At 53.7% G+C, this 230,686-nt stretch carries 195 protein-coding genes and 3 pseudogenes (2 of these 198 only partly in view); 89 read left to right on the plus strand and 109 right to left on the minus strand.

The features are described from left to right. The 9 genes from sad to M1D91_RS11665 form a co-directional block, all read left to right on the plus strand. On the plus strand, nucleotides 1-833 hold the 3' portion of the coding sequence (gene sad / locus M1D91_RS11625; RefSeq protein WP_437433845.1) for a succinate-semialdehyde dehydrogenase. The gene continues 556 nt to the left of window position 1, outside the view; the window shows 833 of its 1,389 coding nt (coding positions 557-1,389); its start codon lies beyond the left edge, outside the window; its stop codon occupies nucleotides 831-833. A 101-nt stretch (nucleotides 834-934) separates the two neighbouring features. Then, nucleotides 935-2,524, plus strand: coding sequence for a methyl-accepting chemotaxis protein (locus M1D91_RS11630; RefSeq protein WP_437433846.1), 1,590 nt, complete (start codon nucleotides 935-937; stop codon nucleotides 2,522-2,524). Nucleotides 2,525-2,572: 48 nt separating this feature from the next. After that, on the plus strand, nucleotides 2,573-3,499 hold the full coding sequence (gene glsB, locus M1D91_RS11635) for a glutaminase B (protein ID WP_437433847.1): 927 nt from the start codon (nucleotides 2,573-2,575) through the stop codon (nucleotides 3,497-3,499). Then, on the plus strand, nucleotides 3,499-3,855 hold the full coding sequence (locus M1D91_RS11640) for a DUF4186 domain-containing protein (protein WP_437433848.1): 357 nt from the start codon (nucleotides 3,499-3,501) through the stop codon (nucleotides 3,853-3,855). The genes glsB and M1D91_RS11640 overlap by 1 nt, the downstream gene beginning before the upstream one ends. Before the next feature lie 123 nt (nucleotides 3,856-3,978). Next, nucleotides 3,979-5,433 (plus strand): GGDEF domain-containing protein, encoded by a 1,455-nt coding sequence (locus M1D91_RS11645; RefSeq protein ID WP_437433881.1) that lies wholly within the window; start codon nucleotides 3,979-3,981, stop codon nucleotides 5,431-5,433. A 182-nt stretch (nucleotides 5,434-5,615) separates the two neighbouring features. Beyond that, complete coding sequence (locus tag M1D91_RS11650) at nucleotides 5,616-6,608, plus strand: sensor domain-containing diguanylate cyclase (protein WP_437433882.1); 993 nt, start codon at nucleotides 5,616-5,618, stop codon at nucleotides 6,606-6,608. Between the two features lie 104 nt (nucleotides 6,609-6,712). Beyond that, nucleotides 6,713-7,687, plus strand: a complete 975-nt coding sequence (locus M1D91_RS11655; RefSeq protein WP_437433849.1) for a sensor domain-containing diguanylate cyclase — start codon at nucleotides 6,713-6,715, stop codon at nucleotides 7,685-7,687. Between the two features lie 72 nt (nucleotides 7,688-7,759). Next, nucleotides 7,760-8,284 carry a GNAT family N-acetyltransferase gene (locus M1D91_RS11660; protein ID WP_437433850.1) on the plus strand — a complete coding sequence of 175 codons (525 nt, stop codon included), beginning with the start codon at nucleotides 7,760-7,762 and terminating at the stop codon, nucleotides 8,282-8,284. Nucleotides 8,285-8,401: 117 nt separating this feature from the next. Beyond that, on the plus strand, nucleotides 8,402-9,853 hold the full coding sequence (locus tag M1D91_RS11665; protein WP_437433851.1) for a tagaturonate reductase: 1,452 nt from the start codon (nucleotides 8,402-8,404) through the stop codon (nucleotides 9,851-9,853). Between the two features lie 390 nt (nucleotides 9,854-10,243). Here M1D91_RS11665 and pdxR read toward each other — a convergent pair whose 3' ends face one another. Further along, nucleotides 10,244-11,641 carry a MocR-like pyridoxine biosynthesis transcription factor PdxR gene (gene pdxR / locus M1D91_RS11670; protein WP_437433852.1) on the minus strand — a complete coding sequence of 466 codons (1,398 nt, stop codon included), beginning with the start codon at nucleotides 11,639-11,641 and terminating at the stop codon, nucleotides 10,244-10,246. Nucleotides 11,642-11,732: 91 nt separating this feature from the next. On the opposite strand from pdxR, the gene M1D91_RS11675 reads away from it, so the two are divergent. Continuing rightward, complete coding sequence (locus M1D91_RS11675) at nucleotides 11,733-12,212, plus strand: carboxymuconolactone decarboxylase family protein (protein WP_437433853.1); 480 nt, start codon at nucleotides 11,733-11,735, stop codon at nucleotides 12,210-12,212. 140 nt (nucleotides 12,213-12,352) lie between these two features. Here M1D91_RS11675 and M1D91_RS11680 read toward each other — a convergent pair whose 3' ends face one another. The 5 genes from M1D91_RS11680 to M1D91_RS11700 form a co-directional block, all read right to left on the minus strand. Continuing rightward, on the minus strand, nucleotides 12,353-13,009 hold the full coding sequence (locus M1D91_RS11680) for a DUF2931 family protein (protein WP_437433854.1): 657 nt from the start codon (nucleotides 13,007-13,009) through the stop codon (nucleotides 12,353-12,355). Then, entirely contained in the window at nucleotides 13,006-14,877 is a 1,872-nt protein-coding gene (locus M1D91_RS11685; protein ID WP_437433855.1) for a PAAR domain-containing protein, read from the minus strand. The genes M1D91_RS11680 and M1D91_RS11685 overlap by 4 nt, the downstream gene beginning before the upstream one ends. Before the next feature lie 244 nt (nucleotides 14,878-15,121). Beyond that, complete coding sequence (locus M1D91_RS11690) at nucleotides 15,122-16,696, minus strand: methyl-accepting chemotaxis protein (RefSeq protein ID WP_437433856.1); 1,575 nt, start codon at nucleotides 16,694-16,696, stop codon at nucleotides 15,122-15,124. 259 nt (nucleotides 16,697-16,955) lie between these two features. Next, nucleotides 16,956-18,194, minus strand: coding sequence for an EAL and HDOD domain-containing protein (locus M1D91_RS11695; protein ID WP_437433857.1), 1,239 nt, complete (start codon nucleotides 18,192-18,194; stop codon nucleotides 16,956-16,958). Nucleotides 18,195-18,467: 273 nt separating this feature from the next. Further along, the gene (locus tag M1D91_RS11700) at nucleotides 18,468-18,713 is read right to left on the minus strand and encodes a DUF2543 family protein (protein ID WP_437433858.1); all 246 of its coding nucleotides are present in this window, start codon (nucleotides 18,711-18,713) and stop codon (nucleotides 18,468-18,470) included. Between the two features lie 292 nt (nucleotides 18,714-19,005). On the opposite strand from M1D91_RS11700, the gene M1D91_RS11705 reads away from it, so the two are divergent. The 5 genes from M1D91_RS11705 to arsC all read left to right on the plus strand — a co-directional run bounded on the left by M1D91_RS11705 (nucleotide 19,006) and on the right by arsC (nucleotide 25,720). Continuing rightward, on the plus strand, nucleotides 19,006-21,573 hold the full coding sequence (locus M1D91_RS11705; RefSeq protein ID WP_437433859.1) for an EAL domain-containing protein: 2,568 nt from the start codon (nucleotides 19,006-19,008) through the stop codon (nucleotides 21,571-21,573). A gap of 208 nt (nucleotides 21,574-21,781) precedes the next feature. Then, nucleotides 21,782-23,434 (plus strand): methyl-accepting chemotaxis protein, encoded by a 1,653-nt coding sequence (locus M1D91_RS11710; protein WP_437433860.1) that lies wholly within the window; start codon nucleotides 21,782-21,784, stop codon nucleotides 23,432-23,434. Nucleotides 23,435-23,628: 194 nt separating this feature from the next. Then, nucleotides 23,629-23,949, plus strand: a complete 321-nt coding sequence (locus tag M1D91_RS11715) for a metalloregulator ArsR/SmtB family transcription factor (protein ID WP_437433861.1) — start codon at nucleotides 23,629-23,631, stop codon at nucleotides 23,947-23,949. Nucleotides 23,950-23,993: 44 nt separating this feature from the next. After that, on the plus strand, nucleotides 23,994-25,283 hold the full coding sequence (locus M1D91_RS11720) for an arsenic transporter (protein WP_437433862.1): 1,290 nt from the start codon (nucleotides 23,994-23,996) through the stop codon (nucleotides 25,281-25,283). An 11-nt stretch (nucleotides 25,284-25,294) separates the two neighbouring features. Further along, nucleotides 25,295-25,720 carry a glutaredoxin-dependent arsenate reductase gene (gene arsC, locus M1D91_RS11725; RefSeq protein WP_437433863.1) on the plus strand — a complete coding sequence of 142 codons (426 nt, stop codon included), beginning with the start codon at nucleotides 25,295-25,297 and terminating at the stop codon, nucleotides 25,718-25,720. A gap of 115 nt (nucleotides 25,721-25,835) precedes the next feature. Here the strand turns inward: arsC and M1D91_RS11730 are convergent, their stop codons facing one another. Then, nucleotides 25,836-26,864 carry a methionine synthase gene (locus M1D91_RS11730; protein ID WP_437433864.1) on the minus strand — a complete coding sequence of 343 codons (1,029 nt, stop codon included), beginning with the start codon at nucleotides 26,862-26,864 and terminating at the stop codon, nucleotides 25,836-25,838. Nucleotides 26,865-26,891: 27 nt separating this feature from the next. After that, on the minus strand, nucleotides 26,892-27,875 hold the full coding sequence (locus M1D91_RS11735; protein ID WP_437433865.1) for a DUF1852 domain-containing protein: 984 nt from the start codon (nucleotides 27,873-27,875) through the stop codon (nucleotides 26,892-26,894). Between the two features lie 389 nt (nucleotides 27,876-28,264). Between M1D91_RS11735 and M1D91_RS11740 the strand changes: the two genes are divergently transcribed. Both M1D91_RS11740 and M1D91_RS11745 read left to right on the plus strand, forming a co-directional pair. Continuing rightward, a complete protein-coding gene (locus tag M1D91_RS11740) occupies nucleotides 28,265-28,747 on the plus strand; it encodes a cold-shock protein (RefSeq protein ID WP_437433866.1) in 483 nt (160 codons plus the stop codon). A gap of 111 nt (nucleotides 28,748-28,858) precedes the next feature. Beyond that, nucleotides 28,859-29,254 (plus strand): VOC family protein, encoded by a 396-nt coding sequence (locus M1D91_RS11745; RefSeq protein ID WP_437433867.1) that lies wholly within the window; start codon nucleotides 28,859-28,861, stop codon nucleotides 29,252-29,254. Nucleotides 29,255-29,313: 59 nt separating this feature from the next. On the opposite strand, the gene M1D91_RS11750 is transcribed toward M1D91_RS11745, so the two are convergent. Further along, nucleotides 29,314-30,192 carry a DMT family transporter gene (locus M1D91_RS11750; RefSeq protein ID WP_437433868.1) on the minus strand — a complete coding sequence of 293 codons (879 nt, stop codon included), beginning with the start codon at nucleotides 30,190-30,192 and terminating at the stop codon, nucleotides 29,314-29,316. A 102-nt stretch (nucleotides 30,193-30,294) separates the two neighbouring features. On the opposite strand from M1D91_RS11750, the gene M1D91_RS11755 reads away from it, so the two are divergent. Beyond that, nucleotides 30,295-31,629: an aminotransferase-like domain-containing protein gene (locus tag M1D91_RS11755; protein ID WP_437433869.1), complete on the plus strand. Its 1,335-nt coding sequence runs from the start codon at nucleotides 30,295-30,297 to the stop codon at nucleotides 31,627-31,629. Here M1D91_RS11755 and M1D91_RS11760 read toward each other — a convergent pair. The 7 genes from M1D91_RS11760 to M1D91_RS11790 form a co-directional block, all read right to left on the minus strand. Further along, on the minus strand, nucleotides 31,616-32,566 hold the full coding sequence (locus tag M1D91_RS11760) for a zinc-dependent alcohol dehydrogenase family protein (RefSeq protein WP_437433870.1): 951 nt from the start codon (nucleotides 32,564-32,566) through the stop codon (nucleotides 31,616-31,618). The genes M1D91_RS11755 and M1D91_RS11760 overlap by 14 nt on opposite strands. Nucleotides 32,567-32,636: 70 nt before the next feature. Beyond that, complete coding sequence (locus M1D91_RS11765) at nucleotides 32,637-33,773, minus strand: MFS transporter (protein ID WP_437433871.1); 1,137 nt, start codon at nucleotides 33,771-33,773, stop codon at nucleotides 32,637-32,639. Nucleotides 33,774-33,932: 159 nt separating this feature from the next. Next, nucleotides 33,933-34,895 (minus strand): dicarboxylate transporter/tellurite-resistance protein TehA, encoded by a 963-nt coding sequence (gene tehA / locus M1D91_RS11770; RefSeq protein WP_437433872.1) that lies wholly within the window; start codon nucleotides 34,893-34,895, stop codon nucleotides 33,933-33,935. 115 nt (nucleotides 34,896-35,010) lie between these two features. Then, entirely contained in the window at nucleotides 35,011-37,086 is a 2,076-nt protein-coding gene (gene glgX, locus M1D91_RS11775) for a glycogen debranching protein GlgX (RefSeq protein ID WP_437433873.1), read from the minus strand. 83 nt (nucleotides 37,087-37,169) lie between these two features. Next, a complete protein-coding gene (gene treY, locus M1D91_RS11780; RefSeq protein WP_437433874.1) occupies nucleotides 37,170-39,650 on the minus strand; it encodes a malto-oligosyltrehalose synthase in 2,481 nt (826 codons plus the stop codon). Continuing rightward, on the minus strand, nucleotides 39,647-41,434 hold the full coding sequence (treZ, locus tag M1D91_RS11785) for a malto-oligosyltrehalose trehalohydrolase (RefSeq protein WP_437433875.1): 1,788 nt from the start codon (nucleotides 41,432-41,434) through the stop codon (nucleotides 39,647-39,649). The genes treY and treZ overlap by 4 nt, the downstream gene beginning before the upstream one ends. Before the next feature lie 195 nt (nucleotides 41,435-41,629). Next, nucleotides 41,630-42,331, minus strand: coding sequence for a GntR family transcriptional regulator (locus M1D91_RS11790; protein ID WP_437433876.1), 702 nt, complete (start codon nucleotides 42,329-42,331; stop codon nucleotides 41,630-41,632). 243 nt (nucleotides 42,332-42,574) lie between these two features. Between M1D91_RS11790 and M1D91_RS11795 the strand changes: the two genes are divergently transcribed. Continuing rightward, nucleotides 42,575-43,504 carry a DUF7916 family protein gene (locus tag M1D91_RS11795; RefSeq protein ID WP_437433877.1) on the plus strand — a complete coding sequence of 310 codons (930 nt, stop codon included), beginning with the start codon at nucleotides 42,575-42,577 and terminating at the stop codon, nucleotides 43,502-43,504. A gap of 50 nt (nucleotides 43,505-43,554) precedes the next feature. On the opposite strand, the gene M1D91_RS11800 is transcribed toward M1D91_RS11795, so the two are convergent. Further along, complete coding sequence (locus M1D91_RS11800; protein ID WP_437433878.1) at nucleotides 43,555-44,139, minus strand: NUDIX domain-containing protein; 585 nt, start codon at nucleotides 44,137-44,139, stop codon at nucleotides 43,555-43,557. Between the two features lie 88 nt (nucleotides 44,140-44,227). On the opposite strand from M1D91_RS11800, the gene M1D91_RS11805 reads away from it, so the two are divergent. Next, entirely contained in the window at nucleotides 44,228-44,986 is a 759-nt protein-coding gene (locus tag M1D91_RS11805) for a DeoR/GlpR family DNA-binding transcription regulator (protein WP_437433879.1), read from the plus strand. A gap of 13 nt (nucleotides 44,987-44,999) precedes the next feature. On the opposite strand, the gene M1D91_RS11810 is transcribed toward M1D91_RS11805, so the two are convergent. Further along, the gene (locus tag M1D91_RS11810) at nucleotides 45,000-45,623 is read right to left on the minus strand and encodes a GNAT family N-acetyltransferase (RefSeq protein ID WP_437433880.1); all 624 of its coding nucleotides are present in this window, start codon (nucleotides 45,621-45,623) and stop codon (nucleotides 45,000-45,002) included. An 81-nt stretch (nucleotides 45,624-45,704) separates the two neighbouring features. Here M1D91_RS11810 and M1D91_RS11815 point away from each other — a divergent pair. After that, a pseudogene (locus tag M1D91_RS11815) lies at nucleotides 45,705-46,403 on the plus strand (BglG family transcription antiterminator); the annotation flags it as partial. Between the two features lie 998 nt (nucleotides 46,404-47,401). Here M1D91_RS11815 and M1D91_RS11820 read toward each other — a convergent pair. Continuing rightward, nucleotides 47,402-48,676, minus strand: coding sequence for a glycoside hydrolase family 10 protein (locus M1D91_RS11820; protein ID WP_437433928.1), 1,275 nt, complete (start codon nucleotides 48,674-48,676; stop codon nucleotides 47,402-47,404). 292 nt (nucleotides 48,677-48,968) lie between these two features. Between M1D91_RS11820 and M1D91_RS11825 the strand changes: the two genes are divergently transcribed. Next, entirely contained in the window at nucleotides 48,969-49,292 is a 324-nt protein-coding gene (locus M1D91_RS11825) for a hypothetical protein (protein WP_437433927.1), read from the plus strand. Between the two features lie 95 nt (nucleotides 49,293-49,387). On the opposite strand, the gene lysC is transcribed toward M1D91_RS11825, so the two are convergent. Next, nucleotides 49,388-50,749 (minus strand): lysine-sensitive aspartokinase 3, encoded by a 1,362-nt coding sequence (gene lysC, locus M1D91_RS11830; protein WP_437433926.1) that lies wholly within the window; start codon nucleotides 50,747-50,749, stop codon nucleotides 49,388-49,390. 616 nt (nucleotides 50,750-51,365) lie between these two features. Here lysC and M1D91_RS11835 point away from each other — a divergent pair. The 6 genes from M1D91_RS11835 to M1D91_RS11860 all read left to right on the plus strand — a co-directional run bounded on the left by M1D91_RS11835 (nucleotide 51,366) and on the right by M1D91_RS11860 (nucleotide 58,910). After that, a complete protein-coding gene (locus M1D91_RS11835; protein ID WP_437433925.1) occupies nucleotides 51,366-52,751 on the plus strand; it encodes a diaminobutyrate--2-oxoglutarate transaminase in 1,386 nt (461 codons plus the stop codon). 11 nt (nucleotides 52,752-52,762) lie between these two features. Continuing rightward, nucleotides 52,763-54,226, plus strand: coding sequence for a pyridoxal phosphate-dependent decarboxylase family protein (locus tag M1D91_RS11840; RefSeq protein ID WP_437433924.1), 1,464 nt, complete (start codon nucleotides 52,763-52,765; stop codon nucleotides 54,224-54,226). 635 nt (nucleotides 54,227-54,861) lie between these two features. Next, nucleotides 54,862-55,860, plus strand: coding sequence for a siderophore ABC transporter substrate-binding protein EitA (gene eitA / locus M1D91_RS11845; RefSeq protein WP_437433923.1), 999 nt, complete (start codon nucleotides 54,862-54,864; stop codon nucleotides 55,858-55,860). Next, entirely contained in the window at nucleotides 55,860-56,900 is a 1,041-nt protein-coding gene (locus tag M1D91_RS11850) for a FecCD family ABC transporter permease (protein WP_437433922.1), read from the plus strand. Before eitA ends, M1D91_RS11850 begins: the two co-directional genes overlap by 1 nt. Next, complete coding sequence (eitC, locus tag M1D91_RS11855) at nucleotides 56,897-57,658, plus strand: siderophore ABC transporter ATP-binding protein EitC (RefSeq protein ID WP_437433921.1); 762 nt, start codon at nucleotides 56,897-56,899, stop codon at nucleotides 57,656-57,658. Before M1D91_RS11850 ends, eitC begins: the two co-directional genes overlap by 4 nt. 13 nt (nucleotides 57,659-57,671) lie before the next feature. After that, the gene (locus M1D91_RS11860; protein ID WP_437433920.1) at nucleotides 57,672-58,910 is read left to right on the plus strand and encodes an MDR family MFS transporter; all 1,239 of its coding nucleotides are present in this window, start codon (nucleotides 57,672-57,674) and stop codon (nucleotides 58,908-58,910) included. A 4-nt stretch (nucleotides 58,911-58,914) separates the two neighbouring features. On the opposite strand, the gene M1D91_RS11865 is transcribed toward M1D91_RS11860, so the two are convergent. Continuing rightward, a complete protein-coding gene (locus tag M1D91_RS11865) occupies nucleotides 58,915-59,196 on the minus strand; it encodes a VF530 family protein (protein WP_437433919.1) in 282 nt (93 codons plus the stop codon). 104 nt (nucleotides 59,197-59,300) lie between these two features. Next, nucleotides 59,301-60,212, minus strand: a complete 912-nt coding sequence (locus tag M1D91_RS11870; RefSeq protein WP_437433918.1) for a LysR family transcriptional regulator — start codon at nucleotides 60,210-60,212, stop codon at nucleotides 59,301-59,303. 131 nt (nucleotides 60,213-60,343) lie between these two features. On the opposite strand from M1D91_RS11870, the gene M1D91_RS11875 reads away from it, so the two are divergent. Beyond that, nucleotides 60,344-61,765, plus strand: a complete 1,422-nt coding sequence (locus M1D91_RS11875) for an MFS transporter (RefSeq protein ID WP_437433917.1) — start codon at nucleotides 60,344-60,346, stop codon at nucleotides 61,763-61,765. Nucleotides 61,766-61,787: 22 nt separating this feature from the next. Then, nucleotides 61,788-62,210 (plus strand): GNAT family N-acetyltransferase, encoded by a 423-nt coding sequence (locus M1D91_RS11880; RefSeq protein WP_437433916.1) that lies wholly within the window; start codon nucleotides 61,788-61,790, stop codon nucleotides 62,208-62,210. 35 nt (nucleotides 62,211-62,245) lie between these two features. On the opposite strand, the gene M1D91_RS11885 is transcribed toward M1D91_RS11880, so the two are convergent. Beyond that, nucleotides 62,246-63,799, minus strand: coding sequence for a diguanylate cyclase (locus M1D91_RS11885; protein ID WP_437433915.1), 1,554 nt, complete (start codon nucleotides 63,797-63,799; stop codon nucleotides 62,246-62,248). Nucleotides 63,800-64,109: 310 nt separating this feature from the next. Then, nucleotides 64,110-65,327 (minus strand): diguanylate phosphodiesterase, encoded by a 1,218-nt coding sequence (locus tag M1D91_RS11890; protein WP_437433914.1) that lies wholly within the window; start codon nucleotides 65,325-65,327, stop codon nucleotides 64,110-64,112. A gap of 600 nt (nucleotides 65,328-65,927) precedes the next feature. Between M1D91_RS11890 and M1D91_RS11895 the strand changes: the two genes are divergently transcribed. From M1D91_RS11895 to M1D91_RS11910, 4 genes are all read left to right on the plus strand, one after another. Then, on the plus strand, nucleotides 65,928-67,466 hold the full coding sequence (locus M1D91_RS11895) for a methyl-accepting chemotaxis protein (protein WP_437433913.1): 1,539 nt from the start codon (nucleotides 65,928-65,930) through the stop codon (nucleotides 67,464-67,466). Between the two features lie 208 nt (nucleotides 67,467-67,674). Beyond that, complete coding sequence (gene sra / locus M1D91_RS11900; RefSeq protein WP_437433912.1) at nucleotides 67,675-67,809, plus strand: stationary-phase-induced ribosome-associated protein; 135 nt, start codon at nucleotides 67,675-67,677, stop codon at nucleotides 67,807-67,809. A gap of 174 nt (nucleotides 67,810-67,983) precedes the next feature. Then, a complete protein-coding gene (locus M1D91_RS11905) occupies nucleotides 67,984-69,681 on the plus strand; it encodes an NAD-dependent malic enzyme (protein ID WP_437433911.1) in 1,698 nt (565 codons plus the stop codon). Between the two features lie 323 nt (nucleotides 69,682-70,004). Then, nucleotides 70,005-71,720: an ABC-F family ATP-binding cassette domain-containing protein gene (locus tag M1D91_RS11910; protein ID WP_437433910.1), complete on the plus strand. Its 1,716-nt coding sequence runs from the start codon at nucleotides 70,005-70,007 to the stop codon at nucleotides 71,718-71,720. A 43-nt stretch (nucleotides 71,721-71,763) separates the two neighbouring features. Here M1D91_RS11910 and M1D91_RS11915 read toward each other — a convergent pair whose 3' ends face one another. Beyond that, nucleotides 71,764-72,366: an inorganic diphosphatase gene (locus tag M1D91_RS11915; protein ID WP_437433909.1), complete on the minus strand. Its 603-nt coding sequence runs from the start codon at nucleotides 72,364-72,366 to the stop codon at nucleotides 71,764-71,766. A 123-nt stretch (nucleotides 72,367-72,489) separates the two neighbouring features. Between M1D91_RS11915 and M1D91_RS11920 the strand changes: the two genes are divergently transcribed. Then, nucleotides 72,490-72,927 carry a VOC family protein gene (locus tag M1D91_RS11920; RefSeq protein ID WP_437433908.1) on the plus strand — a complete coding sequence of 146 codons (438 nt, stop codon included), beginning with the start codon at nucleotides 72,490-72,492 and terminating at the stop codon, nucleotides 72,925-72,927. Nucleotides 72,928-72,968: 41 nt separating this feature from the next. Here M1D91_RS11920 and araJ read toward each other — a convergent pair whose 3' ends face one another. Then, entirely contained in the window at nucleotides 72,969-74,144 is a 1,176-nt protein-coding gene (araJ, locus tag M1D91_RS11925; protein WP_437433907.1) for an MFS transporter AraJ, read from the minus strand. A gap of 202 nt (nucleotides 74,145-74,346) precedes the next feature. Between araJ and ppk2 the strand changes: the two genes are divergently transcribed. Then, nucleotides 74,347-75,165 carry a polyphosphate kinase 2 gene (gene ppk2 / locus M1D91_RS11930; RefSeq protein ID WP_437433906.1) on the plus strand — a complete coding sequence of 273 codons (819 nt, stop codon included), beginning with the start codon at nucleotides 74,347-74,349 and terminating at the stop codon, nucleotides 75,163-75,165. A gap of 65 nt (nucleotides 75,166-75,230) precedes the next feature. On the opposite strand, the gene fdnI is transcribed toward ppk2, so the two are convergent. Genes fdnI through fdnG form a run of 3 tightly spaced genes read right to left on the minus strand, consistent with a single transcriptional unit; the run spans nucleotide 75,231 to nucleotide 79,820 of the window. Continuing rightward, entirely contained in the window at nucleotides 75,231-75,884 is a 654-nt protein-coding gene (fdnI, locus tag M1D91_RS11935; RefSeq protein WP_437433905.1) for a formate dehydrogenase-N subunit gamma, read from the minus strand. Then, a complete protein-coding gene (gene fdxH, locus M1D91_RS11940; protein WP_437433904.1) occupies nucleotides 75,877-76,761 on the minus strand; it encodes a formate dehydrogenase subunit beta in 885 nt (294 codons plus the stop codon). The genes fdnI and fdxH overlap by 8 nt, the downstream gene beginning before the upstream one ends. A gap of 11 nt (nucleotides 76,762-76,772) precedes the next feature. After that, nucleotides 76,773-79,820 carry a formate dehydrogenase-N subunit alpha gene (gene fdnG, locus M1D91_RS11945; RefSeq protein WP_437433903.1) on the minus strand — a complete coding sequence of 1,016 codons (3,048 nt, stop codon included), beginning with the start codon at nucleotides 79,818-79,820 and terminating at the stop codon, nucleotides 76,773-76,775. Nucleotides 79,821-80,046: 226 nt separating this feature from the next. Here fdnG and parS point away from each other — a divergent pair, with 226 nt between their 5' ends. After that, nucleotides 80,047-80,493 carry a type II RES/Xre toxin-antitoxin system antitoxin gene (gene parS / locus M1D91_RS11950; protein WP_437433902.1) on the plus strand — a complete coding sequence of 149 codons (447 nt, stop codon included), beginning with the start codon at nucleotides 80,047-80,049 and terminating at the stop codon, nucleotides 80,491-80,493. After that, a complete protein-coding gene (locus tag M1D91_RS11955; protein ID WP_437433901.1) occupies nucleotides 80,493-80,969 on the plus strand; it encodes an RES family NAD+ phosphorylase in 477 nt (158 codons plus the stop codon). Before parS ends, M1D91_RS11955 begins: the two co-directional genes overlap by 1 nt. Here M1D91_RS11955 and M1D91_RS11960 read toward each other — a convergent pair. Next, entirely contained in the window at nucleotides 80,953-82,455 is a 1,503-nt protein-coding gene (locus tag M1D91_RS11960; RefSeq protein WP_437433900.1) for a SmvA family efflux MFS transporter, read from the minus strand. The two genes, M1D91_RS11955 and M1D91_RS11960, sit on opposite strands and share 17 nt — an antisense overlap. 118 nt (nucleotides 82,456-82,573) lie before the next feature. Here M1D91_RS11960 and M1D91_RS11965 point away from each other — a divergent pair, with 118 nt between their 5' ends. Then, nucleotides 82,574-83,164: a TetR family transcriptional regulator gene (locus M1D91_RS11965; RefSeq protein ID WP_437433899.1), complete on the plus strand. Its 591-nt coding sequence runs from the start codon at nucleotides 82,574-82,576 to the stop codon at nucleotides 83,162-83,164. Here M1D91_RS11965 and M1D91_RS11970 read toward each other — a convergent pair. From M1D91_RS11970 to M1D91_RS11985, 4 genes are all read right to left on the minus strand, one after another. Then, on the minus strand, nucleotides 83,146-83,988 hold the full coding sequence (locus M1D91_RS11970) for an arylamine N-acetyltransferase (protein WP_437433898.1): 843 nt from the start codon (nucleotides 83,986-83,988) through the stop codon (nucleotides 83,146-83,148). The genes M1D91_RS11965 and M1D91_RS11970 overlap by 19 nt on opposite strands. Nucleotides 83,989-84,063: 75 nt before the next feature. Further along, nucleotides 84,064-85,719: an ABC transporter permease gene (locus tag M1D91_RS11975; RefSeq protein WP_437433897.1), complete on the minus strand. Its 1,656-nt coding sequence runs from the start codon at nucleotides 85,717-85,719 to the stop codon at nucleotides 84,064-84,066. A 42-nt stretch (nucleotides 85,720-85,761) separates the two neighbouring features. Then, nucleotides 85,762-86,730, minus strand: coding sequence for an ABC transporter substrate-binding protein (locus M1D91_RS11980; RefSeq protein ID WP_437433896.1), 969 nt, complete (start codon nucleotides 86,728-86,730; stop codon nucleotides 85,762-85,764). Next, complete coding sequence (locus tag M1D91_RS11985) at nucleotides 86,727-87,428, minus strand: ABC transporter ATP-binding protein (RefSeq protein WP_437433895.1); 702 nt, start codon at nucleotides 87,426-87,428, stop codon at nucleotides 86,727-86,729. Before M1D91_RS11985 ends, M1D91_RS11980 begins: the two co-directional genes overlap by 4 nt. 244 nt (nucleotides 87,429-87,672) lie before the next feature. Here M1D91_RS11985 and M1D91_RS11990 point away from each other — a divergent pair, with 244 nt between their 5' ends. Next, a complete protein-coding gene (locus tag M1D91_RS11990) occupies nucleotides 87,673-89,466 on the plus strand; it encodes a GGDEF domain-containing protein (protein ID WP_437433894.1) in 1,794 nt (597 codons plus the stop codon). Nucleotides 89,467-89,509: 43 nt separating this feature from the next. Continuing rightward, complete coding sequence (locus tag M1D91_RS11995) at nucleotides 89,510-90,082, plus strand: flavin reductase family protein (RefSeq protein ID WP_437433893.1); 573 nt, start codon at nucleotides 89,510-89,512, stop codon at nucleotides 90,080-90,082. Nucleotides 90,083-90,185: 103 nt separating this feature from the next. Here M1D91_RS11995 and pptA read toward each other — a convergent pair whose 3' ends face one another. Genes pptA through M1D91_RS12015 form a run of 4 tightly spaced genes read right to left on the minus strand, consistent with a single transcriptional unit; the run spans nucleotide 90,186 to nucleotide 92,665 of the window. After that, nucleotides 90,186-90,416, minus strand: a complete 231-nt coding sequence (gene pptA, locus M1D91_RS12000; RefSeq protein WP_437433892.1) for a tautomerase PptA — start codon at nucleotides 90,414-90,416, stop codon at nucleotides 90,186-90,188. Between the two features lie 55 nt (nucleotides 90,417-90,471). Next, nucleotides 90,472-91,089 carry a glutathione S-transferase family protein gene (locus M1D91_RS12005; protein WP_437433891.1) on the minus strand — a complete coding sequence of 206 codons (618 nt, stop codon included), beginning with the start codon at nucleotides 91,087-91,089 and terminating at the stop codon, nucleotides 90,472-90,474. Between the two features lie 25 nt (nucleotides 91,090-91,114). After that, complete coding sequence (locus M1D91_RS12010) at nucleotides 91,115-91,648, minus strand: P-loop NTPase family protein (protein ID WP_437433890.1); 534 nt, start codon at nucleotides 91,646-91,648, stop codon at nucleotides 91,115-91,117. Between the two features lie 3 nt (nucleotides 91,649-91,651). Further along, nucleotides 91,652-92,665 (minus strand): LacI family DNA-binding transcriptional regulator, encoded by a 1,014-nt coding sequence (locus M1D91_RS12015; protein ID WP_437433889.1) that lies wholly within the window; start codon nucleotides 92,663-92,665, stop codon nucleotides 91,652-91,654. Nucleotides 92,666-92,987: 322 nt separating this feature from the next. Here M1D91_RS12015 and M1D91_RS12020 point away from each other — a divergent pair, with 322 nt between their 5' ends. From M1D91_RS12020 to M1D91_RS12040, 5 genes are all read left to right on the plus strand, one after another. Beyond that, nucleotides 92,988-94,184 carry an L-talarate/galactarate dehydratase gene (locus M1D91_RS12020; protein ID WP_437433888.1) on the plus strand — a complete coding sequence of 399 codons (1,197 nt, stop codon included), beginning with the start codon at nucleotides 92,988-92,990 and terminating at the stop codon, nucleotides 94,182-94,184. A gap of 433 nt (nucleotides 94,185-94,617) precedes the next feature. Then, complete coding sequence (locus M1D91_RS12025; protein ID WP_437433930.1) at nucleotides 94,618-95,928, plus strand: MFS transporter; 1,311 nt, start codon at nucleotides 94,618-94,620, stop codon at nucleotides 95,926-95,928. 375 nt (nucleotides 95,929-96,303) lie between these two features. Continuing rightward, complete coding sequence (gene ansP, locus M1D91_RS12030; RefSeq protein ID WP_437433887.1) at nucleotides 96,304-97,800, plus strand: L-asparagine permease; 1,497 nt, start codon at nucleotides 96,304-96,306, stop codon at nucleotides 97,798-97,800. 169 nt (nucleotides 97,801-97,969) lie between these two features. Then, nucleotides 97,970-98,308 (plus strand): type II toxin-antitoxin system RelE/ParE family toxin, encoded by a 339-nt coding sequence (locus M1D91_RS12035; RefSeq protein ID WP_437433886.1) that lies wholly within the window; start codon nucleotides 97,970-97,972, stop codon nucleotides 98,306-98,308. Further along, on the plus strand, nucleotides 98,301-98,648 hold the full coding sequence (locus M1D91_RS12040) for a helix-turn-helix domain-containing transcriptional regulator (protein ID WP_437433929.1): 348 nt from the start codon (nucleotides 98,301-98,303) through the stop codon (nucleotides 98,646-98,648). The genes M1D91_RS12035 and M1D91_RS12040 overlap by 8 nt, the downstream gene beginning before the upstream one ends. Before the next feature lie 60 nt (nucleotides 98,649-98,708). On the opposite strand, the gene yncE is transcribed toward M1D91_RS12040, so the two are convergent. Continuing rightward, nucleotides 98,709-99,770 (minus strand): 7-bladed beta-propeller protein YncE, encoded by a 1,062-nt coding sequence (yncE, locus tag M1D91_RS12045; protein ID WP_437433885.1) that lies wholly within the window; start codon nucleotides 99,768-99,770, stop codon nucleotides 98,709-98,711. Between the two features lie 257 nt (nucleotides 99,771-100,027). Between yncE and pqqU the strand changes: the two genes are divergently transcribed. Continuing rightward, the gene (gene pqqU / locus M1D91_RS12050; protein ID WP_437433884.1) at nucleotides 100,028-102,136 is read left to right on the plus strand and encodes a TonB-dependent receptor PqqU; all 2,109 of its coding nucleotides are present in this window, start codon (nucleotides 100,028-100,030) and stop codon (nucleotides 102,134-102,136) included. A gap of 1,585 nt (nucleotides 102,137-103,721) precedes the next feature. On the opposite strand, the gene M1D91_RS12055 is transcribed toward pqqU, so the two are convergent. From M1D91_RS12055 to M1D91_RS12070, 4 genes are all read right to left on the minus strand, one after another. Beyond that, a complete protein-coding gene (locus tag M1D91_RS12055) occupies nucleotides 103,722-105,653 on the minus strand; it encodes a methyl-accepting chemotaxis protein (RefSeq protein ID WP_437433476.1) in 1,932 nt (643 codons plus the stop codon). Between the two features lie 197 nt (nucleotides 105,654-105,850). Continuing rightward, nucleotides 105,851-106,507, minus strand: coding sequence for a GntR family transcriptional regulator (locus tag M1D91_RS12060; protein ID WP_437433477.1), 657 nt, complete (start codon nucleotides 106,505-106,507; stop codon nucleotides 105,851-105,853). Nucleotides 106,508-106,766: 259 nt separating this feature from the next. Beyond that, nucleotides 106,767-107,804: an NADP-dependent oxidoreductase gene (locus M1D91_RS12065; protein ID WP_437433478.1), complete on the minus strand. Its 1,038-nt coding sequence runs from the start codon at nucleotides 107,802-107,804 to the stop codon at nucleotides 106,767-106,769. A 113-nt stretch (nucleotides 107,805-107,917) separates the two neighbouring features. After that, nucleotides 107,918-108,493, minus strand: a complete 576-nt coding sequence (locus M1D91_RS12070) for a helix-turn-helix domain-containing protein (protein WP_437433479.1) — start codon at nucleotides 108,491-108,493, stop codon at nucleotides 107,918-107,920. 38 nt (nucleotides 108,494-108,531) lie between these two features. Between M1D91_RS12070 and M1D91_RS12075 the strand changes: the two genes are divergently transcribed. Both M1D91_RS12075 and M1D91_RS12080 read left to right on the plus strand, forming a co-directional pair. Further along, nucleotides 108,532-109,050, plus strand: a complete 519-nt coding sequence (locus M1D91_RS12075) for a GNAT family N-acetyltransferase (protein ID WP_437433480.1) — start codon at nucleotides 108,532-108,534, stop codon at nucleotides 109,048-109,050. Further along, complete coding sequence (locus M1D91_RS12080) at nucleotides 109,047-109,496, plus strand: DMT family transporter (protein ID WP_437433481.1); 450 nt, start codon at nucleotides 109,047-109,049, stop codon at nucleotides 109,494-109,496. Before M1D91_RS12075 ends, M1D91_RS12080 begins: the two co-directional genes overlap by 4 nt. A 2-nt stretch (nucleotides 109,497-109,498) precedes the next feature. On the opposite strand, the gene M1D91_RS12085 is transcribed toward M1D91_RS12080, so the two are convergent. Continuing rightward, on the minus strand, nucleotides 109,499-109,732 hold the full coding sequence (locus tag M1D91_RS12085; protein WP_437433482.1) for a YdcY family protein: 234 nt from the start codon (nucleotides 109,730-109,732) through the stop codon (nucleotides 109,499-109,501). An 11-nt stretch (nucleotides 109,733-109,743) separates the two neighbouring features. Beyond that, a pseudogene (locus M1D91_RS12090) lies at nucleotides 109,744-111,341 on the minus strand (ABC transporter substrate-binding protein). Between the two features lie 278 nt (nucleotides 111,342-111,619). Here M1D91_RS12090 and M1D91_RS12095 point away from each other — a divergent pair. Genes M1D91_RS12095 through M1D91_RS12105 form a run of 3 tightly spaced genes read left to right on the plus strand, consistent with a single transcriptional unit; the run spans nucleotide 111,620 to nucleotide 118,147 of the window. Next, nucleotides 111,620-112,993 (plus strand): SrfA family protein, encoded by a 1,374-nt coding sequence (locus M1D91_RS12095; RefSeq protein ID WP_437433483.1) that lies wholly within the window; start codon nucleotides 111,620-111,622, stop codon nucleotides 112,991-112,993. A gap of 4 nt (nucleotides 112,994-112,997) precedes the next feature. After that, nucleotides 112,998-115,979: a virulence factor SrfB gene (locus M1D91_RS12100; RefSeq protein ID WP_437433484.1), complete on the plus strand. Its 2,982-nt coding sequence runs from the start codon at nucleotides 112,998-113,000 to the stop codon at nucleotides 115,977-115,979. Next, nucleotides 115,976-118,147 (plus strand): virulence factor SrfC family protein, encoded by a 2,172-nt coding sequence (locus M1D91_RS12105; RefSeq protein WP_437433485.1) that lies wholly within the window; start codon nucleotides 115,976-115,978, stop codon nucleotides 118,145-118,147. Before M1D91_RS12100 ends, M1D91_RS12105 begins: the two co-directional genes overlap by 4 nt. Before the next feature lie 53 nt (nucleotides 118,148-118,200). Here M1D91_RS12105 and M1D91_RS12110 read toward each other — a convergent pair whose 3' ends face one another. From M1D91_RS12110 to M1D91_RS12120, 3 genes are all read right to left on the minus strand, one after another. Then, complete coding sequence (locus M1D91_RS12110) at nucleotides 118,201-118,374, minus strand: GhoT/OrtT family toxin (RefSeq protein ID WP_437433486.1); 174 nt, start codon at nucleotides 118,372-118,374, stop codon at nucleotides 118,201-118,203. A 104-nt stretch (nucleotides 118,375-118,478) separates the two neighbouring features. Continuing rightward, nucleotides 118,479-118,652, minus strand: coding sequence for a GhoT/OrtT family toxin (locus M1D91_RS12115; RefSeq protein ID WP_437433487.1), 174 nt, complete (start codon nucleotides 118,650-118,652; stop codon nucleotides 118,479-118,481). Between the two features lie 130 nt (nucleotides 118,653-118,782). Further along, nucleotides 118,783-119,106 (minus strand): hypothetical protein, encoded by a 324-nt coding sequence (locus M1D91_RS12120; RefSeq protein ID WP_437433488.1) that lies wholly within the window; start codon nucleotides 119,104-119,106, stop codon nucleotides 118,783-118,785. 277 nt (nucleotides 119,107-119,383) lie between these two features. On the opposite strand from M1D91_RS12120, the gene M1D91_RS12125 reads away from it, so the two are divergent. Further along, nucleotides 119,384-119,824: an ECs1072 family phage-associated protein gene (locus M1D91_RS12125; RefSeq protein WP_437433489.1), complete on the plus strand. Its 441-nt coding sequence runs from the start codon at nucleotides 119,384-119,386 to the stop codon at nucleotides 119,822-119,824. A 27-nt stretch (nucleotides 119,825-119,851) separates the two neighbouring features. On the opposite strand, the gene M1D91_RS12130 is transcribed toward M1D91_RS12125, so the two are convergent. Further along, nucleotides 119,852-120,187, minus strand: a complete 336-nt coding sequence (locus M1D91_RS12130; RefSeq protein ID WP_437433490.1) for a hypothetical protein — start codon at nucleotides 120,185-120,187, stop codon at nucleotides 119,852-119,854. 579 nt (nucleotides 120,188-120,766) lie between these two features. Here M1D91_RS12130 and M1D91_RS12135 point away from each other — a divergent pair. After that, nucleotides 120,767-121,387, plus strand: coding sequence for a hypothetical protein (locus M1D91_RS12135; RefSeq protein WP_437433491.1), 621 nt, complete (start codon nucleotides 120,767-120,769; stop codon nucleotides 121,385-121,387). A gap of 47 nt (nucleotides 121,388-121,434) precedes the next feature. Here M1D91_RS12135 and patD read toward each other — a convergent pair whose 3' ends face one another. From patD to M1D91_RS12165, 6 genes are all read right to left on the minus strand, one after another. Continuing rightward, nucleotides 121,435-122,859: an aminobutyraldehyde dehydrogenase gene (patD, locus tag M1D91_RS12140; RefSeq protein WP_437433492.1), complete on the minus strand. Its 1,425-nt coding sequence runs from the start codon at nucleotides 122,857-122,859 to the stop codon at nucleotides 121,435-121,437. 25 nt (nucleotides 122,860-122,884) lie between these two features. Continuing rightward, a complete protein-coding gene (locus tag M1D91_RS12145; protein WP_437433493.1) occupies nucleotides 122,885-123,691 on the minus strand; it encodes an ABC transporter permease in 807 nt (268 codons plus the stop codon). Further along, the gene (locus M1D91_RS12150; RefSeq protein ID WP_437433494.1) at nucleotides 123,681-124,613 is read right to left on the minus strand and encodes an ABC transporter permease; all 933 of its coding nucleotides are present in this window, start codon (nucleotides 124,611-124,613) and stop codon (nucleotides 123,681-123,683) included. Before M1D91_RS12150 ends, M1D91_RS12145 begins: the two co-directional genes overlap by 11 nt. A 1-nt stretch (nucleotide 124,614) precedes the next feature. Next, nucleotides 124,615-125,628 (minus strand): ABC transporter ATP-binding protein, encoded by a 1,014-nt coding sequence (locus tag M1D91_RS12155; RefSeq protein ID WP_437433495.1) that lies wholly within the window; start codon nucleotides 125,626-125,628, stop codon nucleotides 124,615-124,617. A gap of 17 nt (nucleotides 125,629-125,645) precedes the next feature. Next, nucleotides 125,646-126,788 (minus strand): putative ABC transporter substrate-binding protein YdcS, encoded by a 1,143-nt coding sequence (gene ydcS / locus M1D91_RS12160; protein WP_437433496.1) that lies wholly within the window; start codon nucleotides 126,786-126,788, stop codon nucleotides 125,646-125,648. Nucleotides 126,789-127,134: 346 nt separating this feature from the next. Continuing rightward, nucleotides 127,135-128,544, minus strand: a complete 1,410-nt coding sequence (locus M1D91_RS12165; protein WP_437433497.1) for an aminotransferase-like domain-containing protein — start codon at nucleotides 128,542-128,544, stop codon at nucleotides 127,135-127,137. A gap of 153 nt (nucleotides 128,545-128,697) precedes the next feature. Between M1D91_RS12165 and M1D91_RS12170 the strand changes: the two genes are divergently transcribed. The 3 genes from M1D91_RS12170 to M1D91_RS12180 are packed head-to-tail and all read left to right on the plus strand — an operon-like array spanning nucleotide 128,698 to nucleotide 131,242. Continuing rightward, nucleotides 128,698-130,104: a cytochrome ubiquinol oxidase subunit I gene (locus tag M1D91_RS12170; protein WP_437433498.1), complete on the plus strand. Its 1,407-nt coding sequence runs from the start codon at nucleotides 128,698-128,700 to the stop codon at nucleotides 130,102-130,104. Further along, nucleotides 130,104-131,114 carry a cytochrome d ubiquinol oxidase subunit II gene (gene cydB / locus M1D91_RS12175; protein WP_437433499.1) on the plus strand — a complete coding sequence of 337 codons (1,011 nt, stop codon included), beginning with the start codon at nucleotides 130,104-130,106 and terminating at the stop codon, nucleotides 131,112-131,114. The genes M1D91_RS12170 and cydB overlap by 1 nt, the downstream gene beginning before the upstream one ends. After that, nucleotides 131,114-131,242 carry a DUF2474 domain-containing protein gene (locus tag M1D91_RS12180; protein ID WP_437433500.1) on the plus strand — a complete coding sequence of 43 codons (129 nt, stop codon included), beginning with the start codon at nucleotides 131,114-131,116 and terminating at the stop codon, nucleotides 131,240-131,242. The genes cydB and M1D91_RS12180 overlap by 1 nt, the downstream gene beginning before the upstream one ends. Nucleotides 131,243-131,298: 56 nt before the next feature. On the opposite strand, the gene M1D91_RS12185 is transcribed toward M1D91_RS12180, so the two are convergent. Together M1D91_RS12185 and M1D91_RS12190 are read right to left on the minus strand one after the other, a co-directional pair. Next, nucleotides 131,299-133,263, minus strand: a complete 1,965-nt coding sequence (locus M1D91_RS12185; RefSeq protein WP_437433501.1) for a peptidase U32 family protein — start codon at nucleotides 133,261-133,263, stop codon at nucleotides 131,299-131,301. Between the two features lie 250 nt (nucleotides 133,264-133,513). Continuing rightward, nucleotides 133,514-134,086 (minus strand): helix-turn-helix domain-containing protein, encoded by a 573-nt coding sequence (locus tag M1D91_RS12190; RefSeq protein ID WP_437433502.1) that lies wholly within the window; start codon nucleotides 134,084-134,086, stop codon nucleotides 133,514-133,516. Between the two features lie 92 nt (nucleotides 134,087-134,178). Here M1D91_RS12190 and M1D91_RS12195 point away from each other — a divergent pair, with 92 nt between their 5' ends. Continuing rightward, nucleotides 134,179-135,345 carry a benzoate/H(+) symporter BenE family transporter gene (locus M1D91_RS12195; RefSeq protein ID WP_437433503.1) on the plus strand — a complete coding sequence of 389 codons (1,167 nt, stop codon included), beginning with the start codon at nucleotides 134,179-134,181 and terminating at the stop codon, nucleotides 135,343-135,345. Here the strand turns inward: M1D91_RS12195 and M1D91_RS12200 are convergent. Then, a complete protein-coding gene (locus M1D91_RS12200) occupies nucleotides 135,325-136,197 on the minus strand; it encodes a helix-turn-helix domain-containing protein (protein ID WP_437433504.1) in 873 nt (290 codons plus the stop codon). The genes M1D91_RS12195 and M1D91_RS12200 overlap by 21 nt on opposite strands. Nucleotides 136,198-136,369: 172 nt before the next feature. On the opposite strand from M1D91_RS12200, the gene M1D91_RS12205 reads away from it, so the two are divergent. Then, a complete protein-coding gene (locus M1D91_RS12205) occupies nucleotides 136,370-137,266 on the plus strand; it encodes a DMT family transporter (RefSeq protein ID WP_437433505.1) in 897 nt (298 codons plus the stop codon). A gap of 36 nt (nucleotides 137,267-137,302) precedes the next feature. On the opposite strand, the gene M1D91_RS12210 is transcribed toward M1D91_RS12205, so the two are convergent. After that, nucleotides 137,303-137,965 (minus strand): DUF3313 domain-containing protein, encoded by a 663-nt coding sequence (locus M1D91_RS12210; RefSeq protein ID WP_437433506.1) that lies wholly within the window; start codon nucleotides 137,963-137,965, stop codon nucleotides 137,303-137,305. Between the two features lie 172 nt (nucleotides 137,966-138,137). Further along, on the minus strand, nucleotides 138,138-139,733 hold the full coding sequence (locus M1D91_RS12215; RefSeq protein WP_437433507.1) for an ABC transporter substrate-binding protein: 1,596 nt from the start codon (nucleotides 139,731-139,733) through the stop codon (nucleotides 138,138-138,140). 117 nt (nucleotides 139,734-139,850) lie between these two features. Between M1D91_RS12215 and pepT the strand changes: the two genes are divergently transcribed. Next, on the plus strand, nucleotides 139,851-141,080 hold the full coding sequence (gene pepT / locus M1D91_RS12220) for a peptidase T (RefSeq protein WP_437433508.1): 1,230 nt from the start codon (nucleotides 139,851-139,853) through the stop codon (nucleotides 141,078-141,080). On the opposite strand, the gene tehB is transcribed toward pepT, so the two are convergent. Next, complete coding sequence (gene tehB, locus M1D91_RS12225) at nucleotides 141,077-141,670, minus strand: tellurite resistance methyltransferase TehB (RefSeq protein WP_437433509.1); 594 nt, start codon at nucleotides 141,668-141,670, stop codon at nucleotides 141,077-141,079. The genes pepT and tehB overlap by 4 nt on opposite strands. Nucleotides 141,671-141,805: 135 nt before the next feature. Between tehB and ydcK the strand changes: the two genes are divergently transcribed. Continuing rightward, complete coding sequence (gene ydcK, locus M1D91_RS12230; RefSeq protein WP_437433510.1) at nucleotides 141,806-142,786, plus strand: YdcK family protein; 981 nt, start codon at nucleotides 141,806-141,808, stop codon at nucleotides 142,784-142,786. On the opposite strand, the gene rimL is transcribed toward ydcK, so the two are convergent. From rimL to M1D91_RS12250, 4 genes are all read right to left on the minus strand, one after another. Then, entirely contained in the window at nucleotides 142,778-143,332 is a 555-nt protein-coding gene (gene rimL / locus M1D91_RS12235; protein ID WP_437433536.1) for a 50S ribosomal protein L7/L12-serine acetyltransferase, read from the minus strand. The two genes, ydcK and rimL, sit on opposite strands and share 9 nt — an antisense overlap. Nucleotides 143,333-143,380: 48 nt before the next feature. Next, complete coding sequence (locus M1D91_RS12240) at nucleotides 143,381-145,036, minus strand: glucan biosynthesis protein D (RefSeq protein WP_437433511.1); 1,656 nt, start codon at nucleotides 145,034-145,036, stop codon at nucleotides 143,381-143,383. A gap of 249 nt (nucleotides 145,037-145,285) precedes the next feature. Then, nucleotides 145,286-146,062, minus strand: coding sequence for a transporter substrate-binding domain-containing protein (locus M1D91_RS12245; protein ID WP_437433512.1), 777 nt, complete (start codon nucleotides 146,060-146,062; stop codon nucleotides 145,286-145,288). A gap of 11 nt (nucleotides 146,063-146,073) precedes the next feature. Then, nucleotides 146,074-147,243: a methionine aminotransferase gene (locus M1D91_RS12250; RefSeq protein ID WP_437433513.1), complete on the minus strand. Its 1,170-nt coding sequence runs from the start codon at nucleotides 147,241-147,243 to the stop codon at nucleotides 146,074-146,076. A 111-nt stretch (nucleotides 147,244-147,354) separates the two neighbouring features. Between M1D91_RS12250 and M1D91_RS12255 the strand changes: the two genes are divergently transcribed. Further along, nucleotides 147,355-148,197: a LysR family transcriptional regulator gene (locus M1D91_RS12255; protein ID WP_437433514.1), complete on the plus strand. Its 843-nt coding sequence runs from the start codon at nucleotides 147,355-147,357 to the stop codon at nucleotides 148,195-148,197. Here the strand turns inward: M1D91_RS12255 and M1D91_RS12260 are convergent. Beyond that, a complete protein-coding gene (locus M1D91_RS12260; RefSeq protein WP_437433515.1) occupies nucleotides 148,194-149,702 on the minus strand; it encodes a carboxylesterase/lipase family protein in 1,509 nt (502 codons plus the stop codon). The genes M1D91_RS12255 and M1D91_RS12260 overlap by 4 nt on opposite strands. 41 nt (nucleotides 149,703-149,743) lie before the next feature. Further along, entirely contained in the window at nucleotides 149,744-151,087 is a 1,344-nt protein-coding gene (gene hglS, locus M1D91_RS12265; protein WP_437433516.1) for a 2-oxoadipate dioxygenase/decarboxylase HglS, read from the minus strand. Between the two features lie 291 nt (nucleotides 151,088-151,378). Between hglS and M1D91_RS12270 the strand changes: the two genes are divergently transcribed. Then, nucleotides 151,379-152,302: a LysR substrate-binding domain-containing protein gene (locus tag M1D91_RS12270; RefSeq protein ID WP_437433517.1), complete on the plus strand. Its 924-nt coding sequence runs from the start codon at nucleotides 151,379-151,381 to the stop codon at nucleotides 152,300-152,302. A 129-nt stretch (nucleotides 152,303-152,431) separates the two neighbouring features. After that, a complete protein-coding gene (locus tag M1D91_RS12275) occupies nucleotides 152,432-154,729 on the plus strand; it encodes an FdhF/YdeP family oxidoreductase (protein ID WP_437433518.1) in 2,298 nt (765 codons plus the stop codon). A gap of 205 nt (nucleotides 154,730-154,934) precedes the next feature. Here the strand turns inward: M1D91_RS12275 and M1D91_RS12280 are convergent, their stop codons facing one another. The 5 genes from M1D91_RS12280 to M1D91_RS12300 all read right to left on the minus strand — a co-directional run bounded on the left by M1D91_RS12280 (nucleotide 154,935) and on the right by M1D91_RS12300 (nucleotide 159,986). Continuing rightward, nucleotides 154,935-156,632, minus strand: coding sequence for a methyl-accepting chemotaxis protein (locus tag M1D91_RS12280; protein WP_437433519.1), 1,698 nt, complete (start codon nucleotides 156,630-156,632; stop codon nucleotides 154,935-154,937). 149 nt (nucleotides 156,633-156,781) lie between these two features. Then, nucleotides 156,782-157,900, minus strand: a complete 1,119-nt coding sequence (locus M1D91_RS12285) for an S-(hydroxymethyl)glutathione dehydrogenase/class III alcohol dehydrogenase (RefSeq protein WP_437433520.1) — start codon at nucleotides 157,898-157,900, stop codon at nucleotides 156,782-156,784. A 31-nt stretch (nucleotides 157,901-157,931) separates the two neighbouring features. Then, on the minus strand, nucleotides 157,932-158,207 hold the full coding sequence (locus M1D91_RS12290; protein ID WP_437433521.1) for a metal/formaldehyde-sensitive transcriptional repressor: 276 nt from the start codon (nucleotides 158,205-158,207) through the stop codon (nucleotides 157,932-157,934). Nucleotides 158,208-158,299: 92 nt separating this feature from the next. Next, entirely contained in the window at nucleotides 158,300-159,565 is a 1,266-nt protein-coding gene (locus tag M1D91_RS12295; RefSeq protein ID WP_437433522.1) for a Y-family DNA polymerase, read from the minus strand. A 1-nt stretch (nucleotide 159,566) separates the two neighbouring features. Further along, on the minus strand, nucleotides 159,567-159,986 hold the full coding sequence (locus M1D91_RS12300) for a translesion error-prone DNA polymerase V autoproteolytic subunit (RefSeq protein WP_437433523.1): 420 nt from the start codon (nucleotides 159,984-159,986) through the stop codon (nucleotides 159,567-159,569). 265 nt (nucleotides 159,987-160,251) lie between these two features. Here M1D91_RS12300 and M1D91_RS12305 point away from each other — a divergent pair, with 265 nt between their 5' ends. Further along, on the plus strand, nucleotides 160,252-160,497 hold the full coding sequence (locus tag M1D91_RS12305) for a DinI-like family protein (protein ID WP_437433524.1): 246 nt from the start codon (nucleotides 160,252-160,254) through the stop codon (nucleotides 160,495-160,497). A gap of 64 nt (nucleotides 160,498-160,561) precedes the next feature. Here M1D91_RS12305 and tolA read toward each other — a convergent pair whose 3' ends face one another. After that, nucleotides 160,562-160,978: a cell envelope integrity protein TolA gene (tolA, locus tag M1D91_RS12310; RefSeq protein WP_437433525.1), complete on the minus strand. Its 417-nt coding sequence runs from the start codon at nucleotides 160,976-160,978 to the stop codon at nucleotides 160,562-160,564. After that, on the minus strand, nucleotides 160,978-161,298 hold the full coding sequence (locus M1D91_RS12315) for an energy transducer TonB (RefSeq protein ID WP_437433526.1): 321 nt from the start codon (nucleotides 161,296-161,298) through the stop codon (nucleotides 160,978-160,980). The genes tolA and M1D91_RS12315 overlap by 1 nt, the downstream gene beginning before the upstream one ends. A gap of 121 nt (nucleotides 161,299-161,419) precedes the next feature. Here M1D91_RS12315 and M1D91_RS12320 point away from each other — a divergent pair, with 121 nt between their 5' ends. Continuing rightward, nucleotides 161,420-161,890: a GNAT family N-acetyltransferase gene (locus M1D91_RS12320; protein WP_437433527.1), complete on the plus strand. Its 471-nt coding sequence runs from the start codon at nucleotides 161,420-161,422 to the stop codon at nucleotides 161,888-161,890. A 256-nt stretch (nucleotides 161,891-162,146) separates the two neighbouring features. Here M1D91_RS12320 and M1D91_RS12325 read toward each other — a convergent pair whose 3' ends face one another. The 6 genes from M1D91_RS12325 to M1D91_RS12350 all read right to left on the minus strand — a co-directional run bounded on the left by M1D91_RS12325 (nucleotide 162,147) and on the right by M1D91_RS12350 (nucleotide 172,179). Then, nucleotides 162,147-163,472: an MFS transporter gene (locus M1D91_RS12325; RefSeq protein ID WP_437433528.1), complete on the minus strand. Its 1,326-nt coding sequence runs from the start codon at nucleotides 163,470-163,472 to the stop codon at nucleotides 162,147-162,149. Between the two features lie 269 nt (nucleotides 163,473-163,741). Beyond that, the gene (gene narI, locus M1D91_RS12330) at nucleotides 163,742-164,419 is read right to left on the minus strand and encodes a respiratory nitrate reductase subunit gamma (RefSeq protein ID WP_437433529.1); all 678 of its coding nucleotides are present in this window, start codon (nucleotides 164,417-164,419) and stop codon (nucleotides 163,742-163,744) included. After that, on the minus strand, nucleotides 164,419-165,129 hold the full coding sequence (gene narJ, locus M1D91_RS12335) for a nitrate reductase molybdenum cofactor assembly chaperone (RefSeq protein ID WP_437433530.1): 711 nt from the start codon (nucleotides 165,127-165,129) through the stop codon (nucleotides 164,419-164,421). Before narJ ends, narI begins: the two co-directional genes overlap by 1 nt. Continuing rightward, a complete protein-coding gene (gene narH, locus M1D91_RS12340) occupies nucleotides 165,126-166,664 on the minus strand; it encodes a nitrate reductase subunit beta (RefSeq protein WP_437433531.1) in 1,539 nt (512 codons plus the stop codon). The genes narJ and narH overlap by 4 nt, the downstream gene beginning before the upstream one ends. Continuing rightward, the gene (locus tag M1D91_RS12345) at nucleotides 166,661-170,404 is read right to left on the minus strand and encodes a nitrate reductase subunit alpha (protein ID WP_437433532.1); all 3,744 of its coding nucleotides are present in this window, start codon (nucleotides 170,402-170,404) and stop codon (nucleotides 166,661-166,663) included. Before M1D91_RS12345 ends, narH begins: the two co-directional genes overlap by 4 nt. 380 nt (nucleotides 170,405-170,784) lie before the next feature. Continuing rightward, nucleotides 170,785-172,179: a NarK family nitrate/nitrite MFS transporter gene (locus tag M1D91_RS12350; RefSeq protein WP_437433533.1), complete on the minus strand. Its 1,395-nt coding sequence runs from the start codon at nucleotides 172,177-172,179 to the stop codon at nucleotides 170,785-170,787. A 305-nt stretch (nucleotides 172,180-172,484) separates the two neighbouring features. Here M1D91_RS12350 and narX point away from each other — a divergent pair, with 305 nt between their 5' ends. Further along, nucleotides 172,485-174,284, plus strand: a complete 1,800-nt coding sequence (gene narX / locus M1D91_RS12355) for a nitrate/nitrite two-component system sensor histidine kinase NarX (RefSeq protein ID WP_437433534.1) — start codon at nucleotides 172,485-172,487, stop codon at nucleotides 174,282-174,284. Then, the gene (gene narL, locus M1D91_RS12360; RefSeq protein ID WP_437433535.1) at nucleotides 174,277-174,927 is read left to right on the plus strand and encodes a two-component system response regulator NarL; all 651 of its coding nucleotides are present in this window, start codon (nucleotides 174,277-174,279) and stop codon (nucleotides 174,925-174,927) included. Before narX ends, narL begins: the two co-directional genes overlap by 8 nt. Nucleotides 174,928-177,141: 2,214 nt before the next feature. On the opposite strand, the gene M1D91_RS12365 is transcribed toward narL, so the two are convergent. After that, nucleotides 177,142-178,551: a YchO/YchP family invasin gene (locus M1D91_RS12365; RefSeq protein ID WP_437432940.1), complete on the minus strand. Its 1,410-nt coding sequence runs from the start codon at nucleotides 178,549-178,551 to the stop codon at nucleotides 177,142-177,144. A gap of 154 nt (nucleotides 178,552-178,705) precedes the next feature. Between M1D91_RS12365 and M1D91_RS12370 the strand changes: the two genes are divergently transcribed. Further along, nucleotides 178,706-179,257, plus strand: coding sequence for a YbhB/YbcL family Raf kinase inhibitor-like protein (locus M1D91_RS12370; protein WP_437432852.1), 552 nt, complete (start codon nucleotides 178,706-178,708; stop codon nucleotides 179,255-179,257). Here the strand turns inward: M1D91_RS12370 and M1D91_RS12375 are convergent. The 6 genes from M1D91_RS12375 to nasR all read right to left on the minus strand — a co-directional run bounded on the left by M1D91_RS12375 (nucleotide 179,234) and on the right by nasR (nucleotide 190,232). Next, entirely contained in the window at nucleotides 179,234-181,813 is a 2,580-nt protein-coding gene (locus M1D91_RS12375) for a nitrate reductase (RefSeq protein ID WP_437432853.1), read from the minus strand. The two genes, M1D91_RS12370 and M1D91_RS12375, sit on opposite strands and share 24 nt — an antisense overlap. After that, nucleotides 181,810-185,877 (minus strand): nitrite reductase large subunit NirB, encoded by a 4,068-nt coding sequence (gene nirB / locus M1D91_RS12380; RefSeq protein WP_437432854.1) that lies wholly within the window; start codon nucleotides 185,875-185,877, stop codon nucleotides 181,810-181,812. The genes M1D91_RS12375 and nirB overlap by 4 nt, the downstream gene beginning before the upstream one ends. Before the next feature lie 9 nt (nucleotides 185,878-185,886). Further along, the gene (locus tag M1D91_RS12385; RefSeq protein WP_437432941.1) at nucleotides 185,887-186,675 is read right to left on the minus strand and encodes an ABC transporter ATP-binding protein; all 789 of its coding nucleotides are present in this window, start codon (nucleotides 186,673-186,675) and stop codon (nucleotides 185,887-185,889) included. 8 nt (nucleotides 186,676-186,683) lie between these two features. Beyond that, a complete protein-coding gene (ntrB, locus tag M1D91_RS12390) occupies nucleotides 186,684-187,565 on the minus strand; it encodes a nitrate ABC transporter permease (protein ID WP_437432855.1) in 882 nt (293 codons plus the stop codon). A gap of 1 nt (nucleotide 187,566) precedes the next feature. Beyond that, on the minus strand, nucleotides 187,567-188,826 hold the full coding sequence (locus tag M1D91_RS12395; protein ID WP_437432856.1) for a CmpA/NrtA family ABC transporter substrate-binding protein: 1,260 nt from the start codon (nucleotides 188,824-188,826) through the stop codon (nucleotides 187,567-187,569). 227 nt (nucleotides 188,827-189,053) lie between these two features. Continuing rightward, nucleotides 189,054-190,232 carry a nitrate regulatory protein NasR gene (gene nasR, locus M1D91_RS12400; protein WP_437432857.1) on the minus strand — a complete coding sequence of 393 codons (1,179 nt, stop codon included), beginning with the start codon at nucleotides 190,230-190,232 and terminating at the stop codon, nucleotides 189,054-189,056. 65 nt (nucleotides 190,233-190,297) lie between these two features. Between nasR and M1D91_RS12405 the strand changes: the two genes are divergently transcribed. From M1D91_RS12405 to M1D91_RS12415, 3 genes are all read left to right on the plus strand, one after another. Further along, nucleotides 190,298-190,651, plus strand: coding sequence for a DsrE/DsrF/TusD sulfur relay family protein (locus M1D91_RS12405; protein WP_437432858.1), 354 nt, complete (start codon nucleotides 190,298-190,300; stop codon nucleotides 190,649-190,651). Nucleotides 190,652-190,758: 107 nt separating this feature from the next. Continuing rightward, nucleotides 190,759-192,543, plus strand: coding sequence for a methyl-accepting chemotaxis protein (locus M1D91_RS12410; RefSeq protein ID WP_437432859.1), 1,785 nt, complete (start codon nucleotides 190,759-190,761; stop codon nucleotides 192,541-192,543). A 213-nt stretch (nucleotides 192,544-192,756) separates the two neighbouring features. Further along, nucleotides 192,757-193,002 carry a DUF1883 domain-containing protein gene (locus M1D91_RS12415; RefSeq protein WP_437432860.1) on the plus strand — a complete coding sequence of 82 codons (246 nt, stop codon included), beginning with the start codon at nucleotides 192,757-192,759 and terminating at the stop codon, nucleotides 193,000-193,002. A gap of 8 nt (nucleotides 193,003-193,010) precedes the next feature. On the opposite strand, the gene M1D91_RS12420 is transcribed toward M1D91_RS12415, so the two are convergent. Continuing rightward, nucleotides 193,011-193,706, minus strand: a complete 696-nt coding sequence (locus tag M1D91_RS12420; protein WP_437432861.1) for a gamma-glutamylcyclotransferase — start codon at nucleotides 193,704-193,706, stop codon at nucleotides 193,011-193,013. Nucleotides 193,707-193,881: 175 nt separating this feature from the next. Beyond that, nucleotides 193,882-194,112 carry a putative cation transport regulator ChaB gene (gene chaB, locus M1D91_RS12425; protein WP_437432862.1) on the minus strand — a complete coding sequence of 77 codons (231 nt, stop codon included), beginning with the start codon at nucleotides 194,110-194,112 and terminating at the stop codon, nucleotides 193,882-193,884. Nucleotides 194,113-194,380: 268 nt separating this feature from the next. Between chaB and chaA the strand changes: the two genes are divergently transcribed. Then, nucleotides 194,381-195,475 carry a sodium-potassium/proton antiporter ChaA gene (chaA, locus tag M1D91_RS12430; RefSeq protein WP_437432863.1) on the plus strand — a complete coding sequence of 365 codons (1,095 nt, stop codon included), beginning with the start codon at nucleotides 194,381-194,383 and terminating at the stop codon, nucleotides 195,473-195,475. Nucleotides 195,476-195,576: 101 nt separating this feature from the next. On the opposite strand, the gene kdsA is transcribed toward chaA, so the two are convergent. The 6 genes from kdsA to hemA are packed head-to-tail and all read right to left on the minus strand — an operon-like array spanning nucleotide 195,577 to nucleotide 200,895. Beyond that, nucleotides 195,577-196,431, minus strand: coding sequence for a 3-deoxy-8-phosphooctulonate synthase (gene kdsA, locus M1D91_RS12435; protein ID WP_437432864.1), 855 nt, complete (start codon nucleotides 196,429-196,431; stop codon nucleotides 195,577-195,579). Nucleotides 196,432-196,467: 36 nt separating this feature from the next. Continuing rightward, the gene (sirB1, locus tag M1D91_RS12440) at nucleotides 196,468-197,277 is read right to left on the minus strand and encodes an invasion regulator SirB1 (RefSeq protein ID WP_437432865.1); all 810 of its coding nucleotides are present in this window, start codon (nucleotides 197,275-197,277) and stop codon (nucleotides 196,468-196,470) included. A 3-nt stretch (nucleotides 197,278-197,280) separates the two neighbouring features. Beyond that, on the minus strand, nucleotides 197,281-197,673 hold the full coding sequence (gene sirB2 / locus M1D91_RS12445) for an invasion regulator SirB2 (RefSeq protein WP_437432866.1): 393 nt from the start codon (nucleotides 197,671-197,673) through the stop codon (nucleotides 197,281-197,283). A gap of 7 nt (nucleotides 197,674-197,680) precedes the next feature. After that, nucleotides 197,681-198,520 (minus strand): peptide chain release factor N(5)-glutamine methyltransferase, encoded by an 840-nt coding sequence (prmC, locus tag M1D91_RS12450; protein WP_437432867.1) that lies wholly within the window; start codon nucleotides 198,518-198,520, stop codon nucleotides 197,681-197,683. Continuing rightward, complete coding sequence (prfA, locus tag M1D91_RS12455; RefSeq protein ID WP_437432868.1) at nucleotides 198,520-199,602, minus strand: peptide chain release factor 1; 1,083 nt, start codon at nucleotides 199,600-199,602, stop codon at nucleotides 198,520-198,522. Before prfA ends, prmC begins: the two co-directional genes overlap by 1 nt. A 36-nt stretch (nucleotides 199,603-199,638) precedes the next feature. Next, nucleotides 199,639-200,895 carry a glutamyl-tRNA reductase gene (gene hemA / locus M1D91_RS12460; RefSeq protein WP_437432869.1) on the minus strand — a complete coding sequence of 419 codons (1,257 nt, stop codon included), beginning with the start codon at nucleotides 200,893-200,895 and terminating at the stop codon, nucleotides 199,639-199,641. Nucleotides 200,896-201,096: 201 nt separating this feature from the next. On the opposite strand from hemA, the gene lolB reads away from it, so the two are divergent. From lolB to dauA, 4 genes are all read left to right on the plus strand, one after another. Beyond that, complete coding sequence (gene lolB / locus M1D91_RS12465) at nucleotides 201,097-201,720, plus strand: lipoprotein insertase outer membrane protein LolB (protein WP_437432870.1); 624 nt, start codon at nucleotides 201,097-201,099, stop codon at nucleotides 201,718-201,720. Then, on the plus strand, nucleotides 201,720-202,574 hold the full coding sequence (ispE, locus tag M1D91_RS12470) for a 4-(cytidine 5'-diphospho)-2-C-methyl-D-erythritol kinase (RefSeq protein ID WP_437432871.1): 855 nt from the start codon (nucleotides 201,720-201,722) through the stop codon (nucleotides 202,572-202,574). Before lolB ends, ispE begins: the two co-directional genes overlap by 1 nt. Before the next feature lie 140 nt (nucleotides 202,575-202,714). Further along, nucleotides 202,715-203,662 (plus strand): ribose-phosphate diphosphokinase, encoded by a 948-nt coding sequence (gene prs / locus M1D91_RS12475; protein ID WP_437432872.1) that lies wholly within the window; start codon nucleotides 202,715-202,717, stop codon nucleotides 203,660-203,662. 122 nt (nucleotides 203,663-203,784) lie between these two features. Then, nucleotides 203,785-205,464 (plus strand): C4-dicarboxylic acid transporter DauA, encoded by a 1,680-nt coding sequence (dauA, locus tag M1D91_RS12480; protein ID WP_437432873.1) that lies wholly within the window; start codon nucleotides 203,785-203,787, stop codon nucleotides 205,462-205,464. Here the strand turns inward: dauA and M1D91_RS12485 are convergent. Together M1D91_RS12485 and ychH are read right to left on the minus strand one after the other, a co-directional pair. Next, on the minus strand, nucleotides 205,459-206,508 hold the full coding sequence (locus tag M1D91_RS12485) for a MerR family transcriptional regulator (RefSeq protein WP_437432874.1): 1,050 nt from the start codon (nucleotides 206,506-206,508) through the stop codon (nucleotides 205,459-205,461). The genes dauA and M1D91_RS12485 overlap by 6 nt on opposite strands. 115 nt (nucleotides 206,509-206,623) lie before the next feature. Next, nucleotides 206,624-206,899 (minus strand): stress-induced protein YchH, encoded by a 276-nt coding sequence (ychH, locus tag M1D91_RS12490; RefSeq protein ID WP_437432875.1) that lies wholly within the window; start codon nucleotides 206,897-206,899, stop codon nucleotides 206,624-206,626. Nucleotides 206,900-207,174: 275 nt separating this feature from the next. On the opposite strand from ychH, the gene pth reads away from it, so the two are divergent. Beyond that, nucleotides 207,175-207,759 carry an aminoacyl-tRNA hydrolase gene (gene pth, locus M1D91_RS12495; protein ID WP_437432876.1) on the plus strand — a complete coding sequence of 195 codons (585 nt, stop codon included), beginning with the start codon at nucleotides 207,175-207,177 and terminating at the stop codon, nucleotides 207,757-207,759. A 125-nt stretch (nucleotides 207,760-207,884) separates the two neighbouring features. Beyond that, nucleotides 207,885-208,979: a redox-regulated ATPase YchF gene (gene ychF, locus M1D91_RS12500; protein ID WP_437432877.1), complete on the plus strand. Its 1,095-nt coding sequence runs from the start codon at nucleotides 207,885-207,887 to the stop codon at nucleotides 208,977-208,979. Between the two features lie 1,179 nt (nucleotides 208,980-210,158). Here the strand turns inward: ychF and M1D91_RS12505 are convergent. The 9 genes and pseudogenes from M1D91_RS12505 to M1D91_RS12545 all read right to left on the minus strand — a co-directional run bounded on the left by M1D91_RS12505 (nucleotide 210,159) and on the right by M1D91_RS12545 (nucleotide 218,234). Beyond that, nucleotides 210,159-211,472: an McrC family protein gene (locus M1D91_RS12505; RefSeq protein ID WP_437432878.1), complete on the minus strand. Its 1,314-nt coding sequence runs from the start codon at nucleotides 211,470-211,472 to the stop codon at nucleotides 210,159-210,161. Then, nucleotides 211,469-213,625 (minus strand): AAA family ATPase, encoded by a 2,157-nt coding sequence (locus M1D91_RS12510; protein ID WP_437432879.1) that lies wholly within the window; start codon nucleotides 213,623-213,625, stop codon nucleotides 211,469-211,471. Before M1D91_RS12510 ends, M1D91_RS12505 begins: the two co-directional genes overlap by 4 nt. Nucleotides 213,626-213,911: 286 nt before the next feature. After that, nucleotides 213,912-214,313: a hypothetical protein gene (locus M1D91_RS12515; protein ID WP_437432880.1), complete on the minus strand. Its 402-nt coding sequence runs from the start codon at nucleotides 214,311-214,313 to the stop codon at nucleotides 213,912-213,914. Nucleotides 214,314-214,784: 471 nt separating this feature from the next. Then, nucleotides 214,785-215,273, minus strand: a pseudogene (locus M1D91_RS12520) (IS3 family transposase); the annotation flags it as partial. A 131-nt stretch (nucleotides 215,274-215,404) separates the two neighbouring features. Next, nucleotides 215,405-216,019 carry a LysE family translocator gene (locus tag M1D91_RS12525; RefSeq protein WP_437432942.1) on the minus strand — a complete coding sequence of 205 codons (615 nt, stop codon included), beginning with the start codon at nucleotides 216,017-216,019 and terminating at the stop codon, nucleotides 215,405-215,407. A gap of 99 nt (nucleotides 216,020-216,118) precedes the next feature. Beyond that, complete coding sequence (locus M1D91_RS12530; RefSeq protein ID WP_437432881.1) at nucleotides 216,119-216,922, minus strand: AraC family transcriptional regulator; 804 nt, start codon at nucleotides 216,920-216,922, stop codon at nucleotides 216,119-216,121. Between the two features lie 4 nt (nucleotides 216,923-216,926). Next, nucleotides 216,927-217,223: a chorismate mutase gene (locus M1D91_RS12535; RefSeq protein WP_437432882.1), complete on the minus strand. Its 297-nt coding sequence runs from the start codon at nucleotides 217,221-217,223 to the stop codon at nucleotides 216,927-216,929. Nucleotides 217,224-217,347: 124 nt separating this feature from the next. Further along, a complete protein-coding gene (locus tag M1D91_RS12540; RefSeq protein WP_437432883.1) occupies nucleotides 217,348-217,968 on the minus strand; it encodes a class I SAM-dependent methyltransferase in 621 nt (206 codons plus the stop codon). Then, complete coding sequence (locus M1D91_RS12545) at nucleotides 217,965-218,234, minus strand: hypothetical protein (protein WP_437432884.1); 270 nt, start codon at nucleotides 218,232-218,234, stop codon at nucleotides 217,965-217,967. The genes M1D91_RS12540 and M1D91_RS12545 overlap by 4 nt, the downstream gene beginning before the upstream one ends. Nucleotides 218,235-218,483: 249 nt before the next feature. Between M1D91_RS12545 and M1D91_RS12550 the strand changes: the two genes are divergently transcribed. Then, a complete protein-coding gene (locus M1D91_RS12550) occupies nucleotides 218,484-219,416 on the plus strand; it encodes a nucleoside recognition domain-containing protein (protein ID WP_437432885.1) in 933 nt (310 codons plus the stop codon). Between the two features lie 239 nt (nucleotides 219,417-219,655). Here the strand turns inward: M1D91_RS12550 and M1D91_RS12555 are convergent, their stop codons facing one another. Next, nucleotides 219,656-221,086, minus strand: a complete 1,431-nt coding sequence (locus M1D91_RS12555; RefSeq protein ID WP_437432886.1) for a surface lipoprotein assembly modifier — start codon at nucleotides 221,084-221,086, stop codon at nucleotides 219,656-219,658. 37 nt (nucleotides 221,087-221,123) lie between these two features. Continuing rightward, nucleotides 221,124-221,885, minus strand: coding sequence for a Slam-dependent surface lipoprotein (locus M1D91_RS12560; protein ID WP_437432887.1), 762 nt, complete (start codon nucleotides 221,883-221,885; stop codon nucleotides 221,124-221,126). Nucleotides 221,886-222,248: 363 nt separating this feature from the next. On the opposite strand from M1D91_RS12560, the gene ycgZ reads away from it, so the two are divergent. The 3 genes from ycgZ (at nucleotide 222,249) to M1D91_RS12575 (ending at nucleotide 223,215) form a co-directional block, all read left to right on the plus strand. Then, nucleotides 222,249-222,485 (plus strand): regulatory protein YcgZ, encoded by a 237-nt coding sequence (gene ycgZ, locus M1D91_RS12565; protein WP_437432888.1) that lies wholly within the window; start codon nucleotides 222,249-222,251, stop codon nucleotides 222,483-222,485. A gap of 140 nt (nucleotides 222,486-222,625) precedes the next feature. Beyond that, entirely contained in the window at nucleotides 222,626-222,895 is a 270-nt protein-coding gene (locus M1D91_RS12570) for a hypothetical protein (RefSeq protein ID WP_437432889.1), read from the plus strand. Nucleotides 222,896-222,966: 71 nt separating this feature from the next. After that, on the plus strand, nucleotides 222,967-223,215 hold the full coding sequence (locus M1D91_RS12575) for a biofilm development regulator YmgB/AriR family protein (RefSeq protein ID WP_437432890.1): 249 nt from the start codon (nucleotides 222,967-222,969) through the stop codon (nucleotides 223,213-223,215). Between the two features lie 116 nt (nucleotides 223,216-223,331). Here M1D91_RS12575 and yddG read toward each other — a convergent pair whose 3' ends face one another. Further along, nucleotides 223,332-224,246 carry an aromatic amino acid DMT transporter YddG gene (gene yddG, locus M1D91_RS12580; protein WP_437432891.1) on the minus strand — a complete coding sequence of 305 codons (915 nt, stop codon included), beginning with the start codon at nucleotides 224,244-224,246 and terminating at the stop codon, nucleotides 223,332-223,334. Nucleotides 224,247-224,696: 450 nt separating this feature from the next. Here yddG and M1D91_RS12585 point away from each other — a divergent pair, with 450 nt between their 5' ends. From M1D91_RS12585 to M1D91_RS12610, 6 genes are all read left to right on the plus strand, one after another. After that, nucleotides 224,697-227,087 (plus strand): phosphoketolase family protein, encoded by a 2,391-nt coding sequence (locus M1D91_RS12585; protein ID WP_437432892.1) that lies wholly within the window; start codon nucleotides 224,697-224,699, stop codon nucleotides 227,085-227,087. A gap of 468 nt (nucleotides 227,088-227,555) precedes the next feature. Then, entirely contained in the window at nucleotides 227,556-227,738 is a 183-nt protein-coding gene (locus tag M1D91_RS12590) for a con-10 family general stress protein (RefSeq protein WP_437432893.1), read from the plus strand. Nucleotides 227,739-227,839: 101 nt separating this feature from the next. Continuing rightward, nucleotides 227,840-228,337: a YciE/YciF ferroxidase family protein gene (locus M1D91_RS12595; protein WP_437432894.1), complete on the plus strand. Its 498-nt coding sequence runs from the start codon at nucleotides 227,840-227,842 to the stop codon at nucleotides 228,335-228,337. A 71-nt stretch (nucleotides 228,338-228,408) separates the two neighbouring features. After that, nucleotides 228,409-228,915, plus strand: a complete 507-nt coding sequence (locus tag M1D91_RS12600) for a ferritin-like domain-containing protein (protein ID WP_437432895.1) — start codon at nucleotides 228,409-228,411, stop codon at nucleotides 228,913-228,915. Between the two features lie 20 nt (nucleotides 228,916-228,935). Further along, the gene (locus tag M1D91_RS12605; RefSeq protein WP_437432896.1) at nucleotides 228,936-229,811 is read left to right on the plus strand and encodes a manganese catalase family protein; all 876 of its coding nucleotides are present in this window, start codon (nucleotides 228,936-228,938) and stop codon (nucleotides 229,809-229,811) included. 72 nt (nucleotides 229,812-229,883) lie between these two features. Continuing rightward, nucleotides 229,884-230,686, plus strand: partial view of a cytochrome ubiquinol oxidase subunit I gene (locus M1D91_RS12610; protein WP_437432897.1) — the 5' portion only. Its footprint extends 598 nt past the window's final position; 803 of the gene's 1,401 nt are visible here — the first part of the coding sequence; the start codon lies at nucleotides 229,884-229,886; its stop codon lies off the right edge, out of view.

The raw sequence follows: 230,686 nt of genomic DNA on the forward strand, positions 1-230,686 counted from the left end.
TTGGCTGGGTGAACGCTACCAACGAGGGGGTCAGTCAGGCCATCAAAGACGCACGTATTGCCGCCGTCACGGTGACCGGCAGCGTGCGTGCCGGGGCGGCAATCGGGGCACAGGCCGGAGCGGCGCTGAAAAAATGTGTGCTTGAGCTTGGCGGATCAGACCCCTTTATTGTCCTGAACGATGCCGACATTGACCTTGCGGTGAAAGCGGCAGTGACTGGACGCTACCAGAATACCGGGCAGGTCTGTGCCGCCGCGAAGCGCTTTATCGTTGAAGCAGGCATTGCCGACCGCTTTACGGAGAATTTTATTGCCGCGGCTGCCGCTCTGCAGCAGGGTTCACCGCAGGATGAGAAGCACTTTCTGGGGCCAATGGCCCGCTTTGATCTGCGTGATGAGCTGCACGCCCAGGTGATGGCAACGATTAATGAGGGGGCAACTCTGGCGCTGGGCGGTGAAATACCTGCTGGGCCAGGGAATTACTACCCGGCAACCGTGCTGACCCACGTTACGCCGCAGATGACGGCGTTTCGTCAGGAGATGTTTGGCCCGGTCGCGGCTATTACTGTTGCCCGCGATGCGGAGCACGCTCTGGCGCTCGCCAATGACAGTGAATTCGGTCTGTCGGCGACGGTGTTTACCACCAATAATGCGCTGGCTGAAGATTTTGCTTCGCGTCTTGAGTGTGGCGGAGTCTTTATTAATGGCTTTAGCGCCAGCGATGCCCGGGTGGCGTTTGGTGGGGTGAAGAAAAGTGGCTTCGGTCGCGAGCTGTCTCATTTTGGCCTGCATGAGTTCTGTAATGTGCAAACGGTCTGGAAAGAGAGAGTTTAACCTTTCGCGCGCCCGTGCAGGGCGCGCCATGCCTGCCTGTCATGGTGCTGTCATTATTCTTTCGTAGACTCACGATATTCGTAAGGTTATAGAAGAATATCATGAACTTAACACAAATTTTTCGCCGCATTTTCCGGCGTGTTTTCCCACGGGATTTTGGCTTGCTCGCAGGTATCTTCTGGATTATTGGCCTCTTTTCCGCACTACAGATTGCCACCTCGGTTCTGCTTTCCACCTCACTGAACGACGCCCGACATAACGAACAGCTTAACCAGCAGGCGCATATGCAGCAGGTTAAGGTCGATGAAGCACGCGTGTCGCTCCTTGCCGCAAGCGATCTGCTCAACCGCGCCGGTGTTTACTTTATGCAGGATAAAGAGACCGGCTCTGAGGGTAGCTGGCACAGTCTGATGGACGAAACGCAGCAGGCGCTGGCTAGCTCGCAAAAGGCATGGCAGGCGTGGCTGGCGCTTAATCCGCCAAAAGACGAGGGGTTGGTGAACAGCTATCAGCTGTTTTACGGCGCCATCAAAGAGCAGGCGGACGGCCTGGTGAAGACACAATCTATTGATGCGTTTTTTGCCGTACCGGCCCAGGCATTCCAGGCAGACTTTAATGAAAATTATGCCCGTTTTCAGCAGGGCAGTGAGCAGCAGGCGGACCGTGGGCGTCAGGCACTGATGGGGAATCTGGCGCAGTTACAACATGTGTTTGTACTGGTGCCGGCGCTACTTGCCGTGATTGCCATTGTGGTCTGGTTTACCATGTCCCGATGGGTAATTACCCCGCTGCGTCGGTTAATTGCCCATATCAACACCCTTGCCGCGGGCGATCTTTCAGCGCCACTTCCGGCAGTGAAACGCTTTAACCGGGAGATCAACCAGATTGGCCTGAGCATTGACACTATGCAGCAGGGACTGCAGCAGCTGGTCATCCAGGTCAGCCATGCCACCCGTTCGATGGCCTCTAATATTGACAATCTGGCAGATGGAAACCAGAAGCTCTACCTGCAATCAACCCGTCAGGCGAAGGAACTTGAGGATGTCACCTCGCATATTGCCAGTCTGGAAACCTATGTAGAGGGCAATACCGGTTATGCGCAGCTTGCCAGCCAACGGGCCGACGAGGCGCGTCAGGCCGCCGCGGGTGGGGACAGTATGATGGAGACGGTGAATCAGTCGATGCGTAAAATCGTCGATCGTGCCGCGGAGATGCGCGGCATCGTACAGATGATAGACGGGGTCGCTTTCCAGACCAATATTCTGGCCCTCAACGCCGCAATAGAAGCCGCACACGCGGGTAATCATGGTCGCGGCTTTGCGGTCGTTGCGAAAGAGGTGGGGTTGCTGGCACGTAAGAGCAGCCACTCAACGCAAACCATCCAGCAACTGATCAACCATTCGCTTCAGGGAATAGAGGAGGGTTCGCAGGCGGTCAGTAAACTGGAAGACAATCTGCAGCAGGTGACCGGTCTGGTGGGGCATCTGAGTGGGTTGCTTAATGATATTTCCGCGGCGACGCTGAGTCAGGCTGAAAACATTCATCATATGACGCGCCAGCTACACGCGCTCAACCATGTAGCAAAGCGAACGGGGGAGCTTGTGACCCACACCACCGAGGCCTCGGTTCAGTTGCATGAGGACTCTCACCGACTTATTCAGGCGGTTTCTCGTTTTCGTCTCCCGGCATGAACTTTGGTATACTCGCAGCCCGATTTTAGCGGTGAGTAAGGTCATAGCGTGGCAAAGGTGTTGGGAAATGGGATGCTGGAGGCGCTGCTGGAGCAGGTTCGCCCACTGTTGGGGCGTGGAAAGGTGGCGGATTACATTCCTGCGCTTGCAGAGGTCAGCCCGGATAAACTGGGCATCGCTATCAGCACCGTCGGTGGGGAGCATTATCAGGCCGGTGACGCGCAGGAGCGGTTCTCCATTCAGTCGCTCTCAAAAGTGCTCAGCCTGACCGTGGCGATGAACCATTACGATGAGGCCGAAATCTGGACGCGCGTTGGTAAAGATCCCTCCGGCCAGCCGTTTAATTCCCTGGTTCAGCTTGAAATGGAGCAAGGGAAACCGCGTAATCCCTTTATTAACGCCGGGGCGCTGGTGGTCTGCGACATGCTGCAAAGTCGCCTCAGCGCACCGCGTCAACGAATGCTGGAAATTGTACGAAAACTCTCCGGCACGCCGGATATCGGCTTTGACAGCGTGGTCGCCCGCTCTGAATTTGACCACTCTGCCCGCAATGCAGCCATTGCGTGGCTGATGAAATCTTTTGGCAATTTTAATAACGATGTCGCGACCGTGCTGCAAAATTACTTCCATTATTGCGCGCTCAGGATGAGCTGTAGCGAGCTTGCGCGCACGTTTCTGTTCCTGGCCGATCGCGGCCGCTCGCCACAAAGTGATGTACCAGTATTAACGCCTCAGCAAAGCCAGCAGGTCAATGCCCTGATGGCGACGAGCGGGATGTACCAGAATGCAGGGGAGTTCGCCTGGCGGGTAGGGCTGCCTGCTAAGTCGGGCGTCGGAGGAGGCATTGTCGCCGTCGTTCCCCATGAGATGGTGATTGCCGTCTGGAGCCCTGAACTGGATGAGGCAGGTAATTCACTGGCGGGCATTGCCTTACTGGAGGCGTTAACGCAGCGCCTGGGGCGGTCGGTCTACTGATGACGAATCTCAACCCACTCTTTGCGCGTCTCGCACGCTCAACCTTTCGTTCGCGCTTTCGTCTCGGAATAAAAGAGCGACAGTACTGCCTGGATAAGGGCGCACCCGTGATAGCGCAACACGCGGCAGATTTTGTGGCGCGTCGACTCGCGCCTGCGCTTTTGGCAAATGACGGGAAACAGACGCCGATGCGGGGCCATCCGGTGTTTATCGCGCAGCATGCCACGGCAACCTGCTGTCGTGGCTGTCTTGCCAAATGGCATAACATCCCTGCCGGCATTGCCCTGAGTGACACGCAGCAGCAGTACGTTGTCGAGGTTATTTACCAGTGGCTGGTACGACAAATGAACGCGTGAGGGTAACAAACCCAGTTTAAAGGCATGTTAGCAAGCTGTTATCAGAGCATTGCATGTTAAGCTATGTGTTAACGTTACCCCGCCCCATTGATTCGTTCTGCCAATGACCTGGATTACTCTTTGATGCGTGTTTTTTTTGCTGGCCCCTTCCGACCTTTCCGGCAGGACAGACCGCTTATCAACGCGGTGCTTATTTTTACAGTAACCACGCTGCTTTATTGCGTTGGCGCTATGCTGCGCCTGGTAGATGAACTGTCGCTGTTCTGGCCATTAAATGCGGTGATGGCTGGTATTTTCGCCCGCTACGCCTTTCTGAACCGCTGGTATTTATATCTGCTTTCTTTCACCGCTATGCTGCTTTATGACGGCGTGACCACCACATGGGGGGGCGCGTCACTTCTTATTAATCTCTCCAATATGGTCTTTATCCTGACCATGGCCACGCTGGTGCTGAGAGAAAAACGGCTGATGCCCCGGACGCCGCAACCTGTCAATGCCCTTAATCTTTTCAGCTACTGCCTGGTCTCTGCCATGCTCTGCGCCCTGTTCGGGGCGGTGGCGTCCGTGGGTATTGGCGGACTGGGCTTCTTCAGCCTCTATTGCGACTGGTTTAGCGAGCAGTTTTCGACCGGCGTGTTAATTCTGCCCTGTATGCTGACGTTCAGTTGGCCACAACGGGCGCCCGTGTTCAGAAGTAAAAACCTGTTGCCCGTACTGGCGCTGGTGGCGTCGGTTGCGGTCTCTGTCTGCATCGGCGGCGCAGGCAGCCTCGCGTTTCCTCTGCCTGCGTTAATCTGGTGCGCGGTAAAATACCCGCTTCCGGTGACCTGTCTGATGACCCTTATCACGGGTGGGGTGGAAATTATCCTGATGGCTAATGGCATTATTAATATTTTCGTGGCCTCGCCGCTGGAGATGCCGCGGATGTTTTCCGCTCGTCTGGGTATTGCCACGATGGCGATTTGCCCGGTTATCGTTTCGGTTAGCGTCGCCACCATCAATCGTTTAATTCGTCAGGTTTCATTGCGGGCGGATTTCGATTTCCTTACCCAGGTTTATTCACGCTCCGGACTCTACGAAGCCCTGAATAATGACAGCTCGATTTTTATAAATAAGCACCTTACCGTCATGCTGTTGGATGTCGATTATTTTAAAAGCGTTAATGACAATTATGGCCATGAATGCGGCGACAAGGTGCTGAAATCCTTTGCCCAGCAGGTCAGGCAGGAAATCGGTGATCGGGGTATCGTCGCCCGCATGGGCGGAGAAGAGTTCGCGGTGGTCGCCATAACCACGGATCCCACTCAGGGATACCAACTGGGCGAACAGGTTCGTCGGGCCATTGAAGCCCAGCACTTTATGTGGCGGCAGAACAGTTTACGTCTGACGGTCAGCATTGGCGTCAGTAACGGGCAGGTCCGGACAAAACGGCTCACCGACGTTTTTAATAAGCTACTCGCACAGGCTGACGAATATCTTTATCTGTCAAAAAAAGCGGGGCGCAACTGCACCAGTATGCAGGAGATGGCACCGACAATACGTAACCCCCAGGTGACAGAGCCAGAAGCGCTCTGTTAAACGCCAGTCTGCTATGCAACATTATCGCGAAACCCTGGTAGCAGGTTATTAAATTGCTTGCTACACATTTTCTTCGTCAATATTATTAATCGTTATACGCTTCGGAATTCCCATACGTCATGAACGTACCTGATAATTTGCACAAAAGTTCGCGGGTGACTGGCAGCGCCTTTGTCAGAAGAATGTACCTGATGCGTATCCTGGGAACGTTTTTATGTTTCTTCCCCATTCTCTCCGTTCTTATTGAACTCAACAGGCCACTTTGGTTGTTGGTGTTGTTAGGCCTAAACGCCTTCATCTGGCCTACGGTTGCCTTTGCGCGCGCCCGCCAGGCCGCAACGCCGTTACGTGCGGAACACGACAATCTCGTTATGGATGCGGCGGCTGGTGGATTCTGGATTGCGATGATGGCGGCAAATCCCCTTCCTTCCGTTGTGATTGCCACCATTCTTATATCAGACAGACTCTCCGCTGGCGGCAGTGAGCTGATGCGTAAAGCCGCACTGACAATGGTGGCCGCGTTCTGCGCTGGATGGATAGCGCAGGGGATGGAGATTGCTCCGGTGGTTACGCAGCGCACCATGTTTGCCACGCTCCCCTTAATCGCGGTTTATATGGTGGCGCTGAGTGTCTTAACGGACACCATTGCCGTAAAACTGCGCTTCAAAAGTCGCGAGCTGGAACGTATTGCGATGATGGATCCTCTGCTGGATATCGCTAACCGACGGCTGCTTGAACAGCGTATCCAGTTCGAACTGGATCAGTTCAACCAGGCGCCGCTGCACGCCGCGCTTATCTCAATCGATATTGATAACTTCAAAGAGGTTAACGATCGCTTTGGTCATGAAGCCGGCGATGCGCTTTTAGTCTCCGTCTCACATGTGCTTCACGCCGCCACGCGCAAAACGGATACCCCCGCGCGACTGGGCGGGGATGAGTTTGTTATTCTGATGCCCAATACCACCCGGGATGAGGCGATGGTGGTGGCGACACGCATCCTTGAAGCCACGGCACACATCACCGTAAAAGCCGAGCACAGCTTCCGCTGTACCCTCAGTATCGGCATCGCTGTTCTGACGCCGGGAATGTACAGCGTTCCCCACTGGCTGAAAGCGGCGGATGACGCGCTCTACCGTGCTAAGCGACAGGGAAAAAACCAGATCTACGCCCACTAAACCTGCTGAATACGCTACGCTTTATCCTATGCACCGCGACGTTGACGCTGCCTGTTTTTATCATCGCGGAATAGATCAGGTAATGAATAGCGAGAAAGCACCCTATGAAAGCACCTGCAACTCCTGCCAATGAGGAACAACGCCTGGCGTCACTTCGCGACTCAGGCCTTCTCGACACCGGTACTAACGAGCGTTTTGACCGTCTGACCCGGCTCGCAAAGCGGTTGTTCAATGTCCCGGTTGCCCTGGTTACGCTGGTAGGGGAACAAACGCTCCATTTCAAGACCAGTGATGGCATGGCCTATGAAAACCTGCCCCGAAGCCTCTCTTTTTGCGGTCATACCATTCTCAGTGCGTCGCCACTGGTCATAAATGACACCCAACAGGATGAGCGATTTAATGGCAATCCGTTGGTTCATGGCGAAGAGGGTCTGCGCTTTTACGCGGGCTACCCCCTTCATCTTCCCGATGGGGCCTCCGTGGGATCATTTTGTTTAATCGATCGCAGCCCACGTGATTTCACCCCCGCCGAACTCGAGATCCTGAAAGATTTTGCGCTCATTGTGGAAAATGAGTTCGCGGTAATGAGTGCGGCCACCACCGATGAGCTGACCGGACTCTTTAACCGCCGGGCTTTTGACAGCCTGGTCAGGTTCGCTATCTCCAGCGCCCGTCGCCGTGCTGAGCCGCTGGCACTGGCGTGGCTCGATCTGGATGGGTTTAAACAAATCAATGACACCTGGGGGCATAGCGAAGGTGATGAAGCCCTGAAAGCGATGGCGGGGGTGATGCGCGCCAGCTTCAGAGAGGCCGATCTGCTGGTGCGTTATGGCGGTGATGAATTTGCGGTGCTCTTCTCGGACACCCATGAGAATGGCGCATGGATAGCCGTCGAACACCTTGCGGAGCAGACGAAGGCCTGGAACGCATCCTCCGGTAAACCCTGGCAGCTGGCTTTTTCCTGGGGCGTCAGTGAGTTTGACCATAACAGCGAGGGAGACGTGAAGCAGTGGCTCAGGGATGCAGACGAAAAGATGTATGCCATGAAATCCAAAAACCATCAGGCCCGCGGGGCATAACAAAAAACTCTGACGCTGCGGATTGTGCAGTAGCCAGGGTCAATGCATAGTGGTTGTTTTTAAGGAATAAAAATGACCACGCCTGCTTCTCTCCAGTCCCTTACCGCGGACGAAATCACCTCCTGTATTAATGAACTTAGTCTCGTACTGGAAAACTGTGTACAGGGCGGTGCCTCTGTCAGTTTCATGTTGCCCTTTGATCGCGCTACCTCCATCGCTTTCTGGCAAAACGTCGCCCTGAGCGTTTCGCGAGGGGAGCGAGTGGTGCTGGTCGAACGGGACGGGCAGGGTATTGTTGGTACGGTCCAGCTCATCCTCGATCAACCCGAAAACCAACCCCATCGCGCAGACGTTGCGAAGTTACTGGTGCACGAAAGGGCCCGGCGTCAGGGTATCGCGGGCCGCTTAATGGCCGCGCTGGAAACCGCTGCACGGGACGAGGGTAAAACCGTACTGGTTCTGGACACCACGACCGGCAGCGGGGCCGAAATCTTTTACAGCCGGGCGGGCTGGCAAAAGGTGGGAGAAATTCCGCGTTATGCATTGATGCCGGATGGGGAAATGGCAAGTACCAGCATTTTTTATAAGTTTTTGTGATAGCCGTTAAATTTGTCTGCTCACTTTGATCAAAACAGGGGTTAGTGGTTTAAAAGTCTGATAAGTTATTACACCAATCCTCCCAGGTTGTATGACTAATCAAAAAAGGAACCCATTGTGAACACTGTAAACCGTCGCGATTTTCCCGGTGCTTCTTACCCTGAACGCGTGATTCAGTTCGGTGAAGGCAACTTCTTACGTGCTTTCGTTGACTGGCAGATTGACCTGTTGAATGAACACACCGATTTGAATGCGGGGATTGTGGTGGTGCGTCCTATTGACAGTACCTTCCCACCGTCACTCAGCACTCAGGACGGTTTGTACACCACTATTATCCGTGGGTTGAACGAACAGGGGGAGGCAGTCAGTGACTCCCGGTTGATTCGCTCCGTTAACCGCGAAATCAGCGTTTACAGTCAGTACGAAGAGTTCCTGAAACTGGCCCACAATCCGGACATGCGTTTTGTCTTCTCAAATACCACCGAGGCGGGTATCAGCTACCATGCCGGTGACAAATTTGAGGATGCCCCTGCGGTCAGCTACCCCGCTAAACTGACCCGTTTGTTGTTCGAACGCTTTACCCACTTCGCCGGCGCAGCGGATAAAGGCTGGGTAATCATTCCGTGTGAGCTGATTGATTACAACGGTGAGGCACTGCATGAGCTGGTTGTCCGTTATGCGCAGGACTGGGCGTTGCCGGCGGCGTTTACGCAATGGCTCAATGAGGCCAATACCTTCTGCTCAACGCTGGTTGACCGTATTGTGACGGGTTACCCGCGTGATGAAGTGGCTAAAATTGAAGCGGAACTGGGCTATCACGACAACTTCCTGGATACTGCCGAACACTTCTATCTGTTTGTTATTCAGGGGCCGGAATCACTGGCGCAGGAGTTACGTCTGGATCAGTTCCCGCTCAATGTGCTGATTGTCGATGACATCAAGCCGTACAAAGAACGTAAAGTCGCGATTCTCAATGGTGCGCACACTGCGCTGGTGCCGGTGGCTTACCAGGCCGGTCTGGACACCGTAGGGGAAGCAATGAACGACGCAGAAATTTGCGCGTTCGTCGAAAAAGCTATTTACGAAGAGATCATTCCGGTGCTCGATCTGCCGCGTAATGAACTGGCCTCGTTCGCGAGCGCCGTAACCGGGCGTTTCCGTAACCCCTACATCAAACATCAGTTGCTCTCCATTGCGTTAAACGGCATGACCAAGTTCCGCACCCGTATACTGCCGCAGCTGCTGAAAGGGCAGGAGACACAGGGCAAACTGCCTGCTCGTCTGACGTTCGCCCTTGCCGCGCTTATTGCTTTCTACCGTGCCGAGCGTAATGGCGAAGCCTATCCGGTCCAGGATGATGCACACTGGCTCGAGCGTTATCAGCAGTTGTGGACGCAGCACCGCGACCGTCAGATTAGCACCACGGAACTGGTACGAAATGTTCTGTCCGTGAGCGAACACTGGGAACAGGATTTAAGCCAGGTATCAGGATTGGTAGAACAGGTTTCTCTGGATCTTGATGCTATTCTGCTGCGCGGTATGCGTGACGCGGTAAAACCGCTCTGCTAATTCTCGTCGCCCACTAAAAAGGGGCGCTCTCAGTCTTTGGCCGGGAGCGCCTTTATTTTTACTCTGCTATTAGTTACAACATACTATTTATCAATCTACTATTCCCGACATTAACATCGGCGCAAAAACCACAAATAGCTCATCAGTGCGGCTGTTTCTTTCTATACTTTTAACAGCCACACACGCGTCGACGCCGTCGACCGGGGAAAACCGTTGTGCCTTAACAGGTTCAACACGAACGAAGAGGGGGACAAGCAATGGAAAAGCTTGAAAAGACATTACCGCTCGTCATGGGTCTGGTATTCGGTATCTCGCTTCTTGCCACGGCATGGGATATCTCATTCGTCAGTGCTTTGCCCTGAGTAGTGTCTGAAAGGGGGTATCCCCCTTTCAGATCCCCAGATACGCCCGCGTTTCCGGCTCGACCCGTTTAAACAGAGCAATGGCCTCTCCCTCTGATACCAGGTTTGTATATCCCATAATCAGTCCATATCGTTCAGTCACATCGCTGTACCACTCGGACAGTGGACTCACTCTGAGCTGATGTTGATGCCAGATCTTTGCCAGCCCGACATCACTGATAGGCTGTTTAAGGTATGCCACGATATGCATCCCGCCATCACGATTTTCCACTTCCAGACAGTCGGAGAAGACGTGGCGGAGCGCAGCAATCATCATTTCCCGCCGCTGCTGATAGAGCGCGCGCATTTTTTTGAGATGCCGGAAGAAGTGACCCTCGGAAAGAAAGCTGGCGACAATTTTTTGCGTCAATATCGGCTGGCCGTTTTCAGTGATCTCGCCTGTTTCATGAAAGGCATTGATTGTCGAACGGGGCATTACCAGGTAGCTGATGCGCAGCGAGGGCAGGATAGTTTTGCTGAAGGTCCCCATGTAGATAACCCGGTCATGCGTATCCAGGCTTTTCAGGGCAGGTAACACTTTACGTGTGTAATGAAACTCTCCATCGTAATCATCTTCGATAATCCATGCATTGTTTGCCCTGGCCCATTCCAGAAGTTGATGTTTACGGGGCAGAGAAAGCGTAACCGCAAGAGGACTATGGTGGGAGGGGGTGGTGAAAACAAACCGCGTGTCCGGATGGTGTGCAAGGAGATAATTAACATCAAGACCCTGGGCATCGACCGGTACCGTATGCAGATTTTTGACCGTTCTTTTAAGCAACTGCTGGCCAAAGAAGTAACCTGGATCCTCCAGTACGACTTTATCCTGCTCTTCGGCGAGCGTTGTGAGGATCAGGGAGAGATTATTACGATATCCACTCGTGATGAATATCTGATTGGCAGAACAGTTCAGTCCGCGAGAAATATTGAGATATCGGGCGATGGCTTCCCGCAGAGGCGGATAACCCATCAGTGGTGGATTGACCATCTCGGTAGCAGGCAGAGCGCGCAGCGTTTTTGCGGACAGTAAGAGCCATTTTTTTGTCGGGAACGCATCCAGCGCGGGTATTCCCAGCCGCATAAAGCCTTGCTGGTCTCGAAGATTGACGACAGAGGCGAGCGGGGTGTCCTGCAATGGCGGCTGGGGCGCGATTTTCTTAACGGCAGGGAGTTTTAGTTCAGGATTGATTCGGGTACCCCGGGCACCCTGAGTCACCAGATAACCCTCTCCAGCCAGAATGGCGTAGGCTGTCTCGACGGTTTTACGTGCGACCTTCAGTTCAGTGGCCAGCAATCGCACCGAAGGGACTTTATCGCCGGGTTTACGTAAGCCTTGAAGGATATCTTCTCTGAATCGTGCATAAATTTCACGATATCCTGTCTTCATGTCCTACCTCGAAAGTGGTTTTTTGCCTCTTTTTACTATGCCATAAATCCCTATTATTGGTTCGGTTGAATTAATAAATGAGGAAAATGAAATGAGCGCACGCGTGAACCACTTCCAGACAATACCAACACTGATCAAAACCCTTGGCGATGCCAGTATGGCGTCGCATAAAAGCAGCCTGGATGGTGGCATTAAAAATCTGGTGGATATCAGGGCATCGCAACTGAATGGCTGCGCATTTTGTCTGGATATGCACGTTAAGCAGGCTAAGTTACGCGGTGAGCGTGAATTACGCCTCTACCATATTGCTATCTGGCGTGAGTCGCCCCTGTTCAGTGAGAAAGAAAAAGCGGCGCTGGCCCTGACTGAATCGGTCACGCGCCCGGACGCAGAAGGGATATCCGATGCGCTTTACCTTGCAACACGTGACTATTTCACTGATGAAGAGATCTCGGAGCTGACGTTTGCTATTGCTCTGATAAATGCCTGGAACCGACTGCAGCTCCTCTCCCGCATGCAACCCGGCTCGCAGGATGCCGCTTACGGACTTGATCGTGCAGGGCTTCAATAAGAAAACTGACCTATGAATAAAATTTACACGTAGAAACAACGGAAGAGCGCGAAGTCAGAATATAAAGTATTGATGATTCGCACTTACTGAGAAGGGATATCTGGCAACCAGTAGTAGATGCATGATTATCCCGCTCTTTTTTACCAGCTTCCGTAAGGGTAAGTTTTGTCTTTAATAAAAGATTGCGTGGTCTGGGTATAACGGTATCCCCTGGTATGGTTGGTTATTCCTTTGCATACTTTCAGCTTGTCGCCGGACAGGGTGGTAATGGCACGGGGGATCAGCGGCACATTTTCGCCTCCGGCGCTGTTCTGTAGCCAGATACGGACCTTGCCTTCTGGTGCCAGCCCAAACAGCAGGGTGTCATACCATGCTGTTTCGCCCATTAGATCCTTACCCGTTGGCGTCAGCATAATATCCCGCAATGCAGGGTCAAAGATAATGCGAGTTTCGTAGGTCCTTTTGTCGATAATGGAGTCCCAGCAAAACAGCATCTCAGCGGGCGGCCGTGGGGCTTTATTAAACAATACCTGCATATAAACCCTGTTATGCCATGTTGAAAATGTATCTTCATCATCAGGCGTGTAATCCAGGGTGAGATATGAGGAAACGATATTGTTTGAATCAATAATCATTACCCGGTTAACTGAGGCACTAAGTGCGTAGGGAGTAAAAAAGACAAAACTCCATTTGCCATAAGGCATCTCATCCGCTTCTAATAAAGTGTGCGGAACTCGTGACGTACAGGCTGCTAACAAGCTTATAAAGATGACAGAAGCAATGATTAAGGCCCTCATATTTTATGTCCGTCCATGTCATAAATAGTTCGCTGCCAGTTATCGTCTGGCCGATTAACAAACCCAATAAGAACTGAGGGGTGAGCACCTCCCTGGATCATTCCTGTCTTATCAGTCTTAATCGGATTCCAGTGGGCAGAACAATGAATATACTCATCGCCGATGATATCCAGCTCATCTAGAGTAAAGGGTGGAGGTATCTTACCAGAGCGCACTGCTTTTCCCATTCTGATGGCTTTTTCGCGCAGCGGGATGAGTTCATCTGGAAGAGTAAATTCATCATTTGTTTCAACATTATCAAACAAAACGCCAGCATCTTGCGCTGCATCAAGCATGACCCGCAACACAACTTTTGACCAATCATGTTTTACTTTCCTGTTACGCACCGTTAATGCCGCATAATTTCTTTTCTGAGCAACACCATAACGATCCGGTGGTAATCGGTCATCACACCATGTTTCAGCGTTTGTTGGGGTAGTATGCACTATTGGTGCCATTGCAGATGCAAGCTTAAGCCCAGCCTTCTTTTTCAATGTCTGACGGTAGCCACGGGTTTGCTCACCAGGCAAATTGGCAGGAACAGTATCCGTTTCCGGGCGGGTTAGAAATAAATTTTCGAAAACGATTGGGAGGTAGCCTCCGCCAATATCGGAATGTACACCCGGCAGGCTTAGTTCGGGCCATGCAGGTTGCACACTATTTAAAGCAAAATTAAAGCGACACTCATTTTCTGCGGTAATATGAAAAACTTTCTCAGCCACGCCTGGCCGCAAGACAATATTCACTTCTCCGGTATCTGCTGTATGCGGATTTAAACCATTGACAGGCGTACCGATCGCAGCCACCGTGTCCATAATACCTATAAAACGAACTTTGCCTGCGGGTGCTCCCTTGTAAGGTATCTCACCTGTACCTTTACGTATGGCTTCGACGATAATAGATTCTTCAGCATGAATACGATTAGCAAAATGTCGGGCGGCGGCCGCACCACGGCTGAAACCAAAAATGTCAAACTGGAGGTTAGAAAGGATAAGCTCATTATCGGCAGGTAGTGTTGATGAGAGCTGTTGTATGCTTCTCGAAATTGTTGATGATAGAAGCGATATGGCTTTGTCCGTTTTGGCCAACACTCCAGTATCAGATATTCCAAGCCCCTGCCCGATGACGCTATCTGGTTTACCGGACTCTGTGCCTATGCCATCAATATATATCGCTTGCTGCATGTGTGTTTCATGCTTATTAAACTTTTTTCTATATAACGTCGCCAACCAGTGCACATTGGTGTAATAGCCTAAATAGCTTGTCGCACCAATACCTTTTACATCAAATGATGCATCTGCACATTGACGCAATAAGTCTTCTACAGCAGGGTCAGAAAAACCATGAAGGTCAGCGGTGCAGCCTTGCATCATGTTGCTGATATTAAACGCGTTATTACCGGTGCCATCAAAGAACAAACCCAGCGTAAGGGTAATTTCACGCAACTTTTCTTCCGTTTCGCATTGCTGGCAATCTTCTGAGGCTGATTGTATCTTCCCGACCAATGATTTCCGGCCAGACTGCGCCCGTTGTTCAGGTTCATACTGTTCATAAACTCCGTACTCAACGTTCAGCTTCGATGCGATCAGTTTGGCATGACAGGGGCAACTGCTTCTACTGTGCTGCGAGCCTGCCATCCGCCTGCCTCCACGGTATATTTCAGGTACGCCTCCGACAATAATGTAAATGCCGGTATGTTTGCCACACGTTACCCGATCGAACTCTCTTGCTTGCGGCTCTCCCTCAATAACGTAATCCTCAGCGCCATCAATAATGATTCCGCCGCAGGTTGTCCGGTCCCCGATAACTAAAAAGTGTCCTTTTGTCATAACCGTCCTTCCTTGTTCCGTAAACTTATCGTCACTACCTTTTAGAGTAGCAATTCGTCTGATACTGCAAACTTCAATGCCGTGTCAGACGATAAGCAAGCAGAGTAATTGAAAGTGGCTGTTGAGGAAGCTGAGGGAGGGGGATTTAGTAAGGAGAAGTGCTAAATTAGGATATGGATATGGAGAAAAAACCAGGTAACAGGACGCCGATAATTCTGCGTCCTGATCTACAATGACCCAGTTATTAGGCGTTCTGCATACGCAGCTGGAAGAAACGCACCGAATCGCGCAGCATTTCACTCTGCTCCGTCATTGACTGGGCGGCGACCGCTGCCTGTTCTACCAACGAAGCGTTCTGTTGCGTCACGGTATCCATCTGGTCTATCGCCAGGCTTATCTCTTTGATGCCCTGATGCTGTTCAGTGGATGCCGCAGAAATTTCCGCTACGATGTCGGTGACTTTATTCACGGAAGTCACTATCTGCTCCATTGCACGGCTGGCCGTGTCGGCATAACGCGATCCATCAGTAATTTTGTCGACGGTGCCTTCAATCAAAAGCTTGATCTCTTTGGCCGCCGAAGAACTTTTTTGCGCCAGGTTACGCACTTCCCCGGCGACCACGGCAAAACCTTTACCTTGCTCTCCCGCACGGGCTGCTTCGACGGCGGCATTCAGCGCGAGGATGTTGGTCTGGAAAGCAATGCCTTCGATTACAGAGATAATATCGACAATTTTCTGCGAGCTATGGGCGATTTCATGCATACGCTTGAGCATATCATCGACCTCTTTGCCGCCTTTTACCGCCGTCTGCGAGGTTTCACGCGCCAGTTCACTCGCCTTTCTGGCGTTATCAGCATTACTTTTCACGTTCTCAGTGATCTGCTGCATGTTGGAAGAGGTCTGAACCAGAGAGGCAGCCTGTTCCTCAGTGCGCTGAGAAAGATCGCTGTTACCTTGCGCAATTTCATTAGCGGCAAGCGATATGGATTCGCTGCCATTAATGATGCCATCAATAATTTCAGCCAGCTTACTGTTCATCAGCTTAATGGTTGCTAACAGGCTGTTATTGTCGTTGTCGCGTAATTGCACGTCGGCTTTCAGATTGCCCGACGCAATTTCATGCATAATTGATACCGCATAGGCGGGCTCGCCACCTAACTGGCGGGAGAGGCTGCGCGAGATAAAGAGGGCGATGAACCCGGTGGCAATCAGCGCAAGCAGCAGCAAAGCAGAGAAAGTATAAAGCGCGCTGGTATAACCGGCCTGAGAAGCGCGTCCGGCCGAATCGCCCATAGCAACTTCCTGATCAACCAGTTTCGCGAGATCTGCCATCAATGAAGTGCGGTATTTAGAGGAGACCGCACCGCTAATTTTTGACGCTTCCTCCAGCCTGCCTGCGCTAACCGCTTCGATTACTTTGCCGTTAACGTCGACAAAGTTGCGAAAGTTATCAGCGACCGTTGTAAACAGGGCGCGCATCTCCTCAGGTGCGTCCTTACTGAGTTTTTCATAATGCTGCTGTGCATTGAGGAAGATTGCCTGATTTTGCAGCAGTTCCACGCGATGCTTTTCACGTTCTTCAGGGGTAACTGAGGCAATATACTGGGTTTGTTGAAGCCGCATTTCCGATAATACGCCACGCATCTCGAGCGTATAGCGAATGCCCGGCATACGATTTTCGCGAAATTTGTCGATATGATGATTGGTCGCGTTGAGCTGATAAATGGCAACAGCGCCCAGAATGAGCATCATTGCTATTAAGATAGAAAAACCGGTTAGTAATTTTGTTAATACAGATGTCTGGGACAATTTTTTCATGGTCGTCATTTTTGTTATGAATGGTAATAGTAATAACGGCACGCAGGCGAGAATGTTGATTTTATTTAATTGATCTTAATCACACAATTTTATCGTCATAAGATTGTGGTAATGCCCAAAAAGCAAGTTTACCTTAAGGGTTAAGATAATTGTTAATAATGTAAATAAAATGAAAATAAAATAATCATTATCAAGATGAAATAATGTTTCAAAAGAAACAGTCACCTGCTGGTAAAATACCAAACGTGACGAGTTCGGATTATTTACCGAACCCGACAGGGATCTCATCGGCCCATTTCGTGGCCCTGTTCATCATTTCCATAACAGTATGTTCAGAGATACCCAGTTCTCCCGCCATGTCACTGGCTTCCGTCCACAAACGTTTCTCATAGAGTTGCGCAAGAGTCACATAGCGATAGAGTATACCTTCCTGATCTTTAAGCGCTTCCATGACCTCTGGCGACACAGCGATTTGGCCCATTAACTCGTCGAGGGGCGTTTCAAGGATCACATCCAGCAGGGAGAACAGACCAACCATGAATGCTTCATTGGACAAGGCATGTGACGAACTGCGTCCGGCCAAAAGCTCACAAAACTTGGCACGGATCAGGCTCATATAATAAATCTCTGCGGTTCTGACGGTCTCAAATGAGGTTAAACATGCCACCAGCACAAAACGGCGCAGCTCATTAATGCCTAAATAGAGCACAATATCTTTCAAAGACTGATTGCGAAGTCCTGTTATCCCCCGGGTGTTATAGAGGATATTTTGCGCATAACGCATAATTTTAAAGGATAACGAAACGTCGCGTTTAAGCAGATCCTCAATCCTGTTCAGGCTCGGATATTCAACGTTCACTTCCTGCATAAGCTTTAGCGCAAATGCGCGATTATGCATCAACTTGTTTCTTTTATAGACAACCGGTTTGCTGAAAAAGTAACCCTGAAAGAGTTTGAAGCCCATTTTTTTATAGGCGTCGTACTCTTCGTTAGTTTCAACTTTTTCTGCTAACAACACAACGTTGCGTATTAGCTGGCGATGGTGTTGAAGATAACTTCCAATCTCCTGCTGCGTATTTTTTTGTACATCAAATTTAATGACATTGACGTAAGGAATGAAAATATCCCATTCCGGACTCATCGTGAAATCGTCAAGTGCCAGGCGAAACCCCAGGCTATGCAGCCTTTTTACAGCACTGAGGAGCTGCTGATCGGGGGAGGCGGTTTCCAGAATCTCGATAACAACACGGTTTTTTGGCAGTGTTTCTGCCAGCCCGTCCAGTATTAACTGATGCGGGAAGTTAACGTAAACCGAATTGGTTTCGTTTTTACGTCCTACCGGGGCACCAAAAAACTGCTCTTCGATAAGCTGGGTAGTGGCTTGTTCAGAAGACACATCCGGGAAACGGTTAGTCATGCTATCCCTGAAAAGCAGTTCATAGCCGACGGTGTTCATTTGACTATCGAAAATAGCCTGTCTGGCTACAAAAGCATACATTCGCTACCTCATCATTCCGCTCGAACTCATAACTCCACGTGATACAAGTTACCTTAACAGGCTGACGAAATGAAACTGTTAATGATGCAAAAAATTTGCAAATTAAATGTAAAAGGTCGGGAAAAGCCAGAAAATGCCGTGCATTTTAGTTAAAGCACGCATTTTGCTGCTTAAACCACCGCTACGCGGACCTGTCACCGGTGGTAGCGCCTACCGCCGGGCAACAGATTCACATCGTGCTGAGGATGAGCAGAAACGGGTCTTCGGGATGGGTTATTCATTGCCCCATTGGTTAAGGAACTCCGCAATTTCATCGATGCGGGCGGGATTAATGCCCGCTTCGAGTGCCATTTCACCCTGCGCTTCCTCACTGATCTCTTCGTTATTCATTAAACGGGTTAACAGTAACTGAAAGTAAGCCGCCAGCGCGTCGCGCTCGGCCTCATCGACCGGTTCGTTCGCCTCCGTCGCGTACTCATCTGCGATGTCATAGTATTTCAAAGAGATTTCCTGATTCATCAATCACTCCTGGTGCGTGTGCGCCTGTCAGTGGCAGCTATTACGGTATGTGCTGGATCATAGCATCTTTCGCGCCGCTATGAGGCTGGAGTCACGCTGGTGAGCAAATCCGCAGAGCGTGCGCATTTTTTAAACAAGAGAAATGTTTTATCAAGACAGCAAAAGAAATAGATAAAGAAGTCAGCGCGTTAGAATCCAGGAAATTTTATTACATTAATAAGTGAAATTGCCGATAAGTACATAACAGATAACATCATCTGATTTCTAATATAAAAAAATCGAGAACGGTTATATGGTTAATTTTCATCAAGATCTTACCTACGACGTGCCAGGGAAATCCAAATCATTGATAATGAGAACATTTATCATTCTGGTTCCTGTTGTGATAGGTGTGTTTATTGCCGCAATAAGCTCACTGTTTTATATCTCAGAACAGGTAAATTTTATTACAGACAGACATGATAGCTTTTTAATCACCCATGCTTTTGAAAAAAGGCAGTCAGATATGCGAAGCCATTTGCAAGATAACGCCGAGTGGGGCGAGGCTTATGTTCATTTGCATAATAAGGTGGACACGACGTGGGCCTGGGATAGCCAGAACCTTGGCAAATCAATCTTCGACAATTTTGGCTATGAAGGTGTTTTTGTGGTCTCTCACGACGAGAAGACAAACTACAGCGTCATCAATGGCAAACTCGTTTCGCAGGACCTGAAAGCGTGGCTCGGAGATGAAGCGTTGGCCGCTGACTTATTTCAACGTGTAAATAAGAACAATGGCAAAACCGTATCTTATCTTGCTATTACTAATTCAGTATTGAGTATTGTTTCCGCCGCCTGGATTGTTCCGGGAGAGGATAATCGTGTCTCTTATCGATCATCGGTCCACTCTTATTTGATTTTTGTAGACAGACTAACGCCGGAAAAATTAAAAAGGATGGGTGAGGAAATTGGCGTTAATGATATTCGCATAATAAATAACGCAGAGCAGAATTTTATCTCCAGCCAACGCGTCCTTTCTCTAAACTCCGCCGCAGGCCGTATTAGCGTGGGTTGGAATAGCGAAAACCCCGGGAAAAATCTTCTTGTCGTTCAGATGCCGCTGTTGTTTATTATCATGCTCCTCACTGTGATTCTGCTGCTGCTATTGCTTCGTCACCTGATAAAAAAAGCCAAGGCTCAGGATGAAAAAACTAAACTCTTGTGGCGCACCCGTCTGGCATTACAAAAAAGCGAGGAGCGTTTTCGCGATGCCAGCGAAATTACCAGTGACTGGCTCTGGGAGTCCGATGCCCATCTGACTATCACCTGGATTTCTGACAAATTCTCAACGGTTACTGGCCTTGATAAGAAGGACTGGATCGGTAAAAGTCTGGGGACTTTATTCCCGGAACAACAAAATCTGTTTAGCAACTGGTACGCACAAGAACAACCACCGCACTGCGTGGCTGAACACTGCCGGTATTTCACCAAAGATAATCACACGCGAATCTGTACGTTGGTTGCAAAAAAAATTGTTCTGGAAAATGGAGCAATCGGATTTCGCGGTGCCGCCACGGATATTACTGATGAAGTCGAAGCAATTAAACGTATCCACTATCTTTCTTTCCACGACGAGCTCACCGGTTTACCTAATCGCCATCAGATAAAAGAGCATCTCAATACGCATATCAGCAATTTACAAAACAGCCCCTTTGCACTCATCAGTATCGATCTTGATAAATTTAAACCTGTTAACGATCTTTTTGGTCATGCCGCCGGGGACGCATTATTAGCTGAGGTTTCGGTTCGTCTCCAGCGCTGTCTGCGCAAATGTGACCTGGTTGCGAGGCAGGGGGGTGATGAATTTTTAGTGGTACTCTCGGCGATGGATGAAATCCATAACATTAATGACATTTGCGCCCGGATTGTGGAGGCGTTAAATCATCCCTTTGTTATTGAAGGCAATGAGATATCTGTTGGCGTCAGTATGGGCGTAACGCTGGCACCTGAGCACGGCACCACCAGCACCGATCTTCTACGCTATGCCGATATTGCCCTGTACCGCGCCAAACAGACTGGAAGGAATAAGTGGGTTCTCTATCACCCTGATATGTATGAAGAAATTTCCGAACGCAGGCAGCTGGAAATCGAGTTGCGCTCGGCAATACATAACAATCAGCTCTTCCTGGTCTACCAGCCAAGGTACAATGCCTGCACTAACAGGATTGAGGCCGTTGAGGCACTGGTTCGCTGGCGTCATCCACAGAAAGGTATCGTGATGCCGGATACCTTTATACCCGTTGCCGAGGATACGGGGTTAATTGTTGACCTTAGTGACTGGGTATTGAAACGCGCCTGTACTGATGCACCGCTTTATTTCAGGAATAAAGCGGTGTCGGTAAATATTTCCGCTATAGAGTTTAGTTCAGGCGATCTTTGTTCCCGAATCGCCAGAATTATTGCCGAAACCGGGTTTGATCCCCACAAACTGGAAATTGAAGTCACCGAAAATGTCATTCTCACGGATCCGGATAAGACCTTTAACATCATGAAAAAACTCAAAGAGCAGGGCGTCCGTTTTCTCATCGATGACTTTGGCACGGGCTATGCGTCAGTGAGTTATCTACGTAAATTCCATTTTGACGGCATCAAACTTGATAAGAGTTTTGTTAATGCAATGGACGAGTCGGCAGAGAGTCAGAATGTGGTCGAGAAAATGATCGCGCTGGGTAAAGCTTATTCTATGGAGGTCACCGCTGAAGGGGTCGAAACAGAGCAGCAGATGAATTTTTTGATAGAAAATCAATGTGATGTGCTGCAAGGATATTATATTAGCAAACCTGTTGAAAGACAGCTGCTGGATTTGAGTTTTAGACGATAACGATAAAAACTTCGCTTTACGGGAGTGAGAGGTGAAGTATCTCACATTCCCGTAAACCTCACCGAAAGGTAACTGCGATCGTTCAGAATTAACCATAAAGTTTGCCTGAGTTTCCGCCGATAACATAACAGTGAATAAATTAGATAATTAAGCATGGCTTATCCTTTATGCGCGCCAGCTTAACTTTATCACGGAGATCGAGGGATTTATGATTATAAAGAATTTGCAGGTGGGAACACGTATGGCAACCGGGTTCGCACTGCTCATCATGATGATAGTCATCATGGGAGCAAGCTCCTACTGGCTGACCGTGAACAGTGAAAAAAAAGTAGATGAAATAATTCAGTGGCATCTGGTTAAAGAACGATTAGTTAATGACTGGGTACAGCTCGTCAGCGTTAATAATGGCCTTGCACTGGCGGCAATGAACGCCAGGGATGTCAAAGCACAGGATGACATTCTGAAAACCATGAAAACGAATTCAGAACGCATAAATTCAGTGCAGAAAACACTCACCCCCTTATTACGGCTGCCAACGGGCAAACGCCTCCTTGAAAATGTCGTGAGTGCAAGAGAGAAATATGTCTCACTGCGTACAAATGGCTTTAAGCTTGCCCGCGAAGGTAATCAAGAGATAACCACTGCTTTTATTTCATCGCAATTTTACCCTGCCACAGAAGGGTACGTTAACGCGCTGATGGAGCTAAAGTCGTTTCAGAAGTCATTAATCGATAAGTCGTATCTCGGTGTACACAATGAAGCCTCCTCTTCAAAAACCATAATTCTGACCTTTATCCTGTTGAGTATTGTCTCGGGTATCGGGATTTCATTGTATATCACCCGCAGTATCACTCGCCCTTTAGCAGAGGCGGTGTCGGTTGCAAAACGGGTTTCAGCAGGCGAATTAACGGTAGATGTCAACGTGCATTCGAGAGATGAACTTGGCAACCTGCTGCTCTCCCTCAAAGAGATGACGGTCGGGCTGAACTCAACCGTCAGCCATGTAAGAAAAGGTGCCGAAAACATCTCGCTTGCCGCGAATGAGATTAATGCAGGCAATCACGACCTTGCCTCCAGAACAGAAGAACAAGCAGCCAGTGTGGAAGAGACAGCGGCAACCCTCGAACAGTTAACGGCCACCATCAAAAGTACGGCGGAAAATTCACGCACTGTGAATCATCTGTTTGGCGAAGCTGGCGATGTCATTCAAAAAAATAGCAAACGCATGCATGAGGTCTCCGTGAGCATGCAGGACATCTATGCCGCTTCCGGGCAGATGAACGCTATCGTTACGGCTATCGAAGGGATTGCGTTCCAGACAAATATACTCGCGCTCAATGCGGCAGTTGAAGCCGCGCGGGCAGGGGAGCAGGGCCGAGGATTTGCCGTGGTCGCCGGAGAAGTACGTACCCTGGCACAACGAAGCTCCTCTTCAGCGAAGGAGATCAGGGAGATAATCGGATCGTCACTTGGCAAAATCGACACCTGTCGTACTCTGGTCGATGATGCGGACAGCGGAATGAAAGATATCGTCGCGAATGTCGCCAGCGTGCAGAAACTGGTGGATGACATTACCAAAGCCAGCCTTGAGCAGAGTGATGGTATTCATCAGATAAACCTGGCGATGGGGCAAATCGATACCACAACTCAGCAAAATGCTGCCCTGGTTGAAGAGTCCTCAGCTGCCAGCACCTCTCTTCAGGAGCAGGCTGCCCTGCTGGTTGACAGCGTAAAAGTCTTCACCTGCCGGGACACCGAGCAGGAACCGCTGGCGGTGAAAAAAGAGAGTGTTAAATCTAAGGGCGTCGCACATGTTCGTCCTGCCGGGAAACTGGTGAATGAAGAATGGGTAAATTTCTGACGCCCTTCGTCTCCCTTAAACAGAGCGCAAGCTTGTGACGTGAACGGCCGCGGTTTTTTAAACGATGGCCGTCACTCAGCAGTTGAAGTCATGCCTTACCACTCCGCTTTTGGCGCAACCAGGATCATATCTGGCTTTTCACTTTCATCACATATGGTTTAACATATATGAAAACCATTGCGATAAGGCCGGATATGCTTCTTCCGCTTCATCTCTTCAAAATGCTCTCCGATGAGACCCGGCTTTCAATAGTGCTGCTGCTTCGTGAAGCCGGTGAGCTGTGTGTCTGTGATCTTTGCGGCGCGACCGGAGAATCTCAGCCAAAAATATCCAGGCATATGGCTATGTTACGTGACGTTAACCTTGTGGCTGACCGCCGTGAGGGGAAATGGGTGCATTACCGTTTATCGCCACATATTCCGGCATGGGCCGCCAGCATTATCGATTCCGCGTGGAATGCGCAGCGGGAAATGTTGCAATCCAGGGTGAAAGCGATTTCGCCGGGAAGGTGCTAAATGCAAAATACATATTCCCCAATCTATATGTGATGGAGAGCGTTATGTTTCTGGCAGGTGCTATTTTTTTATTCACACTAGTGCTGGTTATCTGGCAGCCTAAAGGGTTAAGTATTGGCTGGGGCGCTGTCATCGGTGCTTTGCTGGCGATGCTAAGTGGCGTTATCCATCCCGGCGATATCCCTGTTGTCTGGAATATTGTCTGGAATGCGACGGCCACCTTCATCGCCGTTATTATCATCAGTCTGTTGCTGGATGAATGCGGCTTTTTCAAATGGGCGGCGTTACACGTATCGCGATGGGGTAAAGGGCGTGGCAGACTGCTTTTCACTTATATTGTCTTACTGGGTGCTGCCGTCGCGGCGCTATTTGCTAATGACGGTGCCGCTTTAATTCTGACACCCATCGTTATTGCCATGTTACTGGCGTTAGGCTTCAGCAAACGCGCCACCCTGGCCTTTGTGATGGCAGCGGGTTTTATTGCAGATACCGCCAGTCTGCCGCTTGTGGTCTCTAATCTCGTTAATATTGTGTCGGCTGACTTTTTCGGGCTTGGTTTCTCTGAATATGCGGCGGTGATGGTTCCGGTTAACCTGGCAACCATTGCTGCAACACTGTTCACGCTGCATCTCTTTTTTCGCCGTGATATTCCCCCCGTTTACGACCTCGACAAGCTTGAGGCACCAGCACTGGCGATAACGGATCGGGCAACCTTTAACACCGGCTGGATAGTTCTGGTCATTCTTCTTGTCGGGTTTTTCGTGCTGGAGCCGCTCGGCATTCCGGTCAGCGCCATTGCCGCAACCGGTGCCGCGATATTATTAGCGGTAGCGAAAAAAGGTCAGGTCATCAGCACCGGAAAAGTGCTACGTAGCGCGCCCTGGCAGATCGTTATCTTTTCGTTGGGTATGTATCTGGTTGTTTACGGGTTGCGTAATGCAGGACTGACCGTTTTTCTTACGCAACTTCTCAACTGGCTTGCTGATAAAGGCGTGTGGGTGACAACGCTGGGCACGGGCCTTATCACCGCCTTTCTCTCCTCAGTGATGAATAATATGCCGACGGTGTTAATTGGTGCCCTGTCCATCGAGGCCAGTTCAGCCGCAGGGGTGATAAAAGAAGCAATGGTGTACGCAAACGTCATCGGCTGCGACCTCGGCCCCAAAATAACGCCTATCGGCAGCCTTGCCACGTTGCTCTGGCTTCACGTTCTCTCGCAGAAAAATATGCATATCACCTGGGGATACTATTTCCGCACCGGTATCGTTATGACCCTGCCGGTACTGTTAGTCACCCTGGCAGCACTGGCACTGCGGCTTTCATTTTCTTATTAACGGGATCGCTCATGAACACCATTACCATTTATCACAATCCTGACTGCGGCACGTCCCGGAACACGCTGGCGCTTATCCGAAACTCCGGCACAGAGCCTGAGATCATTTTTTATCTGGACACGCCACCGTCACGCGATGAACTGGTGACGCTGATTGCGGATATGGGGATCACCGTGCGCCAGCTACTGCGCAAAAATGTTCCCCCTTACGACATGCTTGGGCTGGACGATGACCACTTCACGGATGACGAGCTAATTGACGCTATCCTTCAGCACCCGATTCTGATGAACCGGCCGGTGGTGGTTACGCCACGGGGTACACGTCTGTGTCGCCCCTCAGAAGTGGTACTGGAGATTCTGCCCGATGAGCAAAAAGCAGCCTTTGTCAAAGAAGATGGTGAAGCCGTGATCGACGCACAGGGCAGGCGCATAAAATAGTGCTCTGTAGTCCGGGTCAATAACAAGGCACTGGCCCGTAAATGCTCTGACGGGCCAGTGCCAGCATGACAGGGGATGCCCTGCGTTACCTGAATGAGGGTTACCTGAATGAGAACTACGCCGTAAGCGCCTTGCGTACGATTTCCGCACCTGCGGTCAGGGCGTTAAGTTTGCCTGTGGCTACCCGGCGAGGCAGGGGAGCCATGCCACAGTTTGTTGATGGATAAAGCTTGTCGGCATCCACAAACTGAAGTGCTTTGCGTAAGGTGGTGGCAACCTCTTCCGGCGTTTCAATCGCATGGTTGGCAACATCAATCGCCCCGACCATCACTTTTTTACCGCGAATCAACTCAAGCAGATCCATAGGTACATGCGAGTTGTGACATTCCAGCGAAATGATGTCGATACTGGACGTCTGTAACTTCGGAAACGCCTCTTCATATTGGCGCCACTCGGAACCTAATGTCTTTTTCCAGTCGGTATTGGCTTTAATGCCGTAGCCGTAACAGATGTGTACCGCGGTCTCACACTTCAGCCCTTCAACGGCTCGTTCCAGCGCCGCGATGCCCCAGTCATTCACCTCGTCAAAGAAAACATTAAAGGCCGGTTCGTCAAACTGGATAATATCCACCCCGGCGGCCTCAAGCTCTTTCGCTTCCTGATTCAGTATTTTGGCGAATTCCCAGGCCAGCTTTTCCCGGCTTTTATAATGTGCATCATAGAGTGTATCAATCATGGTCATCGGACCGGGCAACGCCCATTTAATGGGGTTCCTGGTCAGTTGGCGTAGAAATCTGGCATCCTCGACAAACACCGGCTTCTGGCGGGAAACGTCACCTACAACGGTCGGCACGCTGGCGTCGTAGCGATTACGAATTTTAACGACTTCGCGTTTCTCAAAGTCCACACCGCTCAGGTGCTCGATAAAGGTCGTCACAAAATGCTGGCGGGTCTGTTCGCCATCGCTGACGATATCGATGCCAGCGCGGAGCTGATCGAACAGTGACAGACTGAGCGCATCCTTTTTTCCGTCCGCTAACGTCTCATCGCTCAACTTCCAGGGTGACCATAATTTTTCCGGCTCAGCAAGCCAGGACGGTTTAGGCAGACTGCCCGCCGTTGATGTGGGAAGCAATATTTTCATAACAGGTGACCTTATTGTTTTTGTAAATCAAAGCGCGTCGTGAGCAGCCCATTGCTCAAGAATATTTTTATACGGCTTGATGAAATGTGTTTCAGTGAATTTTCCCTGCTCAACGGCCAGCTGGCTGCGCTCTTCACGGTCATAAACGATTTTGGTTAATGAGTGATCCTGATGGTTGAGATTCGGTTGGTAGCAGTATCCGGCGGCGGAATTCGCATTATAAATCTCCGGACGATAAATCTTCTGGAAGGTTTCCATGGTGCTTATCGTCCCAATCAGTTCGAGATTAGAATAATCAGCCAGTAAATCGCCCATGTAATAGAAGGCCAGCGGGGCAACGCTGTTTACCGGCATAAAGTAACGAACCTGCAGACCCATTTTTTTAAAATAGGCTTCGGTAAGAGAGGTGCCCTCCTGCCGATATTCCTTGCCCAGCACCGGGTGCTGGTTTCCCGTCTGATAATAAGTATTTTTGTTTGATACGCTCAGACAGATAACGGGCGCTTTGCTAAAGTTTTGCTGGTATTCCGCCGAGAGAATAAACCGTTTGAAAATAGTGCCGTGCAACCCACCAAAGTCCTCGGGAACGCTGAATTCTGTGCGGTTTTTGTTATGTTCTGCAAGCAGCACGCTGAAGTCGTAATCACGCACGTATGATGAGAAGTTATTTCCCACTATGCCGTCGATACGTGCATTGTTTTTCTTATCAATAATACGGGTTTTCAGGATCTCGATAGCGGGGAAAGCATGACTGCCTTCTTCGGTATTAATGTTCATCTCGGCAGAGATAATATCCAGCTCGACAGCATAACGATCCGCTGTGGGGTTATCCCAGTGCGCCAGGGTGTTAAAGCGATTCGTTATCATCAGTAACGTGTTACGCAGGTTTTCGCGACGGTTCTGGCCTCTGGCTAAATTAGCAAAGTTGGTGGTAATACGCGTATTTTCTGAAGGGTTATAATTCTCATCAAAAGTACTGCTCTTGATGGTAAATGAAAAAGTATTATTCATCGCGATTTTGCACCCTGGGTTTGAGATAATAACTGAAATCACCTGGTGTTATCGGCTCAGGTATCCAGTCGGTATCGTGTTATCAATACGTTAATTATCATCTTTTATGCCAGAGCGGCTGAATGAGTGAAAGCGACTAAATTTCACTGCATCATGAATCCTCCTCATGATTCTGGATAAGCCGGTAAAAAAATCGAGAAACTGCTCCACGTGGCGCGGAAACATAGCGTGGCTTTCTCACCAGACCCTCCGGTAACTGAAGGCGCGTTTATCTCCTCGCCGGCGGGCACATTTTCATCCAGACTTAACGCAAAGACATGGTCTGGGCAGGCATTGTGCTTTACACTGCGCGCTGCAAAAATTTTGGCAGATAAACGAATCAGGCGGTAATGGCGATGAACGGTACGATCACAACGTGGTTTAAAGAGAAAGGCTTTGGTTTTATCAAAGATGAGAACGGGGATAACCGCTATTTTCACGTGATCAAAGTCGCCAACCCGGACCTGATCAAGAAAGATGCGGCAGTCACGTTTGAACCCACGACCAACAATAAAGGGTTATCCGCGTATGCGGTAAAAGTGATTCCTGACAGCAAATATATCTATATCGCAGGGGAGCGTCTTAAACTCACCTCCATTAAATCCTTCGTTGTCTTCAGTGAAGAGGTTCCTGTAGAAACCGGCATTAATAAAGAAAACGCGGTGTTGTCCGTGGGTATCTTGCTGAATAATATCAGGCCGAAATCCGCCGTGAGCCCTGGCGAAATGCGCTCGCTGAAAAAGCTGGCGATCACCACCTTCCAGGGCACTACCCTGATCTTCTCCGAAGATGAAATAGATATTGAAGCGACCGTGAAGATGCTGAAAGTCTGAGAGAATATCCCAGGGCCGGATCCCCTCCGGCCGATGACTCAGGGTGTATACTCTCACTTTGCAGAAGCGGCTGAAAAACCCGCGCAAGTGCCCTTATAACAGAGAGAGAACATGTCAGAAACGATTCCTGAGTTAATCCCTTTTTCTTATGTCCTCGCCGTGCGTAACCTGCAACGCAGCGCGGCCTGGTATCGTGATGTTCTTGGATTCGAACTTTTATGGCCTGAAGGGGGCGGCTGGCAGTTGGCCCGACGCGGTAGCGTAAGGATCATGCTGGGTGAATGTCCTGAGGCGAAAAGAGCCGCCGATCTGGGCGATCATAACTATTTCGCCTATCTGCACGTGACAAATGCCACCGCGTTACATGATGAGTGGGTAAGTCGGGGCGCCACAATCCTCTCGCCGCTAACCGATCAGCCCCACGGTATGCGGGAGTTTATGATTGGCACTCCGGACGGGCACCGCATGATGGTAGGGCAGACGCTGGACCTGCCGTCTCCCGCCTGAGTATCAGTGCTGAAAACCGCTCCATCGCCCCGCTGCGCGCTGGAGCGGTTAACGAGAGACTAACGGCTGAATCTGCGCGAACCTGCTACACACGCAATCACACCAAGCGTCACGAATACCATCATCAGGCTGACCGTTTCATGCAGCAGGGTGGCGGCAAGAGCGAGGGCGAAAAAAGGTTGCAGTAACTGCAATTGCCCGACAGCCGCAATCCCTCCCTGCGCTAACCCTTTGTACCAGAAAATAAATCCTACCAGCATGCTGAATAAAGAAACGTAGCCGAGTGAAAACCAGGCCGACTCGCTCACGTTACTGAAGCTGGCCGGGCGGGTAAAGAGGGCCAGGACAAGCATCAGTGGCAGGGCGAGGATCAGTGCCCAGCTTATCACCTGCCAGCCACCGAGCGCCCGCGTCAGGCGCGCCCCCTCGGCGTAGCCGAGACCGCAGACCAGGATAGCGGCCAGCATCTGCAGATCACCCCTCAGCGAAGCACTACCTCCCTGGCTCAGGGCGTACCCGGTGACCAGGCAACTTCCCAGGCATGAGCAAACCCAGAAGGCCGGACGCGGCCTTTCCCCGCCGCGGATGACGCCAAAAATTGCCGTCGTCATCGGCAGAAGACCAAGAAAAACGATGGAATGCGCGGAGGTTACGTGCTGCAGGGCCATCGCTGTCAGCAGCGGAAAGCCGATCACAACCCCCAGTGAAACCACGATCAGAGAGAGGACCTGCCGACGGTCAGGACCTTTTCCCTTCAGCACCAATACCAGTATCAGCGCCAGAACGCCGGCGATGGAGGCGCGGCTGACGGTGAGAAACAGCGGATCAAAATCCAGCACCGCCACTCGGGTTGCCGGCAGTGAACCGCTAAAAATGAGCATACCCGCGAAGCCATTAAGCCATCCACTGACGGCATGATTGTCTCTTAATTCCTGCATGATGCGACCTCGATTCCTTGTTGTATCCCGTCTGAGGGTTTGACAGGGGGAAGCATACGTCTGAAAATCCATGACAATCAAATTATTGTCATGGATACAATTGTGAAAGCACGCTACAAATCGATTGTTGATGAACTCGCTGATGCGATCTCCTCCGGCGGGCTGGCGCCGGGTACCCGCCTGCCTACGCACCGTGCGCTGGCGGCTGAGCGGAAGATTTCGCTGGTCACGGCGACGCGGGTTTACGCTGAGCTTGAAAGCATGGGGCTGGTCAGCGGCGAGACCGGACGCGGTACCTTTGTGCGGGAAATTATGCTGCCGCGCGGTCAGGGCATTGACAGAGATGCTATCGCCACGGATGTTATCGATCTCAGTTTTAACTACCCCGCGCTGCCGGAGCAGACGGAACTGTTGCGCTCGGCCCTGCGTCAGCTGTCGGTGAGCGGCGATCTCGAATCCTTGCTTCGTTATCAACCGCACGGCGGGAAACTGACCGAACGTGCCGTCTTTGCAGCCTATCTGGCAGCCTCAGGTGTTAACACCGAGCCTGAAAACCTCCTGGTGGTGAATGGTACGCAGCATGGGTTGACGGTCGTGGTCATGGGTCTGCTCAAACCGGGCGATGTGGTTGCGGTCGATGCACTGACCTACCCGGGATTCAGAGTGCTGGCAGAACAGTTTCATCTTGAACTGGTAGCAATCCCGGCAAAGGGCGAGGCTATGGATCTGCAGGCTCTGCGTCAGGTGTGTAAAACGCGCCGCGTCAAAGCGGTTTATACCATGCCTACACTGCATAATCCGCTGGGCTGGGTGGTGGATGAGGCTTTTCGTCGCGAAATGGCCCTTATCGCACGGGAGCATGATCTGCTGATAATTGAAGATGCCACCTACGTCTGGCTGGTAGAAAATCCGCCGCTGCCCATCCACCATTACGCGCCGGAGCGTACCCTTTATCTGGCCGGATTTTCCAAAAATGTTGCCTCCGGGCTGCGGGTAGGCCTGCTTGCAGTACCCGAAAAGAGGCGGCAGGCGGTGGAGCGCGCCATCCGGGCTACGACCTGGAACACCCCCGCGCTAATGACCGCACTCGTCTGCGGCTGGGTACAGGATGGCACCGTGGCGCGGCTGGAAGGGCTCAAGCGCGAGGATGCCCGTTTTCGCCAGTCGGTGGTGCGAGAGCATTTAGCACCGCTACGTTACCAGACCCATCCGACGTCCTATTTTATCTGGCTTCCCCTGCAGGAGGAGGTGCGCGCAGACAGAGTAGTCAGTGCGTTACTCAGGGAGAATATCTCTCTCTCGACCGCCGAACCTTTCAGCGCCTCTGTCCATACGCCACATGCCGTACGGCTGGCAATTGGCTCGGTGGATATCGAAACGCTGAAAAAGGCAGTATTAACCGTCCGGGAAACCATTGAGTACTTTAACGCGCAGTAAAATCCAGCAGCGGTTTGGTCGTTCTGCCCGCTTTCTGGTAATAAGCGATGGCGGCCTGCCAGTGGGCAAGCGGAAAACGGGTGACTTCACTGAGGGTCGTCTGGCGCAGTAGCGACCAGAGGAATTCAAACTCAGCATGCCACTGCGCGGCCTTCATGGCGCGAAGCGAATCGCGCATATGAAACCAGTGCAGAGTGGCACGCCGGTTTTGCATGCTAAAAGGGCGGCCCGATAACAGACCGTAACTGACAAAGTGAGCGGTGTGCGGCAAATGGTTGAGCAGACTGTTTGCAAGCTCACCGCCAACGGCGTCATAGACAATGTCCGTATGCGTTGCACAGGACGCAATGTCGTGGATATGAGTCTGGTCAACCGGCACAATCCCTCGCTGCGCCAGTCGCGCGGCGTGAACAGCGTTGCGATAGACGCCTGTCACGGTTTTCGCACCAGACATCAATGCCCACTGCCCGAGCAGTTGTGCGCACTCTGACCCGGCGGCTGTGACCAGCACCCGTTTCCCCGCAGGCGAAACACGCTGTTGCATCAGTATGGCGGCAAGAGGATTGATGTAAGCGCGGGCGGCCATGTCATCGCCTATCTCATCCGGTACGGGGACCGCCAGCTGCGCCGGGCAATCGATATAGCGTTGCCAGGTCCCCTGGCCCCGAAGTGGGAGCACACGCGTGCCGATTAACCGGGCATAGCGAGCAGGAGCGTCAACGACCGTGCCCACCCCCTCATACCCGGCAATCTGTGGTGGCCTGATACGATGACCATAAGCGCCGGTAATCGGGATCAGATCTGACGCGTTAATCGGTGAAAGCAGCATACGTACCCGGAGCTTATCCGCATCCAGGGGACCCTGCGCCTCGCTGATGTACTGAAGGGTGGTTTCTGGCTCACCGAAACTATCGTAACGCAGAAAGGTGTTAATCATAGTCGCGAGACAATCCTACCCTTGCCGATGGAAGGGTACGGACGGCCGGCAGCCGTCCCTTTAAAAAGCGTCAACTGGCCTGTCCGGAAGCCAGCAGCTGGCGTATATGGTAAGAAAGCAGGAGGGCAAGCAGCAGCAAGACAATAACAAAAATAAAGCCGTAGCCCAGGGTCGCGTGATGTGCGATGTAACCAATAATGGCCGGCCCGGCAAGTACGCCAATATAACCCAGCGTGGTGACGGCAGGAACCGCGACCATCTGCGGCATGCTGCGCTGTTTACCAATCCGGGAAAACATGACCGGCACAATATTCGCGCAGCCTATCCCGATGAGTAAATACCCGGTCAGCAGGAGTGCCAGCGGCGCACTGTAAATAACAATGATAAAGCCCGCAATGGCGGCGGCAGTACCGGTTAATACCACGCGTAGCGCCCCAAAACGCTGGACGAGATAATCGCCCCCCAGACGCCCTGCGGTCATTGAGGTGGCAAAGGCAGCAAAGCCGAGGCCGCCCAGGGATTCAGGGATGTCACGACTGTCGACCAGGTAAACCGCGCTCCAGTCCAGGACCGTTCCTTCCGCCATAAAGATAATGAAGCAGATCAAGCCGAGCACCAGAACCGTTCCCCTGGGCAGTGCAAATGCGGGCCCTTCTGAAGGATTAGCATAGGGCAACAACTGCCTGAAGCTGATGATAAGAAACACAAGCACCAGAGCGGCGATGGTCAGGGTGGCGGCAAGGATAGTCAAACCTGAGGAGAGTAACGCGGTCATGGCCCCGGCCCCGGCAATACCGCCCACGCTGTACATGCCGTGAAAACCAGACATCAGCGGCCGGTCGGACTGCTTCTCCACCAGTATTGCCTGGACATTCATGGCACAGTCGGTGACGCCGACACCAACACCAAAAACCAGCAGGCTCAGGCCCAACAAGAGGGGTGAACTCACCAGTGCGAGAAAAGGCATGGAGAAGAGAATCACACCCACGGCGGCGCTGATGACCGCCCGGCAGCCATATTTCGATGTCAGCGTGCCTGTAACGGGCATCGCCAGCATGGCGCCAAGCCCCAGACACAAGAGTAACGTCCCCAGCAGCCCGTCATTCGCTCCGGTGTTGAAACGGGCAAAAGGAACAATCACAGCCCAGGTGGCCGTCACCAGTCCGGCAATAAAAAAGATCACTCTGGTGGCTATTTTTTCATTCATCTGCGGCTCTTCCTTACGCGTTAAGCTCGACCGTCCATGTCTGCCAGGATGATAACTGGCATGCTCATTTCTGGCTTGTTTTATTCAAGTGTTGCTCGATGATGATTGATATTGCTTGATTGTGCAACGTTAGCCTTTGCTCTGACGAAGTCTACCGGGCTACTTCACTGCCTGACGCACTATCAGTTGCCCCTTCACCAGCAGCATAACTGTCTTGACCATCAGCAGCCCCATAGCCAGGTTTGCGCCGACAAATAACGGGAACGCCATCCACCAGAGTGCGCCGCCGGGTGCACCGTGTCCAAGCTTGATGGAGGTCGTCGCCAGCGACGCGATGCCGAACGAAAAACTCCAGAAAGAGGGGTTAAAGGGTTGGCTGCTGTACCAGGGAAGAAGGCGAATCATAAACAGCATTTGCAGTAGCCCATAGCCAAACAGCAATTTGGCGAAGACATCCGCTTCCCCCCCGTTGAGGCTCAGCCAGGCGCTACAGGCAACAAACGCCGGTGCCATCTGAATACCGAGCGAGGTGCGCACGGCGGGCGTCATCTCCTCCAGGTTACGCAGCCTGCTTAAAATAGCGGGTTCGAGACTGAGCCAGGAGAGAATACCGGCCCCGAGAAAAAGCAGGCCGACATCGGTAAACCCCATCGCGCCGCAGGCCATCGCGCTAATAAAATTATTCGCTACGGTTGGCAGGTAGAGACCCGGCGTGGTGGCCTCTTTGGGATGGCTGCCACGCCATAATCCTGCCGTTTGCCAGGCGGAATAGGCGAGCTGGGCGGTGACGGCGACAAGAAAAAGCGCGAGGGCCAGGGCGTGAGTCCAGGGGGCCAGACCGATGGCCACCAGCATCGACGTTGCCGGTATAAGACTGACAAAACTGCTTTTTAACGGGTGGGTTATCTCTTCAATAATGGAGGCACGGTGTAACACGAAACGGCTGGCAAAGGCGACGAGTAACAGCCCCCAGAGAATGATGGCCAGAATGATAAGCACATTGGCGGGCAGGGTGGTTACCGGCCAGATAGTAGCCGCATAACGCCAGGCGAAGCCCAGACCGATAATGCCAAGCACCATACCAAAGTAGCCAGCCGGAAGATTAATATGCGAGTTTTTCATGGTGTAACTTTAAAAAAGGAGGAAGCGCAAAGTGTATAGCGTTGGCTGACGGGCGTAAATCGGGGAGCCCTGGGGAAAGGCGGTGTAACGCGTGACAACGTCACACCGCACGGGGTTACGGTCTTCTGAACAGGACCAGGCTACGGCCTTCCAGCTCGTAATCCGTCTCCTGGGTAATCACCTGACCGGGCGTCGCAGTCTCGGAAGTGGAGAGCTCCAGCACCCAGCCACCATCCCCGAACTGCGGGATGCGGAACGGCACTGAGCCTTCATACGGGTTAAAGAGCATCAGTACGTCATGCCAGACACCAGGTTCGGTTTGCAGATCAGGTCGGCCAATATAGGCGCCAAGGGTGGTGCCTTCTTCCCACTGCTCTGCTTTTTGCACGCCGCCGCCTGCGTTGAACCACTCGATAATCATACCGTCACGCCAGTTTTCCCGGCGCAGCAGGGGCTGAGTCTTACGCAGCGCAATAAGGTGACGGGTAAAGTCCCGTAACGCCTCATTGGAGGCGGGCAGATCGTCCCAGTGTATCCAGGAGACTTCGCTGTCCTGACAGTAACCGTTGTTGTTGCCCATCTGACTGCGTCCAAACTCGTCACCTGCCAGCAGCATTGGTGTGCCGTGGGAGAAGAAGATAGTGGCGAGGAAGTTACGTTTTTGCCGCTCGCGAACGGCATTAATGCCTTCGTCATCCGTCGGGCCTTCGGCACCATAGTTATAGGAGCGGTTATCATTATGGCCGTCGTTATTGTCTTCGCCATTTTCCTCGTTGTGCTTCTCGTTGTACGAGACAAGATCGTTCAGGGTGAAGCCGTCATGGGCCGTAATGAAGTTCACGCTGGACCAGGGGCGTCGACCACGTAAATCGTAGAGGTCGCCTGAGCCCAGCAAACGCGCAGCAAAGTCGCCTGAAACATTATCACCCTTCCAGTACTCACGCACCGTATCGCGATATTTGTCATTCCACTCAGCCCAGCCAGGCGGGAAGCCGCCGACCTGATACCCACCGGGGCCGATATCCCAGGGTTCGCCAATCAGTTTGAGACGGGAGAGCACCGGGTCCTGCGTGATGGCGTCAAAGAATCCGCCACGCTGGTCAAAACCCTGCGGCTCACGACCAAGAATGGTGCCGAGATCGAAACGGAAACCGTCGATGTGCATGGAATCGGCCCAGTAACGCAAGGAGTCCATGACCATTTGCAACACGCGCGGATGGGAGGTGTTCACGGTATTACCCGTTCCGGTGTCATTGATGTAATAGCGATGCTGATCGGGCAGGGTGCGGTAGTAGGAGAAGTTGTCGATCCCCTTAAAGGAGAGGGTCGGGCCAAGTTCATTCCCTTCGGCGGTGTGGTTATACACCACGTCCAGGATGACCTCGATACCGGCATCGTGGAAAGCACGCACCATGTCGCGGAAGCCCTGAATGTTACGCGGCCCGTAATAGCGTGAGGCCGGAGCAAAAAAGCCGAGGGTGTTATAACCCCAGAAATTTTTCAGGCCGCGGTCGAGCAGATGCTGATCGTCCGGGAACCAGTGGACGGGCAAGAGTTCCACCGAAGTGATGCCAAGGCTTTTAATGTAGTCAATGCTGGCTTTGTGGCCCATCCCTTCAAAGGTGCCACGCAGCTCAGGTGGCAGGGCGGAATTGAGCTGAGTAAACCCTTTAACATGGGTTTCATAAATGACCGATTCCGACCAGGGAATGACAGGGCGGTTTGTATCCTGCCAGTCCACAGCATTGGGGTCGATGACCTGGCACTTCGGCATAAAAGGGGCGCTGTCGCGCTCATCAAAGGTCAGATCTTTATCTTCATGAAGAAGATCATAGGCAAAATGCGCGTCATTCCATTCGATATTGCCGACCAGTTCGCGGGCGTAGGGGTCAACCAGCAGTTTGTTGGGATTAAAGCGATGACCATTTTCAGGATCATAGGGGCCGTAGACCCGATATCCATACAGTGCCCCAGGCTTGAGGCCTGGCACGTAACCATGCCAGATCTCGTGGGTATACTCAGGCAGCTCCAGGCGGGCGATTTCTGTTTTTCCGCTTGGATCAAACAGACAGAGCTCAACCCGTTCAGCGTGTGCAGAAAAGATCGCGAAGTTAACCCCGTCGCCATCAAAATTAGCACCGAGCGGCAGACTTTCGCCCGCGGTGATGTAAAACGAATTTCCGTTAGCCATTAATCCTTCTCCATAACATGTTTCATTTTTTAATATTCACAACAATGTTTACAACGGACGAGAATAGTTTTATAGCAAACGGATCAGCCACTTAGCACAATCATATGGGTATGATTATCCAGAGCGATGCTGTCTGTTAGCGAAACGGTTTCCCCGGTCAGACTGTTCTGCCAGGTTCGCCCGGCAAGCGTAGCCGGAAGGCGCACCTCGGTTGACTGCCAGCCGCGGTTGTCTGCATTCAGCATCAGGCGGGGGAGCACAACAAGCACAGCCTCATCTTCGTGCTGACGGGCAAAGGCAACCACCTGACGGGCCTGTGTGCCGGAAGGCGTCAGCGGCAGGTAATCACCGAACCGGAACAGCGCCGGTTTGTGCTGACGTAAATGCAGCAGTCTGGCGGTAATGTGCTGCTTCAGCTTGCCGCTTTTCAGCCCGGCGTCGTCGAAGAGGACCGGATCGCTGACGTCGTCCAGCATAGTCCCGAGCGCGGCATAATCCGGCTCACGGCGGTTGTCAGGGTCAACAAGGCTGAAGTTAAGCCCTTCGCTGCCCTGGTAGATGTCCGGTACGCCGGGGGCCATCAGCTTAATGACCGTCTGCGTAAGCGTATTGCTCAGGCCTGCACGGATAAAGGGCGCCAGCGAACGGGTAAAGTCCTGCAGGAAAGGTTCATAGTGCAGAAGATGGGATACGTAGCCGAGCACGGCCTGCTCGTAGGCGTCGTTGTTGTTATCCCAGTTGGTACGCAGCTTCTCTTCGCGAAGCGCTTTCTCAACGTAAGGTAAAAAACGCGCTTCGAGCGCCTGCAGTCCCGCTTTGTCCTCCGGCTCGAGGGTGACCGGCCATGCGCCCGCCAGCGCCTGATAGATCATCCAGATACTGCCGGAGCGGGGTGCCAGGCCATCTTCAATCCTTACGACCTGAGACTGGTTCATTTCGCGCCAGCGGATCACATGTTCCGCCCACACCTGCGGCGCCTCGGTCAGCGTATAGAGCCGTGCGCGAGTGTCTTCGCCGCGTTTAGTGTCGTGCGTCGACGTGGTAGAAATCGCGTCCGGCTGGCATGCCCGCCGTGTTTGCATATCCTGATGGAAACGCTCAATGGAATAACTACGCGGCAGCGGTTCCGCGCCGACCTCATTAAGCGCCAGATCCATGTGCTGACGGAAAAAGAGGGTATCTTCAACCGATTTCGCCATCAGTGGTCCGGTGAGCTGCTGGAAACGGGTACGCAATTCGGTGGCCTGTACCCGTGCCGCTTCACTCACCTCGCCCGCGAGAAGAGTGACCAGGAATTGTAACGCTTCGGGATGGGGCGCATTCGGGCTGGCGCTGACCGCCTTCGCGACCTTATCGAGCATCGCCCGATCGGCAGACGTCATACCCTGTGCCGTTCCGTAGGTGCGATAAACCGGGAAGGTGACCAGCAGTTCACGCAGAACAGCCCGAACCGGTGTCTCACTGATAGTGACATTTTCCGTCTCAGCGATGGCCATACAGAGCGCGAGCAGGCGGGTAAATTCGCCTTCGAAGTTACGATCAACCATCAGCAGCTTGGCTTTACGCAGCTCACTTTCCATATCCACTGAGCGATCGAGTACCTCTTCGTAAAGGCTGAACAGGGTCTCCGTCTTTTCGCTGTCTACCAGCGCATCGGAGAGTGAGGCGATAAATTCATAGCCTGTGGTACCAGAGACAGGCCAGTCAGCAGGAAGCTGTTCTCCTTCGCCGAGGATCTTCTCGACGGTGAGGTAGCACGCTGGTCCGGCATGGTGGCGCAGCTGTTCGAGATAGGCCTTCGGATCGGCAAGACCATCCACGTGATCGACGCGAAGCCCGTCCACCATACCCTCGTGGACCAGCTCAAGGATTAACCGGTGGGTGTCAGCAAACACGACCGGATCTTCTACCCGCATCCCCACCAGGCCTGTTATCTCGAAAAAGCGACGGTAAGAGAGTTCAAAAGGCGCGTTGCGCCAGCTCATCAACCGCCAGGGTTGCCGCGCATGCAGTTCAGCGATCCCGGCATTATCCGTCAGGTTCAACCCTTCGGTTGTACCCGGCGCGAGCGGGTAAAAGTTGTCAAAATAGGCAAGCGATGGCGTGCCGGTTTCAGGGTCCGCCTGGACGCTGAGCTCGCCATTTTCCAGTACAGCATCAAAATGATCGCCGAGAAAAGGCAAGGTGAGCGGACGGGACCAGTCGATATCGAAATGGCGGGCGTAACGGCTCTTCTCACCGTACGCAATGACATCGCGCCACCAGCGATTCTCCAGTGAGGCGGCCATATGGTTCGGAACGATATCCAGAATCAGGCCGAGTCCGGCCGCTTTGAGCGCCGCACTCAGGCGGTCAAATCCTTCACGGCCGCCAAGAACCGGATCGATTTCATTCGCATCGGTGACATCGTAGCCATGCGTGGAGTCACTTGTCGCCGTAAAGATGGGTGAGGCGTAGAGATGGCTTATCCCCAGTTTTTTAAGATAGGGGACCAGCGTAACCGCACGATCAAAGGTCATCCCATTACGAAACTGCAGGCGATAAGTGGCGGTCGGGATACTCATAATGCCTCTCCTGATGCAAGGCGAACAACAACTGAACGAGGGGGCAGTTCATTGCCCATACCCGGTAGCGCGAAAAGCGTGGTGCCGGGCAGATCCGGAACAGGATGTGTCTGCGTACTGATATTTACCGCCAGGGAGAGGGTGCCTTTCGGGAAAGCCCAGGACACGGCAAAGAAGCCCGGTGCCGTATGGATAACCTTGCCGCAGCCTCCTCTGGCGGTCTGCAAAAGCGGAACGATATGTTGCTGGCGCAGCGCCAGTAGCTGGCGGCTCAGTGCAAGCCAGGATTTTCCTTCCGGCGTCTCCTGCGCGGCCCAGTTGAGGGTAGATGCCGCAAAGGTGTCGGGGGCGTTCGGGTCAGGCACATCGGAACCTTCATATCCCGAATGACCTTCAAACTCTTTTGCCCGTCCTTCACGAACCGCTTTCGCCAGCTCACCGTGAAAATCGGTAAAGAACAGGAAAGGTTGCGTCTCACCGTACTCTTCACCCATAAACAGCAACGGTATATGGGGCGAAAGTAGCAGGGCGGCGTAGAGCACCTGGGTTGTTTCCGCGCCAGCAAGCGTTATCAGTCGCTCCCCCAGTGCACGGTTTCCTACCTGATCGTGATTCTGTATAAAATCGACGAAAGCGACCGGAGGCTGGCTGCGGCTGTCCACGCCACGCTTTTCACCGCTCTGCGACGATACCTCGCCCTGGTAGGCGAACCCTTCAGTCAGCGCACGCGCAATCAGTTTTTCAGGGGCTTTCGCGAAATCCTGATAATAGGCATGCGTTTCGCCTGTCGCGAAGACGTGCACGGCGTTATGGAGATCGTCATTCCATTCACCGGTAAACAGCGGCGCCGTACCGTCCTCTTCACGCGGGTGGAGTGAAATAATATTGCGGCAGTCTTCCGTGGTGAGGTGAACCGGTCGGTCCGTTATCTCGGCACGGATGCGTTCAGCGATTTCAATAAGAAGGTGTTTTTCAGAATTATCTTCAATCTGATCGATAGCGTCGAAGCGCAGTCCGTCAAAGTGAAACTCTTTCAACCAGTATAACGGGGCGTCCCCGATGTAGTGGCGTACGGCCTCCACATCATAGGCAATACCTGCTCCCCAAGGGGTCGAGCGCGATTTATCAAAGAAGTCCGGCGACAGCAAGGGCAGGTAATTACCCTCAGGGCCAAAATGGTTGAGTACGATATCGAGCACGACGGAGAGACCCAGACCGTGAGCAGCGTCAACAAAGGCTTTCACGTCATCCGGTGTGCCGTAGGCGCTGTGCGGGGCGTAAAGCAATACGCCGTCATAGCCCCAGCCGCGGTTACCGCCCGCCTGAGAAAGCGGCATCAGCTCAATCTGGGTGATACCGAGATCGGCAAGATAAGGCAGTTTCGCGATGGCAGCCTGCAGTGTCCCTTCGGGGGTGAAGGTGCCCACATGCAGTTCATAAATCACCGTTTCTTCCCACGGACGTCCACGCCATTCCGTGTGCTGCCAGACATAGTGGTGCGGGTCGATGACCAGAGAAGGGCCGTTCACATCGGCTTTCTGCGCCCGGGAGGCAGGGTCAGGAATAACCATCCCGTCTTCAAGTACGTAGTGGTATTCCGTTCCGGGTTTAACGCCCTCTACACGCAGTTCAAACCAGCCATCTCCCTGCGGTTGCATGGGGAGATCGTTACCGGCAAGTCTCAGCGTAATGGCTGGCTGCCCGGTCGCCCAGACACGAAAAAGCACAGCGCCGTTATCCAGGTACTCAGCGCCCCAGCGTTTAATAAATGATTTTGACTCCATTCAACTCCCTCGTTCAGTACAAAGCTGTCAATGGACGGCGAAGATGTCCTCACTGCCGGACACCTGAAGGCTTACGAAGCAAATCATAGTCTATTCCTGGAAAATAGATGTGACAGTGTCACTTAGGCGAGGGATCTTACCCCTCAAAAACAGGTTAAGGAGTGAATTTTTTGATGAGAGGAAAGGGCGGCGGCGCTATTCGCCCTGTCGATGCAACTCGAGTGTAAAGTCATAGTACTCGTTGAGACACCAGGTCCAGGTGTGTTCAACCGGGACATCGTTATGGCTGAAGCCGGTGCGGGTCACCAATAAGAGTGGCGACTGGGGTTTCACAGAGAGATAGTGCGCAAGACGTTCATCCGCAGCGACGGCCGAAAACCGCTGACTGGCACGTAAAACCGGCGCGCCCTGCCGTTCAAGATAAAGATAGAGTGAATCATCCAGACTGCTCAGGTTTACCAGCAGCCGGGCAGGGAGGAGGGCAGTTTGCAGGGAAACCGCAACGCCGTTTATTTTTCGCAGTCGCGTCAGCTCCACCACCTCACCCTGTTCAGCAGACAGATGCAGGATACGCCGTTCCGTATCGGTTGACGGGCGGCGGGAAAAGCCCACCAGTTCACTCTGCGCCTGGCCACCATTCGCTTTTGCCATTTCACTAAAACTTTCAAGCATCGGCATGGACTGGCGGATATGCGGCGCGACAAAAGTACCCGATCCCTGACTGCGCAGCAGAATACCGTCCTCCAGAAGCAGCTGAAACGCTTTGCGTACCGTCCCCCTGGCAATCTCAAGCTTATCGACCAGCTCACGCTCAGAGGGGAGCACATCACCGGGACGTAATTCTCCGCGGGTGATGGCCGTTTTAATGGCATTCACCAGTTGCCTGTAAAGGGGCATACCACTTCGGGGATCGAATCTGAAAAGGTCTGTAGTAAAGGACATAATCATCAACTGGTTCATTATATCATGTACCAATTGTTATCCATGTTGGCTGTTCTGTCACCATTCTGCTGAAAAAAGCCGCCTGCTCACCCGCGATAACGATCACAAAATAACCTTGATGCAATGGCAGTTAGATAATGCATTCAGCTAATGTATATGAGTGGTACATAACTGGTATACATTTTGGGAGAGGGGTAGATGGCACAAAAAAGATTACTGGATTGTTGCGCTTCTGAACTGGTACAGCTCGATAAACACGGGCTGATTTATGCCATTCGCGCCAGTGAAGGGCGGGTAGTGATGAGTGAAACCATCGCCATTACTCAACCCTTATTACCTGGCGTGACCAATGCAGAAGTAGCCGCGTCGCAGGGCGCTGATATTCTGCTGCTCAATATGTTCGACTGTCATACTCCCCGCATTGAGGGATTACCTCCCGGCACGCCTGGGCAAGCGGCAATTAAGGTTTTACAACGGCTGACCGGGCGTATTATTGGTGTCAATCTGGAGGCCGTGGACCCGGACTTTGCCGCCCGTCATGATGACATATGGGCCATGACGGCGGGGCGGGCCGCTACGCCTGAAAACGCCCGTGCCGTAGTGGAGATGGGTGCCAGAATCATTGTGCTGACCGGGAATCCAAATAATGGCGTAAGCAATCGTGCCCTGGGCGTGGCACTTAAGGCCATACGGGATGCTATAGGTGACAGCGCACTGCTTATTACCGGGAAAATGCATGGAGCGGGGCTGGTGGGTGAAAGCGGCAGTGCCATTATTACCGAAGAGGATGTTGCCTGGTTTGCCGACCAGGGTGCGGATGTGGTTCTGATCCCCGCGCCAGGCACCGTGCCGGGAATGAGCCAACAAAGGGTTACGTCACTGACTGAGGCCGCGCATGCGAAGGGGATGATGGCGATGACCGCCATCGGAACCTCGCAGGAAGGCGCCGATGTCAGCACTCTGCGCCAGATTGCGCTGATGAGTAAAATGGCCGGAGCAGATATGCATCACATTGGCGATACCGGATTTATGGGCATTGCGCTGCCGGAAAATATCTATGCTTACAGTGTGGCCATAAGAGGGGTGCGGCATACCCTGACGCGCATGGCCCGCTCGGTACTGCGCTAAGGGTGAATGAAATGAGATATCCGCAGGAGCGCGGATATCTTTGAATCGCGTCAGAGAATACCTTTCAGGGCAACGTGATAGAGCAGCATTATCGTTTTTGCGTCCACTATCTGGCCGTTTTCAATGGCGGCCAGTGCTTCTTCAAGCGTTATTTCCAGTACTTCAATATCCTCGCCTTCCTCTTTTAGACCGCCTCCCTCACTGACCCGATCGCCAGGATTATAGTGCGCAATGTAGAAATAGAGCTTTTCAGTGACAGAACCGGGGCTCATGTAGGCTTCAAAAATTTTCTCTACCTTCTCAATTCGATAGCCGGTTTCTTCTTCCGCTTCAGCTTTGATGCGGTTTTCAGGGTCCATGTTATCGAGAAGACCCGCCGCCGCTTCGATGAGGTTACTCTCATGCCCGTTTACAAAGACCGGGAAACGAAACTGCCGCGTGAGGATAACCGTTCGTTTCTCGCGGTTGTAGAGCAGAATGGTTGCGCCATTCCCTCTGTCGTAGACCTCACGATGTTGCCGTTGCCATTCGCCGTTCTGTCGATGCAGGTCAAAGGTGTATTTTCTTAACGTATACCAGTTATCGGACAGCAACTGACTGTCCGTAATGCGTACTTCTGCACGTTTTGATTGCACGATCGCTCCTCCATACGTAGAGTAGACATCATAAACGGCATTTTCGTGCATTATCAAGATAACTCATGCAAAAAGAGGGCGCGTCATTATGCTTACCCGGCAACGCAAAGGTTTAATCCTCGATATGCTACGGCGCGAGGGGCAGGTCTACTCTAAGGCGCTCAGTCAGCAGTTTGCCGTCTCAGAAGATACTGTTCGTCGGGATCTGCGGGAGCTTGCGGCAGCGGGCGAGTTGCAGCGCGTTCACGGTGGTGCGCTCCCGGCTTCAGGCGCAACGGCAAATTTTGCAAATCGCCAGCTCCTCAGCCTTGACTCCAAAAAACGGGTGGCGCGTAAAGGTGCCGGGCTTATCTCCCCGGGACAGGTTGTCATCATTGATGGCGGTACCACGACGGCGGAAATGGTGGCCTTTCTGCCGCCTGAGCTCAATATCACCGTGGTGACACATAGTCCGGGTATCGTCCTGGCGCTGGTGGAACATCCACTGATTGATGTGATATTAATAGGCGGGAAATTATTCAAACATTCGGTTGTGACAACCGGAACTACGGCCATAGAGGGAATTTCCGCTATTCAGGCCGATCTCTTTTTTATGGGGGTGACCGGTTTACACGTTCAGACGGGACTGACGACCGGGGATTATGAAGAAGCCAGCGTAAAGCGTGCCTTTTCGCGGCGGGCCGCAGAGACCATTGTGCTTGCTTCCTCCGAGAAGATAAATGCGGCGTCACCCTATGTCATCGGCTCTCTCTCTCTGGCCGACACGGTTGTCGTAGACGCTGGTGTTGAACAGGGCCTCGCGCTCTCGCTTGAGGCGGCAGGGGTGATGGTCATCACCGCAGAATAGTTTCTGTTCCCGCTTACCGAGCGCCAGGATCAATAAGCGGGATGTGCGGTGCGGCATGGCGCGGCAGATGGCCGGTCAGCCGCGGATCCGGGCGCATCTCCACCTGAAACGCATAGGGCCTGAATCCCGAGCGAATATAAAAATTGAGAGCAGACGGGTGGTCAAAAGTGCAGGTATGCACCCAAAAACGGGTAACAGGTTTTGACCAGGCAAGCTCAATGGCTTTCGCAATTACCGCTCGACCCACTCCTTTCCCGGTGGTTCCCTGAATAAGCCCCAGAAAAACCAGCTCACACTGCCCCTGCTCGCGAAAATCAAGCTCCAGTAAACCGATGTCCTGACCCTGATCGCGAATGACATAGATAGTGATGAGATCGTTATTCAGAATATTTTTTAACGTCTGATCGGGCATAAAAAGCCGGGAAAACCATAACCAGTTTTCACCCACTTTGCGAAAAAGTGCGCGGTATTGTGCCAGGTCATCGCCGATAAAGGGTTCCAGCGTCACGCCTGCTGGCAGGGGGCAGGTGGCTTGTTGCGGTTTCTGGTGCATCTCAAGGCAGGTCACAACCGAGGCCACGTGGCCGGCCGGGATATCGGAATAACCGAATCCGATGTTGATATTGGATGAATTCATCTTTCTCCCCTGGTAACTTCCGATGTTTTTAACAAGTCCTTCACTATGCCATAGCAGCATAAAAACAAGAAAGGACAAACGGCGCACCCAGGCCATCTTGATGCAATCTCCTTAATGCCCGAAGAGGTGCTCGATATGGCGTCGATGATCATCAGTCTGGCAAATGCCCGGCTGACAAATAAGGTCAGAGAGCAAATTTTCTTTACTCTCGCCGATCATCTGATGTTTGCCATCGAGCGATATAAGAAGGGGATCGCTATCCAAAACCGGCTGCTATCAGAGGTGCGCCGTTTTTACCCCCAACAGTATCGCGTCGCCAGCGAGGCCGTCGCGGCGATTACTCAGCAGTACGGCCTTCATCTTCCGGATGAAGAGGCAGGGAATATTGCTTTTCACCTGGTTAACGGGCAGACGCAGGGGGATGACGTCGGCCAGACCATGCAGTCGGTGAAGATGCTAAAGGATATTTTTAATCTGGTGCAGTATCACTTTAAACAAGCGATCGACACTGAATCACTTAACTACACCCGTTTTCTGGTCCATATGCAGTTTTTCCTGCAGCGGTTACAGGAGGGAGAACTGGATAAATCCCGCGACAACTTCCTCCTGGTGCAAATCATCAAAGAGTATCCGCAGGTTTACCGTTGTTCACTGTTGATACGAGACTATGTCAAATCACAGCTTGATCTCACTCTCGGTGGCAATGAATTGTTATGGCTTACTGTGCATTTGGTGCGTATTACCGGGGCGGATCATGCCCCCGGCATTGAGAGTGTGTGATAAGGCGAACAGGTGGCACAGTGGGAGCGGTCCATTCACCTTACGCATGGAGTGCTTCCAATGCCGCGCCACTTGTGAATAGCATCGCGGTGAACCGCAATATGTAACGCAGGCGGGGTGTTCCATTCACCTTAAGCGTGGTGTGCTTCTGATGCCGCGCCACTTGTGAATAGCATCGCGGTGAACCGCAATATGTAACGCAGGCGGAGTGTTACGTTCACCTTACGTACCGTTTTTCTCTGTTGCCACTCCACCCGTGAACGTGCAAGGGAGGCTCGCCGCCGCCTCCCTTGCAACCCGGGCTCCCGGCCAGGAAAATCGCCGCTTCGCGGCATTATTCGCCCCATCCCTGGGGCTCACCCCTTCGGGGCTAGCGCAGGCGCTATTCAAAATTGCTCCCGGCAATTTTGTCGCCTTATGCCATCTGACTGTCGGGTCGGGGAGCAGCCTGCGTTCCATGCAGGCTATCTCCTCCGCCGGCTTCCCTGCGGGCGGCCCCGGTCAGCCGTCAACGCCGCATCGATTTTCAGCCGGACCACAACACCCTCGCTGCACGTTACAGTATTAAAAGAAACGCCGGTTTCGCTTTTCTAAAAACGCGACAGCTGTACCTTTTTTCATCAGGCTACTGGCTTGCCGCGAGGGGGTTGAGTCCCCGCTGAAACCGGCGAGCCGGAGGCCGGAAGACAAGGACTGGCCGCCAGGGAGGGCGGACAGAGGTTTGTCGAGCCAGGACGGCGAGTCAAACCGGCCGCAGGCTGAGGGCCGGGAGGTGAGCGCAGTGCGCAGCACCGGTTTCGGTGCGGGGCCGCGGGGATTGCAAAGGGGGCCGCGGTGGCCCCCTTTGCACGTTCACGGGTGACTGTTTCGGCATGTTCAGCTGGTCTGGAGGTGAACGTAACATACCTCAGCGCCGCCCGTTTCCCCTCACCCCGACCCTCTCCCCGGTGGGGCGAGGGGGAAAAGCGAGTCGCCGTCCGGCATCAGGAGGAGGGCGATTACTCACCCCACCGGTGCTTAAGGTAGCTGACCGCATCCCGCGTTTGCGGCTGATCCAGATAACCCTCTCTGAACAAAATGGTGCCGCTGATTTGCGGAATTGCGTCATTTAAATCCAGCTGTCTTTTCAGCTCCGGCACGCCGCCGCCCACCATCCAGTCAGGCTCATTTTTTGCTGCGAGACCGACTTTGTAGAGTGCTACGCCAATATAGAGTCGCGTTTTCGTCGGTTTTACCACCTCTGCCCACCATTTTGCGAGCACATCGTAACGGGCCGCATCGCGCGCAAATGGCCAGTAGATTTGAGGCGCAATGTAATCAAGCAACCCCTGTTGTACCCAGCGTCGGGTATCGGCGTAGGATTCATCGTAAGCCGCTGCCCCCCGCGTCTCAGACCCGGCCGGGTCGTGAGAGCGATTACGCCAGACGCCCGCCGGGCTTACGCCAAATTCCACGTTGGGATTGAGCTGTTTAATAGTGCGCGAGACCTGCTCAATCAGCAGTTGGGTATTATGTCGCCGCCAGTCAGCCTTAGAAACGAACCCCTGACCGTACTGCCTGAACGTCGTGCTGTCATTAAGCGCAGACCCTGCCGATTCGGTATAGAAATAGTCATCGAACTGCACACCATCGACAGGATAACGCGCCACTACTTCTGCAATGATGCTGGTTATCCAGTCGCGCGCTTCCGGGATGCCCGGATCAAGGACATAGCGATCGCCGGAGGTGCGGATCCAGTCGCGATGCAGAACAAAAACGCTTGCCGGATTCAGCGGCAGGGTACGGTTAAGCTCCGCCGCAGTGGAGGGTTTGATATTGGTGGAAACCCGGTACGGGTTAAACCAGGCATGTACGCGAATGCCGCGTTTGTGGGCTTCGTCCAGCATGAATTGCAGAGGATCATATCCCGGATCCATACCGATGGTGCCCGTCAACATATCTGACCAAGGCAGGATCTTCGACGGCCAGAGCGCCGTGCCGTCAGGTTTCACCTGAAAAAAGACCGTGTTGATGCCAAGGCTTTTCAGCTTATCGAGCTTCGCGATCAGCGCTGCCTGCTGAAGGCGAATACGCACGTCCGGGCTGCTCCCATTCACCGAATTTAACGGCGGCCAGTCAAGACGGGAGACCGTGGTTAACCATATCCCGCGCATCGGCTCTCTGTTCTGCTGCGATTTATCCGCAACAGGATGCGTGCTAACCGGAGGCAGTGGCGTAACAAGCGAGACAGGGGCTTTCGGAGTGCAACTGGCGAGTAAAAAGGCCGCTGCCATGTACGCACAACTTTTTTTCAGTTTCGTTAGCGGATAAAAACGACGCGAGCGGTTAATGGGATACTCCAGTTTTTCGTTTTCGGGTTGTCGCCTGGAGGCTCATTTTCGGCTTATTCAGGGGTAAGTCAATGATGTAAAGGCTGCATATATTATGAAGACCACCCGTCCGTTCCCGCGCTTTACGAAGGTCCATACAAAGTACCTACGTAAATTCGTAGGTCACCCAGGCTTGCACACCACTGAAATGTGGCCCTAAATGGTGCGTTTGAATCAATCCCAACAAGGAGATGTTATGAAGAAGCACACACGTCTTGCCCTCGCACTTATTTTCACCGTTCTGCCAGGTGTGGCCTTTGCAGGTGAGGCGCATGTCTGTAAGTCTGATACCGTTTCGCAAGCTTCCGGCAACGCCGCGCTTTCAGATAGTATCGTGTTCACCTGTGGCGCAGGTGTGTCGGGGACTATCCCGCAACTAGCCAAGTCTGGCTGGCAGATTGTTCAGGTACTGGAGCAGGCTGATACCTCCTCCCTGCGAGCCGCAATGCAGCCCGGAAAAGTCCCTTCCAACCCGGAAGAGTTAATGAAAGCTTACTGGCAGTTAGTCATTCAAAAATAGAGGGCAGGCGGCACACCCAGGCAAGGCTTAAAGAAGGAAGCAGGTATCAACGCATCGGCGGGCGAGTCGCTACTGACTCGCCCGTAAAACACGCGTTATTCAAACAGCGCGCGATGCAACGCCCTGACTGCGTTGTCTGAAGCATCTGCTGGCAGCAGGATACAGAGCGTCTGATCAGACGCACCGTGACAAATCATGCGCACATGATGTTTTTCCAGTTCGGTAAAGACATCTTTGCACACCCCAGATGCCTGGGTGAGCTCGTTGCCTATCAGGGTCACCAGATCCAGCCCCGTCTCCAGCTCTACGCGGCAGCGCGAAGAGAGTTCGGTCAGTAAGGCGGTGGTCAGCGAATCCACATTACCGGAGGTCGCACTGGAGGAGTTGAGAATCAGTGCAATGCTGGTTTCCGACGTTGTCACCAGATCCAGCGCGGTATGGTGGCGAGCCAGTACGGCAAACATCTCCGCCAGGAAGCTGCAGGCTGGCTGCGTATTCAGGCTATGAAGTTTGAGCAGCGTCTGTTTACGTCGCACCGCCAGTGCACGGTAACGGGGTGGGTTATCAGCATGCCGACAAACCAGCGTTCCGCCGGCCGAGGGCGTTTTGCTAGAGCCGACAAAAACCGGGATGTCTTTGCGTATCGCCGGGAGCATGGTCTGGGGGTGAAGCACCCTGGCACCAAAGGCTGCCATCTCGCTGGCTTCAGAGAAGGAGACTCTCTCCATGCGCTGCGCTTTGGGCGCGATACGCGGATCGGTTGTGTAGATCCCGGCAACATCTGTCCAGATATCCACGCGAGCCGCATGCAACGCTTCGCCAAACAGTGAGGCGCTGTAGTCACTGCCACCGCGGCCGAGCGTTGTCGTTTTGCCGGTCGTATCGCTGCCAATAAATCCCTGGGTTATCACCCGAACCTGCTCAGTACGCGGGCGTAACAGTTTTTCTGCCAGTTCAGCAGTTTCTGCTATCTGGGGTTCCGCACAGCCAAAGGCGTCATTCGTACGGATGACCTTACGGGCATCAAACCACTGCGTATCGATACCACGCTCACGCATGACTTCGACAAACAACAGACTGGACATCAACTCGCCATGACTGACCAGCGCGTCACTCAGCGCGGTCGTGGCACTGTGCTCTGCGGTTTCCGCCAGACGGCTGATGTTTTCCAGCAGCAGATCAATTTCCTGACCAATGGCTTCAGGCTGTTTCAGGCGGGAGATGATGTTGTACTGGATGGTACGCAGCGTTTCAATCTTGTCCAGCCGCTCACCGCCTGGCAGACCTGCGGCAAGTTCGACTAAGATATTGGTTACGCCTGCGGAGGCAGACAGCACGACGAGACGAACATCGCTGTCAGCAAGGACGATGGAGGCACTACGGTTCATCGCGTCAAAATCGGCAACGCTGGTACCGCCAAATTTGGCAACGACGATTTGTGGATAAATGCGAGTCATAACAATCTCATTTCAGGGCGCCATCACGAGATGGCAAGAAAATTTTCATTCTCGGCTTAAGGGAAGGTGACTTCGCCTTACGAAATGTCCGCCCGCGAACATTTCTAATTACAACCCAGGAGTACGGTCCTGTTGTCGATAACGTGTTTTGCCTGCACACGCTACGGGGTGTGATGCGCATTATATGGCTTAAATTATTGGTTTCCTTTTTCTTATCGGAATTGAGTTTTTACTCATTCGCAACCCGGAACGTTTGTCGTGAAATCGTCACGTCCGAACGTTAAAGTTCGGATCCGTTGTTGTTAAAAAAAACCTGTTGGCTCGCCGTCCAGGTATATTTAGCGCGGGCATAGTAAGTGATTTAACCGTTGGGATCGACGTTTTCCTTACTCTTTAAGATAAGCCGATGAAAAAAATAATAATTTTTATAAAAGAGGCTTCGTTGTTTGTGTTAAATAACGGTATGATTTGAAAGGAAATTTTTTGTAATAAACCGCAAGAAATAAAACGTTGAGTCCGCTGCTAAAACAACATATATTAGCCGCGTTTTTTTCAACCCTAACCATTAACCTTTATTCAACCCGGCGTTCTTGATACCCGCGGTTGTAGGAGTGATATGATGACGGATAAAGTCCGTATTGATTCTTTGAGTGCTAATTCATTACCGCAAAGCAATGAAACCTTTTTAGCAAGACAAGCTGAGTTTGAATCTAACGTCAGGAGTTATCCGCGTAAACTGCCTCTGGCAATTGCCAAAGCGCAGGGTGTCTGGATTACCGATGTTGAAAATAATCAATATCTTGACTGCCTCGCAGGTGCCGGGACTATGGCGCTTGGTCATAACCATCCTGAAGTGCTTCAAAGCATCCAAAGTGTCATTACCAGTGGCTTACCGTTACATACGCTCGATCTGACCACGCCGCTGAAAGATGAGTTTTCATCTTATCTGCTGTCGCTGCTGCCAGGTCAGGGCAAAGAGTACTGCCTGCAATTCACAGGACCTAGCGGCGCTGACGCCGTTGAAGCGGCGCTGAAACTGGCCAAAAAAGTTACCGGTCGTTCAGGTGTCATCAGCTTCTCCGGCGGTTACCACGGCATGACCCACGGTGCGCTCTCTGTTACCGGCAATCTTTCTCCAAAAGAAGCGGTGGACGGCATGATGCCGGAAGTGCAGTTCATGCCTTATCCGAATCAGTACCGTTGCCCGTTGGGTATTGGTGGTGAAGCTGGCGTAAAAGCGCTGACTTACTACTTTGATAACCTGATCAATGACGTTGAAAGCGGCGTGCGTAAGCCTGCTGCGGTGATCCTGGAAGCTGTGCAGGGCGAGGGCGGTGTTAACCCGGCTCCCGCTGAATGGTTACAGCGCATCCGTAAAGTGACCCAGGAACATGGCATTGTCCTGATCCTCGACGAAGTGCAGGCTGGTTTTGCACGTACCGGCAAATTCTTTGCCTTCGAACACGCAGGTATTGAGCCAGACATTATTGTGATGTCCAAAGCGGTGGGCGGCGGTCTGCCGCTGGCGGTTCTCGGTATCAAAAAACAGTTCGACGCCTGGGCACCTGGTCACCACACCGGTACCTTCCGTGGTAACCAGCTGGCGATGGCGACCGGCCTGACTACGCTTAAGATCCTGAAAGACGATGGCATTGCCGACAAAGTCGCCAGCCAGGGTGAGTGGCTGAAAGGCAAACTGGCTGAGCTGCAGAAACGTTACCCGGTCATCGGCCACGTTCGCGGCCTGGGTCTGATGATCGGTATCGAAATCGTTAAACCTGACGAAGCGCAGGATCATATGGGTTGCTACCCGGCGGATGGCGAACTCTCTGCGTTGTTGCAGAAAGAGTGCTTCAAGGCTGGTCTGATCCTTGAGCGCGGCGGCCGTCATGGTTGTGTGCTGCGTCTGCTGCCATCGCTGTTAATTTCCAATGCTGAACTGGAAATTTTCCTCGATAAATTTGAAAACGCAATGCTGGCTGCCGGCGTAAAACCTGTTTAATCGGAGTTTACATGTCTGATTTAAATCTGATTCTTTCAGGTTCTGCGCAAAGTATCGCTGCCTATCAGGACGCTATCGACCAAAGCACCCAGGCGGTGGTGGAGTGGTTGAAGCAACCTGAAATGTATCAGGGTAAAACCGTTGCGCAACTGCGCGAGCGCATCAACCTGGCGTTTACGTCTGAAGGCCTGGGTAACCAGGCCGCTATTGAACGTGCGGTTGAATACTTCCTGAAGGACAGCTTGTCCGTTCACCATCCACAATGTGTGGCGCATTTACACTGCCCGAGCCTGGTGATTAGCCAGGCCGCAGAAGTGTTTATCAATGCGACCAACCAGAGCATGGACTCCTGGGATCAGAGTCCATCCGCCACCATTATGGAAGTGAAACTGATTGAATGGTTGCGTGAGCAGGTCGGTTTCGCCGCCGGTGACGCGGGCGTGTTCACCAGCGGCGGTACGCAGAGTAACCTGATGGGCCTGATGCTGGCGCGTGATGCCTTTTTTGCCCGTCAGGGTCACTCCGTACAGCAGAACGGTTTGACCGGTGATCTCAGTAAGCTGAAAGTGTTCTGTTCTGAAAATGCACATTTTTCTGTGCAGAAGAATATGGCGCTGATGGGGCTGGGTTACCGTTCCGTTACTCTGGTGAAAACGGACGAATTCTCGCGCATGGACGTGAGCGATCTTGCCGAGAAACTTGCGCTGGCAAAAGCCAGGGGTGAGCAGGTCATGGCCATCGTTGCTACTGCCGGTACGACCGATGCGGGCGCTATCGATCCGTTAGCGGAGATTGCGGCACTGGCAGCAGCAGAGAATATTTGGGTGCACGTCGATGCTGCCTGGGGCGGTGCGCTGTTGCTGTCCGAGAAGTATCGTCATTACCTGAATGGCCTGGAGTTAGTGGATTCCGTTACGCTGGATTTCCACAAACAGTTCTTCCAGACCATCAGCTGCGGCGCGTTCCTGTTAAAAGATGCGCATCATTATCAGTTGATGCGTTATCAGGCAGCCTATCTGAACTCAGATTTTGACGAAGAGCAGGGCGTACCGAACCTGGTATCCAAGTCTCTGCAAACCACGCGCCGTTTCGATGCCCTGAAATTGTGGATGGGCCTTGAAGCGCTGGGTAAAAAGCAGTATGCCGAAATTATTGATAACGGCGTAACGCTGGCGCAGGACGTTGCGCAGTTCGTCACCGGGCAGCCACTTCTGGAACTGGTAATGAAGCCGCAGCTGGCGAGCGTGCTTTTCCGTTTCCGTCCGGAAAGCGGCGATACCGCATCTGTCGCGCTGCTCAATCAGCGCATCGGTGATGCCTTACTGGCATCTGGTGCGGCGAACGTGGGAGTAACGGAAGCAGATGGCGTAACCTGTCTGAAGCTGACCTTGCTGAACCCAACGGTAAACCTGGAAGATGTAAAAGTGCTTCTTGCCAGTGTGGAAGCGTGCGGTATGCAGTTGCTGAACGCCTGACAGCCCTGAGTGCCTGAATCAAGCCGGTTGCAGAAATGCAGCCGGTTTTTTTTGAATAACAGTTACGACAGGTTATGAGTAGAGAGAAAGGGTGCGGTAAGGTAAGCAAACAGCGTCAATGATAGTGCCCTCACTCCTTCATTTAACATAATATACATTATGCGCACCAAGGTAACGTAAGAGAGAATACGCTGATTTGTGCTCATGGTTGTGCTGCTCAAGAACCTCCATTTTGTCTCTCACTCTTAAGGCGGCTTCGTTATCTTTACCTACAATGCCCCTCAACACACTAAGCAGACTCCAGCGCGCGTTCACACCTTTGGAGAATTCATGTCACCTTTCAGCATGATTTTCGCGTGAATCCTTTAGCGGGACGTTGTCGCGTGGTCTGATATTAACCGCGTGAGTAATCATTGGTTTCGCATTAACAACAGAAACGGTTTTCTGTAGCCTGCGTAAAACGCTGTTTACCAATATCACCCGTCTAACTATTTAATTACAGCGCGTTAGATCTTCGTTTGACACGCTTTGTTCCGCATTGTATAAAACCGCGCCCAAGGTATTAATTATCATTTACATTTAAGTTAAGCCCGGATACAGGGTCGCCACTACCATTCAATGAAGGATAGCGTTCCATGAAAAAGGTCATCAGTGCGTTAGGTATGATATTCGCTTCGGTCAGTCCCGCTTTTGCGACGACTTACCCTGTTACTATTGAGAACTGTGGCTATCAGGAAACCTTTACTAAGGCACCGGAACGTGTGGTGGCTCTGGGGCAAAACACCGTGGAGATTTTATTACTGCTCGGGCTTGAGGACCACGTGGTTGCCAGCGCGTTCTGGCCGACAAAAGTCCTTCCTTCACTGGCCAAACAAAACGAAAAAGTTAAAACGCTGACCGTTGAAATCCCGACCCTTGAAGCCGTTCTATCCCAAAATCCCGATTTTGTTCCTGCCCAGTTACCGCTGTTACTGGGGCCTGAAAGTAAGGTTGCTAAACGCGAAGATCTCGCGACTGTTGGCGTAAACAGCTACATGTCTCCGGGAATGTGTGCCACGAAAAAAGCGACCGGCGACATGTACGGCAGCCGCCAGAAACTGTGGGATATGACCTTCCTCTATAAAGAAATCGCTGATTTTTCAACTATTTTTAATGTAGAAGATCGTGGCCGTGCGCTGGTTGAAGATTTTAAACAACGCGAAAACGCCCTGCGCACGGAATTTGGCAAGCATAAAAAAGATCTCTCCTTTGTGTTCTGGTTCTCCAGTTCATCGCCCTCCTCTGACGCCTACGTTGGAGGTAAAAACAGCGCCTCCGGCTTTATTGCCAATGTATTGGGTGGGCATAACGCCATCACCTCTGAAACTGAATGGCCAACCGTGGGCTGGGAAAGCATCATCGCCGCAAACCCGGACGTCATTGTGGTGTCCAGCCTTGACCGTAATCGTTGGGCACTGGATAACGCAGAAGAAAAAATCAAATTCCTGAAAAGCGATCCTGCAGTCAGCCAGCTTGATGCGGTCAAAAAAGGCCACATTGTGGTGATGGATGGTCAGGCAATGAACCCAACCATTCGCACCATTTATGGCGCAGAACAAATTGCTGAACAGCTCAGAAAAATGGGGCTTAACTGATGGTTCAGGCGGTAAAACAGGCCCGGCAGGGCCTGCTACTCAGCATCTCCTCCGTGCTGGCGCTGGTCTTGTTACTGCTGGTTATCGCCGTGGGTGTCAGCGTTGGCGAACTCTCTATTCCACTTGGCAGCGTGATCAGCGCAGTTACCAATCGCCTTGGTTTTACCGATGTGCCCCTCAATCGAATCTATGAAAGCGTTATCTGGGACTTTCGTTTAAGCCGTGCGCTGGTCGCGGCCTGTTGTGGCGCAGGACTGGCTATCTGTGGCGCGGTACTGCAGAGCTTATTAAAGAACGCACTGGCGGAACCTTATGTTCTTGGGGTGTCGGCCGGAGCCTCAACCGGTGCGGTGTCCGTCGTAGTATTAGGGATAGGAACCGGCGCGGTCTCTCTCTCTGCGGGCGCGTTTGCCGGTGCGTTTACTGCCTTCGCCTTTGTGGCGTTACTGACCAACGGCGCACGTGGCGGTAATGAACGGACCATTCTGGCAGGTGTGGCCGCTTCACAGCTCTTTAACGCCATCACCGCCTATACCATCAGTACGTCAGCCAGTGCGCAGCAGGCACGAGATGTCATGTTCTGGCTGCTGGGCAGCTTTAGCGGCGTGCGCTGGCCGGAATTTCAACTGGCACTGATAGTTATCCTGCTTGGTCTGGCGGTCTGTCTCTACTACTCTCGTGCGCTGGATGCTTTCACCTTCGGGGATGATGCCGCTGCTTCGCTCGGTATCAATGTCTCCTGGGTACGCCTGATCCTCTTTACCGCAACTGCACTGATGACGGCCACCATTGTCAGCATGGCGGGTTCCATTGGTTTTGTCGGTCTGGTCGTGCCGCATATGATGCGCTTCTTTTTCGGCCCGCTTCACCGCACTTTACTGATTGCCAGCGCGCTGGCAGGCGCCATCCTGATGGTGCTGGCTGATATAGCCTCACGCTTGTTGATCGCGCCACAAAGCCTGCCGGTTGGCGTGGTTACCGGCCTGGTCGGCGTACCGTTTTTTGCCGTTATTATCTATCGCTCAAGGAACAGGTCATGAGCATTGCTGCTGAAAATATTAGCTGGAAGGTAGGTAAAAAGGTCATTGTAAACAATGTCTCGCTTACCGTATTACCTGGGCAAACGGTGGGATTGCTGGGGCCGAATGGTTCAGGAAAATCCTCATTACTGCGTGTGCTCGCCGGTTTGCGCCGCCCTCATGCTGGCACGGTTACGCTTGATGGCAATAACATTGCTCGCCTGCCTAAAAAACAGCTTGCACGGCGGGTAGCGTTCGTCGAACAGCACGGCATGACCGAATCAAACATGCGCGTCAGGGATGTGGTTAAACTGGGGCGAATTCCCCACCACACCGCCTTTTCCGGCTGGAGTAAGGAGGATGACGAGAGGGTAAATGCGGCGCTTATGCGGGTGGATATGCTTGATAAAAGCGATCAGGGCTGGCTGAGTTTATCGGGTGGCGAGCGCCAGCGTGTGCATATCGCCAGAGCACTGGCGCAGGCGCCGAGTGAGATCCTGCTGGATGAACCGACTAACCACCTGGACATTCACCATCAAATGCAGTTGATGAAACTCATCAGCGATCTGCCGGTGACCAGCATTGTGGCCATTCATGACCTGAATCATGCCTCTATGTTCTGTGACGCATTAATTGTGATGCAACAGGGCCAGGTGGTTGCGAGTGGTTCACCGCAAACGCTCCTCACCGAAGAGCTGTTGTGGGAGGTCTTCAGGGTAAAAACCCGCATTGAAACCTCGGCATTTCATGGCAAGAAACACATCCATTACTTAATCTGAAAAGACGAGCGGTATGCCTTTTCCTCGCCCTGCTTCCCGACTCTGGCTTCCCGTTTTACCCGGCAGCCAGTTTGTTTTCAACATCGGCTTCTATGCTGTTGTCCCCTTCCTGGCGATCTTCCTTCGCGATGACATGTTGCTGTCTGGGGGGATGATTGGTCTGATTCTTGGGCTGCGTACCTTTTCGCAGCAGGGAATGTTTATTCTCGGTGGCGCGCTCTCCGATCGCTTCGGTGCCCGCACTGTCATCCTTTGCGGCTGTGTTGTCCGGGTAGTGGGTTACCTTTTACTGGCGCTGAGTGAAAGCGTTGCGCCGGTTATTCTCGGTGCCTGTCTGACGGGCATTGGCGGCGCCCTTTTCTCTCCATCGATTGAAGCGTTACTGGCGAAGGCGGGAACAGAGAGTGAGAGTCAGGGAAAACGCAGCCGTGCGGAATGGTTTGCACTTTTTGCCGTCTGTGGCGAACTGGGTGCCGTACTCGGCCCGGTGGCCGGTGCGCTGCTGGCAGGACTGGGATTCCGGCAGGTGGCCATCGCAGGGGCGGTGGTTTTTGTGATTGCACTGGTTGTGCTGCACTTTTGTCTCCCAGCCGACAGACGCTCTGTACAAGCGTTACAGATCACGCCCTGGTGGAGAACCTTCCGCCAGCCACGCTTTGTCGCCTTCATTGTTGCCTATAGCTCATGGTTGTTGAGCTATAACCAGCTTTATCTTGCCTTGCCGGTTGAGATAGCACGGGCCCGGGGGAGTGAGAAAGATCTCGGCCCGTTATTTATGCTGGCATCGCTGCTGATTATTCTTTTACAACTGCCGCTGGCCCGCTTCGCGCGGCGTATTGGAGCACGTCATATTCTGCCGGCAGGCTTCCTGCTTCTGTCTGCGGCCTTTCTGAGCATTGCCCTTTTTGCCGCTACTCCGCCGCCAGATTCCTGGCATCGCCTGTTACCTGCGGCGAGTTTTGTTACCCTGCTGACGCTGGGGCAAATGTTACTGGTGCCGGCGGCAAAAGATTTGGTGCCGTCTTTTGCCACGCCTTCAACGCTTGGTGCCCACTATGGTGCGCTGGCAACGGCGGGCGGCATTGCCGTTCTGGCAGGCAATTTACTGCTGGGCGATATGCTTGATAACGCATTAACCCCCTCGACGAAGGCCATGCTCCCCTGGTTGCAGTTAGCCCTTTTCCCACTGTTAAGCGCCATCGCAATGTGCTTTATTTGCCGCCCTTTGCGCTCAACCTCTAAAGATAAGTAAGAGGTTAAGACTTACCCTGCCAGTTGCCCCACGGGTTTTCCGCTTCGGCTTCAGGTGACGCAGCTGGCGTGTTATCACGCAGAGAAGCAATATAAAGCGCTTCAACTTCACGGCGTGCCCAGGGGGTACGGCGTAAAAACTTCAGGCTGGACTTAATGCCAGGGTCTGTTTTGAAGCAGTTTATATTGATGCGCTTCGCCAGCTCAGCCCAGCCATACCGGCTGACCAGCGCGTTAAGTAATGCTTCCAGCGTAACGCCGTGTAAGGGATCTTTATCGGCATGCATACAGCGGTTTCCAGTGAATCGTGAGAGATGGCGGACACCATACTGGCTAAGCGGAGGATGTGCAATAAATGCAGCATGTCGCCATTGCGCTAATTTGCCTGCCGTTAATCGGGCACTAACCGGCGACAGAGATCGCGCATAAATTGTCGTAACCAGCGATGCGTCGGATCGACTTCCGAGCGCGGGTGCCACATTTGCGAGACGGTGATACCTGGCGTCTTCACCGGCAGCTCAAACGTGAACAACGCTTCCGGCGCGGCCGCGTTTATCAGAAATGAGGCCGGAACCAGCGCGATGAGATCGGTACTGCGGGCCACCGCCAGCGCCGCCGGAAAACCCGGGACAATAGCCGCAATTTTGCGCCCTGAACCGAGTTGCGCCAGCCCCTCATCAACCGGCCCCAAAAACAGACCGCGACGGGACGTCACTACGTGCGGCCAGTGGACAAATTGTGACACCGTCACCTTTTGTGTATCCGCCAGTGGATGCGAACGACGTACTACGCCTACAAATCTGTCCCTGAACAGCGCCTGAATGCGGATCTCCGGCCCCATTTCGCCCTGCACACCGATTTCCAGATCGACCAGCCCTTCCCGTAAGGGTCTGGCGCTTTTTTCAGGTTTCGCAGCGAAGCGCAGCGTCACACCAGGGGCGATGGCGGCCATTTCCGCAATCAACGTCGGCCCAAAAGCCTCAACAAAGCCCTCGTTGGCACGCAGGGTAAACCGTTGCTCAAGTGTTGCGATATTCAGCTCAGGGGCGGTCGGGCGCAGCACCATCTTTGCTTCAAAAACGGCACGCTGAGTCCGCTCACGAATGGCCTCAGCATAAGGCGTCAGCACCATATTTCGCCCTGCCCTTACCAGTAACGGATCGCCGGTGGTTTCACGTAGTCGACTCAGGGTACGGCTCATGGCTGACGCGCTAAGCTGTAACCGCCGGGCGGCTCCCGCGACGCTCTGTTCAGCCAGCAGTGCATTAAGCGCGAAAAGCAAATTAAGATCAGGTTCAGTCATTGTTGGCACGTCCGGATGGCGTATCGGTCAGATATGGCGTTTGATGCAGGTTATATCTGCAACTGCTGCGTCTTCCGCCTTATATTACCCGACAGTATAGTGACCTCAAATGCATTAACGCAGAGGTTGCAATGGAATTATTTACCGACAAACCTGGTGATGAGGGGCTGCCCGGTCGCGAACGCTGCCTGGCAATGTTTACCGTCATGATCTGCACAACCATGGCCGTGTTTGACGGCGCGATGGTCAATATTGCCTTGCCGCGCATTGCCGGTGAGCTTCAGGTTGGCGCGGGCGAGGCGGTATGGATCGTCAACGGTTATCTCCTCACCACCGCCATGACGCTGGCGATATTCTCCGCCCTTGCCGTCAGAACGGGATTCCGGTTGTTATTTTCTGCCGGCGTCACGCTCTTTACCCTGGCGTCGCTGGGGTGCGCCCTGTCTGGTTCGCTGGAGATGCTGGTCGTCATGCGGTTGTTACAGGGGATTGGCGGTGCGGCGACCCTCAGTATCGCGCCCGCTATCCTGCGGTCGATTTTCCCCAACCGGCTGCTGGGCCGGATCCTGGGGGTTAACGCCTTACTGATTGCCACCAGTACCGCGCTGGCCCCCGTCCTCGGCGGTGCCATGCTCAGCGCAGTGGGCTGGCCGTGGTTGTTCGCTATTAACATCCCGCCTGGCGTGATTGCTCTGCTCCTTGCCCTTCGCACTCTGCCCGATAAACGCACTCTCGCCCCCGGCCCTTTTGACGTGGCCGGGGCTCTCTGGTCGGCGACCATGCTGGGGGCGGTGATCATGGCCTCGACGGCCTTTTCTGACGCCGGCACGCAGAGTGCGCATTCGCTGATCACCGCCAGTATCTATGGATGCATCGCGCTTACGGCTGGCGTACTCTTTGTACGCCGCCAGCAGCACGCGCCTCAACCGCTCTTGCCGTTGACCTTATTTTCCTCAGCACGCTTTTCACTGGCGGCATTAACGTCGCTGGCTTCGTTTATCAGCCAGGGAATGACCTTTGTGGCTCTTCCTTTTCTGTTCCAGAGCGTCTACGGGTACAGTACGTTTACCTCCGCCCTGCTTTTTACCGCCTGGCCCGTTGGCATCATCCTTGCGGCTCCACGTGCCGGACGTCTTGCCGACCAACATTCACCGGCGCTGATTTCAACCATCGGGCTGGTCATTTTTACTGGCGGGTTGATACTGCTTGCACTCCTGCCAGATTGGGCATCGTGGTGGGACATCAGCCTGCGCGCACTGATTTGTGGTATCGGATTCGGCACATTCCAAAGCCCGAATAATCGTGAGATGCTGGCCAGTGCATCCCGTGAGCACAGCAGTTACGCGTCCGGGGTGCTGGCGATTATGCGAACCTTCGGTCAGTGCCTGGGTGCCGCACTGGTTGGCGTTATCTTCTCCGTCTATGCAGGCTCAGGTCTTTTCGCCGGGCAGGAGCAGGCAGTAAAGCTAACGCTCTGGCTGTCTGCGGCAGCCACGCTAATGTCGATAATTTTCAGTATAGGGCGCCTCAAAAGCGCCAGAGAGTCTGGATAACTGTCAAATCAGGGAGTGTGTGATGTATTTACGTGTGACCACTGAGATAACCGAGCACGAACAGGAAGCATTACTGGACGGTCTGCGGGCTTATAATACCCCTTTTCTCACTAAGCATAACCGGGGCGAGCTGGGCGTCTTTTGCTATGACGGTGAGGAAAAAATGACCGGCGGCTTGATAGCCAGCTGCAAAAGCGAATGGCTTTGCATCAGCTATTTATGGGTGAGCGACACGCTTCGTGGTTCAGGACTGGGAAGTGAGTTGATGCGGCGGGCTGAAAATGAAGCCGCGAAAATGGGCTGCGTGAAGGCGCTGGTTGATACGTTCAGCTTTCAGGCCCTGCCGTTTTATCAAAAACAGGGCTATCTCCTGCAAATGACCCTTGATGATTTTCCTGAAAAAGGCATTCAGCGCCACTATCTCACCAAAACGCTGGTTGAATAAGCACCGCCCTCTGCCTTCGTGCAGAGGGCGTCTGGTCATTCAGGCTCTGCCGCTGCCCGATCCCTGCCCTGTATTTTCGCCAGATACATTGCCCTGTCTGCCCCCTCTTTCAGCCGATTCGCCTCTTCATCTGCGCCAGACCCAATCAGTGAGAAACAGCCTGCGCTGATGGTCACCACTTTTTGATCCGAACCCGATTCAGCATGAGGGATTTTCGCCATTCGTACCGCCGTCACCGCCTGGCGGGCGACAAACAGCGCCGCCTCAGGACCGGTGTCCGGGAGGATAATCGCAAACTCTTCACCGCCATAACGGGCAATCAAATCAGAACTCCTTAGTTTCAGTTTCTGAATGATCTCGCCCACCATGCGCAGGCAGTTGTCTCCGGCAACGTGACCGTAGAAATCGTTATAGCGTTTGAAATAATCAATATCCAGCATCACCAGCGATACGGGCCTTTTATTCAGTGCCGAGGACTTGAGACTTTGCGCGAGGAAGAGATCAAACTGTCGGCGGTTCGCAAGGCCGGTAAGACCATCGGCGAGCGCCATGAGCTGCAATGTGTGATTAATACTGGTCAGCTCATCCCGCAGCGCGGCGAGCTCCGTCTGATTTTTCACATTCATTCGCACCTGACGGAAAACAATGGTGCCCATCAATAGCGTCCCCAGCAGCAGCATGGCGTTGAGCACAATATCCGGCAAGCTATCTTTCAGCCAGTGAGACCAGAGCGCAGGTTTGTCGTAACCGGCTGCGACCACCAGCGGGTAACGTTCAAGCCGCGCGAAGCCAAAGATGCGCTCAACATGATCCAGTGCAGAGACCCAGGTCGCGTTTCCCCTGTCCTTTTGCGCCAGTTCGCGGGTGAACAGTGGGCTCGCCGAGAGGTTTTTATTAATGACATCATCCGGGAAAGGACGGACGTATAACGCTGTGCCATCAGTTATCATCAGCGCCAGCAAATCACGGTTTTCGAGTTCGAAGTAACTGTAAAAATGCCGGAAATAATCTATTCGTATTGTTGCCAGTACCACCCCTGCAAATCCGCCTGCGGCATCGCTAATACGCATCGATACCGGAATCACCAGCTCCCCTGTCGTACGGCTGCTGATAACCTGGCTGATGTGAACATTATTATGGCCGTTACGTTGGTGATAGCGAAAATATTCTCTGTCGCTATTATTGGTTATCTGCGGAAATTTACCGAAGGCGGTGGCTTTCATGTTCCCCTGGGCATCATAAATAAAGAGACCATGAAGCTGTGGAAGACGCTCCTTCAGGTCGGTCAGGAAACTATCGAAACGGGTAGAATCAATGGCTGAAACCCCCTCTGCCGGAATGGTGCGGCGAATATCCCGCAGTGCAAGCTCCGCCTGCAGAAAGGTGTCTTCTGCCTGCCGCGCCTGGGAAACAGAAAGGTTAATGGCGCTACGCTCGGTATCCTCTATTGCCCGCTCCCATGAGCGCGTTAATGTCCAGCTACTGGTCGCAACGCCTGCCAGCAGCAGGGCAATCATAAAGAAGGTGATGCTACGACCCAGGGAAGAATCCAGCGCCAGCGCGCCCGATATCATTTTATTAATTCTCATAGTGACTCCCTCCTGTAAACTCCCTGTACACCACGTCATGCATGAAAATAGGATGATTTTTAGACAAGATTAATTTCGTGGCGGCTAAAGTATGATGGCAAATATCGTTTTCTGCGAAATATTGACTTTCTTTAAGTTAAATATCGCATGAAAAAGAGCGTAAACTACAACCCTAAGGTCTTTCTCATCACATGCCTGCTTCTGGATAAGTTAATCCTCAAGCTCGTGAATTCATCGCGATGAAATAACCCTGATGTAGCTCAGGAAGCCTGATGAGTGGAGAATAACGCGCTATTCTCCGGGTGATAGATTAACGGGAAATACGTTGCGGCCAGCAGATATCAGAAACCCCATTCAGCACCGGACGGGCAAATAAAAAGCCCTGGAAACGCTGAATACCGGCCGCTTCGAGCCAGCTCCACTCTTCAACTTTCTCAACGCCTTCGGCCACAACCGCAATTTGCATTTCAGCGCAGCAGTCAATAATTGCTTTTACAATTGCCTGCTTGGGACCGTGCTGATGAATATCCGTAACGATACTGCGATCGATTTTAAGTTTGTCCGGCTGAAACTTTGCCAGCAGGGAGAGACCGGCAAAACCCGATCCAAAATCATCAATAGCAAGGCCGATACCTGCCGCACGTAGCTGACGGATAGCGGAGGTAAACTCATCATAGCCGGAGATCACTTCGTCTTCCGTTACCTCCACAATCACCTGTTCGGGATCGAGTTTATTGCGGGTAATGTGATCGAGCAGAATGTTGACCGCACCGGGAATTTTCACCAGTGACATCGGCAGCAGGTTAATCGCAATTTTATGATTGCCAATACCCAACTGGCGGGCCATAGCCAGTGCCCAGCCTTTAGAGGCCAGATCGGCTTCATGCAGTTTATGCCCTGGGATCGTGGCAAAATACTCCTGCGGGCTGCCGCCGTTAGGCCCACGGATCAAAGCTTCCAGTGAAGATATATTACCGCGTAGCGTTTCAATAATTGGCTGGAAGGCAAACTGGCAAGGTTGATTCGCCAGTACCGGTACACTCATGTTTTCGAAGGGGGAGACCCGGGTATCCAGACGCCAGCGCGCAGGCGTAACATTTTTGACCAGCGATTTTGGCAGCGGCGCAGAGACGAAATTTCGAATGAATTTATAGACCCTGTCGTTACAGGCAAGATGATATTTTAACGTGCCGAACCGTAGAATTGACCGCAGCACGACGCTGGGTTTGTTCGTGCGTAAGTCAAATAACACCAGACCGTGATTCAGAAAACGGCGTTTAGGCGCAAAGTCGCGCATCAGTTCGACAATATCTGCATGGCGTTCATCGCCGCGGATGCGGTCATACACGGCATTCACCGCAGATACGGGGCCTTCGAGCACCTGCAGGAACTGATTACCGTCGAACAGCAGCACGCCTGTAACATTAAGCCCGGTGTTTCGAACACTCGCCCGCAGGGCAAGTTCGGACAATTGTGAAGGATCCAACGCATAGTGGAGCCGGCTACGGTAGATCAAAGTCGCTAACACTGGATACTTCCCTCAAAAAAAGTCTACACACAAAGAGTCTGACTGGGCGCTGTTACAGTAATGTAGCAAGAGAGGAGCTAATCCCGTTCACCGATTAGGGCCTTTATTCCGCACGTACTCTTCAGGTTGTTTGTCTCACCTTATCGGACGGGCAGGCAGGATAGTTTACCCACACATCAACCTTAGTTTAGCTACACTTTATTACCAATAGATTTTCTGTCAAAAGGATTGTGGCGGATTATGTCAAAATTTTGAATCACGCGTGGATATATTAGCCTGGTATGTTAATTTTTTTAGGCTATAACGGATTATCTGGCTTTGTGCATCGGGATTACACTTTTAATTTGCATTAAGTGTTTAGAATTTACCACCAGCTATTTTTTGGATGTTTTTTCCATTGCAAAAACATAACAATATTTAAATAAACCAGAGTAAGCCTCGCTAAAAAAATATTTATCCTTACTACTTTCAGTTGTCACAGCATTGATAGAAAATACTGCCGAAAAAAAATTCCAACTGACTGGTAAATAAAAATGCCATTACTGGCAGGAACTTTCCTGTTTATTGCACGATTGCACGCAGTTCATTATGGGGTTATTCATGAAGCGTAACACTCCCGTTACACAGAAAGAGCTTTTGCTTAACGAAGGCACGACGTTATTATCCACAACAAACACACACAGCCATATTACCTATGCGAATAACGCTTTTATTGAAGCGAGTGGGTTCGCTGAAGACCAGCTGGTGGGCGAACCCCATCACATCATTCGTCACCCCGATATGCCTCCTGCCGCCTTTGCAGACCTATGGTTCACCATCCAGCAGGGAGAGAGCTGGACCGGTATGGTTAAAAACCGCCGCCAGAATGGTGACCATTATTGGGTACGTGCCAATGTGACCCCCGTATATCAGCAGGGGAATTTAACCGGTTATATTTCGGTGCGTAATATTCCATCGCGACAGGAAATTAATGCCAGCGATGCGTTGTATAAAAAAGTTAATGAAAATAATTTGCGCGGTTTTCGTTTTTATAAAGGATTAGTCGTCAGACGTGGCCTGTTTTCATTTTTATCCCTTTTTCAGCGCATCAGCGTGCGTGCCCGGATGAATGCCGGCGTTATCGTTGCCGCGGCGGTAGTAATGGCCGCGCAGTTTCTTTCGCTGGCTGCGCCGGAGAAAGCCGGTCTTACGCTGCTTATGCTGGCCCTGCTCGCCTGTTACCTGCATATGCAGATAACCCGGCCCTTAAAAACCATTCTGGGGCAGATGCAGAACGTCGTTTCAGGGCGAAAATCAGACTACCACGCCTTTAACCGGGTCGATGAGATAGGCATGCTGCAACGGCTGGTAAACCAGTCTGGCCTGAATCTCAGTTCACTGGTCGGCGATGTCTCGGTTCAGATAACGGGTATTCGTAACATCAGCCAGCGCATTACGGAGGAAGGCGAATCGCTGCAAAAGCGCACCGAAGAGACCTCCGCAGATTTGCATCAGACCGCCGCGGCCGTGGAAGAGATTGCAAGCGCGGTGAGACAAACGGCGGAAACCGCAGCCGAAGCCATGAGTCGTGCCGACGAAACCAGCATCAATGCCACCAATAGCGGCAACGTCATGAAGCAAACCATTGCCATGATGCAGTCGGTATCTCAGGACAACAACAAAATTGTCGACATCATCGGTGTCATTGACAGCATCGCATTCCAGACCAACATCCTTGCCCTTAATGCGGCGGTGGAAGCCGCGCGCGCAGGCGAATCTGGCCGTGGCTTTGCCGTGGTTGCAGCCGAAGTGCGTAACCTGGCGCAGCACTCTGCTTCTGCCGCCAGGGAGATCCAGAGCCTGATTGAACAGAACGTGGCGAATGTAAAAAGCGGTGTCGAGATGGTGGAAAATACCGAAACGCATCTGACGGCGATGATCGACAATGTGCTGAATATGTCGACAATGATTAAAGAGATAGGCACGGCGACCCACGAGCAGACCCTTGCCCTTGAGCTAATCAACAAATCGGTATCCCGGATAGGCCGGATGACGCACAACAATACCGGCATGGTTGAAAACGTGACCGTCACCGCTGAAGATCTTTCAGAACGAGCCGCGCGCCTGCACCGCGCGGTGCATGTGTTTGGCGGAAGCTGATTATGGCCTGGCGGTAACCTCGTCTGATGACTGACCGCGCCGCCATTGTGCCGGACTGTTCCGAATTCGGCCTCTTGCGGTTGCACTGGTGTTACAGATAGCAGACGATGGATGTCGCGCGATGACTTGTACCGCGCCGAATGAGATGACACTCTCCTGCGTACCTCGCAGGCACCCCTTGAAACATGAACTGGATTAAGGAGCACCTATGAAGTCGAACCGTCAGGCACGTCATATTCTTGGAATGGATTACAAAGTCTCGAACATCAGGAAGATTGTGAACAAAGACGATAATGAAACCGTCGTCACCCACCGTTCTGGTCGTCAACGCCGCGAAGACTAAGAGTTTGCGTTTTCCTGCCACCCCGCCCGGGGTGGTATTTACTCCATAAAATTCATCTCCTAAATCCTGCACTCGTCAAGTATTTGGCATTTTGATGCTTTATACTGGCGCGCGCTGCAGTACACCGACGCGGCCACGCCATCGCGACGGGTTCAATGAATCAGGAGTTGTTAGATGTATTCGAAGCATAATAAAAATCGTTCTTTGTATATTCCTTATGCAGGGCCACTATTACTTGAATTCCCGCTCCTCAATAAAGGCAGCGCCTTTAGCGTCGAAGAGAGAAGCAACTTCAATCTGCTGGGATTATTGCCGGAAGTGGTGGAAACCATTGAAGAGCAGGCAGAACGTGCCTGGCTGCAATACCAGGGATTTAAAACCGACATTGATAAGCACATTTACCTGCGCAATATTCAGGATACCAACGAAACCCTTTTCTACCGCCTTGTGGAAAATCACCTCGATGAGATGATGCCGGTGATTTATACCCCAACCGTTGGCTGGGCATGTGAACGCTTTTCTGAAATATACCGCCGCGCGCGCGGTGTCTTTATCTCCTGGAATAATCGCGGCAGCATGGATGACATCCTGCAAAATGTGCCGAACCATAACATCAAAGTCATTGTCGTCACCGACGGTGAACGTATCCTGGGTCTGGGCGATCAGGGCATTGGCGGCATGGGTATTCCTATCGGCAAGCTTTCGCTGTACACCTCCTGTGGCGGTATCAGCCCGGCGTACACCCTGCCGGTGGTGCTGGATGTCGGCACCAATAATCAACAGCTGATTAACGACCCGCTCTATATGGGCTCACGCCACCCGCGTATTACCGGGGATGAGTACACCGCGTTTGTCGACGAATTTATTCAGGCCGTTACCCACCGCTGGCCGAACGTGTTGTTGCAGTTCGAAGATTTCGCGCAGAAAAATGCTATGCCACTGCTGGAACGTTATCGCGATCGCATTTGCTGCTTCAACGACGATATTCAGGGTACGGCGGCGGTGACGGTAGGGACGCTGATTGCGGCCAGCCGCGCGGCGGGTAGCCAGCTGAGCAGTCAGAAAATTGTCTTCCTCGGCGCGGGCTCTGCAGGCTGTGGTATTGCAGAACAGATTATCGCGCAGACCCAACGGGAAGGACTCAGTGAGACGCAGGCCCGCCAGAACGTCTATATGGTTGACCGTTTTGGCCTGCTGACCGACGAAATGCCGAACCTGTTGCCCTTCCAGAGCAAGCTGGTGCAAAAACGTGAACATCTGGAGCACTGGGATACCAGCGTGGGCTCCCTGTCGCTGCTGGATGTTGTGCGTAACGTGAAGCCGGATATTCTTATTGGCGTTTCCGGTCAGACGGGTCTCTTTACCGAAGAGATTATCCGTGAGATGCATAAGCACTGCCCGCGTCCTATTGTCATGCCGCTCTCCAACCCGACCTCACGTGTGGAGGCCACACCGCAGGACATCATTAGCTGGACTGAGGGTATGGCGCTGGTCGCGACCGGTAGTCCCTTTGCACCGGTGATGTGGAATGACAAAATCTATCCTATTGCGCAGTGTAACAACTCCTATATCTTCCCCGGTATCGGGCTGGGGGTTATCGCGTCAGGGGCTTCACGCATCACCGACGATATGCTGATGTCGGCCAGTGAAACCCTCGCTAAATACTCGCCGCTACTGAACAATGGTGAAGGGCTGGTCCTGCCGGAACTGAAAGACATCCACGTGGTGTCCCGTGCCATTGCTTTTGCCGTGGGCAAAGTGGCGCAGCAGCAGGGGCTCGCCGTGAAAACGTCTGAAGAGGCACTGTTGCAGGCCATCGACGATAACTTCTGGAAACCTGAGTATCGTAGTTACCGCCGCACGGCCATCTAATCGTCCCCCCGTGCCGGGTAAAGAGGTACTCTACCCGGCACGTTTTCTCTCCTGCCTTCTGATGTGGCAAAATCGCCTCTCCCACGCTACACTCCTTTTTCCCATCAACTAACTGAATAAAAGGAGGATAATTATGTCGTACTGTGAACGTTTTCTCGTTTCACATGCGTTTGGTGATCGCACCAGCTCAAGCGTTATCGGTCTCGTGCTGCGATAACTTTGGCTTGAGCGAAGCTAACTCCACTCCCTTCTCTCGGGCTTACCGGGTTATCGTCAGCGATGTTTGACGAGGCGTTATCACGCCTGTAACTCTTGAGTAAGCAATGAGCACATTACTGTCTGCACAATCATTACGTGTTGAAACGGCCTTTGGCCTCTTATTTTCCGATCTCACTTTTACCCTCAGGCAAGGCGATCGCCTTGGGCTGATTGGCGACAATGGCTGCGGAAAAAGTACGCTGTTAAAGGTGCTTGATGGCACCCTGTCTCCGGTTAACGGCTCGGTTTCTCTTGCCAGGCACTGTCTGCTGGCGCGGGTCGAGCAGCATCTGCCTGAATCTCTCCTCGCCCTGACCCTGCTGGACGCGGTCCTGGCGCAACTCCCTCAGGGCGAGCGGGAAACGCTTCGCTGGCGGGCTGAAGCCCTGTTGGCCAGCATGGGACTCAGCGAGCAGGAAATTACACTGCCTGCGGCAACCCTGAGCGGCGGGCAACATACCCGCTTACTGTTGGCGCGTGCGCTGATAACCGAGCCGGATTTGTTGCTACTCGATGAGCCCAGCAACCATCTCGACCTCCCCACACTGCTCTGGCTTGAGCATTTTCTGCAAGGCTGGCCCGGAAGTTTTGTTCTGGTCTCGCACGATCGCGTATTGCTGGACGCCGTGACGAACGGAAGCTGGATTTTGCGCGACCAGCGTCTGCACTACTTTGCCCTTCCCTGTTCCGCCGCCCGTCAGGCGCTGGATGAGCGGGATGCCAGTGATGCGCTGCGTCATAAAGCGGAGCAAAAGGAGATTGACAGAGTGACCAGCAGTGCAAAACGGCTGGCCAACTGGGGACGCGTGTATGACAACGAAGATTTGTCACGCAAAGCAAAGCAAATGGAAAAACAGGTTGAACGCCTCAAAGAGAGCCAGACGCAGCTGACAGCGGGAAGCGCCTGGCGACTCACGCTCCACGGCGAACCGCTTGTTGCCGACCGCTTACTGGAGATGGAAAACCTGCCGGTGTCTGCCGCGCCAGGACTGCCAGCACTCTTTACCGTTCCCCTTGCGCGGATAAAAACCGGCGAGAGGGTCGCGATAATCGGGCAGAATGGCTGTGGCAAATCCTCCTTGCTTCGCCATATCTGGCGGCAATGTTCAGCCAATCCCGGCGAGGCGACATTGAAGCTGCATCCGCGTTTGCACAGTGGGTACTACGACCAGACCCTCGAACAACTGTCGGATGAGGCAACGCTGCTGGAGGCACTGGAACCCTTTGCCCCCTCAGCGGAACTGCGCAAAATGACGCTTATCAGCGCGGGCTTTCCCTGGTCGCGGCACGGCCAGCGGGTGGCGTCCCTCAGCGGAGGCGAGCGTTCACGCCTGCTGTTTATCGGCTTGTCGCTGGCGCGGTACAACCTGCTGTTGCTGGACGAACCGACGAACCATCTCGACATGGCGGGCAAAGAGGCGCTGGCGCAAACGCTTTCCCAGTTCAGCGGTGGCGTGCTGCTGGTCAGCCATGACCGCGATCTGATTCGCACCAGTTGCAACCGCGTCTGGATGATTCATGGTGGTGAGTTTAGCGAGTGGCTGGATATGGACGCGGCTTACGCTTTGCTGCGCGAAACGCCCCGGTCCCTGCATGCGGCCTCGCCTGCTCCTGAAGCCTGCGTTAAACAGCAGGAGGATGCGCTGGCGTTACTCGAACGGCTTATTGCCCTTGAAACCTTGCTTCAGCAGGACCTGGCACGTAAAACGGCGCATCAAAAACCCGCCCTGCAGGCGCAATGGAAGCAGGAGATCGAGCGGATTACAGCAATACTGATGTAAGAGGTAACAGACAAAACAGGCGCCCTGGCGCCTGTTTTTTTGCTTATTGCTGCGGATGTTGCCCTTTCCAGGCCTCAAAGGCGGATTTGATCTCCTGCTTTGCGTTTGCCGCGTCGTTATAGCCATTCAGCTCAACTTTTTTACGGCCTTCCGGCAGGTCTTTGTAAACGCGGAAAAAGGCCTGCAGGCGCTCCTGCTCAATCTTCGGCAGGTCGGCTACCTCTTTGATGTCATCCCAGGTAGGGTCAACTTTGCTGACCGGAACGGCGATAATTTTGTCATCTTTTTCTCCGCCATCGATCATTTTCAGTACACCAATGGCGCGCAGTTTAATAAGCGTGCCGGGTGTTAGCGGGGCGCGGGTATAAAAAATGACATCCAGCGGGTCGCCATCACCGGCAAGGGACTGTGTCAGCGAGCCATAGTTGGCCGGATAGGCCACCGGCATCGACTGGAAGCGATCGGCAATAATAAAACCGGTTTTTGCGTCGGTTTCATATTTTATGATGCCGCCCGCCGGGATCTCAGTAACGGCATAGAACTCTTCCGGATTATTGTCAGGCTGAGGAAAGTCGAGGATATTGTCTGCCTGCACTGAAGCGGAAAGGAAAAGGCTGACAGCAAGGATTTTTTTAACCAGATGCATTGATGTTGGCTCTTTGTTATTGAAAAAAAAACAAAATAAGCGCTAATAGTGACGAATTCATGACAATAGCGGTGCATTTCAGTGACCTGCTGGCGCACTTCTTATCACCTGGCTGGAGAACATATGGCTACCTCATTGACCGGACTGGATGTTCTGTTTATCGCGGGCTTTGGTCCCATTCCCCGCGATGTGCAGGAGAGTAAACAGCTCTATCAGGGCGCGCTGGGTCTTCCTCTTACGGGAATGGAGGGCAATGAAGAGTATCTGGTGGTCGAACATGGCGCCCTGGATGGTGCAAAACATTTCGCACTCTGGCCTCTGCACCAGGCCGCAGAATCCTGTTTCGGTACTACCGAATGGCCGGCAGATATTCCGGTCCCCCAGAGCTGGATAGAGTTTGAAGTTCAGGATCTGGCGAGTGCGACCCGGGTGCTCAGGGACAGGGGCTACCGGTTACTGGTAGAGAATCGTCAGGAGCCCTGGGGTCAGAGCCTCACGCGGCTGCTGAGTCCGGAAGGGATGCTGGTAGGCTTAAGCATCACGCCCTGGATGAGAGACTGATATTTCAAACGCAGGCCGCAGTCACCCTGCGGCCTGAAACTTCAGGCCAGTGCGCGTCGTTCCGCATGGCTACGTTTTGCTACCGTACGTCCGTACATCAACAGTGACGACATGGCGGAAAACGACAGCAATGCCGCCGGTAACGTAACATAGTCCCAGCTCAGCCCGAGCGTAATCATCAGTCCACCGCTGTAGGCACCGAGCGCACTGCCAAGGTTAAAGGCAATCTGGCCACCAGCCGCCCCCATCAGCTCCCCGCCTTTCGCATTCTGTATGAGCAAAATTTGTAACGGTGCGGCAAGGGCAAACAGACCGGCACAACAGATAAAGCCCATCGACAGGGATGCCAGTTTGTTCTCACCCAGGGTAAACAGCAGGAGTAAGGAAAGCACGATCACAAGATCGGTGGTCGCAGCAATACGCAGCGGACTAAAGCGCCCCGACAGCCTGCCACTCATCAGATTGCCCAGTACCATACCAAGACCCATCAGCATCATGATGATGGTCATAAACAGCTCTGAGAAACCCGAAACGTTCAACATAAAGGGTTTGATGTAGCTAAACCAGGCAAACACCCCGGCATTGCCGAACAGGGTGGCAGAGAAAATGAGCCAGGGTTCAGGCTTTTTCAAAAAGCGAAACTGCTCAGACAGGCGCGCCTCTGATTTGTCATACAACGTTGGCACCCAGAGTATGACTGACAGGATAACCAGAACGTTAAAGACGGCAATAATAAAGAAGGTGTAGCGCCAGCTAAAGGTATGGCCTAACCAGGTTCCGAACGGCACGCCCGCCAGATTGGCGACCGTCATCCCCGCCACCATCCCGGCGACGGCCATTGTCACTTTCCCCGGCGGGGCTATCTTCGACAACAGGATGGTGCCGACGCCAAAAAATGCCCCATGAGGGAAACCGGAAACCAGTCTGCCGATGGCCAGCATGGTGTAAGAGGAAGAAAAGGTAAAAATCACGTTACCTACGGCACACATCGCCACCAGAAATAACAGAATACTTTTCAGCGAAAATTTTCCTGAAAAGAGCGCAATAATCGGTGCGCCAATGACAACGCCAAAGGCATAGAAGGCAATCATATTACCGGCGGAAGGAAGAGTGATGCTGACATCATTTGCCAGCTCGGTGAGCACACCCATGATGCCAAACTCCGCCATGCCAAGGCCAAACGTGCCGAGCGCCAGTGAAAAAATTGTTTTTTTCATCCCACAACCACATGTTTAAAAATTGCAGCGGGCATTATCAGCTATTCCTGAAGTGTGAACCAGATCAAATCTACTGCCTGCCCGCTTAGTCCATAAAATCGCAACAGATCGTGAATGTCCGGCGCTGTGTTACGCGAACTTCCTGACTCAGGCTTACACTGATTAAGACCTGTCATTGTTAATCAGCGAAAGGAAGTACGTCATGGGAAATAAGAAAAAGATCAACACCCTTCCGGCGGCGCCGGCGGCTCCGGCGCTTAAAAATAAAGCCTATGAGAAAGAGCTTCGTCATCAGCATGAGGAGCTGGTGAAACTCCAGCAATGGGTGGTGGCAAAGGGTCTGAAAGTCTGCATCGTGTTTGAGGGACGCGATGGCGCCGGTAAAGGCGGCACCATTAAAGCTATCACCGAGCGCGTCAGTCCACGGGTTTTTCGGGTGGTGGCACTGCCGGCACCGACCGAGCGTGAGAAAAGCCAGCTCTACCTTCAGCGCTATGTCCCCTACCTGCCCGCTGCCGGAGAAATCGTGATTTTCGATCGCAGCTGGTATAACCGCGCGGGCGTTGAGCGGGTAATGGGGTTTTGTACTCCTGAGCAAGTCGACAAATTTCTCGAAAGTGCGCCAATGATGGAGCGCACCATAGTCGAGTCCGGCATTATTTTGCTCAAATACTGGCTGGAAGTCTCGCCACAGGAGCAGGAGCGCCGCCTGCGCGATCGCATCAACGACGGGCGTAAAATCTGGAAACTGTCGCCGATGGATATCAAATCGTTCGATCGCTGGGATGACTACACCGTCGCCCGTGATGCGATGTTCGCAGCAACCGATACTTCCTGGGCCCCCTGGTTTGTTGCCCGGTCGGAAGACAAAAAACGCGTGCGGCTGAATATCATTACTCACCTGCTCTCTCAGGTTCCTTACGAGGCGCTGCCCGCCGATGCGGTTGACCTGCCGAAACGTAAAATAGGCAAAGCCAAACCCAGCAATTATCCCTTCCGAATTATTCCGGAACCGTTCTGACGCCACCGCGATGTTCGCGCGCGTCGCCCCGCTCCAGGGAACGCCCCGGAGCGGAGAAGAGATGCTTATTTGATGCCCTCGGCACTCTCTTTTTTCGCTTCCATGCGCTCAACGTCACGATACCAGCGCGGGTGGTGTTTCTGTGCCCAGCGGCGGCTCACCTTCCCTTCGATCATCCCCTTTATCGACCCTTTTACCCAGAACGCCATATACATATGGATAAGAATGGCGTGGATGAGAATGATAGCCGAGGTCGCGTGAATCAGCAGGCTGTAGCGAATGACCTGAATCGGGAAATAGTGGGCAAACCAGGGACGCCAGATAATAATGCCCGTCACCAGCAGCACGAACATCATGCTCATGATGGTCCAGAACATCATCTTTTGCCCCGCGTTATATTTGCCGACTTTTGCGACCTTATGCTCGTTCCCTTTCAGCACTTCAACAATGCCTTTCACCCACGGAATATCCTGCCTGTCCGGGATGTTGTGGTGTACGAAGCGCACGAACATAAACATCAGCAGCACGAAAACCAGCACGCCGAAGAATGGATGCAGAATGCGCCCCATCTGCGGCGTCCCAAAGGTTTCCGTCAGCCACTGCAGGGTCGGAAAGAAGAATGAAATTCCCGATACCGCCACCAGGAAAAAGCAGATAACTACCGTCCAGTGACAGGCGCGGTCGATAAACTTCGTGCGCACAATCCATGATTTACTCATGATGCTCCTCCTCGTCATCATCCACCTCTTTGTTCGGCCCGATACCGATGTAGTGATAAATCAGCCCGGCAAAGGTGGCGATAAAGCCCATTGCGGAGAGCGGCTTGAGTGCCCCTTTCCACAGACTAATCGAGGTGTCGATCGCCGGATCTTTCGGCAGGTTATGGTACAGCTCCGGCTGGTCGTTATGGTGAAGCACATACATGACGTGCGTTCCCCCCACGCCCTGCGGGTTATACACGCCTGCGTTTTCGTAGCCGCGCGCTTTTAGCTTATCCACACGCTGCTGCGCCACCTCCAGCATCTCGGTTTTAGTACCGAAGTGGATGGCCCCGGTCGGGCAGGTCTTCACACAGGCAGGCTCCTGCCCGACGCTGACGCGATCCACACACAGAGTGCATTTATAGACCCGGTTATCCTCTTTACTGAGGCGCGGGACGTTAAATGGACAGCCCGCGATGCAGTAGCCGCAGCCAATGCAGTTATCCTGCTGGAAATCCACGATGCCGTTGGCGTACTGTATAATCGCCCCGGCAGACGGACAGGCCTTAAGGCAGCCCGGATCTTCACAGTGCATACAGCCATCTTTGCGGATTAACCACTCCAGCTTGCCATTCTGGTCGGTTTCGCTAAAACGCATCACCGTCCAGGATTTGGCGCTCAGATCGGCCGGGTTGTCGTAAACCCCGACGCAGTGACCCACCTCATCACGGATGTCGTTCCACTCCGAACAGGCCACCTGGCAGGCTTTACAGCCCACGCAGGAGGAGACATCGATAAGCTTGGCGACTTCTGCCTTGTAATCCCGCGCACGAGGCGCGGGCGTCAGCGCGTTTGTCGCGGAGCGTTTAATAATGTCCTGTGTTTCCATCGCCATTTATTCGCTCCTTACGCTTTCTCGATGTTCACTAAGAACGCTTTGTACTCCGGCGTTTGCGAGTTGGCATCCCCGACGTTAGGCGTCAGGGTGTTGGCGATATAGCCCTTCTGCGCCACCCCTTCAAAGCCCCAGTGCAGCGGAATACCGACGGTTTCCACCTGCTGCCCATGCACGTTCAGGCTCTGCAGACGGCGGGTCACCACTGCCACCGCGCGAATAAAGCCGCGCTTGCTGCTCACCGTCACGCGATCGCCATTGGCAATCCCCTTCGCTTTCGCCAGCGTTTCACTGATCTCCACAAACTGTTCCGGCTGCGCGATGGCGTTTAGCCGCGCATGTTTGGTCCAGGTGTGGAAATGCTCGGTCAGGCGGTAGGTGGTCCCCACGTACGGGAACTTGTCCTTCTTGCCTAAACGCAGCACGTCGTCTTCGTAGATACGCACCACCGGGCTTGAGACCACGTTCGGGTGCAGCGGGTTGGTGCCAAGCGGCGTTTCCATCGGCTCGTAGTGTTCCGGGAACGGCCCTTCCGCCAGCTTGTCGAGGGCAAACAGACGCCCCAGCCCTTCCGGCTGCATGATGAACGGCCCGGTTTTGCTGCCCGGTGCGGCGGTGTTGAAGTCCGGGATATCATTTCCCGCCCACTTCGATCCGTTCCACGCGATCAGCATCCGTTTGGGATCCCACGGCTTGCCGTTGATGTCCGCCGACGCACGGTTGTACAGCACCCGGCGGTTAAGCGGCCACGCCCATGCCCAGCCCAGCGTATTGCCAAGGCCTGACGGGTCGGCATTGTCGCGGTTAGCCATCTGGTTACCCTGCTCGGTCCAGCTGCCAGCATAAATCCAGCACGAGGAGGCCGTGGTGCCGTCATCACGCAGCAGCGCAAAGCTGTTCAGCAGCTGGCCTTTCTTCGCCAGCAGGGTGCCGTTGGCGTCATAGAGATCCGCCAGCGCCACGCCGTTGTTCTCTTTGGCCACTTCCTCTGACTCAGGATGGTCCGGCTGCTTATAGTGCCAGCTCATCTTCAACAGCGGCTCGACCCCTTTCCCCCCTTGTGTGCGGTACATTTCACGCAGGCGATGGTAAATGCCCGCGAGAATTTCGCCGTCGTTACGCGCTTCACCCGGTGCATCCTGGCCCTTCCAGTGCCACTGCAGCCAGCGCCCGGAGTTGGCAATAGAGCCGTCCTCTTCCGCAAAGCAGGTGGACGGCAGACGGAACACTTCGGTCTGAATCGAGGTCGGATCGACGTCGTTGGATTCCCCGTGGTTCTGCCAGAAGGTCGAGGTTTCGGTCACCAGCGGATCGATAATAACCATGTACTTCAGCTGACTCAGGCTGCGCACCACTTTGTTTTTATCCGGGAACGACGCAACAGGGTTAAAGCCCTGGCAGATATACCCCGTCACGTGGCCCTTATCCATCATGTTGAAATACTTGATGACGTCATACGACTGATCCCACTTCGGCAACCATTCAAAGCCCCAGTCATTCTCCTTTTGCGCTGCATCGCCGTAGAAGGATTTCATCAGACTGACGGCAAACTTCGGATAGTTACTCCAGTAGTTCACCTGGTCCGGCAGCGTGGCTTTTGGCGTATTCGCCGTAATCCAGCTCTGGAAATCGGACTGTTTTTCTGATGGCAGCGTCAGATAACCCGGCAGGCTGGTGGAGAGCAGGCCAAGATCGGTTAACCCCTGAATGTTGGAGTGACCGCGTAGCGCGTTCACGCCGCCGCCCGCCATACCCATGTTACCGAGCAGCAGCTGGATCATCGCCATGGTGCGGATGTTCTGCGCACCCACGGTGTGTTGCGTCCAGCCCAGCGCATACAGGAAGGTGGTGGTCCTGTCTGCGGCACTGGTCGAGGCCAGCACTTCGCACACTTTCAGAAAATCCGCTTTCGGCGTACCGCAGATATTCTCCACCACGTCAGGGGTATAGCGCGAGACGTGCTGTTTCAGCAGGTTCCATACGCAGCGCGGGTCGGTGAAGGTTTCATCGCGTTTCGCGTAGCCGTCTTCGTCGAACTGATAGTTCCAGGATGACTTATCGTACTGGCGTTTTTCGGCGTCATAGCCGCTGAACAGGCCGTCTTCGAAGGCAAAATCGTCCCGTACCAGCAGACTGGCATTGGTATAGTGTTTAACGTATTCAGCGTTGATTTTGTTGTTTTCAATAAGGTACAGCAGCACGCCGGAGAGGAACGTAATGTCCGTACCGGAGCGGATCGGCGCATAGATATCGGCCACCGACGCCGTACGCGTAAAGCGCGGATCGACGACGATGAGTGTCGCATCGTTGTTGTTTTTTGCCTCCATCGCCCAGCGGAAACCCACCGGATGGGCTTCAGCGGCGTTACCGCCCATCACCATCACGACGTTAGCGTTTTTGATATCAACCCAGTGGTTGGTCATCGCACCGCGACCAAATGTTGGAGCAAGACTTGCTACCGTTGGTCCGTGTCAGACGCGTGCCTGGTTGTCTACCGCCAGCATGCCGAGAGAGCGCACAAACTTTTGCGTCAGCATGCCGGTTTCATTGCTGGCCGCCGAGGCACAAAGCATCCCGGTGGAGAGCCAGCGGTTGACCGTGACGCCCTGCGCGTTCTTTTCAATAAAGTTGGCGTCGCGGTCGGCTTTCATTAATTTTGCAATGCGGGAGAAGGCCTCATCCCAGGTGATACGCTGCCATTTGTCAGAACCTGGCGCACGGTATTCGGGGTAGCGCAGACGGTTTTCGCTGTGAACGTAATCCAGCAGGCCTGCCCCTTTCGGGCACAGCGCCCCACGGCTTACCGGATGATCCGGATCCCCTTCAATATGGTAGATAGCTTCTCTGGCGTTCTTCGCACCATCGCCCAGGCTGTACATGAATAACCCACAACCTACGGAACAGTAGGTGCAGGTGTTTCGAATTTCTTTTGCGCGAAGTAATTTGTAATTACGCGCCTGAGCCAGCGCCATTTTTGGCGCAAAACCCAGTGCGGCGACCGTGGTGCCGGCCATACCTCCCGCGCAGATTTTAAAAAATTGTCTGCGACTGACGTCCATTGCTTTCCTCATTGTTTTCAGGCAACTTCGCGCAGAAAACTAACAGCAATATCCCTGCTTAATTTGCGGCAAATCAAAATCGCAGTGGACCAACTTCTTAATAGTCTTTTTCATCGCATTTCCCTACCTCTTTTGAGGTGGAAATCCGGGCGTGTCGATGGCGATGATTGCGCCACCTGTTCATTTGAACTAAAATAATTTTCAAATGAACAACAGGAGCGCTTCCATGCAACTCTATACACCTTCTGGTCGGGCTATTCCGCATGACCTGCTCAGTATGCTGGGCCTCCCCGCAACGGCTATCGCCGCGCATGACAGCATCAGCGTGGGTCTGGATGCAGGTGTAGTCCGTGACATTGCCGGTGCTGTGGCGCTGGACGAAGTCACCCTCTGCAGAATGGCGGGCATTGATCGTAATACCTACAATCGCCGCCTGAACAGTGCTGAAAAACGCTTTTCTCCGGAACAAAGCGCCAGGGTCTATACCCTCGCCAGAGTCATCAGTGCCGCCCGGGAACTCTTTAATGGCGACAGTGAAAGAATGGCAACCTGGTTAAACAAACCGGCAAAAGGGTTAGGCGGAAAAAAACCGGCGGAGCTGCTCTCCACCCCTGCTGGTGCGGAAGCGGTGCTGGCACTGATTGGCCGTATTGAACACGGTGTTATCGGGTAATGGAGAACATCACCTTCTGGCGGCTGGTGAAAGACAAATATGCCACAACCGCCTTTGATGGCTATGGCGCACGCACCTTTGGCGGGCGCTGGAATTCGCCGGGACAGGATTGCGTCTATCTTGGTTCCTCGAAAGCGCTTTGTGTCCTTGAAACGCTGGTGCATCTGGAAATCGAAGATATCGCCCTGGGTTACTGCTTTTTGACCATCAATGTGCCGCGCACCCTGGTGGCGACGCTCGATCTGGATGCCCTGCCCGCCGACTGGCAATCCGACCCTGCCCCTGTATCAACGCAACATATCGGCGATGACTGGCTGGCCTCCAGCAAAAATGGTCTGGTACTGCGCGTTCCAAGCACGATTACGGGTGAGTGGAACGCGTTATTCAACCCGGCACACCCGCAGGCGGCGAAGGTGCTTAAAAGCCTGCAGGCAGAACCTTTTACGCTCGATCCCAGGCTCAGTCGGCCGTGCTAACGTTTTTACCGATCCCCGCCAGGCTGAACCAGACCGTTATCGCGACCAGCATCAGTAGTGCTCCAGCCGTACCCAGCGCCACACTGTGGGAGGAGATAAATGCCGTTTTCGCCGCAGAAATCACCGCCTCTCCCAGCGGCACTGGCAGATCCGACGCCAGCTGGAATGCCTCGCCAACAGATGATGACGCCTGCCCGGCCTGTTGTTCGCTCAGGCCGTCTGGCAGCATAATGGACGACGAAAAGCTGCGGGTCAGAATCAGGCCAAACAGTGCAATACCCAGCCCTGCGCCCAGTTCATAACCCATAGTTTCAATGGCTCCGGCGGCGGCGGCTTTCTCTTTCGGGGCCGCGGCCATAATCGCCGCAGTGGACGAAAGCAAGGCGCTGGCGGCACTGAATCCCAACAGCGCCATCAGAATCCAGGCCTGAGTTTGTTGCGTCGAAAAGTCGGTGACAGAGAGCCCGAGAAAGCTGACGCCGCTTAATGTCATCCCCCCTGCAGCCACCTGACGCAAACCCAGACGGGAGACCAGCATACCGGCGATGGGACCGCTAAAACCACTTGCTACCATGACGGGCAACATAAACAAACCGGCAGCAAAGGGGGTAAACCCATGCACGAACTGCAACTCCTGGGCCATTAACAGCTCAAACCCCACCAGCGCAACCATTGCGGCTAACGCCATCGCGACGCCGGAGAGGATAACCCGGTGGGTAAACAAGCGCAGGTCAATCATCGGCACCGTGGCGGCAAGCTGCAGGCGTACAAAGGCCAGTAATAACACTGCGCCCGTCAGAAATACCGCCGCCACGCCCCAGGTGGCAACACTTCCTTTGAGCGCTGTTTTTGCACTCCACACCAGCATAAGGATGGCGGCGATTAGCATTAAAGCCTGCATCAGGTGCAGAGGTTGTTGTGCACTTCCCCGCTCTGTCGGCACAAAACGCGCGGTCAGCGCCATCACCAGCAAAACGAGAGGCACGTTCACCAGAAAAACAGCACCCCAGTGAAAATGCGCCAGTAACCAGCCACCGATCAGCGGGCCGAAGGCCGCACCGCCGGAACCCACCGCAGCCCAGACCCCCAACGCCATATTCCGGTGCTCTTCCCTGGAGAAGGTGGTGCGGATCCCGGCAAGGGTAGCAGGAACAATCATCGCTGCTCCCACCGCCAGCAGCGCCCGTGAAGCAATAAGTTGTTCTGCGCTGGCCGAGAAGGCCGCCAGAAGTGATGCCACGCCAAACAGCCCACTGCCCAACAGCAGCAGGCGTTTGAAACCAATACGGTCGCCCAGTGCTCCCATTGGCAGCACCATACCCGCCATGACCAGAGAATAGATATCGATAATCCATAGCAACTCGTTTCCACTGGTTGCAAGCTCCGCGCTTAAGGTGGGCGACGCCACATGCAGCACCGTGGCATCAATCGCCACCGGAATGTAGACCAGCACAATAATGACCAGCGTTAACCACTGACGAAACATAACACCCTCTTTTCAGTATCAATGTTGGACCGATGTCCAGAATCACGATCCTACGGAATGTTGAACGACTGTCCAGCTTTTTGTTAAACTTCGTTCAATCAACATTTAAGGAGGTCAGATGGCTTATCTGCATCGGGATGAACGGCGGGAGCACATTGTGCAGGCGGCAATGCGTGTCGCGCTCGCCGAAGGGTTCAGCGGTATGACGGTACGCCGCATTGCGGCAGAAGCGGGCGTGGCGACAGGCCAGGTACACCATCACTTCTCCTCCGCCGGGGAGTTAAAATCACAGGCGTTTATTCGCGTTATCGCTGAACTGCTTGAGGCGGATGTGGTGCCCCCCTCCGCCAGCTGGCGGGCACGGTTACATTCGATGCTGGGCAGTAATGAAGGGGGTTTTGACCCCTATATCCATCTCTGGCGGGAAGCGCAGCTTTTGCTAAATAAAGAGCCCGACCTGAAAGGCGCTTATGCACTGACGATGGAGATGTGGCACCGGAAGGTGGTGGATATTCTGCACGCGGGGGCAGAGACGGACGAATTTACGCTTACGGATACAGCAGACAATATCGCCTGGCGCTTGATAGCCCTCGTCTGTGGACTGGACGGCATCTATGTGCTGGGCATGTCAGATGTCGATGATGCAGCGTTCGATCGACATCTGGATGCCATGATCACCCGGGAGCTGTTTTACGCCCCTTCCCCATGAAGATTAAAACGTGACATTGTCACCTCAAGATCATCCACGCTGAAGCCGTACCGCGGATCGTCCGTTCCCAGCCCAAAACGCTGCTGCAGCAAGGCATGCAGCGCTTTCGCATCCGGCGCAACATACTCTTCTGTCACATGGCCGTTCTGCCAGGCGGTGAAGTGATAGTTTGTCAGCGTCAGTTTTACGCCGTCAGGCAGATGGCGGCACATCAGCAGGTGATGCCGAAAATGCGACTGTGGCCAGTGTGCCGAATGGAAGTTACCCATCACAAAATCCGACTGATACTGCTCTACCATCTCAAGCCGGTACATCGACTGCCATTTTTCATGATGGCGGAACTGTAAAAGCCAGTCAGGGCCGTCCTGCTGTAAGCGATAAAGTCCGTGCGGCGTCGGCTGCTCGATGTCGGCGATCAGACGCACCGGTGCGGTCAGCGTCTGCCCGCCAAAGCCAACATCCGCCAGCCAGTGTTCGTCCCCCAGCGTCACCAGCACCACGCGATGGGTGCGCGGCGGCATATGCGCAGGATTAGACATCACCACCCGGCCAAGCAGGCTACGGACCGTAAAACCGATTTCACGCAGCACACGCTCGAAGAGTCCGTTCTGCTCGAAACAGTAGCCACCACGGCGGGCCACCACCAGTTTGTTAAAAATGGCCTCATCGGTCAGTTCAATTTCCCTCGGCAGCACCACGTCCACATTTTCAAAAGGGATCGCCCCGTTGTGATGTAAATGCAATGACCGCAGCGTCTCGATGTTAACGGCGGCTTGTTCTGTAAAGTTAATACGGGCGAAATAGGCGTCCAGAAAAGGGGTCATGACCAGCTCCTGCAATTGATGTCCTTCTGTTATAACGCATTTTTTCCGCCCGACAGGCGATTTTGTGCTCTGCATTTATCGTTGTGTGCCACGCTGCATAATGGCCAACGCGGTCAGCATGAGCACCAGACCGGTTATCAGTGTCAGCGTTGCCATTGCCATGCCCTGCCCGACCGAACCTTGCTCAAACTGTCGCCAGATAAAGACGGCCACAGTCTGCGTACCGGCAGGCGCCAGCAACAGCGAGGTGACCAGCTCGCGCGAGGCGATAGCAAACACCATCAACATGGCGGCTAACAAGGCCGGAAATACGAGCGGAAGCACGATAAAACGCAGTGACTGAAAGGCGCTGGCGCCGTGCACGCGCGCCGCCGGTTCAAGGTTCCCCCCCAACTGACGTAAGGCACTGCCGACATAGCGCACCGGCCAGGGCAACAGCAGGCAGCAATAGGAGAGCAGTAAAATAGCCCAGGTGTTATAGGGGGAGACGGGCCAGAAGGTGCGGTTCCACAACAGAATCAGCCCCACGCCCACCACAATTCCCGGCAGTGCGGCAGGCATTAATGAGAGCGCATCAATAATGCGGCGACCTTTAATCTGCTGGACCACGACCAGCCAGGCTGCAAGCAGCCCGACAAACCCGGTAATCAGCGCCGAACCCAAGGCCAGCGACAGGCTGGTACCCAGTGCCGTTAAGGCATCTCCCTGCTGGGCAAAGAGCGCGCTGTAATGCGCCGTGGTGGCATTGGCCAGCGATAAACCACCCGATAAGGTAGACATAATTCCCGTCACCGCCATTGACAGCCCTGGCACCACGACCGCAAGAAAACCAACCAGCGCCATCGCCAGCACCACGGGAACGGCTGCCATACCCAGCGTCGCGCCGCTATTTTCGGTGGGTTTACCCGTCACACTGGTGACGTCTTTACCGCCAGTCAGCTTACCCTGCAACCACCAGGCGCTGAGGGCGATTGCAATCAGAACGAGCGACAGCACAGAGGCACCCGGCAGATCAATCGGCCAGTCCGCCAGCCGTTTTTCAATGCCGACGGTGAGCATTACCACCCCGGCGCGTGTGCCAAGTGCAGCTGGAACGCCGTACTCTTCAATCGCCAGGGTAAAGGCCAGCAGCATGCCTGCCGCCAGCGACGGCGACAGCATCGGCAGGGTCACATGAATAAACGCCCGCCACGGTGTGGCTCCATGCACCCTGGCGACCAGCGCCAGCCGTTGCCCGCTGGCAAGCAGGCTGCGGGAGACGGCGAAGTAGACGACCGGGAAAATGTTCAGCGTCATCACCAGCACGATTCCGCTTTTACTAAAGAGGAGCGCATTAAGATCGAAGCCGAGCAACTGGGCCAGATAACCATTGGTTTGCAGCACCAGCATCCAGGAGAGCGCGGCGATGTAGGGCGGCGTCAAAAACGGAATAAGGAACAGCAGATCCCAGAGTTTAGGGCATGGCACATTAAACAGACCACGCGCCACGCCAAGCGGCAGACCGAGACAGGCGCTGAGCAATGCCACACCGGCGGCGATTTGTAGCGTGCCGGCAAACATTGCCGGGAGCTGAGGCTCAGTAAACAGCGGCATGATGCCGGTAAACGCCCCTTCCAGCGATCCGGCGCTGAAGTGGGGAAACACGGCCTGCAGAATAATAAAGAAAAGTGGTAATGCGACCAGTATCACCAGAATGGCGACGGTCGCCACAGAGAGAAATCGTTGATTCACAGCGGCTATCCAAAAGACGGGGTTGCCCCCGTCTGCTGATGATTACTGAGCGAAGAGTGTATTGAAACGCTTGAGGACGTCGGCACGCTCACTGGTGCCATCGCTTCGGGTCGGCAGCACGTTCAGCTCCGTGAACAGCGGACGTTTGGCCTGCACATCGGTGCGGGCCGGCATCAGCCAGGCATCCGCAACCATTTTCTGCCCTTCAGGCGACAGCACATAATCAACAAACGCTTTAGCATCGGCTTCATGCTGCGTGGTTTTCAGGATCATCATCGGACGCGGCGCAATGACGGTGCCGCTGGCCGGGAAGATAACCTTGAGGGATTCACCCTGTTCAATGTTGCCATAGGTCACGTAGTCCACCGCGCCAAAGACAGCGGCTTTCGCCCCCTGCATTACTGGCGTAACGGCCTGGGCGTTCGGGCCGCTGACCACCATGCCATTTTTCTTCAGCGCCTCAAACAACGCCCAGGCCTGGTCGCCCATACCGTTTTGCAGACCTATCAGCAGATCAAGGGAAGCGCCAGAAAGCGCCGGATCCGGCGTGGTCACTTTGTCTTTAAACGCAGGTGTGGTCAGATCCTTCCACTCTTTCGGTTCAGGCGTGCCGCTTTTAGTATTCCAGACGATGCCAAGCGCAGAGATACCCTGCGCCACATAATCGGCGCTTTTCAGCGTATCCGGCACATTACCAGCGTTAGCGCTCTGGTACGGCAGCAACCAGCCGCGGTTGTGGAGATCTTCTGCGGTATCCCACGAAGCAGAAATAAGGATATCGGCCTGCGGATTAGCCTGCTCGGCCTCCAGTCGAGCCATCACTTTTCCGGTAGTGGCCTGAAAGATATCCACTTTCACGCCGGTTTTCTTCTCAAAACCACTGGCAAGGCCTTTTGCCAGCGAACCCGGCCCTGCGGTGTAAACGGTAAGCGCATGTGCGCTGGACATCATGACAGACGATAACACCATGGCTAACGCAACTCCTTTCTTCACGGACAGTCTGGCTTTCATGCAATTTCCCCTGAGGATGATGTAACAGTACGAATAGCGTCTACCCGTCCGGCAGACAAATGAACAATTCGGTCGGCGAGTATCTCGGCTTCACGACGATCGTGGGTGACATAGACGGCGGTGATGACGAGCTGGCGAAGCAGTGTGGCCATTTCACGGCACAACGATTCACGCAGTTCGCTGTCGAGATTGGAAAGCGGTTCGTCAAACAGCAACACCCGCGGTTCAGCGACAATCGCCCTGGCAAGCGCCACACGCTGCTGCTGCCCACCGGAGAGACCGGAAGGTTTGCGTGTGGCAAATGCATCAAGGCCGACGCGTGCTAACGCTGCGGCAACACGGATTTCACGTTCAGCCCGTGGCACATTGCGCATTTTGAGCGGGAAGGCGACGTTATCTTCCACCGTCATATGCGGCCAGAGGGCATAGTCCTGAAAGACCATGCCAATGTTGCGTAACTCCGGCGGCATCGCCCACCCCGCTTTCGCCACCAGGCGTGAGCCAAACGAAATGGTGCCGTCCGCGGGGTGAGTTAACCCGGCAAGCAGACGCAACAGGGTGCTTTTGCCACAGCCTGAGGGGCCGAGCAGCGCCACGATGGTGCCTGCGGGAATCTGAAGATCGATCTGATTGAGAACCGTGTGCGTACCAAACGCATACGACACGCCGTCGAGGCGGATTTCAGTGAACGCGTCCATTAGCGCCCTCCCGGAATGAGAAAGCGAATGACACCCGTGGTCTGCAACCGACGGGGCGCGTCCACCTGCACATAAGTCAGGGGAGAAAACATATTGTTATCCTCTTTGGGATTTGATGCCGCTGACTATAGGCAGGATATGTGACGAATAAATTACGTTTATGTTGCGGCTTGATTTATAAAGAAGAGTGGTAAACGATTAGAGGATCCCTCACCCATTTCCCTTAATGAAAAAAGGTGATTATGTGCGTATCGCAACAATCACAAATTTTGCGTACATCTCCACGGTCATACTGACACTTGCCTCCGGTGCGGCCCTCTTTACCGCTTCCAGTGCAGAACGGGCGGAGCGCGAGGCGATTGCCCATAGCCGGGTTTCTGACACCCTGATCGACGAACTGGAAAAAGATGCCTACGCCCTGACCGACCTGGCGCGGGAAGCTGTAGTAAGACGCCAGCCGGCGCAGATTGAGGCCTGGCGACAGCAGCTGGATACTGATATCAAGCTTGAGGATCGCCTGGTACGCCTGCGTGACCACAATGCCACTACGGAGGAGATTCTGATTCTGCGCGATGGCATTAAAGTGCTCAGAGAGCTTGAAGATGAACAGCAGCAGGCGGTTGCCGCCGTGGAGGCTGGTGACGTTAATAAAGGCATTGATCTTCTGTTTGGTCAGTCTTACGAGGATGAACTTGACCAGGCGGAATACCGCTTTGCCCATTTTCGCAGCCTCTCTGACCAGCGAACCGATGCCGTTATTGCTGAAGCCACCGCCTTCTCGCAGCGCCTGCGCACCCTCTCAGAGGTCATGGTCGGCATCACGGCACTGCTCTTTTTGTTTGTCCTGGGATTTATTATCAAGCACCGTATTCTGCGCCCGGTGGTTACGCTCAGCGATGTGGTAAACCGCCTCGCAACCCAGGACTATGCGGTGGAGACGCCAGTGCTTGCGCAGGTGGACGAAATTGGTGATATGGCGCAGGCCATCCATATTTTTCGTGAAAATGGCCTCGCCCGGCAGCGGCTGGAGCAGGAGCGTGATGCTGAATGGGCGTCACGTACTTTGCTTGCGCGAATGACCCAGCGTTTGCAGGGGTGTGACTCCTACAGTGCGATTATTCGTGTGGTGAGCCGTTTCGCCCCTCAGATCATTGCGGATATGGGGGGACGCCTCTATATCCTTGATTCACGTACCGGTCGAATGAAGTCAGCTGCACGCTGGCTGTTACCACCGGGTGAAGACAGCTCCTTTACCCCGGATGCCTGCTGGGCGCTGAAGCGTGGTCAGTTGCACTGCCCATCCCGCGACTCGGTGGATATGCCATGCGAACACATAGCGCCAGAAGTTGCCGCCCGTGCCATCTGCATTCCGCTCATTGCCCAGAACAAAACCATCGGCCTCTTGACCTTCGACCAGTCCGATCAACAGAAAGAACCACCTTATGCCTACCTGGAACTGATGGCAGAAACGCTGGCACTGGCGCTGGCAAACCAGAGTCTGCGCGATACCCTGACCGAAAAGGCAGCACATGATCCGCTCACCGGTCTGCGTAATCGACTGAACCTGGAAGAGACGCTGCGCGCAATGGTGGACCAGGCAATGAACACCAACAGTTGCCTGAGCTGCCTGATGCTGGATATCGATTATTTCAAAAAACTCAATGACAGCCACGGGCATGAGGCGGGTGACAAAGTGCTGCGTGAAATTGCGCAGGTGCTGGTAGAGACAGTGGCTGACCGTGGGACGGCCTTCCGCTATGGCGGCGAAGAGTTCCTGATTATGCTGCCGGACACGACTGAATCTGACGCGCGCAAACTGGCAGAGCAGCTGCTGCGCAATGTCCAGTCACACCATATTCTTTATGAATCACGGGATATCGGCCCGGTATCGGTTTCCATCGGTCTGGCCACCTGGCCTCAGCATGCGCGGGCGACTAATCTGATTCGCGCAGCCGACGTTGCTTTGTATCTGGCAAAAGAGCGCGGGCGGGGACAGATAGTGATTGCCCGCGCAGGCCAGACGAATGTAGCGCCGTAAGGCCTGAATTTACCTGCCATCATGATGACATCAAGGAGCCATTATGAATGCTTTTCGTCCGGTTTCATTGAATCACGCAAGCCGCCTGTTAAACCACGGGCCAACGGTGCTTATCACCAGCCGCGATGAAAGTATCGACAGGCGCAATATCATGGCTGCCGCCTGGTCGATGCCCGTTGAATTCTCCCCTGCGCGTATTGCCATCGTGGTGGATAAAAGCACATGGTCCCGCGAGCTGATTGAACGCAGCGGGATGTTCGGCATCGTTGTATCGGGTGTGGCTGCCACCAACTGGGCATGGGCGGTTGGGAGCGTGAGCGGGCGTGAAGAGGATAAGTTCAACTGCTACGGCATACCGGTGATTGCAGGCCCGGTGCTGGGTCTCCCGGTCGTTGAGGAAAAATGCCTTGCCTGGCTGGAGTGCCGCCTGTTGCCTCCGACCGCTGCGCTGGAAAAATATGACACCCTGTTTGGTGAGGTGGTCTCTGCGGCTGCAGATGAGCGCGCATTTGTGAATGGTCACTGGCAGTTTGATGAGGGTCAGCTCAATACGATCCATCATCTGGGAGGCGGCAATTTTGTCACCAGCGGGAGAGCGATTAAAGCGCCGGAGTAATCTCTTTCCCCTCACCCGGAAAATACGTGCGCGGGGTTGCCTTTCTCGCTCCCCTTTTATGGAGAGGTTCAGGGTGAGAGGCAACGCCCTCCCCCTGCGCCAGTTACATCTCGTAACCCGGCTTTTTAATCAGCGTAGACAGATGCGGGGCAATTTCGGTGTCCCAGACTTCACTTTTCCATGCGTCAGGCTCGACCTGATTCAGGGCAATGCTGATGGAACTGTCTTTACTGCCGAGATGGCGGGCAATGGCCTCCGCTATGTCTGATGCCAGCGCACTTTTTTGCTCATCATTCAGGTCACGGGGAAAACATTGGATATCAATATGCGGCATGGTGTGCTCCTTGTAATAGGATGTTCAACCTACCACAGGCAAAAAATGTCAGTTATCAAATAATGTCGTTTTCACGCAGAACCTTATTCAGCTTCGGCACTGCACACACGGCATCGGCGACGGTGGTGATATGCGGTGTGTTCTCGTGAAACCAGCGGTGTCGGGGTCCCCAGGTACGCATTACGCAAAGATAAATATCCAGCAACGTTAATTGCTCACCAAAAGCATAAGGTGTGGCTTTGAGCTGCTGATCCAGCCAGAGATATAACCGTTTGCGGTGATGAACAACCTGTTCGCGCAACTGCTCAGGCGCCTGTGAAACGAAACGCTCAGGGTAATCCGCGTAGGTGAAGGTGGGATAGATATTGGCGACCAGCCAGATGAGCAAACGCCAGAACTGCTGGCGTTCCGGCGTGCCTTGCGGTGGCGCGAGCTCCGGTCGGATATCGAGAATCATTAGCGCGATAGCCGCTGATTCGGTCATAACGCTGCCATCGTCAAGTTGCAGCGTTGGCACCTGGCAAAGCGGGTTAAGACTGAGCAACCTGTTCTGCATGGGACCGGGTTTATCAAACCCTTCTACGTTCTCGAAATGATATGGAATCTCTGCCAGGGTCAGCATCAGTTCAGCAATAGCAGACCCCCAGCCGGGTGCGCCATAGACGGTGATCATAAGACCTCCTCGCTTGCGAATAAAGCTACAGTTTAGTCAAACTGGCAAGGAAGGCGTCGGCCTCATGGTCATTCGTGATGCGCACAAAACGCAGATGCTGATAGCGCGGATCCGCCATATCGGCGGCGTAGCGGATGCGATTCTTACGCCAGGTTTTGAGCGTCCAGATGATGATAGAGTCGCGAGTCAGAAAAGCGCGGCGAAAACTTTCGCGGTTTCCCGTGCCCGCCCAGAGTTCGTTCTTATGCCAGGCACGTTTGATGGCACGCCAGACACACTGGCGCAGCGTGCGCCAGAAACCATAATCCACCCAGACGATGACGTCGACGTCCCGCCATTTAATGTCACGGGTGCGATTGTAGTTGCCGTCGAGTACCCAGCCGGGACTGTCCAGCGCCGCCACCAGCAGTGCATTCATCTCCGCGTCGGTGCGTCCCTGCCAGTCGGAGAGCCAGTAAAGGCTGTCCATTTCTATCCAGGGTACATTAAGCAGCGTTGCCAGACGACGCGATAATGTCGACTTCCCACTGCCGCTGGTGCCGATAACGTTGATTTTCATGATTCAGGCTGACTCGCGTTCAACTAAATGAAAACCGATGTCTACCACCCCATCCTGCGGCGATATCCCTTCGATCCGGTCGGCAAGGAGGGTTGCAGCACGGTATCCGATGGCCTGCCGGTCAACGCTGATAGTGGTAATCGAAGGCCAGGTGTCGGCAGCAAAATCCAGATCGCCAAAGCCAATCACCGCCAGATCGTCCGGCACCTTCAGACCACGTGACTGGGCTTCAACGATGGCTCCCTGCGCCAGGGTGTCTGAACTGCAGACGATGACATCATATTCTCCCGCCTTAAGCAGATCGCTGAGCCCCTGGCGACCCGAGACAAAACGGGCCGGTAAGGCGACATCAACAGCAGGCGGATTCATCACGCCATTACGCGCCAGCGCATCGGTCAACCCACTGCGACGAAGGGCGGCACGGTTATCCACCGTCCAGAGTAAACCCGGCCGACGATAGCCTTTACGCAACAGATACTCTGCCGTGGCCTCCCCCACTTTTTCATGAGAAAAACCCACCAGCATATCCAGTGGCGTGGGGGTTAGATCCCAGATCTCCACCACCGGCACGCTGGCATTCAGGATAACGCGCTTAAGCTCGGTAGAGTGGTGAATACCCGTCAGCACAATGCCGTCGGGGCGGCGGGATAAAAGTGTCGCCACCAGCTCCGCTTCGTTTTCCTGCGTATACCCGGCAACGCATAGCAGCATATGGTAACCACGCTCAGCCAGTTCATCGCTGATGGTTTGTATGGTATCGACGAACATGCTGTTGTTGATTTGCGGCACCACGACGGCAATCAGTTTGCTTCGACGCGAGGCCAGCCCGCCCGCCAGCGCATTGGGGATGTAGCCCGTTGCTTTTACTGCAGCGAGCACCTTCTCTACGGTTTTTGGACGAACCAGTTGGGGCGTGTTCAGCGCGCGGCTGACGGTCATCGAAGACAAACCCGCCGAGCGGGCGACATCTTCAAGCGTCGGCGCGCGCGGAGGGGTGGGACGAGAGGGTTTCGACATGATTGCTCACTGCGGCATTTTTTTGTGAGCGGAATTATAAGCGATTTGTCAGATTTATTCGCGGGCTAACTGCCTGCGGCGAAACCTTCATAATCAGCGTGTTAACTCACCAGCCCCAGGATTTTTGTTAACGCTATCATTTTTATTATCGCATGGGGCTTTGTCATTAAAAAGTGTGGACTGGTTCAGCCTTTAAAAGAAAGCGAGCTATTTTATTGTGATCTACTGTACATTTTGACGGCAAATCAGTAGCGGCCAGGACATGGCTAAATTATAAATGTTAGCGCAAACATTATTCCAGTTTAAGCTACAGGAGTTAATCATGACCGTGAGTGCAAATTCTGATGCCGTTACCTACGCAAAAATGCAGGGTGCAAAAACCGCTGCGGAAACCGGCGACCGTATTGAGTGGGTTAAACTCTCCCTCGCCTTCCTGCCACTGGCGACCCCTGTCAGTGATGCGAAAGTCCTGACCGGACGTCAGAAACCGCTGACCGAAGTCGCGATTATTATTGCCGAAATTCACACGCGTGACGGGTTTGAAGGCGTTGGCTTCAGCTACTCCAAACGCGCCGGCGGCCAGGGAATATACGCTCACGCCAAAGAGATTGCTGACAATCTGCTTGGCGAAGATCCTAACGACATCGATAAGATCTACACCAAACTGTTATGGGCCGGCGCTTCGGTAGGACGTAGCGGTATGGCGGTACAGGCCATCTCCCCTATCGATATCGCGCTCTGGGATATGAAAGCCAAGCGTGCGGGACTGCCGCTGGCAAAACTGCTCGGCGCGCACCGCGATTCGGTTCAGTGCTACAACACCTCCGGTGGCTTCCTGCACACCCCGCTGGACCAGGTGCTGAAGAACGTCGTTATCTCCCGCGAAAACGGCATCGGCGGCATCAAAATCAAAGTTGGCCAGCCGGATACCAAAGAGGATCTGCGTCGCCTGACGGCGGTACGTGAAGCCCTGGGTGACGACTTCCCGCTGATGGTGGATGCGAACCAGCAGTGGGATCGCGAAACGGCCATCCGCATGGGGCGTCAGATGGAGAAATTTAACCTTATCTGGATCGAAGAGCCGCTGGATGCCTACGATGTGGAAGGTCATGCCCAACTGGCGGCAGCACTCGATACCCCAATTGCCACCGGTGAGATGCTGACCAGTTTTCGCGAGCATGAACAGCTGATCCTCGGTAACGCCAGTGACTTCGTTCAGCCGGATGCGCCGCGGGTGGGCGGTATCTCGCCGTTTCTGAAAATTATGGACCTTGCAGCGAAACATGGTCGTAAGCTGGCGCCGCACTTTGCGATGGAAGTGCACCTGCACCTCTCCGCTGCTTACCCCATTGAGCCGTGGCTGGAGCATTTCGAGTGGCTCAACCCGCTGTTTAATGAACAACTGGAGCTGCGCGACGGACGCATGTATGTCTCTGACCGTCATGGGCTCGGCTTTAGTATCAGTGAGCAGGCACGCGCCTGGACTCAGCAAAGCTGTGAGTTTGGCAAACGCCCCTAGTCGTCACAGGCGGGTTAATGTCCCGCCTTTCTTTATTGATGCAGAATTCTGGCGCACCCTGCGCTCCGCTGCTTCGCCATAATGGTTGTACTCCCGACGTAGCAGCGATTTTTATAGTCATCGGCATTCTGGATCCTGTTTTCAGGCATGATGACATCATCAGTAATATTGTATTGATATGCTTTTAACTATTTATTGCGGAAACAAAATGGCATTTGAAATTCATAATAGCGGGAGTAATTATTAATAACGCTGATAAATAACGTTTGAACTTACATGCGACGTTCATTAACTATTGCCAAAGAAAGACAAAAATGAAAAGGATCCAAATATTCATAACGCACCAGGATGGGTGCGAAGGTTATCTCTGAAAGAAAACGTACTTTTCTGTTAATCATTACGACGGGGTGACGCCCCCGCCAAGGAATCGATGATGAGTAATGTTATTAAGCGCACAAACGTGCGCCACGGTATTCTTATTTTCTTATTTCTGGCCACCGTGTTTAATTATGCTGACCGGGCAACGCTTTCAGTGGTTGCCCCCATTATGAGTAAAGAGTTAGGTTTTGACCCCGAAGCGCTGGGACTGGCGTTTTCTGCGTTTGGTATTTCCTACGTCATTATGCAAATTCCGGGTGGCTGGCTGCTGGATAAGTATGGCTCACGTCTGGTGTATGGCTGTGCGCTGATCGGCTGGTCAATCGTCACCATGTTTCAGGGCACGATCTACCTGTTCGCCAGCCCTCTTATTGTGCTGGTGATTTTACGCCTGCTGATGGGGGCCATAGAAGCCCCGGCGTTTCCGGCCAATAGTCGCTTAAGCGTGCAGTGGTTCCCGAATAAGGAGCGCGGATTCGTTACGGCGGTCTACCAGGCAGCACAATATATTTCGCTCGGTATTGTCACGCCGTTAATGACGCTGATTCTGCATAATATGAGCTGGCATTATGTTTTCTATTATATTGGCGCCATTGGTGTGGTTCTTGGCATCGTCTGGCTGGCAAAAATCCGCGATCCACTGCAACACAAAAAAATTAACCAACAGGAACTGGATTATATTCGTGAAGGCGGGGGCGAACCATCGCTGGGCAGTGCCACGAAGAAAGAGAAAATCACACTCTCGCAAATTAAGAGCGTGTGCGTCAATCGCATGATGATCGGTGTATATATCGGCCAGTTCTGCGTAACCTCTATTACCTGGTTCTTCCTGACCTGGTTCCCCACCTATTTATACCAGGCAAAAGGCATGTCTATCCTGAAAGTTGGCTTTATTGCCAGTATTCCCGCCATCGCCGGATTTATTGGCGGCCTGATGGGAGGCGTATTCTCTGACTGGTTATTAAAACGTGGTTATAGCCTAACGACCGCGCGAAAATTTCCGGTTATCTGCGGCATGTTACTCTCCTGCGTTATCGTAGTGGCCAATTATACCCGATCTGAAGTAGTGGTCATTGCCGCCATGAGCCTCGCTTTCTTTGCCAAAGGGTTTGGTAATTTAGGCTGGTGTGTGCTGAGCGATACCTCACCAAAAGAAGTACTGGGTGTTGCCGGTGGCGTCTTTAACATGTGCGGTAATCTGGCGAGCATCATTACGCCGCTGGTAATTGGGTTCATCCTTTCCAGTACCCAGTCGTTTGATTACGCTATTTTGTACGTCGGCTCTATGGGGTTAATCGGCCTGTTCTCCTACCTGTTTATTGTGGGTTCCCTGGAACGCATACAGCTCACCCGACCTGGGGTCTGAGCATAAAAACGCGGCTTCGCCATGCGGGCCGCGTTTCAGTAAACCTTTCAGAACCCCTGGCACAAGTGCTGCGCCTTCCCGCCCCTGTTTTTGGCGGCATATGCGTTAATTGTGCCGCCAGTTGCCTCCTGCGGAATCGGTTAACCTACTGACTGCTGCTGACTTCACAAATTCCACTAATCAGGTGCAGTTTTTCCGCTTGTATCTTTTGCGTCGGTAAAAAATTGCGGGTAGGATGCTGCGCCATGTTTTGTCTTATTCATACGCAGAATGATTGAAAAGGCAGGACACTTTCCCGGCGGAGCAAACGTTTGGTTTTAGTTCTGTCGGGGGTGAGGAATTCCCAAAAGGTTCAGACAGGTCAACAGGTACATAATGAAAAAAACCGAGCATAACGCGGCCGAGCATCAGGCCGCGAAACGACGTTGGTTAAACTCTCATGAAGAGGGGTACAACAAAGCAATGGGTAACCGCCAGGTGCAGATGATTGCCATTGGTGGTGCGATTGGTACTGGCTTATTTTTAGGCGCGGGTGCGCGTCTGCAGATGGCAGGGCCGTCACTGGCTATCGTCTATCTGGTCTGCGGTATCTTCTCCTTCTTTATTTTACGCGCACTGGGCGAACTGGTTTTACACCGCCCTTCGAGTGGCAGCTTCGTCTCCTACGCCCGTGAGTTTCTGGGTGAGAAAGCCGCCTACGTTGCAGGCTGGATGTATTTCGTCAACTGGGCGATGACCGGTATCGTCGATATCACCGCCGTTGCGTTATATATGCATTACTGGGGCGCGTTTGGCGATGTGCCACAGTGGGTCTTTGCACTGGGTGCGCTGGCGATAGTTGGCACCATGAACATGATTGGCGTGAAGTGGTTTGCCGAGATGGAGTTCTGGTTCGCCCTGGTGAAAGTGCTGGCAATTGTCGCCTTCCTGGTGGTCGGGACAATTTTCCTCGGCTCCGGAAAACCGCTGGATGGCAATGCGACCGGCTTCCATTTGATAACCGATAACGGTGGCTTCTTCCCGCACGGCCTCCTGCCAGCGCTGGTGCTTATCCAGGGGGTGGTCTTCGCTTTTGCGTCTATCGAATTTGTCGGTACGGCTGCGGGCGAGTGTAAAGACCCGGAGAAAACCGTGCCGAAAGCGATTAACAGCGTTATCTGGCGTATCGGCCTTTTCTACGTCGGCTCCGTTGTGTTGCTGGTCCTGCTGCTGCCGTGGATGGCTTACCAGCCAGGCCAGAGCCCGTTTGTGACCTTCTTCTCAAAGCTTGGTGTGCCTTATATGGGCGATGTGATGAACATCGTCGTTCTGACCGCTGCGCTCTCCAGTCTGAACTCCGGCCTTTACTGCACCGGACGTATCCTGCGCTCGATGTCGATGGGCGGTTCTGCACCGAAGTTCATGTCCAAAATGAGCAAACAGCACGTGCCCTATGCAGGCATTCTTGCCACCCTGGCGGTCTACGTGGTGGGCGTGTTCCTGAACTATCTGGTGCCTGCTCAGGTGTTTGAAATTGTGCTGAACCAGGCGTCCGTCGGCATTATTGCCTCCTGGGCCTTTATCGTGGTTTGCCAGATGTGCCTGCGTAAAGCCATTAAAGAAGGTCGTGCGGCTGAAGTGAGCTTTAAGATGCCGGGGGCGCCGTTCACCTCCTGGTTAACCCTGCTGTTCTTGTTAAGCGTTCTGGTTCTGATGGCGTTCGACTACCCGAACGGCACCCTGACCATTGGATGTCTGCCGGTACTGGCGCTGCTGCTGGTTGCAGGCTGGTTTGGTGTGCGTAAGCGCGTTGCCGCTATCCACAGCACCGCACCGGTTGCGCAGGCGTCCCCTGCCGCTGATGCCACGCTGGTAGAAAAACCCGCAAAATAATCAACTGCGTTTAACGTTACAAAAAAACCAGCCGGGTATGCACCGGCTGGCTTTTTTTTGCCCCGTCCAGGCACTATTCTGATACTCCCCCTAAATGCACCTCAATAGTTTGTCACGCTGTCTTTTATAAGTGACAATAATCCGCTAATCTTCTGCACAGGGCCAGGGAATGCCTTATACAACGGTGCGTTATCAAAAGCGTGACGGAAACATTCCGTACGCGGAATGGATGAGTTTGTTGCAGTGGAAAGATATTCGCGCAGCCGCAAAAATCGATATTTGCATTAACCGGGCGCGGGCAGGAAACTTCGGCGATCATAAGTTTGAACGTGACGGTGTTTGGGCGCTTTGTATTAACTATGGGCCAGGCTATCGCGTCTATTATTCGGTGAGAAATGGCACAATGATTCTTTTACTCGTGGGCGGTGACAAAAAATCGCAGCAGTGCGATTTAAACAATGCCGTTGATTACTTGAGAGACTATGAAGCGAGGAAAAATGATGACTGAGTCTAAGAAAAAGATAAATGAAGCGTCTACATTTCTCCCGTTTGTTGATCATGATGAGGCCATGATTGAAGAGCTTCGGGATAACCCGGCCTATGCAGAAATGTATTTGCAAATGGCCCTTGACGAGATTTATGAGCCGGGAGGGGTACCTGCATTTCTGATTGCTCTTCGTCACGTCATTGAAGCACGAGGAGGGGTTAGCGAAATTTCTCGCAAATCAGGACTCGCTCGCCAACACATTTATCGTGCGCTTTCAGAACATGGCAATCCAACCATAACCACCATCACTGAAATTACCCGTGCCGCAGGGGTCCGACTTGCCTGTTCACATCGTGCCTAAGCGCTTCTCGGTCATTACGAAAGCCAGCCGGGTACCGGCTGGCTTTTTTATAGGTACGGATTAGAGCGCTATACGAATCACGTCATCGGGATCGGTGGCCTCTTTCTCTTTTGTGGAGGCCTGTTTTACGCTGACATACAGCGTTTTACCATCCGGGGAGAGCACCAGGCTGTTCGGGTTGGTTGGCGTGTCGAACGTTTTCACGACCTTATAAGTTTTGCCGTCGATGACGCTCACTTTCCCCGCTTTACGATGGGTCACGTAGGCCTCATTGCGGGTAGGGTTGAACAGCACCGCCAGTGACTCAGGCGCAGCCACTTTCTCCAGCACTTTGCCATCGCGAATATCCACGACCAGCACTTCAGGCTCTTTGGAGTCAGTGATAAAAGCACGATGACCGGCGGTATCCAGGCTGAGGTTCAGATAGAAATGCTCTTTACCATCGTCCTGCAGTTTTTTGCGACTTAACACCTTGTTGGTGGCGGTATCGATAGTCACCAGTTCACCGTCAGCGTTGGTGCTGTAGAGGCGTTTGGCTGACGAATCTACAGCAAGTCCCGTGCTGAAGGTGCCGGTACCGGCAATGGTCGCTTTCAGTTTCATCGACTCCCCGTCGACAACCCAGATAACACTCTCTTTACCGATGCCGGTGATATAAACGGTATTAGTCGTTTCATCTACCGCCAGCTGGCGCGGTTGCAACGGGCGTACCGTGTCGCTGCGTTTACGTTCATCCAGCACCAGGCGGCCTTTTACTTCACCGGTTTTGGCATCAACCGCAGTCAAGGCGCTGTTAATGGTGTTTCCAAACCACAGGGTCTGCGTGCGGTTGTTGATGGTTGCGCCAAAGGGTTTCAGGTCATTGTGAATAATCTGGGTCACTTCCAGCGACACCGGATCCAGACGGTAAACCACGCCACCTTTGTCGAGCTTACGGCTTTGCGAAGTGGCGACCCAGAGCGCATTTTCCTGTTGACTGAAGGCCATTTCGTAAGCGCCTTTACCGACGGCTTTGCGTAGCATCTCATCCGCTGCCTGTGCGCTGAATGCGCCTGCGAACAGTAATGAACCGAGTAACAGAGAACCACTCAGGCGTGGCGAACATAAATGACGTAAAAACATGACGACTCCCTTTGATAAAAATGTATACAGCTGCTTCACATGCTTGCCTGCCGACGACGTCATGGCATCGTCTTGTAACTGAGAATAGTAATCATTATATGTAACAATGTGGAGCATAAATTACCGTTCCTTTACCCTTCTCCTTTTTTCCTACACTTTGTATTAACGTAATGTGCCGTTTAAGTTTTCATATTTTGTTTAAAACATTAACATTACGGACATGTTCCATTTGGTTCGCCCCTCAATCTGGTCTACACATGAACACTTTCGCTCTTTCAAGAATTGCGCTTCTTTTGCCTGTCCTGGCCGCACCTGCCGCCTGGGCTGATGATAACCAGCAGACCATGATCGTCAGCGCCGCGCCAGAAGGGGTATCTGAACTGGATACACCCGCTGCCGTCAGCGTGGTCAACGGCGAGGATATTCGCCACGCCACGCCACAAATCAACCTTTCAGAATCACTGGCGAGCGTGCCGGGATTACAGGTGCAGAACCGGCAGAATTACGCTCAGGATTTGCAGCTCTCGATTCGCGGATTTGGCTCTCGTTCAACTTATGGTGTGCGCGGCATTCGTCTTTATGTTGATGGTATTCCCGCCACCATGCCGGATGGCCAGGGTCAGACATCGAATATCGATCTCAATAGCGTGGACAGCGTTGAAGTCCTGCGCGGCCCCTTCTCTGCCCTCTACGGCAACGCCTCGGGCGGAGTACTCAACGTAAAAACCGAAACCGGCCGTCAGCCGACAACCCTTGAAGCCAGCAGTTATTACGGCAGCTATGGAAGCTGGCGCTATGGCACCAAAGCCACTGGTGTCGTCGGTGACGGTACGCAACCGGGTGATGTGGATTACACGGTTTCCACCACCCGCTTTATTACCCACGGCTACCGCGATCGCAGCGAGGCGCGCAAAAATCTGGCTAACGCCAAACTTGGCGTGCGCATTGATGATGCCAGTAAGCTGACGCTGTTATTCAATAGCGTGGACATTAAGGCAAACGATCCGGGTGGGTTGACCCGTGATGAGTGGCGCGATAACCCCCGCCAGTCACCCCGCGCCGAACAGTACAATACGCGGAAAACAGTAAAACAGACCCAGGCAGGATTGCGTTACGACAGGCAGTTTAGTGAGAAGGATGATGTCAGCGTTACGATGTATGCCGGCGAGCGTGAAACCACGCAGTTCCAGTCCATCCCCCGCGCGCCACAGCTGAATCCGACACACGCTGGTGGCGTGATTGATCTGACGCGTCACTATCAGGGCATTGACAGCCGCTGGACGCATCGCGGTGAACTGGTTGTCCCGGTAACGGTGACCGGTGGCCTGAACTATGAAAACATGAGTGAAGCGCGTAAAGGCTACGAGAACTTTGTGATGGTCAACGGCGCGCCGGATTATGGTCGTGAAGGCAATCAACGCCGTAATGAGCGCAATCTGATGTGGAACCTGGATCCTTATCTGCAGACCAGCTGGCAGCTTACCGGGAAGCTCTCTCTCGATGCCGGTGTGCGCTACAGCAATGTCTGGTTTGATTCAAACGATCACTACGTTACCGCACGCAACGGCGATGACAGCGGCGAAGCAAACTATCACAAATGGCTGCCTGCGGGCTCGTTGAAATACGCGGTCACCGACGCCTGGAATCTCTATGCCGCTGCGGGACGTGGTTTTGAAACCCCAACCATCAATGAGCTCTCCTACCGTTCCGATGGTCAGAGCGGGCTGAACTTTGGTCTTAAACCAGCCACCAGTGATACGGTAGAGATAGGCAGTAAAACGCGCCTTGGTAATGGCTTACTCAGCGCCGCGCTGTTCCGTACTGATACCGACAACGAGCTGGTGACGGATACCAGCAGCGGTGGACGTACCACTTATAAAAACGCTGGTAAAACCCGTCGTCAGGGGGCGGAGCTGTCGCTGGATCAGCAGTTCGCCGGGAACTGGCGGGCCAAAGCTGCCTGGACCTATCTTGACGCCACCTATCGCAGCGATGATGTCTGTGGCAACGGCGACTGTAACGGTAATCGTATCCCCGGCATTGCCCGCAATATGGGGTTTGCTTCATTAGGCTACGTACCTGAAGAAGGCTGGTATGCAGGTGCGGATATTCGGTATCTGAGCAATATCGCAGCTGACGATGAAAACAGCGCCGTAGCCCCCTCCTGGACCGTGGTCGGTCTGAACACCGGCTATAAATTCAACTACGGTAACTGGGGCATGGATCTGTTTGGCCGTGTCGATAACCTGTTCGATCGCGAATACGTCGGCTCGGTTATCGTGAATGAGTCGAACGGCCGTTATTACGAACCGGCGCCTGGAAGGAATTATGGAGTTGGGCTGTCGGTAGCCTATCGGTTTGAGTGATGACGGTCAGTGGTTGTCGAGGTATGGGTAACTTTTGACCGGGTAAAAGGGTTCCACTCACCTTGCGTGTGGTCTGCTTCTGATGCCTGTTCACACGTGAATAGCGTTGTGATGAACAGGAATATGCCAGGAAGGCGGAGTGTCCCGTTCACTTTACGTGCCGTGTGCCTCTGATGCCACTCCACACGCGAACAGCATGGCGGTGAATAGCATATGTGATGCAGGCGGAGAGTTCCGTTCACTTTACGTGCCGTGTGCCTCTGATGCCGCTCCACACGTGAACAGCATGGTGGTGAACAGGAATATGTAACGCAGGCGGAGTGTTCCGTTCACTTTACGTACTGTATTTCTCTGTTGCCGCTCCACCCGTGAACGTGCAAGGGAGGCTCGCCGCCGCCTCCCTTGCAACCCGGGCTCCCGGCAAGGAAAATCGCCGCTTCGTGGCATTATTCGCCCCATCCCTGGGGCTCACCCCTTCGGGGCTGGCGCAGGCGCTATTCAAAATTGCTCCCGGCAATTTGTCGCCTTATGCCGTCTGACTGTCGGGTCGGGGAGCAGCCTGCGTTCCATGCAGGCTATCTCCTCCGCCGGCTTCCCTGCGGGCGGACCCGGTCAGCCGTCAACGCCGCATCGATTTTCATCCGGACCACAACACCCTCGCTGCACGTTACAGTATTAAAAGAAACGTCGGTTTCGCTTTTCTAAAAACGCGACAGCTGTACCTTTTTTCATCAGGCTACTGGCTTGCAGCGAGGGGGTTGAGTCCCCGCTGAAACCGGCGAGCCGGAGGCCGGAAGACAAGGACTGGCCGCCAGGGAGGGCGGACAGAGGTTTGTCGAGCCAGGACGGCGAGTCAAACCGGCCGCAGGCTGAGGGCCGGGAGGTGAGCGCAGTGCGCAGCACCGGTTTCGGTGCGGGGCCGCGGGGATTGCAAAGGGGGCCGCGGTGGCCCCCTTTGCACGTTCACGGGTGACTGTTTCGGCATGTTCTGCAGGTCTGAAGGTGAACGTAACACACCTCAGAGCCACCCATTCCCCTCACCCCGCCCCTCTCCCCAATGGGGCGAGGGAGAAAAGCGAGCCCTTTTCAGGTTCAGCAGGACTGACAGGGAACGTAACACACCTCAGCGCCGCCCGTTCCCCCTCATGCCAGCCCTCTCCTCAATGGGGCGAGGGAGAAAAGCGAGCCCTTTTCAGGTTCAGCAGGACTGGCGGTGAACGTAACATACCTCAGCGCCACCCATTCCCCTCACCCCGGCCCTCTCCCCGGTGGGGCGGAGGGGGAAAAGCGTGCCCCTTTACAGGTTCAGCAGGACTGGCGGTGAACGTAACATACCTCAGCGCCGCCCGTTTCCCCTCACCCCGACCCTCTCCCCAATGGGGCGAGGGGGAAAACCGTGCTCCCTGGCATGTTCAGCAGGTCTGACAGGGAACGTAACACACCTCAGCGCCGCCCGTGTCCCCTCACCCCGACCCTCTCCCCAATGGGGCAAGGGAGAAAAGCGTGCCCCTTTGCAGGTTTAAAGGACGAGCGAGAAAATCGTGCCCGAAGCGCAACACCTTCCCTCGCAAAACTGCAATCTTAATCAGAATGTCGTCCAGCCATCATCCTGACTCTCCGGCGCTTTTGCTCGCGATTGCACCTTTAACGCCGGTCGCAGTAGCGGCTGCGCAGACGTAGCCTGCTCGCCCCCCGCTTCAAGCCGGAAGGTTGCCACCAGTTGCTCCAGAAGGCGCGCCTGCTCTTCAAGCGATCCTGCCGCGGTTGAAGACTCACTCACCAACGATGCATTCTGCTGCGTGGTACTGTCGAGCTCGCTAACCGCACGCGCTATCTGCTCAATACCCCTGCTCTGTTCTTCAGAGGCCGAAGAGATCTCACCCATAATATCGTTGACACGAGTAACGGACTGAACCACCTCATCCATCGTCGCCCCGGCTTTGACCACCAGGTCACTGCCTTTAGTGATACGCGATACGGATTCACTGATTAAGTGTTCGATGTCTTTTGCAGCCTGCGAACTGCGTTGAGACAGGTTGCGCACTTCGCTGGCGACCACGGCGAATCCGCGCCCCTGTTCACCGGCACGGGCAGCTTCAACGGCCGCATTCAGGGCGAGAATATTGGTCTGGAAAGCGATGCTGTTTATCACGGCGGTGATATCAGCAATTTTGCCGGAACTGGTATTGATATCGCTCATGGTTTTAACCACTTCGCGCATGACCAGGCCTCCTTCACTTGCCGTGGTTGAGGCCTGTGCGGCAAGGCGGCTGGCGTTACGGGCGTTGTCGGCGTTGTTTTTCACCGTCGCCGTTAACTCTTCCATACTGGCTGCCGTTTCCACCACGGCGGCCGCCTGTTGCTCGGTGCGGGATGACAAATCGGTATTACCTTCCGCAATCTCCGTTGCCGCACGAGAAACTTGCGACACACTGTTACGCACTTCGAAAATCATCTCGCGAAGCTTGCTGTTCATCCTCCCCATCGCGCCGGTCAGTTTACCCAGTTCATCCTGACTATGTGCGGTTATCTGCGAACTGAGATCGCCGCTTGCGATGCGCTCCGCCAGCGCCAGATTGTGTACAACCGGACGGGTTATCTGGCGGATAATCCACCAGGAGACCACCACGCCAATCATAATCGCAATCAGGCCAATAATGGCCGCGATAGTACTGGAGGTATTAGCCAGCGCGTCATTATGCGTTTTAACCAGGCCCAGCAGCTGCTTAATGTCAGCGCTACTTTCATCACCGCCGATTTTGACGTTATCTTCAGCGGCCTTCAGCGCCTGCACCGCGGTAAAGTAATTCACACTTTGTGCGTAATAGTTACGGGTATCTTCCCAGAGTGCGTTTAACGGTGCCTGGATGTCACCCGGTAACTGAGAGGAAAGCGCCTGCACGGAAGCCTGCGTTTCATTAAAGCGGGCGTCCAGCGTACTTCGCGCCTCTTTAGTGGGACTAAAGCGTAGTATCAGCGCCGCATCACGCACGCTACCGATATTAATCAGTTGATCAAAAAGTTGCCCGGAGAGTGCACTGTCTGCCACTGGGGTACGAATAAGGGTTGTGAAACGGGTTTTTTGATCCTGCCCCGCCAGAGCATCAAGAGAGGTGCGCACAGTGTTGAGCGCATTCATGGCCTGCTGCATCTCATTCACGCTGCTCTGAAATTTTGTCAGATGACCATTGAGCGCAGTGAGCCAGTTCTTCTCTTTTTCGGTCCAGCTCATCTCTGCTGCGCTGGACGTTAACTCAGAGGCATGCTTAACATAGCCAGACATTACCTGTCCGGCTTTATCATCCCCATAGAGATACTTAAGCCGATTTATTTTGGCCTGAAAGACTTCAATGTTGACGTTGTAAATGAGATTGGTTTTTTCGTATACGTCACGGATCTCTTTAAATCTGAGCACGCTTAATACGGTCGCAATGGCGACAAGAAAGAGAACGACGCCAAACCCTACCGACAATTTTTTACTGATGGTTATATTGCTCAACCCTTGGCTGAAAGACATCCGGGACTCCTTGCTTTACATCAATGTTAGCGCCTTACTGCGCACAATAACGTTATCGGCATAGGGTTTCGGTTTTTCAGAGAGGAGGCGAAGTTTGTGGCAAAAACGTGATATGAGTGCTCCTCTATGACAAATTATCAGTGAGGAGCATAGGCAGAAGAACGATTTTTAATCTCTTATCTGGTTAACTGACGACGTCAGTGCTTAAACTGCTTACGCAAAATGATAGCGCCATCATCAATAGCACGCCATATCGCTTGTTCGCACGCTTCACCGTCCCGTTTTTTAAGACCGGTTAATAAATCGCCATAGTCATGCCCGCGGGTTAACTCATTTGATGAAGGGTAAAGATAATTAAAGCAGGGTCCAATGCGCACCCATAATTGTTCGATAATAGCCGTTAGCGTTGGCATTTGGGCAGAGTGATATACGGCGAAACGAAACACACGATTAGTTTGTAAAGAAAGTTCAGTATTACCACTTTTGACCGCTTCATGAAAAATATCAGCGAGGCTGCGTAATTCATGGAGTATTCCTGGGGTCATATTCTGGCTGGCAGCGTGCACCGCCATCCCTTCCAGTTTTTTTCGAATAAGGTTAATTTCATTGAAGCGTTCGGCACTGACTTCAGGCACCAAAAATGCTTGTGCCGGCGTTGCATGAAGTGCCCCCGCAGAGACAAGACGGAGTAAAGCTTCTCTGACGGGCGTAATACTCGTGCCCAATTGATCAGCAATTTCCTTAGTAATGAGACGCGCGCCAGGTTTTAACGCACCAATAATAAGCGCACTTTTTAAACTCGCCTCTACCTGTAAAGTAAGGCTTGTTCGTTGCGCTTTTTCCAAGTCAAGCATGTGAGTATCCTGTAAAAAATTCTTATTAGTTATCAAACTGGTAGCGTGTATGGAATCATAATGTCCCTAGGATATGTTATGCAAATGCATGCCTGGTATTGGATTGTCGCGTTAATGTTAGAACAATTAGTTATTTATTATGCACAACTACCAGAAACCGTTGCCGTAAGGTCATCGATTCCTTATGCATGATTAATTAAAGCTGTTTTTAAAAATTTTGCACGAAATATGATGGCGGTTTATCGCCGCCATCATCCTGTTAGTCTTCGGCACCTACCCGAATGACAGCCTTACCAAAGTTTTTGCCTGCCAGCATCCCGATAAAAGCATCCGGCGCACTCTCAAGATCTTCGGTAATGTGTTCGCGATAATGGATCTTGCCGTCCGCAATCCACCCGGACATCTCCTGCTGGAATTCGTCAATACGGTGACCATAATCCTGGTTAATAATAAAGCCCTGCAAACGTATGCGTTTTTTCAAAAGCGTTGCCATTAATAATGGAACCCGATCAGGACCAGCAGGTAATTCTGTCGAATTATATCCACTGACCAGACCACAAAGCGGAATTCGGGCAGAGGTATTTAATAATGGCAGTACAGCATCAAAAACCGCCCCCCCCACGTTTTCAAAATAAATATCGATACCTTGCGGGCAGGCGCTGGCCAACTGCGCGGCAAAATCGTCCGCACGATGGTCAATACAGGCATCAAAACCAAGAACCTCGACGGCATGGCGACATTTCTCTGCACCGCCTGCCACCCCCACAACACGGCAGCCTTTGATTTTGCCAATCTGCCCGACGGTGGCACCAACTGGCCCGGTCGCCGCGGCGACCACCAGCGTTTCACCTGACTGAGGTTGTCCGATATCCATTAATCCCATATAGGCGGTAAAGCCCGGCATCCCGAGAATGCCCAGCGCCCACGAAGGATGGTCAGGGTGTGCACCCAGTTTCACCAGACCTTTACCGTCCGAGATTTCGTAGTCCTGCCAGCCGCTATAACCCAGCACCCACTCGCCTTCCTGAAAATCAGCATGACGGGATTGCACAACACGGCTTACCGTGGCACCACACATCACATCGCCGATCGCCACCGGCGGAGAATAGGATGGCGCATCGCTCATGCGACCCCGCATATAGGGATCCAGCGAGAGGTAAACGGTGCGTAACAGTACCTGCCCCTCTTCAGGGTTGGCGATGGGGGTATCTTCCAGCCGGAAATTGTCGGCAACCGGCGCGCCCTTCGGGCGTGAGGCCAGTAGCCAGCGGCGGTTTTTTTCGCGTTCTTGCTTCATAAAACTCTCCTGCATCAGACAACGATCTATAGATAATAGGAGCTATCCATCAAATGTGCGCACCCGACAGCGGGCAGAGCGTGGCAGATAAGGCAGCCGGAGCGTAATGCCAGTTACGCGCTCCCCGGATTGAGACGCACAATCAGGTAACGGCAGATTTCTGTGGTTTCATTGATGAAGCGGCAATCATTTGGCGGCCCCAGCTCAAGGCAGTCCCCCGCCTGCATTTCATGGCGCGTCTCTCCTTCAACAAAAACCAGTGCCCCCTGCTGTAACCAGATAAGTTGTCGGGCATGTAAATAGGCCGAGGCTGGCATGGGAATATCGCTGCCGCCCGGTAAGTCAATTTGCACCAGGTCAAGGGGTAAATCGCTGCGAGGTGAGAGATGACGGCGGAGATAATGGCTTTGCGGATCGCGCCACACCGGCTGCTCAGCAAAGCGGAGCAATTTGCCTTCCGGCATCTCTGCCCTGGCAATGAGTGTGGACATGCTGATGCCAAACGCCCCGGAAAGTCGCGCAAGCAGGGTCGCCGTGGGGCTACTCTCCCCGCGTTCAATTTTATGGATCATCGCCCTGGAAACGCCGGCCCGCAGAGCAAGGTCGCTCAGGGACCAGCCTCGTGACTCACGTTCTACGCGAATTCGCGCACTGATCCGTTGATTTATGCTGTCTGAGATAGTATTCATATCGTAATACTATAGTGTACAACCCCTGAGGTTCAACCATGCTCATCCGTCATGCTTTAAAAGAGGACTGCGCGGCTATCGCGGCAATCTATAACCATGCTGTTTTGCATACCGCTGCCATCTGGAATGACACAACGGTGGATGCGGATAACCGCATTGCCTGGTTTGAGGCGCGCGCACTGCTGGGCTACCCGGTTCTGGTAAGTGAGGAGAACGGCGTTGTAACAGGTTATGCCTCCTTTGGCGACTGGCGTGCTTTTGAGGGTTTCCGCCACACGGTTGAGCACTCGGTCTATGTTCATCCCGACTACCAGGGACGAAAAATCGGTCAGGCATTGATGGTCAGGCTGATCGAGGAAGCCCGGAAAATCGGTAAACACGTGATGGTCGCCGGCATCGAGTCCCGAAACCTCACCTCTATTCATCTGCATGAAAAACTGGGTTTCAACGTCACAGCCCAGATGCCGCAGGTGGGCACCAAATTTGGCCGCTGGCTGGATCTGACCTTTTTACAGTTGCAACTGGATAACCGCCAGGACCCGGACGCTATCGGATGAACCAGACGCTAACACTCTGCTTTCTTGTCGCCGCAGGCATTGGTCTGGTGGTGCAAAATATGCTGATGGTGCGTATCACCCAGTCAGCCTCCACGATTCTCATCGCCATGCTGCTTAATTCTCTGGTAGGCATTGTATTGTTCGTCACTATTCTGCTGGTAAAGCACGGCACCGCTGGCTTCAGTGAGCTTGCTTCAACAGTGCACTGGTGGACGCTTATTCCCGGCCTGCTCGGCTCGTTCTTTGTTTTTGCCAGTATCAGTGGCTATCAGTATGTGGGTGCCGCCACGACTATCGCCGTGCTGGTTGCGAGTCAGCTGATTGGCGGGCTGGTTATGGACGTCGTGAGAAGTCAGGGAGTGGCGTTAAAAGCGCTGGCAGGGCCAGTATGCGGCGCGGTCATGCTGGTAATTGGCGCCTGGCTGGTTGCCAGACGCCAGTTCTGAACTTACAAAATGGTGCCACCTTTGGTGAGCTGCTCACGGCGGGCTTCAAGTTCCTCTTTATGATGCCGGCCGTGGTCAAAGATCGCCTTGCGCAGACGCTGTTGCTGGGCATAACGCTCTTCCCGGCTCAGTGCATCATCGTCGCTGAGCGCCACCAGCAATTCATTCATATGCGTGATGACGCTCTCTGCAATGGTGCTATCCACACGGGCGACAACTTCATCCAGATGTGACATGCCAACTCCTGTTAATTCAGTTTTGCTTTAGAAAAATCACTGCCCATCAAACTGACGCTGTAACCGGTCACGTTACTGCGGGTGGCAAAAAGGTTTTCCCGTTTGCCAGCGCAATCCACGGTGCCTGCTCATAGAACACCTCTTGCGCCTGGCCATAAAGCGCGGCACGTTTTGCCGGGTCGCTGGTCAGTTTAGCCTGTTGTACCGGGCCATCATAGGCTTTATCACACCAGCGTGCGGCATTAGCGCCACTTTTCACGCTGTTGCAGCCCAGCAGGGTGTCAGCAAAGTTATCCGGGTCGCCATTGTCAGACATCCAGCCAAAGAGCGCGGTATCATGCTCGCCACGGCGCATACCTGCCAGGTATTCGCCCCATTCATAAGAGACAATTTTTGCTTTTACGCCCACTTTCGCCCAGTCACTCTGGATCATTTCCGCGATGCGTCGTGAGTTCGGGTTGTAAGGACGTTGAACCGGCATTGACCACAGTGTGGTTTCAAAGCCTTTATCAAGCCCGGCCTGCTTCAGCAGCGCTTTGGCTTTCTCTGGATCATAAGCATAATCTTTTAACTCTTTCTTATAACCGAGCATGTTTGGCGGCAACGGTGACTTCGCCACGGTCGCAGACCCCATAAAGACCGCATCAATAATTGCTTTTTTGTCGGTTGCATAGTTCAGCGCCTGACGCACGAGCGCATTATCAAAGGGTTTCTTCTCGGTATTAAACGCCAGGTAACCCACGTTGAGGGCATCAACGGTGTGCAGGGTCAACGCTTTGTTGCCTTTAATCTGGTCAAACTGAACCGGTGCCGGTGCCGGAATGATCTGGCATTCGTTGGTCTGCAGTTTTGCCAGACGGGTCTGTACATCCGGGGTAATAGCAAAAATCAGATGCTTTGTCGGAACCGCGCCGTCCCAGTAATTGGGGTTTGCCAGGTAACGGATCTGAGCATCGGCTTTGTACTGCTGCAGAACATAAGGCCCGGTGCCAATTGGCCAGTTATCTACGTTTTCAGGCGTCCCTTTTTTCATCATCGCATCGGCGTATTCCGCTGAGAGGATAGACGCAAAATCCATTCCCCAGTCGGCCAGGAAGGCAGCGTTAGGCTCCGTGAGAACAAACTGAACGTGATAATCATCGACTTTTTTAACTTCCTGAATGAGTTTATCCAGTCCTACATCGCTGAAATATTCATAATTTCCCTTAGAAACATTATGATAAGGATGGTTAGGGTCTTTCTGACGCATCACCGAGAAAATAACGTCATCGGCGTTGAAATCGCGCGTAGGTTTAAAGAATTTATTGCTGTTAAATTTCACACCCTGGCGCAACGTGAAGGTATAGGTTTTGCCATCCGGGGAGATGGTCCAGTCGGTTGCAAGGGAAGGAACCGGGGTATTTTTTACCGGATCAAAGTTTACCAGACGGTTGTAAAGGACCTGGGAACTGGCAACAAAAGAGGGGCCAGAGCTGGCGATTTGTGGGTTGAAGGACTCAGGAGAGGCTTCGGAGCAGTAAACAAGCGTGTCCTGGTTAGCAGCCCATGCCGCCCCTGTGGGTAGTAAGGTGCTCAGCGCCAGCGCGAGCAGGGTTTTCCTTGCGTTCATCGTTTGAAACCTTATTTTTATATGAAACCGTAATCTCAGCACAGCAGATGTGAACTGGCAAATAACGAATCACTATCAGGTTATTCTAAAGCAGTTGTTTTCGCTGAAATCTTCGCCAGAATTAAATAATAAAATCGACTTAAGCAAATTCAGCCTCGGCAGAACGTCGCCGGATCGCCAATGGGTCGAGAATTCAATGGTTTTGCGCTCTCTTCTGCCGTTTGTCTGGCATAACAATGCGTACAGTAGACGCGTGAAAAAGTCTATGGGATGAAAACGTGGCAAAAACTCTCTTGCGCAGCGGCTGTCTGGATGATTTCCAGGCCGTTGGTGGTGGTGGTCAGGCCGTCTTTGATTCGGCACTGCAAATTCGTGAAGCCCTGCGTCTGCGAAAGCAGCAGGCTCTGGTCGACTGCCTGGCCATTCCGCAGGTTAATGACGAAGGCGATCGCGTCGACTGGTACTCTCCTGTCGAGGGGCGCGCCGTTGCGTGGAAAGCTGCAGATGAAGAGGCCCGTTTTCGCGCCCTTCGCTACCTCGACAGCACGCTGGACAGCGCTGCGGCCCTGAGCCGAAAATGCATTCAGTCGCCGAAAACAGCGCAGCAACTGTTTGGTTCGCTGCTTGAAAAAGCGCTGCAGTTTCCTGGTGAAAACCACGTTTTCCTGGTGGAGGGTAAACCCGTTATCACCTTCTGGGGATTTGTTAACCTTAACGAAAGTGCACGCGACGATGTGCTGGAATGTTTACGCAAAGAAGACGTTCCTGAGCCGGTTATTCTGATTGAGCCGGAGCCAGAACCAGAGTCCGAGCCGGAACCTGAAGGGGTTGATGAACCCGTTATCGCAACCAGTTTCACTCATGCAGACGAACCGCTTCTGAGCGCGGTGCCGCCGGTTAGCGTTCCCCGCCCAGAGGCGCCGTCAGACGAGGTTGTTGCCCCCGTTACGCCGCCGCCTCCGCCAGCGGTCGAGCAAACCGCACCGGTTAAACGTCGTCGTTATGGTGTCTGGGCACTGCCCATTGCTGCCGCCGTAGCGGTGGCGGTTGCAGCACCCCTTGTGCTTAAGCAGCAGAACAGCGCACCGGTTGCGCGCTCTGTCATTGAGCAGACGGCGAGCGCGCCTGCACCTGCGCCCGTGGTAGCGCCAGTCGCCCCGCCCACCGTGCTCTCAGCAACCCTGCCATTGCATCAGGCTGAAGTCGTCGAACCGGTTGTGGAAAAAGCCGAACCGGCGCGTAAACCTGTGGTTATTGCGGCCATCCCGAAAGACGCACTGGTGATGGATGCACAACAAATCAAAACCGGGGCGACGCGTTTTCTAAACGGTAACTGGCGCGTGGTCATGGATGTGAAAGATGAGGCCACGGGTAAAGCACCGACTATCCGCTTCCAGATCCAGAACAATAAAGGGACGGCACGCATCATTCAGGGGAATAATATCTCCTGTCGTGCAGAGCTGTTCTCGGGTTTACATGATACGGGCGTGCTGATGATCAAGAGCCGTAGTACGGCACGTTGCAGCGACGGCACCCGCTATCCGATGCCGGAAATCGCCTGTAAGGCAGGTAATAACGATGTCGCGGAATGCACGGCGCAATTTGATGCTAATACCCCCGTTTCCGTGACCTTCAGAAAAACAGGTGCCTGATTTTATGCTGGTTAATCTTTGCGATTACAAACAGAGCGTCACCCTGATTGCCAACAGTGGCGTGCAGTTTCTCGATTTTGGCCTGACGCCACAGGAGTCGGCTCAGAGCGGTCGGTTCGTGCGTAAAACGGCAAATGGCCCGCTCCTGCGACTGGATTACGATCTGGTTAACGAGCGGTACACCTTGCCGGGCCGTCATGGCAGTCAGCCCGAAGTCGTGAAGCCTGAAAGCACCCAGTCGCTGCACACCTCCCTTGCCATCCTGGATGGCATATGGCTGCCCATTCCGTTTCTGCGCTTTAACCCGCCACGTACCTTCGTGGAGGGGCCGGACAACTGGGCGCGGGTACAGATCCGTAAACTCACTGCCCCGGACGGGGCCGGTAATACCCACCGTGTCACCCTTGCGCTGGACAGCCAGATCAACGGTAACTCCCCTTCGGCCCTTGCGCCGCAGGAAAACGACATTCTCAACGGCACACGTTTTTCGCTGGCCTGGCGCGATGATGAGGTTGCCGACTTTCTTGATCAAACCTGGGTTGACGGCTGGTTGCGGGAAGCCTTTCTTCAGTACGCCAGCCAGAACGATACGCGCAGCGAGCGCGACATAGCGCAGGCGATGCGTGGCTTTGAATACCAGTCCCACTGGCTGAACCTGCTCACGCTGCTCGGCACACAGCTTCAGGTGCCGGAAGTAAAAATTGTCACCCACACCCTCAGTACCCCTGCGATCCCGGTTGATCTTATTCTCGACGTCGGTAACACCCATACATGCGGCGTTATCATCGAAGATCATGGCGATGCCAACGACGGTCTGCGCCAGACAGCGGAGCTTCAGGTTCGTTCTCTGAGCGAGCCCCAGTTCCTTAATGAGCCGCTGTTTACCAGTCGCCTTGAGTTCTCTGAAGCCCGTTTTGGCAAACAGCATTTCTCCGTAGAAAGCGGTCGTGAAGATGCTTTCGTCTGGCCGTCTATTGTTCGTGTCGGCGATGAAGCCCGTAAGCTGGCCATGCAGCGGTTGGGTACAGAGGGCAATAGCGGCATCTCCAGCCCGCGTCGTTATCTGTGGGATGAGACGCCAGTATTACAGGACTGGCGCTTTAGTCAGATGAACAGCAAAACCCAGCGCGAACCGCTGGCAACGGCGTTCCCGCTGATGAATCTGATGAATGATGAAGGTCAGCCGCTCTATACCCTGCCGCTGGACGAACGTCTGCCGGTCTTCTCGCCGCAGTACAGCCGCAGCACGCTGATGACCCATATGCTCTGCGAACTTCTGGCGCAAGCGCTCGGACAGATGAACAGCGTGGCAACCCGCTTGCGGCTGGGTTTCCCGGCATCGCCCCGCCAGTTGCGTACCCTTATCCTTACGTTACCCTCAGCAATGCCTAAGCAGGAGCGTGAGATCTTCCGTCGCCGCATGTTTGAAGCGATAGCGATTGTCTGGAAAGCGATGGGCTGGCACCCGCAGGACGAGGACTTTGCTAACCGCAAACACCAGGATAAGAGCGTGGTGCCGGTTCCGCGTATTCAGATGGAGTGGGATGAAGCCAGCTGCGGTCAGCTGGTGTGGCTCTATAACGAAGCCATTTCTCGCTATTCCGGCCAGACGGAAACCTTCTTTGCCGCTCAGGCGCGCCCGGACAGAGCAGAGCCCGAAGGGATGCCAGCAGGCCGCTCGCTACGGGTCGCCTCGCTGGATATCGGTGGCGGTACTACCGATATGGCCATCACCCATTATCAACTGGACGATGGCACTGGCAGCAACGTCAAAATCACGCCGCAGCTGTTGTTCCGCGAGGGCTTTAAGGTAGCCGGCGATGACATTCTGCTGGATATTATCCAGCGCTGCGTCCTGCCCGCGATGCAAACGCAACTGCAAAAGGCTGGCATTACGGATGCGGCCTCCCTGATGGCAACCTTGTTCAGTGATTCAGGTCGCATTGATACGCAGGCAATTTTGCGCCAGCAGACCACATTGCAGCTGTTTATGCCTGTCGGTCATGCGATTCTGGCGGCCTGGGAAGAGAGCGATATCAACGATCCGTTAGCCGGTTTACATGCCACTTTTGGTGAATTGCTTACCCAGCGCCCTACCCGCAATGTCATGAACTACTTAAGACAGGCTATCGATCATGCGCTCCCCTCTGGTTCACCGGAATTCGACGTACTCAGCGTCCCGCTTCAGGTTAATTTCCGGGAATTGCAGGAGGCCATGCTCGCCGGGCAGTTCACTCTCACCGCCCCCTTACACGCGGTGTGCGAGGCTATCAGCCATTACTGCTGCGATGTCTTGCTGATTATGGGCCGTCCGGGCTGTCTGCCAGGGGTGCAGGCGTTGATTCGTCACCTGCAACCTGTTCCGGTTAACCGGATGATCTGGCTTGATAAATACCGTGTACATGAGTGGTATCCGTTCAGTCAGCAGGGCAAGATAGGCAACCCGAAATCCACAGCGGCAGTAGGCGCGATGTTATGCAGCCTGGCGCTCGATCTCCGTCTGCCGCGTTTTAACTTCAAAGCGGCAGACATTGGTGCCTACTCCACCGTGCGCTATCTCGGCGTGCTGGACAATGTGGTGAATACCTTGCGTGATGAGAATATCTGGTATCACGACATCGATCTGGATAAGCCCAACGCCAAACTGGATGCCCGTCTGCACTTCCCACTGCGCGGCAATATTACGCTGGGATTCCGCCAGCTTGCCAATGCGCGGTGGCCTGCCACCCCACTCTATACGCTGAGTATCAACTCCGCCGAACTGGCAAAAACCATCGCCGGTGATGGCGTCCTGAATGTGCGTTTACAGTTTAGTGGTGGCAATAAGCATCAAGGACCGGAGTCCTTTATGCTTAGCGAAGCCTGGCTTCAGGATGGCACGCCGGTTCCTGCCGACGCGCTAACCTTCAAACTGAATACGCTGGCCGATCGCCGCCACAGCGGCAGCCATTACTGGATCGACAGCGGGAGTGTGTACCTGAAATGAGTGCGAGCATGAACACAACCCAGGCGCTTCGTGCATGGATCAATGAGAACCGCCAGCATTCTCCTTTGCTGGAAGATGATGCCGATGCGCTGCTGGCCCGTCTGACCGCCAGCGCGGCAGAAGAACATGCCCTGGATGAGGCCGCGCGTGCGCCCTGCACTGTCGGGCTTTATGGCCACTCCCAGGCTGCCAAAGCCCATCTGCTGGGTGCGCTCTGCCAGAGCGGCAACGGACGATTAAATGTTCAGCCTGGCGAGAAAACGCTGGATTATTTCACCCATATCAACCCCGGCCATATGCTGACCCGCATGGCGCTGCGCTTTAGCCGTCATCATGAGGCGGTGGATGAGAATTTCCCGCTGCGTCTGCGCCTCATCAGTGAAGCGGACCTGGTGCAGATTTTTATCGTTCACGCCCAGACGATGCCCGATCTGCGACGCGTGGAAAAGTCGGTGGCAGAAAATCGTATTGCTAAATGGCGTGCGTTGCGTCAGCCCAACCCCGTTCCGGGGTTAATCGCTGAGGAGGTCGGGGCTATCGGTCGTTTCTGGCGTACCTGCGTGCCGGCATCCCAACAGCATCTGGATGATGCGCTCTGGTATGAACTTGCCTGCCTGCTGCCGTCGCTGGACTTGAGCGCCCGCGCCAGCGCCTGGTCTCTGTTATGGGGTGAACATCAGGAACTGACGCAGCTTTGGTTATCGCTGGCCCACACCCTGCATCAGACCGGTAATGCCGCTGAGCTTGCGGCACCGCTGAGCCTGCTGGTGGATAACTTCGCGCTGCCGACAGAAGGTTTCCTTACCCCCGCTGCTTCGTCCTTTGAAGAGGTCGCCAGCGAGGTGGTGGTGCACCCGTGGTCGCAGGCGCAACTGCAAAACGCAGTCAGTATTCCGTTATCCACGCTTGCCCTGCTGACCAAAGAGCTGGTGCTTCCGGTCGAAGAGAGCGTGCTGGAGAATGTCGATATTCTTGATATTCCGACTCCGACCAGAGCAGAGGGTGATCCCTTATGGAACAGTAAATGCCGCTGGTTACTCGACAGTTATCGCCAGTCTTTACAACCGGATGTCCTGCTCATCTGCAACGCTACCTCGCAACGCAGTGAGACATCAGCCACGGCCAGGGCACTACTGCACTGGGTGAAGGAGACGCAGTCAGGCCAGGAGGCCGCGCTTCCGGGTCTGGTCTGGACTATTACGCCACACGATGCGCGATTTACCGGTGGGCAGAATCTTGACGAGGTTATTCAGCAACTGGTGGGCAAACCCGGCCAGCACTGGGGTACACTGCAGGCGCTGGATTCCAGCAGTCTGCAACGGGTGCTGGAATGGCTGGCGCAGGCCACCGCGCCTGCGCTTCGGCAAAATCGCCTTCATGCGCTGCGCGAGCGACATCATGCTGCTCTCCACGATCTCATGCAGGCCTGGGTGACAACACCGGCTAAAGAAAACAGTGCGCAAAAGGCCCGTGCCGAAGCCGTTGTGCGGGAGCTGCAGGCGCATGCTTCCCGTCACGGGGAGCTGCTGGAGGGCATGATGCCGGACATGCAGCAGTTTGATAATTTATGGAAAGTGCAGCAACCGCGTGAAGAGCAGGTCAGCGGCCTGTTTAATGAAGCCATCGATCTCTTTGCTGAGTCGACGGATAACCGGGAGCAACTGCATACCTCACGCGATGTGGGCCAGCAGGCCCATGCCATGTGGGTGAATCATGTTCGCCAGTGGAGCCGTAACGATGATAATGCAGCCCGCCTGGGCGTAACGCCTACAACCCTGCGACAAATGGCTGAAATCGTGATTGTCTCCAGCTATCGCCTGGGGCTGCCGGAACAGTTGCAGAAAACCATGCAGCGCGACACCGCCTGCGCCGCGCAGTTGTATGCTGAAACGGGGAACTTTGTCGCCTGGCTTGGTTATGCCGCCGTGAAGCCCTCTGAACGCCCTTCCAGCCGCGTGCTGAAGGGGACGCCTGTTTTCGTTTCGGCCCCGGTAGTGACGGGTGAACGTCTGACAAGATTAGGTGATCAGCCGGTCCATGCGGCAACCCGCTATGTCTATGACTGGTTGGTGGCGTTGTACAGTCGCGCGGTTGAAAACATGGGGTACAGCCATCCGCTCGACGTTTCCACGACGGCGCGTAAGAAGCTCAAAGCCTTACTGCCATAAAAAAATGACCCGGCCACTGAGGTGTGTCGGGTCATTTTCTTTACGCATTTCATCTATAACAGAGAAAATGCCAGTGCCACCGGAAAGCTCAGGGGCCAGGTTGCGCCTATCAGTAGCGCGCTCAATGCTTTCATACGCCGGGTCTCTTTCGACAGAAACCACGTGCTCACTCCGGCCACCACTGCCATCACCGCATAAAAAACGAGCATCCAGAAATACAGGTCCATCTTCTGCCTCCTTTCCGTGGAAAACATCTGCAGACCTATGTTGCACAAGAGTGCCTTTCTGTAATGTCTGCGCCGTCACGCATTGGCAGGAATAATGGAAAACATCAGAAGATGGAGATCAGTAATGCCACGGGAAAACTCATGGGCCACGTCGACCCTACCAGAAACGCGCTCAGAAAACGGATGCGTTTGCGATCGCTGGAGAGAAACCAGGTAATCACTGAACAAATCAACGCCATAATAGCGTAAAAAACCAACATTTTTTGATAAAGCGTCATAGCCCGCACTAATATTTTGAAAACAAAACGACCGCAATATGCTCGTTTTGTTGACGCACATCAAGTTTTATTCACATAAAATGCGGTTTTTACAACGTAGATGTTAGCCAATGTAACCCTTTCGTCCAGGTCACGGCTTACTCCCGGGTGCTACGCTCGCCCGTCTGCCAGGCTGTGCACGCCAGGCTTTCACCATTTCCGGTGTGACCTCACTGACATAGCAGATAGGGGCGTAGCCGCCGGGTTTGCTCCAGGCGCTTCGCTTACCGCAAAGGCTACCATTTCGGGTTTGATTAAAGGGACAAGCACAGGGACCGGGATAGGCGGCAATAGAAACCTCAACAATCCGCTTTTTAATTTGCTCATCGTTAATTGGCGTTACGGCATGGCTGTAGGCGGCAGCAAAAACACCAACTGTCACAAAAAAGATTGCCACCAGGTTTCTGTATCTCATCGTCTGTCCTGTAGCAGAAGCATCCACGTTTTATTTCGATTATAAGGTAATCGGTCCTGATGACCTCGCGAACGACCGGCCTTGTTCTCAGGGCATAAACGTAGCGCGCGTTAATTTAACTTAAAGCTCAATATAATCAGTCATTCAACTTTTTGAATTAACCTGTACTGAGAATGTCTCATTATTTACGGCTTATCCCCCTGCTCTTCTTTAGCGCACAGGCAGCATTTTTGATATTCTTTACGGGTAAGAAATCATTTTATACAGGGTTAATGCTATGCAAAAGTTTGACGATCTGTGGCATGCCATAGAATTACGAGTGTGTGAAAACAATGACATCACACACGAGGATATGACCAACGACGACAGCGTAAGGGGTAACGCCGCCAAACAGCGCATCGCACATATTTTCATTCTGGAAGTTCTGCTCTCACGCCACCGTGAAAAATATGCCAGCCCTTATGTCTCGCTGGCTGGTGAGGAAGCGCTTTACCACCTTATTTTTAAGCGTACCGGCTGGAAACCCTTTGAAGTTAAACAGCTCTCTTTCAGCGACGCTATGTTTGTTATCTCTGAACTCTTTCGCGAAGAGAACCTGCCTGCTGATGTACGCGGCATCCTGCGTGCCAACGGCTTACGCGATCAGCCTTATTCCTTATATGATTTCTCAGAAAAGGACTGGGCACCACGGGAAAATGAAAATATCCTGAAACGATAGCCTGCACATACTTATAATGTTAAGGGCTTATTTGGCCCTTATTCTTTTGCCGCCATCAATATTCAGAATCTGACTAATAACAGCAATACCCTGCCTGAAACTGGACATAAGCCCTGCCAGCGCATCTGTTTTTTGGGCAGTTAAATAAGAAATGGTGGATGCCTCCTCTCCTTCAGGCAAACTCTCTATCCGTGCAAAATGAAACTCTTCCCCTTCACAAAAATAGGTTTCAATCGGCAGCATATAACCAGCATGACCTGGAACTTCTGCGCTGTTGAACCAGGTAATGCTTTTCTGATCATCATCAACCGTCAAATACTCAGGCGCACCGCCGGGTATCAGTATCACCACTAACTTACTCATTAAATTATCCCCAGCCCGATGAAAAAACGCGACATTATCAGTAGCAGGCCGTGACGATTCGTTGTCGGATCAATTAACTTAATATGACAATAAGGCCAGATAAGGTCTGTCTACGGTTCGTCTTGTTTTATATTTTATGAAACGCCTTAATACTGCTGGTGCAGGAAACGTACCATTAGAGATAAACTATCTTTACGTTTATTGACAGTAGCAAAAAGATAAATCGTGAGAATTACCGCAATATTTATATCGTTATTCGATTTTTGCAATAAAGCCGATAACGCTCCTATTACATTCTTGATGATATGGCCGGGTGCGTCATCACTGCCGGTGAAGCACCTGCTCTTTCACTCTCTTGAACCACTCTATCCCATCGCGTGGCCAGCGTCCGCCATGCTTTTCTTTCCCCTGACGTTCACTTGTAACAAGGGTGCAGACGAGGAAGCCTATAAAGTTTAAGAGCTTGAAAAGGACGACGACTGATACTTTAATGACACCGACCTGCCAGCTGTGCCGTTCCCGGGGCTAACGTTGCGGGTTTAACGGCCAAAGCGCATCAATAATAAAGAGAAATCAACCATGAGTTCAGATTACAAAGGCAAGAACGTTTTCGGTGCGGATATTTACCAGGGCTCGGACGGGATTTATCACACACAAGAGGAAGCGGACAGAACCTGGCGTTCTGATTATAAAAATCAGGACGACAGCACTGACACTCCCCCTGCCTGGCAAAGCACGCCTGCTGCTGCCCCGACACAAAGTCCCTTCGGCACCCCAGGCACCGGCACTTCCGCAGGCATGTCTGACACGTTCAAAAATCGCCTGTGGGGCGTGGTGTTATGTGTGGTGGGAAGCTGGGCTATTACATCGCTTATCCTGGCGGTCCCATACAGTTATCAGCCGCCCGGTCTGTTATTCCGCCTCCTTTCCCTGCTGTCGTTAGTAGTATTCTGGCCTGCTCGTATCCTTATCGCCCTGATGGCAGACAAAGCGCTTCCCTGGCTCGGTTTACTGTTCCCGCTTGTGTCACTGGCTAATATGTTATGGCTTGGTCTGGTGGGCAAATTTTTGCTGAAAAAAGAGAAAGCATTGAAGGTTTTTGGCCTTAAGCATAAAAAATACCGCCAGCTTTCCTGGGTTAAAGTCTCGCTGTTACTGCTGGCCGTTCAGCTTGTATTGGCGCTGGCATCAAGGTTGTAGTCGTGAGTACGGGTGTCAGGGCATGCTGCCCCGACACCCGCAGCCCGTTAATGTTTTATCATTACGTGACGCACCACGGTGTAATCTTCCAGCCCATAGACTGACATATCCTTGCCGTAACCGGAGAGTTTCTGCCCCCCGTGCGGCATCTCGCTGACCAGCATAAAGTGCGTATTAACCCAGGTACAGCCATATTGCAGCCTGGCGCTCAGGCGATGCGCCCGGCCAACGTCTTTTGTCCAGACAGAAGACGCCAGTCCGTACTGTGAATCGTTGGCCCACCCCAGCACCTGCTCTTCGTCATCAAAGAGGGTGACGCTCACCACCGGCCCGAAGACTTCACGTTGCACAATAGCATCGTCCTGTTTTGCGCCCGCAAGCAGGGTTGGTTCAAAGTAATAACCCGCTCCGTCACGTTTTTTACCTCCGGTGACGACGTTGATGTGTGCCAGTGCTTTTGCATCCTCCACTGCTTTAGCCACTCGCGCCAGGTGGGCTGCTGAACTTAACGGCCCAAGCTCAGTGGTGGCATCTTCCGGTGCGCCCATTTTCAGGCTGGCGACCGCCGCACCGAGTTTTTCCACAAGCTGGTCATAAATTCCCTTTTGCGCATAAATACGGCAGGCAGCAGTGCAATCCTGCCCGGCGTTATAAAAACCAAAGGTCCGCACGCCTTCCACAACCGCATCCAGATCGGCATCATCAAACACAATAACCGGTGCTTTGCCGCCTAACTCCATATGGGTGCGCTTAATCGAGGGGGCGGTGTGGCTGATGATATGCTCACCGGTTGCAAACGAACCCGTCAGAGAGACCATGCGCACTTTTTCATGACCGGTAAGGGGGTCGCCGACGGTTGTGCCGCGACCGAAGAGTACGTTGAGCACACCTGGCGGGAAAATATCCTTTGCCAGTTCCGCCAGACGAAGCGCGGTGAGCGGTGTAATTTCCGATGGTTTAATGACTACGCAGTTACCGGCCGCCAGTGCCGGAGCAAGCTTCCAGGCGGCCATCATCAGCGGGTAGTTCCAGGGGGCAATAGAGGCAACGACCCCAACCGGATCGCGGCGAATCATCGAGGTGTGTCCTTCCAGATATTCCCCCGCCGCCAGCCCGTTCATACAGCGAGCCGCGCCGGCAAAGAAGCGAAACACGTCCACCACGGCAGGTATCTCATCATTAAGCGCGCAGTGCAACGGCTTGCCGCAGTTGAGCGATTCAAGTGTCGCCAGTGCTTCTGCATTGTCTTCAATCACCTGCGCCAGCTCAAGCAGACAGGCCGCGCGCGTTTTCGGGCTGGTCTGCCCCCAGCTTTTAAAAGCCGCATCCGCTGCCAGAACCGCGGCATCGACCTGCGAAGGGGAAGCTTCCGCTATCTCCAGCAACACCTCACCGGTAGCCGGATTATAAACGGCCTGCTTTTCCCCTTCGCCGTTGACCAGTTGGCCATTGATAAATAATTGATGTTGCATAGGGCTATCCTTATTAAGTTGTCAGTTATTTGCCGGAACCAGCGACGGTTTCACCGTCACGGGTCAGCCACCACGCGCCCAGGATAGGCAGCGCCGTCGCCAGCATGACCAGCAGAGCCACCACGTTTGTGACCGGAACATCACGCGGCCGGCCCAACTGATTTAACAGCCAGAGCGGTAAGGTACGTTCATGACCGGCGGTAAACGTCGTCACGATAATTTCGTCAAACGATAGCGCGAACGCCAGCATGCCTCCGGCCAGCAGAGCCGACCCCAGGTTTGGCAGCACCACATAACGGAAGGTCTGCCAGGCGTTCGCCCCAAGATCCATCGAGGCCTCCACAAGACTCCAGGAGGTACGGCGAAAACGGGCAATGACGTTATTGAAGACCACCACTACGCAGAAAGTCGCATGGCCTGTCACTATGGTGAAAAAACCCGGTTCCAGATCCACCGTCTTAAAGGCCGTCAGCAGCGCCAGCCCCGTCACGATGCCGGGCAATGCAATAGGCAACATTAGCAACAGCGAGATGGCATTCCTCCCAAAGAATGTGCTTCGCCAGAGAGCCATTGCAGCAAGCGTGCCAAGGAGCAGTGCAATTAAAGTCGCCAGTGCTGCCACTTTAAGTGACAGTGTCACCGCATCGAGAATATCTCCCCTTGTCGCCGCTACGCTGAACCATTTGAGCGTCAGCCCCTGCGGCGGGAAACTGAATGCGGCCTCTTCGGTATTAAAAGCATAGATGGCGATTATCAATAACGGGAAGTGCAGAAAGAGCACGCCCCCCCATGCCGCCACTTTCAGAAACCAGGGTGCGCTTTCAGAGTGCATCGAATGCTCCAAGACGTTTCACAAACGACAAATAAAGGGCAATCAACAGGATGGGCACCAGGGTAAAGGCGGCGGCCATTGGCATATTGCCGATCGCTCCCTGTTGGGAATAGACCATGTTGCCAATGAAATAGCCGGGGGGGCCGACCAGTTGCGGAACGATGAAATCACCGAGCGTCAGTGAAAAGGTAAAAATTGATCCTGCCGCCACACCCGGTATCGCCAGCGGGAGAACGACATGACGAAAGGTTTGCCGGGGTGTCGCGCCCAGATCGGCAGAAGCCTGCAACAGGGAGGGCGGCAGCCGTTCCAGCGCGGCCTGCACCGGGAGGATCATAAACGGCAGCCAGATGTAGACAAACACCAGGAATCGCCCCAGTCCCGAAGTCGATAAGGTATTACCACCAATACCAGGAAGCGTTAATAATGCAGCCAGCAACGGCTCCAGCCCCAGATGGCTTAAAAACCATCGGGCGACGCCATCTTTAGCCAGCAGTAACGTCCAGGCATAGGCCTTTACGATATAGCTCGCCCACATCGGGAGCATGACCGCGATATAAAAGAACGCTTTCCATTTCCCGCTGGTATATCTCGCCATAAACCAGGCCATCGGAAAGGCCAGAATGGCGCTGGCGAGGGTGACTGCAACCGCCATTGTCAAGGTGCGCAGAATGATGTCGTAATTGGACGGGTTGAAGAGCGCCCATAAATTTGCCAGCGTCAGATCCGGCGTCACCGACATGGTGAAGTCGTCAAAGGTATAAAACCCCTGCCAGAGGAGAGTAAGCAGCGAGCCAAAATAGACGATGCCGAACCACATCAGCGGGCCAAACAATAACAGGAACAAACCCAGCGAGGGCCTGCGCCAGAAGAAACGACTCAGACGTCCGGGTGCCGGTTGAGGATAAACGCGCGCGTCCATATCAGGCGACTCCCTGCAACGGCACCATTGCGTCACGCGACCAGGAGGCCAGCACCCTCTGGCCCGGCTCCAGTGAGGGTGGTAACAGGGCGTCTGAAAGGTTCGGCTGGGTCACCAACAGCTTGACGCCGTCGGCCAGTTTCAGTTCAAAACGCGTGGCGGCTCCCTGATATTGCACGGCCTGCACCACGCCCTGAACCTGAACCTCTCCAGGCTGGTTCAGCCGGATATGTTCAGGTCTTAGTGAGAATGTACCCTGCATGGCACAAAGTTTTCCGGCAAGGGTGTTATCAAACACATTTGACGTCCCCACAAACCCGGCCACAAAGGGGGTGCGGGGGCGCAGATAGAGCTCACGCGGCGTATCCACCTGCTCTATCCTGCCATTATTAAAGACCGCGACCCGATCGGACATCGACAGGGCTTCCCCCTGGTCGTGGGTGACAAAAATAAAGGTGATGCCCAGATCCTGCTGCAGTTTTTTTAGCTCAAACTGCATCTGTTCACGCAGTTTTAAATCCAGCGCCCCCAGGGGTTCGTCAAGTAACAGCACGCGGGGTCGATTGACCAGCGCACGGGCGATGGCGACACGTTGCCGCTGACCACCGGAGAGTTGCGATGGTTTACGGGCATGAACAAAATCCAGCGCCACCTTCTCCAGCGCCTCACGGGCACTGGCATGACGCGTTTTTTTATCGACGCCTTTGACCATTAAACCGTAGGCAACGTTATCGAGAATCGACATATGCGGAAAGAGCGCGTAGTCCTGAAAGACCGTGTTGACGTCACGCTCCCAGGGGGGCAGTTCGCTGGCTTCGCGCCCGAAGATACGGATAGCGCCGCCACTTAACTGTTCAAAGCCTGCAACCAGCCGCAGGCAGGTGGTTTTGCCGGAGCCGGATGGCCCCAGCATTGAGAAAAATTCGCCGTCATTCACCACCAGACTGACGCCGTCCACCGCGCGGATATCACCGTACAACCGCGAGACATCCTGAAATTCTACCGCGTAAGTCATGCAAAGCTCCCGCCCGGTTAACGTCCACCCATAATGGCAATATAATCCTGGGTCCAGCGGCTGTACGGTACATACTTGCCGCCCTCAGCGGTCGGGGTCTTCCAGAACGCGATCTTGTCAAAGAAGCTGTAACCGTTGGTTTCACATCCTTTTTCCCCCAGCAGTTCGCTGGCTTTGCACCCCTGTGGCACCACCGGCAGCGAGCCGAACCAGGCGGCAACGTCCCCCTGCACTTTCGGCGTCAGCGACCAGTTCATCCACTTGTAGGCGCAGTTAGGGTGTTTGGCCTGAGCATGCAGCATGGTGGTATCCGCCCAGCCGGTGACCCCCTCTTTCGGGAACACGGTAGCAATCGGCTGTTTTTCTGCTTTGAGCGCATTGGCCTGATAGGGCCAGGCGCTGGAGGCGACCACCCCTTCGTTTTTAAAATCACTCATCTGCACGGTAGTGTCATGCCAGTAGCGGTGAATCAGGCCATGCTGAGCGCGCAGCACGTTGAGTACCGCCTGATACTGGGCTTCAGTGAGCTGGTAAGGATCTTTAATACCTGACTGCGGCTGGGTTGCTTTCACAAACAGCGCCGCATCAGCAATATAGATAGGGCCGTCGTAGGCCTGAACACGACCCTGATTGCTCTTGCCGTCCGGCAAATCCTGTTTCACAAAAATCACTGCCCAGCTGTCCGGCGGTGTCGGGAAGGTGTTGGTGTTATACATCAGCAGATTTGGCCCCCACTGGTAGGGTGTGCCATAAACCTTGCCGCCTACGTTAAACCATTCCCCTTTTTCAATTTGCGGATCCAGGGTCTTCCAGTTGGCAATGAGCGCGGTGTTTATCGGCTGGACGCGTTTGCCCATGATCAGGCGCAGCGAGGCGTCACCAGAGGCGGTCACCAGGTCATAGCCGCCTTTCGCCATCAGGCTTACCATCTCATCGGACGTGGCGGCGGTTTTTACGTTGACGGCACAACCACTCTCTTTTTCGAAGGCCGTCACCCAGTCGTAGGCCTTATCGGTTTGGCCCCGCTCGATGTATCCCGGCCAGGCGATAATATCCAGCCGCCCTTCTCCTTTGCCAATTTCTGTCGGTTCAGCAGCCTGTGCAGTTGCGATGGTCATGCCCAGCGCACCAAGGCAGCTCAGGGCAAATTTCTTGCTCATACGTTTTACTCCTGTCGCAATGAAATGAGCGGCCGCCCTGCCGTAAAAATATCTCCTGTTTTAAAAGTAGACGGCTGCCTGACGCGCCGAACCCCACCCGCGAGAAATTTCGCGATGTTGTGACCGGTAGCGCACTGCCTTAAGGGATGAAGCCTCAGGTGGTCCGTCTTTTGGAGTATAGACAACAGGTTAGCGGGGAAAAGCACTGCCTGTGAGCTATGCGAATTTCGTATGAATAGGTTAGTGGGGAGTAAAGAAAATAATGAAGCGCTTCTTTATTTTTTATTCTGCTTATTTCTGAATAAAGAAGAACGCATTGTGAAAATAAGAAGCATGCCGGACAGTTTTATTCCATCATTTCCTGAATAAGCGCTGCTAATAACATAATTCCCCGCTCTTCGCGCTCCCCCCATTGCCACGAGGTATTGAGGCGGAAAAAGGGGGTGGGTTCACGGGCAGTTGAGAACATTTTACCGGGTGCAATGCTGACCTGATGAGCCAGCGCACGCTCACTCAGCGCTCCGGCATCCAGGGGGGCCGGTAATTCCAGCCATAAAAAATAGCCACTTTCGTTGCGATGGATTTTGACTTCCGCCGGAAGATGACGCAACAGCGCCTGCCACGCCTGCTGTTTACGTTCTGCAAGCGCTCGCCGCAAACGTCGCAGGTGAGTGTCGTAGCGTTGCGTATCCAGATAATCGACCAGTGCCATCTGGATAGGCGAACTGGTCGAAAGCGTGCTCATCAGTTGTAACTGCTGGATGCGATGGGCATGTTTACCCGCCGCCACCCAACCGATGCGAAACCCCGCCACCAGGCATTTAGAAAATGACGAACAATGCAGTGTCATATCGCTGGTATCCCATGCCTTTGCGGGCAGCGGTTTTTCCCGACCATAATAGAGCTCGCTGTACACATCATCTTCTATCAGCTTTACGCCATGTTCCGTCAATAATGAAACCAGACGCGCTTTCTTTTCCGGACTGAGGGTAAATCCCAGCGGATTCTGGCTGTTTGGCATCAGCCAGCAGGCTTTGACCGGGTAGGTTTTCAGCGCGTCTTCCAGAGCTGCCATATCAATACCCTCATGGACATCCGTTGGCACGCTCAGCGCCTTTAACCGCAGCCGCTCAAGCGCCTGCAGTGCGCCGTAGAAACAAGGGGTTTCTACGATGACCCAGTCGCCGGGCTCGGTGACAGCCTGCAGGCTGAGGTTCAGCGCTTCCAGCGCCCCGGCAGTGATAACAATCTCATCAGCAGGAATTTTCATCCCCTGCTGCGCATAGCGGCGTGAGATAGCCTGACGCAGCGCTGCATTCCCCGGCGGCAGATTTTCAATAATGCTGACCGCAGTGGCGCTCTTGCTGACGTTGGCAAGCGAGCGGTTAAGTTGCTGCAACGGAAAGAGCCGCGGGTCAGGAAAAGCGGAACCGAACGGCAGAATCGAGGCATCCCGGCTCGCCTGCAGGATATCGAAAATGTAAGTGTTAATATCGACCGCTTCGTCGCGCTGCACCTGAGCTGCGGGCGCGGGCTGCGGGCGATGCGATCGCGGCGCAACATAGTAACCGGACTGGGGACGCGCGGTGATATAGCCCTGGCTTTCCAGTAACTGATAGGCATGGCCGACGGTCATAAAGCTGTAGCCGCTGCTTGCGACCTGCTCACGCAGGGATGGTAGCCGCTCACCGGGACGCCAGGCCCCCAGCTCAATTTGCTCAATTATCTGTTGTGCCAGCCGTTGATATTTTTTCATCACCCTCTTCCTGCCCCGGTACGATCATATCAGGTGCCTTAAAATAGCAGAATTCAGGAAACTGTTATGGTTAAATTTCACATTATTGCCTCTGACAGTTCGTTTTTTGCCGTTTTACCATAACAGGTACAGCGTTTGACTTTGAGGTTGTGCATGTTTGGTCTTGATGCGTTTCACCTGGCAAGGATCCAGTTTGCGTTTACTGTCTCCTTCCATATTATTTTCCCGGCGATCACTATTGGCCTTGCCAGCTTTCTGGCGGTGCTGGAGGGCTTATGGCTAAAAACCCGTAATCCTGTCTGGCACTCTCTTTATCACTTCTGGGCAAAAATTTTCGCCGTTAACTTTGGCATGGGCGTGGTGTCAGGCCTGGTGATGGCCTATCAGTTTGGTACGAACTGGAGCGGGTTTTCACAATTTGCCGGGAGCATAACCGGCCCGCTACTCACCTATGAAGTGCTCACTGCATTCTTCCTGGAAGCGGGTTTTCTTGGCGTAATGTTATTTGGCTGGCGTAAGGTCGGGCCGGGATTACACTTTTTCGCGACCTGTATGGTGGCGCTGGGAACCCTGATTTCCACCTTCTGGATCCTCGCCTCTAACAGCTGGATGCAGACCCCTCAGGGCTATGAGATTGTTAACGGGCAGGTTGTCCCTGTGGACTGGTTTGCGGTGGTCTTTAACCCTTCGTTCCCGTACCGCCTGTTCCATATGTCGATTGCCGCTTTTCTCAGTAGCGCGTTGTTCGTTGGAGCCTCTGCCGCCTGGCACCTGCTGCGCGGCAACAGTACCCAGAGCATCCGAACAATGTTTTCTATGGCGCTGTGGATGACCCTTATCGTTGCCCCTATCCAGGCGATGGTCGGGGATATGCATGGCCTCAATACCCTTGAACACCAGCCGGCGAAAATTGCCGCGATTGAAGGCCACTGGGAGAATGTACCTGGTGAACCCACCCCTCTGCTGCTGTTTGGTCTGCCCGACATGGAGCAGGAGCGTACCCGCTACGGACTCGAAATACCTGCGCTTGGCAGCCTGATCCTTACGCATAGTCTGGATAAACAGGTTCCGGCGCTGAAGGAGTTTGCCAAAGCAGACCGACCGAATTCCACCCTCGTATTCTGGTCGTTTCGCGTGATGGCGGGACTCGGCATGTTGATGATTTTGCTGGGCCTGATGGCAGTATGGTTGCGCTATAAACAGCGTCTCTACCGCTCGCGTCCTTTTTTATGGTTTGCCCTGCTGATGGGGCCATCCGGTCTAATTGCTATCCTTGCGGGCTGGGTAACCACCGAAGTGGGACGCCAGCCCTGGGTGGTGTATGGCTTACAACGCACGGCAGACGCCGTTTCTGCTCATGGCGATCTGCACATGAGCGTGAGTTTGCTGGGTTTCATCCTCGTCTACACCTCGGTGTTCGGTGTTGGCTACAGCTACATGGTGCGGCTGATTAAAAAGGGGCCACAGGAAGACGAGTCCTACCCTGACGAGAACGATGGCCGCCCCGCCCGACCTCTCTCGGCCGCTGGCCCTGACTTTCTGACCCAGGAGAAGCCGTAATGGGTATCGATCTTTCACTTATCTGGTTTGTAATCATCGTATTCGCCACGCTGATGTATATCGTCATGGACGGGTTTGACCTCGGGATTGGCATCCTTTTTCCGCTGGTAAAAGGCGCAGAGGATCGTGACGTTATGGTTAACAGTGTGGCACCAGTATGGGATGGCAATGAGACCTGGCTGGTGCTGGGAGGCGCTGCGCTTTTTGGCGCGTTTCCACTGGCCTATGCGGTGATCGTTGATGCGCTGACGATTCCGCTCACCTTAATGTTGATTGGGCTCATCTTTCGTGGCGTCGCCTTTGAGTTCCGCTTTAAAGCGACCCCTGCTCATCGACCTTTCTGGGATAAGGCATTTATGGGCGGATCGCTCCTGGCAACCTTCACGCAGGGCATAGTGGTCGGCGCGGTGATCAATGGGTTTCCGGTTGTTGCACGCACCTATTCGGGCGGCCCGTTTGACTGGCTGACCCCTTTCACCCTCTTTTGCGGCCTTGGCCTGACGGTGGCTTATGCGCTTTTAGGGTCAACCTGGCTTGTGATGAAAAGCGAGGATCGCCTTCAGGTAAGCATGCGCCATCTCAGCAGGAAGCTGCTGATGGTGTTGCTGGGGGTTATTGCGATCATCAGCCTCTGGACGCCCCTTATTCATCCTTCCATCGCCGGGCGCTGGTTTAGTCTGCCGAACCTCTTCCTGCTGCTGCCTGTCCCCGTGCTGGTTGCGGTGTTGAGCCTGTGGCAGTGGCGTACGCTTTACGATGCGAAGCATCACCATCTGCCTTTTGTTCTCACGCTGGGGCTGATTTTTCTCGGCTTTACCGGGCTTGGGATCAGTATCTGGCCGCATATTATTCCGCCAGCGATTACGCTCTGGCAAGCGGCGGCACCTGCGCAAAGTCAGGGTTTTATGCTGGTCGGCGCGTTGTTAATTATTCCCGTGATCCTGGTCTATACCTTCTGGAGCTATTACGTCTTTCGCGGCAAAGTGCAACACGGGGAGGGTTATCACTGATGCATCACTCTCTCTGGTATCGCCTGTTATGGCTGGTCATAATCTGGGGCGGTAGCGTGATGGCGCTGGCGCTGGTCGGGCTCTTCTTTCGTGTACTGATGGCGTCGGCGGGGTTCAGGGCGCATTAGTCCGGCGTTGCTGCACTACAACGAGAAACGGCAGCCCAGGCTGCCGTTTCTTTTAATTACCCACCCTTACGCTTAGGCAGTGTCTTCATCAACTCTTCCGGGCTGACCGACGCCACTACGCTTCCCGGCAACGGCATTTTCAGAATATGATTTTTAATTTTCCCAACTACGTGCATTTCGCACGGACGACAGTCAAATTTAAGCGTCAGTACCTCATCGCCATGCACCAGCTGCATCGGCGTGGCCTTCCAGCTTTTGATGTTACCTTTTGCCTGTTTCGGGCAGAGATTGAATGCAAAGCGCAGGCAATGCTTGGTGATCATCACCGGGACATCGCCCTTCTCTTCGTGCATTTCAAACGCGCCATCAATGAGTTTTACACCGTACTGCTGATAAAACTCACGCGCTTTGTGGTTGTAGACGTTGGCTAAAAACGTCAGGTGGGTATCCGGGTAGACCGGCGCGGGCACGGAAACAGGTTTACGGGTGCCGCGCCGGTAATTCGCCAGCCGGGCCTCGTCCAGCATCTCAACCGCTTCACGGCGCAGCTGATTCAACAGGCTGTTGGGCACAAAGAGCGCACCCGGCAGGTTGATGTCGATCTGGCGAGCATAAAAGAGAGTTTGCCCCAGTTTTGCCAGCCCCTCTTTCAGACTGTTTCGCGCTTTCTCCGCGTTGGTCGCCTCGTCAAACTGGCCATCGAGCGTATGCGTAATGGTAACGCCCTCTTCACTGGTCAGCGTCAGTACCAACTGCTCTTGCCACCCGCTGAGTGCAATATCCAGCGCAATGCGGCGCTCGCTCGACGTTTTGGTCAGCGCCTGTTGCCAGTTGTGGTCAAGGTTACGGTTGAGGGGATGGTTCGGGCGAACCTTGTACATGTCAGCCGGCATTTCATTGGGCCAGACGCGATAACGGTTTTCACCCGTCTTTTCGACGGTATTGGCACGAAAGCCCACAACTTCTCGCTTAATCAGCACGTTGAGGCCATCGCCGTTAGCCAGCGGCTCGGTGACCTGCACGTCAAGATGATCTTTGGTCACTTTCAGGACTTCGCCAACAGGCAGGCCAACAAATTTTGGCGAGTCAAAGGCACCGATGTCCCCTTTACGCGCATTGACGAAATAGTCGGTGCTGCCGCGATGGAAGGTTTTATCCGTTGAGGGGATAAAGAAGTGCTCGGTACGCCCCGCCGAGGATCGCGCTAAGTCACCGCGATCCTCAATAATAGCGTCGAGCATCTGGCGATAGTGAGCAGTGATGTTTTTCACATAGCTCATGTCTTTGTAACGCCCTTCAATCTTAAAGGAGCGCACACCGGCATCGATGAGTGCGGCCAGGTTTTCACTCTGGTCGTTATCTTTCATCGACAACAGATGCTTTTCGTAGGAGACCACGCGGCCCTGATCGTCTTTCAGGGTATAGGGTAGTCGACAGGCCTGCGAGCAGTCACCACGGTTAGCGCTGCGACCGGTCTGAGCATGCGAAATATTACACTGCCCGGAATAGGCCACGCACAGGGCGCCGTGAATAAAGAACTCAATGGTGGCATCTGTGGCCTGATGGATTTCGCGGATCTGATTCAGATTCAGCTCGCGCGCCAGCACAATCTGGCTGAAGCCAACATCCGAGAGGAATTTAGCTTTTTCAACGCTGCGGATATCACACTGCGTACTGGCATGCAGTTCAATGGGTGGGATATCAAGCTGCATGACCCCCATATCCTGCACAATCAGCGCATCGACGCCGGTTTCATAAAGCGACGTTATCAGCTTACGGGCAGGTTCCAGCTCATCATCATGCAAAATAGTATTCAGGGTGATAAACACCTTCGCGCCATAGCGATGGGCAAAGGGCACCAGCGCCGCGATGTCCTGCAAGCTGTTGCTGGCGTTATGGCGGGCACCGAACCCTGGTCCACCAATGTAAACCGCGTCCGCCCCGTGCAGAATAGCTTCGCGAGCGATCGCGGCGTCACGGGCAGGGCTTAAAAGTTCAAGATGCTGGGTTGGCAGGTGCATACAGTCGTTGTTATCCATGATGTGCAAAATGGCGGCTATTGTAGTCAGTTCCCTGCTGTTTCACCACCTGCACCAGAAGCCATTTTTCGTATGGCGGCAAAGGATTGACGAAATTGATATTTTCCAGCACCGCTCGTTGAATTTATCCTTGGTTCATTACGCGAAAATCTTCTCAGGCGCCACGGTAACGGGTGGCCGTATGAAGATGAAACGTAATACGGATATTTCCTCGTCACGTTGTACGTTGTGGTTAATCGTCGTCGTTCTTTGCCGCAGGCTTGCTTGCGGCTTTTTCTTTTGGGTAGTGGATAAGCGAGTGGAAATGGACGGTATGGGCGGAGCTATTGCGGTAGGCATGCGGCCTGTCACCGGCGAAACGCACCCCCGTTCCGGCTTTGAGCACCTTCCACTGCCCTTCAGTACACAGATCAAGCTCACCGGCAATCACCACGACGTGCTCAATCACCCCTTGCTCATGGGGCGTGGATTCACTGCGGGCCCCCGGTGCCAGGGTGATGGAAAAGTGATCGAAGCGCAGAACCTCGTCCCAGGGAAACAGGGGGGTAATCACCATCGCCTGTTGATCCGGATCGTAGGTCGTAGGCATATCATCTTCAGGCGGCGCGATAAAAGCAGAAAACGGCACGTTCAGACCCGTGGCTATCTTCCAGAGCGTGGCAACCGTCGGGCTGGATTCATTACGCTCAATTTGCCCGAGCATCGCTTTCGAAACGCCTGTTTCTTCAGCCAGCCGGGAGAGACTCCAGCGGCGGGACTGACGCAACGCTTTCAGCGTAGCCGCCAGATAACGCGTCGATTCCATGATATCTCCTCTCAGACGTAGCTCGTCTCGCTTGTGCGCTATAGCGCACAATGATAATTTTAACGGATGTTATAACGCACAAGGATAGCCGTATGCGCGTCTCATCGTTCCCCTTTACTTCCCTTCTGGCCGGATTTGTCGCCGTCCTCGTTGGCTACGCCAGTTCCGCGGCCATCATCTGGCAGGCCGCGGCTGCCACGGGGGCAACGCCCTCGCAGATTGCGGGCTGGATGACCGCACTCGGTATCGGTATGGGGTTCAGTACTCTCGCGTTATCGCTCTGGTATCGCATGCCGGTCCTTACCGCCTGGTCAACGCCGGGCGCAGCCTTACTGGCGACCAGTCTGGACGGTTTGTCTCCCGGCGAGGCCGTCGGCATCTTCATTTTCGCCAATGCGCTGATTGTGCTTTGCGGCATAACGGGCCTGTTTGCACGACTGATGAAAGTCATTCCTCATACGCTTGCCGCTGCGATGCTGGCGGGTATCCTGTTGCGTTTTGGTCTTCAGGCCTTCAGCAATGTACAAGATAACGTGGTTATGTGCGGCAGTATGCTACTGGCCTGGCTTATCTGTAAAGCGCTGGCGCCTCGCTATGCCATTGTTGCGACAATGATTATTGGCGCACTGGTTGCCGGGTTAAATGGGCATCTTGCCACAGAGCATCTCACCCTCTCGCTGGTGGTGCCTGAATTCACGCGTCCGGTCTTTAATCCGGCCTCCTTGCTCAGCATTGGTGTCCCCTTTTTCCTCGCTACGATGGCGTCACAAAATGCCCCCGGGTTTGCCACTATGCAGGCAGCGGGTTACCGGGTTGCGGTTTCGCCATTAATGATTTTTACCGGTGGCGTGGCGCTGCTGCTCTCGCCGTTTGGGGTCTACTCCATTTGCATTGCGGCGATCACCGCTGCCATCTGTCAGAGCCCGGAAGCGCATCCTGATGCGCAACAACGCTGGAAGGCCGCCGTGGCGGCGGGAGGATTTTACCTGCTGGCGGGCGTCTTTGGCGGTTCCATCACCTCCTTGCTGAATGCCCTGCCAGTAAGCTGGATCCAGACGCTCGCCGGCGTGGCGCTGTTGGGGACGATTGGCGGCAGCTTATTTCAGGCGCTGGCACATGAGAAAGAAAGGGACGCTGCGGTGGTCACCTTTCTGGTTACGGCAAGCGGCATCACCCTGCTGGGCGTGGGTTCGGCGTTCTGGGGACTGGTGGCGGGCGGTATCTGTTATGTCGCCCTGTCACGGACGCGTCGCACGTAATTGCGACGGCGTTACGCCATATACCGCTCGGAAACGGTTACTGAAGTGGCTCGGCGAACTGAAACCGCAGGCCATCGCAATCGCCGTCAGCGAGAGCTCGCTGTTTAATAATTGTGTTTTTGCCTGCGCCATGCGCCGTTGCATCACGTACTGATGCGGTGCCAGCCCCATCGACTGCCGGAACATGCGGGCAAAGTGGTATTCGCTGAGCGCCGCCTGTTCTGCCAGATCGGCGAGCAAAAGCGGCTGGGAAAGATGTGCTTCAATCCAGTCCACTACATGGCGTAACACTGCCGGCGCCAGACCGCCCTTTACGGTCGGTAACTGCCATTGCACGCTGCTGTAGTGCTGGATCAGGTGCGTTAACAGCAAGGTTGATGCCGTGCTGAAGGTCAGCTGGTTGGCTTTCTGATGCCAGTTACTGCCCAGTAAGAACTGGCGATACAGCAGCGTGATGCGTTCATCCTGAGCAAAGGTTTTTTCATCAAGGGTAAAAGCGGCCGGGCTGCGGTCCCAGATTCGTTCCCCGATATCACGCAAATGCGCGTCGGTGCAGTACAGGTGGACAAAGGACAAGTCATCACGAATGTCCCAGCTTGATTCGCTCTCCTGAGGCAGCAGGCAAAACCGGTCGGGCCCACCGCCATTCTTCCAGCCCGATGCGGTTTTATGGTAGCTCTCATACCCGTCAGCCACATACAGGCTCAGGGTATGGTGATCGCAGTACTGCGTAATGTTATCGCGTTTATTTGACCAGGCCGCCAGTTGAATACCAGAGTGCAACGCCACTGAATCATGCAGGACGGCATTATGATGTTTAAGATTTTCAAAGGCCTGATAGCTCGGTGACATAAACGCACGTAACAAAAAAGTAACCAGAATTGCAGTCTATGAATTCCTGCTGTGCGATGCCAGCCTTTCTCTAAAAAAGCGCAAGAATTTGCAAGTGGTGGCGGGCTTTATGCAAGCCCGGACGGCAGATTGCCGCGACACTAACGACTGGTCTGGTTTAAAAGGTAAAACAATGAACGCATTTTTATATTGTCTGGTGGTGGTTATCTGGGGAACAACGTGGATTGCGATATTCCTGCAACAGGGAACCGTTCCGGCACCAGTGTCTATCTTCTGGCGCTTCGCGCTGGCCACCGCCACCATCATGCTGGTGCTGCTCGCCCTGCGCCGGCTGCGTAAACTGGCGCTACAGGACCATCTGTTCTGTCTGCTGCAGGGCTGCTGTGTATTCGGCTTTAACTTTCTCTGCTTTTATACGGCAGCGGCATGGATCAATACCGGGCTGGAGTCGGTCATTTTCTCCATGGCGGTGCTGTTCAACGCGGTAAACAGTTTTCTGTTTTTTGGCCAAAAACCCCCTGCTCGTTTTTACCCGGCCGCTGCGCTCGGACTTATCGGCATGGTGACGCTGTTCTGGGAGGATTTGCGGGCCAGTGGGATCAGCAGTTCGCTGCTGATGGGTGTCGGTCTGTCGATGCTCGGCACCTTTGGTTTCTCACTGGGTAACATGCTGAGCATGCGCCATCAGCGCAAAGGGCTGGAAACCATGACGACCAACGCCTGGGCGATGTGTTATGGCACCCTCATCATGGGGTGTATTGCACTGGTACGGGGGGACAGCTTCATGCCTGAATGGACGTTCAGCTATCTGGGCGCGCTGGTCTATCTGGCTCTCTTTGGTTCCGTGATTGCGTTCGGTGCCTATTTCACGCTGGTGGGCAGGATAGGTGCCAGTAATGCGGCCTACAGCACCCTGCTGTTTCCTCTGGTGGCGCTGAGTTTTTCCACCCTTTATGAAGGCTATGTCTGGCACGCTAACGGCATTATGGGGCTGGTGTTAATCCTGACCGGTAACCTGGTGATGTTTGCCAGACCGGGAAATCTACTGTTACGCCGACGGGTTGCATAAAGGAGAGCGCCATCCGCAGGGATGGCGCAAAACATATCACTTCTGCTTCACTTCAAACATTTTTGCATCCAGTACCATGTCATCAATTACGTTTTTCAGCGTATCGACGGTCATTGGTGCATTTTCATTACTCAGATTTTTACCTTCAGCCTGACGAACGACCTTCACGACCGGCTTATTGGTTTGGGCATCAATCAATTCGCCTTCGAAGAAGAGATGCGTTTCCATAGTGCGGTGTCCTGTCGCCGCCTGCGTACCGGCAACAACCATCATCACCGGCAGCACTTCATAGAACTGCATCCCTTCTTTATTGCGATCAACACCGGTAATCGCACCACGGAAGATGAGGCTGTGCGCGCCCGGAGAGGTTACCAGCGGTTTGCGTTGAGCCGCAGCGGCTTTCAGTTTGGTATTGGTATAAGTGAGAATACCATCCAGAGTTTGTTGAGAAACCTGCGCTGTGGGTTTCGGCACCGGATAATAGGTGACCGGATGATAAACAATGCTGTCGTATTTACTTTCGTCAAATGACGGGTCAACCCAGCGTAGTACGGGCTTACCGTTGGCGGAGGTCGTTTGCTGTAAGCCTGAATAATCCTTTAAGAAACCGGAGTATTGTTCCGGTTGAGTCACTTTTGAGCCGCAGCCTGCAAGCGCGAGCAGCCCGGTAAGCACTGCAACTTTATATACAGTACGCATGGAAGGTCCTTTTTTGAGTGTGTAGACGCCATAAATGTTATAGCAAACAGGCGAGTACAATGCTGCTGAAAAAAAACCGCCACGCTCAACTTTCAGAAAATTAATATATTTATTTGTTGTATGTTTCTTTATTAACGCTGCCGATGCCCTGGTGGGCACCGGCAGCGTTAGCTTATTTATTAACATCTACCTGATAGAAAATATGTTTACCAAAGGGGTCGACTTCATATCCGGTGACCTCTTTGCGAACCGGTTCGAATATAGTGGAGTGAGCAATCATGACGGCGGGCATTTCGTCATGCATCATCTGCTGCGCTTGTTTGTATAACGTCACGCGCTTGTCATGATCGGTAATGGCTTTTGCCTCATTGATAAGCTTATCAAAGGCCTGATTACACCATTTTGCCGAGTTTGAACCGCCGTCTGCCGACTGGCAGGTAAACAGTGGACCAAAGAAGTTATCCGGGTCGCCGGTCGCCGTGGTCCAGCCCATGAGGGCGGCCTGGTGCTCACCGCTTTTTACCCGTTTTAAATATTCACCCCATTCGTAGGTGACGACTTTTGCATTGACTCCCACTTTCGCCCAGTCTGCCTGAATCATCTCCGCCATGCGTTTAGCATTTGGGTTGTAGGGGCGCTGAACCGGCATAGCCCACAAATCGATGGTCGTGCCCTCCGGCAATCCGGCTTCTTTCAGCAACGCTTTCGCTTTCTCGGGATCGTAAGGATAATCCTGCAATTCGCTGTCAGCGCTCCAGACACCCGGCGGTAAAAGATTTTTTGCCGCCGTGCCGGTCCCCTGGAAAACCGCGTTAATAATGGCCGGTTTGTTGATGGCCAGCGCCAGTGCCTGGCGCACTTTCACGTTGTCCAGCGGGGCTTTTTGCGTATTGAAGGCGAGGAAACCAGTGTTCAGTCCGGCTTTGCTCATGAGCGTTATATCTTTGTTTTCTTTCAGCCGTGGTAAATCAGCCGGATTAGGGAATGGCATAACCTGACATTCGTTTTTCTCAAGCTTCGCCACACGCACTGAGGCATCCGGGGTAATACTGAACACCAGGCGATCAATCTTCGCTTTGCCCTGCCAGTATTCAGGGAAAGCGGTAAACAGAATGCGGGAGTCTTTCTGGTACTGTGCCAGCTTAAACGGCCCGGTCCCGATCGGTTCCATATCCACCTTTTCAGGTGTTCCGGCTTTTAGCATCGCATCCGCATATTCCGCCGACAATATAGAGGCGAAATACCAGGCCAGGTCCGGTACAAAAGGCGCTTCCGGGTGGGCCAGGGTGAAGCGCACGGTATTATCATCGACCTTGTCAATCGCGGTAATCAGCTTGCCGAACTCAAGGCTTTCGAAGTTGGAGTAGTTACCGTTAGAGACATTGTGATACGGGTGTTTAGGGTCTTTCTGACGCATGAACGAGAAAATGACATCATCGGCATTAAAATCCCGCGATGGCGTAAAGAATTTATTGCTCTGGAACTTCACCCCTTTACGCAAATGGAAGGTATACACCTTGCCGTCTTCGCTGACGTCCCAGCGTTCTGCCAGGCTCGGCTGAAGGTCGGTTGTGCCGGCTTTAAAATCCACCAGCCGGTTGTAAACCGGTACGGCACTGGCATCCACGCTGGTGCCCGAGGTGTAAAGCTGCGGGTTGAAATTTTCCGGACTTCCTTCGGAGCAGTAGACCAGTGTTTTCGCTGCCACAGAGGAACTCACCGCTAATGCCATCAGGGTCAATGCAACTGTTGTCTGTTTGCGAGTCATCTTTTTTCCTGTCGTTTTTTGTCCATGTGCCAAATAGTGCTTGTCGTTTTCCCTTCCATAAATAACATTAAAGTAATATTGCAAGCACCTGATTAGTCAAATAAAGAAGGATTCACTATGACATCGCCGCTCTCCAGTCAATTAACGCAACGCTTCTTTCGCTATCTCGCCATCACCAGTCAGAGTGACGCCAGTGCTACCACACTGCCTACCACATCAGGGCAATTCGAGATGGCGCGCACCCTGGCGCAGGAGCTACAGGCTCTGGGTTTAGAGGAGATCGTACTGGATGAGCACGCAACGGTAACCGCGGTAAAAAGGGGGACGGTTGCCGGTGCGCCGCGCGTCGGTTTTATCACGCATATTGACACCGTTGACGTCGGATTATCGCCGGATATTCATCCACAAATTCTCCGTTTTGAAGGCGATGATCTTTGTCTTAATCAGGAGAAAGGCATCTGGTTGCGGACAAACGAACACCCGGAGATCCTTGCCTACCCCGGTGAGGAGATCATTTTCAGTGATGGCACCAGCGTACTCGGCGCAGATAACAAAGCGGCCGTAACGGTGGTGATGCAGCTTTTAGAGAATCTGACTCCTGCTGACCGACATGGCGATATTGTGGTTGCGTTTGTGCCGGATGAAGAGGTTGGGCTGCGGGGGGCTAAGGCGCTGGATCTGAAACGGTTCGATGTCGACTTTGCCTGGACCATCGACTGCTGCGAGAAGGGTGAAATCGTTTATGAAAACTTCAATGCCGCCTCTGCCACCGTCCATTTTACCGGCGTGACGGCGCACCCGATGTCTGCCAAAGGTGTACTGGTGAACCCGCTTTTGATGGCGATGGACTACATTAGCCATTTCGACCGCCAGCAGACCCCGGAGAACACCGAAGGGCGCGAAGGCTACGTCTGGTTTAATGGTATGGAGGCCGTTCAGGGGCATGCGAAACTGAGCGCCAGCATCCGCGATTTTGACCTTACCCGCTTTGAACAGCGTAAAGCAGAGATGCGGGACGTTGCGCAGAAAATTGCCCTGCAGCATCCAACGGCCCGCGTGGAGATAGACATCACCGATATTTACAGCAACATCAGCAATGCGCTTGGCGAAGACCGTCGCGCTGTGGATCTGCTGTTTACGGCGATGGCGTCGCTGGGTATCACCCCGAAACCGACGCCGATGCGCGGCGGTACCGATGGTGCGGCGCTCTCCGCCAAAGGCTTACTGACGCCAAACTTCTTCACGGGCGCCCACAACTTTCATTCGCCGTTTGAGTTCCTGCCCGTGAAGTCCTTCGAAGCATCTTATGAGGTGGCCCGAGCGCTGTGTCTGCTGGCTGCCCGTTAAGGCTTGCGGGCAAGCAGGGTCGCAAAGCGCAGCTTTATACGGTTCCCGTTGACGTCGGTGCGGTGAAGCTCGCCGACGTCTTCGTTGTACTTAATCATTTCCCATCCGGCGTAATAGTTGCGCAGTTCGTTCTCTTTAAACGCAAACGGGAAGCCCACCGTACAGGGAAAGTCCGGGGTATCCATCGCCGCCACGATCAGGTTATACCCTCCCGCTTTTGTGCAACGTTGCATATTAGCAATCAGGCCCGGAATGGTTTTCGCTTCCAGGAACATCAGCACCACAGTGGAGAGAATAAAGTCGTACTCGCCGTCAAAGGTGAGTGTATTCAGGTCTACCACCGCCGTTTGCAGGTGGGTTAACCCCTCTTCCTGCCGGATGCGTTCCATATTACTGATGCCCGCCGGGTTCTTATCCCACGCTGTTACATCATAACCCTTTGCCGCCAGAAAGAGACTGTTGCGGCCACTGCCACAACCCAGGTCCAGCGTTTTACCAGGAGGCACGAATTTTACGGCATTCAGCACCTCAGAATGGGTACGGGTTAAGCCATATTTCTCAGTGAAGTAATTGTCATCAAAAGGTGTCATCAGAAATCCTTGTTTAACGAAAAGCGGTGTGTAATTAAAAGTTGCATTTAATATGCATTTTATTGGTTTTCATATTCAATAGCCAGTATCGCAAAGTTTGCTACGTTTATCGTTGGCAAACAGTGGAAATGAACCATGAAAAAATATCGACTCAGTGATGAGCGCCGCGCGTTCAGCTATCACCTTAATGGTGAGAAACAGAGTGTCACGTTACAGCAGATTATTGCGGTCGCCGATTTCGGCGATGTTACGGCCGGTACGGCTGGCGGTTGGGTAGAGGATGAAAACGTGCTTTCCCAGGACGGTACGTGCTGGATTTATGACGTCAACAGCCTGGTGTTTGCCGGTGCCAGGGTAAGCGGTTATGCCCGTCTGACTCAGCCCTGTGTCGTCTGTCATGAGGTTCTCATTGAAGATAATGCCTGGATTGATAGCTGTCAGTTAAGTCATGGTGCGAGAATAAGTGACAACGTCACCGTTCAGGCGTCGACGGTGCGCGGTGCCTGCCATCTTTTTGGCGATGCCCGCATTCTGCATGGCAGTGAAATTATCGCCGCTAAAGGGTTAACCCTGGACAGTGAACAGATGCTGCAAATTTATGATCGTGCAACGCTTACCCACACGCGGGTCCTTCACCAGGCACAAATTTATGGTGATGCCATGCTGAACTACGCGTTTGTGGAGCACCGTGCTGAGGTGTTTGATTATGCCATTCTGGATGGTAATGATCTTAACGATGTCTGGGTGTGCGACTGCGCCAAAGTTTATGGTCACGCGCGAATTACGGCCGGTCGCGAAGAGGATGCGATCCCTACCTTACGTTACAGTTCACAGGTGGCAGAACATGCCGTCATTGAAGGCAATGTTGTCCTTAAGCATCACGTGCTGGTAGGCGGACACGCGAGGCTTGAGGGTGGCCCCGTTCTGTTAGATGAAGATGTCGTGATTCAGGGAAACGCGTGCGTCAGGGGAAATGTGATTATCGAGCATCATATTGAAGTCACCGATGACGCCTGCATTCAGGGGCTGGAGGGCGAGCAAATTTTACTGCGGGGCAGAAAGGTCATTAATGGCATGCAGCATATTACCCGCACGCCGGTTGCCGGACTACTCTGACGCTGGCGTGACGATACGCGCGTAGATATTTTGATCGCAGAAAGCGCCGTTAAGGAATTCAGCCTGTCGCAGGCAACCTTCCAGAATAAAGCCGTTGCGTAGCGCCACCCGATTACTGGCTGCATTCGCTACCCGGCATTTGATGACAAAACGGCGAATATCACCACGGCTGGCGTAAAAGGCGATCACTGCCTGTAACGAGGCGGATATTATCCCCTGCCGCTGATAATCCTGGTCAAGCCAGTAACCGATGTAACCCGTCTTATTGGTGGGCTCAATGGCGTTAAAAGAGAGCACCCCTACCAGTATGTTGTCTTTCAGGATAACAAACATTTTTGCGTAGCCACGCTGGTGCAGTAGCATATTGCTCTGCGCCGTCTGGCGGCTCTGTTCTACAGAGGTCACATACTGGGGCCAGTCGAGGAAATGCTGAAGCCACGCTTTATTCTTAATAATCAGTTGATGCAGGTCGTGAACAAAATGTTCGTCGATAGCCTGCAACTCCAGGTGCTCGTCTACCACAATTAAACTGTCGTTTAACGTCATCATCTCTTCCTGTTACTCACCCTCCCTCTGCCGAGGGAGGGTTCTGGATTAGCGCATAATACGGTCATCGACGTAATTGCGCTTGTCTGGCGCAGGCGGGAAGTAGTGATAAAGCCAGGTTTCACTAATGGCTTCACCCTGGCAACGCAGGAACATGCGCATATCGACAGTCTCGGTAGAATCGGAGGTCGGGTACCAGTCAAACTGGATGCGATAACCGTCAAACGGCTCCACGTACAGGATTTCAATCTGTTTCGCTTCACCACTGGAGAGGGTAATCACTGGTTCAATTCCGCGAGGTGCCGCCCCTTTCAGATCGCCGCCGACAAAATCAATTGCAAAACGACGCGCCCATTTTTGTGGGTAATGTTCCCCCGGCGCCCACCCTTCCGGGAAACCGCCCATGCCGGTACGGGTCGCATACACGCGGGATAACGGCGAGCGTACCGGCGGCATGGCGCTCCAGTAGAGACGGTACTGGAAGGCAAGGTCATCACCGGCACGCACCGGTTTCTCCGGCTGCCAGAAGCAGACGATATTATCCAGCGTTTCACCGGTGGTCGGGATTTCCATCAAACCGACCGCACCTTTACCCCATTTGTTACGCGGCTCCACCCAGAGACTGGGACGCTTGTTGTACCAGCCCATAATGTCCTGATAATGGGTGAAATCACGATCAAGCTGCAGTAACCCAAAGCCCTTCGGGTTGTTGTCCTGATAGGCGTTAAATTGCAGCTTCTGCGGATTATTCAGCGGACGACAGATCCACTCACCGTTGCCGGCCCACATGGCGAGGCGGTCCGAATCGTGGATTTGCGGATGGATGGTATCGCACACGCGGCGTTCATTATTGCCACAGCTGAACATACTGGTCATGGGGGCGATACCCAGTTGCTTGATGTCTTTACGGGCAAAGAGATGGTTGTCCACCTCCATGATCACCTGGCTCTTCTCGCAGTGGATCACGAATTTATAAGCCCCCGTCAGGCTTGGGCTATCCAGCAGCGTGTAGACGGTGAAGGTGGTATCTGACGCTTTCGCGGTTTCAAACCAGAATGAGGTGAAATCCGGGAACTCTTCCGGGGTGTCGGTGAAGGTATTAATGGCCGCACCACGGGCGGACAAGCCGTACTGATAGGTACTGTCCACGGCGCGGAAATAGCTTGCGCCGAGGAAAGAGACGATGTCACGACGCGCCAGCTCCGGCGCCTTAAAGGCGCGAAAACCGGCGAACCCCAAATCGCTTTGCCCTTCCAGCTGTTTCGTATCTACGCCAGCATCGTGGTAATTAAATAATTCAGGGCGGAAATGGATTTCACGCGCCTGCTGCGTCGCCGGGTCGAGTGAGAACATGCGTACACGCCGACGAAAGCCCATTCCCACATGGAAGAATTGCACGTCCAGTTGACGCTCTTCAACGTTATTCCATAATGAGTGCGCGGCATCATACTGAATACTGTTGTAAGCCTGCGGGGTCAGGTTGGCGAGCGTGTCCGGCAAAGGACGCGGCGCGCCGCCCCAGGGCTGTTGCGCAAGATCTTTTGCCATTGACTGCAACACGGAAAAATCGAAACGACGACTTTGACCATCGGCGATACCGGCGTCCGCAGCAAACGCAGCGCGGGAAAAGAGAGAAGCCACGCCTGTCGTTCCGCACGCAGCGGCCAGCGCCATAGATGCTTTAATAAAACGTCTGCGATTCATGCCCTGGAAGTTATCCTTTTGGTCGAAAAATGACATTTCGCGCAACCGCGAAACAGCGACTAATTCAGTACATTTATGACCGCACACTGTAGACAAAATCAGTTAAGAATCCAATTGTTGGATGGTGATTATCTGCTCAAAGCGGGAAATATCTTTGTCGATCGGAAGAGACCTAATTACAGGTAAAGTTAGGTATAAAAAAAACCCTGCCGGACATCGGACGGCAGGGGTTACAACAGCAAGGCTTTATTATTTGCTGACACTAACATCAATGCCTGGGAAGTACTTCTCCGCCAGCGTTTTGATGGTGCCGTCAGCACGTACTTTTTCAATCGCAGCATCAAGCTGCTTTTTGGTGGCCTCGTCACCTTTACGCAGCCCAAACCCAATCCCGCTGCCAAGGATGGTATCGTCTGACACCGGTTTGCCAATAAAGCCAAACCCCTTGCCCTGCGGCTTGCTGAGAAAACCTGCCTGGCCTGCCGCAGACATCACCAGCGAGGCGTCAATACGGCCATTGAGCAGATCGCTCCATGCCATATTCTGATCTTTATAAGACACCACGATGACACCGTGCTTTTCCCAGTGCTCTTTTGCATAGGTTTCCTGAATGGAACCCTGTAATACGCCGATGGTTTTTCCTTTCAGCCCTTCAGCGGTCGCCGCCATGCCGTCCCCTGCTTTGCCGACCAGTTGTGATGGAATGCGGTAAATGGGTTGCGTGAAGTCAATGCTCTGGCGACGCTGCCCGGTAATGTTCATGGCTGAATTTATGGCATCGTATTTTTTTGCCACCAGACCCGGTATCAATGCATCAAACGAGGTTTCCACCCAGCTACATTTCAGCGCAGCGGCTTTACAAATGGCATTGCCAAGCTCGATATCAAAACCCTCAAGCTCGCCGGCCGCATTGCGGCTTTCAAACGGTGGATATTCTGCTTCCAGCCCGTACCGCAGTTGTGTGGCGGCAAAAGACGATAATGAGCAAAGCATGCCCATGCCCAGACAGAGTGCTTTTACTTTCACGATTACGCTCCTTAGCGTGGCTTAACACGACACAGGGCCTGCGCGCCTGCTCTTAACATCGCCTCATCCTTCGCGAAAGAGAGGCGTATCAATTTGTTATCCGTCCCATCCGTGTAAAACGCTGACAGCGGAATGGTGGCCACTCCGTAATCCGTAATGAGTCTTTTCACCATGTCACTGTCGCTTTCGTCACTGAAGTGACGGTAGCTCGCCAGCAGGAAAAACGATCCCGCACTCGGCAACAGGTGAAACGGCGAGTCCGCCAGCAGCGTCTGCATCAGGTCACGTTTGCGCTGGTAAAACGCCGCCAGCGAAAGCCAGGTCTGCGCATCAGACATGTGGTCGGCGAACGCGTACTGCATGGGCGTATCGGCAGAAAACATGAGGAACTGATGGACCTTTACTATCTCGCCCATCAGTTCGGCGGGAGCCACGCAGTAACCTACGCGCCAGCCCGTCACGTGATAGGTTTTACCAAAAGAGGAGACAATCACGCTTCGCTCTGCAAGCTCAGGATGCGTCGCCATGCCATGATGCGGCTGTCCGTCAAAAACCACATGTTCGTAAACCTCATCAGACAAAACCACGATATCAGTATTGCGGGTAATCCTCGCAAGCTCGGTTAAGTCATTCCCGGAGAGAACCTGCCCGCTGGGGTTGTGCGGCGTGTTGATGATTATCATACGCGTGCGTGGCGTAATCGCGGCCCGCACTTCATCCCAGTTTACGGCAAAGTCCGGCACCGTCAGTTTGATGGCGACCGGCGTAGCGCCCTGCAAGCGCACGATGGGCGCGTAGCTGTCAAACGACGGCTCAAAATAGATGACTTCATCCCCGGGGTGCACCAGACCGCCGATGGCGGAATAGAGCCCCTGACTGGCGCTGGCGGTGACCAGAATTTCGTTGTCCACATCATAATCGGTACCGTAGAGATCACTGATTTTCTGCGCAATCCTGGCTTTCAGCGGTCTCAGCCCGGTCATGGGGGCATACTGGTTATGATCGGCCTGCATCGCCCGGGTGACGGCGGCAACCAGTTGCGGATCGCACGGAAAATTGGGTGCCCCCTGCGAGAGATTGATGGCGTTGTGCTGCGCGGAAAGCTGCCCGATAACGGTAAAAATGGTGGTGCCCACATCAGGCAGTTTTGAACGGGATGTCACCGGGGTACGCAAAGTCATTCTCACTCCTTTTAGTCATAAAGTGCATAACCATTCAAACCAGAAGTGCATTGAGCGGACAATCGAAATCTTGTCATAATAGCTATGACAAAAACGCATACCGGAGTCGCCATGTCCCCCCGTAATCTGCCGTTGAACGCCATTGACGCCTTCCTGGTGACCGCCCGCCACCTGAATCTTACCCATGCGGCAAAAGCGCTTTGCCTGACTCAGGGGGCGGTAAGCCGGAAAATCGCGGCGCTCGAAGGCTGGTTCGGTTTCCCCTTGTTTGAGCGTCATGCTCGGGGTTTACGGTTATCGCCGCAGGGCAGCGCATTGCTGCCGGAGCTGCGTGCGTCGTTTGAGCACCTGCTTACCGTCGCGGGACAGGCGCGCGCGCAACAGACCGTGGTACGTCTCAAAGCCCCCACCTGTGCGATGCGCTGGCTGGTCCCTCGTCTGCTGCATCTTGAGCGCCACTACCCGGATATTGAGATAGCCCTCACCACCACCACCGATCATGGCGTCAACTTCAAAACTGAGCCATTTGACGCGGCCATCGTCTTCGGTACGCACTTCAGCGCAGGCGATCTGCTGTTTGACGAAGCCCTGACGCCCGTTATGGGCGCAATGTTTGCAGATACCCCATCCCTGGAGCATTTAACCCTTCTGCACCCCACCCGGGATAAAACCGACTGGTCGTTGTGGCTGGCAAAACAGGATAACGTGCAGTTTGTCATGAAAAAAAATCAACACTTCGACACCATGGATCTCGCGATCACCGCGGCGATACAGGGGCTCGGCATCGCCATCGCCGATGAAACGCTGGTGGAAGAAGATATTCGCATGGGACGGCTGCTCAGGCCGTGGAAACAGAGCGTGAAAACAGGGGCAAGTTACCGCCTGGTGATGCGGGAATCAGGCAGCAATGCCGCTCTCCTGGCGGCATTGCGCCTTGGATTACTCCACGGTTAATCGAGTTTTACATGGTGGCGCATGACGCGCTTAAAGAAGCTCAGCCGCGCCCTCATAAACCGATTAACCATGCGAAATCCTGCATGTTTATTCAGCCCAATACGTAGCAGCCTGTCGCGCCCCTTCACACTTGCCTGCCACGGCACAGGCCCCGCCAGCGTCACGTTACGGGCGCTGGCATGACGAGCAAAGCTGACCCAGTAATCGGCTACGTGGGCGGCAAATGCGCGATCTCGTTTGTTGACATAGCGGCGGGCCGGTTCGGTCAGGGTGAGGTTATCAAACACATAAGGCACCTCGTTACCGTGCCAGGCACCGTTGGCGTAAGTGTCATGCTCAGCTTCGGCGACATAATCAAACCAGTACCGCCAGCAGGGTTGTCTTACCCGCTGCTGCGCCTGCATCACCACCAGTCCTGCCGTGGTAAAGGCCATATCGCGGCACACCTGACGCCCAAGCTCCCGATCCCCTTTTACCCCTGGGTAAAGTAATTTAATTATCCCAAAGCCAAGGCGCTGTTCACGGCGCAGTTTGTCAATCTGCCCGGCGAGATCGACCCCGAATTCGGCCATCACACTGGCTTCGTCGCTGTTCGAACCTATGATGACCGGGAGTGGATGCTGGCGTCCTGCGAAGAAGACGTCCATCATCGGTTCCGGTAATACCCGATCGCCACAGATGGGCGTGGGGGCAATTTTCAACGGCGACATCAGTGGCCAGAACTGCTCTGCGGGTAGTGAACGTAACTGCTCCGCCGTCGCCTGCTCAAAACCAAAGTGGCGCGCCACGGCAACCCCCTTCGCTTTGGCCGCCGCAAGTGGTGTGTCAGGCAGGGTATAACTGCTCTGAATAATCCCTTTGTGAAACAATCCTTTTGCCAGCGGAGAGGCCATCAGCGACATCACGCTGCGTGCCCCCGCCGATTCCCCAAACACCGTCACGTTACCGGCGTCCCCACCAAATGCGGCAATGTTCTCCTGCACCCATTGCAATGCGGCAATCTGGTCGAGCAGGCCAAAGTTGCAAACCGTCTCGCCCTCTTCACCCTCCAGCGCCGGATGGGCAAAAAAGCCCAGATGACCAAGACGATAGTTGAGCGTCACCACCACGACATTTCGCCTCGCAAGCGCCTTTCCATCGTAGGGGGGCAGGTCGCCGGCCCCCATAGTAAAGCCGCCACCATGAAGCCACACCATTACCGGTAGTGGCTTATGCCGTTCCACTGGTGACCAGACATTGAGATACAGACAATCTTCCGACAGCCGCCCCGGGTCGCCTCCGGCAAGGTGCGTGCAGCTTTCGCTGTTCTGCCAGCCTGAGGCGGAAAAGCTGTCTGCAAGACGGACCCCATTCCAGGGCTTAACGGGCTGCGGTGAACGCCAGCGCAACGCTCCCACCGGCGGTTCGGCATAAGGCAGGCCACGCCAGATATGGCAGCCGCCGTCAGTCACACCCACAACGGTGCCCTGTCGGGTTAAAACCAGTGGCGCGTTAGGGTTTTCCATAACAACATCCTGTTGATGAACATCCTTTCAGAGTACCGGTTTTACAAGAGACCGCAACGTCGTTTACTGCGCGCCTCCGCCTGCTGATACAGCACGAACTCATCCAGCACTTCGCACCCCAATGCGGCCTCAAACTCCTTTTTACTGGCATTGCCGTGGCTGCGCTGTTGGGTTTCATTGCCAAGATTAGACTGGAAAATACCCGCGGCGCTTACCGGAAGAAAATCCTCATAGATAATCGGCTGTGCGCTTACCCACCCGCGTTCAATCAGCGGTTGCGGATCATCGCCGGGCCGGATGGCATGCCGATGCGCCTCACCAGCCGGGGTCAGGCGATAGCGGAACCAGGCCAGTTGCTGATGGCGTAACAGCATTTCGCTGTCCGGGAACGGTTTAAAAACTTCCTGCAGATGCAGTTGATGGGTCAGATTGTCTTTACCGGTTCCCGCTTCAGCGAGCAGCCTGTCATATAACGCACGGCCTTTTGGCGTTAACGCGATGCCGCGTTGTTCAATCTCCCCAAAGCGTGCGGTATGGGTGCCTGAATGCTCGCCTTTAAACTGCACGGGTTCATCCAGCGCTTTAAAACTGGTCTGGCGTAACAGCACCGGCACATCCCGGCGCGGTGGGCCTTCAATCAGAATCTTCGGTTCGATGCCATATTCCGGCATCAGCGCCTGCACCCTGTCGATGTCGAGCGTTCGTGGCGTCAGGTGGTTAATATGGCAGCCGGGGAAACAGACCACATCCGCTATTAACCGGTGTTCATTATGCAACGCGTGATAGGTCTCTTCATCCACCGTGGCCTGACGGTGCCAGCGGAAGGTTTCCAGCGCCTCCCGGACAAAATCGGCCGCCTGGGTTTCACTGAATTCCCCTTCCCGTTCCCACACCCCGATTAGCTCGCGGCAGGCCGGGGTAAAAATATCCCGTTTGCGTAAAATGGCCGTCGCTTTATCCCGTAATCCTGCATCTTCAATCAATTCAGGACGCAACAAAGAGGTAAAAATGCGAAACGGATTACGTGCCAGCGCCGCGTCATCAATGGGGCGAAACGCCGTTGAATGAACCGGGACCCCTGCCTGAGAGAGATCGTAATAACTCACCGGGAACATCCCCATAATGGCAAACATTCGCCGCAGCGTGGAGAGCTCTTCAGCTGTTCCTACGCGGATCGCGCCGTGGCGCTCCACGTTCAGACGGGCCAGCTCATCGGCATTGACGAGCTGTTCGTGCAGACGGGGGTTGTCTTCCAGCACTGACAAATTAACGTCAGCCACCAGCTCCAGCAGGGTGCCGTACTGAGGGACTTCTTGTTGATACATCGCTGACATCGCCTGCGAAAATTGCTCCCGAATATCATCAGCCGTGATGGGGATCGCCATGTTGTATTACCTCCGGTGTCTGTTACCTGGAGTGTAGGAAAGCCCTTTCAGGCCCGTGAGGGAGAATTTACAAACTGTGATCGCGGCGTAACTCGAAAAATGCTGTTATTTCGGCAGCTTGCATAACCCTAGATTATGAATAGACCCCGAAAAAGATGCGGGTAAGGTCACACTGCATACAAAATGTGTTTGTAACTTAAGAAGATTAAATGTTAAAAATATTTTGCTATCAAGTTATCAAAATTAAACAACTCTACTTGTCACAGGCATCGCTTCGTTTTAGATCATCTTATGGAAAAAAACGGTCTGTTTTCTCAGCGCATCCGCTTGCGCCATTTGCATACATTTGTCGCCGTCGCCCAGCAGGGTACTCTGGGGCGTGCGGCTGAAACCCTTAAGCTCAGTCAGCCAGCACTGTCAAAAACACTGAATGAACTGGAGCAGCTAACCGGCACCCGTCTCCTTGAACGGGGTCGGCTGGGTGCCCAGCTGACGCTTGTCGGCGAACAATTTCTCACCCATGCCATCCGGGTTCTGGATGCGCTCAATACAGCCGGGCAGTCACTGAACTATCAGCCGGAACAAAATAATGCCGTGATCCGCATAGGTGCCTTGCCGACTGCGGCGTTGGGTATTCTGCCGGAGGTAATAGGACAGGTGCATAAACTCCAGCCCGACCTTAATCTCCAGGTGGCGACGACCAATAATCCAATGCTGCTGGCCGGGTTAAAATCCGGAGAGCTGGACATGGGCATTGGACGGATGTCCGACCCGGAAATGATGAGCGGGCTTAACTATGAGATGCTATTTCTGGAGTCGCTCAAGCTTGTCGTCCGCCCGGATCATCCTCTGTTGCACACCACCATTACCCTCAGCCGTGTGCTGGAGTGGCCTGTTGTGGTGCTGCCCACCGGCACCGTGCCGCGCCAGAACGCGGAGGATTTACTCCAGAGCCAGGGCTGTTCACTGCCCACGGGCTGTATTGAGACGTTATCGGCTTCGCTCTCCCGTCAGCTGACCGCTAATTTTGATTACGTCTGGTTTGTACCGTCCGGGGCGGTTAGAAACGATCTTCGTCAGGGTTCACTGGTGGCGCTGCCCATTATGCCTGCGGGCGTGGGCGATCCCATCGGTATTATCACCCGCGTCGATGCCCCGCTCTCAGCGGGCGTACAGTCCCTGATTAACGCCATCCGTAAAACCGTACCGGATTGATTGGTGGCGGTTTCCTGACGCAACGGGTAAAAATTGTGTTAATTATCTGCTAAATGTTGGTTGTTGATAAAAGATTGTTGTTAAGAGGCGTACACTTAACGGTAAGCAATCCGCTGTCCGGAAAACCACATGAAATTCAAAACTGCCATCAAACCCTATCACGCTGCCGCAGGTGGACTGGGGTCACTGGAAGCGACCACCCGCTTTGTCTTCGATAGCAAAAATGCCCTCAGGAACATGCGCAATCTCCTGCGTATGAACAAATCGCGCGGCTTCGACTGCCCCGGCTGTGCCTGGGGTGACGACAATAAAAGCACCTTCAGCTTTTGCGAAAACGGTGCAAAAGCCGTGACCTGGGAGGCGACCCGCCGACAGATTGGTGCCGACTTTTTTGCGCAACACAGCGTTGAATCACTCAACCGCCAGAGTGATTATTTCCTTGAATACCAGGGACGCCTGACGGAGCCATTAAGCTACAACCGCCACACCGATCGCTACGAGCCCATCAGCTGGCCGGACGCGTTTGCACTGATTGCGCAGCATTTGCACGCGCTGGACAATCCCAATCAACTCGAGCTCTATACGTCCGGGCGCGCCAGCAACGAGTCCTCTTATCTCTACCAGCTTTTTGGCCGCATGATGGGTACCAATAATTTCCCGGATTGTTCCAATATGTGCCATGAAGCCAGCGGCGCAGGCCTGAAACGCAGTATTGGCGTCGGTAAAGGGACGATTCACCTTAACGATTTTGAAAAGGCTGACGCCATTTTCGTCTTTGGGCAAAACCCCGGAACTAACCACCCGCGCATGCTGCATAGTCTGCGACATGCAGCGGACCGTGGCGCCCGTATCGTGACGTTTAATACCCTGCGCGAGCGTGGGCTTGAGCGTTTTGCCGATCCCCAGAAGCCGCTTGAGGTCGTGACACCGATGGCGGGCACCATCAGCTCCGATTACTACCAGCCTAACCTCGGCGGTGATATGGCTGCCGTGAGAGGCATGGCGAAAGCGCTGCTGGAAACCCAGCGCCAGAAACTGGCCAACGGAGAACCGGGCATTTTTGACGACGCCTTTATTGCGCAGCACACGAACGGTATTGCAGGCTGGTTTGCGCAAATTGATGCCACCGGCTGGGACACCATCGAAACGCAGTCCGGTTTAAGCGAACAACAACTGCGCGACGCGGCAGCGGTCTGGCAGCATGCCCGACGGGTGATTTGCACCTGGGCAATGGGGATAACGCAGCACAAACACTCTCTCGATACCGTTCGCGAGATTGTTAACCTGCAGTTGCTCGGTGGGCACCTGGGCAAACCTGGCGCGGGTCTTTGCCCGGTGCGGGGCCATAGTAATGTGCAGGGCAACCGCACGATGGGCATTGATGAAAAGCCGTCTGCTGCGCTGCTCGACAGCCTGGCGCGCCACTTTCATTTCAACCCACCTCGCGAGCCTGGACATCATACGGTCGAGGCCATTCAGGCCATGCTCCGCAATGAAGTAAAAGTGCTCATCGCGCTGGGAGGTAATCTTGCCGCCGCCGCGCCTGACACGCCTCTGACCTGTGAAGCCCTGACCCGCTGCGGGCTGACGGTTTATATCAGTACCAAGCTGAACCGCAGTCATCTGATGCCTGGCGCGGCGTCGCTGATCCTGCCTACCCTTGGACGTACTGAAGAAGACATTCAGGCAAGCGGTCGCCAGTATGTCACCGTGGAAGACTCCTTCAGCATGGTCCACGCTTCTGAAGGCATCGGCAAACCCCTTTCTGAAAATCAGCGTTCCGAAACAGCAATTGTCGCCGGTATCGCTCACGCCACCCTTGGCGCAGAGAGACTTGACTGGCTGGCGCTGGCGGATAATTACGACCTGATTCGCGATCACATTGCCGCTACGATCCCCGGATTCCAGAACTTTAATGTGCGTTGTGATGAGCCGGGCGGCTTCTGGCTGGGTAATAACGCAGCGGCACTGAACTTTGCGACGCCATCCGGGAAAGCCGAATTCAGTTCCGCCCCGTTACCGCTTGCCGTATGCCCGGAGGCTGATGCACCTTTTGTGCTGCAAACCTTGCGTTCTCACGATCAGTACAACACCACCATTTACGGCCTCGACGACCGCTACCGTGGGGTGTACGGTCAACGCGATGTGCTCTTTATGCATGAAGCAGACATTCAGGCTCTGGGATTAAACGATGGCGATCGCGTGGATATCGCCACACTAGCTGCTGACGGCATCGAGCGTCGTGTAGAGGGGTTTAAAGTCGTGGCTTATGCCATTCCCCGCGGCAACCTTGCGGCCTATTACCCTGAGACGAACCCGTTAGTGCCGCTCACCCGCTTTGGTGATGGCACCGGCACGCCCACTTCAAAATCCATTCCTGTTGTTGTGACACCGTCACGTATTACGGACAGCTTACGTATCGCCTGACTGATTTAATGCCCGCTATGTGCGGGCATTAATTTAATAATCCCCACAGGCCTACCCCCGCCGTTCACAACGACATCGGCTGTTGACCTCATTCGCAGCAACATGGTTTGACAGGTCAGGATACAAGGTGTTCGTGCGTCTATCTCTGTCGGTTAGGGATAAAAAAAGGGCCTTACGGCCCTTTTAACGGTTGGTCTTGAATTTATCAGAACGTTTCCCAGTTATCGCCGCCGCCTGCGGTGGCCGGGCGCTGGGGGGTAAAGGTTTTGCCAGGTGCGGATGGCGCACGTTCAATGCGTTGTGCGCTGGAGGTATTGACGCGGAACGCGCCTACGGCTTCGGTAAGACGAGCCGCCTGCTCTTCCAGTGAGCTTGCCGCCGCCGTTGCTTCTTCCACCAGCGAGGCATTCTGCTGCGTCACGTTATCCATTTCCGTAATGGCCTGGCTTACCTGCGTGATGCCTTTGCTCTGCTCATCCGAAGCAGCGGCAATTTCCAGCATAATATCGGTAACGCGTTTTACCGCCGTCACGATCTCATCCATGGTTTCACCTGCCGCCAGCACTTCGTTGGATCCTTTCCCAATCAGATTCACCGACTCGCTGATCAAGGCTTCAATCTCTTTCGCCGCCTGACCGCTGCGACTTGCCAGGTTACGTACTTCGCTTGCCACCACCGCAAACCCGCGCCCCTGCTCACCGGCACGCGCCGCTTCAACCGCCGCGTTCAGCGCCAGGATGTTGGTCTGGAAAGCAATACTGTTAATGACTGCGGTGATTTCGGAAATTTTCTTCGAGCTGGTGGTGATATTGCTCATGGTTTGCACCACGCCATCGACAATTTCTCCCCCTTTCACAGCTTTACCGGAGGCATCACGCGCCAGGCTGCTGGCGTGGTGCGCATTGTCGGCATTCTGTTTCACGGTTGCGGTGAGCTGCTCCATGCTGGCAGCCGTCTGCTCGATAGCGGCAGCCTGCTGTTCAGTACGGGAAGAGAGATCCGTATTACCTGCTGAAATCTCGCTGGTGCCACGGTAAATTTCATCGGCACCATCGCGCACGGTGGAGACCGTTTTCACCAGCGACTGCTGCATCGCCTGCAAGTCCTGGGTCAGACGGCCAATTTCACTGCGACCTGCCGCTTCTTCAGCAACGGTCAGATCGCCCGCGGCGATTTTCTCAATGCGCAGTGCCGCGCGTTGCAATGGATTAATCACCACACGACGCAGAACCATAAAGGTGATGAGGGTTAGCACCAGAGCGACGGCAAAGGCAATGACCATAAAGACCAGGCCCAGCTGGGTGCGGGAGTGAGCATCCGCGCTGAGCTGGCTTGCCCGCTCGGTACGGATCTTAATGGCTTTTAGCAGGACTTCGTTATACGAGGCATCCTGTACGCGCGCTTGCTCATTTTCATGATTAATGATCGCTTCAAACATGCCGTTTTTGGCATATTTCAGCATCGGTTGCATGCCGTCGACATAGGCATTAAAGCGGGTGGTCAGTTCGGCATCCAGCGCCGTATCTTCCGGCGTTTTAACCGCCCGGTCCATATAGGCTTTGAAACCCTCTTTTGACTGCCCGATGCGTTTTTCCGCATCAGCAATGTTCTTTTTCATCTCTTCCATTTCGGCAATGCGGCTGGCCGCACCGGCATGGATCAGGCTAATACGTGCAATTCGTAAATTATTAGAGCTGTTAGACAACCCCATGCGAACCTGCATCTCCTGGGTCAAATCCTGCTGATCCGTATCCGCCTGAATCAGAAAGTACCCTGCCAATCCCGAACTCAACGCAAACAACAACAAAATACCACTTAAAATTGCTGCAAATAGGGGAACCAACCGAATATTGTGCATAAATCCAATGCCTTGCGTTCTGAGCATCGCTGCTGTTTTATCCATGGCTTTCGACTCTCTTATAGTAAGAAGCGTAAAACACGCCTGTAAAAACGGTATCGGCAATTGTGGGAGTTTAGTTACAGGTAAAAACGCCAGACAGGTCACAGATTGGAACATTAAGACGCCAGCGGTGATCACCGCTGGCGGTTAAATCATTTATCGCCGAAATGAATTACGGTGCGGATAGACTTACCTTCGTGCATCAAATCGAATGCTTCGTTGATCTGATCCAGCGGCAGGCGGTGGGTAATAAAGGGGTCAAGATCGATTTTCCCCGTCATTGCATCTTCGACCATGCCCGGTAACTGAGTGCGTCCCTTCACGCCGCCGAATGCAGAACCGCGCCATACGCGACCGGTCACCAGCTGGAATGGACGGGTTTTGATCTCCTGTCCTGCGCCAGCAACACCGATAATCACGCTCTCACCCCACCCTTTGTGGCAGCACTCAAGCGCAGCACGCATAACATTCACATTACCAATACATTCGAAGCTGAAATCGACGCCGCCGTCGGTCAGTTCAACGATGACATCCTGCACCGGTTTCTCGTAGTCTTTCGGGTTAACGAAATCGGTCGCCCCCATTTCCCCTGCCAGCTTAAATTTCTCCGGGTTGGTGTCGACCGCGATGATACGGCCCGCCTTCGCCTGGACTGCACCCTGGATAACAGCAAGACCGATACCGCCGAGGCCGAACACCGCAACGGTGTCACCCTCTTTGACCTTCGCCGTATTGTGAACCGCACCAATACCGGTGGTCACGCCACAGCCCAGCAGGCAGACTTTGTCGAGTGGCGCCTGTGGATTGACTTTCGCCAGTGAAATTTCAGCCACCACGGTGTACTCACTGAAAGTACTGGTGCCCATGTAGTGGTAAATGGGTTCGCCGTTGTAAGAAAAACGGGTGGTGCCATCTGGCATCAGTCCTTTCCCCTGGGTGGCGCGAACGGCCTGGCAGAGGTTGGTTTTACCGGATTTACAGAACTTACATTCGCGACATTCAGCGGTGTAGAGCGGAATAACATGATCGCCAACGCTCAGGCTGGTGACGCCTTCACCGACCTCTACCACCACTCCACCGCCTTCATGGCCCAGCACCGCCGGGAACACCCCTTCAGGATCGTCGCCGGACAGCGTAAATGCGTCGGTATGGCACACGCCGGTATGGGTGATGCGAACCAGCACTTCGCCTTTTTTCGGTGGCGCGACATCGATCTCAACAATTTTGAGCGGTTGGCCCGGCCCGAAAGCTACTGCAGCACGTGATTTCATCAGACGTTTCCTTTTTATGTGTACGTAAGTTTTATTTTAGATAAGCGCGTAAAAGATGACCGACTTCCGCCATGCGCAGCGCACGCTGTTCGGGCGTGGTCTCCCCTGCGACCAGTTCATCTTTTAAGTGAATTTCAACCATCTCCCCCATCAGACCGTTTGACGCACCGCGAACGGCGGCGATCTGCTGCAAAATGGCGATGCAAGGGTCGCCGTTTTCCAGCGCCCGTTCTAACGCATCAACCTGCCCGCGGATACGACGAACCCGGGTAAGAATGCGTTTTTTATCTTCAGGTGAATGTGGCATTTTCGCTCCCATTGATACTATAGGGGGGTATGGTACATGAATTTCTCATCACATGTAAAAAAAGAACGTACATTTCGTAAAATCTGTCGCCTTTAACGCGCCGACGGCAGATCCGTAAAACGTGTCGTATAGCGGGGGCTCAGCATCTCTCTTTTCATCTGCCACGGCTGCTGAATGCCCTGCCCGGCAAAATAGAGCGTCCCTTTTCCACGTTTTTCATTGAGCGAATCGAGAAGTGTCATCAACGTCTCACTGTTGGCGCGCGGCGTGAGCTCATCAAATAAGTTAAGTTGCGCCACGCCGTGGCTAAAGAAATCGCCGAGCATGACCCCCGCTTTCTGATAACGATGGCCTTCCCGCCAGATGCTTTCCAGGCAGCGTATTGCTGCCTGGATAATGTCGCGCGTGTCCTGCGTAGGCGTGAGGAGGTGTACCGAGCCGCTGTTACCGTAATAGGGCTCGTCAGGGGCAAAGGGTGAGGTTTTTACAAATGTGGAAACAAAGCGACAGTACTGACGCTCCTTACGCAACTTTTCTGCCGCGCGCGTGGCGTGGGAGCAGATAGCCTGGCGCATATGCTCATACTCCGACACACGATCGCCAAAGCTGCGGCTGCATACAATCTCTTGTTTATTGGGTATGACCTCTTCCAGTTCAAGACAGGGCTCACCGCGTAGCTCCCGAATGGTTCTCTCCAGCACCACGTTAAAATGTTTGCGAATTACCCAGGTGCTTTGTTCGGAGAGGTCGAGCGCAGTTTTTATCCCCATCGCGTTCAGCTTTTTGGTAATACGTCGCCCGACGCCCCAGACCTCTTCAACCGGAAGAAGTGCCATCAGCCTGCGCTGGCGCTCCACGTTCGACAGATCAACCACCCCGCCCGTCTGACGCAGCCATTTTTTTGCCGCATGATTTGCAAGCTTAGCCAGCGTCTTGGTTGGCGCAATGCCGACTCCGATGCGCAAATGCGTACGCTTAAGCACCGTATCACGCAGTTCCTCCCCGAACGTCTGTAGCACCCGGCAATTACGGACGCCAGTGAGGTCACAAAATGCCTCATCAATAGAGTAAATCTCCACGCGTGGCGCCATCTCTTCGAGCGTCGTCATCACCCGGTGACTCATATCGGCGTAGAGCTCGTAATTACTGGAAAAGGCAACCACGTTATGCTGCCTGAAGGCCTCTTTTTGTTTGAAGTACGGCGCGCCCATAATGATGAAGGGTTTCGCTTCTGCGCTACGCGCGATAACACAGCCATCGTTATTGGAGAGCACAACCACGGGGCGACCTTTTAAATCGGGCCGGAACACCGTCTCGCACGATGCGTAAAATGAATTTACATCACACAAAGCAAACATATCAGCGGGTCGCTTTAACGATGAAAGTCACCACCCCAAAAATATCGAGCGTATCTTCATGACTGATAACAATAGGCCGGTAAGCGCTGTTCATGGGATTAAGTTGAATACGGGGGCGCAGCTGGAGCATTTTTACGGTGAATTCGCCATCTACGGCAGCGATGACAATATCGCCATGCTCTCCCGTACGCGCACTGTCGACTATCAACAGGTCACCGTCTGAAATACCGGCGTCTGTCATGCTGTCGCCCGCTGCTTTAACAAAATATGTGGAAGAAGGATGCTGAATCAGTAAGGCATTTAAATCGATGCGTTGTTCTACATAATCGGCTGCCGGGGACGGAAAACCGCACTGGACAAGATCGCTGAAAAGCGGAATGGCGGTTACCACATGCAACTCTGCGGGTCTGAAAAACTCCATACGTCACCTCCTGAAATAATTACTGTTTTTATATACAGTAGTTTTCTCCGGCGCGATGATCAAGATACCGTTGCGCTTGTTTCTGAACATGAAATACCCGTTTTGCCTTAAAGCAGTGGCTGATGAGCGGGTTAGAGGAAGTGTAAATTTTGCCTTGAGCGGTTTAATTGCTTATTTCATGGGCAGAAAGGAGGCGTCTGCGCTTGATGCTGTATGTATTTACAGTATACTTGTACCAGGTTTTTTATCTGGTCTGGAGACGGTTATGTTCGTGGAACTGGTTTACGATAAACGCAATTTTGCAGGCTTGCCAGACGCAAAGGAGCGCATTTTAGCCGAATTAACAAAACGCATCGGCCGTATTTTCCCGGACGCCGAAGTACGGGTTAAGCCGATGGTGACGCTGCCATCCATTAATACCGATGCCAGCAAACATGAGAAAGAGCAGATCAGCCGTACCGTGCAGGAGATGTTTGAAGAAGCCGATATGTGGCTGGCGGTGGATGAGTAAAACGGATTGGGCGTGCGCAGGTAAAGAGGCCGGACGCCCGATAGTAAATCTGTTTAACAGAACGTTATAGTTTGAAATCCAGCGTGGCAACTTTGATTTGCTCGTAGACCTCTGTTGAGGGCGGAGCCGGAAGCTGCGCGTGTTTCATCGCTGATATTAACACTGGGCATAAACCCGGATCTCCGCTGATAGCCTGAACATCCTTGAGCGAGCCATCGGGATTCAGCTTAATGTGCAAACTACATGTTTTCCCTTCCCTGTCGTCGACATCGACCATTTGTTGTGTAACCGCACGGTGTATCTGCGAGAGATATTTGATGAGTTCCGCATTTGAGTCTTGTGCAGACATGCCCGTTATTATGTCGTCTGCCTCGTTACGGGGGTGAGAATTTACTTTTGTACAGCCCGACAGCAACAACGTCGCAATAAAAAATAGTCCAGCACATGTGTAGTCTGACCTGGTGAAAATCGTTGTCAGCATTATTTTGCTTCACCTTCTTTCGGTATTATAAAAGACATCTTCCCATGATGAACCCCAGGTTTTCCTGGTTCGAATTTGCAACGCTTGACTGCCCGGTCAACCTCTTTAAAAAAAACCTCATCGCCTTTCAGTGACATTGAGTAGACCTCTCCTTTTGCATTGACCCATGCCTGGTATTCCACTGCACCTGAAATATTTAGTGCACGCGCTTTAACAGGCATCAACGGTAGAGGGCAATCGAGAAGAACAGGTTTTTGTTCATTCGCTATTGCGGTTCCGGCAAGCAGCAAAGCGGTGTAGATTAATACCCCTTTTTTCATAAACTGATTCATCCTGTTGTTTTGGTTAAATGTTAAAACAAAAATTCGACATAGACGTTGATCAAACCAATCCTCAAATCCGTTTCATGTCACAATAGAAAAAATAACGTAAGGACATTTTATGATCGCCTTTACTCCCCTTACAGCTGCCACTTTTCAGGGCTTTGTGGATTATTTCGTGCCCGACTACGCCGCAGAAATTGTTACCAGCTATCAGCTCAGTGAAACCGAGGCATTGGCCCATGCCAGGCAGGAAATAGAGAACAGTTTTCCGCTGGCAGAAAACACGCCGGGTCAGACGCTGCTTTGCATTACACAGCAGGAAAATAACCGCGAAATGCATATTGGTTACCTGTGGTACAAAACCAATGCGCTGCAAAAATCCGTTTTTATTAATGAGTTTTATCTCTTTGCGCCGTTTCGCAATAAGGGCCTCGGGCGTAAAGCGTTAATTGCACTTGAAGAGAGGCTAAAGCATGAGGGATGTCATCAAATTCAGCTGCGCGTTGCCGGTGATAACGCACAAGCCCGGCACGTTTATGAAACCAGTGGCTTCAGAGTCACGGGCGTGAATATGAATAAAGTGCTGTGATAAGCGTGGCGATGGGAGGTGTTACCCCGGCAAGAACGGTTACGTCATCCTTGAGTCACCTGAAAGACCACGCGCGGTCTCACCAGGGTAACGTGTTCTGCTGCCTGGTGTTGGCGAATTGAGCAGAACACGTTGAAATCCTATACCACTGAAAGGATTAATCAAATAAAAATAATTTATCGATCGACAAAACCGATCGGCAGATCACTTTTTGATCAAACCCATACCCGACAGCCATATGCCATCGGGTAAGCGATCAGCGCTTCAGCGGTTGTCCGGCCGTTTCCCGTGCGCGCAAAACGGTCAGGAAGGTAATCAGTGCGGCCCCCATTACATAGTATGCCGGGGAGAATTTGTCGCCCGTGGCGGTAATAAGCCAGACGGAGAACCACGGCGTTATGCCACCAAAGAAGGCAACCGCAAAGTTATAGGCAATGGATAATCCGCCGTAGCGCACGCTGGTGGGAAACAGTTCCGCCATTGCCGCACTGCAGGCACCATCAAAAGCGGCTATAAATGCGCCTAACATCACCATCGCCAGCACCGCCGAGAGCATATCGCCTCTCGCCATCAGCATCATTGCCGGGTAGCTCAGCAGAATAAAGCCCGCACACCCTGCCAGCATCAGCGGCTTCCGGCCAAACTTATCGGACAGTAGCCCCATAAACGGCACCAGTACCGCCACCGAAAACAGGCCAATGGTGGTGATGGCATAGGAGTCCAGCTTCGAATAATGCAGTTCGGTCGAGAGATAGCCCGGCATAAAGGTTTGCAGCGTCCAGTGGCCAACCGCCTTGATCACCACAAAACCCACGCAGAACAGCAGAGCCGCCCAGGCGCGGGTGACCGCAGAACGCAGCGGTGTGGCATCGGTTTTTCCTTGCTGTTGGGCTTCAAGAAACTCCGGTGAATCCTCCAGATGTTTTCGCAGGTAGAGCCCAACCCAACCGAGCGGGCCGGCAATCAGAAACGGAATGCGCCATCCCCAGTCGTTCATGGTGCTCTCACCCAGCGTGGCGGTAAGCAGGAAAACCAGCCCGGAACCGGCGACAAAGGCCATAAATCCGAAGTTATCGATCCAGCAGGTGAAATAGCCGCGTTTATGCGTCGGGGCATATTCCGCCAGATAGGTGGTCGCACCGGAGCTTTCGCCCCCTGCGGCGAATCCCTGCACCAGACGGGTTATCACCAACAGCACCGTAGCCGTAATGCCTATCTGATGATACGTTGGCAACAGCCCCATCACAAAGGTGGCGCCCGATGTCAGTAAAATCACCGTTGCCAGGACTTTTTGCCGCCCTTTTCTGTCGCCCAGCGAGCCAAAATAGAGGCCCCCCAGCGGCCGCATAATAAAACCCGCGCCAAAGACAGCGAACGATGAAAGTAACGCCACGCTGGGATTTTCAGCATGAAAAAACTGTAAGCCGATAATGGCAGCGAGCGTGCCGTACAAACCGAAATCAAACCATTCGACAAAATGGCCCACGCCGGTGGCAAGTAAAACCTTCCGTAATTTACGCGACGCAGTGACCCCTTCTGGCTGGACCGTCTGTTCGAGAGATTGCTGTGCAGGCTGTGACATAGCCCCTCCATTGATGACAGTGTTTCTATAATAGATATACTGTCAGTGCGAATTTCGCACAGCAGCTAACATCCAAAGTGTGATAACCGCCCTGCTTTAAACGTAAAATATTCATCACGGTCACATTTTCCGCCAGCGATGGGATGTAGCGCAGTGTAGCGTTAAACCCGTCCGCTTTCTTCACAACGCGAAGAAAACGGGGTGACTGGCCTTAGCACGGGCATAAAAAAACCCTGCCAGGGCAGGGTCTTATCACTACAAATAGCGCATCAGCGACGCGCACGCACAATCTGGTATTTGCGCGTCAGGTACTCTACTGGCGCACTCCAGATATGCACCAGGCGTGAGAACGGGAAGAGTACAAACAGCGTCATCCCCAGTACAAGGTGCATACGGAAGATAAAGGCCACGCCGTCGAGATGCGCGGAGGCCCCGCCGTGGAAGGTCACGACAGATTGTGCCCAGCCAACCAGCTTCATCATCTCGCTACCGTCCATATGCTGAGCAGAGAATGGAATGGTCAACAGCCCCAACGTACATTGCAACATCAGCAGCGCCATAATCAGGATATCAGCAGTCGTTGAGGTAGCACGAATACGTGGGTTAAACAGGCGGCGCTTAAGTAACATTACGCCACCAACCAGCGTCAACACGCCGCTGGCACCCCCTGCAAACATTGCCATTTTCTGCTTAATCTCAATCGGCAGGAAAGATTCGTACATCCAGTGTGGCGTCAACATACCCAGCGCGTGACCGGCGAAAATACCCAGGATGCCGATGTGGAAAAGGTTGGACCACAGGGTCATGCCTTTTCGATCCAGCATCTGGCTGGAACCCGCACGCCAGCTGTACTGGCCGTAGTCATAACGCAGCCAGCTACCGACCAGGAAGACAGTCCCTGCAAGATACGGGTAGATATCAAAGAAGAACATATTCAGGAAGTGCATTATTGCTGTCCTCCGGTTGTGATATTCAGATATTGCGGAGCCACGGCACCGGCAAAACGGCGCTGGTGGCTGGTGATTTCAGACTCACCACACCCCTGTTCAGCGAAGAATTTCACCTGCTCTTCTTCCCACACCGCATCAAGCGCCTGCGGCGTATCGTCACGCGCTTCATCGGCAATCTTTTCGGCCACTTTCTGGCTGTCGATGACCGTGTCAGCCAGGGCCAGCAGGGCATCAAACAGCACGGCATACTGACTTTGACGCTGCTGTAAACGGGCACTGAGCAGAGCCAGAATCGGTGCGATATCCTGCAAACCGCCCAAGGCCTCTTCGGCAGGTAACTGCGCCAGATACTCCAGGTACAGCGGCAGATGATCCGGTAACTCACGGCTGTCCAGCTCCAGGCCGTGCTGTTCATATTGACCGAGCAGGTCGACCATCGCCTGACCGCGGTCACGGGACTCACCGTGCACGTGCTCGAACAACAGCAGCGACGTGGCGCGCCCACGATCAAAGAGCTCGCTGTAGGCCGACTGCGCATCCAGCAGATCCTGATTCACTAAATCGCGCAGGAATACGGTTAACGCTGAACGATGCGCTTTTGGCAAATGTTCGGCTGACGCAAGCGCATCGAAGCACGCCTGTTGATGCTGCCATAAGGCAGCATCGGGGTATTCCAGTAAACGGGAAACAATCACCAGTTCAATCATGGGTGTGGCTCCGTTTTCACTGTGACATCCACCGCATCAATACGGCGACTGTTGAACAGATTGAATTTGGTATCCGAACCGTGGCAGCCATCACCGAAGGTAAAGCCACAACCGCTTTTCTCCGGGAAGGCGTCACGGGCCAGTTCGCGGTGGCTGCTTGGAACCACGAAACGATCTTCGTAGTTGGCAATCGCCAGGTAACGGTACATCTCCTGCGCCTGCGCTTCGGTTAAGCCCACCTCTTCCAGCGCACGGGTGTCGATTTTGCCGTCAACGGTTTCAGTGCTTTTGTAGTGACGCATCGCCAGCATACGTTTCAGCGCCAGCAGTACCGGTGCGGTGTCACCGGCGGTCAGCAGGTTCGCCAGATACTGTACCGGGATACGCAGGCTGTCCACGTCAGGCAGAATGCCGTTGCTGCCAAGCTCACCCGCATCGGCCGCAGACTGAATCGGTGACAGCGGTGGTACATACCAGACCATCGGCAGTGTGCGGTATTCCGGGTGCAGCGGCAGCGCCAGCTTCCAGTCCATCGCCATTTTGTAAACCGGCGACTGCTGGGCCGCGTCAATTACGCTTAACGGAATTCCGTCTTTAAGGGCCTGTTCGATCACTTTCGGGTCGTTCGGGTTGAGGAACACGTCCAGCTGACGCTGGTACAGGTCTTTCTCATTTTCGGTACTTGCCGCATTTTCAATAGCATCTGCGTCATACAGCAGCACGCCAAGGTAACGAATACGGCCCACGCAGGTTTCGGAACAGACGGTCGGCTGACCGGCTTCGATACGCGGATAGCAGAAGATACACTTCTCAGACTTGCCGCTCTTCCAGTTAAAGTAGATTTTTTTGTACGGGCAACCGGTGATGCACATGCGCCAGCCGCGGCATTTGTCCTGATCGATCAGCACAATGCCGTCTTCTTCACGTTTGTAAATCGCACCGCTCGGGCAGGTCGCCACGCACGCCGGGTTAAGGCAGTGCTCGCACAGACGCGGCAGGTACATCATGAAAGTGTTTTCAAACTGGCCGTACATCGCCTTCTGCATGTTTTCGAAGTTTTTGTCTTTCGACAGCTTCTCAAACTCGCCGCCCAGGTCATCTTCCCAGTTCGGACCATACTTGATCTTGTCCATACGCTGACCGGTTATCAGCGAACGCGGACGAGCAATCGGCTGGTGCTTACTGTCAGCCGGTGCGTTGTGCAGTGTCTGGTAGTCAAAATCAAACGGCTCGTAGTAATCGTCAATTTCCGGCATATGCGGGTTGGCGAAGATTTTGCCCAGAAGCCAGGCACGGTTACCCATACGCGGCTGCAGCTTGCCATTAATTTTGCGGATCCAACCGCCCTTCCACTTCTCCTGGTTTTCCCAGTCAGTCGGAAAGCCCGTTCCCGGTTTGGTTTCCACGTTGTTAAACCACGCGTATTCCATCCCTTCACGGCTGGTCCAGACGTTTTTACAGGTGACGGAACAGGTGTGGCAGCCGATGCATTTGTCGAGGTTGAGCACCATGCCGACTTGTGAACGAATTTTCATTTTGCGCTCTCCTGTACCTGGTCATTGCCTTCGCCGTCCAGCCAGTTAATGTTCTTCATCTTACGTACCACCACAAACTCATCGCGGTTGGAGCCAACCGTACCGTAGTAGTTAAAGCCATAGGCCAGTTGCGCATAGCCGCCGATCATATGGGTCGGTTTCGGGGTAATACGGGTAACAGAGTTGTGAATACCCCCGCGCTGCTCGGTAATTTCTGACCCAGGAATATTCACGATACGTTCCTGCGCGTGATACATCATCGTCATCCCGGCCGGGACGCGCTGACTTACAACCGCACGCGCGGTCAGTGCCCCGTTGCTGTTGAAGACTTCAATCCAGTCGTTATCCACGATACCCAGATCTCTGGCATCGGCTTCGCTCATCCAGACAATCGGGCCACCACGACCCAGGGTCAGCATCAGCAGGTTGTCGCTGTAGGTTGAGTGAATCCCCCACTTCTGATGCGGCGTCAGGAAGTTGAGCGCTTTTTCCGGATTGCCGTTGGACTTCTCGCCCATAACGGCGGTTACCGAACGGGTGTCGATGGGCGGACGGTAAACCAGCAGGCTTTCGCCAAAATCACGCATCCACTGGTGATCCTGATATAACTGCTGGCGGCCTGAGATAGTGCGCCACGGAATAAGCTCATGAACGTTGGTATAACCGGCGTTGTAAGAGACATGCTCATCTTCAAGACCAGACCATGTCGGGCTGGAGATGATTTTGCGCGGCTGTGCCTGGATATCACGGAAGCGGATTTTTTCCTCTTCTTTATTGGTTGCCAGGTGCGTATGGTCGCGGCCCGTAAATTCGCTGAGCGCCGCCCAGGCTTTTACGGCCACGTGGCCGTTGGTTTCCGGGGCGAGGGTCAGGATCATCTCTGCCGCATCAATCGCCGTATTCAGCATCGGCTGGCCTTTCGCCGGACCCTCTGCTTTGCTGTAGTTGAGCTTGCGCAGCAGATCCATTTCGCTCTGGGTATTCCAGGCAATGCCTTTACCACCGTTGCCGATTTTCTCCATCAGCGGTCCAATCGAGGTAAAGCGCTCCCAGGTAGCCGGGTAGTCACGTTCAACCTGAATCAGATGCGGCGCCGTCACGCCCGGAATCAGGTCACATTCGCCTTTTTTCCAGTCTTTAACGTCAAACGGCTGGGCAAGTTCAGCGGCGGAGTCGTGCTGAATCGGCAGCGTGACCAGGTCCGTCTCTTTACCCAGATGGCCCACGCACACTTCGGAGAATTTTTTGGCGATGGCTTTATAGATTTCCCAGTCGCTTTTCGACTCCCAGGCCGGGTCAACCGCGGCAGACAGCGGATGAATAAACGGATGCATATCCGAGGTATTCATGTCGTCTTTTTCGTACCATGTGGCGGTCGGCAGCACGATGTCGGAATAGAGGCAGGTGCTTGACAGGCGGAAGTCCAGCGTCACCACCAGATCCAGTTTTCCGTCAAGGCCGTTATCTTTCCACTCCACCTCTTCCGGTTTCACACCACCCTGTTTGCCCAGATCTTTGCCCTGGATACCGTGCTCAGTGCCGAGCAGATACTTCAGCATGTACTCGTGGCCCTTGCCGGACGACCCCAGCAGGTTAGAACGCCAGATAAACAGGTTGCGCGGGTGGTTTTTGCCGTTTTCCGGCCGTTCTGCCGCGAAGTGCATGGAGCCGTCTTTCAGGGATTTGACGGTGTAGTCAACGGCACTCATGCCCGCTTTTTTCGCCTCTTCGGCAATACGTAGCGGGTTTGTACCCAGCTGCGGTGCAGACGGCAGCCAGCCCATACGCTCTGCGCGCACGTTAAAGTCGAGCAGATGACCGGTGTAGCGCGATTTGTCCGCCAGCGGCGAAAGGAGCTCCTGCGCGGTAACGGTTTCATAACGCCACTGGCTGGAGTGGTTATAGAAGTAAGAAGTACTGTTCATGTGACGCGCCGGACGCTGCCAGTCAAGAGCAAACGCCAGCGGCTGCCAGCCGGTCTGAGGACGCAGTTTTTCCTGACCGACATAGTGTGCCCAACCGCCGCCACTCTGACCGATACAACCGCAGAACACCAGCATGTTGATGATCCCACGGTAGTTCATATCGAGGTGATACCAGTGGTTCATACCGGCACCAATGATCACCATTGAACGACCGTGGGTTTTATCCGCATTATCCGCAAACTCACGCGCCGTGCGGATAATGTTGGCGGCAGATACGCCGGTGATTTTCTCAGCCCAGGCCGGGGTATAGGCTTTGATTTCGTTGTAGCTTGTGGCGCAATTTTCATCGCCCAGACCGCGTTCCAGACCATAGTTGGCCAGCGTCAGGTCATAGACGGTGGTCACCAGGGCAGTGCTGCCGTCAGCCAGTTGCAGTCGCTTAACCGGCAGCTTGTGCAGCAAGACATTTTCCAGTTCAACTTTGCTGAAATGTTCGGTGCTGTCACCGCCAAAATAGGGGAAACCTACGCTGGCGATGTCATCGTGGCTGCCAAGCAGACTCAGTTGCAGCTCAGCCTCAGCGCCCGTTGTGCCGTCACGCTGTTCGAGGTTCCACTTGCCCTTCTCCCCCCAACGGAAGCCAATAGAGCCGTTCGGGGCGATCATCTCGCCTGTGTCGGTACAGGCGACGGTTTTCCACTGCGGGTTGTTGTCCTGACCGAGCGCATCCACCAGGTCCGATGCTCGCAGCATACGGCCTGCAGCATAGTAACCTTCACGCTCTTCGAGCATCACCAGCATCGGCATGTCGGTATAACGACGGACATAATCAGTGAAGTACTGGCTTGGGTTATCCAGATGGAATTCACGCAGCATGACGTGGCCCATCGCCAGCGCCATCGCCGCGTCAGTACCCTGCTTTGGTGCCAGCCACAAATCGCAAAGCTTAGCGATTTCAGCGTAATCCGGGGTTACCGCGACGGTTTTGGTACCTTTGTAGCGAACTTCGGTGAAGAAGTGCGCGTCCGGGGTACGGGTCTGCGGTACGTTGGAGCCCCAGGCGATAATGTAGCTGGAGTTGTACCAGTCGGCGGATTCCGGTACATCAGTCTGCTCGCCCCAGGTTTGCGGAGAGGCTGGCGGCAGGTCGCAATACCAGTCGTAGAAGCTCAGGCAGGTGCCGCCAATCAGCGACAGGTAACGTGCGCCGGAGGCATAAGAAACCATCGACATCGCCGGGATGGGCGAGAAGCCGGCGACACGGTCCGGGCCGTAGGTTTTGATGGTATAGACGTTAGAAGCGGCAATCAGCTCATTCACTTCCTGCCAGCTTGAGCGCACGAAACCGCCACGACCACGGGCCTGCTTAAAGCTTTTGGCTTTCTCTGCGTCTTCAATGATTGAGGCCCAGGCGTTGACCGGATCAGGATGTGCCACTTTTGCTTCACGCCACATTTTCATCAGACGTTTACGCATCAGCGGGTATTTCAGGCGATTCGCGCTGTAAAGATACCAGGAGTAGCTGGCGCCACGCGGGCAGCCACGCGGCTCATGGTTTGGCATGTCCGGACGGGTGCGTGGGTAGTCGGTCTGCTGGGTTTCCCAGGTCACCAGACCATTTTTCACATAGATTTTCCAGCTGCATGAACCGGTGCAGTTAACGCCGTGGGTAGAACGGACAATCTTGTCATGCTGCCAGCGGCTTCGGTATCCATCCTCCCAATCCCGGTTTGTTTCGAGAAGCTGGCCATGCCCATCGGCAAAGGTGTCGCCCTTCTGTTTGAAGTAGCGAAACCGGTCCAGGAATTTACTCATCGGGTCTCTCCTGTTTGGAGCCTGACGGCTCTCTGATAAATCGACATTGCTGCAATGGCTGCGAAAGTAACGCTATGAAAGGTGGTAAGAATTGATGACGATCAAGACGGACTGGCTTGTTCTGGCGGGTGCAAAATCAACCTACCCCCAAAGGGGGATAAATAACCAGCAGTTAAACTAATGATAAATAACGTTTATAATTAATTCCCTGCAAACAAAAAGGAATAAAACCTGCCAGGGAGGTATTAAGGGGTAGTTTCCCTGCTGAACGTCAGTGCGCACGGTGCTTCATGACCGGTATCACACATTAGGATGTTGTAACTAATATACGCGTAAAAAAAAGCGCGGCAGAACACCGCGCAAGGATAATCAACAGTAACTTACTTTTTATTGGAATGTCGGCCATACACGAACCAGGTGATCACCACACAGGCTACGTAGAATACAAGGAACACTTTCATTGCCCCGGCCGGTGAACCGGTCAGTGCCAGCGATGTGCCGAACGCTTTAGGAATGAAGAACCCACCGATAGCGCCAATCGCTGAGATAAAGCCCAGAGCTGCTGCCGTTTCGGTCGCCGCTTCACGCAAGGCAGTGGCTTCACTGCCCCCGGAATTTTTCACCCGTTCCAGCGTCATCTTACGGAAGTTCACCGAGATCATCTGGAAGGTCGAACCACTGCCCAACCCGGCGGTCAGGAACAGCATCAGGAAGACGCCGAAGAAGGCGATAAAATTACCGCCCACGCCATTGGTTGGCAGCGTCAGGAACAGCAAGGCACTAAAGATTGCCATCAGCACAAAGTTCACCAGCGTAACACGGGTGCCACCCAGACGGTCCGACAGCGCCCCGCCCGCTGAACGCGCCAGGGCACCAATCAACGGACCAAAGAAGGCGTAATGCATAATGACCACATCAGGAAACTGGGTTTTAGAGAGCATGGCAAACCCGGCAGAAAAACCAATAAAAGAACCGAAAGTGGCGAGGTACAGAAAGCTCATGATCCACATGTGCTTACGTTTGAGCACCGGTAACTGCGCGCGCAGTGAGGCTTTCGAGGTCGCCAGTTCGTTCATGCCAAACCAGGCGGCGAGCGTAAACACGGCCAGGAACGGCACCCACACCCATGCGGCGTTAGCGAGATAAATCATGCTACCGTCTGGCTGAGCAACGCCGGTTGCGCCAAAAAAGGCAAAAAGGGAGAACGAAATCGCCAGCGGCGCGAGCAATTGCATGACGCTGACGCCGAGATTACCGAAGCCACCATTAATGCCGAGCGCACTGCCCTGCTTCTCTTTCGGGAAGAAGAAGCTGATGTTCGCCATGCTGGAGGCAAAATTAGCCCCGGCAAAGCCGCACAGCAGGGCAATAATAATAAAGGTGCTGAAGGGCGTGGAGGTATCTTCAACAGCAAAACCGAGCCAGACACAAGGTATGATCAAAATACCGGTACTGAACGCCGTCCAGCGGCGACCGCCAAACACGGGCACCATAAAGGAGTAAGGTACGCGCAGCAGCGCTCCAGAAACCGAGGGTAAAGCCGTTAACATAAAGAGTTGGTCAGTGGAGAACCGGAAGCCGACTTTGTTCAGGTTTACTGCGACAGCACTGAATAACATCCATACACAGAACGCCAGCAGCAGACAGGGGACGGAAATCCACAGGTTGCGGCTGGCAACGCCGTTGCCCTGTTGCTGCCAGAACGCCGGGTCCTCAGGACGCCAGTCGGAAATGACCCGATCGGTTGCCCTTTGCGGGGTAGTAGAGTGGCTCATAGACACCTCTGATTATTGATTCGACGCCTGCCACCATAGTTTTTACCGCGCAACTTAAGTTGATATAAATCAAAGGAAAAGTTCACGATATATTGGCCAAAAAAACATCATGCTCACTTATGAGTAGGTGAAAGTGTTAAAAAAAGTGTGGTTTTTCACGGTGCTGGGCGCACCCGCAAAAACCCTACTCGTTTTGTTGAAAAGCCTGACGATAAAGAGGTAATCCTTTTGGGGTATGGGTATACCCCAGGCGATGGCAGACAATGCAGTTCATTCTCATCTCGCCAGCCGGAGCCCCGCCTCTTATGCTTAAACGCCGCTTTACACCGCTGACCCTGGTCAATCAGGTTGCGCTGATCATGCTACTTTCCACGGTTATTGGGGTGGCGGGAATGGGCATTTCCGGCTGGCTGGTGCAAGGGGTGCAGGGCAGCGCACATGCCATCAATAAAGCCGGCTCGTTGCGAATGCAAAGCTACCGCCTGCTGGCCGCCATCCCGTTACGGGAAGAGGATAAACCGCTGCTGCGTGAGATGGAGGAGACTGCATTTAGCCACGAACTGGCCGATGCTGCCGCGCGTGATGGCCAGCAAGCCCAGCTCCACGCCCTGCAACAATACTGGCGTAATGAGGTCGCTCCGGCCCTGCAACAGGCAACAGAGCCCAGAGCTGTCTCTGCCGAAATTGCTACCTACGTTAACCGTATTGACAGGCTCGTTACCGCCTTCGATCACAGCACTGAGCGGCGGGTGTCACATGTGGTCATCCTCCACCGGGTCATGGCGATTTTACTGGGGCTGATTTTGCTGTTTACCATTATCTGGCTGCGGGCCCGCCTGCTCTGGCCCTGGCAGCAACTGCTGAATATGGCGCGCGCCGTCAGTCAGCGCGACTTCCTCCAGCGGGCCAATATCAGCGGGCGCAATGAAATGGCGACGCTGGGTGCGGCGCTGAATAATATGTCAGCAGAGCTGGCAGAGAGCTATGCGGTGCTGGAGCAGCGGGTGAAAGAGAAGACCGCCGGGCTTGAGCAGAAAAATGAGATCCTCTCCTTCCTCTGGCAGGCTAATCATCGGTTACATTCGCGCATCCCGCTTTGTGAGCGTCTCTCGCCCGTACTGAACGGATTGCAGAACCTTACGCTGCTGCATGATATCGAACTGCGGGTGTACGACATGGAAGATGAAGAAAATCATCAGGAATTTACCTGCCAGTCCAACGCCAGCTGTGATGATAAAGGCTGCCATTTATGCCCCCGTGGCAAGCCTTTGCCGCCAACAAACGGCGGCACGACGCTGAAGTGGCGACTGGCGGATGCTCATACCCAGTACGGGCTGCTGCTGGCACAACTACCGCCGGGCCGCCATCTTAGCCACGATCAGCAACAACTGGTGGATACGCTGGTAGAACAGCTTACTGCAACCCTGGCGCTGGACAGGCACCAGGAACGCCAGCAGCAACTTATGGTGATGGAAGAGCGGGCGACCATCGCGCGTGAACTGCATGACTCCATTGCACAGTCGCTTTCCTGTATGAAAATGCAGGTCAGTTGCCTGCAGATGCAGGGGCAGGATCTGCCGGAGAACAGCCAGCAACTGCTCGGGCAGATCCGCACCGAACTCAACACTTCATGGGCACAGTTGCGTGAGCTGCTCACCACGTTCCGTTTACAGTTGACGGAACCGGGTTTGCGCCCGGCGCTGGAAGCGAGCTGCCTTGAGTACAGCGCCCGATTTGGTTTTCAGGTCAAACTGGATTATCAGCTTCCCCCTCGCCTCGTGCCTTCGCATCAGGCGATACATCTGCTGCAGATTGCCCGTGAAGCATTAAGTAATTCACTGAAACATTCTGGGGCCAGCGAGGTAACCGTCTCAGTGACACACCAGGAAAAACGCGTAGTATTGCGGGTCAGTGATAACGGCTGCGGCGTGCCGGAAAATGCCGAGCGAACCAACCATTATGGATTAATTATCATGCGCGACCGTGCGCAGAGCTTACGTGGTGATTGCCAGGTGCGACGCAGAGAGTCCGGCGGCACCGATGTGATTGTCACGTTTATCCCCGAAAATCTTCTCTCACCAGTGCAAGGAGATAACTATGACTAACCAGGAACCGGCCACCATTCTTTTGATTGACGACCATCCGATGTTGCGTACCGGCGTAAAACAACTCATCAGCATGTCGCCAGAGATAACCGTGGTAGGTGAAGCCAGCAACGGTGAGCAGGGTATTGAACTGGCCGAGGCGCTTGATCCGGATCTGATTCTGCTGGATCTCAATATGCCGGGGATGAACGGTCTGGAGACCCTCGACAAGCTGCGTGAAAAATCGCTGTCAGGTCGCGTGGTGGTCTTTAGTGTTTCCAATCACGAAGAGGATGTGGTGACCGCGCTGAAACGGGGCGCTGACGGTTATCTGCTAAAGGATATGGAGCCGGAAGATCTGCTTAAAGCGCTGCAACAAGCCGCTGCGGGCGAAATGGTATTAAGCGAAGCGCTGACCCCGGTGCTGGCCGCGAGCCTGCGAGCTAACCGTTCAGCGTCGGATCGAGATGTCAGCCAGCTTACGCCGCGCGAGCGCGACATTCTGAAACTGATTGCTCAGGGGCTGCCGAACAAGATGATTGCCCGCCGCCTGGACATCACCGAGAGTACCGTGAAGGTGCACGTAAAACATATGCTGAAAAAAATGCGCCTGAAATCGCGTGTGGAAGCGGCGGTATGGGTGCATCAGGATCGTATTTTCTGATTCAGTATGTCTACGCTTCTCAGTAGCTGTAACAGGGTACTTGCCGCCTGTTCCCCCTCACCCCCACCCTCTCCCCGGTGGGGCGAGGGAGAAAAGCGAGCCGCTGTCAGAAATTTAGCATCGTGGTGAACAGGAATATGACAGAAGGCGGAGTGTTCCGTTCACCTTACGTGTCGTGTGCCTCTGATGCCGCGCCACTTGTGAATAGCATCGCGGTGAACCGCAATATGTAACGCAGGCGGAATGTTCCGTTCACCTTACGTACTGTGTTTCTCTGTTGCCTATCCACACGCGAACAGCCATCGTAGTGAACAGAAATATGTAACGCAGCCGGAGTGTTCCGTTCACCTTACGTACCGTATTCCTCTGATGCCACTCCACCCGTGAACGTGCAAGGGAGGCTCGCCGCCGCCTCCCTTGCAACCCGGGCTCCCGGCAAGGAAAATCGCCGCTTCGCGGTCCATGCGCCTTATTCCGTCTGACTGTCGGGTCGGGGACCAGCCTGCGTCCCTGCAGGCTATCCCCTCCCCCCGCTTCCCTGCGGGCGGACCCGGTCAGCCGTCAACGCCGCATCGATTTTCAGCCGGACCACAACACCCTCGCTGCGAGAAAGTGCTCGGAAGATAGAACGGTTTCGCTGTCTGCCCGGTAAAATCCTGCAGCAATTATTTTCTTCATATGATTTCAGGCTTACCGCGAGGGGGTTGAGTCCCCGCTGAAACCGGCGAGCCGGAGGCCGGAAGACAAGGACTGGACGCCAGGGAGGGCGGACGGAGGTTTGTCGAGCCAGGACGGCGAGTCAAACCGGCCGCAGGCTGAAGGCCGGGAGGTGAGCGCAGTGCGCAGCACCGGTTTCGGTGCGGGGCCGCGGGGATTGCAAAGGGGGCCCCGGTGGCCCCCTTTGCACGTTCACGGGTGACTGTTTCGGCATGTTCTGCAGGTCTGGAGGTGAACGTAACACACCTCAGCGCCGCCCGTTTCCCCTCACCCCGACCCTCTCCCCGGAGGGGCGAGGGAGAAAAGCGAGCCGCTGTCAGGAATTTAGCATCGTGGTGAACAGGAATATGACAGGAAGGCGGAGCGTTCCGTTCACCTTGCGTACTGTGTTTCTCTGATGCCACTCCTCCCGTGAACGTGCAAGGGAGGCTCGCCGCCGCCTCCCTTGCAACCCGGGCTCCCGGCAAGGAAAATCGCCGCTTCGCGGCATTATTCGCCCCATCCCTGGGGCTCACCCCTTCGGGGCTGGCGCAGGCGCTATTCAAAATTGCTCCCGGCAATTTTGTCGCCTTATGCCGTCTGACTGTCGGGTCGGGGACCAGCCTGCGTCCCTGCAGGCTATCCCCTCCCCCCGCTTCCCTGCGGGCGGACCCGGTCAGCCGTCAACGCCGCATCGATTTTCAGCCGGACCACAACACCCTCGCTGCGAGAAAGTGCTCGGAAGATAAAACGGTTTTGCTGCTTTCTGGAAGAAATGCTACAGCAATTCCTCTTTTTCATTTTCTCCTGAAATAACAGCGAGGGGGTTGAGTCCCCGCTGAAACCGGCGAGCCGGAGGCCGGAAGACAAGGACTGTCCGCCAGGGAGGGCGGACAGAGGTTTGTCGAGCCAGGACGGCGAGTCAAACCGGCCGCAGGCTGAGGGCCGGGAGGTGAGCGCAGTGCGCAGCACCGGTTTCGGTGCGGGGCCGCGGGGATTGCAAAGGGGGCCGCGGTGGCCCCCTTTGCACGTTCACGGGTGACTGTTTCGGCATGTTCTGCAGGTCTGGAGGTGAACGTAACATACCTCAGCGCCGCCCATCCCCCTCACCCCGGCCCTCTCCCCGGTGGGGCGAGGGAGAAAACCGTGCCCCCTGGCAGGTTCAGCAGGTCTGGAGGTGAACGTAACACTCCTCAGACCCGCCCATCCCCCTCACCCCGGCCCTCTCCCCGGTGGGGCGAGGGAGAAAACCGTGCCCCTTTGCAGGTTCAGCAGGAATGGCAGTGAACGTAACACCCCTCAGACCCGCCCATCCCCCTCACCCCGACCCTCTCCCCGGAGGGGCGAGGGGGAAACGCGTGCCCCCTGGCAGATTCAGCAGGTCTGGAAGTGAACGTAACACACCTCAGAGCCACCCGTTTCCCCTCACCCCGACCCTCTCCCCGGTGGGGCGAGGGATAAAAGCGCCCCCCTTGCATGTTCAAAGGGAGAGGGGAAAGCGAACTGCCCTCCCCGCTATTACCACGGTGAAAACGCGGATGGCGTGATATCAGGCGGTGCGGTGATGGGTGCGGTTAACCTCAGGACTATCTCATTGGAAGCCACTCGCTGACCCTTCTCATCTTCTGCAATCACCGATAAGCGCCACTGATTCTGCGCCCCTTCACTGTTATCCCAGCGAGGCATAATGATGGTCCATCCCTCATCGCTGCTGGGGTTAACCGGCGGCGTCAGGCTTAAGGCCTGCGTGTCGCCCTGCCAGTTCAGTTCGCGCACGCCGTGGGTACTGTTAATCTGCAGTTTGAGCGCAACGGTTTCGCCCGGTTGCAGGTCCCACGGCGGGGTAGCGAGGTAGACGGAGAGCGTTTTGCGCTGGCGATACTCAAACACTGGCGCGGTATTGCGAACCGGATTGTCATAACGACTGCCCCGCAGCGAGCCGCTTTCGGTCAGTTCGTTTACCGAAAGCTGCTTCCACAGCGGCACGCCAAACTGGTAATTAAGCTTCAGCCCAAGATCGTTCTGACTGACGCCGCTTTCACCCTGCTTATGGTGCGCGGTAACCGTCACCAGCGGCACCGGGGTGTAACTCACCCCCACTTTGACCGCCACCGGGTTATGGTAGCCCGTGCCGGTATCAAAAAGATCAACATTGTCGCCGAAATACTGCTCGACACTCAGGCTGGTGTTGATTTTTTGCCAGAACGGCAGGCTGGCCTGCGCGGTAATATCATAGCCTCTAGCCATGCGCTGTTGCTGCGTTGCGGTACGATAATCCCAGCTACTCAGCGGTTCATAATAGTTAGCAGAAAACTGCAGCGACTCGCCCCAGACTTCTGCGCCTAACCCGGTGCGGGCACTATTGTCATCTATCAGATTGTCATAAAAGGTGCTGTAACCAATGCGCCAGTTGCCCGCGTTCCAGCGCTGGCCCACGCCGATGTTCCCTACCAGCCCGGCGTCCTGTTGCGTCAGCCCAAGCTGGCTCCAGCTCAGGTAGCGGTTAGTATCCTGCAGCGGAACAAACCAGTCGCCGTGGCTGCCGGTGAAGCCGCCGTCATCATCCACTTTGAAATCAACGGTCGCTTTACCCCAGGGAGATAACAGCGTTTCCACCTGTTGGTTCACTTCATCGCTGAGCACATCCCGCGCCTGACCGAGCGCAAACAACCGCGCCTGCTCGCCGGTCGTCAGCCCGTTATCGGTCATGCTCGCTTCGCCAAAGGCTTTCACCATCTCTGCAAGGTGCTTTTCCGCCGCCTGCGTTTGTGGGGCCATGCCTAAATCTGGCAGGTTATCGCCATCGTTATCAAAGGGATTTTGCGCTTTCTGCATATAGCTCTGCGCATCGCCAGCAGCATGGCCTGCCAGCGGCAGGACAAGAGAGAGAAGAATAAATAATGAGGACAACCAACGTATCACTGTAATGAACAATCGCTCCGGGCGTCGCCACTGAATGCCAGTTCACAGGGTAACGTTTTATGGCGACAATTTCAGCCCGTGAGTAAATTTCAGGAAAATCCTTAAACCTCCCGCCTCGTTGGGACTACAGTTAATGCATCAAAACCAGTGAGGATGTGGGATGAAGCAGACACTGAAATGGGCGTTATGCAGTGCCATCATGGCGTATGGTGCCGCTGCCTGCGCCAATACGACTTTCCAGCTACAATCTCCCGCCTTTGGCGATAACGCGTTAATGGAGAAAAAATTTGCCGGCAACGCGAAAAACAACCCTAACTGTACGGGTGAAAATATCTCCCCGGCGCTGGTCTGGAACAGTCCCCCACCCGAAGCCAAAAGCTTTGCGCTGGTGGTCCACGATCCGGAGGGGGCAACCGGGCTCGGGGTGACGCATCTGGTGGCTTACAATATTCCTCAGGCCACCACGGGCTTCGCGGAAAACGATCTGCGGGACGGAAAAGGCTTTACCGGCGGTAAAAACACACCTGGCAACTTCCGCTGGCACGGCCCCTGCCCCCCGCCGGGTAGCGGCGCGCACCACTATACCTTCACCCTTATTGCCACAAGCCTTGCCCCGGATTTACCCGAAGGGTTAACCCGGGAGCAACTGTTCGAACGTCTGAAGGGCCACACCCTCGCCGCAGCGGGATTAATTGGTCGCTTCGGCCAGTAATCCTTTAAGCTCAGGCAGACAGGAACCACAGTTTGTACCGCAGCGCAGTCGTTGCCCCAGCGCTGCGGTGCTGCTACATCCCTCACTGATGGCCTTGCGAACAGCGTTTTCACCCACGCTGAAGCAACTGCAAATAATGCGCCCTGCTGCCGGTATCTCCGTTGTGCCACTCCCTGCCAGTAGCGCATGGCGATGGCGCGCCGTGGCGGGCGCAGTGGCAAATGCCGCCACGATAGTCTGGTGTGAAACGGCGGGCAACTGCGCGCTGCCCCAGAAACCCAGCATTAATGTCTCCCCCTGCCAGGCCAGCAGCGTAAACCGTGCCCCGGCGCGTAACTGCTGCATCTGCCAGCCACGCTCCCGACAAACCTCCACCAGCCAGGGCGCAATATCGCCATCCCCGGCAAGGGTAAGGTGGGTTAATGTCCCAGCGACTTTACGCGTCCAGTGAAAGACGGGGGAGCGTTGCAGAGCCTCGCGGCTGTAGAGTTCCCCCTGCCATGCAGGCTGCCAGCAGGCCAGGCGCACCGCCGTTTGTTTACTTTCAGGTTGCCCGGAGTGCGGGCAACATACAGGGTCGACCAGCACGTTAACCTTTCCCTGCCGGGCAAAGCACTGGTTCCAGTGCATCGGAGAAAAAAGTCCCCCTGTCCGCTGACCGCTGTCGACCTTTGCCCGGGCGACCATCACGCCACGTGGCGAGCTGATGCGCACCAGCGCCCCATGCGGGATCGCATAACGTTGCGCATCTTCAGGGGCAATCTCAACGAAAGGTTCGCAAATATGCTGCATCAGCTTTTCGACGTTACCGGTGCGGGTCATGGTATGCCACTGGTCGCGGATGCGCCCGGTGTTGAGCAACAGCGGATAACCCGCGCTCACCTGCGCCCGGGTCGCGACAGGGCGCACCGGCACCATCCGCAGTCTGCCCGACGGGCGCCAGCCTCTCTCCAGAGGCAGGGGCGTCATCGGCCACCGGACGGGTTCAAGGGCATCCCACTCATCACGCGTGAGCGCAGCCAGTGCGCTGATGTCAAAAGCACGAGTGCCGTTATTTTCATAACCTGAGAGCGCCGCGTGTTCAGAAAAGAGCTCGTGGGGGTGCTGCCAGCCGAATGCCTCGCGGTGCCCGAGCGCTGCCGCCACACGGGAAATTATCCACCAGTCGGCTTTTGCCTCACCCGGCGGGGGCAAAAACGCCCGCTGCCGAGAGATTCGCCGTTCTGAATTGGTGACGGTCCCCTCTTTTTCACCCCATGCCAGCGCCGGGAAACGGATATGGGCATAGCGGCTGGTGTCCGTATCTGCCGCCACTTCCGAAACCATGACGAGCGGACATTTTGCCAGCGCGGTGCACACCGCGTGGCTGTCCGGCAATGAGACGGCCGGGTTTGTCCCCATGATCCAGACGGCTTTCACCTCACCGCGCCCGATAGCATCAAACAGATCCACCGCCATCAGCCCCGGCGTCTGCGCCAGCCGTTCGGTGCCCCAGAAGCGGGCCAGTCGTGCCAGGTCAGCGGGTTCAAAATTCATGTGCGCCGCCAGTTGGTTCGCCAGCCCGCCGACTTCACGTCCCCCCATCGCATTGGGTTGACCGGTGAGGGAAAACGGGCCGCAACCAGGCCGTGCAAACTTGCCGCTGGCGAGGTGCACATTGATGATGGCGTTACACTTATCGCTGCCGCTGGCGGACTGATTTATGCCCATGGTGTAGAGCGTGACTGCACGCGGCGCCGTCAGGAAAAGATCGAAAAAGGTGCTGACGGCCGCAGGCGGCAAGTCACAGAACGCCGCCACTTTTGCCGTCGTCCACTCGGCGGCAATTGCTAGCGCGTCACCGGCATCATCAAAATCAGCTGCCAGCGCACCGGCCGTCGCGATGGCATTGAGCAACCCGACAAAGAGTCCCGCATCGCTGCCCGGTGCCAGAGCCAGATGCAGGTCGGCAATGTCGCAGGTGGCAGTAACGCGAGGATCAATCACCACCACTCTCATCGCCGGGTTATCCCGCCTGGCCTGCACAATGCGTTGATAAAGCACCGGGTGGGTCCAGGCTGCATTCGACCCCACCAGAATCAGCAAATCTGACGTGTCTATATCGTCATAACTGCATGGCACCACATCCTCACCAAATGCCCGCTTGTAGCCCGTGACGGCGGAGGACATACACAGTCGCGAGTTGGTGTCGATATTGGCCGCGCCAATAAACCCTTTCATCAACTTATTAGCCGCGTAATAGTCTTCGGTCAGCAGCTGACCTGAGGCATAAAATGCCACCGCCTGCGGGCCATATTCCGTGATAATCGCCCTCAGCCGATCGCCCGCCGCCGCCAGTGCCTCTTCCCAGCTGACTCGCTGGTTATCGAGCATCGGCCACAGTAGCCTGTCGCGCGTGGTGGTGGTCTCACCCAGCGCCGATCCTTTAACGCACAACCGTCCGGCGTTGGCCGGGTGGACAGGATCGCCTTTGATACGCACGCCGGCTTCGCTGACCTCAGCCACTACACCGCAGCCCACGCCACAGTAAGGACATGTGGTTAGGGTTTCTGTCATGAGGCCTCCGCACGCATCAGCAACGCCTGATTTCCTACCCAAACTTTACCGCCCTCAACTTTTACCGGCCACGCGCGCACGGCGGGCTCGCCGTCGTCAACGCTGCACCCGTCACGCAGGCGTATACGTTTTTTGTAGAGGGGGGAGATGACCATCGGCTCGCCATTGCTGTCCCCAAGCAGACCGCGGGAGAGCACCCAGGCCTGGCTGCCCGGTTCGCGGTTATCCAGCGCAAACACCGCGTCACCAAAACGGAACAAGGCAATTTGCCGTTCACCCAGACGGGCTCCGATACCGGCCTGTTCGGGGATCTCGTGGAGGGAGCAGATAGCCTGCCACGGGCGCGTCGTGACGGTGCCCTCCTGCCAGGCGGGTGCGGGCGCGCGCTGCGGTTGCCCACGCACGGTTTCGCGGTGGACGGCTTCATCAGGGATATCGCTGTTCACATAGGAGCGGAAAAGGGCAACACGATCCGGGTCATTCAGCGTGGTCTGCCATTCGCACTGGTAGCTTTCCACCACCCGCGCCATCTCCTCTTCCAGTTCACTGCCTATCTGTAAACTGTCGTTCAGGATCACCTCACGCAGGTAGTCAATGCCCCCTTCAAGGTTATCAAGCCAGGTACTGGTGCGTTGCAGACGGTCGGCGGTGCGGATGTAAAACATCAGAAAACGATCGACAGTGCGGATAAGCGTCGCCTCATCCAGGTCACTGGCGAACAGATCCGCGTGGCGTGGCTTCATCCCCCCGTTGCCGCACACATAAAGATTCCAGCCCTTATCGGTGGCAATTACCCCCACATCTTTGCTCTGCGCCTCGGCGCACTCCCGCGTACAACCGGAGACCGCCATTTTTATTTTATGCGGCGCACGCAGCCCTTTGTAACGATGCTCAAGGGTCACGGCAAGGCCAGTAGAATCCTGCACGCCGTAGCGACACCAGGTAGAGCCCACACAGGATTTCACGGTACGGAGTGATTTGCCGTAGGCATGACCGGTCTCAAACCCGGCAGCCACCAGTTCCGACCAGATAGCTGGCAGTTCCTCAAGTCGCGCGCCAAACAGATCAATGCGCTGCCCGCCGGTGACTTTGCTGTAAAGCTGATAGCGTTTTGCTATCTGGCCAATTGCAATCAGTCCATCCGGGGTTACCTCCCCGGCAGGCATGCGCGGCACGATGGAGTAAGTGCCGTCTTTCTGGATATTGGCAAAATAGCGGTCGTTCGTGTCCTGAAGCGGCAGATGGGCAGGTTTGAGCAGATATTCATTCCAGCAGGAGGCAAGAATGGAGCCCACCAGCGGCTTACAGGCTTCGCAGCCGTGACCGCTGCCGTAGCGATGAATGAGCTGGGAAAAGGTACGAATGTGGTTGACCCGTATCAGATGATGCAACGCCTGGCGTGACCAGGGGAAATGCTCGCAGATCTCATTTTTAACCTCCACACCCTGCTGCACCAGTTGGTACTCCATCACCTGTTTTACCAGCGCGCTACATCCGCCACAGCCTGTCGCCGCTTTTGTGCAGTTTTTAATCGCACCCATATCCGTTGCCCCGTTGCTCACCGCAGCACAGATATCCGCTTTGGTCACGTTATGGCAGGAGCAGAGCTGCGCACTCAGGGGCAATGCCGCAACCCCCAACGCTTTCGGTGCACTGCCCGCCAGTGCGGGCAAAATCAGGCTTTCGGGTCGTTCAGGCAGATCCATCTCATTAAGCATCATTTGCAGCAGGGTGGCGTATTCGCTGGCATCACCCACCAGCACGCCGCCGATCAGCCGTTTGCCGTCCTCACTGACGACGATTTTCTTGTAGATTTGCGCAGGTCCGTCGGTCCACTGATAGCTGAGGGAGCCTGGAGTGCGCCCGTGCGCATCGCCAAAGGAGGCCACGTCCACCCCAAGCAGCTTCAGTTTGGTACTCATATCCGCGCCACAAAATTGCGCCGCCTCGCCATTAAGACACCCTGCCACCACACGAGCCATCTGATAACCGGGGGCGACCAGACCAAAGACTTTACCCTGCCACACCGCGCACTCCCCGATGGCAAAAATCCGCGCATCGGACGTGCGACACTCTGCGTCAATCTCTATTCCCCCACGCTCGCCAGTTTGCAGCCCGCTATCTCGGGCCAGCGCGTCCTGAGGACGGATGCCCGCGGAGAAGACAACCATATCGGTGGTCAGGCTTTCACCGTCGGCAAAGTTGAGGGTTAGCCCGCCAGAATGCGTGACAATGTCACGTGTTGATTTGCTGGTGTGCACCTTTACACCCAGGGCGCTGATTTTCTGGCGGAGCATGGCACCGCCCTGTTCATCCAGTTGTACCGCCATCAGCGCCGGAGCAAACTCCACCACGTGGGTGTCGAGGCCCAGCTGTTTTAACGCGTTTGCCGCCTCCAGTCCGAGCAGACCGCCCCCTATCACCACACCCCGTGTGGCCTGCTGCGCATGCGCGGCAATCTTGTCCAGATCGTCCAGAGTACGGTAGACAAAACAGCCTTCGCTGTCGTGGCCCGCAACGGGAGGTACAAAGGGATACGAGCCGGTCGCGAGCACCAGTTTGTCCCAGTGCGTTTCGTGGCCTTCGGCATCGCGTACCACCTGCAGGTCGCGATCGATCTCCACCACCTGGTGCGCCAGGCGCAGCTCAATATCATGTTCGACAAAGAAATTGTCCTGCACCATCGACAGAGAGTGCGCACTGCGCCCGGCAAAATACTCCGAGAGGTGAACACGGTCATAGGCGGCGTACTGTTCAGCCCCAAATACCACGATGTGATACCTATGATGCAGATCACGGCTGACGCACTGCTCAAGAAAATGGTGGCCGACCATGCCATGCCCGACCACAACCAGTGTTGGTTTTGTCATCATTGGAATTCCTGCAACCGGCGGCTGCGCTGAAAAGTTGTCGAAAAGCCAGCCCGCCAGCGGCGCGTCTGGCGAATTGAGTCGTTCGGTAAGTGCGGCGGCACTGCTGCAGTCGCCCAGCAGCAGCACCCCGTCCAGTCGTCCGTTACGCACCAGCAGGCGACGATAATGGCCGCAAAGGGGGTCAAAGGTGGTCCAGACCTCATCCTGCGGCTCTGCCTGCACTCGCCCGGCACTAAAGAGATCGATGCCGGTGACTTTGAGACGCGTGCCCCTGTCCTGCCAGGTGAAATCCGCCTGGGCTTCGCCCAGCAGTCTCGCCGCCAGTACCTCGGCCTGAGAGAGACAGGGCGCCACCAGCCCCCGGAGCTGACCGTTGATTTCGCAACACTCGCCTATGGCGCTCACGCCCTGGATGGCGGTGCGCATCTGTCCGTCAACCATAATGCCCTGCGAACAGGGAATACCGCTCGCCCGGGCGAGAGAGATGGCCGGGCGCACGCCGGTTGCCATCACCACACGTGTCGTCGGGATCACCCGGCCGCTGGTAAGCGCGACATGGGTGGCAGTGATTTCGCTTATGCCGGTGGAAAACTCGCAGACGATGCCCCGGCGGGTGAGCAGTCCGGCCAGTACGCTCGCGGCCTGTTCATCAAGCTGCTGTTCCATCAACCAGTCTGCGCGGCTGACCAGAGTGACGTTGTCACCTCTGTGGCGCAGTGCCGCGGCGGCCTCCACCCCTAATACTCCGCCACCCAGCACCACGACAGGTCCGTGCCCTGCCAGAATCGCGGTCACATCATCGAGCGTGCGAAAGGGACGTACATGCGGTAAATCATGCCCCGCTAACGGCGGCACGAAGGGCACGGAACCGGTGGCGAAAACCAGTTCATCCCATTTCAGCAGCCGCCTGTCGGTGCGAACCTGACGCTTTATGAGATCCACCTCGCCTGCCCGTTCGCCGCGTAACACGGTGATATTGCGCGTGCTGTACCAGCGTTCATCATGCAGAACGGTGTCAGCGAAGGCTTTTTCACCGCTCAGTACCGGGGAGAGCTGGATACGGTTATAGGCGGGTGCGGGTTCATCGCCGATGAGGGTGATGGCGAAGCGACCGTTGCCGGCTGCCGTGAGTTTTTCCACCAGCCGGGTGGCCGCCATGCCGTTGCCGATAATGATCAGTCGCGTCGTCATCGCTGCGCCTCATGCCGCTTTCGGCTGTTTTTCATAGAGGAACTGCAGGATCTGCTGGCGCAGGTGGTGGTAACGGCTGTCATCCGCCAGCTGGACCCGGTTGCGGGGCCGTGGCAGATTAACCCTGACAATATCGCCCACCGTCGCCGCCGGGCCGTTGGTCATCATCAGCACCCGGTCAGAGAGCAGAACAGCTTCGTCCACGTCGTGGGTTATCAGCACAATGGTGGTGTTGAGCGACTGCTGAATGTGCATCACTGTGTCCTGCAGATGCGCGCGGGTCAGCGCATCCAGCGCGCCAAAGGGCTCATCCATCAGCAATACTTTGGGTTTCATCGCCAGCGCACGGGCTATACCTATGCGCTGTTTCATCCCACCGGAAATCTCGCCGGGACGCTTGTGCAGAGCGTGGGCCATCTGTACGCACGCCAGATTGTGTTCAATCCACTCCCGGCGCTCGGCTTTACTCATGGTGCGGCGAAATACCTGGTCTACCGCCAGGGCAACGTTGTCGAAGCAGGTGAGCCAGGGCAGCAGAGAGTGATTCTGGAATACCACCGCACGCTCCGGCCCCGGCCCGGCTATTTCCCGGTTATCACACAGCAGCCCGCCCTCGGTGGGGAGCGTGATCCCAGCGATGAGGTTGAGTAAGGTAGATTTACCGCAGCCAGAGTGACCAATCAGGCTCAGGGTCTCCCCTTCCTGGATGTCAAAAGAGACGTTGTGCAGCGCCACAAAGTCACCATCGGCAGTGGAGAAACGCTGACTGACGGCCTGGACCTGAATTAAGGGTTTTATGCTCATGATTATTTCTCCTGCCAGCTAAAGCGACGCGCCACCAGCATCAGCCCCTGCTCCAGCAGCAGGCCAACCACGCCGATAATGACGATGGCGATCAGAATGTTTTCTACATTGAGGTTGTTCCATTCGTTCCAGATCCAGAAACCGATGCCCAGCCCGCCGGTGAGCATCTCAGCGGCCACAATGACCAGCCAGGCAATGCCAATCGACAGACGCACGCCGGTCAGTACCGCAGGCAACACCGCCGGAAAGAGGATGCGGCGCATCACGGTCCATTCAGAAAGTTGCAGTACGCGGGCTACGTTCAGGTAGTCCTCCGGGATACGTCGCACCCCTTCGGCGGTGTTAATGACCATCGGCCAGATGGAGCAGATAAAGATGGTCCAGCTTGAGGCCGGTTCCGCTTTCTGGAACAGCAGCAGGCCAATCGGTAGCCAGGCCAGCGGGCTGACCGGGCGCAGTAGCGCAATCAACGGGTTAAACATGCGGGCACAAAAGAGAAAGCGGCCAATCAAAAAGCCCAGTGGAATACCCACCAGCGCGGCCAGGCCAAAACCGATACCTACACGTTGCAGCGAGGCGAGTACGTTCCAGCCAATGCCCATATCGTTCGGCCCGTCACGGTAGAAGGGATCGGCGAACAGGGTGATGGCTGAATCCAGGGTACTGAGCGGTGTCGGGAAGCCTTTACTGTTGATAGCGGCCAGTTGCCAGGCCACCAGCAGCAGCCCCAGCCCCAACAGGCCAGGAAAGATACGTTCCGCGATGGCGCGCGTTTTACGCGACCAGGAGGGTGCGTTGCGGCGCACCTGCACGGCAGGGATAACAAAGACCCCGGCGGTGGTGGACGTCGGTTCGACGCGCTGAAGTTTATGTGCGTGTTTCATCTCAGACCCCTGTACGTTGAATAGCAAAAGATGTTGCGTACTGTTCCGGCGCATCGCCGGTCCAGCGCGTGCCGTCCATCAGCGTGCTGGTTCGCAGGCTGCGGGTCGGTATGTCTATCCCGCCGAGGGCGGTCGCCGCCTCTTTCCAGACATCAGTGCGGTTAATGCGACTGGCAATCGCCAGGTAGTCCGGCGCCGATTTCAGAAGCCCCCAGCGTCGAAACTGGGTGAGGAACCACATCCCGTCGGAAAGCCAGGGGTAGCTCACCTGCCCTTCATTGAAGAAACGGATGGCATGGGCATCCTGCCAGCGCTGCCCCGCGCCATTGTCGTACTCCCCCAGCATCCGCCCGGTCAGGTACTGCTCTTTGGTGTTAAGCCAGGCACGACGCGCAAGGATGCGGGCGGTTTCGCGCCGGTTATCAGATGAGGCATCTATCCAGCGCGCCGCCTCCATCACCGCACACACCAGCGCGCGGGCGGTGTTGGGGTTTTGCGCAACCCAGGCGCTGCGGGTACCGAGGATCTTTTCCGGGTGATCCGGCCAGATGGACTGGCTGGTGGCGGCGGTAAAACCGATGCGATCATTAATAGCGCGGGCATTCCAGGGCTCGCCCACACAAAAACCGACCATGTTGCCGATACGCATGTTCATCACCATTTGTGGCGGCGGTACAACGACGGTACGAATGTCAGTGAAGGGGTTGATGCCGCCGCTCGCCAGCCAGTAGTAGAGCCACATGGCATGGGTGCCGGTCGGGAAGGTATGGGCGAAGGTATAGCTGCCCGCTTCGCTTTGCCCGATCAGGTTTTTCAGCTGCTCAAGGCCGGTTACTCCCTTCTCCTGTAAATCAGCGGAGAGGGTGATCCCCTGCCCGTTCTGGTTCAGCGTCATCAGGTTGGCCATCGCCTGGGGTTTACCGGCAATGCCCAGCTCCAGGCCATAAAGCAATCCATAGAGCATGTGGGCCGCATCCAGTTCGCCGGATACCAGTTTGTCGCGAACGGCAGCCCAACTGGCCTCTTTCGTGGGAACAAGCGTAATGCCGTATTTTTTATCGAAGCCTTTCAACGCCGCGATAACCAGCGGCGCACAGTCGGTGAGCGGAATAAACCCGACCCGCACCGTAGCCTGTTCCGGTTTGTCTGAACCGGCAGCCCAGGCGGTGTGCATCACCCCCGGCAGCAGCATGGCACCACCAAGCGCGACACCTGCCTTAAGAAAACGCCGTCGCGTTAAAGAAACGACTGAATCACCCATACGCACTCCCGAAGCAAAAAAAAAGCGCCCGATGGTGCTTAGCACCACAGGACGCCTTTATCCGTGAAACGGGTTAACCGCCATTGGTTACCGTTTCTGTTGTCTGAATCTCAACCTCAATGATGCAATGGTTGTGCCAGGATTTTTTGGCCTGTTTTGCCGCCTGGCCGCGTATACGCTGTTATTTCGCACACTCGTTGTGCAACCCGTGCCCACCGATCGTGCATCTACTCCTTAGGGGTTAGCTCCCATAGTGAGCGCACCGTGAGCAGAGCGCGGGCGATATCTACCATGCGTTGATTTTTGTCCATCGCCATTTTTCGCAGGCACTGCCAGGCCTGTTCTTCACTCAGTTGCTGGTGATTCATTAACACGCTTTTGGCTTTATCGATGATCCGCCGCTCTTCGAGAGTATCTTTCAGCGAGGCCAGTTGCTGACTGAGCTGTTCGATTTCCTGCGCCTGCTGGCGTACCAGCGGCAACAGAGTTTTATCCTGCCAGAGGAGGGCGACCTCAGGAGCGAACTGCTGCGTATGCCGGGCGATGAGGTCGTCATCCTCACTGAGCAGGCGTTCGGTTTCCCGGTTAAGTGCTGTAATCAGCGTCTCTTCAAGCGTGCGCAGCTGTTCGAGTCGTTGTGTTTGCAGGGAGAACCAGCGGAGTGCGTTGTCACCTTTATCCTGGGGCGGCATTCGGGTGCAGGCAAGGCGGCGCATCTGTTCAGTCTCAAGCCCTGCGCCGCAGGTTTCACTGAACAACGCCGCGATGCCGGGATCGGTGAGGGAAAGAAAGGTATCAAAGCACGACTGCTGCCCGTCAATCCTGTCAACCAGCGCCTGTCTCTGCCCGCTACTGAACTGCCCGTGGGTGAAACCCAACGCCCCGAGTGCCCGCTCCTGGCCGACCAGCTCTTTACCCTGCATAAAGCTGTAAAGCGCTACCAGTCGGGCGGCTATCGCCGGATCGTCAATACTGTCATTAAGCCGGGGAATAATACTCAGCAACTGGCTGAGAATGCGACTGAACTGGGCCATCGCCAGTTCAGCATCAATCTCGCCCTCTTTTATTTGTTTTCTGAGCAGCGGAAGTTGTTCAAGTCCCGCAACAGCGGCGGCGATTCGGTGGCATAATGCACTGCTGGTTAAGGGCTTAAGCCCGTCAAGCACCGGCATCAGCACCGCTATCTGCTCGTCTGCCAGGGCACTGCTGGCCCGGCACTCAAGCCCGTAAAGCCGCCCCCGGGAACAGAGCCAGATATTTGACGCCCCCCGCTCGCATTGCAGCATGTGGGTCAGATGACTGATTTTCCCGGCCAGCACCCCTAACTGGGCAAGCTGACGAAGCTGATTTTTCTGGATGTGACGCGCGTAGCGAAACCAGGCTGTAGCGTCGGTCCGTTCATTCATGCTGACTCTCCGGTTACCTCTCTTACCGGTGAGTTGCAATAACCATGCCCTCCGAAGGAGTGAAGATGCAAAAGATTGTGATTGTCGCCAACGGCGCCGCCTACGGTAGTGAGTCTTTGTTCAACAGCCTGCGTCTGGCGATAGCCCTGCGCGAACAAGAGAGCAGCCTGCAACTGCGTCTGTTTCTGATGTCTGACGCGGTGACAGCCGGTTTACGCGGGCAAAAACCGGCCGAAGGCTACAATATTCAGCAAATGCTGGAGATCCTGACGGCGCAGGGGGTGGCGGTGAAACTCTGTAAAACCTGTACTGACGGGCGCGGCATCACCGCCCTGCCGTTGGTAGAGGGAGTAGAGATTGGTACGCTGGTGGAGCTGGCACAGTGGACACTCGACGCCGACAAAGTATTAACCTTCTGATAATTACGCTTCTTTAATACTTTTTTCTTATGGGTGCCTGCATGGCATCAAGTTTGCCTGCTGCGTTGCCGATAGGCATTACAGACAACACAGCAGGTACTATAACTATGTTCAGATCCATTCGTGCTCGTATCATTACAGCGACGGCGGGCTGTCTCGCCATTGCGCTGCTTCTTAACACCATCATTAACTATCAGGTAACCCGCCAACATAATCAGGAGGCGCAGCAAAACATTCTCGCCAGCACCAGTAGCAGTCATGGTCTTGCCATCGCCGATTGGGTCAACAGCAAGATGACTGCTATCAACTCATTGCAAAAGGTCGCGCTGACTGATGACCCTGTTCCGGTCTTTACTCAGGTGGCACAGGCGGGCGGGTTCATTAACGTTTACGTTGGCTATGCGACGAAAACGGCAAAGTTCTCCAACCCGGACGGCGTACCGGCAGATTATGATCCGACCATTCGCCCCTGGTATCAGCAGGCCGTCAGCGCTGACGCCCCTGTCGTCACTGCACCTTACGTGGATGCGGGCAGCGGCAAGCTGGTGGTCACCTTCTCCGTACCGGTTAAAGAAAATGGCACACTGAAAGCCGTGGTGTCGGGGGATGTGTCGATGGACAGCGTGGTTGCTAACGTGCGTGGAGTCAGCCCTACACCGAACAGCAGCGGTCTGCTGCTCGACAGTGACGGCACCATCATTGCCGCCAGTGACCCAAAACTGACGCTCAAACCCTTCACCGAGGCCATCGATGGCGTGCCGTTAGCGGCGTTGCTGTCGGGTGAATCGGTTCACGGTACGCTCGCGGGTGAGGACAAAGAGTTTCTTGCCAGTAACGTGAAAGGCACCCACTGGCAACTGCTGGTTGCGCTGGACAGTGCCGACTCCACCACCGGCCTGCGCGCGCAACTTAAAGCCTCTGCCATTTCGCTGGTTGTGCTGGTGCTGCTTGCCGGTGCGCTTATGCACTGGATTGTCGCCACTATGCTGCAACGGTTGCTCACCATCCGCGATGCGATGAATGCAATCAGTAGCGGGACGGATGATCTCTCTCAACGCCTGCCGGAACAGGGTAACGACGAGGTGGCGCAAATCGCGCACGCCTTTAATGCTTTCAGCGACAAGCTGTCGGTCGTCATGGTTAAACTGCGCGATTCCAGCACCTCGGTTCAGCAGGCGGCACAGGAGATTGCCGCTGGAAACCGCGATCTCTCCGGGCGTACCGAACAGGCTGCCTCAAGCCTGCGGGAAACCGCCAGTGCCGTCGAGCAGATTACCGCCTCCGTTGCGCAGTCTACCGACTCAGCGGCACAGGCCAACACGCAGGCGCATACTGCTTCTGAGGCCGCCTCGCGTGGTGGACAGGTTGTTTCCCAGGCCATCAACACCATGCAATCCATTGAGGTCGCCTCCGCAAGGATTGGTGACATTACCAGCGTGATTGACGGTATTGCCTTCCAGACTAACATCCTTGCGCTGAACGCCGCCGTGGAGGCCGCGCGGGCAGGTGAACAGGGTCGCGGGTTCGCCGTTGTCGCAGGCGAAGTACGCAACCTGGCAAGCCGCAGCGCGCAGGCGGCGAAGGAGATTAAAACGCTGATCGACTCCACCACACAAAGCGTGGCAACCGGCTCGCGTTACGTGCGTCTGGCAGGAGAGAGCATGGGTGAGATAGTCTCCAGTATCGACAGCGTGTCGGTTATCATGCGTGAGATTACGGTGGCGACCAACGAACAGATGAAAGGCGTGCAGGAAATTAATCATGCGGTCATCGACCTCGATCGCATGGTGCAGCAAAACGCCGAACTGGTGATTCAGTCTGCCGCCGCCGCAGGGGCATTGCAGACCCAGGCGGGCGAGCTTGCTGAAACCGCAGGGCATTTCCGCATTTAATCTTTTGTCGGCGCCGTTTTGCCACGCTTTACTGCGCCGACCTATTTCCCCACCGAATATTGTCATTTTTGTTTAATCGTTACGCCATTAGTTGATCAAAATCAGCATCCGCTTCGCTCGCGTTTGGTGTTATGCCATGAGTGATTTGTGAACTGCATCACGCACGGGAGCTTCCCGCAGGGAGTGCGTTGTTGATAATGACGGGGTTAAAAAATGGCGTTGGTAAAGGCAAGTTTGAAGTTATTTGGTGGGGATACGGTAGTCGTACGCTGTTCTGAGAATTGTCATATCCATCTGATGAGCGAGAAGAGTCAAGCGTCCGCCGCTCAACGGGATGTACTGAGCGTCCAGAATCGCGCCAGCGCATATCTGGCCGTACCTTACAGTGGTATCTGGAATGTGCTGATCGACAGCCACAGCCAGACGCTGGAGCACTCAATCAGCTACGTTCCTGCCTGATTGCGGTTTCAGGCAAAACCAGGCTGCAGTTCCGGGCCTGGTTTTTTTCCTTCCAGCAGAACACGTACCCTTCCTGCGAGTTCATTCAGACAATCATCCTGCATACCCAGCTTAATGAGCGCCTGCTCAAGCGAAAAAAGGTACTGGGCATTGGTGCCTAACGGACCTGTAGCGGTGGCAATCAGCGGCGCGATGACCTGGGCACGGGTATCTGACTCATAAAGCGGATGGCGCGGGTCCATGATAAACACCAGCGCATTGACGGTACGTCCATCATCCAGAGTGAGTTTGTGCCAGCAGGGCAGATAACAGCCGGTGATCATCTCGCGTTTCCAGAGCAGCATCAGCTCTTCATCAAGAGCGCTCTCCTGAAGGCGGTAGGCCACGCCGGTGGTGCGACCGCCCTCTTTCAGTGCAAGCATCCGCCCAGGGTTGCACGCCGTGCCGCGACCGGCGGTCAGACGCAGACAAAAAGCCCGGTGCCAGCCAACAAGCGTTCCGGTACAGGATTCAACATATTCCAGAGCAGGATTCCACATCAACGAACCGTAGCCGAAAATCCAGACTGGTCCGTCATCAGGTCGGCATGCGAGGGTTGCTGCCAGCGACGCCGCGCGCTGTTCCGCAGACCACAGCAGCGAGGCTTCAATTTCCCCGAATGCCGTTTTACAGTCTGCCTTCATTAAAAAATCACGAGTAATCACTTTCAACCTCCGCCACTGCAGGCTTCCTTGCGACGACTATACTGCTGCCTTCATGGCGCTTTTCAGTGACGATATGCAATTCACAGGCCGTTTTCAAGCTCACGTATGGCCTGGTACCGCTCAGCCGGTGCGTTATTCCAGGCGGTACGAAAAAAGGATGAGTATATTCAGACAATTATTTCTTTTTATGCCACTTGTCGTCGTCACCCTTCTCGTAATCATTTTTTACCGCAGCCCAGGCGACACGGTGCGCCGTCTCTTCGCGCGAGGCGTCACCACGCCGATCCTCCTCGTCTTTATACTGTTCCCAGGCGCTGTTAAAGGCTTCTTTATAAATATCCTGAGCGTGGGCCGGAAGCACGTGCAGTACGTTATCAGGAAGATCGGTTCTCTTTTTATATGGCATGGTTTGCTCCTTATTGACGTTTAGGGTAAGTCTGGACGCCAATCCAGCGCATTTCCACATTACCGGCGATTATTGTCACGATTAAAATATATCTTCATGTAAATTAAGTTAATTTTTCCAATAATACGCATTAATAGAATTCTCACATAAGAATCATCTCATCCAGTAAATAAAAGTAAAAATTCCCTTCATATCGTTTGATGTCTGTTATTTTAGCCCCGCTTTTCCTTTCTATAATTACAACTACCTGCTCTCAGTGGAGATAAGAATGACAACAGCACATGAGGCGGTTAAGACCCGCCATAAGGAGTCCAGCCTGATTTTTCCGGCGCTGGCGCTGGCCGTACTGGTTTTCTGGGGTAACAGCCAGTCACTGTCAGTGGTTATCGGGATAAATGTTCTGGCGCTGGTTGGAATTTTAGCCAGTGCTTTTAGCGTGGTACGTCATGCTGATGTATTGGCACACCGTCTTGGCGAGCCCTTTGGCTCGTTGATTCTGAGTCTTTCGGTGGTCATCCTTGAAGTAAGTCTGATCTCCGCGTTAATGGCGACCGGCGACGCGGCCCCCACCCTGATGCGGGATACGCTCTACTCCATTATTATGATTGTTACCGGCGGGCTGGTGGGCTTTTCTCTGTTGTTGGGTGGCCGAAAATTCGCCACACAGTACGTTAATCTGTTTGGCATAAAGCAGTATTTAATCGCGCTCTTTCCCCTGGCAGTCATTGTGCTGGTCTTCCCTGTCGCGCTTCCGGGTGGCAATTTTTCTACCGGTCAGTCGCTGTTGGTTGCCCTGATTTCAGCGGCGATGTACGGCGTGTTTTTGCTCATTCAGACGAAAACCCATCAGAGCTTGTTTGTCTACGAACACGAAGATGACGGCGACGATCCTCATCATGGCAAACCCTCGGCCCATAGCAGCATGTGGCACACGGCGTGGCTGGTGGTACACCTGATTGCGGTTATCGCCGTCACAAAAATGAATGCTAACCCGCTGGAGTACCTCCTGACGGAGATGAATGCTCCGGTGGCGTTCACCGGTTTCCTGGTGGCCCTGCTGATTCTCTCGCCGGAGGGGCTGGGTGCCCTTAAAGCGGTGCTCAATAATCAGGTGCAGCGTGCCATGAACCTCTTCTTCGGTTCAGTGCTGGCGACCATCTCACTGACGGTGCCGGTAGTGACGTTGATTGCCTGGCTGACAGGTAATGACCTGATGTTCGGTTTAGGCAAACCGGAGCTGGTAGTAATGCTGGCGTCACTGGTGCTGTGCCAGATCTCTTTCTCTACGGGGAAGACAAATGTTCTGAACGGCGCTGCACATCTGGCGCTGTTTGCAGCCTATCTGATGACTATCTTCGCCTGATAAAACGGGATCGGACCGGTGCGGTCCGATCCTCTCATCACGCCTCGCCCCTGGAGAAAGAGGATGGACCATAAAAAAACCGCCGGGGCGGTTTTTTTTTCTTACTTGCTGGTATCCAGCTCTTCGAAGTTCTTCACCAGATCGTCAATGGCTTTGATCTGTTTCAGGAACGGCTCCAGTTTATCCAGCGGCAGTGCAGACGGGCCATCACATTTTGCATTGGCTGGATCCGGGTGGGCCTCAATGAACAGACCGGCAAGACCGGTTGCCATGCCCGCACGCGCCAGCTCCGCAACCTGGGCGCGACGACCACCGGAAGCGGCACCGAACGGGTCGCGGCACTGCAGCGCGTGGGTGACATCGAAGATAACCGGTGAATTACCGGAGACGTTCTTCATCACGCTGAAGCCCAGCATATCTACAACCAGGTTGTCATAACCAAAGTTGCTGCCACGATCACACAGGATAACTTTGTCGTTACCGCCTTCAGCGAATTTATCCACGATGTTCCCCATCTGACCGGGGCTGACAAACTGTGGTTTCTTCACGTTGATGACCGCACCGGTTTTCGCCATAGCTTCAACCAGGTCAGTCTGGCGCGCCAGGAAAGCGGGCAACTGAATCACATCGACAACATCGGCTACCGGCTGGGCCTGGCTGGCTTCATGAACGTCAGTGATGATTTTCACGCCAAAAGCTTGTTTCAGCTCCTGGAAAATCTTCATGCCTTCTTCCAGACCCGGCCCACGATAGGATTTGATTGAAGAACGGTTTGCTTTGTCAAAAGAGGCTTTGAACACGTACGGGATACCCAGTTTCTGAGTAACGGTAACGTAGTGTTCACAGATGCGCATTGCCAGATCGCGAGATTCCAGCACGTTCATACCGCCGAACAGAACGAACGGTAGATCGTTGGCAACCTTGATATCGCCAATGCTTACCACTTTTTGAGTCATATAATTCCCTTACAGAGTGTGTCGATTAAATCGGTTTTAGTGCAGCGTAATGTGTTTATGCGAGATAGTATTGATTTGCGCACGGATCATTTCGCTAATGGGATCTTCCGGACACTGTTCAACGAAATAACTCAGATCGTTGAGAGCAATATGATCGCACTCAAGCTGAGCATAAATTAAACCACGGTCCCGAATTTCATACGGGTCTTCTGGATTAAACTGTAACAACGCTTCGCTGGCGCGTAAGGCCAGCTCCATTTGTTGCTCTTCCATCAGTGCTGATTTGAGCGTATCAAGCAGCTTACGAATAACCTCGGCATTATCTGCTTCGTCGAGATCTTCATTAAACAGCTCCGCGACAGGACTGATGTTCCCTTTCAGCCACACTTCCAGCGTGTGCTCATCCAGTGTGTCACCGTTAAAGGGATTAATCAGCCACATTTCACCGTCCATCCACTCCGCGCGGAGTATAAGCTGGGTCGGGAAAATGACGGGCATTAAGGGGATATCAAGATGACCGGCTATCCACAATAAAATCGCCCCCAGTGACACCGCACTGCCCTGACGATTTTTGAGGACTTTATCCAGCCACAGCGCATCCGAAAGACGATAAACGCCACGGGTATCTTTGAAGCCCCACTCCCCGTAAAACAGTTCAAGAAGTTTCTCCAGCTGCCAGTCCTGCGGCTGAAGCTCAGAAATTTCTTCACGCGCCAGACTTAACAATCGCTCCAGTTCGTCCTGGACAAACTGCGACGGAAAGTCGTCACGAACCTGCTCTGAAATCAGGATCATCCCATCACATAATGGCGCTTTGTTAAATTCAAAATCGGCTAACGACCGCATGTCTTACCCCAGTATCGGTATCTTTGTGGCGGCGAGTTTAATGATGATGTACAGCACCACCAGCCCCAGCAAAAACGCAATAAAACCTGTTTGCTGGCTGCGCGGGCGACGTCGCCCCAACGCAATGAAACCCAAAACGATGTAGATGATAACGCCAAACAGCTTCTCCGTCAGCCATGCCCCGTTTGCAGTAAATGGCATATAGCGCGTGGCGATAACCAGGCCGACGCCGCTGAGCAGCAAAAGCGTATCGACGGCATGTGGCACGATGCGCGCCCAGCGCGCGTTGCCACACGGGTTGTTGGTAAATCGCCACCAGTAGCGCAGGACAAACAGGCTAATGGTCAGAACAACTGACGTCAAATGTATGTTAATCAGAACGTTATACGCAGCCATTGCGCTGTTACTCCTGTAACGGCAGGCGAGCGAGCGTTACACGATCGTTATCGCCATAATCCCGGCAGGTCTCCACCTGTTCATAGCCATTCTCAAAAAAGTGTTTGCGAACGGCGTCGCCCTGCTGCCAGCCATGTTCAATCAACAGCCAGCCGCCGGGAGGTAAAAAGCGCTTTGATTGTGCGATTATCCATGCAATGTCTGCAAGCCCTTCTTTTGCTGCCACCAGCGCGGAGCGAGGTTCGAAGCGAACATCCCCCACGTCAAGATGTGCATCCCGTTCATCAATATAGGGCGGGTTACTCACGATCACGTCGAAACTGGCCCCCTCAAGGGCGCTGAACCAGTGGCTTACCTGAAAAGTGACATTATCGATACCGAGATGCTGCGCATTACGTGTTGCCAGCGCAACCGCATCAGGAATGACATCCACCGCCGTAACATCACAGTCAGGGCGTTCACTGGCAAGCGCAAGAGCAATTGCCCCTGTGCCAGTACCAAGATCGAGAATGCGCACCGGATGAGCAGGCAAACGCTGAAGCGCCAGTTCAACCAGGCACTCGGTATCCGGCCGTGGAATGAGGGTCGCCGGTGAGACAAACAGCGGCAATGACCAGAACTCTTTCATACCAATCAGATGCGCGACAGGTTCACCACGCACACGACGCGCCAGCAGCCTGTCAAGCTGCTGCTGTTCATCTGCACTGAGTCGTGTCTCGCCAAACGCCAGAATAAAGGTACGCGCCCGCCCGGTCACAAAACCCAACAGAATTTCGGCGTCCCGACGCGGACTTTCGCTTTGTGTTAAGCGAGTCACCGCCTCCTGAAGCCAGCGCTGATAATCCATCACTCCTGCCCGGCCAGCGCCGCCAGTTGATCTGCCTGATATTCCTGTACGATAGGTTCAATCAGGGCGTCGAGTTTACCTTCCATTACTTCGTCCAGGCGGTAAATGGTGAGGTTGATACGATGATCGGTAACACGTCCCTGCGGGAAGTTATAGGTGCGATTACGGTCAGAACGGTCGCCACTGCCCAGCAGGTTACGACGGGTGGAGGCTTCCGCCTGCTGACGTTTTTCCATCTCTGCGGCATGAATGCGCGCGCCCAGTACTGACAGCGCTTTAGCTTTGTTTTTGTGCTGTGAACGCTCATCCTGACACTCCACCACTATGCCTGTAGGTAAGTGGGTAATACGGATCGCGGAGTCGGTGGTGTTAACGTGCTGGCCGCCAGCCCCGGAGGAGCGGAAGGTATCGATGCGCAGATCCGCCGGGTTGATATCCGGCAGTTCGGCCTCGGGAAGCTCAGGCATTACCGCCACCGTACAGGCGGAGGTATGGATACGCCCCTGCGATTCCGTCGCGGGAACGCGCTGAACCCGATGGCCACCCGATTCAAATTTAAGACGGCCATAGACCCCCTCGCCGCTGATCCTGGCGATGACTTCTTTATATCCACCATGTTCACCTTCGTTGGCGCTCATGATCTCCACGCGCCAGCGACGGGATTCAGCATAACGGCTGTACATACGGAAGAGATCGCCGGCAAAAAGAGCGGCTTCGTCGCCACCCGTCCCGGCGCGGACTTCAACAAAGGCGCTACGTTCATCGTCGGGGTCCCGGGGGAGTAAAAGGATCTGCAGATGCTGTTCAAGCTGTTCGCTTTTCTCTTTCGCTTCGCGCAGCTCTTCCTGCGCCATCTCGCGCATTTCCGGATCGTCGAGCATCATTTGCGCGGTTTCGATATCTTCCTGAACCTGTTGCCAGTCAGTGAAGCAGCGTGACACGTCACTTAATTGCGCATACTCGCGCGATAAGGCACGGAATCGGTCCTGATCGGCAATAGTTTGCGCATCACCCAACAACGCCTGGACTTCCTGGTGACGTTCGTATAGGGCTTCCAGTTTGGCAACGATAGAAGGCTTCATAGGCGTAAATGCACCCTGTTATAAGAGGTTGTTGTGCTACTCCAGCCCGAGGCTGTTGCGCAGAATATGCAGGCGTTCATCGTCCCCATCACGGGCAGCCTGCTGAAGAGATTTCGTTGGTGCGTGGATCAGGCGATTGGTCAGTTTCCAGGCCAAATCCTGCATGATGGTTTGTGCGTCACCGCCCTGCTCAAGAGCAGCCAACGCTTTTGCGGTAAGCTCGTCACGAATCTGTTCGGACTGACCACGGTAATCGCGAATCGTCTCGCTGGCGCTTTGCGCGCGCAGCCAGGCCATAAATTCGCTGGTTTCCTGCGCAACGATGCTTTCAGCCTGAACCGCTGCCGCTTTTCGCTGTGCCAGATTGTGCTGAATAATACTTTGTAGATCGTCAACGCTATAGAGATAGGCGTTAGCAACCTTACCGACTTCGGGTTCGACGTCACGCGGGACGGCAATATCCACTAATAGTACCGGCTGGTTACGGCGAGCTTTCATGGCGCGCTCCACCATACCTTTACCAATAATAGGCAACGGGCTGGCAGTTGAGCTAATCACGATATCGGCATCTTTCAGGCGAGCATCAATGTCACTTAACGAGATGACTTCTGCGCCCACTTCGTCTGCAAGAAGCTGCGCACGTTCACGGGTACGGTTGGCGATAATCATCTTCTCGACCTTATGCTCACGAAGATGACGCGCCACCAGCTCAATGGTTTCGCCTGCGCCCACCAGCAGCACCGTAACGGAGGAGAGTGATTCAAAGATTTGCCGCGCCAGCGTACAGGCCGCAAAGGCGACAGAGACCGCACTTGCCCCAATATCAGTCTCCGTTCGCACGCGTTTGGCGACGGAAAAAGATTTCTGGAACATGCGCTCAAGTTCGCTCACGTTCAGGTGACCGCGATTGGAATCGGCAAAGGCTTTTTTTACCTGGCCGAGAATTTGCGGCTCCCCAAGCACCAGCGAATCCAGTCCGCTCGCCACGCGCATTAAATGGCTGACGGCGTCGTTATCCTGGTGCCAGTAGAGGCTATTACGTAACTCTTCTTCACTGATCTGATGATAATCACACAGCCAGTGAATAAGCGACTCATGAAGGTTATCCCGTTCTTCAACACTTAAATAGAGCTCGGTGCGGTTACATGTCGACAGCACCACACCGCCCTGCACCATTGGCTGCGAGAGCAGACTTTCCAGCGCCTGATCAAGCGTTTCCGGCGAAAACGTAATACGCTCTCGCAGCGAAACAGGGGCTGTTTTATGGTTAATGCCGAGCGCTAAAAGGGTCATGAGTGCGGGAATAGTACCAACGTTGATAAGGTTAGACTGTGCGCATCATACAGGATGAGCGAGGTCAATAAAAGAGAGCGCCCCCTTTTGGAGTAATCGGTAATTTAATGATTTAAGACAACTTGACCGTAGACGCTACCAGCCCCTGGCGCTAGCATTAAGACAATTAACCGCAACGTATCTCAAGGACGTGTCATTACTATGACTTTGCCGACTTCCAGACTCATCCGCCTGCTCCCGCTGGCAAGCCTCGTTCTCAGCGCCTGTACCCTGAATGCCCCGAAAGGCCCAGGGAAAAGTCCCGATGCGCCGCAGTGGCGTCAGCATCAGCAAGAGGTGCGTGCGCTGAATCAGTTCCAGACCCGGGGTGCCTTTGCATTTATCTCCGATCAGCAAAAAGTCTATGCCCGCTTCTTCTGGCAGCAGACGGGGCAGGAGCGCTATCGTCTGTTGTTGACCAACCCGCTTGGCAGCACCGAGCTTGAACTGAATGCCGCTCCGGGTACGGTTGAGCTGGTGGATAATAAAGGCCAACATTATAAAGCTGATGACGCCGAAGAGATGATTGGCAAGCTGACCGGAATGCCTATTCCACTCAACAGCCTGCGTCAGTGGATTGTGGGTCTGCCGGGCGACGCCACAGATTACAAGCTGGATGACCAGTTCCGTCTGAGTGAAGTCAACTACAGCCAGAACGGCAAAAACTGGAAAGTGGTTTACAACGGCTATGACACTCAGACCAAACCAGCGCTGCCTTCTAATCTGGAGCTGAGCGATGGCGGCCAACGCATCAAGCTGAAAATGGATAACTGGATCGCCAAATAATGATGACGCAGTGGCCCTCTCCGGCAAAGCTTAATCTCTTTTTGTACATTACAGGTCGACGGACCGACGGTTATCATAATCTGCAAACGCTGTTTCAGTTCCTCGATTATGGTGACACCCTGCATATCAGCCCCCGGCACGACGGGGTGATTCGCCTGCTGAATCCGGTCGAGGGGGTAGCGGACGAAGAGAATCTGATTGTCCGTGCCGCCCGCTTACTGATGGCGGCGGCGCAGAAGACCGGCCGTCTGCCGGCAGGTAGCGGTGCCGACATTGGTATCGACAAACGTCTGCCGATGGGCGGAGGGCTGGGGGGCGGTTCTTCTAACGCAGCCACTACTCTGGTGGCGCTCAACCATCTCTGGCAATGTGGACTTAGCGAAGATGAACTGGCAACGCTGGGTCTCAACCTTGGCGCGGACGTGCCGGTTTTCGTGCGGGGGCGCTCTGCGTTTGCCGAGGGGGTGGGCGACAAGCTCACACCCGTTAACCCTGCCGAAAAATGGTATCTGGTTCTGCATCCGGGCGTGCATATTTCGACCCCGGTAATATTCAACGATCCGGAACTGCCACGAAGCACACCCGCCCGGTCAATCGAAACGTTACTAAAATGTGAATTCAGCAATGATTGCGAGGTTATCGCAAGAAAACGTTTTCGTAAGGTTGATGAGGCGCTCATCTGGCTGTTAGAATACGCGCCGTCGCGCCTGACTGGCACCGGAGCTTGTGTTTTTGCTGAATTTGACACAGAGCTTGCTGCTCGTCAGGTGTTAGAGCAAGTCCCGGCGGGTTTGTCCGGTTTTGTGGCGCAGGGCGTCAACCTATCGCCACTTTCCAGAAAACGTGCCGGGTAGCTGAGTTTCGGTGACAACGTCACCTTGTTCCAGACGTTGCATCGCGCTCTTTAATACACCGCCTGAAGGGAATATTGCCTGGCCCGCACAGTTTTTGGCTTATTCTTTTCATCAATGGACGCATGCCTGAGGTTCTTCTCGTGCCTGATATGAAGCTTTTTGCTGGTAACGCCACCCCGGAACTAGCACAACGTATTGCCAACCGCCTGTACACTTCTCTCGGCGACGCCGCCGTAGGTCGCTTTAGCGACGGCGAAGTCAGCGTACAAATTAACGAAAATGTACGCGGTGGTGATATTTTCATCATCCAGTCCACTTGTGCTCCAACTAACGACAACCTGATGGAATTGGTCGTTATGGTTGATGCGCTGCGCCGTGCTTCCGCAGGCCGCATTACCGCTGTTATTCCTTACTTTGGATATGCTCGTCAGGATCGCCGCGTGCGTTCTGCTCGTGTGCCTATCACCGCTAAAGTCGTGGCTGATTTCCTCTCCAGCGTTGGCGTTGACCGCGTCCTCACCGTTGACCTGCATGCTGAACAGATTCAGGGCTTCTTTGACGTTCCGGTCGATAACGTATTCGGCAGCCCTATCCTGCTCGAAGATATGCTGCAGAAAAACCTCGATAACCCTATCATTGTTTCCCCGGATATCGGCGGTGTTGTTCGCGCTCGCGCTATCGCCAAGCTGCTGAACGACACTGACATGGCAATTATTGACAAACGTCGCCCGCGCGCGAACGTCTCTCAGGTGATGCATATCATCGGTGATGTTGCAGACCGCGACTGCGTTATGGTTGATGACATGATCGATACCGGTGGTACGCTGTGTAAGGCCGCAGAAGCGCTGAAAGAACGTGGTGCAAAACGCGTATTTGCTTACGCCACACACCCTATCTTCTCCGGCAATGCCATCCAGAACATCAAAAACTCTGTGATTGATGAGTTCATCGTCTGCGATACCATCCCGCTGACGCCTGAAATCAAAGCGCTGGAAAAAGTCCGCACGCTGACACTGTCAGGCATGCTCGCCGAAGCGATTCGTCGCATCAGCAACGAAGAATCCATTTCTGCAATGTTTGAACACTAACAGAAATCGGCACAGAAACCCGCTACGGCGGGTTTTTTTATTGTTGTAATTTATTTGTATGACTTATTAAAACCAGGTGTCTGTTTTGTCTAACTGATGTTTACGCAGGGAAGAACATCGCTATGAATAAACTCTTTTCCTCACATGTCATGCCTTTCAGTGCGCTGATTGAAGCCTGCTGGAAAGAAAAATACAGCGTGGCGCGTTTTACCCGCGATGTCATTGCGGGCGTGACCGTGGGAATTATTGCCATTCCGCTGGCGATGGCGCTGGCGATTGGCAGCGGCGTCGCACCCCAGTATGGGCTTTACACCGCCGCTATTGCCGGGTTTGTTATCGCACTGTCCGGTGGCTCTCGTTATAGCGTTTCCGGACCAACCGCGGCGTTCGTCGTCATTCTTTATCCCGTTTCCCAGCAGTTTGGCCTGGGGGGATTACTCGTTGCGACACTGATGTCCGGCCTGTTTCTGATCCTCTTTGGCCTTGCCCGCTTTGGGCGGCTGATTGAATACATCCCACTGTCAGTCACGCTGGGATTCACCTCAGGTATCGGCATCACCATTGGTACTATGCAGATTAAAGATTTTCTTGGTCTGCAGGTGCCCCATATGCCCGAACACTATTTGCAAAAAATCGGGGCACTGGGGATGGCGTTGCCGACCTTTAACCCCGGTGATGCCGCCATCGGTATTATTACCTTAGGTACGCTTATATTATGGCCGCGATTGCGTATTCGTTTACCGGGGCATCTGCCGGCCCTGCTGGCAGGCTGCGCCGTGATGGGCGTCGTCAATCTTCTGGGGGGGCAGGTCGCCACCATTGGTTCACAGTTTCATTATGTGCTTGCCGATGGCAGTCAGGGCAACGGCATTCCACAACTGTTACCGCAACTGGTTTTACCCTGGAACCTGCCCGACTCCACTTTTACGTTGAGCTGGGCGTCACTGCAGGCGTTGTTACCCGCCGCCTTTTCGATGGCGATGCTGGGCGCGATTGAATCGCTGCTCTGCGCGGTAGTGCTCGACGGCATGACCAGCACGCGCCACAAAGCCAATAGTGAGTTGATTGGCCAGGGGCTGGGTAATATCATCGCCCCCTTCTTTGGGGGTATCACCGCAACCGCCGCGATTGCCCGTTCTGCGGCGAACGTGCGCGCCGGGGCGACGTCGCCGGTTGCCGCCATTATTCATTCGATACTGGTCATACTGGCCCTGTTGGTTCTCGCCCCCCTGCTCTCCTGGCTACCGCTGTCAGCAATGGCAGCTCTGTTGCTGATGGTGGCGTGGAACATGAGCGAAGCGCATAAGGTTGTGAACCTTCTGCGTCGGGGACCGAAAGACGACATTATCGTTATGCTCATCTGCATGTCGCTCACCGTGCTGTTCGATATGGTTATCGCCATCAGCGTTGGTATCGTTCTTGCCTCGCTGTTGTTTATGCGGCGCATTGCCCGCATGACTCGCCTCGCACCGGTCAGTGCTGAAGTGCCTGCCGATGTGCTGGTGCTGCGGGTGATTGGCCCCATGTTCTTTGCAGCCGCTGACGGCCTCTTTACCGACCTTGAATCGCGCATCAAAGGCAAACGCATTGTGGTACTGAAGTGGGATGCGGTCCCGGTGCTGGATGCCGGAGGGCTTGATGCCTTCCAGCGTTTCGTTAAACGCCTGCCGGAAGGTACCGAGCTTCGCGTAAGTAATCTTGAATTTCAGCCGCTGCGCACGATGGCCCGTGCCGGCATTCAACCCATCCCTGGGCGATTGTCCTTCTGGCCAGACCGTGAGGCGGCGTTAGCTGATTTATGATGCGTGGGATGCGCAACAACGTTTGCGCATCATTACCTCAATCGCGCCCTGCAGCCAGTGCAGTACCGCAGGCGTCATCCAGGTGCCTTTCATAAGATGCGGCTCCTGCTGCATGGCCAGGCGGAATTTCTGCTGAGTCTGCGGATCCGTTCCGGCATAAGACTCAAAGAGCGCAAGCCAGTTTTCCGCCAGTGCCTGCGCCTCATCAGAGTGAGGGGCCAGTGCATCCCGCGTTGCCTGGTGCAGACGTGCGACCAGCGGTGGCCACGCCATCATGCGGTCAAAATAGTGAGCCCGGGTAAAGGCCATCTCCGGCTCAGATAAATAGTGCTGCCAGATGGCGAACTTGCTTTCAGCAAAAGCGCGAGTGATGTAATCGATAACCGCCTCGTCGATGCCGGTCTGTTCTCGCATTTGCGGCTCAACCATATGCATCTCATTCAGACGGGTAAGGAAATCCGGCCGACCTGCCGTATCTTCCTCAAGCCGTGTCATCCAGCGCGTGGCAAGTTCCATTGCGCGCAGGTCATTCACCGGGCAACGGCTCTGCATAAGACGGCGCACCTCCTTAACCATCGCCGTCCACTCCTGGATACGGGCTTCATCATGGCTCACAAATGGCAGCGCCTTTAACTCTTCTTCACTAAACCAGCGGTCGTACATTTTCATTAACTCCAGCGTCTGTAACCAGGACTCCAGATCAGGTTCAGCGCCGCCGGACAACCCATCCCGTAACGTTACCAGTTGCTCACGCAGCGTCTGAATATTACGCATTTGCGCATCAAGCAGTGTGATTTGGTCGTTGAGCAGAGCATCCAGAGGACGCGTCTCCTTTGCCAGATAATCCGCGATAGCTGCCAGGGTCATACCTGCTTTCGTGAGCACCTGTATTCTTTGCAGACGCTTCACATTATTAAGATTGTACAGGCGATACCCGGCAGCGCTTCGGGCGGAAGGGATAAGCAGTCCGATCGATTCATAGTGATGCAGTGTGCGAACGGTGATACCTGCGCGACGCGCCAGCACACCTGACTGAATTAACATGACGGCTCCTTATCTTCCCCACAATCCAGACTCTCAGGCCTGACGTTACGTTAGGGTCAATATAAAAGCCAAAAAAAACGGTTTCCAGTGGAAACCGCTTCTGCGCCATCGCGAATTAGTGGTGACCGTGACCGTCACGGCGGCAGCGTTTATCATAATGACGTACCCACCAATACTTATCGCAGACCTGTTCGTGGCCGCCAATACGCGCGCCGGCGAGCCAGAGCACGGCCCCGACGAAGATACTCAGGATAGCCCCGTGGGCAAAAAACTGGGGTAAATTAAGTTGAGGCAGCTGATTTAACACGGAATAGCTCACGCCGACGACCATTACCACTAATCCCAGGCCCATGAGTACATTACCGAGTAACGAAGCGTTTTTGCGTTTCATAGTGTCACCTCCGGAACGATGGGTTGAACAGGAATAACCCCACTCAATGATTGGGTAAAGTATAGTCAGTGCGGTATGAGCTGATTGCGGTTAGGATCACATTTACTCATATTGAGGCAACATAAGTTTACAAATAAGCCCATGAAATGCATGTAATTCTAATGGTTCATTTCTGAAATCATTTCCCCTTTTGCCGTTTCGACCCGAGGACTTTGTTTTCGGGCGATGCACAACGTAAACTACGCGCTGGTTATTGACCTGGTCAGGAAAAGAAAGTGACGATAAAACTGATTGTCGGGCTGGCGAACCCGGGGGCTGAATATGCAGCCACGCGCCACAATGCCGGCGCGTGGTATGTGGATCTACTGGCAGACCGTTTACGTGCCCCGCTGCGCGAAGAGCCGAAATTTTTTGGTTACGCTTCACGAATAAATATCGCGGGCGAAGATATACGCCTGTTGGTCCCTACGACCTTCATGAACCTTAGCGGTAAGTCCGTTGCGGCAATGGCGACCTTCTATCGCATTAACCCGGATGAGATCCTGGTGGCACACGATGAACTGGATCTGCCGCCAGGCGTGGCAAAGTTTAAGCTCGGCGGCGGGCATGGCGGGCATAACGGTTTAAAAGACATCATCAGTAAGCTTGGTAATAACCCCAACTTCCACCGTTTACGCCTTGGAATTGGCCATCCGGGCGATAAAAACAAAGTTGTTGGTTTTGTACTGGGTAAGCCACCAGCTTCAGAACAAAAATTGATTGACGAAGCGGTAGATGAAGCGGTGCGTTGTACAGAGTTATGGCTTAAGGACGGCCTGGCCAAAGCCACCAGCCGACTCCATACCTTCAAAGCGCAATAAGCCCCCCGGTTGGCATTTATGCCGCGCGATACAACGGTTACGTGTATAATAGGCAGAGTTATCAACTTTTATACAATCTGTTTCATCTAACAGGTTGATTATTCAGAAATTAAGGTAATTACATTATGGGATTCAAATGCGGTATCGTTGGCCTGCCCAACGTAGGTAAATCCACCCTGTTCAACGCGCTCACCAAAGCCGGTATCGAAGCGGCTAACTTCCCCTTCTGTACCATTGAGCCGAACACCGGTGTCGTACCGATGCCCGATCCGCGTCTGGACAAACTGGCAGAGATCGTTAAACCACAGCGTATCCTGCCGACCACGATGGAATTCGTCGATATTGCCGGCCTGGTTAAAGGGGCGTCGAAAGGTGAAGGTCTGGGCAACCAGTTCCTGACCAATATTCGTGAAACCGAGGCCATCGGTCACGTGGTTCGCTGCTTTGAAAACGACAACATTATCCATGTAAATAACAAAGTTGATCCGGCAGACGACATTGAAGTTATTAACACCGAACTGGCCTTGTCCGATCTGGATACCTGCGAACGCGCCCTGCACCGCGTGCAGAAAAAAGCCAAAGGCGGTGATAAAGATGCCAAAGCGGAACAAGCCGCGCTGGAAAAATGTCTGCCACAGCTGGAAAACGCTGGCATGCTGCGTGCGCTGAAAAATCTGACGGAAGAAGACAAGGCTGCCATTAAATATCTGAGCTTCCTGACGCTGAAGCCGACAATGTACATCGCCAACGTCAACGAAGACGGTTTTGAAAATAACCCGTACCTCGATAAAGTACGCGAAATTGCTGCTGCTGAAGGTTCCGTGGTAGTGGCGGTGTGTGCTGCCGTTGAGTCTGATATTGCCGAGCTAGATGATGCTGACCGCGAAGAGTTTATGGCAGAGCTGGGGATTGAAGAGCCGGGACTGAACCGTGTGATCCGTGCCGGTTATGAACTCCTGAACCTGCAAACTTACTTCACGGCTGGTGTGAAAGAGGTGCGTGCATGGACTATCCCTGTCGGCGCTACCGCACCACAGGCCGCCGGTAAAATTCACACCGACTTCGAAAAAGGCTTTATCCGCGCCCAGACTATCGCCTATGAAGATTTCATCACCTACAAAGGTGAGCAAGGCGCTAAAGAAGCCGGGAAGATGCGTGCTGAAGGTAAAGAGTACGTGGTTAAAGATGGCGACGTCATGAACTTCCTGTTCAACGTCTAAATAAGTTTTGTTATCTCATGAGGTTTCATCAAATCTCATGAAAATGACAAAAACAAAAAAATCCACGCAATTGCGTGGATTTTTTATTTTATAAAGTCTCAACTCATCTCGTAACAACGCAGTCAAGAATGAGTACATTGATGTGTACAACATTCTTTCATCTTCATTTTAAGTGATTACAATAACGGTTTAATAAATATACCAGGCTCGTTAAACTCGCCATCGCACAACTGGCACTTGCCATCAATAGTTTCCCATGTACGCCCCACGCCTTCACGCATCAGCTCAATTGTGCGGTCGCGGTACCGACGAAAATGAAGTATTCCAGTTGAGTTTCCCCAAACTCAGGCCAGCAGCCGAAATTACTAAAAGCAGCCTGCCATCTGTTATTTCTTTCATTTGGCATATGAAAAAGCTATACAGGATGCTCATTGGGTAGGAAAGGAATAAAACTAGCTGAACCGCCTGAGGCTGTGTTTGCCCGGACATGACCATCAAAAAAAGTAATTGCAGGTAGCTTTAATACTTTCAACATATATCACCTGGTCACCAGCCAGCTCTCTGATGAGCAGATATACTTCACATCGCTGAATACTCATTATTAATCCTGTGGTTACGGAAAGAAGTAGAAGACAATTATTCCCCTGCTGTTGCAAGAGCTAAAGCAAATAATGAATTGTCAGCAGTAGAAATTTACAGTTATTTGACAGATGCCCCAATCTCAAACATTTTGGACACAGTCTTATTCAGTTCCTCGTTGCTCAGCGCCAACTGGGCCGCCAGGTAGAAGAGGATATGTAGAGAAATCGCGCGCGGGTTCTCGCCGCCGATGTATTTACGCCATTAGCTATTGCTGGCCACGCCTGCAAGATCCGCCATATAGATGTCGGTATAGGATAGGCTCTCTTTCAGACGTTTAGGTCTTCCATAAATCCCGGCCTGCCACGTAAACCATCAGAACCGCCAGCCGCTTTTCAGTGGAAATACACCTAGACCCGATTTGCATCTGCCAGGCGCCGCTTTTCGCTCAAAGCAGACGTCTTACCCTTCGGTCTGTCCCCTTTATACCTAAACTAAAATCCGGCCTATTGTCACGCATTAAAGTGTTGATGTAAGTATGGACATGATTTATTGCGGCTGCCAAGTTTCAAGGTTTATCAGTGTCATTACTTATTCCCTCTATGTGTTGATGGTGATGAGGTAAATTAATTGCTCGACAATGTCGGCTTCATCGGGAATCAGATCGACACTCGCCACCTGTAATCGTTGCAACCGTTCTTCGCCCGCTAAAATCCTATAGCCTGCATTCAATATCTGATCTCCCAAACCTGCATGATGTGGATAGAGGAGCATGACTTTCGGGCAGTGATAAAGCTGGGCGTAGGCCATCATCTGATAGACATCGGCTTGTGATACGCCGCCTTTTGCATTTTCAGAATGATGTCCGATACGCTTCCATTTAGTATCTATGATCATAACAATCTGATGGTTCTGCTCGATAAGCAGGTCCGGACGGGTCTGGAAGCGTGGTGTGCCTTCTTTTGCGTCCTCGATCAGACAGTATAATCTGCCTGCCTGCGCACGAACCGTCCATTCCGTACCGCGTACAGCACGCTTCGCCAGTGCCGCTATATATGCCTCGAACAGATCGTTCATCGGGAAAAGCAGTGTAATCCCGTTCTGCGCTCGCTTATCGTGGTGTGTAGCCTGCCAGTCGCGTCGCAGGAGAAGACGTGCGAGATTGTAGAGTGCTTCCCAGCGATGATTGGTTCGGTCGATCCGCACCTGTGGCCAAGGCAGGTGACTCAAGGGGACATCGCTAACACCCGCCAGCAGGATACGTAATTCATTCAGACGGCGAAGCGTATCAGCAGCTCGGGCATAATGGTGAAGTAAAACTACACACGCCTTCATAATTCGAAGTAGGCTGGTATCAGCCGATAGAACGTCGTAACGACAGGCGAGACGGTCAGGGCGAACGGCAAGCGTAGTGAATTGTCGTTTGATATTGAGCCTTCCGCGCAATGAGGGCAAATCGTCTTCCTGTGCCAAATAGGCGCGCGGTAATCCCCGATGTACTTCAGACAAGAGTAGATCGGCGAACAAGCGGATAAGTATCTCTAGCAAGCTTTCAGCTTGTCTCGCCATTGTTGCAGCCTGTCCATTGCCGAGTTTAAGGCCGAGGGCGACATCAAGCATACGTATCAGGCGATTGCGTATTGTGGCGTCCGGTTCTCTCGTCTCGTTGTCGAATTTAGGCAGGATCTCAAGGCTACATCCCGGAGCGGCAATGACCCCAACCATTTGCCCGGCAATAATTTTGTTATGGCGATCGATTAAGATATTGCTACCGTGCCGATTTGCCAACGGATGCTCGCGCGCCGCCGTAAGCAGCGCGTTAGCCTGAGGGCGAGTAAAAGCATGAGGAGCATTTATGTTGCTTTCCGTGCTCACATAAACAGCACCCCATTCGCGAACCGTGAGGTGCGTCATTCTTTCGATTCACCAGCCACCTCAAGAGCGGTGACATTTAACGTCCTGGCTTTGCCTATCAGTCGATCAAAGGCGTCATTTCTGAACGGTGCACGTACCGACCAGCTTGATAATGGTTCCCCCTCTATTCCGGGTGGCGGTAAAATCTGCTCTTCCTGCATAAAACCATCGCCCAGCACTGCCGCGATTCGGCTCCAGTCCTCGAAGAAATACTCTTGTAACAGCGGTATGACCTTATTGCGCACTGCATCTTCAACTTGTGCCTTGGATTCACAATTGATAAAAAAGGCGTGTCCAATGCGATATTCCCGGCCTATAAGATATTCAATTCGCTGGTTGATGGTATTCAGAACAGCTTTGAGATCGATCCCCTCGACTTCACTTAGCAAGGTCGCGTCGGGAGCCATTTCCCGAAAGTTGAATCGCCGTCTTAATGCTGTGTCGAGCAATGCGATGGATCGATCGGCGGTATTCATGGTGCCTATGATATGAAGGTTGGCGGGGATGCCAAAATCTTTCTTTTTCGAATAAGGCAGAGTTACGGTGAGTGCATCAGGCATTCCCAGACGTTTATCTGGCTCAATTAACGTAATCAGTTCACCGAACACTTTCGAGATATTTGCCCGGTTGATCTCATCAATAATGAGGACGAACTGTTCTGGTTGCCCTTTTACATCGGAACTATTATCCAGATTCTCTGTACTCGAAAGCAGTCTGCCTAGCGCCGGGATATTCACACAACTGGTGGCAATGGAATAGAGCTTTCGCATGGTGAAGTCACCATCGATAATGGTATCGAGTGGCAGTGGTTCATCAAGAGTTAGTAGCCAGCGAACTGGGCGGCGGTGGGCATAGTAACCTTCGGCTTCAGGAACGAAATAGTAATCACCAGTGATTTCAGCGATAGCGCGAAACGCAGTGTTCCCATAAGGGACAATCACGATATCACCAGGCTTCATTTCGCAACGGAAAGGATAGGTTTGCGTCCAGTTACTAGGCGTCAGGTTCCCAGGATTTTGCTTGATCCATTCATCATGAATCGCGTGGAACGATGAAAATCTATCCGCACTCCAGTCTATGGTCCCACCCCAACCCAGTGCGATATACCCGTTGTCGCGAGCATCTTCATACACATCGTCTTCGGTGCCGATTGTCCCTTGCCCCATTTTCCAGAAGCGTTTTTGGGACAGTTGCAGTGCCGAGGCATCCGTCTGTGCACGGGGTTGTGTTCTAGCCTGATCAGCAAGGGCGCAAATTTCTCTGAAGAGCCCCGGCGTAGGCATGAGTCTGAATCCTGCAGACGAAGACTCATCTTCACCGATTTCTGGGCGAAGGCCCTCAACGAAGGTTTCGTAGTCATAGCTCTGATGGAAGGTGACGAAAGAGATCCTCTTTTCTGCCATCAGTTCGTTATAGCGCGCCATCAGGGCCGCACGCCCATCTTTTGAGTTCGGATAGGCGTCTTTGCCATCACAGAGCGCTACAGCTTCACTCGCCGTGTGATAGGTCTTTCCGGTACCAGGAGGACCGTAAAAAATAAGGTTAGTCGGAGTTGGTTTATTATGGGCCACCAGTTCGCTTCCTTTCGTAAGGATGAACGTATATTTCCGGGTTGTGCTCTTTTTAGGCCCCTCCGTCACCGGAGGGGGAACATCCGCTAGCTCCTGAAATTTTTGACCATCAAGAGCCTGACAGATGTTCGGCCATCCCTTGTCGAGACCCATTTCAGTATTCAGAGGACCAACTACTAAAGTGACACTGGAGTCACCCCGCTCTCTGGCTGGTGTGATGTAGTTTTCAAGGACATAATCCCGAATTTCGTCGGCCTGAGAGTTATCACCGCTCAGGAAGCGTCCATATTGCCCGAGCCAGCTATTCCAGTTGGACAATCGGTTAATCGGTCGCTCTGATTCAGGCATTAGCAACCGATATTCGTCACCGTTGTGTTTAGCATCACGGCGAATTTCTTTAATCCGCTTTCGCAATTGCGCAAACCCATCCGCCTTGTAGGCTGAATCCAGATCTGCATGAGGAGAGCCCAGCGCGGCGAGATTTTTTTCGATAGTTTTGACAGCATAAATACGAGAGTTGAGGCCCGTTGGTGATGTAGCGCCTCTGATTTCCAACCATTCCCGAAATTCAACTTCGAGCATTCCCGATGTCCTATCAATTAAGGTTGACTCACTGGCTGCTATCATCCTGGATAATGGGAGAGTCAACAAGGATACTGTGTGTCAGAACAGCATTTATTTCACCTCATGGACAGCAACGTTTACTGCCAGGCTACCACCAGCACACTTTCAGTAGACTTACCCCGCGCCAGGCTCATTTTAAGCCAACTGCCGGAAGAACTCGCAGATATAGATATAGGCAGGGAACGGCTAAGCCAGCTCTTACTGCAGTGACCTTTGGGCAAGAACACGCCCTGCCCCTCAGCCATTATTCAAATCCATAATCAGCAAGAGACAAAATCACTACTGCTTTGATAGAAGAGTGCTTCGTCGAAGGTAGTTGTTTTGTGATTCTGAAATTTTTAGAGCTTGAACGTAAAACCCATTTTTCAAAATTGGGCACTTTACGGGTTTTTATTTTTCCATCTTCAAATCTGGAAAGTGCACGGTAAAAACCGGCCCCTACACCGATAGAGAACGCTTCAAGTATAAGGGCGTCAATATCATCACCCACTCCATTTGCCGTGCGAAACTTCATTTGGGCTATGAGGTTCTCTAATTTTTCCGTTGGGAACATGCCTTCTGCTTTGACGTCAAACTCGTCTTCAAACCGGCTCACAACTTTATTAATGGACTGTGAGTGAGCTTCTATTCTGATCTTGTTGTACATGGTCTTACCGTGACTAAAATAGTACCATCATTATGAGCTGTGTATGGCCGGTCAAAAGAGCATCAGATCCGTTAGAATCCATTGACACCATACGCAAAGTATACGCCAATGTTACTACCGACTAGCTTCATATCTATAGGGTAGTCAGGTTAAAATTAAAAAAAGCTTTTTTTCCGCATGAGATTGCTCCTTAACAAAAATTTACAACATGTACTCATGTTTTTCTGCTGTTAAATCCTTTTTCAGCTTCTTCACGAACATGCTCAGATACTTTCATAGTTCTTTGCAATATAGTTCATGAAATGACATAGTCATAAGAAATTATTATTTATTACAAAGAAAATATAGATGCATAATTATTGATGAACAAAACCTTTACTCAATATAAGAGTACCCATTCCAAATATTAATAACCCTCACCTCTTCTCATTACAGTGAATCGCCACGGATAGTCTAGACACTTCCGAACCGTTAATAATACTGGTTTTCATATTCTGTCCGTGACATCTGATCGCCAGAACCATACCGACGCTTACTGTTATAAAACATTTCGATGTAATCAAAAATATCGCTGCGGGCTTCTTCCCGCGTTCCGTAAATCTTTTTCTTTATCCGTTCACGCTTCAGCAATTGGCAAAAGCTTTCTGCAACCGCATTATCGTGGCAGTTACCGCGACGGCTCATGCTGCCCTCCAGTCCGTGTGATTTCAGGAACGACTGCCACTCATGGCTTGTGTACTGCCTGCCCTGACCCGAATGAACCAGCACCTTTTTTTGGGGATTACGCCGCCATACAGCCATCAGCAGTGCGTTCAGGACAATGTCCTTTGTCATCCGGGATTCCATGGGCCAGCCGATAATTTTGCGTGAGAACAGCTCAACAACCACAGCCAGAGACAGTCAGTCTTCGTGAGTCCTGGTATAGGTTATATCGGTTACCCAACGCTCATCCGGAGCATCCGGATTGCATTAATGAAGCCGTTTTCACAATGAGAGCCTCACGACTGTCGCCTGGCGCGGTCTACCGGCCTGGCGGTAAACGTCTAGAAAGATAACGGTAAGGGCGTAAGTGCACTTTCCCCCGAGCCTCATTATTGTCCGGCTAAGGCGAGCCTGATGCCGACCGCGATAAACGCCAGCGCCACGCCCCAACGAATGCATCTCATTGCACGGTGATTTTCCACAATCCTGTGACTTACGCCTGAGGCAAAAATGCCATACAGCGAAAAAACAGCAAACGTCATTGCGGCAAAAATAGCCGACAGCATCAGCATAGTCCGGGTGGGGTGCGTATCATGCACTGCGATAAATTGCGGAAGAAAAGCCAGGAAAAATAATGACAGCTTGGGATTAAGAATATTCGCGACCACGGACTGCTTTATCAGGCTGCAATAAGAGAGCGTTGCACCCCTGGCATCAACCGATAACAGACCTCCGTCGCGTAACGTTTGCCACGCCATATAGAGTAAATAAGCCACCCCCGTATATTTCACAACCGAGAAGAGCAGCGGGCTGGCATGTAATAAAGTGGCGAGCCCCGTAACGGCCGCCAGCATATGGGGCAGCACGCCAAGGGTGCAGCCCGCGGCGGTAACGACAGCTCCCCGGGTGCCCTGCCGGAGACCGGCTGCAAGCGTAATAAGCGTTCCGGCTCCCGGCGACAGAATTATCAGTAAAGATGTCACCAGGAAGTCGTTTTCAATCATCATAAATTAAGCCTCACCGCGAGCTGAAAAAGGATTTTCAGTATCCGAATAAGGCCTGTTCGGGTCTTGAATAAAATTGCAGGGTGGTCAGTGCCAGATTCAGCGCCAGTGCTGCGCGAAACGCCCCGGTGTATAACCAAAACTGCGCATGAAAAGACGTGTCATGTGGCTCTGATCGGCAAATCCGGCAGCGGCGGCCGTTTCAGAAAGAGGCATGCCACCAGCGATAAGTTTACGTACCAATCCTAACCGCCGCTGCAGCAGATATGCATGAGGCGTCATTCCACTATACCGCTTAAAGGCGCGCAGGAACTGAAACTGACTGACTCCCGCGCAAGCCGCCAGTTCAGCAAGGGTAACAGCATGTGCCGGGTCGTCATCCATTCTTTCTCTGGCAAAGGCAATGCTTTTTAACGGCAGGTTTTCCTGATGCACGGCGAACTCAGACAGCGTCGACACAATAAGTATTAACGCCTCATCCGCCGCCAACTTTGCCACATCGCCTTCGCCCAGAACCACCGCGTTATATAAGCGGGCGAAGTTTGCCGCCACGTTGTGGTCGGTGAGTACTGGTTGGGTAAATTCCCGGCAGTGGCATTTCCCCTCGCTAATCGCGAGGATGTTGCGATTGATAAGTTCAGGATCAACATAAAGCATCCGCCAGGCGCGGGGGCCGCAGAGTGGGCTCCCGTCATGGACCTCACCGGGATTCACGGTAATAATATCGCCCGCTTTTGACTCAACCTTACCGCGTCCGCTCAGTGATTTTTGCGCGCCGCTGTCCATGAAACCGATGCCGAACTGGTCATGCGTATGGCGGCCAAATGCAAAGTCACTGTCGGCGCTTACCGCCTCTATCCCGGGAACGGAAACCGGGACAAGCTCTACGGCGTGTTGTCGCATGGTGTCAGCCTTTTTCCTGGCGCAAACGATCGTGTTGTGCCATCTCGTAGTCAATGAATGCGTCTATCATCGCCCGGTAGATTTTCTCAATGATCGCTTCGGGAAGTCCTGTCTGCGCGGCTTTGCCACGAACTTTATCGATGACCTGCTGTACGCGATCCGGGGCGCGAACCGCCGCATGATCGGTCTTGAAGCTGGCGGCAGCGCTAACGCATCTGGCACGTTGAGTTATAAGGTTAACCAGCTCACTGTCAATCTGATCGATCTCTTTTCTGACTTCTTCGATGGTAGAAAAATGCACGCTATGAACCCTTAAACTAGTACAAGAGTTCACAAGGATAGCTTAACGCCTGATAAAGCGCAGCAAAAAAAGGCGTCTTCCTACCCTTGTCCCCGGTTTCTGAAAAGGAAACCCACCTTGAACATTAGCGTTTTTTGATCACCGCAAAATAGCTTAGCCACTGCCTGCCGGGGATGTTTTCCGCAGCACCGTTTACGGTTTCAGCCTCAAACTCATGCAATGACTCAACGATAAAGCGCGCCCGGAAAGTCTCAAAAATTTCATCAGCGTTAACCCCCGCATCGTCCTCACTCGCTTTTTTACAGGTCAGAATATAGAGTCGCCCATTATCGTTAAGTAATTTTTCAACGATATCGAGGTAAGCCGCTTTTCTCATCTCATCGCCTGAAAAGATATGGAACAGGCCGCTGTCGATAATGGTCTGAAACTTCCGATCCCAGTTACCTATAGTGAAGAAATCTTCAACCATAAAGTCGATATCAAGACCAGCCGCCTTCGCTTTCGCCCTCGCCCGCACGACAGCTTCTTCAACAAAATCAATCCCGGTCACCTGCTCACCACGCGCAGCAAAATACGCGGCAAGCGTACCCGTACCACAACCAATATCCAAAACTGGCCCGCGTATATCCGCCGCGTGCTCAATGAAAGGCTTTTGTGGGCGACCGGTATCCCATACTGGCCTGGCATTATCGGCATAATGCTCTCTGAAGCCTGCCTGATGGGCTTTACTGTCGATCGTGCTCATGACTGTTTTCCTTTTTTGTAGTCACTGATATAGGCGTTCGCTCCTTGTGCACGTGCGCTGTGTTCCTCCGGATGGTGTTGGGCCTGGGCGTTCTCCTCCCGGCGCAGGTTATACATATGAATGGCGCCATCCAACGCCCTGCGGATAACCGCGCCGAGTGGGACATCTATGCCGAGCTCCTCTTCTAACTGTTCCTTCCAGTCTGTAAAAACCTTCAGTTGCTCATCCGTCAACCGTACGGTGACGACATTACTTTTTCTGCTCATCTTTGTCTCATCTTCAGGGTGCAAGTAATGTATACAATGTATACATTACTTGCGAAATAAGCAACAGCCCTTTTTTAATGCATTTTTTCAAGAAGAAACCAGGAGTGAAGGAGAGGGCCATCGCATGACATTGGGTTGCAGAAATCATTTTCCCTTATTAGACAAAGAGGCGTTAAGCGCACAACATGGACGGCACGCTCGCGGTCAGAGGTGTAGATTTCGCACGGTAGATCTTCAACAGGAAAGGCAATGAATATTATCGATATCATCATGTCAGCAGGGAAAGCCTCTGTTGATGTCGCGCTTTATACTCTCATCCCCGTTATGATCATTATGCTCATCGTAATGAAGTATCTCGAAGCGAAAGGGGTAGTGGATGCCGTCGTTCGACTCACCTCCCCGGTCCTCAGGCCCTTTGGCATTTCAGGGATGGCTGTTTTTGCGCTGATCCAGCTTAATTTCGTGAGCTTTGCCGCCCCCATTGCCGCGCTGGCGATGATGGAAAAACGCGGCACCCCGGAGCGCCAGCTGGCTGCGGCACTGGCGATGCTCTTTGCTATGGGGCAAGGCAATGTCTTTTACCCTTTGATCCCCTTCGGTTTGCACTGGGGAAGCGCCATCTGCATTTCTGTCCTGGGGGGATTGATTGCCGCCGCGTCTACATACCATCTCTTTGGCAAAAAGCTCTCAATGACAGGCGCAGACAGCGACGCGCCGGAAACGCCGAACGATAAAAGCGCAGCCGGACTCATCAGCATAATTAATGGTGCCGGCGCTGACGCAATACGTCTGGCCCTGGGATCGCTACCTATGCTGCTACTCTCCCTGACCGTCGTCGGCGTGCTCAAAGAGGCCGGTTTCATCACCCTGCTCACCACCCTGTTTTCTCCGGTTCTGGCCTGGTGCAATATTCCGGAGGTTTACATTCTGCCGACGCTGACCAAATTTCTGGCGGGTGGCACCGCCTATTTCGGCGTCATTTCTGAATTACTCAAAAAAGGGCTGGTGACGCCGGAACAGGTAAATGCTTCCGCAGGTTTCCTGATCCAGACCTTTGATTTGCCAGGTGTGGGGATCTTTTTAGGCATTGCCAGCCGGTTTGTCAGACTTTTCCGCTATGTCATACCGGGGGCCATTGTAGGTATCGCGGTGCGCACACTCATCCACGCTTGCCTGTTCTGAGCTTACTTCCGCCTGGCTGAACCTGTCATGACAGCGGCAGGTTCAGCCATTCGCCCCTTCATTCACCCTGCGGGCCACGCAGCATAGCGGGCACGCGCAAATCCCTGGGGTTCGTCGTCGGTGGTCGTTAATGAGTTAATGCTTTGTTTCGCGCTATTCCAGTCGTCGGCTATCCGGAATTACCGCAGTAAGTGGGGTGCAGAAAACGTGCTACGCCAAATGGCACGGCACGTTGAATGTCAGAAATTTTTGTCAATTGATAGGGTAATATTTCTCTGCTGGTAGTCGTAAAAATCAATATTGCTGTTGACCCGCTTATAGGTAAAGTTCAGTTTTGGCATCACGCCAAAGAAATAGAGATCCCGGTGCCAGAGCGACAAATTATAGAGCTGCTCTGTGTCCTTTCTGCGCGTAAGGAAAATATCGTTATTGCCGAGATAGCGTCGCTCAGAGAGGGCGGCTGTGGTCGCAAAAGAGATCTGCCACGGCAGGTCAACCTGGACGCCACTTCGCAGGCCGAAGCGGTGGTTAGACTCGCTGCGGGCAAAGGTCTGCTGGTCGAGTAGATCGAAACCGGCAAAGCCCGAGACACGATCGCTGAAGGCATGAGAGAGGGTGGTTGATGAATATCGATTATGTCCGCGTAAAAAATGATAGTCGGCGTCATCGTAATCCAGCTTTTGATACTCAAGCGCCTGACTGACCTGCCAGGTGGGCGAGATTAAATAACTGTACTCGGCGCGAACACCGGGGCCAGAAGAGTAATCCTCAGTGCCATACCATCGCTTTTCATAAAAAGGCAGCACGGCAAATTGTTGACGAAAATTACGCCACTGATAGCCCGCATAGGCACGACTGGTTACATCATCAAAGTCATGGTTATTCCAGTAACTTTTACCATAAACGGTACCCAAAAAGCGTAAACCATGCTGATCGTGAAGTTGCACATCTTTTTGCAGCGATCCGCTAAACCATACGCCTTCGCCTCGCTGCGGAAAACTGTCTTTATTACGAATAAACAGACGGTCGCCAATACGGATGGTTTTCCCCGAGGAGGCATTATTGACATTACTGTCATTCAGATAACTAACGCTTATCGCCCCCGTTAACGCCCCTCCCTTCTGAATACGTTCAAGATAGTAGGCAATGACGTGCTGAATATTCTCAGGCGGGTCACTTTGTAATACCCGGCGGAATTGATAATCGGCCGCGTCGTATTGATGGTTTTCATACATCGCACGGGCCAGATCCAGGCGTACCGCAACAAAATCAGGATGGGCGCTCAGAATGGCGCGATAGTGTGAAATGGCTTCGTCGTACTGCCCCTGACTACGGGCGAGACCCGCTTTTGCAAAGTGAACCAGCACGGGATCCGGGTCTGGCGATGAGGTATAGACAGGTAAAATTGCCTGCACCATCGGCCATTTTTCTTCGCGAACCGCCTGGTCAAGCAGCGCCATCGCAAGCGCTGGCTGCTCCGCCAGTTGGGCATTGGTGACATGGCGCATCCCCTCATTCATCGAAGACGGGTTCGCCGGTGTGGTCAGGCGTTCAAAGTGGGGAGCGGCAGGAATGGCATTGGTATCCGGTGGTGCAGCAAAGGCAACGCTAAGCGGGCACAGCAACGTGACTGCGCCAGTACGCAACATATTCATAGAAGAACTTACCATCAGAAGGTCCGGTCAGACGCGCTGACCGGAAAACGATTTATTGACGCGTTGCGCCAAAGGATGCGTTTTTAGTGGTGTCTGCAAACTGTGCAAGCCCGCCCAACTCTTCTGCTGTGGGGCCATTGAAGTGCCCGGAGAAGGTTCCCGCCTGGCCACCCGACTGCGCATTACCGGTAAAGCCACCGTTGGCAATGGTGCCCTGCATCGCAACATCACTACCGAAGGTATCACTCGCCGCAATGGTGCCGTTGATGGTTTTTGCCGCGAAATCGACATTAAAGCTGGCATCACTGAGGTTGCTTTCACGCATACCGTGACCCACATAGGTTGCCGTGCCCTGGGTCGGCACATTGGCCGCCAGTGTCGCATCTCCGGTGTAAAATACCTCGTGCTGACCTTTCTCGTAATTCGTCCAGGTACCAAACGTGGTGTAACTCATTCGTCCGCAGCACCAGGAGGTAGAGGAGACCGGACTCTTGTCATCCCGGGTCAGCCTCTCGGTCCACACCAGACCTGCGGAGAGACCCGTTCCGCGCATAACATATTCACGACCTTCAGGAGTGGTGTAGGTCCAGCCATAAATGGTACCACCGGTTGCCAGGCTCACCGGCGCAGAAGATGGAGCAGGCGCAGGCGCAGGCGTGCTGGCATTACCGTCCGTATTGCCCGTGTCGGTTTGTACCGGTGCTGTTGTTGCTGGTGGTGTACTGTCACCGCCGCCACCACCCCCGCCGCCACCGCCTCCACATGCCGTGAGAATGAAAGCAGTCAGTAACAAGCCAGGTTTAAAAATCCCCATAAGCTATACGTCCTTGGTTGTGAATAAATTCGCGAAATTTGTAACATAATTTTTGCAAATGAATTTACGCCAAAAAAGATGCCTTCTCTAGAAAATATGCCCTGAGGGCAATAATTCTAAGATTAGTCTTAACAACGAGTTAGTTATTAGATAGCGTTCTCTGCCTTATTAAAAGCAATTTAGCTTAGGGACCAATCTGCGCAGAAAACAGACAAATAATATACAACACCCATAATATTGATGACCAAATCGCCAGACTGTGAAATTTGCCCATGAGAGTCTTTACATTTTTTTCAAGATTTATTATTTTTTTTAACGAAACAATCCTGAACTTATTTTAAACCCCTGAAAAAGGAATAACGTATGCGTCAGACTGAGTTCAAACAACAAGCCACTTCTGCAGTTGTCGGGTATTTTGCTCGTGCCTCGTTGCCTTCTCAGCAGCAGACGCTTGGACAAATTACCCGTGAAATCCTCTCCGCAGGAGAGCGCCTGAACCGTAAAGCACTCTGTGACAAGCTGCTTGCAAAACTGGGTAACTCAACTGACCCTGCAACGGGAAAACATTACCAGGAGCTGCTCAACCTCCTGTTTATCTGATGGGAAATCGGATTGCGTTGCATTCTGGCGCGTCGATGTAAGGCCAGTGCAGGCTTAGCCTCACTGGCTTAAAAGCTCTGAGAAGTGATGGCGTCAGGATATTTCTACAAGGGAAAAAACTGGCATTCAGAGATACGGTTATGTACAGAAGTGAAGAAGAGATCCAGACGGATATCATCGTCGGTGAAGCCGTGATGGAACTGTTGAACGAAGGGGCGGCGATAACCCAGTCCGCTCTGCTTCAACAATTACGCAAAATGGCACGCGACGAAAAAGATAGCGCCCGTAAAGCGGCGTTAACCCTGGCGCTGGCAGAAATTCGCGACAGTATTACGGCCCTTAATCATTCATCAGGTGAGCCTCACCTGCCGAAACGGGATGACGTATCCAGCCGTAATACGAAACATTAATTTTTTGTCCTGAAGGACAGTGGCAACACCGGTGAGTCCAGGCAGAGCTCCCAGATAATAAGGAAAAATTCATGCGTCAGCACACAGCACAAGCAGCCCTGATTAACTTTTTTCACAGCGCGGGAGAGCGACTGGCCGAAGAGACCGAGATGCTCGGCATGGCCGTCAGAACGCTTATTGCCAGGGGCGTCCCCGTTACGAATAAAGCCATCATCCTTCAGCTCATCGCCGACATTGAGAACGCGCAAAGCGCTGCAAGAGTGAATGTGCTTCGCCAGACGCTTGATATTGTCGTAGGTCGCACACCTGACGATATCTGAATCACGCCTTCTTATCGCCTGTGCGGGAACGTGAGCGCTCCCGCTTATCCTTCGGTGACAACCTACTCCTCTTTGCTCACCCGTCTGTGAGACTACCCGCCCTCACCCAGGCTTAACTATAACGTCGTCTCCTGTGTGACTCGCTCCTGCTCTGCACGCCGGGTCGACCACCAGCACAACAGCGATCCCAGACTCACCATCGCCGCCCCCTGCCAGAATGCCAGTGAGAGCGAAGCATCAAGCATAACGGCGGCAATAAAGGCGGATATCACCGGAATAAAATAGGAGGCCGCAGCCAGCAAGGTCACATTACCGTGCAGAATTCCGACATTCCAGGCGGCGTAACCAAAACCCATTGCCATTGCCGCCATCACCAGATGCACAATGACCCGCAGGTTGAATTGCATGGCGGGCTGAGGCGCGCTGAAGAATTTAAGCCACAGGGCCAGGGAAACCAGAATAAAAAAGAACGTGACGCCATTTGCCCCCTGCGCCATTCTCTGCGTCACTACACAGTAGACGGCCCAGATAACGGCGCCGCTTAACGCCAGGCCATAACTGAGCGGGTTTGAAGTGAGGTTGGCGGCAATTTGCCCGAGATCAAACCCCTGTTCACCGCCTAAAACGCGACAAATACCGGCAATCGCCAATAGTATTCCCGGCACAATAAACAGACTGACCGGCTTTCTGTTGACCATCACGGCCAGTAAAATCGTCAACCCAGGCCAGAGGTAATTAACCAGCCCGACTTCTATTGCCTGAGTGGCGGTATTCGCAAAACCCAGCGACAACGACAGGCAGAGCTCATACGCCACAAACAGCAGACTGCCCGTAATAAGATAGCGTCGTGGAAACGTACGCAGGTTCGGCATCCCTACGCAAAACAGCAGCAGCAACGAACTTACGGAGTAAATCATCGCCGCGCCCCCTACCGCGCCAAGCCCTTCACTGACGCTGCGAATCAGCCCGACAATGGTGCTCCAGAGCAGAATGGCGAGGAGTCCCGTCATCGTTGCTTTTTTGTAGTTCATTCCCTTCCCTCTCAGGGCCTTTAACATCTGCCCTTGATACCTGGCTTAAGTGTTAAATCGCCGTTAAAAATGTATGAAGATCTCCGCCCACCCGGTCACACTGAGGTCATGATGGCCTCATTCATTCGCCAGGGCGACCGCAAGAAAAGGTACAACATAAAGTTTCCCCCGTCATTACCTTACACCATCTATATGATTTATTTAGCTAAATATCCAGTCAGGTAATTAATGTTGCTCCCTATCGAGCTCAGTCCATTTTTTGCGGTAGTACCCAAAAAAATTGAGGATACGTGGCAAAGCCTGCTGAATTTTTTAACATCGAGCCCTCGCCATGCGCTCTGTGACCCGCGGTAACGCGCCTGTTCCTGATGCCTGAACACCACCCCTGTCTATACTTCCCACTACAGCACCCGGCAACGGGTGAGAAACCCATCTGACAGGGAGACCTGCATGACACAAACTTCGACGCTCAGCGATCAGGATGTTCAGTTAATAAACCGCTACTGGCGGGCCGCCAATTATCTTTCCGTTGGCCAGATTTACCTGATGGATAATCCATTGCTGCGCGAACCGTTGAAAGCTGAACACATTAAACCGCGCCTGCTTGGTCACTGGGGCACCACGCCCGGTCTTAACTTTATTTACGCGCATCTGAACCGGGTTATCCGTTCCCGCGACCTCAATATGATTTACATCTGCGGGCCGGGACATGGTGGACCCGGTATGGTCGCCAACACCTGGCTTGAGGGGAGTTACAGTGAGATTTATCCGCACGTTGGTCAGAACAGTGACGGCATGAAGACGCTTTTCCGCCAGTTCTCATTCCCCGGCGGAATTCCAAGCCATGCTGCTCCGGAAACCCCTGGTTCGATCAACGAAGGCGGCGAGCTCGGTTACTCACTCTCCCATGCCTTTGGTGCGGTGTTCGATAACCCCTCCCTGATTGCCGCCTGTGTCATTGGCGATGGCGAAGCTGAAACCGGACCACTCTCCTCCAGCTGGCACGGGATCAAGTTTCTTAACGCCGCGCGCGATGGGGCAGTGCTGCCGATTTTGCACCTCAACGGCTACAAAATCGCGAACCCCACGCTCCTCGGCCGCATTTCGGATGAGGATCTGGATCATCTCTTTCGGGGTTATGGTTATGAACCCTACCGGGTAAGCGGCGACGAACCGGAGGCAATGCATCGCCAGATGGCGCAGACGCTGGAAAAGGCGCTGGACGATATACGCGACTATCAGCAGGCCGCCAGAAAAGGTGAATCAGCCGGTGCTGCCCGCTGGCCCATGATAATTCTGCGCAGTCCCAAAGGCTGGACCGGACCGGCCACGGTGGATGGTAAGAAAGTTGAGGGTTTCTGGCGTGCTCACCAGGTGCCCGTTTCGTCGTGTCGGGAAAATGAGGAACATCGTCGGATTCTGGAACAGTGGATGAGGCAGTATGAGCCTGACGATCTTTTCGACCAGCAGGGTGCCCTCAAACCCGAACTGCGCGCACTGGCCCCGGAGGGGGATAAACGCATGGGGGCATCGCCCTGGGCAAATGGTGGCAGGCTGCGCAAAGCGCTACTAACGCCACAACTCAGTGATTATGCCGTTGAGGTGGCATCTCCAGGTGAGACGCAGGCAGAATCTACGGCGGCGCTCGGGGCTTATCTGGCGGGTATTTTTGAGCGTAACCAGGATAATTTTCGCCTTTTCGGGCCTGATGAGACCGCGTCAAACCGACTGAGCCATGTCTTTGACGTCACCAGTCGTACCTGGCAGCTTCCGGTTGAAGATTATGACGAGCAGCTGGCCGCCGATGGTCGGGTGATGGAAATACTCAGTGAGCATCAGTGCCAGGGCTGGCTGGAAGGTTATCTGCTCACCGGTCGCCACGGCTTATTCAACTGTTATGAAGCGTTTATACATATTGTCGATTCCATGTTTAACCAGCATGCGAAGTGGCTTAAAGTCACACGGAAGCTGCCGTGGCGCGAGCCAATTTCATCATTAAATTATCTGCTCTCTTCCCACGTCTGGCGCCAGGATCATAACGGCTACAGTCATCAGGATCCCGGTTTTATTGACCATGTAGCCAATAAAAAAGCCGATATTGTACGTATCTATCTGCCGCCGGATGCCAATACCCTGCTTTGCGTGGCCGATCACTGCCTCAATACCTGGGATCGCATTAACGTCATCATCGCTGGTAAACAACCCGCGCCGCAGTGGCTGACACTCGTGGAGGCGGCCGAGCATGTCGCTGCCGGTATGGGGGTATGGCGCTGGGCGGGTACGGTAGCGGAAGGCGAAACCCCGGATCTGGTGATGGCCTGTGCCGGTGATGTACCAACAATGGAGGCGCTCGCGGCCGTCGACCTTCTGCGCAACGCATGTCCGCAGCTAAGGATTCAGGTGGTCAATGTGGTGGATCTTATGGCGCTTCAGCCCCCTGAGCAGCACCCGCACGGCGTGAGTGATGAAACCTTTGAGGCCCTGTTTACGGCGGATAAGCCGGTTATCTTTGCCTTCCACGGTTATCCCAGCCTCATTCACCGCCTGACCTGGCAACGCGCCGGCCAGCGCAATTTTCACGTGCATGGGTTTATGGAAGAAGGCACCACCACCACACCTTTTGATATGACGGTAATGAATGAACTGGACCGCTTCCATCTGGCCCAGGATGCCATTCAGCGCGTGTATGGTCAGGAGGGGCAAGCTGCAGCAATACTGGATGATCTGCAGGAGAAAATAGCTGCCCATCATCAGTATGTGCGGGAATACGGGGAAGACTTGCCGGAAGTACGTAACTGGAAATGGCCCTCAGCCCAGGGCGAAGGTGATGCACCGGAATAGTTCCATGTGCTGATGCTGACGAGCAGTACAATAAGCGGCACCCGCTGGCGCAGGTTTTTATGACCTGCGCTTTTTTTATCGGTGCACGAACGTTTACCCAGGACTTGTCTCAAATAACCATAAAAAACGCTAATGTCAGCCAGATGCTGAACGTAAGTTTATGTCAGTTTTTGTCTAAAAATCTCATCCTGAGTGCATAACGAGCACCAATGATAACAGATGTTATTATTTCAAAAGCACTTAACGTTGCTTAACTGCTTTATTTACTGAGATATATATCAAATACGTTCATAAAAATCGCCTGAAAATTATATTCAGGAAACAAGCGAAGCGGCGGTTATTTCTGAATGTAACCGCTTCCCCTGCCGTTTGACTTATTCCATTCCCCGACTAGTTTTAGATACGGACACCGACGACATGAGATGCTAAATATGTCGTTTATTTAAACAACGAAACTGGAGAAATAACATGGCTGAACATCGTGGCGGTTCTGGTAATTTCGCAGAAAATCGTGAAAAAGCATCTGAAGCAGGTCGCAAAGGTGGTCAACGCAGCGGCGGTAATTTTAAAAATGACCCGCAGCGTGCATCTGAAGCCGGTAAAAAAGGCGGTCAACAAAGCCATGGCGGTGGCCGTAAATCGGGAGAGTAATATATTCCGAAAATCACAATTAATTTTGCGTTAATTGTGAACATTGATAGCGAGTCGAAACGGACTCGCTTTTAATTTCACTTTTCTACAGGATATATTTTATGCAAGTTAACTCTATTACCGACCTTTTCATTCATGCGCTGTCTGATATTTACAGTGCCGAGAAACAACTGAGCCGTGCTTTATCAAAACTCGCGCGTGAAGCCTCCAGTCAGGAGCTTTCTGATGCCTTCAAAAAGCACCATGATGAAACGCAGGGGCAGATTGAACGTATCGATCAGATTATTGAATCCGATCCTAATCTGAAGATTAAGCGTATGAAATGTCATGCGATGGAAGGGCTGATTGATGAAGCTAACGAAATCATCGAGGCGACCGATAAAGGCAGCGTTCGTGATGCTGGTCTGATTGCAGCGGCCCAGAAGGTCGAGCACTATGAAATTGCCTCTTATGGCACCCTCTCTACTCTCGCCGGGCAGTTAGGACTGAAAAAAGCAAAAGTACTCCTGGATGAAACGTTACAGGAAGAAAAAACCACTGATGATTTATTAACTCAAATTGCCACTACGAAAATTAATCTTAAAGCTGAAGGCAAATAAATAGTTCTGCACTGCAGAATGCCTTTTGAACTTCTTAATCTGGTAAGCAAACGACAACGAAGGATATTATTATGACTCCACAAGAAAATTACCATGACTGGCTCCGTGACGCGCATGCAATGGAAAAACAAGCAGAGTCTATGCTGAGCTCAATGAGCAGCCGCATCGATAATTATCCTGACCTGCGCGCAAGAATCGATCAACACTTAACTGAGACTCAGGGTCAAATTCAGCTTCTCGAAGAAGTGATGGACCGTAACGGTATTAACCGTTCAGTAATGAAAGATGCCACCAGTAAAATGAGCGCTATGGGTCAAACCGTGGGTGGCATGTTTGCCTCTGATGAAGTTGTCAAAGGGGCAATCAGCAGCTACGTCTTCGAGCAATTTGAAATTGCTTGTTATACCTCATTGATTCGCGCGGCCGAAAAGGTTGGCGATACCGCCGGTGCTGAAGTATTCAAGCAAATACTGACGCAGGAAAAAGCGATGGCGGAATGGGCATTTAATCACCTGCCTGATGTGACAGAACAATTTTTATTGCGTGATGCAGCTGATGGCGTCGAAGCGAAAAAATAACGGACACAGCAGGAGGCTTTATGTTTAGACACGTTAAACAATTGCAATACACGGTCAGGGTCAGTGAACCTAATCCGGGGCTGGCTAACCTGTTACTTGAACAGTTTGGTGGTCCTCAGGGCGAGCTGGCTGCCGCCTGCCGTTACTTTACGCAGGGTCTTGGCGATGAAGATGTGGGCCGTAAAGAGATGCTCATGGACATCGCGACCGAAGAGTTAAGTCACCTTGAGATTATCGGCTCGCTGGTCGGTATGCTCAATAAAGGGGCGAAAGGTCAGCTGGCTGAAGGCACTGAAAGTGAAGCAGAACTTTATCGTTCTCTGACTCAAAACGGTAACGACAGTCATATTACCTCCCTGCTCTACGGCGGCGGCCCTGCGTTAACCAACTCCGCAGGCGTCCCCTGGACTGCGGCCTATGTCGATACCATCGGTGAAGTCACCGCCGATTTACGCTCAAATATTGCAGCCGAAGCACGTGCTAAAATTATTTACGAGCGCCTCATTAATGTGACCGATGACCCGGGTGTTAAGGATGCCTTAGGCTTCCTGATGACCCGTGAAGCTGCGCATATGCTCTCTTTTGAGAAAGCCCTTTACTCGATTCGCAACAACTTCCCGCCGGGTAAACTGCCGCCAATTGAGCAGTACACCAATGTGTACTACAACATGTCGGAAGGCGATGATCCGCGTGGCAGCTGGAACAGCGATGAAAACTTCGAGTATGTTGCTAATCCACAACCTGCCGTTGACGGTGGCGATGGCCTCGCGACGGTCAATTTAAGTCGTGAACAGCAGGCTCTGGTGAAAGCGATGGTGAAGCGTACGCAGTCCGATCCCGCCGTGGAACCTGTGACCGGCGTTGAGCTTGGTAAAGGTGAGCCGCAGAAAAAATAGGTGATGAGTTAATCATGCCTGTCCTGGACACCCCTTTTATAAGGGGTGTTTTTTTGCACTAAGGTGGCAACCATGTTTGAGTTAGATGCTTTTCATCTGGCAAGGCTACAATTCGCCTTTACGGTCTCTTTTCATATCATCTTCCCGGCTATTACTATTGGTCTCGCCAGTTATCTGGTCGTGCTGGAAGGGTTATGGCTAAAGACAAAAAACCCTGACTGGCGGGCAATGTACCATTTCTGGTTGAAAATTTTTGCCGTCAACTTTGGCATGGGAGTGGTATCGGGCCTGGTGATGGCCTATCAGTTCGGCACGAACTGGAGTGGATTTTCGCAATTTGCCGGTAGCATAACCGGCCCGTTATTAACCTATGAAGTTCTGACTGCATTTTTCCTTGAGGCCGGTTTTCTTGGCGTCATGCTCTTCGGCTGGAATAAAGTGGGCCCCGGTTTACATTTTTTTGCCACCTGTATGGTCGCGCTCGGCACCCTGATGTCGACCTTCTGGATACTGGCTTCCAACAGCTGGATGCACACTCCCCAGGGCTTTGAGGTGGTCAACGGTCAGGTGGTTCCCACCGACTGGTTCGCCGTCATATTTAACCCCTCGTTCCCCTACCGCCTGATTCATATGACTATCGCCGCATTCCTCAGCAGTGCCCTCTTTGTCGGTGCGTCGGCGGCCTGGCACTTACTGCGCGGCAACGATACCCCGGCAATTCGCAAAATGCTCTCTATGGCGATGTGGATGGCGCTGGTCGTCGCCCCGGTTCAGGCCCTGGTCGGTGACGCGCACGGCTTAAATACCCTGAAACATCAGCCGGCGAAAATCGCTGCTATTGAAGGCCACTGGGAGAATCCTCCGGGTGAAGCAAC

It is taken from the genome of Enterobacter sp. SA197 (genome assembly GCF_054131575.1).

Bases quoted from the DNA above. Each gene is read 5' to 3' on its own strand.
- M1D91_RS11630 (WP_437433846.1), top strand. From the start codon at position 935: ATGAACTTAACACAAATTTTTCGCCGCATTTTCCGGCGTGTTTTCCCA.
- M1D91_RS11640 (WP_437433848.1), top strand. From the start codon at position 3,499: ATGACGAATCTCAACCCACTCTTTGCGCGTCTCGCACGCTCAACCTTT.
- M1D91_RS11645 (WP_437433881.1), top strand. From the start codon at position 3,979: ATGCGTGTTTTTTTTGCTGGCCCCTTCCGACCTTTCCGGCAGGACAGA.
- M1D91_RS11650 (WP_437433882.1), top strand. From the start codon at position 5,616: ATGTACCTGATGCGTATCCTGGGAACGTTTTTATGTTTCTTCCCCATT.
- M1D91_RS11655 (WP_437433849.1), top strand. From the start codon at position 6,713: ATGAAAGCACCTGCAACTCCTGCCAATGAGGAACAACGCCTGGCGTCA.
- M1D91_RS11660 (WP_437433850.1), top strand. From the start codon at position 7,760: ATGACCACGCCTGCTTCTCTCCAGTCCCTTACCGCGGACGAAATCACC.
- pdxR (WP_437433852.1), bottom strand. From the start codon at position 11,641: ATGAAGACAGGATATCGTGAAATTTATGCACGATTCAGAGAAGATATC.
- M1D91_RS11675 (WP_437433853.1), top strand. From the start codon at position 11,733: ATGAGCGCACGCGTGAACCACTTCCAGACAATACCAACACTGATCAAA.
- M1D91_RS11680 (WP_437433854.1), bottom strand. From the start codon at position 13,009: ATGAGGGCCTTAATCATTGCTTCTGTCATCTTTATAAGCTTGTTAGCA.
- M1D91_RS11685 (WP_437433855.1), bottom strand. From the start codon at position 14,877: ATGACAAAAGGACACTTTTTAGTTATCGGGGACCGGACAACCTGCGGC.
- M1D91_RS11690 (WP_437433856.1), bottom strand. From the start codon at position 16,696: ATGAAAAAATTGTCCCAGACATCTGTATTAACAAAATTACTAACCGGT.
- M1D91_RS11695 (WP_437433857.1), bottom strand. From the start codon at position 18,194: ATGTATGCTTTTGTAGCCAGACAGGCTATTTTCGATAGTCAAATGAAC.
- M1D91_RS11700 (WP_437433858.1), bottom strand. From the start codon at position 18,713: ATGAATCAGGAAATCTCTTTGAAATACTATGACATCGCAGATGAGTAC.
- M1D91_RS11705 (WP_437433859.1), top strand. From the start codon at position 19,006: ATGGTTAATTTTCATCAAGATCTTACCTACGACGTGCCAGGGAAATCC.
- M1D91_RS11710 (WP_437433860.1), top strand. From the start codon at position 21,782: ATGATTATAAAGAATTTGCAGGTGGGAACACGTATGGCAACCGGGTTC.
- M1D91_RS11715 (WP_437433861.1), top strand. From the start codon at position 23,629: ATGCTTCTTCCGCTTCATCTCTTCAAAATGCTCTCCGATGAGACCCGG.
- M1D91_RS11720 (WP_437433862.1), top strand. From the start codon at position 23,994: ATGTTTCTGGCAGGTGCTATTTTTTTATTCACACTAGTGCTGGTTATC.
- arsC (WP_437433863.1), top strand. From the start codon at position 25,295: ATGAACACCATTACCATTTATCACAATCCTGACTGCGGCACGTCCCGG.
- M1D91_RS11730 (WP_437433864.1), bottom strand. From the start codon at position 26,864: ATGAAAATATTGCTTCCCACATCAACGGCGGGCAGTCTGCCTAAACCG.
- M1D91_RS11735 (WP_437433865.1), bottom strand. From the start codon at position 27,875: ATGAATAATACTTTTTCATTTACCATCAAGAGCAGTACTTTTGATGAG.
- M1D91_RS11740 (WP_437433866.1), top strand. From the start codon at position 28,265: ATGGCGATGAACGGTACGATCACAACGTGGTTTAAAGAGAAAGGCTTT.
- M1D91_RS11745 (WP_437433867.1), top strand. From the start codon at position 28,859: ATGTCAGAAACGATTCCTGAGTTAATCCCTTTTTCTTATGTCCTCGCC.
- M1D91_RS11750 (WP_437433868.1), bottom strand. From the start codon at position 30,192: ATGCAGGAATTAAGAGACAATCATGCCGTCAGTGGATGGCTTAATGGC.
- M1D91_RS11760 (WP_437433870.1), bottom strand. From the start codon at position 32,566: ATGATTAACACCTTTCTGCGTTACGATAGTTTCGGTGAGCCAGAAACC.
- M1D91_RS11765 (WP_437433871.1), bottom strand. From the start codon at position 33,773: ATGAATGAAAAAATAGCCACCAGAGTGATCTTTTTTATTGCCGGACTG.
- tehA (WP_437433872.1), bottom strand. From the start codon at position 34,895: ATGAAAAACTCGCATATTAATCTTCCGGCTGGCTACTTTGGTATGGTG.
- glgX (WP_437433873.1), bottom strand. From the start codon at position 37,086: ATGGCTAACGGAAATTCGTTTTACATCACCGCGGGCGAAAGTCTGCCG.
- treY (WP_437433874.1), bottom strand. From the start codon at position 39,650: ATGAGTATCCCGACCGCCACTTATCGCCTGCAGTTTCGTAATGGGATG.
- treZ (WP_437433875.1), bottom strand. From the start codon at position 41,434: ATGGAGTCAAAATCATTTATTAAACGCTGGGGCGCTGAGTACCTGGAT.
- M1D91_RS11790 (WP_437433876.1), bottom strand. From the start codon at position 42,331: ATGCCCCTTTACAGGCAACTGGTGAATGCCATTAAAACGGCCATCACC.
- M1D91_RS11795 (WP_437433877.1), top strand. From the start codon at position 42,575: ATGGCACAAAAAAGATTACTGGATTGTTGCGCTTCTGAACTGGTACAG.
- M1D91_RS11805 (WP_437433879.1), top strand. From the start codon at position 44,228: ATGCTTACCCGGCAACGCAAAGGTTTAATCCTCGATATGCTACGGCGC.
- M1D91_RS11810 (WP_437433880.1), bottom strand. From the start codon at position 45,623: ATGAATTCATCCAATATCAACATCGGATTCGGTTATTCCGATATCCCG.
- M1D91_RS11820 (WP_437433928.1), bottom strand. From the start codon at position 48,676: ATGGCAGCGGCCTTTTTACTCGCCAGTTGCACTCCGAAAGCCCCTGTC.
- M1D91_RS11825 (WP_437433927.1), top strand. From the start codon at position 48,969: ATGAAGAAGCACACACGTCTTGCCCTCGCACTTATTTTCACCGTTCTG.
- lysC (WP_437433926.1), bottom strand. From the start codon at position 50,749: ATGACTCGCATTTATCCACAAATCGTCGTTGCCAAATTTGGCGGTACC.
- M1D91_RS11835 (WP_437433925.1), top strand. From the start codon at position 51,366: ATGATGACGGATAAAGTCCGTATTGATTCTTTGAGTGCTAATTCATTA.
- M1D91_RS11840 (WP_437433924.1), top strand. From the start codon at position 52,763: ATGTCTGATTTAAATCTGATTCTTTCAGGTTCTGCGCAAAGTATCGCT.
- eitA (WP_437433923.1), top strand. From the start codon at position 54,862: ATGAAAAAGGTCATCAGTGCGTTAGGTATGATATTCGCTTCGGTCAGT.
- M1D91_RS11850 (WP_437433922.1), top strand. From the start codon at position 55,860: ATGGTTCAGGCGGTAAAACAGGCCCGGCAGGGCCTGCTACTCAGCATC.
- eitC (WP_437433921.1), top strand. From the start codon at position 56,897: ATGAGCATTGCTGCTGAAAATATTAGCTGGAAGGTAGGTAAAAAGGTC.
- M1D91_RS11860 (WP_437433920.1), top strand. From the start codon at position 57,672: ATGCCTTTTCCTCGCCCTGCTTCCCGACTCTGGCTTCCCGTTTTACCC.
- M1D91_RS11865 (WP_437433919.1), bottom strand. From the start codon at position 59,196: ATGCATGCCGATAAAGATCCCTTACACGGCGTTACGCTGGAAGCATTA.
- M1D91_RS11870 (WP_437433918.1), bottom strand. From the start codon at position 60,212: ATGACTGAACCTGATCTTAATTTGCTTTTCGCGCTTAATGCACTGCTG.
- M1D91_RS11875 (WP_437433917.1), top strand. From the start codon at position 60,344: ATGGAATTATTTACCGACAAACCTGGTGATGAGGGGCTGCCCGGTCGC.
- M1D91_RS11880 (WP_437433916.1), top strand. From the start codon at position 61,788: ATGTATTTACGTGTGACCACTGAGATAACCGAGCACGAACAGGAAGCA.
- M1D91_RS11885 (WP_437433915.1), bottom strand. From the start codon at position 63,799: ATGAGAATTAATAAAATGATATCGGGCGCGCTGGCGCTGGATTCTTCC.
- M1D91_RS11895 (WP_437433913.1), top strand. From the start codon at position 65,928: ATGAAGCGTAACACTCCCGTTACACAGAAAGAGCTTTTGCTTAACGAA.
- sra (WP_437433912.1), top strand. From the start codon at position 67,675: ATGAAGTCGAACCGTCAGGCACGTCATATTCTTGGAATGGATTACAAA.
- M1D91_RS11905 (WP_437433911.1), top strand. From the start codon at position 67,984: ATGTATTCGAAGCATAATAAAAATCGTTCTTTGTATATTCCTTATGCA.
- M1D91_RS11910 (WP_437433910.1), top strand. From the start codon at position 70,005: ATGAGCACATTACTGTCTGCACAATCATTACGTGTTGAAACGGCCTTT.
- M1D91_RS11915 (WP_437433909.1), bottom strand. From the start codon at position 72,366: ATGCATCTGGTTAAAAAAATCCTTGCTGTCAGCCTTTTCCTTTCCGCT.
- M1D91_RS11920 (WP_437433908.1), top strand. From the start codon at position 72,490: ATGGCTACCTCATTGACCGGACTGGATGTTCTGTTTATCGCGGGCTTT.
- araJ (WP_437433907.1), bottom strand. From the start codon at position 74,144: ATGAAAAAAACAATTTTTTCACTGGCGCTCGGCACGTTTGGCCTTGGC.
- ppk2 (WP_437433906.1), top strand. From the start codon at position 74,347: ATGGGAAATAAGAAAAAGATCAACACCCTTCCGGCGGCGCCGGCGGCT.
- fdnI (WP_437433905.1), bottom strand. From the start codon at position 75,884: ATGAGTAAATCATGGATTGTGCGCACGAAGTTTATCGACCGCGCCTGT.
- fdxH (WP_437433904.1), bottom strand. From the start codon at position 76,761: ATGGCGATGGAAACACAGGACATTATTAAACGCTCCGCGACAAACGCG.
- parS (WP_437433902.1), top strand. From the start codon at position 80,047: ATGCAACTCTATACACCTTCTGGTCGGGCTATTCCGCATGACCTGCTC.
- M1D91_RS11955 (WP_437433901.1), top strand. From the start codon at position 80,493: ATGGAGAACATCACCTTCTGGCGGCTGGTGAAAGACAAATATGCCACA.
- M1D91_RS11960 (WP_437433900.1), bottom strand. From the start codon at position 82,455: ATGTTTCGTCAGTGGTTAACGCTGGTCATTATTGTGCTGGTCTACATT.
- M1D91_RS11965 (WP_437433899.1), top strand. From the start codon at position 82,574: ATGGCTTATCTGCATCGGGATGAACGGCGGGAGCACATTGTGCAGGCG.
- M1D91_RS11970 (WP_437433898.1), bottom strand. From the start codon at position 83,988: ATGACCCCTTTTCTGGACGCCTATTTCGCCCGTATTAACTTTACAGAA.
- M1D91_RS11980 (WP_437433896.1), bottom strand. From the start codon at position 86,730: ATGAAAGCCAGACTGTCCGTGAAGAAAGGAGTTGCGTTAGCCATGGTG.
- M1D91_RS11985 (WP_437433895.1), bottom strand. From the start codon at position 87,428: ATGGACGCGTTCACTGAAATCCGCCTCGACGGCGTGTCGTATGCGTTT.
- M1D91_RS11995 (WP_437433893.1), top strand. From the start codon at position 89,510: ATGAATGCTTTTCGTCCGGTTTCATTGAATCACGCAAGCCGCCTGTTA.
- pptA (WP_437433892.1), bottom strand. From the start codon at position 90,416: ATGCCGCATATTGATATCCAATGTTTTCCCCGTGACCTGAATGATGAG.
- M1D91_RS12005 (WP_437433891.1), bottom strand. From the start codon at position 91,089: ATGATCACCGTCTATGGCGCACCCGGCTGGGGGTCTGCTATTGCTGAA.
- M1D91_RS12010 (WP_437433890.1), bottom strand. From the start codon at position 91,648: ATGAAAATCAACGTTATCGGCACCAGCGGCAGTGGGAAGTCGACATTA.
- M1D91_RS12015 (WP_437433889.1), bottom strand. From the start codon at position 92,665: ATGTCGAAACCCTCTCGTCCCACCCCTCCGCGCGCGCCGACGCTTGAA.
- M1D91_RS12020 (WP_437433888.1), top strand. From the start codon at position 92,988: ATGACCGTGAGTGCAAATTCTGATGCCGTTACCTACGCAAAAATGCAG.
- M1D91_RS12025 (WP_437433930.1), top strand. From the start codon at position 94,618: ATGAGTAATGTTATTAAGCGCACAAACGTGCGCCACGGTATTCTTATT.
- ansP (WP_437433887.1), top strand. From the start codon at position 96,304: ATGAAAAAAACCGAGCATAACGCGGCCGAGCATCAGGCCGCGAAACGA.
- M1D91_RS12035 (WP_437433886.1), top strand. From the start codon at position 97,970: ATGCCTTATACAACGGTGCGTTATCAAAAGCGTGACGGAAACATTCCG.
- M1D91_RS12040 (WP_437433929.1), top strand. From the start codon at position 98,301: ATGACTGAGTCTAAGAAAAAGATAAATGAAGCGTCTACATTTCTCCCG.
- yncE (WP_437433885.1), bottom strand. From the start codon at position 99,770: ATGTTTTTACGTCATTTATGTTCGCCACGCCTGAGTGGTTCTCTGTTA.
- pqqU (WP_437433884.1), top strand. From the start codon at position 100,028: ATGAACACTTTCGCTCTTTCAAGAATTGCGCTTCTTTTGCCTGTCCTG.
- M1D91_RS12055 (WP_437433476.1), bottom strand. From the start codon at position 105,653: ATGTCTTTCAGCCAAGGGTTGAGCAATATAACCATCAGTAAAAAATTG.
- M1D91_RS12060 (WP_437433477.1), bottom strand. From the start codon at position 106,507: ATGCTTGACTTGGAAAAAGCGCAACGAACAAGCCTTACTTTACAGGTA.
- M1D91_RS12065 (WP_437433478.1), bottom strand. From the start codon at position 107,804: ATGAAGCAAGAACGCGAAAAAAACCGCCGCTGGCTACTGGCCTCACGC.
- M1D91_RS12070 (WP_437433479.1), bottom strand. From the start codon at position 108,493: ATGAATACTATCTCAGACAGCATAAATCAACGGATCAGTGCGCGAATT.
- M1D91_RS12075 (WP_437433480.1), top strand. From the start codon at position 108,532: ATGCTCATCCGTCATGCTTTAAAAGAGGACTGCGCGGCTATCGCGGCA.
- M1D91_RS12080 (WP_437433481.1), top strand. From the start codon at position 109,047: ATGAACCAGACGCTAACACTCTGCTTTCTTGTCGCCGCAGGCATTGGT.
- M1D91_RS12085 (WP_437433482.1), bottom strand. From the start codon at position 109,732: ATGTCACATCTGGATGAAGTTGTCGCCCGTGTGGATAGCACCATTGCA.
- M1D91_RS12100 (WP_437433484.1), top strand. From the start codon at position 112,998: ATGCTGGTTAATCTTTGCGATTACAAACAGAGCGTCACCCTGATTGCC.
- M1D91_RS12105 (WP_437433485.1), top strand. From the start codon at position 115,976: ATGAGTGCGAGCATGAACACAACCCAGGCGCTTCGTGCATGGATCAAT.
- M1D91_RS12110 (WP_437433486.1), bottom strand. From the start codon at position 118,374: ATGGACCTGTATTTCTGGATGCTCGTTTTTTATGCGGTGATGGCAGTG.
- M1D91_RS12115 (WP_437433487.1), bottom strand. From the start codon at position 118,652: ATGACGCTTTATCAAAAAATGTTGGTTTTTTACGCTATTATGGCGTTG.
- M1D91_RS12120 (WP_437433488.1), bottom strand. From the start codon at position 119,106: ATGAGATACAGAAACCTGGTGGCAATCTTTTTTGTGACAGTTGGTGTT.
- M1D91_RS12125 (WP_437433489.1), top strand. From the start codon at position 119,384: ATGCAAAAGTTTGACGATCTGTGGCATGCCATAGAATTACGAGTGTGT.
- M1D91_RS12130 (WP_437433490.1), bottom strand. From the start codon at position 120,187: ATGAGTAAGTTAGTGGTGATACTGATACCCGGCGGTGCGCCTGAGTAT.
- M1D91_RS12135 (WP_437433491.1), top strand. From the start codon at position 120,767: ATGAGTTCAGATTACAAAGGCAAGAACGTTTTCGGTGCGGATATTTAC.
- patD (WP_437433492.1), bottom strand. From the start codon at position 122,859: ATGCAACATCAATTATTTATCAATGGCCAACTGGTCAACGGCGAAGGG.
- M1D91_RS12145 (WP_437433493.1), bottom strand. From the start codon at position 123,691: ATGCACTCTGAAAGCGCACCCTGGTTTCTGAAAGTGGCGGCATGGGGG.
- M1D91_RS12150 (WP_437433494.1), bottom strand. From the start codon at position 124,613: ATGGACGCGCGCGTTTATCCTCAACCGGCACCCGGACGTCTGAGTCGT.
- M1D91_RS12155 (WP_437433495.1), bottom strand. From the start codon at position 125,628: ATGACTTACGCGGTAGAATTTCAGGATGTCTCGCGGTTGTACGGTGAT.
- ydcS (WP_437433496.1), bottom strand. From the start codon at position 126,788: ATGAGCAAGAAATTTGCCCTGAGCTGCCTTGGTGCGCTGGGCATGACC.
- M1D91_RS12165 (WP_437433497.1), bottom strand. From the start codon at position 128,544: ATGAAAAAATATCAACGGCTGGCACAACAGATAATTGAGCAAATTGAG.
- M1D91_RS12170 (WP_437433498.1), top strand. From the start codon at position 128,698: ATGTTTGGTCTTGATGCGTTTCACCTGGCAAGGATCCAGTTTGCGTTT.
- cydB (WP_437433499.1), top strand. From the start codon at position 130,104: ATGGGTATCGATCTTTCACTTATCTGGTTTGTAATCATCGTATTCGCC.
- M1D91_RS12180 (WP_437433500.1), top strand. From the start codon at position 131,114: ATGCATCACTCTCTCTGGTATCGCCTGTTATGGCTGGTCATAATCTGG.
- M1D91_RS12185 (WP_437433501.1), bottom strand. From the start codon at position 133,263: ATGCACCTGCCAACCCAGCATCTTGAACTTTTAAGCCCTGCCCGTGAC.
- M1D91_RS12190 (WP_437433502.1), bottom strand. From the start codon at position 134,086: ATGGAATCGACGCGTTATCTGGCGGCTACGCTGAAAGCGTTGCGTCAG.
- M1D91_RS12195 (WP_437433503.1), top strand. From the start codon at position 134,179: ATGCGCGTCTCATCGTTCCCCTTTACTTCCCTTCTGGCCGGATTTGTC.
- M1D91_RS12200 (WP_437433504.1), bottom strand. From the start codon at position 136,197: ATGTCACCGAGCTATCAGGCCTTTGAAAATCTTAAACATCATAATGCC.
- M1D91_RS12205 (WP_437433505.1), top strand. From the start codon at position 136,370: ATGAACGCATTTTTATATTGTCTGGTGGTGGTTATCTGGGGAACAACG.
- M1D91_RS12210 (WP_437433506.1), bottom strand. From the start codon at position 137,965: ATGCGTACTGTATATAAAGTTGCAGTGCTTACCGGGCTGCTCGCGCTT.
- M1D91_RS12215 (WP_437433507.1), bottom strand. From the start codon at position 139,733: ATGACTCGCAAACAGACAACAGTTGCATTGACCCTGATGGCATTAGCG.
- pepT (WP_437433508.1), top strand. From the start codon at position 139,851: ATGACATCGCCGCTCTCCAGTCAATTAACGCAACGCTTCTTTCGCTAT.
- tehB (WP_437433509.1), bottom strand. From the start codon at position 141,670: ATGACACCTTTTGATGACAATTACTTCACTGAGAAATATGGCTTAACC.
- ydcK (WP_437433510.1), top strand. From the start codon at position 141,806: ATGAAAAAATATCGACTCAGTGATGAGCGCCGCGCGTTCAGCTATCAC.
- rimL (WP_437433536.1), bottom strand. From the start codon at position 143,332: ATGACGTTAAACGACAGTTTAATTGTGGTAGACGAGCACCTGGAGTTG.
- M1D91_RS12240 (WP_437433511.1), bottom strand. From the start codon at position 145,036: ATGAATCGCAGACGTTTTATTAAAGCATCTATGGCGCTGGCCGCTGCG.
- M1D91_RS12250 (WP_437433513.1), bottom strand. From the start codon at position 147,243: ATGACTTTGCGTACCCCGGTGACATCCCGTTCAAAACTGCCTGATGTG.
- M1D91_RS12255 (WP_437433514.1), top strand. From the start codon at position 147,355: ATGTCCCCCCGTAATCTGCCGTTGAACGCCATTGACGCCTTCCTGGTG.
- M1D91_RS12260 (WP_437433515.1), bottom strand. From the start codon at position 149,702: ATGGAAAACCCTAACGCGCCACTGGTTTTAACCCGACAGGGCACCGTT.
- hglS (WP_437433516.1), bottom strand. From the start codon at position 151,087: ATGGCGATCCCCATCACGGCTGATGATATTCGGGAGCAATTTTCGCAG.
- M1D91_RS12270 (WP_437433517.1), top strand. From the start codon at position 151,379: ATGGAAAAAAACGGTCTGTTTTCTCAGCGCATCCGCTTGCGCCATTTG.
- M1D91_RS12275 (WP_437433518.1), top strand. From the start codon at position 152,432: ATGAAATTCAAAACTGCCATCAAACCCTATCACGCTGCCGCAGGTGGA.
- M1D91_RS12280 (WP_437433519.1), bottom strand. From the start codon at position 156,632: ATGGATAAAACAGCAGCGATGCTCAGAACGCAAGGCATTGGATTTATG.
- M1D91_RS12285 (WP_437433520.1), bottom strand. From the start codon at position 157,900: ATGAAATCACGTGCTGCAGTAGCTTTCGGGCCGGGCCAACCGCTCAAA.
- M1D91_RS12290 (WP_437433521.1), bottom strand. From the start codon at position 158,207: ATGCCACATTCACCTGAAGATAAAAAACGCATTCTTACCCGGGTTCGT.
- M1D91_RS12295 (WP_437433522.1), bottom strand. From the start codon at position 159,565: ATGTTTGCTTTGTGTGATGTAAATTCATTTTACGCATCGTGCGAGACG.
- M1D91_RS12300 (WP_437433523.1), bottom strand. From the start codon at position 159,986: ATGGAGTTTTTCAGACCCGCAGAGTTGCATGTGGTAACCGCCATTCCG.
- M1D91_RS12305 (WP_437433524.1), top strand. From the start codon at position 160,252: ATGTTCGTGGAACTGGTTTACGATAAACGCAATTTTGCAGGCTTGCCA.
- tolA (WP_437433525.1), bottom strand. From the start codon at position 160,978: ATGCTGACAACGATTTTCACCAGGTCAGACTACACATGTGCTGGACTA.
- M1D91_RS12315 (WP_437433526.1), bottom strand. From the start codon at position 161,298: ATGAAAAAAGGGGTATTAATCTACACCGCTTTGCTGCTTGCCGGAACC.
- M1D91_RS12320 (WP_437433527.1), top strand. From the start codon at position 161,420: ATGATCGCCTTTACTCCCCTTACAGCTGCCACTTTTCAGGGCTTTGTG.
- M1D91_RS12325 (WP_437433528.1), bottom strand. From the start codon at position 163,472: ATGTCACAGCCTGCACAGCAATCTCTCGAACAGACGGTCCAGCCAGAA.
- narI (WP_437433529.1), bottom strand. From the start codon at position 164,419: ATGCACTTCCTGAATATGTTCTTCTTTGATATCTACCCGTATCTTGCA.
- narJ (WP_437433530.1), bottom strand. From the start codon at position 165,129: ATGATTGAACTGGTGATTGTTTCCCGTTTACTGGAATACCCCGATGCT.
- narH (WP_437433531.1), bottom strand. From the start codon at position 166,664: ATGAAAATTCGTTCACAAGTCGGCATGGTGCTCAACCTCGACAAATGC.
- M1D91_RS12345 (WP_437433532.1), bottom strand. From the start codon at position 170,404: ATGAGTAAATTCCTGGACCGGTTTCGCTACTTCAAACAGAAGGGCGAC.
- M1D91_RS12350 (WP_437433533.1), bottom strand. From the start codon at position 172,179: ATGAGCCACTCTACTACCCCGCAAAGGGCAACCGATCGGGTCATTTCC.
- narX (WP_437433534.1), top strand. From the start codon at position 172,485: ATGCTTAAACGCCGCTTTACACCGCTGACCCTGGTCAATCAGGTTGCG.
- narL (WP_437433535.1), top strand. From the start codon at position 174,277: ATGACTAACCAGGAACCGGCCACCATTCTTTTGATTGACGACCATCCG.
- M1D91_RS12370 (WP_437432852.1), top strand. From the start codon at position 178,706: ATGAAGCAGACACTGAAATGGGCGTTATGCAGTGCCATCATGGCGTAT.
- M1D91_RS12375 (WP_437432853.1), bottom strand. From the start codon at position 181,813: ATGACAGAAACCCTAACCACATGTCCTTACTGTGGCGTGGGCTGCGGT.
- nirB (WP_437432854.1), bottom strand. From the start codon at position 185,877: ATGACGACGCGACTGATCATTATCGGCAACGGCATGGCGGCCACCCGG.
- ntrB (WP_437432855.1), bottom strand. From the start codon at position 187,565: ATGAAACACGCACATAAACTTCAGCGCGTCGAACCGACGTCCACCACC.
- M1D91_RS12395 (WP_437432856.1), bottom strand. From the start codon at position 188,826: ATGGGTGATTCAGTCGTTTCTTTAACGCGACGGCGTTTTCTTAAGGCA.
- nasR (WP_437432857.1), bottom strand. From the start codon at position 190,232: ATGAATGAACGGACCGACGCTACAGCCTGGTTTCGCTACGCGCGTCAC.
- M1D91_RS12405 (WP_437432858.1), top strand. From the start codon at position 190,298: ATGCAAAAGATTGTGATTGTCGCCAACGGCGCCGCCTACGGTAGTGAG.
- M1D91_RS12410 (WP_437432859.1), top strand. From the start codon at position 190,759: ATGTTCAGATCCATTCGTGCTCGTATCATTACAGCGACGGCGGGCTGT.
- M1D91_RS12415 (WP_437432860.1), top strand. From the start codon at position 192,757: ATGGCGTTGGTAAAGGCAAGTTTGAAGTTATTTGGTGGGGATACGGTA.
- chaB (WP_437432862.1), bottom strand. From the start codon at position 194,112: ATGCCATATAAAAAGAGAACCGATCTTCCTGATAACGTACTGCACGTG.
- chaA (WP_437432863.1), top strand. From the start codon at position 194,381: ATGACAACAGCACATGAGGCGGTTAAGACCCGCCATAAGGAGTCCAGC.
- kdsA (WP_437432864.1), bottom strand. From the start codon at position 196,431: ATGACTCAAAAAGTGGTAAGCATTGGCGATATCAAGGTTGCCAACGAT.
- sirB1 (WP_437432865.1), bottom strand. From the start codon at position 197,277: ATGCGGTCGTTAGCCGATTTTGAATTTAACAAAGCGCCATTATGTGAT.
- sirB2 (WP_437432866.1), bottom strand. From the start codon at position 197,673: ATGGCTGCGTATAACGTTCTGATTAACATACATTTGACGTCAGTTGTT.
- prmC (WP_437432867.1), bottom strand. From the start codon at position 198,520: ATGGATTATCAGCGCTGGCTTCAGGAGGCGGTGACTCGCTTAACACAA.
- prfA (WP_437432868.1), bottom strand. From the start codon at position 199,602: ATGAAGCCTTCTATCGTTGCCAAACTGGAAGCCCTATACGAACGTCAC.
- hemA (WP_437432869.1), bottom strand. From the start codon at position 200,895: ATGACCCTTTTAGCGCTCGGCATTAACCATAAAACAGCCCCTGTTTCG.
- lolB (WP_437432870.1), top strand. From the start codon at position 201,097: ATGACTTTGCCGACTTCCAGACTCATCCGCCTGCTCCCGCTGGCAAGC.
- ispE (WP_437432871.1), top strand. From the start codon at position 201,720: ATGATGACGCAGTGGCCCTCTCCGGCAAAGCTTAATCTCTTTTTGTAC.
- dauA (WP_437432873.1), top strand. From the start codon at position 203,785: ATGAATAAACTCTTTTCCTCACATGTCATGCCTTTCAGTGCGCTGATT.
- M1D91_RS12485 (WP_437432874.1), bottom strand. From the start codon at position 206,508: ATGTTAATTCAGTCAGGTGTGCTGGCGCGTCGCGCAGGTATCACCGTT.
- ychH (WP_437432875.1), bottom strand. From the start codon at position 206,899: ATGAAACGCAAAAACGCTTCGTTACTCGGTAATGTACTCATGGGCCTG.
- ychF (WP_437432877.1), top strand. From the start codon at position 207,885: ATGGGATTCAAATGCGGTATCGTTGGCCTGCCCAACGTAGGTAAATCC.
- M1D91_RS12505 (WP_437432878.1), bottom strand. From the start codon at position 211,472: ATGACGCACCTCACGGTTCGCGAATGGGGTGCTGTTTATGTGAGCACG.
- M1D91_RS12510 (WP_437432879.1), bottom strand. From the start codon at position 213,625: ATGCTCGAAGTTGAATTTCGGGAATGGTTGGAAATCAGAGGCGCTACA.
- M1D91_RS12515 (WP_437432880.1), bottom strand. From the start codon at position 214,313: ATGTACAACAAGATCAGAATAGAAGCTCACTCACAGTCCATTAATAAA.
- M1D91_RS12525 (WP_437432942.1), bottom strand. From the start codon at position 216,019: ATGATTGAAAACGACTTCCTGGTGACATCTTTACTGATAATTCTGTCG.
- M1D91_RS12530 (WP_437432881.1), bottom strand. From the start codon at position 216,922: ATGCGACAACACGCCGTAGAGCTTGTCCCGGTTTCCGTTCCCGGGATA.
- M1D91_RS12540 (WP_437432883.1), bottom strand. From the start codon at position 217,968: ATGAGCACGATCGACAGTAAAGCCCATCAGGCAGGCTTCAGAGAGCAT.
- M1D91_RS12545 (WP_437432884.1), bottom strand. From the start codon at position 218,234: ATGAGCAGAAAAAGTAATGTCGTCACCGTACGGTTGACGGATGAGCAA.
- M1D91_RS12550 (WP_437432885.1), top strand. From the start codon at position 218,484: ATGAATATTATCGATATCATCATGTCAGCAGGGAAAGCCTCTGTTGAT.
- M1D91_RS12555 (WP_437432886.1), bottom strand. From the start codon at position 221,086: ATGGTAAGTTCTTCTATGAATATGTTGCGTACTGGCGCAGTCACGTTG.
- M1D91_RS12560 (WP_437432887.1), bottom strand. From the start codon at position 221,885: ATGGGGATTTTTAAACCTGGCTTGTTACTGACTGCTTTCATTCTCACG.
- ycgZ (WP_437432888.1), top strand. From the start codon at position 222,249: ATGCGTCAGACTGAGTTCAAACAACAAGCCACTTCTGCAGTTGTCGGG.
- M1D91_RS12570 (WP_437432889.1), top strand. From the start codon at position 222,626: ATGTACAGAAGTGAAGAAGAGATCCAGACGGATATCATCGTCGGTGAA.
- M1D91_RS12575 (WP_437432890.1), top strand. From the start codon at position 222,967: ATGCGTCAGCACACAGCACAAGCAGCCCTGATTAACTTTTTTCACAGC.
- yddG (WP_437432891.1), bottom strand. From the start codon at position 224,246: ATGAACTACAAAAAAGCAACGATGACGGGACTCCTCGCCATTCTGCTC.
- M1D91_RS12585 (WP_437432892.1), top strand. From the start codon at position 224,697: ATGACACAAACTTCGACGCTCAGCGATCAGGATGTTCAGTTAATAAAC.
- M1D91_RS12590 (WP_437432893.1), top strand. From the start codon at position 227,556: ATGGCTGAACATCGTGGCGGTTCTGGTAATTTCGCAGAAAATCGTGAA.
- M1D91_RS12595 (WP_437432894.1), top strand. From the start codon at position 227,840: ATGCAAGTTAACTCTATTACCGACCTTTTCATTCATGCGCTGTCTGAT.
- M1D91_RS12600 (WP_437432895.1), top strand. From the start codon at position 228,409: ATGACTCCACAAGAAAATTACCATGACTGGCTCCGTGACGCGCATGCA.
- M1D91_RS12605 (WP_437432896.1), top strand. From the start codon at position 228,936: ATGTTTAGACACGTTAAACAATTGCAATACACGGTCAGGGTCAGTGAA.